Source organism: Acidovorax sp. YS12 (assembly GCA_021496925.1).
Lineage (GTDB): Bacteria > Pseudomonadota > Gammaproteobacteria > Burkholderiales > Burkholderiaceae_C > Paenacidovorax.
Genome location: CP053915.1, coordinates 168,798 through 397,426 on the forward strand (window position 1 = coordinate 168,798; position 228,629 = coordinate 397,426).

The window sequence follows — 228,629 nt, forward strand, 5'->3', positions numbered from 1 at the left end:
TTCGTCGAGCAGCAGTCCGGCCTTCACTTCGTCGCCCTGGGCCGCGGCAGCTTGGGCCTGTTCGCACAGGTAGTGCGCCTGCCGCTGGCTGAAGTCGCCCTGGCCCGCTGCCTGGATCTTGGCAGCAATGGCGGCCGCCTGGGGCCAGTCGCGCGTGCGCTCGTAGATCGCCAGCCGCGCCAGCCGGGCCTCGTGCTCGTAGGCCGTGCCTTCAAGCGGCTTGAGGGCGTCCTCGGCGCGGTCGAGCAGGCCGGCCTTGAGGAAGTCGAGGGCCAGGGCGTGCTGGGCGCGGTCGCGGTCGGCGCTGCTCAGGTCGCCGCGCGAGAGCAGGTGTTCGTGCACGCGCACGGCACGGTTGTATTCCCCGCGCCGGCGGAACAGGTTGCCCAGGGCGAAGTGCAGCTCCGACGTGTCGGGGTCGTTCTGCACGGCTTCGATGAAGGCGTCGATGGCCTGGTCCTGCTGCTCGTTCAGCAGGAAGTTCAGACCCTTGAAATAGGCCTTGGGCGCCTGGCGGTTTTCCAGGCGCAACTGGCGCAGGTCGAAGCGCGAGGCCCACCAGCCCAGCACGAAGGCCAGGGGCAGCCCCAGCAGGATCCAGCTCAGGTCAAATTCCATGGAGGGGCGGCTCGGCGGGCGTGGCGACGGGGGCCGGCTCGGTGGCGCTGGGCGGCGTTTCCGCCGGGCCTGCCGCTGCCTGCGCGCGCCGGGCCGCATTGCGGTGGCGCCACCAGCGCGGCACCATGCCCAGTACGCCGACCACGACCCCCAGCGCAAAGGCCGAGAGCACGACCAGCACCATGGGTGCGCGCCATTGGGTGCCGAAGAAGAAGTGCACGCTGGCGTCCTGCTGGTTGTTCAGCGCGAACGCGAAAAGCGTGAAAAAAATGGCTGCCTTGAGCAGCCACAGCAGGTATTTCATGCGTCTCCCCGGTGGTGTCGGGGATTTTATGCGCCTGTTTCGGCGCTTTGCTGCGCCACCGATTCGCGCAGCGCCTTGCCTGGCTTGAAGTGGGGCACGCGCTTTTCGGGAATCTGCACGGCTTCGCCGCTGCGCGGGTTGCGGCCCAGGCGGGGAGGGCGGTGCGTGACAGAGAAGCTGCCGAATCCCCGGATCTCGATGCGGTGCCCGCGCACCAGCGCATCGCCCACGGCGTCGAGGATGGTCTTGACGGCGTGTTCGGCGTCGCGGTGCGTGAGCTGGCCAAAGCGGGCGGCCAGTTCTTCAACGAGGTCGGATCGGGTCATGGCAGTTCGGTGCGGGATGAAACGAAGACGGGCGCCCAGGATGCCTGCGCGCCCGCCGCGAAGGGCCCCATTGTGCATGGGGCCAGGGGTGGCTTACTTGTCGGAGCCGCCGTCCAGCTTGGCGCGCAGCAGGGCGCCCAGGCTGGTGGTGCCGGCGTTTTCCTTGGCCGACTGGGCCGACAGGTGGGCCATGGCGCCTTGCTCGTCGGCCATGTCCTTGGCCTTGATCGACAACTGGATGTTGCGGGTCTTGCGGTCCACGTTGACCACCACGGCCGTGACTTCGTCGCCTTCCTTGAGCACGTTGCGGGCATCTTCCACGCGGTCGCGGGAGATTTCCGAAGCGCGCAGGTAGCCCACGATGTCTTCGCCCAGGTCGATCTCGGCGCCACGGGCGTCCACGGTCTTGACCTTGCCGGTCACCGTCTGGCCCTTGTCGTTCACGGTCACAAAGGTGGTGAACGGGTCGCCGTCGAGCTGCTTGATGCCCAGGGAGATGCGCTCGCGCTCGACGTCCACGGCCAGCACGATGGCATCAACTTCCTGGCCCTTCTTGTAGTTGCGCACGGCGGCTTCGCCGGGCTCGTTCCAGGACAGGTCGGACAGGTGCACCAGGCCGTCGATGCCGGCAGCCAGACCCACGAACACGCCGAAGTCGGTGATCGACTTGATCGGGCCCTTGACGCGGTCGCCGCGCTTGGTGTTCTGGGCAAACTCTTGCCAGGGGTTGGCGCGGCACTGCTTCATGCCCAGGCTGATGCGGCGCTTGTCTTCGTCGATCTCGAGGACCATGACTTCGACTTCGTCGCCCAGCGACACGAGCTTGGACGGGGCCACGTTCTTGTTGGTCCAGTCCATCTCGGAGACGTGCACCAGGCCTTCGATGCCGGGCTCGAGTTCCACGAAAGCGCCGTAGTCGGCGATGTTCGTGACCTTGCCGAACAGGCGGGTGCCCGAGGGGTAGCGGCGCGCCACGCCCATCCAGGGGTCGTCGCCCATCTGCTTGAGGCCCAGGGACACGCGGTTCTTCTCGGTGTCGAACTTGAGGATCTTGGCGGTGATTTCTTGACCCGCCGTGACCACCTCGGACGGGTGGCGCACGCGGCGCCATGCCATGTCGGTGATGTGCAGCAGGCCGTCGATGCCGCCCAGGTCCACGAACGCACCGTATTCGGTGATGTTCTTGACCACGCCCTGCACGATGGCGCCTTCCTTCAGCGTTTCCATCAGCTTGGCGCGCTCTTCGCCCATGGAGGCTTCCACCACGGCGCGGCGGCTCAGCACCACGTTGTTGCGCTTGCGGTCGAGCTTGATGACCTTGAATTCCAGGGTCTTGTTCTCGTAGGGGGTCAGGTCCTTGATCGGACGGGTGTCGATCAGCGAGCCGGGCAGGAAGGCGCGGATGCCGTTGACCAGCACCGTGAGGCCGCCCTTGACCTTGCCAGAGGTGGTGCCGGTGACGAACTCGCCGGATTCCAGCGCCTTTTCCAGGGCCAGCCAGGAAGCCAGGCGCTTGGCGGTGTCGCGCGACAGGATGGTGTCGCCGTAGCCGTTCTCGATGGAGCCGATGGCCACGGACACGAAGTCACCCACTTGGACTTCGATTTCGCCCTGGTCGTTCTTGAATTCGTCGATCGGCACGTAGGCTTCGGACTTCAGGCCAGCGTTCACGACGACGAAGTTGTGCTCGACGCGCACGACTTCGGCGGTGATGACCTCGCCAGGACGCATTTCGGTGCGTTGCAGCGATTCTTCAAACAGGGCGGCAAAAGATTCGGACATGTGTTTCCTTGCTCGCACCACAGGTTTCCGGCAGCACCATTGCGGCCGTTTCTAGGGCTGTGGGCGAAGGGTTGGTTGTGGCTTGCACCACGGGTTAGGTTGATGAACCACACCACCAGTGCGCCTGGGTGCAGCGCGGCAGGGGCGGTGTGGGCCGGGGGGTCAGCCCTGTGCCGGAGGGGTGGCGAAGGGCTGGCGCTCCTGCCACCAAGCCAGAACCTGGGCGACGGTCTCATCGATCGTCAGCCCGGAATTGTCCAGCGGCAGGGCGTCTTGCGCGGGCTTCAAGGGGGCCACCTTGCGGGACTGGTCCTGCAGGTCGCGTGCCTCCAAGTCTGCGCGAAGGGCGTCGATATTAGCGTCAATTCCCTTGGCGAGCAACTGCTGGTGCCGCCGCTCGGCGCGGCAGGCGGCGCTGGCGGTCATGAAGACCTTCAGCGGCGCCTGGGGAAAGATCACCGTGCCCATGTCGCGGCCATCGGCCACCAGGCCGGGCAGGCGGGCAAAGCCGTGCTGCAGATCGACCAGCGCCGCGCGCACGGCGGGCAGTGCCGAGACGCGCGAGGCGTTCATGCCCATGGCCTCGGTGCGGATGGCGTCGGTCACGTCCGTGCCGTCCAGCCAGATGCGGCCATCGGTGAAGCGCACGGGCAGGGTGCGGGCCAGGCCGGCGAGCGCGGCTTCCTGGGCCGGGGCGATGTCGATGCCCGCCTGGACGGCGGCCAGCGCTGTGATGCGGTAGAGCGCGCCGGAGTCGAGCAGCGCATAGCCCAGTTGCCGGGCCACGGCGGCCGCCACCGTGCCCTTGCCGGAGGCGGTGGGGCCGTCGATGCACAGCACGGGGATGTGGGCCGGCGCGGTCTGGGCGACGGAGAACAGGGCCTCGAAGTAGTCCGGGAAGGTCTTGGCGACGCACTTGGGGTCTTCGATGCGCATCGGCAGGCGCGCCGGGTTGAACGCCGCGAGCGAGAAGCACATGGCGACGCGGTGGTCGTCGTAGGTGTGGATGCTGGCGGCCTTCCAGTCCTGCGGCGCCGCGGGCGGCGTGACGGCGATGAAGTCCGCGCCTTCTTTCACTGTGGCGCCGAGCTTGCGCAGCTCGGTGGCCATGGCGGCGATGCGGTCGGTTTCCTTGACGCGCCAGCTGGCGATGTTGCGCAGCCGCGTGGTGCCGTTGGCGTACAGCGCCATGGCGGCCAGGGTCATGGCGGCGTCGGGGATGTGGTTGCAGTCCAGGTCGATGGCCTGCAGCGGCCACGCGCCGCGCGCGATGTGCAGCCAGTTCGGGCCGCCGGTGATGTGCGCGCCCATGGCGCGCGCCGCTTCGACGAAGCGGATGTCGCCCTGGATCGAGTCCAGCCCCACGCCCTCGATCTTGATGCCATTTTGGCCTTCAGGGCTTTCTGCGAGCGCGCCAAGCGCTATGAAATAGCTAGCGGACGAAGCATCCGCCTCGACGTGGATGCTGCCCGGCGACTGGTAGCGGCTGCCGGCGGGAATGGTGAAGCGCTGCCAGCCCTCGCGCGCCACCTGGATGCCGAAGCGCGCCAGCAGGGCCAGGGTGATGTGGATGTAGGGCTTGGAGATCAGCTCGCCCATCACCTCGATGGCCACGTCGTGCTCCCGCGCCACCAGCGGCAGCGCGAGCAGCAGCGCGGTGAGGAACTGGCTCGACACGTCGCCGCGCACCTGGATCGGCGCCTGCAGCCGCAGCGGCGGCAGGCCCGCGCCGTGGGCGATGCGCAGCGGCGGGAAGCCGTCGTTGCCCAGGTAGTCGATCTGGCAGCCGAGCTGGCGCAGCGCATCGACGAGGTCGCCGATGGGGCGCTCGTGCATGCGCGGTATGCCCGAGAGCGTGAATTCGCCGCCCAGCAGCGCCAGCGCCGCCGTCAGCGGGCGCATGGCGGTGCCGGCGTTGCCCAGGAACAGCGCTGCGGGCGAGCGTGGCGGCTGGTCGCCCAGCCCGGTGATGCGCACCGTGGAGCCACCCGCTTCATCGACCCCGCAGCCCAGGGCGCGCAGCCCGTCGAGCATGACGCGCGTGTCGTCGCTGGCCAGCAGGTCGTGCACCTCGGTGGTGCCCTGGCTCAGGGCGGCGAGCAGCAGCACGCGGTTGGAAATGCTCTTCGAGCCCGGCAGCTGGACGGTGCCGCCCGCCGTCAGCAACGGGGGCAGGTCAAGAAAGGCGGTGCTGTACATCAGGCGGACTTGGGTTTGCGCAGGGCGCCCATGCGCCAGTGCGCGCGGGTTTCGCTGGCCAGGGTGAGCATGTCTTCGAGGGCCTGGTCGTCGTCGGCCCGGATGGCGTGCTCGAAGGCCTGCAGCGCTTCCTGGAACAGGCGCGACTGCGCCAGCACCTCTTCGCGGTTGGCGCGCAGGATGTCGCGCCACATCTTCGGGTCGCTGGCGGCGATGCGCGTGAAATCGCGAAAGCCCGTGCCGGCCAGCGAGAGGACGTAGTCGCTGTTCTCCTGGCGGATCACGCTTTGCATCATGGCGAAGGCCAGCAGGTGCGGCAGGTGGCTCACGGCGGCGAAGGCCGCGTCGTGGGCCTCGGGGGCCATGCTGGTGACGCGGCAGCCGAGCCGTGTCCACAGCTCCTCGGCGCAGCGCAGGTGGGCTGCGAGCGTGCGCTCGGTGGGCGTGAGGATGACCTGGCGCCCGGCGTACAGCTCGGGGTCGGCGTGTTCCACGCCCGAGACCTCGCGCCCCGCGATCGGGTGTGCGGGGACGAAGGAGCCGACCTGGTCGCGCAGCGCGCGGCGCGCGGCCTGCACCACGTCGGCCTTGGTCGAGCCCACGTCCATCACCAGCATCTGCGGCGTGACCAGGTGCTTGATGGATTTGAGCGTGGCTTCCGTCGCGGCGACGGGTACGGCCACCAGCACGATGTCGGCGCCGGCCACGGCCAGCAGGGCCGAGGGGGCTTCGACATCAATCACGCCCAGTTGGCGCGCGCGGTCGGTGGTCGAGGGGGATTTGCTGTAGCCGACCACGCGCTTGACGAGGCCGGCCTTCTTCATGGCCAGGGCGAACGAGCCGCCCATGAGGCCGCAGCCGATCAGTCCGAGTTGTTCAAACATGGCCGCTCCTCAGGCCGAAACCGGGTAGGTGCCCAGCACCTTGTAGAAGGCGCACAGCTGCTGCAGCTCTTCCAGCGCGGCGTGCACGTGCGGCTGGGCCGGATGGCCCTCGATGTCGATGTAGAAGTAGTACTCCCACTGGCCGGTGCGCGCGGGGCGCGACTCGAAGCGCGTCATCGACACGCCGTGCCTCTTCAGCGGCACCAGCAGGTCGTGCACGGCGCCGGGGCGGTTGGGCACGGAGATGATGAGGCTGGTGCAGTCCTTGCCCGAAGGCGCGGCCGTGGCCAGGGTGTGCGGCAGGCAGATGACGGCGAAGCGCGTGCGGTTGTAGGCGTCGTCCTGGATGGCGTGGGCCACCACGTGCAGGCCGTACTGCTGCGCCGCGCGCTCGCTGGAGATGCCGGCCCAGGCCGGATTCGTGGCTGCCAGGCGCGCGCCCTCGGCGTTGCTGGAGACCGGGCGGCGCTCGGCGTGCGGCAGGTGCTTGGACAGCCAGCCCTGGCACTGCGCCAGCGCCTGCGGGTGGGCCAGCACGGCCTCGATGCCTGTGGCCGAGTTGCTGCTGCGCAGCAGGTTGTGGCGCACCAGCAGGCTGACCTCGCCCACCACGTGGCAGGGGGTGTGCAGGAACATGTCGAGCGAGCGCGTGACCACGCCCTCGTTCGAGTTTTCGACGCCCACCACGCCGTACTGCGCGCTGCCGGCGGCCGTGGCGTGGAACACTTCGTCGAAGCTGTTGCAGTACATCAGGTCGGCGGCACCGCCGAAGTATTCGATGGCGGCCTGTTCGCAGAACGTGCCCTCGGGCCCGAGCACGGCCACGCGCTGGGGCGATTCGAGCGCCAGGCAGGCGGACATGATCTCGCGCCAGATGGCGGCAACGTGCGCGCCCTTGAGCGGCCCGGGGTTGGCGTGGGTGATCTTTTCGATCACCTGGGCCACGCGGTCGGGGCGGAAAAAAGGCGTTCCTTCGCGCTTCTTGACCTCGCCCACGCGCTCGGCCACGAGGGCGCGCTGGTTGAGTAGGGTGAGCAGTTGCTGGTCGATGTTGTCGATCTGCACGCGCAGGCTGGCCAGATCGGGGGAGGCAAGGGGGGTGTTCATTCCGGGGCTTCAGGCGTGGAGGCGTTCAAAGTCTTGGAGGTAGTCCACCAGGGCCTGTACGCCTGCGATCGGCATGGCGTTATAGAGGCTGGCACGCATGCCGCCCACGGACTTATGGCCCTTGAGCTGCAGCAGGCCGCGTTCTTTGGCGCCCTGCAGGAAGGCGTCGTTGCGCGATTCGTCCTGCAGGAAGAACGGGACGTTCATGCGCGAGCGGCAGTGGGGTGCGACCTTGTTCACGTAGAACGGCGAACGGTCGATGAAGTCGTACAGCAGCTGGGCCTTGGCGATGTTGCGTGCCTGCATCGCCGCCACGCCGGTGAGCGCGCCTTCGCGTTGGCGCTTGAGCCACTGGAAGGTCAGGCCGGCCATGTAGATGCCCCAGGTGGGCGGGGTGTTGTACATGGATTGGTTCTCGGCGACGACACGGTAGTCGAACGCACTCGGGCAGATAGGCAGGGCGTGGCCCAGCAGGTCTTCGCGCACGATGACCAGCGTCAGCCCGGCTGGGCCGATGTTTTTCTGCGCGCCACCGAAGGCCAGGCCCACGCGCTCCCATTGAACCGGGCGGGAGGCCACGTGCGAAGAGAAGTCGATGACCAGCGGCGCATCGCAGCCCAGTGCTTTCAGGTCGGGCAGCTCATGGAACTCGACACCGTGGATGGTTTCGTTGCTGCACAGGTGCACATAGCTGGCCCCGCGGCTGAGCTGCCACGACGCAGGGGTGGGCAGGGTGGTGAAGCCGTCCGCCTCGTTGGATGCGGCGGTGTGCACTTCGGCAGCGTACTTTTGCGCTTCCTTGCGCGACTTCTGGCTCCAGGAACCGGTGACGACGAAATCCACGGTGGCTGCGCGCGACAGGTTCAGCGGCACGATGGCGTTCTCGGCGAGGCCGCCGCCTTGCATGAACAGGATTTTGAACTCGGCGGGCACGGCCAGCAGCTCGCGCAGGTCGGCCTCAGCCTGTTCGCAGATGGAGACGAACTCCTTACCGCGATGGCTCATCTCCATCACGCCCATGCCGCTGCCGTGCCAGTCGAGCATTTCGGCGGCAGCCTGCTGCAGCACTTCTTCAGGGATGGCCGCAGGGCCGGCGGAAAAGTTGTACGGGCGTTTCATGGTTTTTTGAATCAAATCGGGCTCCAGGCCTTGCTGGGTGCGCGCTGGTAGCTCTGCTTTTGATAGTGGGCGCGCGTCCGCCAGGGGCGGGCGCGCGCGGGGCGGTCAGGAATGGGGCGCGGGGTCGCCGGGCGGCGCGGCCTCATCGGCAGCGTCGCTCTCGTTGGCGTCGTTCTCCACGATGCGCTGCAGGCCGCTGAGCTTGGCGCCTTCGTCGAGCGCGATCAGCGTCACGCCCTGCGTGGCACGGCCCAGTTCGCGGATCTCGGCCACGCGCGTGCGCACCAGCACGCCGGTGTCGGTGATGAGCATGATCTCGTCGTCGGCATGCACCAGCGTGGCGGCCACGACCTTGCCGTTGCGCTCGCTCTGCTGGATGGCGATCATGCCCTTGGTGCCGCGGCCGTGGCGCGTGTACTCGACGATGCTGGTGCGCTTGCCGTAGCCGTTCTCGGTGGCGGTCAGGACGCTTTGCGATTCATCCTCGGCCACCAGCATGGCGATCACGCTCTGGCCGTCCTCCAGCATCATGCCGCGCACGCCGCGCGCCTGGCGGCCGAGCGGGCGCACGTCGTTCTCGTCGAAGCGCACGGCCTTGCCGCCGTCGGAGAACAGCATCACGTCGTGCTGGCCGTCGGTTAGCGCGGCGCCGATGAGGTAGTCGCCGTCATCGAGGTTGACGGCGATGATGCCGGCCTTGCGCGGGTTGGAGAACTCGTCGAGCGCCGTCTTCTTCACGGTGCCCATGCTGGTCGCCATGAACACGTAGCGGTCTTGGGGGAAGCTGCGCATGTCACCGGTCAGCGGCAACACCACGTTGATCTTCTCGCCGTCCTGCAGCGGGAACATGTTGACGATGGGCCGCCCGCGCGAGCCGCGCGAACCGGCGGGCACCTCCCACACCTTGAGCCAGTACAGGCGGCCCCGGTTGGAGAAGCACAGGATGTAGTCGTGCGTGTTGGCGATGAAGAGCTGGTCGATCCAGTCGTCTTCCTTGGTCGCCGTGGCCTGCTTGCCGCGCCCGCCGCGCTTTTGCGCGCGGTATTCGGACAGGGGCTGGCTCTTGATGTAGCCGGTGTGCGATAGCGTCACCACCATGTCGGTGGGGGTGATGAGGTCTTCGGTGGAGAGGTCTTGCGCGCTGTGCTCGATTTCGCTGCGGCGCGCGCCCAGCTTGGTCTGGCCGAACTCCTGGCGCACGGCGGTGAGTTCTTCGCCAATGATGGTGGAGACGCGTTCGGGCTTGGCCAGGATGTCTAGCAGGTCTTCGATGTGGGCCATGACCTCCTTGTACTCGGCCACGATCTTGTCCTGCTCCAGGCCCGTCAGGCGCTGCAGGCGCATTTGCAGGATTTCCTGCGCCTGGGTGTCGGACAGACGGTACAGCCCGTCGCTCTGCATGCCGAATGCGCGCTCCAGGCCCTCGGGGCGGTAGTCATCGGCGTTCACCACGCCGCCGTCAGCGCGCGTGCGGGTGAGCATCTCGTGCACCAGCTGGCTGTCCCAAGCGCGCGTCATCAGTTCGGCCTTGGCCACGGGCGGCGTGGGCGATTCGCGGATGATGCGGATGAAATCGTCGATGTTGGCCAGCGCCACTGCCAGGCCTTCCAGCACGTGGCCGCGCTCGCGTGCCTTGCGCAGCTCGAACACGGTGCGCCGCGTCACCACCTCACGGCGGTGCTGCAGGAACACGGCGATCAATTCCTTCAGGTTGCACAGCTTGGGCTGGCCATCGACCAGCGCCACCATGTTCATGCCGAAGGTGTCCTGCAGCTGCGTTTGCTTGTACAGGTTGTTCAGCACCACCTCGGGCACTTCGCCGCGCTTGAGTTCGATCACCAGGCGCATGCCGGACTTGTCCGACTCGTCCTGGATGTGGCTGATGCCTTCGAGTTTCTTCTCGTGTACCAACTCGGCCATGCGCTCCTGCAGCGTCTTCTTGTTCACCTGGTAGGGCAGCTCATCCACGATGATGGCTTGGCGCTGGCCTTTGTCGATGTCCTCGAAGTGCACTTTCGCTCGCATCACCACCTTGCCGCGTCCCGTGCGGTAGCCATCTTTCACGCCGTTGATGCCGTAAATGATGCCCGCCGTGGGGAAATCGGGCGCCGGGATAATTTCCATCAACTCGTCGATCGACGCTTCGGGGTGGCGCAGCATGTGCAAGCAGGCGTCTACCACTTCGTTGAGGTTGTGCGGCGGGATATTGGTTGCCATGCCCACGGCAATGCCTGCCGAGCCGTTGACCAACAGGTTGGGCAGCCGCGTGGGCAGCACCAGTGGTTCCTTTTCACTGCCGTCGTAGTTGGGGCCGAAATCGACGGTCTCCTTGTCGATGTCAGCCAGCATTTCATGGGCAATTTTCGACAGGCGGATTTCCGTGTAGCGCATGGCGGCAGCGTTGTCGCCATCGACGGAGCCGAAGTTGCCCTGGCCATCGACCAGCATGTGGCGCAGCGAGAAATCCTGGGCCATGCGCACGATGGTGTCGTACACCGCGATGTCGCCGTGCGGGTGGTATTTACCGATGACATCGCCGACGATACGCGCCGATTTCTTGTAAGGGCGGTTCCAGTCGTTGTTCAGCTCGTGCATGGCGTACAGCACACGCCGGTGCACGGGCTTGAGGCCATCGCGCGCGTCGGGTAGCGCACGGCCCACGATCACGCTCATGGCGTAATCGAGATAGCTGCGGCGCATCTCCTCTTCGAGGCTGATGGGCAGGGTTTCTTTGGCAAACTGGGTCATGAAAGACGGTGCAATCGACGCGGGTAAAAGGCCATTTTAGAGGGAAGCGCATGTGGCGACTGCGCAACATATGGCGCCGAATGCGCTTTTGTCTTACGTGGCGCGCCTGGAGTGGTCACGTTTTCCGCTGTTACGTATGGCACAATCGTTTCAGCGTTTTTGGTGATGGTCACTGACAACGTCCCCCAACGTTACTCAATTTCGCAGCGCGGCTGCGGCTTTTTTCCCCAAGAGGAGAACCATGAAGAAACTCAACAAAGTGGCGATGTTGTTTGCCTCCGCCGTGATCGCAACCGCTGCTGGCGCTCAAACCGTCGACAACTGGAAGAACGGCTCTGGCGAGCTGGTCTGGAAGAACGGCACCAACGAACTGTGCTGGCGCGATGCCAACTGGACGCCCGCCACGGCAGCCGAAGGCTGCGACGGCGCGCTGGTCAAGGCTGCTGAGGCGCCGGCTCCGGTTGCTCAGCCTGCTCCCACGGCCAAGCCTGCTCCTGCTCCGGCACCCGCTCCGGTGGCTTCTTCCAAGGTGACCTACGCCGCTGACGCCTTCTTCGACTTCGACAAGGCTGTGCTGAAGCCCGAAGGCAAGGCCAAGCTGGATGATCTGGTCTCCAAGGTCAAGGACATCAACCTGGAAGTCATCATTGCCGTGGGTCACACCGACTCCATCGGCAGCGATGCCTACAACCAGAAGCTGTCGGTGCGCCGCGCCGAAGCTGTGAAGGCTTACCTGGTGTCCAAGGGCATCGAGAAGAACCGTGTGTACACCGAAGGCAAGGGCAAGAAGCAGCCCGTGGCCGACAACAAGACCAAGGAAGGCCGCGCCAAGAACCGTCGCGTGGAAATCGAAGTGGTCGGTACCCGCGCCGCCAAGTAATCTTCCCGATTACGAAAAAAGCCCCGGTGACGGGGCTTTTTTTATTTATGCCTGCATGGCAGGGCGTGCGTTTTTGAATGAATGGCTTGGATAGGAAGGAACAACAATGATGGAGATGACGGGCGATGTGATCGCCGAAGTGCGTGGACAGGTGGGCTGCATTACCCTGAACCGGCCCAAGGCGTTGAATGCCCTGTCGCTGGGCATGGTGCGCGATTTGATGGCGACGCTGCTGGCCTGGCGGAACGATCCCCGGGTGCTGGCCGTGGCGATTCGCGGCAGCAACAAGGAAGGGCCTTTCGGCGCATTTTGCGCGGGGGGGGATATCCGCTTTCTGCACCAGGCGGGCAGCCAGGGCAACCCGCAGATCGAGGATTTTTTCACCGAGGAATACGCGCTCAACCACCTGATCCACCAATACGGCAAGCCTTACATCGCCTTCATGGACGGCATTGTCATGGGTGGCGGCATGGGCATTTCCCAGGGGGGCAGTGTGCGTGTCGTGACCGAACGCACCAAGATGGCCATGCCGGAGACGGCTATCGGCCTGTTCCCTGATGTCGGTGGCGGCTATTTCCTCTCGCGCTGCCCGGGCCATGTGGGTGAGTGGCTGGCACTCACGGGCGAGACGATCGGTGCGGGCGATGCCGTGGCTTTCGGCCTGGCCGATGGCTGCATGCCTTCGGGCGAGCAGGCCGCGCTGTGGGAGCAATTGGGCAGCCAGAACTTTGCCGACGGCAAGGCCGTGGAGCACCTGGTTGCTTCCAAGTTCATAGCTGCTGACGCACAGCACACAAGTGCTAGAGCCGAAATTGACCAATATTTTGGTGCGGCCAGCGTGGCGGACATCGTGGCGGCGCTCGAAGCCTCCAGCAGTGCCTGGGCGCAAGCGGCTGCCGTGACCCTGCGCAAGCGCTCGCCGCTGATGCTGTACGTGGTGCTGGAGCAGATCCGCCGCGCGCGCGGCATCGGCTTGGCCGCCGACCTGCGCATGGAGCGCGACATGGTGCGCCACTGCTTCCACCTGCGCCCAGGCCAGAGCGAAACCCTGGAAGGGATACGCGCGCTGGCGGTGGACAAGGACCACAGCCCGAAGTGGCAGCCGGCACGGATCGAGGACGTGACGCCTGCCATGTGGCAGCCTTTCTTCGACAGCCCCTGGCCGGCCCACGCGCACCCCCTGGCGGACCTGGCGTGATGCTCGTGCCCGGCGGTGCGGCGGACCTGCCGTGGGACTATCCCCTGCCGTTCGTCGTGCCGGTGGTGCCCGAGGCCACCGACATCGACGGGCTGCGGCACACCAACAACGCGATCTACGTGAACTGGTGCGAGATGGCCGGCTGGGCGCACTCCGAGGCACTTGGGCTCTCAGTGGCGGACTATCAGCGGCTCAACCGTGCGATGGTCATTCGCAAGGCGGAGTACGAATACCTGCTGCCCTCGCTGCTGGGCCAGCAACTGGCCCTGGGAACCTGGATCACGGCCAGCGATGGCAAGCTCACGATGGAGCGGCGCTTCCAGTTGATCCGTGTGGCGGACCGTGTCGTCATCCTGCGGGGGCGCTGGGAGCTGGTGTGCGTGGAACTCGACAGCGGCAGGCCGCGTCGCCTGCCCGAGGTGTTTGCCGCCGTGTATCTGCCGGTGCTGGTGGCCGCCGCTCCCAAGGAGTGACCGAGCCGCGCCGTCAGCGGTGGCGGCTCTTCATGGCGCGCTCCACCTCGCGCTTGCCCTCGCGGTCCTTGATGGTGTCGCGCTTGTCGTGCTCGGCCTTGCCCTTGGCCAGCGCGATCTCGCATTTCACGCGGCCATCCTTCCAGTGCAGGTTCAGCGGCACCAGGGTGTAGCCCTTCTGTTCCACCTTGCCGATGAGGCGGCGGATTTCCTCCTTGTGCAGCAGCAGCTTCTTGATGCGCGCGGCGTCCGGGCTGACGTGGGTGGAGGCGGTCTTGAGTGGGTTGATCTGGCAGCCAATCAGGAACAGCTCGCCCTCCTTGATGATCACATAGCCGTCGGTGAGCTGTACCTTGCCTTCACGCAGCGCCTTCACCTCCCAGCCGTGCAGCACCATGCCGGCCTCGTGGCGTTCTTCGAAGAAATAGTTGTAGGCCGCTTTCTTGTTGTCGGCGATGCGGGAAGAGGTATCGGGTTTCTTGGCCATGGAACAGGGTGTCTCGTGGCGCCGTCAAATGGTGGAAAAAGGCTTTCCTACAATCGGCACCTGGTCCCCGATTCTAGATTCGCACGCCGTGCCGTCCTGCTGCATGGGGTTGCGTTGCCGATACCTTCATGAAAACCGTCCATAAATCCGTCCTGATCTGGTATGCCCCCGAGGAAATGTTTGCCCTGGTGACGGATGTCCAGCATTACCCCGACTTCCTCCCCTGGTGCGACCATGCCAGGGTGATGGAGCAGCACGGGCAGGGCATGACAGCCGAGGTAGGCATTGCCATGGGCGGGCTGCGCCAGGCCTTCGTCACGCGCAATGTCCATGAAACCGGGCGGCGCGTGCAGATGAACCTCGTGCGTGGCCCTTTCTCACAGCTGCAAGGGGACTGGCACTTCCATCCGGTCGGAGATGGCCAGGAGCGTGCTTGCCGGGTCGAGTTGCTGCTGCGTTATGGCTTCGACAACAAGGCCCTGGCGGCGCTGGTGGGGCCGGTGTTCGACCGCATCGCGGCATCGATGGTGGATGCCTTCATCAAGCGTGCCGAACAGGTCTATGGCTGAGACGGGCCTGCAGGTGGTGGTCTGCGCCAGCCTGGCGGCGGGGCAGGTGCAGGAGGTGGAAGTGGCCTTGCCTGTGGGGAGCCGCATTACCGATGCATTGGCCGCGAGCGGCTTGGCGCTGCCTTGGGATGCGCCGTGCGGGCTCTGGGGGGATGTGGTGCCGCGCGACGCCTTGCTGCGCGATGGCGATCGGGTGGAGGTCTATCGTGCGCTCACGGTCGATCCCAAGGTGGCCCGGCGCGAGCGCTTCGTGCGCCAGGGGGCGCGCAATGCGGGGCTGTTTGCCCGCCGCCGTCCTGGTGGCAAGGCGGGCTATTGAAGGCTGAACGTCTCAGCCCCCGGTGCCGCAGTTGGACGCAATGATGCCGTCCAGGCGCTGGATTTCCTGGGCCCGCGTGGCGTCGTCCACGACGATCTGCTCGCCCTGGGCATTGGTCTGGACGATGCGGCGGCCCGATTCGTAGGTGGTCTTGGCGCGGCGCGCACGCTCGCAGTTGTCGGCGCGCACTTCGGCCCTGCGCTCCTCTTCGGCCTTGGCCTTGGCGGCTTCCTCGGCTTCGGCCTGGGCTTTCTTCTTTTCCAGTTCCTTGTCCTTGCCGCTGGGCTTGGGGGCGGCGGCCGCAGGGCTGGGGGTCGCCTGGGCTGCTGGTGCTGCCTGGGCTGGCGCGGTAGCGGGCTGGCGCATGTTGGGCTGGCGCAGGATGTTCTTGTCCGGAATGTCGGCCGGCGGCGGGCGGTCGCTGAAGACCTTGCGGCCATCCTTGTCGATCCATTGCCATTGGGCCGCGGCGCTCAGGCAGAAGCAGCAGGCAGCGGCAGCCAAGAGAAAGCGGTGCGTTTTCATGGGGCCTCAGTGTATCTGGCACGGCGCATTTTGCGGTGCGGGTACAATCCGTTTTTTGGAGCAAAGTTCATGCGCCTTCTTGGAAAAGCGCTCACCTTCGACGACGTGTTGCTGGTGCCTGCGTACTCCCAGGTCCTGCCGAAGGACACCTCTCTCGCCACGCGTTTCACGCGCAACATCACCCTCAATCTCCCCCTCGTGTCCGCAGCCATGGACACCGTGACCGAAGCGCGCTTGGCCATCGCCATTGCGCAGGAAGGGGGCATTGGCGTCATCCACAAGAACATGACGGCCGAGCAGCAGGCGGCCGAGGTGGCGAAGGTCAAGCGCCACGAGTCCGGCGTGGTGCACGATCCCGTGGTCATCACACCCGAGCACACCGTGCTGCAGGTGCTGGAGTTGTCGGAGAACCTTGGCATTTCCGGCTTTCCCGTATGCGATGGTGGCAAGGTCGTGGGCATCGTCACCAGCCGCGACGTGCGCTTCGAGACGCGCTACGACGTCAAGGTCAGCCAGATCATGACGCCGCGCGAGAAGCTCATCACCGTCAATGAGCAAGACGGCACGACTCCCGCGCAGGCCAAGACGCTGCTTAACAAGCACAAGCTGGAGCGCCTGCTGGTGGTCAACGATGCCTTCGAGCTCAAGGGCCTCATCACCGTCAAGGACATCAACAAGCAGACCACCTTCCCCAACGCGGCCCGCGATGCCGAAGGCCGCCTGCGCGTGGCCGCCGCCGTGGGCGTGGGTGCAGGCACGGAAGAGCGCGTCGCGGCCCTGGTCAAGGCCGGGGTGGACGCCATCGTCGTCGATACCGCGCACGGCCACAGCAAGGGCGTGATCGACCGTGTTCGCTGGGTCAAGCAGAACTATCCGCAGGTCGATGTCATTGGCGGCAACATCGCCACCGGCGCGGCGGCGCTGGCGCTGGTGGAGGCTGGTGCTGATGCGGTCAAGGTGGGCATTGGCCCAGGCTCGATCTGCACGACCCGCATCGTCGCGGGCGTGGGCGTGCCGCAGATCATGGCCATCGACAGCGTGGCCACGGCGCTCAAGGGCACCGGCGTGCCCCTGATCGCCGACGGCGGCATCCGCTACTCCGGCGACATCGCCAAGGCGATCGCCGCCGGTGCCTCCACCATCATGATGGGCGGCATGTTCGCCGGCACCGAAGAGGCGCCCGGCGAAGTCATCCTGTACCAGGGGCGCAGCTACAAAAGCTACCGGGGCATGGGCTCCATCGGCGCCATGCAGCAGGGCAGCGCGGACCGCTATTTCCAGGAGTCCAGCACGGGCAATCCGCACGCGGACAAGCTGGTGCCCGAGGGTATCGAAGGCCGCGTACCCTACAAGGGCTCGATGGTCTCCATCGTGTTCCAGATGGCGGGCGGCGTGCGCGCCGCCATGGGCTACTGCGGCTGCGCCACCATCGCCGAGATGAACGACAAGGCGGAGTTCGTCCAGATCACGGCCGCCGGCATCCGCGAAAGCCACGTCCACGACGTGCAGATCACCAAGGAAGCCCCCAACTACCGAGCCGATTGACGCTGCTCGCATCGCAGGCCCGAACCCGCTGCCAGGCGTTCGGGCCTTTGTCATTTCTTCCTGTCGCCATCTCCATGCAACACGACAAGATCCTCATCCTCGACTTCGGCTCCCAGGTCACCCAGCTCATCGCACGGCGCGTGCGCGAGACCCATGTGTATTGCGAGGTGCACCCTTGCGACGTGAGTAGCGAGTGGGTGCGCGCCTTCGCGGCCGACGGCAAGCTCAAGGGCGTGATCCTGTCGGGTAGCCATGCCAGCGTGTACGAGGTGGACGACCGCGCCCCCGACGCCGTGTTCGGGCTCGGCATCCCCGTGCTGGGCATTTGCTACGGCATGCAGACCATGGCCACGCAGCTCGGCGGCAAGGTCGAGGGCTCCAGCAGCCGCGAATTCGGCTATGCCGAAGTGCGCGCCCATGGCCATACCGCATTGCTGCAGGGCATCGAGGACTTCGCCACGGCCGAGGGCCACGGCATGCTCAAGGTCTGGATGAGCCATGGCGACAAGGTCACCGTGCTGCCCCCGGGCTTCAAGGTCATGGCGTCCACGCCGTCCTGCCCCATCGCCGGCATGGCGGATGAGTCGCGCCGTTTCTACGCGGTGCAGTTCCATCCCGAAGTCACGCACACCGTGCAGGGCGCCGCCATGCTCGGCCGCTTCGTGCGCGAGATCTGCGGCGCCAAGGCCGACTGGATCATGGGCGACTACATCGAGGAAGCCGTCGCCAGGATCCGCGAGCAGGTGGGTGATGAGGAAGTGATCCTCGGCCTGTCGGGCGGCGTGGATTCGTCGGTGGCTGCGGCGCTGATCCACCGCGCCATCGGCGACCAGCTCACCTGCGTTTTCGTGGACCACGGCCTGCTGCGACTTCATGAGGGCGACATGGTCATGGAGATGTTCGAGGGCAAGCTGCACGCCAAGGTGGTGCGTGTCGATGCGTCCGAACTGTTCCTGGGCGAACTGGCGGGCGTGTCGGAGCCCGAGCAGAAGCGCAAGATCATCGGCCGCCTGTTCGTCGACGTGTTCAAGGCCGAGGCCGGGAAGCTCAAGGCCAGCGGCCAGGGCCACAAGGGCGCGACCTTTCTGGCGCAAGGCACGATCTACCCCGACGTGATCGAATCGGGCGGCGCCAAGAGCAAGAAGGCCGTTACCATCAAGAGCCACCACAACGTGGGAGGCCTGCCCGAGCAGCTTGGCCTGAAGCTGCTGGAGCCGCTGCGCGACCTGTTCAAGGACGAAGTGCGCGAGCTGGGCGTGGCGCTGGGTCTGCCCCGCAACATGGTCTACCGCCATCCGTTCCCCGGGCCGGGCCTGGGGGTGCGCATTCTGGGTGAAGTGAAGAAGGAATACGCCGACCTGCTGCGCCGTGCCGACGCCATCTTCATCGAGGAGCTCACCCGCTGGACCGACGAACAGACCGGCAAGAGCTGGTACGACCTGACCAGCCAGGCCTTCACCGTGTTCCTGCCGGTCAAGAGCGTGGGCGTGATGGGCGACGGCCGTACCTACGACTATGTGGTGGCCCTGCGTGCAGTGCAGACCAGCGATTTCATGACCGCCGACTGGGCCGAATTGCCCTACGGGCTACTGAAAAAAGTGTCGGGTCGCATCATCAACGAAGTGCGCGGCATCAACCGTGTGACCTACGACGTGTCGAGCAAACCGCCAGCCACCATTGAGTGGGAGTGAATTTAGGTCCTTCAAGGACTATCGCCAGCTATCGATAAGGCTGCTGTAACGTGTTGATTTAAAAAGAAATACGTCGCGGTAACTATCGATGGCTATCGCCGACCAGCAAAAACGGTTGACGGTAGAGCTGACGGTAAGAATTGATGCGCAATTAAGACACTCTCGTTCACTATTAAGACTTTTACCGTCTTTGACGGTAAAAGCCTTCTCGGGAAAGCTTGTTTCATGCGGCTTTCCGGGCATCAGTGGGTCTCCTGGTCCTTGACGGTAAAAGCCGTCGCAAAACAGGAGGTAAACCTCGATGCTGACCGACACAGCACTGCGCAATCTAAAGCCTAAGTCTTTGACTTATAAGGTTTCTGACCGGGACGGGATGTACGTGACGGTATCGCCCGCAAATACCGTCACCTTCCGCTACGACTACCGCCTCAACGGCCGTCGCGAGACCTTGACCATCGGCCGCTACGGGGCAGGCGGCATTTCGCTGGCAATGGCGCGTGAACTGCTCCTGGAGGCGCGCAAGGCCGTTCTCCAGGGCGTATCGCCCGCGCTGGAGAAGCAACGCGACAAGCGCCGGGTTCGCGCCATCAAGACCTTCGGCGCGGCGATGGAGACGTACCTCGCCCATACGAAATGGGCCGACAGCACCCGTGCCGTGCGCAAGCACATCATCGACCGCGACATCCTGCCGGTCTTCCAGAATCGGCTGCTGACCGAAATCCAGGCCGAAGACCTTCGGATTCTGTGCAACAAGGTCAAGGAGCGCGGGGCGCCGGCCACTGCGGTTCAGATCCGGGACATCGTGAAGCAGGTCTACGTCTACGCCATCGCCCACGGTGAAAAGGTGGTCAACCCCGCCGACAGCGTGGGGCCGTCCTCGATCGCCACCTTCGTGCCGAAGGATCGCGCCCTGTCGCCGCTGGAAATCCGTTTGATGGTGCAGCAGTTGGAGTTCGTGGCGACCTATCCGACCATCAAGCTGGCGCTGCGCCTGATCCTGCTGACGCTGGTGCGCAAGAGCGAACTGATCCAGGCCACTTGGGATGAAGTCGATTTCGAGCGCAAGACCTGGACGATTCCGAAGCAGCGAATGAAGGGTCGCAATCCGCACGTCGTCTATCTGTCGCGCCAGACGCTCGACATCTTCGTGACGCTGCATGCCTGCGCGGCTGGCTCAAAGTTCGTTTTCCCTTCTCGCTACGATGCAGAGCGGTGCATGTCCAATGCGACCTTGAACCGCATCACGATGCTCGTGGCAGAAGGCGCCAAGGCCAAAGGTCTGCCGCTACAGCCGTTCACCGTCCACGACCTGCGCCGCACCGGCTCGACGCTGCTGAATGAGATCGGCTTCAACCGCGACTGGATCGAGAAGTGCCTGGCGCACGAAGAGGGGCGTTCCTCGCGCTTGGTCTACAACAAGGCCGAGTACGCCGAGCAGCGGCGCCACATGCTGCAAGAGTGGGCCAACCTGGTCGATGCCTGGGGTGGCGGGCAGACCTATGTGCCGAAGCTGATGCCGGAGAACGTGGTCGTGCCGGCGTTGAGCGCGATCGCGTAGGCGGGCCGCATCATGGGTTGCCTTGAATCGGTCTTTGCCGGGTTGCGCAGGGTTTGTTTTTTCGAGGAAGCGATCACTTTGAGTAATCGAAAACGAGGAAATCTGAACTCCTCGCTGGTCGGCGATACGTGGCCTGATCTTGCCTCGACAAGGTTGTCACTTGACAACCTTGTCGACCATCCTCATACTGGAGGGCACTGATGGCTCGTTCCCCTCATCCGAAGAAAGAGGTCGAGGAAGCTCTCAGGCACGCCGAAGGGCAGGGCTGGCGCGTCGAAGTCGGCGGCAGCCATGCCTGGGGGCGGATTTACTGCCCGTACAACGATGAGGAATGCCGCTGCGGCGAGTTCTGCATTACCAGTGTGTGGAGCACGCCGAAGAACCCCGGAAACCACGCTCGTGCCTTGCGGCGCGTCGTGGACAACTGCACCACGCACCGCAAGGCACGAGGCTTACGATGGTGCCAAGGAGTAGCGCGATGGAATACACCTTCACCCTGAAATACCAGCTTGCCGACGACGACCGCGACACGGATGCGCTGGTGGAGCGTCTGGGCGAAGCCGGCTGCGACGATGCCTTGGTCGGCATCGGGCAGCCGGGGCGCCTGGCGCTGGAGTTCACCCGCGAGGCGGCCGATGCGGATGACGCGGTGCGTAGTGCGCTGGCCGATGTGCGCCGTGCCGTGCCGTCGGCCAGGCTGATCGAGGTGGCGCCGGATTTGGTCGGCCTGACCGACGTGGCCGACATCGTAGGCGTGTCGCGGCAGAACATGCGCAAGCTGATGCTGGCCCATCCGGGCAGCTTTCCGGCGCCGGTACATGAGGGCAGTGCGTCGATCTGGCATCTGGCGGACGTGCTGGCCTGGTTGCAGGCCAAGGGCAGTTATGCGCTGGCCAAGGACGTGCTGGAGGTGGCGCGAGTGGCCTTGCAGGTCAATGTGGCGAAGGAAGGCCGGCGTTTGCCGCGCTCGGCGTCCAAGGAACTGCAAGCCTTGGTCGGATGAGGAACGTCGCTGGCCTCATTTCTCACTCGAACCCGCCTGAACAGGGCGGGTTTTTCGCAGGTGGACATCAGGCTTGACGGTGCTGATGCGAGGGGCTTGCTTGCGATCCTCAATCCAGGCCTCTACCTCGGCCAGGTCCCACACCACGCAGCGCGGCGTCAGATTGAAACGCCGTGGGAACTCGCCGCGACGCTCCATTTCGTAGATCGTCGTTTCGGCCAAGGGGACGATCTGCCGCAACTCATGCCGGCGAATGGTGCGCCGAAATGGCAGAACGCCGTGCTTCGGGAACTGCGGGAGATCGCCGTAGGCGTTCGAGCCGGGTATGGGGAGGGCGGACGACGAGTGCATCTCGGTGCTGTTGTCTCGGCCTATTTTCCCTGCCGGGTTATTCTCCATGTCGAACTCCGTGGTTGTTCGGCGATATGGCTTGCCACCGCATGACGATATGGTGGCTTTCAATGGCTATCGCGGAAACTCACTGGAGCGTAGAGAGGCGTACTGAAGACAAGTAGCCAAGGACAAGGGGGAGAGTATGGCGACGAACAGAGGCAGCTGGGAGAACTCATGACACGTATTCCACCGTTCAGCTCGCAGCATCTTGAAGCCGCGTGCCGCGTGCTCGCCGACACCGAGCGCGGCCTGAGCGGCACGCAGATCGAGCGACTGTTGCAAGAAATCGAGATTACCGACACTTCGCCCGGCATGACCAAGTGGAAGCGGTTGTTCAATGCGCTGGCCGGCACGCAGAACCACCACCAGATCGGCAACCATCTCATCATGTTCATCAACCGTGCGATGAACCCGGTGAACTACGCCCGTGACCCAGCGACGTTCGCCTGGCGGCGCGACGAACTCAATGTCGTCCTTGCCTTCTCCGGTTTCTACGTGCGCGACGACGGCAAGGTCGCGCACGCCGACAAGGCCACGACTCTTGATGCCGCGCGCGCACGAGCTGGACGACTCAAGGCCGCGCTAGAAAGCCGTGTCGTCCACGCGGAAGTGCTGAACTATTGCCGCGCCGAGTTGCTGGACGAAAACTATTTCCATGCCGTGTTTGAGGCAACCAAAGGAGTTGCGGAACGGATTCGGCTGCTGTCGGGCCTGAACGGCGATGGCGCGGACTTGGTGAACAAGGCATTCGCAGGCCAGCAACCTGTTCTCGCCTTGGGACCACTCGCCACCGAGTCCGAAAAGAGCGAGCAGAAAGGCTTTGCTAACCTTCTGATCGGCCTGTTTGGTGCCGTGCGCAATCCGCTGGCCCATGCACCCAAGACGAATTGGCCCATGTCCGAACAGGACGCACTGGACATCCTGACGCTGGTGTCGCTGATTCACCGCAAGCTGGATGGCACCACGAAATTAGCAACCGTATCGTCGTAAGGGAAAACCAAGAATGGACGAGGCGATCGTTGTCTTCTCCCGGAAAGGGATCTTTCAGACCACGATCGCTGCACGCGACGTTCGCAGCCGGGAACATGCACGCAAGCTGTGGCCCCTGGTATCACCCGATGCATCACGGCAGATGGTGACATGGGTCAGCCCTTCGTTTGAGGGCAGGAAACTGCGTCGGCGATCCCATTTCCGAGTGCTTCCCACCCAGCACACCTTCAACCCCAAAGCGCACTTCGAAGATGAAGAAGTCCATCGGTGGCGCGCTGTCCAGGAAAGTCCCGAGCACCGGCGGGCGAAAGAACTTGTCGCGGCCGAACTCTCCCGACGCTTGAATGCCGGGCTTGCGATGCCCTGGGCGTTCAAGGATGCGGATGCGTCGGACTATCCGCTGGAAGGCAATTTGTTGCTCGGCGCCGACCAAGTGGCAACCGAACACCCCTTAGAGACGCCGTTCGGCAGCAAATTCCGGCTCGACATTGCCGTGCTCGGCCCGCCGGTCCAGGCTGAGCCGATGGTGCTGGGTGGCGTTGAAATCGAACTCGGCCACGCCTTCGACGGGCGCAAGGCCCTGATCGGGAAGTCGCTCGGATTCCCGCTGATCTCCATCGACATCACCGAGATGATGCTGGACGAACTCACGCCCGAGTGGGCTCAGCAGGTATTGATCGCGACCACGCGGAGCCACGAGCAAGGACGCCGGCAGACCTACATCTATCTCCACGACCTGCTGTACCCCCTCTACGCTCAACTGCCGGCGTTTCTGGATGACGAGCAACGCCATCAGTTTCTTGTGTTTGCCGACGATGAGACCTTGAAGAAGTTGGTGCGCTGGATGAACCTGCTCGCCGAAAAGCTGGAGTACCCGAAGGGTACGGTCGCCGTTGTCCTGGTCAACGGCAAGAACGAGCAGTCCCGCAAGATGCTTGAACGTGCGGGGCAGGTCGTTGGCCCCGACTGGAGTGAGTTCAACGCCCAGCGATGCCTACGGCTGACCCTACCGCGTCCCGGAGGCCCGGCGGACCTCCAGGCCCATCGCTTCCACATGACGATGGCGCGCATCCTGCTGTCGCACACAGATGCGCTCGTTGGCTACAAGTATTGCAACGGTGTGGACAACAATCACCCCGAAGAGGACGTATGGGTGGCGCATCGCTGGATCGCCGATCTGAAAACCCATACCCAGCATCGCGTATTGCCGAAACGGCTGGCCGAACCGATCAACAGGCTGATCGCCGTGGTTTCGAACCTGCATCGCAATCACGTGGCGGCCAGCCACGAGACTTGACCATCCCCTGTCGAAAGTTAGCCGATAGGCCAACATTCCTGCGGAGTTGCGCGCCTATGCCTATCTGCAGAGTGCGTTGAATCTTAGTCCGCAGTCGGTTTTGCAGGCTTTTTTCTCGGGGCCGAAGAAGACAAAGACGGCAAGCACTCGAACAGGCGTTCCGCATAAACGAACCCCATCCGCCTGACTGCGCCCTGATCGAAGTACAGCAGCCAAGCAGCAAGCAAGGCCAACGAAATGAGCAACGTCAGGCCTGCGGCAAGCCCCGGATCGGCAAGGTGCATTGGGTCAAAATGGGGTGGGACTACCTGCAGAACCTTCGCAATCAGCAATCCGTAGATGATCCCCAGGATGCACGACACGATACCGACGGGCTTCATCGCCAGCATATTGCGGTGAAACCCATAGGCAATGTTCTCTTTCAGCAAGAGCTGCTTGTTGGAGCGCGTGAGTTCACGAAGCCGCTTGGTGGCGCCAACGTAGATGTCGTCCGCCTTGTCGGGGTTCTCTGACTCTTCTTCTGCTGTTGGCATGGTGATACCCAGCTTGGCCGTGATCGCCGCGTGATAACGCTCTTTGCTGACACCATCGAGAAACTTGTCGCGATGGCGCAGAGCGATGGTCGTGGGCATGCCGCCCCACTTTGCAACCAGCATCTCTTCAAGCTGTTTCCCGCGCCCGCGGGCGACGCTCGCCAGCGCATAGATGGCGCCGCAGCCACCAAGCAGGCCGATCACACCTGTAAGCACGGGATGCTTTGCCCCGTAGACACACAGAAGCGGCACCAGCACCGGTAGGGCCACAAGAAGTCCGGGGACTACACGCGCTTTGCGCTCGTAGGGATCCTTGACCAGCTCAAAAAAGGTTGTCATGTGAAGTCAGGCCTGTGCCGTCAAGGCATCGATATAGGGTTGGATTTCATCGCGATTTTTCAGCGTGATCTGCTGCGCGAGAGGGTCTGGCGCTTCCTTGGTATGCAAACCCAGACGCCTCAGCGTGTAGTACAGAAACGCTTGGCGGCATGGAAGTTTGACCTGTCCGTCTTCCATGCCGTAATCCAGCTCCAAGACTCGCTTCTTGGCTGGGGGTAAATCAGGGTGCGGCGCAAGGACCAGCATCAGCACAGTATGCCAATGCGCATCCTGGCTGAAGTCAACTTGGCTCAGCTCGAAACCGTCGATGCGCAGGATTCGGGCGAGAACGAAATCGCTGAAGCGCTGGCGCTTGTGGCAAAACGCGCGCACGTGCCAGCGAAAACCGTCGTTGCCAAGGGCGTGCGGTGACAGCAGGCGAATCGATTCGTCCAGGGACGTCATGGACTGGTAGCTCACCCGAATGGCTTCTCGCTGCCGGATTGCCCGAACCACCGCTTCGACGGTCTGCTCATTGATCGTGCGCCAAGGGGAAGGTGCCCAATCCCTCTCTGGCGCAGAGCCGATGAAGCTGGCAGCCGGTTCAACAACCCCCATCTTGGTTGCAAGCAACTCTGCCAGATAGCGCTGTGCCGAGCTTCGTTGATACAGCGGCTGGAAGCCCGGCGCAGCCGTGTAGGTCCTGGAGCTGCGGTCGTAGACCAAATTGCCCGGCGCCAACTCTGTGTACTTGGCAATGTCCAGTGAAGCCTGGGGAACAGAGATGCCGAAGTGCTCAGTGAGATCCATTCGATTGATGCGCCGCTCCCAGCGCAAACGGAAATCGATGAATTGAAGTCTGCTCTCCAGCCCCCAACTTAATCCCTTGGGTTCAGCGGGCTCGGCGGCAGTGACAGGGGACTCTTGCATCAATAGCGCCTAAAAAGTAGACGGGCGTAAAAAATAGTCGTACATTAACTATACGCGATCATCCTTCGGTCGTCTACCCGGAGACCCCCATGCCCACCACCATCACGTTTTTCCCCGTCGATAACGGGGACATGACCCTCATCAAGTTCGGCGACCTCGACGCAACCACCCTGCTGATCGACGTAAACATCCGGCAAGACGCCGACGACCCTGACGGGGAAGCACGCGATGTCGCCAAGGATCTGCGTGATCGACTGAAGAAGGATGAGAACGGCAGGCCCTATGTCGATGCGTTCCTGCTGAGCCACCCGGACCAAGACCATTGCCGAGGCCTGATGCGGCATTTCCACCTGGGGCCGCTGGACAAGTATTCGGATGACAAGAAGGACGACAAGGACAAGAAGATCGTGATCCGCGAGATGTGGTCGTCCCCGATCGTGTTTCGACGCGCCAGCAAGACGCACACCTTGAGCGACGACGCCAAGGCATTCAACACGGAGGCACGTCGGCGCGTACAACTGAACCGCGACAAGAATTTCGTCGTCGGGAACGGCGACCGCATCCAGATCATGGGCGAGGATATCGATGGAAAAACCGATGACCTCACCTCGATTGTGCGGAAGGTGGACACGCGCTTCTCGACGATCAATGGCAAGAGTTCTGCATTCTTCTCTGCGTTTCTTTTGGCACCCCTGGATGCCCAGGACGACGAAGAAGAGCAAGAGTGCCTGGCCAAGAACCAGTCCAGCGTGATCCTGAACATCACATTGGCCGCTGATGCACAGACGCCGGATGGCGCGAAGTTCCTTACTGGTGGCGATGCCGAGGTATTCATCTGGAACCGCCAGTGGCAGCGCCACAAGGCCGAAGCCGATGTGCTTGAGTACGACATCATGCAGGCACCGCATCACTGTTCCTGGCATTCGCTGTCCTATGACAGTTGGTCGGACTACCGTGAAAAGGCCAAACTCGATGCCGATGCCCGCAAGGCGCTTTCGCAGACCCGCGACGGCGCCGTCATCGTCGCCAGTTGCAAGCCGATCGCAGACGACGACAGCGATCCACCCTGCATCCGCGCAAAGCGTGAGTACGTAGCAATCGTGGACGAAGCAAAAGGCGAGTTCTACTGCACGGGCGAATATCCGAGCGAAAAAACCGTGGAGCCCCTCGTTTTCACCGTCACCGCTCAGGGTGTGCAGCCTCCCTCGAAGAAGGAAGCCGGATCGAAGGCCGCCGCCGTGATCACCTCCGCGCGCACTCCCATGCCGCACGGGGCATCATGACCGGTACCATTGCGGACGCATTGCATCAACTTCAGCGGCATCGAGGCCTTGTCCGCGTTGGCGAGCCAAGGGAAAGTGGTGAATCGACGCAGATTGAAGTCGATGTTGCTGTTCAACTGCCGAGCAGGTCTCGGCGCAATGGCGTATCCGAGACCGGAGTGCGCTCGGTCGAGACATGTGTTCTGGTATTCGGCCGTAGCTGGCCCATGTCCGCCCCCAAGCCTTTTTTGCGTGCGGACTTCCCACTCAACTTGCCGCACATCAATCCCCATCGCGAAGGCGAGTTGGTCTCGCCTTGCCTGTTCGAGGGGTCGTTGGACGAGCTGCTGCATCGATTTGGTCTGGACGCCATTGTCGATCAGTTGATCGTTTGGCTGCACAAGGCCGCAGCCGGGACGTTGCTGGACCTTGAGCAGGGGTGGGAGCCGACGCGACGAGACAGTTGTCCTTCGACCGTGATATTCAGTGCCGAAAAGGTTGCTGCCGCTGCTCCCGCTGATGGCACGATTTTGGTAGTCCCCGCAGGCTACGTGACGATTGATGGCGGTCTGTACGCCATCGTCAACGCCGAACTGACCGCGCAAGTCGATCTTGTGTTTTCCCAAGACGTTCACAACGACAAGCTGGGTAAATGGGGGAATGGACATGTTGCGGCCTTCATCGCACGCGCTCCAATGACCGGGGGGCACCCGCATGTGGTTGGCCACTATCAACCAGAGACGGTTGTCGATCTCGCGACGTTGCTTGATCGAGCAGGGGAACTCGGCATCGATCGCGATGCTTTGACCCAGGGGTTAGACGGCTACTACGGGCGCTCGATCCTGGACACGCAGCAGGACTCGCGTGGCTGGGTGCATGGCTTGTACGCGATTGTGATTCTGGCTGTACAAAGGCCAGCGTCGCTGGTGGGCTCCCCAGGGAGAAGTGTCGAGGTATTGCCCTACGTGGTGCACTATGAACTCAACGCTCAATCACTCTTGGAGCGAAACGCCACGGTTCACCCGGCATTTCACGCGCATGCGTTGTCTCCCGAATTGCTAGCAAGGACGTCCGGCATTCCATCCGCTGCCACGTCGCAGTCCCTGGTCGTGCTTGGCTGCGGAAGCGTGGGATCGAAAATTGCGCTGCAACTGGGGCGAGCGGGTTTCGGCTCAATGACCTTCGTCGATAACGAATCCATGTCGCCTCACAACGCGGCGCGACATGCACTCATTGAGCGGACATCGGTGCTGGTCCCACCGCGGAAGTCTGCGTTGATGAAGACGGCTTTTGATTCGCTGACGCATCCTCAGTCGCGGGCGTTCGACGTTGATGCAGTGACTCTCTTGGTCGATCCAGCGCAGTTTGCTGCGACCGTTCCGCAGGATGCGGCCCTCATCGTGGATACGACCGCCTCGCTGCGGGTGTTGGCCGCCGAAACAAAATCAACGGCGCTGAACCAATCCCCTGCGCGGCTGGCAAGGATCGTGATGTATGGGCAGGGGCGCTGTGTCGCGGTTCTGCTCGAAGGAGCTGGTCGGTCCGGTCGGGTTGATGACCTCACGGCATTCTTGTTCGAGTGCTGCAGATTTTTGCCGGAACTGCGTGCCTCGATTGCCGGTGATACGTCTGAGCCGACGCGCATCTTTGTGGGCGACAACTGCCGTTCACTGACGATGCCAATGTCCGATGCCTTTGTTTCGCGTTCTGCGTCATTGGCTGGTCTGCAACTGGAGCGCTGGCTCGTTGATGGGCTTCCCAAGGAGGCGACGCTCTGCGCCGGGATCTCGGATGCCGAAGGTCTCGGCATGGCATGGAGCCGCGCCAGCCTTGGCTCGACCACCGTACTCGACGTAGCGGACGATGGTGGCTGGAGCATTCGGATTCTGCACTCGGTCGCGCAAGCGATCCATGCTGATGCGCTGCGCTGGGGAGCACGGGAAACAGGCGGCGCCTTGGTCGGCCGCATCTCGTTTGAAAATAGAACCATCACCATTGCGGGCCTTGTTGAGGCACCACCTGATAGCGTGCGAGAGCCGGCCCGTTTCATCCTCGGAACCAATGGGCTTGTTCAAAATTTGCGTGCCGCAAACGCTGCTTCTTTGGGCTATCTCGCCTTCATCGGCACCTGGCACAGTCACCCGAAAGGCGGCGCACATTCGGGTATAGACCGAAATACATTGCGAGGCATCGCAGAGGATGCTGGCGGCCTTCCCGCCGTGTCGCTGGTGTGGACTCCAACAGGACTCACGTGTGCGGTGGATCGCTGGTAGGTGTGAAGCCACCGGCACTTTGTTGGCATAGAACAAGAGGGATGTATGATGTATGGCTGATTACTTCGAGATCGATTTTCTTGGCGTCGAAACCGCGAAAAGCGGCGATGCGATTACGCTGCGCTACTCGGTAAATGGTACGGAGGGTGTGCACGTCGTTGACGGTGGGTATCTGGATACAGGGGATCAGATCGTCGAGCATCTGAAGACGTTCTATGGAACCACAGTCATCGACCATGTGATCCTCACGCACCCCGATCGCGATCACGCCAATGGGCTGCGAAAAGTCCTGGAGCAATGCACGGTCAAGAATCTATGGATTAACCGGCCGTGGATATACGCAGACCAGTTGATCGATCGCTTTGAAACCTATGAATCGGTTGAAGCACTGCGACGGAAGCTGCGCTCCATCTACGATGCCACGGCAATTCTTGAGGATCTTGCGGTGGCGAAGAAAATTCCAATCCATGCGCCTCTTCAGGGGCAGAGCATCGGCCCGTTCACGGTCATGGCTCCTACCATGGAACGCTACCTGGACCTGATCGTGGACTCCGCGAAGACTCCGGAAGCTGTTGAAGAAAGTGCTCTAGATAGCACGCTGAGCAGCATATTCCGGGCGGTGAAGGCTGCTACCGCCTACATCAAGTCCTTGTGGGGGGAGGAATATTTCCCGCCCGAGCCGACCAGTCGTGAAAATGAAATGAGCGTGGTGCAGTCGGCCGTCTTGAACGGTCATCGTGTCATGCTTACTGGCGATGCTGGGCGTGAGGCGCTGCAAGAAGTGATTGACTACGCGCCTTTCGCCGGGCTTGCGCTACCGGGCATTCGGTATTTTCAGGTGCCTCACCACGGTGGGCGGCACAATGTCTCGACTGAAATTCTGGACCAATTGGTTGGCCCACGCTTGGACAGCATGCCGGACAAGCATACTTGGAATGCAATCTGCAGCTCTGCCAAGGCGGATGAGGATCATCCGCGGAAGTCGGTGATTCGTGCCATATTGCACCGGGGCGGACACTGGGCTGCGACCGAAAGCCAGAACATACGCATCGGGGCAGGCATCACCCGTGAGGGCTGGGTACCGATTCCCCAAGCGGCATATCCCGAAGATCAAGAAAACTGACGGTGATTGAAGTTGGCACGGATTTTCGACTTCTGATCTGCCGACAATTTTGCGTGCATCCCGGCGTTCTGCCGTCGGGCTCGCGGGCGGTGCCCCGCGCCACGTGCCGTGGCGCGGCCATCCGGCTTTGATCCCTGACGCCTCCGGCCCTTGAGGGCCTGCGCGCTGCGCTTGCCCAACCGTCATATCTGCGGGTGGTGAGCTGTGGGCGGTCTTGCTGTTCCCTTCACCGTATCACGGCGTTCTCGCCGTCAAGGGCTGCGCGCCGTCGGCGCTTGCGGCCGTGGCCGTCTTCGACCCTGTGACGGCTTGCGCTGCGCCGTGCTGGGGCCGGTTCCAGGCAATTCCGCCTGAGCAACCGGAGCACGATCATGTCGCAACTTTCTCTGTCTCTCGATTCTTCGCTACTGGTGCGTGACGCACAGGGGCGCTATCTGCTGGCGTCGGCGGACCAGATTCTGGCAGCGGCACGCCAGGTCATCGACCAGAAGAACCCACGCGGGACACTGTTTACTTCGCCGGCGCTGGTCAAGGACTATCTGCGCACCAAGCTGGCCAGTTTCGGGCATGAGGTCTTCGCGGCGCTGTTTCTCGACAGCCAGCATCGTCTGATCGAGTACGTGGAACTGTTCCGCGGCACCATCGACCAAGCATCGGTGTATCCGCGCGAGGTCGTGAAGGAGGCCCTGCGGCTCAACGCGGCAGCGGTGGTCTTTTCGCACAACCATCCGAGCGGGAGTCCCGAGCCGAGCCAGGCCGACAGGGTTCTGACTCAGCGCCTCAAGGAGGCCCTGGCGCTGGTGGACGTGCGCACGCTGGATCACATCGTCGTTGGCGGTGCAGTCACCACGTCATTCGCCGAGTGTGGCCTGCTCTGACCTTTGGGGGCTTCGGCCCCCTTTTTGCTGCGCCCAGCGGCGCGACTTCGGCCATCGCGGGCCTGCGCGTGCTGCGCACTTGCCGAAGGCAGGTCTGTGTGGGTGGTGGTGGTGGGCGGTCTTGCTGTTCCCTTCACGGTATCACGGCGTTCTCGCCGTCAAGGGCTGCGCGTGCAAGCACGCTGGCGGCCTCCGGCCGTCTTCGACCCCTGACCACTTGCGCTGCGCCGTGACCTGGAGGTGACGGGCAATTCCGCCCGGCAATCTTCAGGAGTTCACCATGAACAACGCACTCATCACCGACAAGCAGCACGCAGTGCTGCTGGCCAACGGCCGCGAATCTTTGGAAAACCCGGACTTTGATCCGGCCCCCGTGGTCAAGCTGTTCACGCCGGACGCCGGCGCGACCTGGCTGCTGACTGAGATTGATCCCGACGACCACGCCTTTGGTCTTTGCGACCTGGGCTTGGGGGCACCGGAAATCGGCTGGGTCAGCTTGGGCGAGTTGGCGACTGTGCGCGGGGGGCTAGGCTTGCCAATTGAGCGCGATCTGTCTTTCCGTGCCGAGAAGAAGTTGAGCGCCTATGCGTGCGATGCGCGGCTGGCCGGGCGGATCGTTGTCTAACCCGGCCCTGGGCGGGTCGCCCAGCAGCGCATCCCGTATCGGGATGCGCTTTACTACATCGTCAGCGAGGCCAGTCGTCGCTACGAACACCTTCAAAGAAGCCAGGGCCGACTTCGATACGCAGTGAGGAGTGGAGGCGCAAGATCTTCTGCGCTATCTCGGGCGATGCGTAGTCCGTGAAGTCGAGGAGGTAGCCATAAACCATTTCACCGCTACTTCCGTCCAGCTCTATTGCTTCTACATCGGCGAGATTGCCAACCTCATGCAGTTCGAGGCCCAGCAGTTCGGCATAGGCTTGCGATACGCTGCGCGGCGGTGGCTCGCCATCGTAGTCGTCATCCCCCCAATTTGTATCGAGTTCCGCTTTGGTGACTTGGCAGTCCACTGACCCAAAGCACTGGCTGCCCAATCGTTCCATGCTCAAAGTGCCCTCCACATTCACGATGTGGCCCGCGTAGGGACGCTCAGTGTCGATGCCCAAGCCAACATGGCCGTTCAGGTCGATTTCCAGAGAGCTGCCAACGAGGACGTTTTCAGACTCGACCTCGAAATCGAAATAAACCTCATCAATGCCATCGTAATTGGCGTTGGCCATCTCGCTGTTCACGTCATCGTCTTCGATGACCACCTGATCTACATGCTCACGCAAGTAGTTGTCGAAGTCCGTATGAGAGGCGTGAATGTGTGTACGAGGCGCCCGCTCTTTGAAGGCTGCGTCGATCAACTTGTGCAGTTGGCTTGGCGTGGGGGCGGCGCTAAGTTCGCTGGCGCGCTGATCGAGCTGGTCGTAGTCGAGTACAACGTGGTGGACGTTGCCCAAATCTTGGGGTTCGAGCGCGGCTACCTGCGCAGCTTGGTAGGCGGCAAGGCTCTTGTAGCCAAGTGCGGCAACGATGAGTTGCTGCGCGTGGCCAAGCTGTACAGGTGCGGCCACGGAAGCGCTGTTCTTGCGAACAGAATGGGCAAGGTCGGAAATGCCGATGGGCATACGATTCTCCTGATTTCAGCGCAGACCAATCGAGCGATTACTTGGCCTACGCCCAGGCGATATCGCATGGTGGTGGCAAGAAATACGGGGGAAAGCAAAACGCAGTCTTGATTGAGCCGCTCGAAGCTCAGGCGGACAGGGCCTTGCCCACATTGTCCGTGAAAAATCGACCAAAGACAAATTCCACGATGCCCGAACTGCTGGGCGTCCCCGGCCACCTGGGAGATGGCCGGTCGCGCTGTCGTGCTGCGCATCGACCCCCCTGCGGGGTTTCGCCCCTGATGGGCTTCCATCGTTCCCTCGCTCCGCTCGGCTGACGCCTCCGGCCCGGCTTCCAGCTTCGGGCCTGCGCGCTTCGCTTGCCGTGCGGTTCGGCACAGAGGGATGGCCGTTGCCATGTCCAGCCGTCTCCCCTGACTTCATCACCTTGTCCGCGACTGTAGCCCGCGCCCGTGCGCCGTCAAGGCGCGCAGGGCCGTGTCCTCGGCTTCGCCTGCGGGCCGCACCAACCCTGCGCTTGCCTCCTTGACGGCACCCGTTCGCGTGCTCCTGACCGTCGCGGGCGATGAACTCAGGAAAGACGGTGGCAACAGGGCCAACCGGGTTCCTCGTGCCGACCGCACCGAACAGCCAAAAGGCTGGGCTCCGAATCTAGGAATCCGGTGTGCGGTTTGAACAGCAAACCCTTTTCGTCAGGAGAAAGACCATGCAACTCGCATCCCGTTTCGCTTCCCGTTCCCCGTCGCTGCGCAGCGACTACCCGCTGTCCGATGACCAGATTCGCCGCGTGGCCCCGTCCATCTTCGCGGATGCCCCACACGAGAGCCGTTCCGAGCGGTACAGCTACATCCCCACCGCCACGGTGCTGACCGAGCTTCGCAAGGAGGGGTTTCAACCCTTCATGGTGACGCAGACCCGCGTGCGCGATGAAGGCCGCCGCGAGCACACCAAACACATGATTCGCCTGCGCCACGCCAGCCAGATCAACGGCGCGGAAGCTAATGAAATCGTGTTGCTGAACTCGCACGACGGCACCAGCAGCTATCAGATGCTGGCCGGGATGTTCCGGTTCGTGTGCAGCAATGGCCTTGTGTGCGGCGACACCGTGGCGGATGTGCGCGTACCCCACAAAGGCGACGTGGCCGGGCACGTCATCGAAGGCGCTTTCGAGGTGTTGAGCGGCTTTGAGCGAGTGAAGGAATCCCGTGACCTGATGCGCAGCATCACGCTGGACGAAGGCGAGGCCGAAGTATTCGCCCGCGCTGCGCTGTCGCTCAAGTACGACGACCCCGACAAGCCCGCGCCCGTCACCGAATCGCAAATCCTGATGCCGCGCCGGTTCGACGACCGCCGCCCGGACTTGTGGAGCGTGTTCAACCGCACGCAGGAGAACCTGACCAAAGGCGGATTGCATGGCCGCAGCGCCAACGGACGCCGCCAACGTACCCGCCCCGTGCAGGGCATTGATTCCGATGTGCGCCTGAACCGCGCCCTGTGGCTGCTGGCCGATGGCCTGCGCCAGTTGAAAGCCTGATTCCCCACGCGGCAGGGGAAGGCAGCAGCCCTTGCCGCTTCTTTTGCTGCTGCATTCCTTAACCGCAAGGAGTTATCACCATGAACGCCATCACCCAAACCGAAGCCCGCGCCATCCAAGCCCCCGCGCTGGAAGCCGCTGACCCGACCAAGAACCTGATTCTGGTTCCGCTGTCGCGGCTGGTGCTGCGCCCCACGGGCCGCAACGTGCGCAAGACCCCGCGCATGTCCATCCCCGAACTGGCCGCGAGCATCCAGCGCGTGGGCCTGCTGCAAAACCTGATCGTGATTGCATCCGCCGATGGCGAGCATTACGAGGTGGTCGCCGGTGGCCGCAGGCTGGCCGCATTGAAGCTGCTGGCGAAGAAGCACCGCATCAGCAAGGAATGGGAGGTGCCTTGCCTGCTGGTGGCCGATGGCACCGCACGCACGGCCAGCCTCACCGAGAACGTGCAGCGCGAGGCCATGCACCCGGCAGACCAGTTCGAGGCATTCGCCGCGCTGGTGGCCGAAGGCCGTCCCATCGAGGACATTGCGGCGGATTTTTCCGTCACGCCGCTGGTGGTGCAGCGCCGCTTGAAGCTGGCGAATGTCTCCCCGCGCCTGATGGCAGACTATCGCGCCGATGCCGTGAGCCTTGACCAGTTGATGGCCCTTGCCATCACTGACGATCACACTGCGCAGGAAGCCGCGTTCTACGATGCCCCGCAATGGCAGCGCCACCCCTCGCACTTGCGCGAACGCCTGACCGAACGGGAAATCGACGCCTACCGGCATCCGCTGGTGCGCTTCGTCGGGCTGGACAGCTACGAAGCCGCAGGCGGCGGCATCCGCCGTGACCTGTTCGCCGAAGATGACGCAGGCGTGTATCTGACCGATGCCGCGTTGCTGGAACGGCTGGCGCAAGACCGGCTGGCAGGCATTGCCGCCAATGTTCGCGCCGAAGGTTGGGCATGGGTGGATGCCACGCCGGGAATGACCCATTCCGACCTGCACGCTTTCCAACGCGCACCGAAGGAGCGCCGCGAACCGAACAAGCGCGAAGCCGCACGCATCGAGAAGCTGCAAGCCAAGCTGCACGAACTGGCCGAAGCCGTGGATGCCGCGCTGGACGCCAAGGACGAGGACAAGGCCGACGCGCTGCAAGAGGAAGGCGAAGCCGTGGGCGAGCAATTGCAGGCGCTGGAAGATGGCTTGCAGGACTACAGTCCGAACGTGAAGGCCGCAGCCGGGGCTATCGTCACCATCGACCGCAATGGCGAAACCGTGATTCATCGCGGCCTGATGCGTGAGGCCGAAGCCAAGGCGCTGCGCACGCTGGAACGCTTGCGGCAGGGTTTCGGCGGCGAAGGCGAAGCCGGAAACGACGACGAAGGCGAGGACGACGAACAGCCCAAGATCGCCGCCATGTCTGACCGGCTGGCGCAGCGGTTGAGCGCCCACCGCACCGCCGCGCTGCAAATCGAAGTCGCCCGGCACCCGCAAGCCGCGCTGGCTGCCGTGGTGCATGGCATGGTGCAGACCATCTTGCAGGACAGCCACTACGGCCACGACCTGCCGCTGGGCGTGAGCTTGAAAGTGCAAGACCGGCTGGAAGGCATGGCCCCGGACTGGCCGGAATCGCCCGCCGCCGTAGCACTGCGCGAACTGCAACAGGTGGCGGGCGAAGCCTTGCCGGAGGACAGCGACGAACTGTTCGCCGCGCTGCTGGCGAAGCCGCAAGATGAGCTGGTGCGGCTGCTGGCCGTATGCGTGGCTTCCACGGTGGACGTGGTGACGCCCCGCGCCACGGTGCAGCAACCCGGTGAGGAATTGGCGCAGGCCGTGGGCCTAGACATGGCCGCATGGTGGCAGCCGACCGCAGAAGGCTATTTCAAGCACGTTCCCAAGGCTGTGATTCTGGATGCCGTGGGCGCGTTCGCACCGGAATCCGTCACCCGGCTGGCGAAGTTGAAGAAGGCCGACATTGCCAGCGAAGCCGAGCGGCTGGCCGATGGCAAGGGCTGGATGCCTGCCATCTTCAAGGCCGCAGGCCCGCAGGATGCCGCGCAGGAGCAAAGCCCGGAGCAGGACACCCCGGACGATGCCGAAGCAAGGGCCGATGAACCCGCCGAGGCGCTGGCCGCTTGACCCGCGCCGAAGGCAAGCGCCCCGGCCTCGACCGGGGCGCTTCGCTGGAAGGAGAAGCCCCCATGACCCGCACCACCACCAGCCGCCCGCGCATGGCGGCGATCTACGCCCCCGGCACGGTACGCGCCCGCCGCTGGCACGGCGATGGCGACGTGCGCGGCTACCGTCCGCCCTTGGGCTGGACGGCCTGCGCCGACCTCACCGACATTCATCCCATCACGGGCCGCGTCTTGCCGCGTGCCGTGTGGTGGCTCATCGAGACGAAGGAATAACCGCGATCAGCACCGCGCCCAGGCCGTACCGTCCTGGGCGCGGTGAAACGCAAATCCGGGCGCGGCAGTGGCCGCGCCCGGTGTCCAGGGCCAACAGCCAAATCAAGACACAGCCGCCATCGTGGGATGCCTTCGCGTACTGACCAGGAAAAAGCCTCCTGAACTAGATGCCGAATTGACCCAACCCCACCGGCGTAGGCTCTGGGGCGGCGTGTATCCAACATCCCGGACTTTCGCTATCAAAGAAGTCCACTTGCACTGGCCCCAAATCATCCTGAAGAGCTTGGTACGCGTAGTTGCAATAGACCTGATCGCCGCGAAAAACGGAGACAGCGACCCGATGGATACCGGTTCCGCGCATCCGCCTCAGCAGGTGCCGATCATGCTCGCTTATGCCCCAGCCATACAGCGTCAGCGCGACCCGTTGCGATGCGAGCACTTCACGGTACACCGTTGAGAGGTAGTAGCTGCTCTGGATCGATGACACCTTCTGCTGCATCGTCCCCTCACTGACGAATAGCGGAACAACTCGCTCGCTGCACCACTCTTGGAGGATGGCCTCCAGCAAACCTCCTCCAGCGTTGTGAATCTTTGATTCCTGCTCCACGGCATTGCGGCACAAGGCAAGGCTCCCATGGGGATAGAACACCAAGGTGTTGGTTTGCTCCCTGTACCGTTCCCGATATCTTCCCCAGTTATCGTCGAATCCGCCGTTCCATTGGAAGCAATCCTTGAACGCATGGCCATCATCGATATTCAGCCCGTAGGTCATCGTCCAATAAACCAACAGGTCATAGTTCAGCGACAGTACCGTGTCGAACCCCTTGAGAAACTGGTACATGCTGGGTAGTTGAGAATTCACCAGGTTATGCTCGGGATGCACATCACGAACAGCCTGAATTAGGCATTCTCTGACGTTCAAGTAGGCTTGGCGCGTACTGTTGTCCGGTATCTGCAACGCTCGGTTGACGTTGGACGCCTGCCAAACCAAGCGCAGGATTAGTTCAAAGTCAGAAGTCCCGAAGAAATGAAAAAGTCGGTGTACATCCGTTGCGAGCAGGCCGCGCTGTTGGGCGTAATCCAGCAATGAGCCATAACTGAAGCTCGGGGACACGGCAATACTCGAGCCATTGCCCAGCAGGATGGTGCTTCGATGGTAGTTGGGGGCAATTTGTGCCCATTGCATGACGGGAAACGGCAACTCGAACTCCTCCTGTTTTCTTCCCCTCGGGAAGATACCTCGAATCGTTTTCGGCCATTGCTCTGACGATGACTTCTTGCCATAGAAATTGAGCTGCCTGACGTGTCGGCGCGGTGCGCCGCCGGGCTTTCGGGCTACGCCCCGTGCCGCCTTCGTCGTCACGGCCATTCGGCTTCAATCCCTCACGCCGTCGCGCCTGCGGCGCTGCGTGCTTCGCTTGCCTCCAGGGGAAAGCCCTGCGGGCTATCCCCGCCGCGCGCAGCTTGGCGCCCCTTAATACCGCCGGATCGGCCCGGCCAGCGCCCCGCCGCGATGGACGGGGCGCTGGCGAACACGCTGGCGCTTGCTGCGGCAGGTTGTGCGGATGCGTGCCGTCCTCAACGCTGGCGGTTCCTGCTCATCACGTCACGAAGGACGGTTCACGAACAACCCGCCCGGTATCGCTATGGAGCTTCCACGCCACGCCTCAAGACCGGCGCCGCAAGGTGCGGCAGGGGCGCTCTCGCCTGTCGTCGGGTGGTTGACCTGGCCCGCGTCAGCGGGCGAGCCGGAGAAGCCTTCGGACGGGGATGCCGAGCCGGCCCTATCTTCTTTCGGAGCGGTTCGGCCCAAGGCGTCCTTGTCTCGTTGTGAATCCTGGCGGGGGCGCGGCTGCGCCTCGGGCTTCATGGCTGCAACCGTCCGGCGAAAACAATTTCCCCGCCGCTGCGCGGCTTCCTCGCGCAGCAAATTCTTTTCGCCTCCCGGCTCTCCACTGCGTTGCGACCGCAAGCGGTGCAGCCAGCCCGTCCCCCGCCGGTCGGATCACAACAAGGACGCGATGGGCGCGAACCTTGTTCAACCGAAAGGAGAAAACATCATGGCCAACATCGGAACCTTCACCACCGACAAAGACGGTTTCACCGGCACGCTTCGCACCCTGACGCTCAACGTCAAGGTCAAGCTGGTTCCCAACGACAAGGGCAGCAGCGAGAACGCCCCCGACTTCCGCCTCCAGGCCGCCGGCCACGACATCGGCGCGGCGTGGAACAAGACCAGCGAAGCCGGGCGGGAATACAAGTCCGTGACCCTCGACGATCCTTCATTCCCGGCTCCGGTCTATGCTCGCCTGATCGAAGGCGAGGACGGCACGCACGATCTGATCTGGTCACGCAGCAGGCCGCAAGCGGCCTGACGGCTGCCCCAAGCACCCCGCCCATTGCGGCGGGGTGCAGCGCTGCTTATCGCAGCACCGAACACGCGGCAGCGGGAAACCGTCAGCTCGCGCCCGATCGTTTCTGGTTCCGGTATTGCCGCAGTCATATTCAGCAGGTTCAATGCCCGTGGAGGCAAATCCAAGATGGCGTGTCGGCGCTGCTAGCACCGCCGGGCTTTCGGGCTGCGCCCCGTGCCGGCAAGCCGTCACGGCCATGCGGCTTCAATCCCTCACGCCTTCGCGCCTGTGGCGCTACGCGCTCCGCTTGCGGAATCCAGTCTTACACGCCGACGCACGCTACGGCGTGCTGCGCTCTTTCAACACCGCCTCAAGCTCCTGGCGTACCCGCGCCAGCAGCTCATCGGTCTTATCCGTGCTGTCGCCGGCATAGGCCAGCGTCAGCAGCGTGAGCGGATGCACCTCCATGACCTCGCACAGCTCGGTCAGCTTGTGCAGGGTCGGGCTTTTCAAGTCGCGCTCCAGCGAACTCATGTAGGTGCGGCTAGACACGTCCGAAAACGCTTCCTGGCTCAAGCCCCGCGCCTTCCTGACTGTCCGTATCGCCGTCGCCAATGAGTGTTTCGCTGTCACCAACTTGGTTTCCCCATAAAAACCAAGATGACAGTCCATTGCGCCCTATAGGGCTACAATCTATAGTGTTCATTTATGGCTGAGAGGCACGCTTTCGTGCTTTTACGGAAATCCGCATATGCAGATTTCCTCAAACCCGTGGAGCCACATCCGTGTCTTTCATGGCCTGCACAATTCCGCTTCTGCACTTCCGTGCCTGTACGGATTCGACGGCTTACGCCTTCGTGCTTTCGCACGAAAGCACGCATCCATTTCGCCGCTTCCGTGTTTTGGCAGGAAGGCTCCTCCTTGCATCGTCGGATTCGTGGGAGTGCCAACCATGACCCAACCGCTCATCACTGCCGAACAGCACGCACAACTGCTCGCCGTTGGCGAGGCGCGCGCCACCGGCCAGAGCATCGACCCGATGCCCGTGGTGCGGCTATTCACCCCGGACGCGCACGCGACCTGGTTGCTGTCCGCGCTCGATCCTACCGATGGCGATACGGCCTACGGCCTGATCGACCTCGGGATCGGGATGCCCGCCTTGGGAACGGTGAAGCTGTCCGATCTGGCTGCCATCGTCGGGCCATGCAAGCGGCCCGTGATGCGCGACAGTTACTTTCAACCTGTGCGGCAACTATCGGAATACGTGCGGCTGGCGCAGGAAAACGGCTCGATCATGGATTGATGCAAGCCAGCGCAGCCGGGTCAAACGGGCGCATCGTGACTATTTCGGTCTTACCCAAGACCGGGCAGGTCTGAATCCACATCCTTGCACCGAAGCGGTGCGCTTCTGACGCAAACAGTCATGATCTTTGGCGCGGGCTGCTGCACCGTGCGCCATGCCGCGCACCATTTTCGTGGCGGCGCAGCCGTCGCATTCAGACGATTTCAGCAATGCCCCGGAGCGAATCTGTCTTGACACCAGTAGTTACAGCTTACCCCGATTTCGATGACAACCTGATGGTGATTCGATAGCTCCCGCACGACGTAATCCAGGCGACGCACCCCAAGCACAGGGAGGTTCCGTCATGACTGATCGCAGCGTCGAACACTGGTATCCGACAGCGGCTTATCTCTACGTTCTGCACCAGGGCGGCCCCGCGCTGGCCTGGGAGTACCTGCGCCGAAACCCTGACTACCGGCGCGACTGGCTGCACCGCCGCCGCCGACCAGATACGGCGCATCGTTGGGGCTTGCGCCTGCTGGAAGATCCCGCCCTGGATGCACGCGACGCGCATCCGGCGTGGTTCCCCGATCACGATGGCGTGATCCAGCTCTACCCGGACGACGACCCGCCGCCGGATGCCGATGCCTTCGAGTTCTGGAACGTCCCAGGACGCAAGCACCTGATCCATGATGGCAAGCGCCTGATGCTGACGGCGCAATGGCCCGGCTGCTGCGTGCGGCTCACGCTCACGCCGAGCATGGCCGACGGAATGGCCTACCTCTACGCCATCCGAGGCTGCACTACGCCTTGCGCACGCTATCGCGCACTGGCGGCTGGGCTGGATGCGTTGTCCACTGCAACCGGGGCCACGCCTGCGGCGGCGACCCGCTCGCGGCCCACGCACGCCGCAGTGCTGGAATTGCACACCTTGCAGGCACTCGACGCGACCCTGGCGGGCGCGTCCTTGCGCGAGGTTGCCGAGGGGCTGTTCGGCGTTGATGCCGTCGCGGCCGATTGGCACAAAGACAGCGCCTTGCGTGCCCGCGTGCGGCGCTTGGTGCGCCGGGGCGATGCGCTGATGCGCGGCGGCTACCGCCGCCTGGCACAGCTTCCGCCGTTCCCGTCGCATTAGGAGGGGGGACGTTTCGCGCCCCCTGCAAATCGTCCCTTAGCAAGAAGCCTTGCTTTCTTGAAAGTGCCTCTATCCGGCCGCGTGGTGTGGCCGGGCTTGATGGAGGTACACCCCATGCGACCCTCTCCCTTGCGGCCTGCCGCCGCTACTGTCGCTGCGCCCTCGCAGCCCCAACGCTACCTGACCAACGACGAAGCCGCCGAGTATCTGCGCCTCAGTCCTCGCACGCTGGAGAAGCAGCGCGTGATCGGCGGTGGCCCGAAGTTCCGCAAGTTCGGTCGCCGCGTCATGTACGCAGTAAGCGACCTCGATGCCTGGGCCGACCAGCGCAGCTACGAGGCCACATCCGACCCGGAATACGCCGAACGCCACGCGGGTGACTACCGTGATGGCCGCTGATCGTCGGCGCGTGGGTGGCCTTCGCCATGTCCGGCCCTCCAGGGCAAGCCTTGCCGCAGTGCGAACAGCTCGACCTGTTCCGCGCGCTGCCGGGCGACATGGCGCCACGCGACAGCCAGGACTTGATGGCCTTTCCATTCTTCTCGCTGGCGAAATCGCGGCGCATCGCGCCGATCGACTTCCGCAGCGGGAACATCACCATCCGCGTGGAAGGCACGGCCGAGCACGGCATCGCCACGATATGGGATGCCGACGTTTTGATTTGGGCGGCCTCACAGATCGTGGAGGCACGCGACGCGGGCATTCGCCCGTCGCGCTGGATACACGCCACGCCCTACGAGATCCTGCGTTTCATCGGGCGCGGCACATCCCTCAACGACTACCTGCGCCTGAAAGCGGCGCTCGACCGGCTGCAATCGACCAGTGTGGCCACGTCCATCCGAGAAACCACGGGCAGGCGCTTGCATCGCTTTTCGTGGATCAACGAATGGCGCGAACTGGCCGATGCCAGCGGCACGCCGCTGGGCATCGAGCTGATCCTGCCGGACTGGTTCTATGCCGGCGTGCTCGACGCCGCCCTGGTGCTGACCATCGACCCGGCTTATTTCCGCTTGAAGGGCGGCATCGAACGCTGGCTGTACCGCTTGGTACGCAAGCACGGCGGGCGGCAGGAACACGGCTGGCAATTCGACTTCCGGCATCTGCATCGCAAATCCGGCAGCGCGGCTCGCTTCTCGGACTTCGCCTACGACCTGCGCGTGCTGGTGGCACGGCAGTCGTTACCCGGCTACGTCCTCGGCATCGAGCGCATGCCGGACGACAACACCGAACTGCTGACCTTCCGGCCCGTGCTGCATACGGCACGGGGATAACTGCGGGAAAAGCTGTGGACGGCCTCGTGCTATCAGGAGTACCCGGTATCGTGCTATCGGGAGTACGCCTATCGTGCTATCAGGAGTACGAAAACGCCGCAAAGCCAGTAATGGCGCGGGTTTTCAGCCTCTCTAACTTACCTAACTATAAATCTCTAACTTTTAGTAGAAGCGCACCGTTTCGGTGGACAACCGCCAAACGGCACAGCGAACAGCGTTTTGCAGGGCAGGTGAATCCCGGCTTTCCAGCATGGGAGGCCGCGTCATGATCTTCGCGCTTCTCAATCAGAAAGGCGGCGTCGGCAAGACCACGCTCGCCACGCACATCGCGGGCGAACTGGCGATGCGCGGTCTGCACGTCATCCTGCTGGATGCCGACCCGCAGGGTTCCTCACTGGACTGGACGCAGCGCAGAAGCCAGCAGGGCTTGCCCCGGCTGTTCAGCACCGTGGGCCTCGCCCGCGAGACGCTGCATCAGGAAGCGCCGGAGCTGGCCCGCCGCGCCGATCACGTCATCATCGACGGCCCGCCGCGCATCGCCGCATTGGCGCGTTCCGCGCTGCTGGCGGCCGAGCGCGTGCTGATTCCCGTGCAGCCCAGTCCGTATGACCTGTGGGCCAGCGCCGAGATGGTGGCGCTGATCCGCGAAGCGCAGGTGTTCCGGCCTGCGCTGCACGCGGCCTTCGTCATCAACCGGCGCGTCAGCACCACCATCATCGGCAGGGAAGCGCGGCAATCGCTGGCCGAACAGCCGCTGCCGGCGCTGCGCAGCGAAGTGCGCCAGCGCATCGTCTTCGCCGACAGCGTGGCCGCTGGCCGGCTCGCCCGCGAGACGGCGCCCGACAGCGCCGCCGCCCGCGAGATCGCCGTGCTCACCGATGAACTGCTGCGGTGACCGACATGAGCAGCCCGCGCAGCAAGCGCGTCGGCATCGGCGCACGTCCGCCCGCGAATCCACACGCCGAGGCGTGGATTCGCCAGGGCGATGCCGATGCGCTCAACAAGGGCGACCTTTATACGGCCCGCCTGACGCTCGACGTGACGCCCGCGCTACGTGCACGCATCAAGATCGCCGCCTTCGGCCAGGGCGTGACCGTGGCCGAGTTGCTGCGCGGCTTGCTGGAACGGGAGTTCCCCGACAAGCGCCCGGAGAACCTGCCATGAACGCATCCGCCTTGCTTGCCGCTCACGCGGCGACGGCTGCACCGGCTGCTGCGCCGCCGCCTTCGCTTTCGACGCTCGCCGGCCAGGCCGGCAGCGTGCCGCTGACTCGCGTATCGCTCGCCTACATCGAACCGCGCTTCAAGCTCTACCTGCGTTTCGGCGAACCGGCGCGCACGTTGCGGCTCGACCGCTGGCGGCGCTGCGCGGTGTTCCTGCCGCTTGCGATGTTCTGCCGCGTGCGCTGGGAAGCAAACGACTACGGCACGATCCGCTGGCAGCTCATGGTGATGCAAGCCGCCACGCCGCTGGACGACATGCAGCGCATCCCCGGCGTGCGGCCCGGCGCACGCCTGCTGCTGCACGCCGAAGGCGAAAACGCGGTGCGTGCCGTGCTGGAACGCATCGACGGCATCGAAGGGCAAGGCATCGCCGCCATCGACGTGTCGCCAGCGTACTGGCGCACGCTGGGCAACCGTCTGGCGGCCCGCCTGGCGCTGCCCGAATACACCGCCGAGCGGCACGCCGCCTGGCTGGCCGGAAGGGCGCTGCCATGACGACCCAATCCAACACCCCATGCACGCACGAAGTCGCGCCGCAACCTCGCTCGCGCCTGCGCGTTCGCATCGTGCTGGCGGGCTTCGCCGCCGTCGGCCTCGCTGCGCTGGCCTGGGCGGCTTTCGTGTCGCCGCTGCCGCGTCTGACCTACAACCCGTCCGACAGCGTGGCGGTCGGCTGGTATCGCATCGAACCGTTCGACCCGCGCACCGCCTCGCTGCCACGTCCGTTGTCCGTGGACAGCATCGTGCTGGTGCCGCTGCCCGACAGGGCCGCCATGCTGGCTGCGCAGCGCGGCTACCTGCCGACCCGCGTTCCGCTACTCAAACGTGTGGGCGCGGCCGCGCCGCAACACGTTTGCATCGTCGCCGGGCAGGTACGCATCGACGGCGTGCCTGCGGCCGCCGCGCTGCCTGCCGACCGGCTGGGCTGGCCGCTGCCATCCTTGCAGCTTTGCCGCCGCCTCGAATCGGGCGAGCTGTTCCTGTTGAGCGTGACCAATCCAGCGTCGTTCGACAGCCGCTATTTCGGGCCGGTCAGCGCATCCGCCGTGATCGGCGTCGCGTATCCGGTCTGGCTGGAAACACGCCCATGATGGCCGCCGATTCGCTGCACGTTGCCGTGCATCTCATCGTGCCATCGGGCATGTCGTTCCGGTGGCTGCCGCCGTGTCGTCGCGCGTGCAGCGCGGGCGCATTCGCGCCGCGCTTCGCGCAACATCCGGCGCAGCCGTCCAACGTGCAGGCGTCTTGCCTCGAACGCGCCCGGCCTGCGGCCCTCAGCTCGTTCATCTGCGCGTTCGCCGGCTGGCTGGCTGCAAGCAGCGCAGCGCCGCCGGGCCACCGACGCCCGGAGCGACAGCGAAGGGCAAAGGCGGAAGGCAAGACAAAAGGACGCGGCACCAGGCCGCGTCGAGAGCCTGTCTGCACATGGGGGTGGCGCGGCACGCAGCGGCTCCGCCGCCGTGCCGCGTGGGGCGCGAAGGTCGCGCCAATGCAGGCATGTCCGCGTGCTTCGCACGACGGGACACGCCAGAGCTTGCAGGTAGAGTGGCCATGACCGACCGCCGCGACGACGATTTCCGCGTGCGCCCCAGCGCCCCGAAGAATCGGGGTAAGGGCCAGGGCCAGAGCTTCGTTTCCAAGGTGCTCAAGCAGGCTGGCAAGGCCAGCGGCGGCAAGTCCTCGATGCGCCATTCCGCCGCGTCCGGCGGCCAGGGCCAGCGCGCAGGCCAGCGGCCCGGCTCGCGCCTGGGACGCGGCCATACGGCGGCGCGTTTCGCCGGGGCGAAGCTGACGCCCATGTCTCGGCGCGTGACGATCAAGACCCTGCTGGTCAATCAACGCAATGCCAGCCCGCAGTCGCTTGCCAAGCATCTGCGCTACATCGAGCGCGACGGCGCCGGCCGCGATGGCGAACCGGGCCGGGCCTACGGGCCGCAGACCGACGAGGCCGACCTCGACGCCTTCAAGGAGCGGGCCGCCGACGATCGGCACCATTTCCGCTTCATCGTCTCCCCGGAGGACGGGGCCGAACTGGACGACTTGCGCACCTACACCCAGCATCTGGTGAACCGCATGGAAGCCGACCTGGGCACGCGGCTGGATTGGGTGGCGGTCGATCACTGGAACACCGATAACCCGCACACTCACCTGATCGTGCGCGGACGCGACGACACGGGCAAAGACCTCATCATCGCGGGCGACTACATCGCCCACGGCTTCCGCCATCGCGCCGCAGAGCTGGCGACGGAATGGCTCGGGCCGCGCACCGAACTGGAGATCCAGCAGACCTTGCAGCGCGAGGTGGAACAGGAGCGGTGGACGAGCCTCGACCGCACGTTGCAGCGCGAGGCTGGCGAGGATGGCCGGGTGCAGATCGAACGCTTCAACGAACCCCGGCTGCAACGCCAGCGCCTGCTGCTGATCGGCCGTCTGCAACGCTTGCAGCGCCTGGGCCTGGCTGAAGAAGCGCAGCCCGGCACCTGGGCTGTCCATGCGGACGCGGAGAAGACCTTGCGCGCCCTGGGTGAGCGTGGCGACATCATCCGCACCATGCAGCGGGCCATGAGCGGGCAACCGCGCGAACTGGCGGTGTTCGAGCCGGGCAAGGATGGCCGCACTGTCATCGGTCGCGTCGCCGCCAAGGGGCTGGCCGACGAGCTGCACGACCGCGGCTATCTGGTCATCGACGGTGTGGACGGCAAGGCCCACTACGTCGCCTTGAACGCCCGCGACGAGCTGGCGAACTATCCCGCCGGTGCGGTGGTGGAAGTGCGTGGTTCCGCCGAGGTGCGGGCGGCCGACAAGAACGTCGCTGGGCTGGCGAGCGGTGGCCTGTACCGCACAGATCATCACTTGGCGATCGAACAAGGCCGGGCCAAGGCTGGGCGTGACCCGCAGGAAGTCGTCGCGGCCCACGTCCGCCGACTGGAAGCCCTGCGCCGGGTCGGCATCGTGGAGCGCGTGGCCGAAGGGCTATGGAAGGTGCCAGACGACCTGCCCGAGCAGGGCCGCCGCTACGACGCGCAACGCCTGGGCGGCGTGGCCGTGGAGCTGAAATCGCACCTGCCCATTGAGCGGCAGGCCCGCGTGATCGGGGCCACCTGGCTCGACCAGCAATTGATCGGCGGCGGCTCGGGCCTGGGCGAGCTGGGCTTTGGCAGCGAGGTCAAGCAGGCAATGCAGCAGCGTGCCGACTTCCTTGCCGAACAGGGGCTGGCAGAGCGGCGCGGACAGCGCGTGATCCTCGCCCGGAACCTGCTGGGCACGCTGCGCAATCGCGAACTGGCGCAGGCCGCCAAAAGCATTGCCGCAGAAACTGGCCTGGAACATCGGCCCGTCACGGATGGCCAGCGCGTGGTCGGCATCTATCGGCGCAGTGTGATGCTCGCCAGTGGGCGTTACGCAATGCTTGATGATGGCATGGGGTTCAGCCTGGTGCCGTGGAGGCCCGTCATCGAGCAGCGGCTGAGACAGCAGATTGCGGCAACGATGCGCGACGGCGGTGTGTCATGGGAGATTGGGCGGCAGCGCGGGCCTGGAATCACCTGACACCGGACTGCGAGAAATCAATGAATATCGCTTTCCAGAGTGGCGAGAATCCAACCACAAGGCGGCTGCCCGCAACGACCTGAAAACGGCCGAAGCCTTCGGTGCCAACGTCGCCGAAGTAGTCAAGGCCGTAAAAGGCTAGGCCGGATTGACTTCGGGACAACCCTCAGCGTCCCAGGCGCTCGCGCAGAAACTCGATGAAGCGCTGCGTTTTTGCCGGCAACAAGCGGGTTTCAGTCATGGCATAGACAGGCACGGGATCGCCTCGCCACTGGGGCAAGACCTGCCGCAATTTCCCGCTGGCGATGTCATCGGCGACCAACTGCTCGGGCATCAGGATGATGCCCATGTCGAGCGTAGCCAGCCGGCGAATCATCCCGATGCTGTTGAGTGCAAAGCGGCCCCCGCCGAACGAAACTGTCGTGGTGGCCGTCTTGTCATGCAGTGTCCATGATGTCGCTTTCAAGATGCCAAGGCATTCGTGCTGTTCCAGATCGGCGGGCTTCGTCGGGTCGCCCATGCGTTCGAGATACCGGGGCGAGGCATAGAGATACGCCGGTAGTTCAGCCAGCAGACGTGCGATCAGTTGCGAGTTCTCGGGCTTACCAGTGCGTATCGCCACGTCAAACGGCTCGCTTACCAAATCAACTCTCCTGGGCGTGAGGTCGAAGTCGAAGGCAATGCCCGGATAGCGACTGGCGAACTCGACCACCAGCGGCGCCAGGTAGGTCACAGCGAAGTCAACGGGAAGTGACGCACGCAACAAGCCACTGGGCTGCGCGAGCATTTCGCCGAGTTGTTCATGTGCCAGGCGGGCCTCATCGACGATGCGCCTGCACCGCTCAAAGTAAATCTGTCCGGCCTCGGTCAGTTCAACCTTTCGCGTCGTGCGGTGCAACAGGCGCAGACCGATGGCTTTCTCCAAGGCACCGACGCGGCGCGACAGTGTAGGGTTCGGCATCCCAAGCGCGTCGGCCGCCCGTCGAAAGCTCTTGGCCTTGGCGACCTCGACGAACAGGCGCATGTCATTGAGTTTCGGCTCCATTATTTCACCCATGTAGCAGTCATCTGCAAAATACCATATTTATCTCAAAATCAATAAGAACGATGATCTCTCCACGGCAACTTCGAGGACATCATCGTGCAACGACGCAAACAACCAGCGGGGCATCCAGCCGACGCTCCGCGTCTTGAGCGCATGAACACGCCCCATAGCGTCCGCGATGGGGCTAGCGCCCCCGTGGCAATACCTGCTGTCTCCGCGCTGCTGCCGGCCAATCGCGGTAATCATTTCCGGGCGTGCAGCTTGCGCAACACCGGCACGCCGTTCGATCCATTCCTGGGCGTTGACCATGCCTGGATGAGTGCGCCCACCTTCCCGCCGCATGCCCACCACGGTATTTCTTCCATGTCTTACCTGTTTCTCGATTCGGAAACTGGTATCGACAACCGTGATTCGCTCGGCAATCGCAATTTGATCCTGCCTGGTGGTCTGCATTGGACGACGGCAGGAAACGGGATCGTGCATGAGGAAGTGCCGGCGGAGACCGGCAAGACCGTTCATTCCCTGCAAATCTTCATCGACCTCGCCCCTCATCAGAAGGACATGGCTCCAGGCGCATTGAGCCTGGAGCCGCACGACGTGCCGGTTGTGCAGATGCCTGGTGCCAAGGTTCGCGTGCCGCTTGGTGCCTTTGGGGACGCCCGCTCTCCGCTGACGCCGCCAACGCCCGTCGATGTGCTGGACATATCGCTGGATAACGGCGCTGAGCTGGTCTTGCCGATTGCTGCAAGCCATTGCGCCTTTGCCATGCCGATCTTCGGGTCGCTGCTGGTGAATGGTCGCCGCTTCGCGCGCGACGATTTCAAGCTGCCCATTTTTTCGCAGCAGGAAAGACCGTACCGAATCAAGCTGGAAGCGGTCGAAGGCAGCGCAAAAGTCGTGTTCTTCGGTGGCCGGCCACTCGGCACGCAGGATCAAGGACGGCCATCATGAGCAGAGAACACATCGGTGCCGACAACGCCGCCTTGTTTGTCAGGGCAGCCAAGTTCTGGATGTCATGGAAGAAATCTTCTAAGTCTGAAAGGCGCAGGCGACCGCATTGTTAACCACGGAATCAACCGATTTCTATTGAAAGGAAGTAGATCATCATGAACAACTCGCTCGAACCGTTGTTTTCTCCGGCCAAGGTAGGGGCGCTTACGCTCAAGAACCATATGGTCATGTCGCCGTTGACGCGCAGCCGCGCTGGCGCAGGTGACGCGCCAACTGCGCTGGTCGCCGAGTATTACCGTCAACGTGCCACTGCCGGCCTCATCATTACCGAGGCTTCCCAAGTTTCGGCCCAGGGCAAGGGCTATCCGCGCACGCCCGGCATCTTCACCGACGCGCAGATCGCCGGCTGGAAACTGGTCACCGATGCCGTTCACGCCGAAGGCGGTCTGATCTTCCTGCAAATCTGGCACACCGGCCGACTGTCGCATCGCGCGGTACAGCCCAGCGGCGTGCTGCCGGTGGCACCGTCCGCGATCAGGGCCGATGGCGAAATCTTCACCCCCGAGGGTCTCAAGACGCTGGAAGCGCCTCGGGCACTGGACATTCTGGAGATCCCCGGCATCGTCGCTGACTTCCGCAAGGCCGCCGAGAACGCCAAGCTTGCCGGATTCGATGGCGTGGAGATCCACGCAGCCAACGGCTACCTGATCGACCAGTTCCTGCGCGACGGCACCAACACCCGCACCGATACCTATGGCGGTTCGGTGGAGAACCGTACCCGCTTCCTCAAGGAAGTGGTCGAGGCCGTGATTCCGGTCTTCGGCGCCGACCGTACCGGCATCCGTCTCTCGCCCATCTTCGACGGCTTCTCCATGAGCGACAGCAACCCGCAGGAGACTTTCGGATACGTCGTCCAGATGCTCTCGCAGTATGGGCTGGCCTACCTGCACGTCTTACAGTACGGCGCAGGCGAATTCGATTTCGTCGAACTTAAGCGCCGCTTCGGTGGAACCTACATTGCCAACGGCGGCTACAACTCCGAACGCGCTGCGCAGGCCATCCGCTCGGGCGATGCTGACCTGATTTCGTTCGGCGCTGCGTTCCTTGCCAACCCCGACCTGGTTGAGCGGTTCAAGCAAGGTGCGCCGCTGAACGAGGCCGACAAGGCGACCTTCTACCAGGGCGAAGGCCGTGGCTACATCGACTACCCGACGATGGCGCAATCCTAGTCGAGTGGCTGATTGCGGTGAAAAGGGCCGCCGCAATCGGGCATTTCAGCCCTGTGCCAATCAGGTGATTGTGGGACTGGCAGCTGTGATGTCAGCCCCTGCAAGGTGGATGCCCCCTGTACGGCGGACACGCCGTTCACCTGCTTACGCTACATCTCTAAACCTCAAGGAGTTTTCATCATGACTTACGAACGATTCACCGGCGAGAATGCCGTCCTGCTGCTGATCGACCATCAAACCGGCACGATGGGATGGGCCAAATCCATGCCCTTCGAGGAGCTCAAGCGCAATGCGTTGATGCTGGCCAAGACCGCCAAGATCCTCAAGATCCCGACGGTGCTGACTTCCAGTATGGAGGAATACGCCCAAGGGCCGCTGCTGGCCGAACTGGAAACCATCCTGCCGGCCGAGTTCGCCGCCCGCATCAAGCGCCTAGGCATCGTCAATGCGATGGACGACGAGAACTTCGCGGCAGCGGTCAAAGCGACCGGCCGCAAGAAGATCATCATTGCCGGCGTAACCAACGACGTTTGCACTGTCTATCCCGCACTCAGCCTGGTAAGTGATGGTTATGAGGTTCAGGTGGTCGCCGATGCCGGCGCGTCGCCCACCAAGTTTGCAGACGAAATCGCCTTGAGCCGCATGGAAAAGAACGGCGTGACGCTGACGAGCACCAATCAGGTGATTGCCGAACTAACCGCCAATTGGGCTACCCCTGAAGGTATGCAGATCGTGCAGGAAGTGGTGATGCCAGCTCTGCAAGGCTGATCAATGGCTGAATTTCGTGCCATAGGAGTTAAGACGATGCAATCAACAAACGTATTGATCGTTGGTGTGGGTGGCCTCGGGACGTGCATGGTACAAGAGGCGATGGAACGAGGGCTTCGCGTTTCCGTTCTCGTGAGAAACCAGGCCAAGCTCGAAGCCACATTAGGCCGCGAACTTGTCGAAAAACTGGATCGGATCGAGGTCGGCGACGGCTCGCAACCACAAGTGCTGGATAAAGCTCTGTCGGGAGTGGATGTCGTCCTGTCGGGTCGGGGCGCTGACCCTCATTTGGCGCGGGAGTTGGCGGCGGCGGTCAAGCGCAATGGGGTCAAGAAACTGTGTTGGCCCGGTGGCACGACGAACGTTCTGGCCGACGATGGCGTCACGCCCAACTACAAGCGGCTCTTGCACTTGGGCAGTTGGGTAGAAGGCGCCTATCGTTCGCATGGTGCATGCCTCGACGCGATCCAGCAGGCGGGCATTGATTACATGATCTTCTGTGCTGGTCGCATGACGAGTGTCGGCCAGCGCAGCCAGGACGTGCGTGCTTCGGTGCGGATCAACCGTGATGCCGGCCCATTTGTGTCTTACGAGGATGCAGCATGGGTGATGCTCGAAGCGGCCACCACACACACCTATGACCATCAACTTGTCAGTGCGGCGACTGACCGCAGTTAGCTTTCCAGCAGTTCTTACGAGTGGCTAAACGCCATATCCCATGAAGCCGTTACCAGAATCACGGAGGCGCAATGGAACTACGGCATCTCCGCTGTTTCTGGGCTGTGGCTAAGGAACTTCATTTTGCTCATGCAGCGGAGAAGCTGCATATGGAACAATCACCGCTATCGCGAGCCATCAAGGAACTCGAAGAAGGACTTGGCACGCAACTTTTCGTCCGAACCAGTCGTAGCACCAGGCTGACTCGCGCTGGGATGTTGTTTCTAGAGCATGTTCCTCGAATTTTCCTTGCCATGGAGCAGGCACGCGACAGCGTGAAAGCTGCGGCGAATGGATTTCGCGGCGGTGCCGCTTCCTGGGAGATTGGGCGGCAACGGGGGCCTGCCATCGGTTAGCCCGTATGCCCGAATCTCAAGCCTCCGTCGCTTCGGCCTGGTTTAACCACTTCGCGAATCCTCGCGTGCCGCCGTCATCTTCCATTGCCGCGTAGTACACCAGCCGCAAATGATGATCTTCGTCAATCGTCAGCTTGGTGTAGTCGAATGCCACCGGACCGATCCCTTCGAGATGCAGGCGCCGCCAGCCATGGTCAGGTCCGTGAATGTCCTGCCGTTGCCACCATTCTCGGAAGTCAGGTGAGACCTTCTCTAAATCCTTAATCAATGCACAGATATCAGGCTCCTGCGTTGCTTTGACGAAATCACGGCGAAAGTGGGACAGCATTTGCAGCGCCTGGTCATCCCAAGGATCGAACAGCGCCTGGGTCGGTTCGTCAGCGAACAACATCCACAACAAGTTGCGGCGCTCAGGAGCATGTTGGGAAAAGCGAAATACACGGTCCGCCACTGTGTTCCAGGCCAGGACGTCCCAACGCAGATTGATGACATAGGCGGGGCGTGTGATCAGGTCGCCCATGAGCCGATGAATCACTGGCGGTACGACGCACCACGTCTTGCCCGGCTCGGCGGGCGGGCGTTGTTGCGTGAGCAAATACAGGTAGCGCCGCTCCGCCGCATCGAGTTTGAGCACGCGTGCCAGGTTGTCCAGGAAGGTGGCGGACACGCTGATATCGCGCCCTTGCTCCAGCCATGTGTACCAGGTCAAGCCCACGCCAGCCAGAGCCGCCACCTCTTCGCGCCGCAGCCCCGGCGTGCGGCGGCGACCACCCGCCGGTAAGCCTGCGTCTATCGGGCTCAGCCGCTCGCGACGGCTGCGCAGGAACTCGGACAGTTCCTTGCGGGTGCGCTCCATATTGCGAATGATACTCATGCCATTACCTTGAGTAACAGTATAAATAGTTAAATTGTAATAGTTAAAAGACGCACCCACAATCGGTATATCCCACTGTTTCAGTGCCGCAACGGCCCGCAGCGGGTGCTTGCGAAATCGCCATTGAGGTGTAGCGGAACCAAGGAGAAATGGGCATGTACCAGCGCTTGTTGAGTGAAAAGCTGAATGGATTGAAGGCGACCGGGCAATACCGCACCTTTGTGACCTTGAACCGGATCTGCGGCCAGTACCCGTTGGCGCAGCTCGAAGGCAACGACGAGCGTTCGGTGGTTGTCTGGTGCAGCAACGACTACTTGGGCATGTCCCAGCATCCGGTCGTGCGCAAGGCCATGCACGAGGCGATTGATCTCTACGGTGCCGGCTCGGGTGGTTCGCGCAACATCGGCGGCAGCCACGGGCTCTACGACAAGTTAGAGCGCAGCCTGGCCGATTGGCATGCCAAAGAGGCGGCACTGGTCTTTCCAACGGGTTTCAGTTCTAACGATGCGTCGCTGCAGTGCCTGTTGCGGCAGATTCCCGACTGTGTGGTCATCAGCGACGAAATGAACCATGCCTCAATCATCAACGGCATCCGTGCGACGACTGGTGAGCGCCAGGTCTTCCGTCATAACGACCTGTCGCATCTGGAAACGCTGCTGGCTCAGTATCCGCGCGAACGGCCGAAGATCGTGATCTTCGAGTCGGTGTATTCCATGGATGGCGATGTTGCGCCCATCGCCGAGATTGTCGCTCTGGCCCACCGCCACAACGCGCTGACCTATCTGGACGAAGTTCATGCGGTGGGCATGTATGGCGCGCGCGGTGCCGGGCTGGCGGCGCTCGAAGGCGTTGCCGATCAAGTGGACATCATCCAGGGCACGATGGCCAAGGCGATTGGCGTGATCGGCGGCTACATCGCCGGTACATCATGGCTAATCGACGCAGTTCGCTCGTTCGCCACTGGCTTCATCTTCACCACGTCGCTGCCGCCAGCGGTGGCGGCCGGTTGCCTGGCCAGCGTCGAGCACCTGAAAGCGCATGTAGATGAACGCGAACGACTGCATGTGCAGACCCGTCGCCTGCGGCAAGCGTTGAATGCCTTTGGCATCCCTGTGATGCCGTGCTCAACCACGCATGTGCTGCCGGTACAGATCGGCGACGCAGGTAAATGCAAGGCCGCCGCCGAAAGGCTGCTGCGCGTACACGGCATTTACTTGCAGCCAATCAACTTCCCCTCGGTGGCAGTCGGCACCGAACGCTTTCGGGTTAACGCTACCCCGAATCACAGCGACACGCAGATCGACCAACTTGCCGAAGCATTGCGCGAGGTGTTTATGCATTTCGAGATTCCCTTGCAGACACCAGCAACAGCCACCGCCTTACAGGAGGTGTCGTGATATGCCAAAGACTGCCTGGACGGTTCGCCCGGCTGCGTTGGCGGACATCGACGCGCTGGTAGCGCTGCGTGCCAATTTGCTCGATGGCGCATCCGAGGCGAGCTATGTGAGTCGCACGCCCGATGAAAGCCGACGCTGGAAGATCGCCTATCAAGAATGGCTGGCCCAGATGCTGCCCGGCGACGCGCAAGTGCGGATCGTCGTCGCCGAACAGGCAGGTGAGGTCGTGGCCTGCGCCACCGGCCTTATAGACCGACGCCCACCCGCACCGGATGGTCTGACCGGCTGGTGCGGCTGGGTGCAGTCGGTGGTGGTGGTGCCCGCCTGCCGGCGCCAGGGTATTGCCGAGCGGCTAATGCGCGAGCTGCTGCAATGGTTCGCCGGACACGGTGCGACTAAGGTGCTGCTGGAGACGACCCCGGCCGCCGAAGCGTTGTACCGCAAGCTCGGTTTCGCACGCAGCCCGGAAGGCCTGCTGAGCTTCGTCGGAGGTCGACCATGAAGCTGCTCATTGTTGGCCTGGGCTATGCCGGCCAGCGCTACCGTCGCGCGTTTCATCATCTTGCCGGCAAGCTGGATCTGCCACTCGACATGGCCTACGTGGCACGCCGTGAACGCAGCGGCGAAACCCTGTCGTATTACTCCGACGTCCCCCGGGCGTTGGCCGAGTTCCGCCCGGACATGGTGGTAGTCAGCGTCAACGACCACGGGCATGTGGGCATCTTGCGCGACCTAGCCGGGTTCGATGGCTTCGTGCTCTGCGAGAAACCGCTGGCGGCTCCAGGAGATGATTGGCCGCGCGTCTGCACCGGACTGGCGCAAGCCCAAGGCTTCGCGCTGGACCTGGTGGAACGCTATTCGTACGCCTCGCAACGCTTGAAAGAACGGGTGGCCCAGCAGGGCTGGTCGCTGATCCGCGCCAGCTTTCATTGGGGCAAGGATAGGCTGAACGACTACCGCCCCACCTGCGGCGTGAGCAGCGAGGTGATTCACGCTCTGGACCTGGTGCAGTGGATTGGTGCGCTCGACGAAACGCTGTGCGTGCGGCAGGCGATCGGCATCGGTTCGGACTTTTCCCTCTCCGGCTCCAAGGTGCCGGACACGGTGATGCTCACCGCCACCCTGGGCGAGGCGGTGGTGGCAGGCTACAGCAGCTTCGTCAACATCCAGCGGCAGCGCACGGTGGACTTCTCGTTTTCCGATCCGGTAGGCCGGATTTTCCACGCGCGGCTGGTCTACGACACCCCGGCCTGGGATCACGACGAACTGCGCATCTGGACCCGCGATGGTGACGGCCGGGAGGTGCTGGTGGACGAATACCACACGGCCCCTGGGGAAGCCGGGCTGGAAACGTTGCTCAAGCTGTCGCGGCTGTGCGAAGACGCCCTGCGCGTGGCGGTGCTGGACGCACCGCCACGTCAACCCTTTGCCGGCCTCGATGACGCGATCCACCTACAACACCTGCTCGACGGCATCGGCCAGCAGCTTGGATCGCCGCCGCTGGCCCGCTACGTGCGCGGCGGCACACGCCTGCTTATCCCCGCGAGCGCAGACCTCGAAAGCCTCGGCTGAGGCCGACTAACCATTGAAAGGAGTGACCATGTGTGGAATGACAGGCTGGCTTGCGTTCAGCCATGACATGGAGGCGCACCGCAAGACCTTGCAGCGCATGACCGATACCCTGGCACCGCGCGGCCCGGATGCACAAGGCATCTGGATCGGCGGCCCGATCGGCCTGGGCCACCGGCGCTTGTCGATCATCGACTTGGAAGGTGGCCGCCAGCCGATGGTGGCCGACCACGGCGGTCAGCGTGCTGCCGCAGTCATCAGCTACACGGGCGAGGTCTACAACTTCTGCGAGCTGCGTTGTGACCTTCAGGCATGCGGCCACCGCTTCGAGACGCAAAGCGATACCGAGGTAGTCCTGCGTGCCTACCTGGAATGGGGCGCAGCCTTTGTCGAGCGGCTCAACGGCATGTATGCGTTCGCCCTCTGGGATCGTGCCAAACAGCAACTGCTGCTGGTGCGTGACCGCATGGGCGTAAAGCCGCTGTACTACTTCCAGACCGACGACGGCGTGGTGTTCGGCTCCGAACCGAAGGCACTGCTCGCCCACCCGCTGGTGCCACGCAAGGTGGCGGCAGATGGGCTGCGGGAGATCCTGGAGATGGTCAAGACGCCGGGACAAGCCATCTTCGCCGGCATGCGCGAGGTGTTGCCCGGTGAAATGATCCGGGTGGATCGCACCGGCCTGTCGCGCCACCGCTACTGGACACTGGAGGCTCGCGAGCATGGCGACACGCTGGAACAGACCATTCGCCACACCCGCGATCTGCTGGAGGACATCGTCGATCGGCAGATCGTCGCCGACGTACCACTGTGCAGCCTGCTTTCCGGTGGCCTCGACTCCTCGATCATCACTGCCCTGGCCTCTAAGAAGCTGCTGGCCGCCGGTAAGGACAATATCCGTTCGTTCTCGGTGGACTTCGCGGATCATGGCGGCGGCTTCAGCGGCGACGCCGTGCGGGGAACGCCCGATGCACCATTTGTGCGCGATCTGGTGGAACGCATCGGCTCCACCCATGGCGAGATTGTGCTCGACAGCCGCAAGCTAGCCGACCCGGAGCTGCGTGCCAAGATCGTCCGCGCACTGGATCTGCCGCCGGCGTTTTGGGGCGACATGTGGCCCTCGCTGTATTGCCTGTTCCAGGAGATCCGTCGTCACTCGACGGTGGCGCTGTCCGGTGAGTCGGCCGACGAGGTGTTCGGCGGCTATCGCTGGTTCCACGACCCGGAGGCGATCGCGGCCCAGACCTATCCGTGGCTAACCTCGGTCACTGGCAAATACTTCGACGGCAAGACCCTGTTCGCCCAGGATTTGTTGGACACCTTGCAGATGGACAGCTTCTTGCGCGACAGCTACAGCCAGGCGTTGGCCGAAACCCCGGTGCTGCCCGGCGAGGACTCGACCAACCGGCGCATGCGCCAGATGAGCTACGTGAACCTGACACGCTTCGTGCAGACGCTACTCGACCGCAAGGATCGCATGAGTATGGCCGTGGGCCTGGAAGTGCGCGTGCCTTTCTGCGACCACCGTCTGGTCGAGTACGCCTTCAACATCCCCTGGGAGATGAAGGCCTTCGATGGTCGGGAGAAAAGCATCCTGCGTGCCGCCACCCGCGACCTGCTGCCCGACAGCATCGCCGAGCGGGTCAAGAGCCCATACCCCTCGACCCAGGACCCTGCCTACGAGCGCGGCCTGCGCGAATCGCTGGCCGCCATCCTGGCTGACCCCTCCGCGCCGGTACTGCCGTTGCTTGATCGGCAGCGTGTCGCCCATACCCTGGCCAAGCCGCTCGGCGACCTGTCGCCGATGTACGACCGCATGGGCATGGAGCTGGCGATCGGCTTGAACGCCTGGCTGGCCGAATACCAGGTCGAGCTCGCTCTCTGACGCGACCGTGGAATGCGCACGGTCGCGTGCGCGTCCCCGCTCTTTTACATCCCTTGGGAGCCCCACTATGTCCCGCCCCACGCAATCCCCGGTTTATCTCATCGCCCTCGGTGCCTTCGCCCTGGGCATGGCGTCCTACGTCACCGCAGGCCTGATCCCGATGATCGAAACAGCCTTCGCGGTGCCCGTCGCCCTCGCGGCGCAACTGGTGACAGCCTTCACCCTGGCCTACGGTCTGGGCTCACCGCTGTTCGTCGCGCTGCTGCCGGCCCATCGACAACGCGGTGGCTTGTTGTTTGCGCTCGGTTTGTTCGTGCTCGCTAATGGTGCTAGCGCCTTGGCAACCAACTTCACTGCGCTGTTGATCTTCCGCGCCATCGCGGGCATCGGTGCCGGCGTCTACCTCGCCATGGGCATCGCAGCCTCGGCGGCCCTGTCAGTCCCCGACCAGCGTGGCAAAGCCATTGCGGTGATCATGGGCGGCATGGCCAGCGGCACCGTGCTTGGCGTGCCCTTGAGCCTGCTGTTGGCTGAGCGCCTGGGTTGGGCATCCGCGCTGTGGCTGGTCGCCGCGTTGGGCGCCTTGTCTTGGGTGGGGCTGGCGCTGAGGCTGCCAGTGTTTCCCGCCGCAGCCGCCACGCCACTCAAAGCCAAGCTGGCCCTGCTGGCCGATGGCCGCGTGGTCGCCATCCTGCTGGTGTCGCTGTTGGCCGCCATCGCCAGCCTGGGCATGTACACATTCATCGCCCCGCTACTGGCCGCCACTGGCGATGGGCCGGCCCGTTCGACCACGCCCTACCTATGGGTGTGGGGTGTGGGCGGCGTGCTCGGCAGCTTCCTGATCGGGCCGCTGGTGGATCGGGTCAAGGGGCCGCTGTTGACCTTGTGGATCATGGCGATTCTGGCCGTGGCGCTGTTCCTGCTGCCGGCTACGGCTGCACTGGGCGCATGGTTGGTGATGCTGCCGATCGCTGTTTGGGGCGCGGTGGGCTGGGCGCTGCAGGTGCCGCAGAACAACGAACTGATCCATGCACGCGAGCAGCAAGGCGATGGCAATCTGGCCGTGGCGCTCAACGAATCGGCGCTGTACCTGGGCAGTGCCATCGGCGCGGCGCTGGGCGGCGTGCTGCTGCTCCAGCAGTGGCCGGTAAGCTTGCTAGCCAGCGGTGCGGGCATCGTTGCGGCCTTGGGCACGCTGGTGCAACTGCTGGTCCTGCGTCGCGCTCCGACCGCAGGGCGAGTTCGAGCCGAATCGCACTGATGCTGAAATCTGGACGAGGATACTGAGCTATGGAGTTACGTCACCTGCGCTGTTTCCTCGCCGTTGCCGAAGAACTCCACTTCGCGCGTGCGGCCGAGCGACTGCATATTGAGCAGTCGCCGCTGTCACGCACCATCAAGGAACTGGAAGAAGATCTGGGTGAGCAATTGTTCGTCCGTACCAGTCGCAGCACAAGGTTGACGCGGGCGGGCAAGCTGTTTCTGGAGCATGTACCGCGCATCTTCGGCACCTTGCAGCAGGCCCGCGACAGCGTGAAGGCAGCGGCCAACGGATTTCATGGGCAGTTGCGCATCAGCTTATCCGACAGCATTACTCCATCGCGTCTACCGACTTTGCTAGCGATCTGTCGGCAGGAAGAACCCGAAGTTGATATTCGACTTTTTGAGGTGCCACTGTCACAGCAGATCAAGGGATTGCACGATGATCTGTACGACATAGGTTTTGCGCAGTCGGATGAAGTGGGGGAAGGCATTGCAGCAGAAGCAGTGTGGAGTGACCCGATGATGGTGGCCGTACCTGCGCGACACCATTTGCTCAGGTACAAGCGCATTCCCTTGGATGAAGTCCTGCATTTTCCATTGGTGTTATGCGACCCGCAGGCGTGCGAGGGCCACGCGAGACAGGTTGAGCGGGTGCTGCGCCACGCTGGGCGGGAACCCCTGATCTGTGAGCGCGTCGCCTCGCTCGATCTGATGATGGTGGTGGTTTCTGCGGGCTTTGCCCTGGGATTGACCTCCGGGCCGCATATCACCGCAAGCCGGGAGTCCGGCGTGGTGGCCCGCCCCTTGGCGGGTCGCTCCCCCATGCTGATGACCTACCTTCTTCGGCGTGAAGGCGAGACTTCGGAAGTGTTGTCCCGGTTTATCGAGCGAGTGCGGGCCATCGAGTTGCCCGAAGGAGTGAAGCCAGCACCGCCACCTGAACCTGCCCCCCAGGATGAAATCGAGCCATGAAGAAATCCATTCCGTTCCTGCTGACCGTACTGCTGGCCGCTTGCGGCCCATCGGAGGCACCCAAGCAGGCCAACGTGCCTACCGTGGAGGAACTGGCCGCCGATCCGGCGCGGTTGAAGGAGCTGCGTCAGCAATGCAAGATCGACCGCGCGACGCTGGGCGAAGTGCTGTGCAATCGAGTGGCCGAAGCCACACGCAAACGATTCTATGGCGATGGAACAACGCCCTACACACCACCGGAAACACCACCGAAGTTCTGATTACCAGTCCGTCGCAAAAAAACTGTTCTTCTTTGCCAACACGCCGCAGTGCGCCCGCGCCTGCGGCGTTTTTATTGGGTTCTACACAGCCTGAAACGATGCTTTTTTCATCATCTTGCTTCCGATAACAGTCTTTGACCGGCACTGACCCGGCACTGATCCTCGCGCTATGCGGCACGTCCTTGTGCCGCGTTTGGATGAGGAATCAGCGCAGGGGAAATCGGAGGCCAGTCAATGCAAGCTCAGGGCGTGCTGTTCGGGCAGATCGCCGCCGTCTTCGGCATCGTGATCGCCGGTGTGTGGAGTGCAACGCAATGGACAGCCGCCGCCCTGGGTTATCAACTACGCCTTGGCTCGCCGTGGTTCGACTTCTTTGGAACGCCGGTCTATCACCCCTGGCGACTCTTTGAGTGGTGGTTCTTCTTCGATGCCTACGCGCCGCATGTCTTCGACGTGGGCGGTGCCATCGCGGGCGGCAGCGGCCTGGTGGCCGTTGTGGTCGCCATCGCCATGTCGGTATGGCGCTCGCGGCAATCGCGCCTTGTCACCACCTACGGCTCTGCACGTTGGGCCGATGCGGATGACGTTCGCAAAGCCGGGCTGACCCAACCCGACGGTGTTTTCCTCGGCCTGCATCGCGGCCAGTACCTGCGGCACGAAGGCCCGGAGCACGTCCTGACCTTCGCGCCGACACGCTCGGGCAAGGGCGTGGGCCTGGTGGTGCCCACCTTGTTGAGCTGGCCTGCGTCCGTTGTGATCCACGACATCAAAGGCGAGAACTGGACGCTGACGGCCGGCTGGCGCTCGCGCTTCTCGCATTGCCTGCTGTTCAACCCGACCGATGCGAAGTCGGCCGCGTACAACCCATTGCTGGAAGTCCGGCGCGGCGCGCATGAAGTGCGCGACGTGCAGAACGTGGCGGACATTCTGGTCGATCCCGACGGGGCGCTCGAACGCAGAAACCATTGGGAAAAGACCAGCCACGCACTGCTGGTCGGAGCCATCCTGCACGTGCTCTACGCCAGCGAGGACAAGACGCTGCGTGGCGTCGCCAACTTCCTCAGCGATCCGGCTTGCCCATTCGAGCTGACCTTGCACCGGATGATGACGACCAAGCACCTGGGCGACGCACCGCACCCGGTTGTCGCATCCGCTGCACGCGAAGTGCTCAACAAGTCGGACAACGAGCGGTCGGGTGTGCTCTCCACCGCCATGTCGTTTCTCGGCCTGTACCGCGACCCGACCGTGGCCGAAGTCACGTCGCGCTGCGACTGGCGCATCGCCGACCTGATTTCCGCCGAGCATCCGGTATCGCTCTATCTGGTGGTACCACCTTCGGACATTAGCCGTACCAAGCCGCTGATTCGGCTGATCCTCAACCAGATCGGGCGGCGGCTGACCGAATCGCTCGACGGCTCCGACGGCATCGCCCGTCGCCACAAACTGCTGCTGATGCTCGACGAGTTCCCGGCGTTGGGCCGCCTGGACTTCTTCGAGTCCGCGCTTGCCTTCATGGCCGGCTATGGCATCCGCAGCTTTCTCATCGCTCAGAGCCTGAACCAGATCGACAAAGCCTACGGGCAAAACCATTCCATCCTCGACAACTGCCACGTTCGCGTGACGTTTGCAACCAACGACGAACGCACGGCCAAGCGCATTTCCGAAACCCTGGGCACGGCTACCGAACTGCGTGCGCAGCGCAACTATGCCGGCCACCGGCTCGCGCCGTGGTTGGGCCATCTGATGGTGTCGCGGCAGGAAACCGCACGGCCACTGCTGACGCCTGGCGAAGTGATGCAACTCCCGCCAGACGAATCGGTGGTGATGGTGTCCAGCGTCGCGCCGATCAAGGCGAAGAAATTGCGCTACTACGCCGATGCCAACTTCAAGCGCCGCGTACTACCGCCGCCCACGCTGGCAGCCGGGCAGTACGCCGACGCGCCGCCATCGCGGCTCGACGACTGGAGCGACCTGGCGATCCCGACCGTGCCTGTGGCGCCGGCCACGGCATCCGCCGATGACCCCGGCGGCGCCGACGACGGCGGCCTGCGCCGCCAGCCCGAACTCTCCGAAACGGTCGCCTACGACCCCGAGCCGGACGCACACGCTTCCGACCTCGCGCTGCTCGATGACGACGACCTGCCGCTGCCGCTTCCCGGCCAGCTCGACCCGGCCATGCAGCGCACGGCCCGGCTGGCTTCCCTCGACCCCAACGACGGAATCGACCTATGAGCCAATACCGCCTCAACCTGTTCATTCAGCACGAGCACGCCAAGCGCCTGGAAGAACTGGCCGCCAAGAAAGGCGTGTCCAAGTCGTCCATCGTCGCGGTGGCGCTGGCGTCCTGGCTGTCGCCGGACGCAGGCGACCAGCGCGAGGCCGCCATCGCCAAGCGACTGGATCGCTTGTCACGGCAGGTTGAACGCCTGGAGCGCGACCAGAACATCCAGATCGAAACGCTGGCGCTGTTCATCCGCTACTTCCTCACCGTCAGCACGCCGGTTCCCGAGGCCCATCAAGAAGCGGCTCGCGCCCAGGGCAAGGCACGTTTCGAGCAGTTCGTCGAACAGCTCGGCCGCCATCTGCTGCGCGGGCGCAGTCTGGTGCGCGACGTGGTGGAGGAGCTGCATCCCGACCCGATGCGAATGGATGACGCGGCGGCGCTGGCCGAAGCGCGGGAGCGGGCCTCATGAGCGCCGTTCCGCAGATCCCGCCTCAACCTCGTTCGTCCGCCGCAACCTCACTGGATCGACGAATCCAGATGCTGCGCACGGCAATGGGGCCGCTGATTGCCACCGCGCTCGAAGACCCGGACGTGGTGGAAATCATGCTCAACCCCGACCGCACCCTATGGGTGGATCGGCTGTCGTCGGGCCGCGCACCGCTGGGCGTGGAACTGCCCGAAGCCGATGGCGAACGCATCATCCGCCTGGTGGCTGCGCACGTCGGCGCGGAAGTGCATCGCGGCCAGCCGCTGCTAACCGCCGAGCTGCCGGAGACGGGCGAACGCTTCGAGGGCATCTTGCCGCCAGCCGCGCCCGGCCCGGCCTTCGCGCTGCGCAAGCGTGCCGTGAACATCATCGGCCTGGGTCAGTATGTGGCCGACGGCATCCTGACCGCCTGCCAGGCGGACTTCCTGCGCCGCGCCGTGCGCGAGCGCCAGAACGTACTGATCGCCGGCGGCACCAGTACCGGCAAGACCACCCTCGCCAACGCCTTGCTGGCCGAGATCGCCGCCACCGGCGACCGCGTGCTGGTGCTCGAAGACACCATCGAGCTGCAATGCGCAGCCCGTGACCATGTGCCGCTGCGCACCCGTGCGGGCGTGGTGTCGATGCAGGAACTGGTGCGCGCCACGATGCGGCTGCGCCCGGATCGCGTCGTCGTCGGCGAAGTACGCGGCGGCGAAGCCCTCGACCTCATCAAAGTGTGGGGAACAGGCCACCCCGGCGGCATCGCCACCATCCACGCCGGTTCCGCGCTAGGCGCTTTGCTGCGCCTCGAACAGTTGATCCTCGAAGTCGCAGTGAATCCGCCACGGGCGCTGATCGCCGAGGCGGTCAACGTCGTCATCCACATCGCCGGACGTGGCCGCAAGCGCCACGTCGAAACCATCGCCCGTGTCGTCGGCTTCGACGGCACCGGCTATCGCCTGGCGGACGCGCTGGAAACGCCGTTTCCCGAATTGATCCCGCTTCCGCTCGCAGCCGACGCCGCTGCGCTTCCCCCGTCCCCTGACCAACCTGGAGAACTGCCATGACACACGCCCATGCTTTCCGCTTTTCCGTAAATCCGCTTCCCCACCTGTCCGGTCTCATGCGGCTGCGCAGCCTCGCGTGCCCTGCGGGGCAGGGGCTGCTGCTGGCCGCACTGCTGCTGTTCCTGGCGGGCACGGCGCAGGCCGCCGGTTCCTCGATGCCGTGGGAGGGGCCGTTGCAGTCGATCTTGGAGTCGATTCAGGGGCCGGTCGCACGCATCGTCGCGGTCATCATCATCATCGCCACGGGCCTCGCGCTCGCCTTCGGCGACACGTCGGGAGGCTTTCGCAAACTGATCCAGATCGTCTTCGGTCTGTCCATTGCGTTCGCCGCGTCCTCGTTCTTCCTGTCGTTCTTCAGCTTCTCCGGCGGGGCCGTCGTATGAGCACGGCCAACGATCTTCCCGGCTTCGAGGTGCCGCTGCATCGCTCGCTGACCGAGCCAATCCTGCTTGGTGGTGCGCCGCGCACGGTCGCCATTGCGAACGGCACGCTGGCCGCCGCCGTGGGGCTGGGCCTGCAACTGTGGATTCCCGGCGTGGTGCTCTGGATCGTCGGCCATTCGCTGGCCGTATGGGGCGCGCGTGTCGATCCGCAGTTCATGCAGGTCTTCGCCCGGCACATCAAGCACAAGCCGCTGCTGGACGTGTGAGGACGATGCCATGCTGAACCTTGCCGAATACCGCCAGCGGCCCGCGCTGCTGGCCGACTGGCTTCCCTGGGCCGGGCTGATCGCGCCGGGCGTTGTGCTGAACAAGGATGGCTCTTTCCAGCGCACGGCACGTTTTCGCGGGCCGGACTTGGACAGCGCCACGCAAGGCGAGTTGATCGCCGCATCCGCGCGGCTCAACAACGCGCTGCGCCGCCTGGGTTCGGGCTGGGCCTTGTTCATCGAGGCTGAGCGCCGACCGGCTGCGGGCTATCCGCACTCGGATTTTCCCGAGCCGCTGTCCTGGCTGGTGGACGAGGAACGCCGCGCCGCCTTCGAGGAATCGGGCCATCACTTCGAGAGCGGTTATCACCTGACGATGGTGTTCCTCCCGCCGGAGGAATCGCGCGCCCGCGCTGCCAAGCTGCTCTACGAGAACTCGCCCGGCGACGGCGTGGACTGGCGTGGTCGGCTCGATGCCTTCGTGGCTGAAACCGATCGCGTGTTCGATCTGCTCGATGGCGTGATGCCGGAAATCGCCTGGCTCGATGACGACGACACGCTGACCGGCCTGCACGCGACGGTTTCGACGCGGCGCTACCGGCTCGGCGTACCCGAAGTACCGTTCCATATCGACGCGCTGCTGGCCGACTGCGCCCTGGTCGGTGGCCTTGCGCCGATGCTGGGCGACCAGCACCTGCGGGTGGTGTCGGTGCGTGGCTTTCCGACCTCAACCTGGCCGGGGATTCTGGACGACCTCAACCGCCTGGGCTTTGGCTACCGCTGGAGCACACGCTTTCTCTGCATGGACAAAGCCGAGGCCGAAAAGGAACTCGGCCGCCTGCGCCGCCAGTGGTTCGCCAAGCGCAAGAACGTCGTCGCACTGCTGCGCGAAACGATCTTCCAGCAGGAAAGCCCGCTGGTGGATACCGACGCCAGCAACAAGGCCGCCGACGCCGATGCGGCCTTGCAGGAGTTGGGCAGCGATCAAGTCGCGTTCGGCTATCTCACCGCCACGGTGACAGTGCTCGACGCCGACCCGGCAGTGGCCGACGAGAAGCTGCGCATGGTGGAGCGCGTCATCCAGGGTCGGGGCTTCGTGACGATTCCCGAAACCTTGAACGCGGTCGATGCCTGGCTGTCGTCCATCCCCGGCAACGCTTACGCGAACGTGCGCCAGCCCATCGTCTCGACGCTGAACCTGGCGCACATGATGCCGCTGTCGGCAGTATGGGCCGGGCCGGAGAAGAACGACCATCTGGACGGCCCGCCGCTGATCGTCACCCGCACCGATGGCGCGACGCCTTTTCGCTTGGTCACGCACATCGGCGACGTGGGCCACACACTGGTCGCCGGGCCGACCGGCATGGGCAAGTCGGTACTGCTTGCCATTCTGGCCATGCAGTTCCGGCGCTACTTCGGCTCGCGGATCTTCGCCTTCGACATGGGCCGCTCCATGCGTGCCACGATCCTCGGCCTCGGCGGCGAACACTACGACCTCGGCGCCGATGGCGGCATCGCCTTTCAGCCGTTGGCCCGTATCGACAGCGAGGGCTACCGCACCTGGGCGGCTGAATGGGTGGAAGGCCGGCTACTGCACGAAGGCGTGACCGTCGGCCCCGACGAGAAGGCAGCCATCTGGTCGGCGCTGGGTAGCCTCGCCGGTGCGCCGGTGGAACAGCGCACGCTGACCGGGCTTTCCGTGCTGCTGCAATCGAACGCGCTACGGCAAGCGCTGTCGCCCTATGTGCTTGGCGGCGCCCACGGCAAGCTGCTGGACGCCGACCGCGACCGGCTGGGCATGGCCGACGTGCAGGGCTTCGAGATGGAAGAACTGATGCACAGCCCCGCCGCCGTGCAAGCGGTGCTGCGCTACCTGTTCGCCCGCTTCGATGAGCGTTTCGATGGTGCGCCCACGCTGCTGATTCTGGATGAAGCCTGGCTGTTCCTCGATGAGCCATCTTTCGCGGCCCGCATCCGGCAATGGCTCAAGACGCTTAGGAAAAAGAACGTCAGCGTCATCTTCGCCACGCAGAGCCTGGCGGACATCAAGGACTCGACCATCGCGCCCGCGATCATCGAGAGCTGCGCCAGTCGGATTTTCTTGCCAAACCCGCAGGCGACCGAGCCGCAGATTCGCACGATCTATGAGGGTTTCGGGCTCAACAGCCGGCAGATCGAGATCGTCGCCACCGCGCAGCCCAAGCGCGACTACTACTACCAGTCGCGCCTCGGCAACCGCCTGTTCGACCTCGACCTGGGGCCGTTGGCGCTCGCCTTCGCGGGCGCATCCACCCCTCAAGACCAACGCGACATCGACCGCGTGCTGACGCAGGCCGGCGCCCCCGGCTTCACCGGCGCGTGGCTGCGCCATCGCGGCCTCGACTGGGCCGCCGACCTGCTGCCGTCCTCACCGGCGGCTGCTTCGTTTCTCAACTCCCAACCACTGGAGGTTTCACCATGAAGACCAAGCCCCGTTTGCTGTCCGTCTCGCTCGCCGCCGTGCTGTCGGTATCGCTGCTGGCCGTGCAGCCCGCGTCCGCGCTGACGGTGTTCGACCCGTCGAACTTCGTGCAGAACACGCTGACAGCCATCCGCACGCTGGAGCAGATCAACAACCAGATCAACCAGCTCCAGAACGAAGCGCAGATGCTGATGAACCAGGCACGCAATCTGGCGAAGCTGGACTTCAACATCGTCAACCGGCTGCGCTCGACGCTCGCCACCACTGAGCGCCTGATCGCCGAGGCACGCGGCCTGGCCTACGACGTGCAGAGCATGGACGCCACGTTCGCCCGCCTGTACCCGGAGCAATATGCCGCCACCATCAGCGGCGACCGCATGGCGCAGGACGCCCGCGAACGCTGGCAGAACACCTTGAACGGTCTGCACACCGCGATGCGGATGCAGGCGCAGGTGTCGCAAAACCTTGCTCAAGACGAAAGTGCGCTGGCCGACCTCGTGAGCCAGAGCCAGTCGGCCACCGGCGCTCTGCAAGCCATGCAGGCGACGAATCAGCTTCTCGCCTTGCAGGCCAAGCAGTCGATCCAGGCGCAGCAGCTCCAGATCACGCAAGACCGGGCCGCTTCGCTGGAACTGGCGCGGCAGGCGGCGGCGACCGAACGCGCCCGCGAAGTGCGGCGGCGCTTCCTCGGCACCGGCACACCGTACACGCCGCAGTCCGTCAACTTCTACAACAACTGACGGGGGGCGGCCATGCGATGCGCTTCCGTCCTGCTGGCCGTGCTGCTGACCGCTTGCGGCCAGCAGCCGGTCGAGAACTTGGCCGACGCCCTGGCCGCCGACCCCGTGCGGCTCAAGGAGCTACGCGGGCAATGCGCGGCTGATCGGCAAACCGTAGGCGAGGACGCCTGCCGCGCCGCCGCCGAAGCCTTCCGGCGACGCTTCTTCGCCGGCCACACCGGGCCGGACGAATACGAATCGCTGGCCGAACTGCCGCCGATTCCGCCGAGCTTCGACACGCCCACCGACGACATGCCAGCGCCGCTCACCTCGCCGGAGAACACGCCATGAACGACGTGACCATCATCGACCGTTTCCTCGATACGTTCTCGCGCTACATCGACTCGGGCTTCGGGCTGCTACAAGGCGAAGTGGCGTTTCTCACCGCCACGCTCATCGTCATCGACATGACGATCGCGGGACTGTACTGGGCCATGAGCCACGCCACCGGCCAGGGCGAGGACGTGATCGCCAAGCTGCTGCGCAAGGTGCTCTACGTCGGCGCCTTCGCCTACATCATCGGCAACTTCAACTGGCTGGCGAGCATCGTGTTCCGCTCGTTCGCCGGCCTGGGAATCACGGCCACCGGATCGGCCATCACGATGGAGAATTTTCTCCAGCCGGGGCGGCTGGCGAAAACCGGCATTGACGCAGGAGCACCGATTCTGGAACAGATCGGGGACATGGCCGGGTTCCCCGAGGTGTTCGTGAACATCGACCCCATCGTGGTGATGTTCCTCGCCTGGCTGGTGGTGATCCTCTGCTTCTTCGTGCTGGCGGTGCAGCTTTTCATCACGCTGATCGAGTTCAAGCTGACCACGCTCGCCGGCTTCGTGCTGGTGCCGTTCGCGCTGTGGAACAAGACGAGCTTCCTGGCGGAAAAGGTGCTCGGCAACGTGGTGTCTTCGGGCATCAAAGTCTTGGTGCTGGCCGTCATCGTCGGCATCGGTTCGGGTCTGTTCGCCGAGTTCCAAGCGCATCCCGATGAACCATCCATCGACCATGCGCTGGTCGTGATGCTGGCCTCGCTCGCGCTGCTGGCGCTGGGCATCTTCGGCCCCGGCATCGCCACCGGCCTGGTGTCCGGTGCGCCTCAGCTTGGCGCGGGCGCGATGGCCGGTGCTGCTGTCGGCGCTGTCGGCACGGGCGTCGCCATCGGTGCCGCCGCGACCGGCGTGGGCGGTGCCGTGGCGGCCGGGGCGCGCATGGCGCCAGCCGCCGCGAAGCTGGCCGGCAGCGGCGCGCGTGCCGCGACCTCTGCTGCCGGCAGCGCCGGTGCTGCATTCCGGGCCGGTTCCGCCGCCGCTGGCGGCGGCGCCAAGGGGGCGATGGCCGGTATGGGCAACGTCGCCAAGACCGGCGCGCAGGCCGCCGGGCGCCGCGCCGCATCCGGTGCTTCCGCCGTCGGGCAGAGGATGGCCGGCCCTTTCCGCGCCGGATGGAACGGCGCGGAGGCCGAAGGCGGCGCAGGGGCCGTATCGGGTGGCACTGATGGCCCCGGCCAGGCCGCCGAAGGTGCCGCCAGCCCGCAGAAGCAGGAGCAGCCCGCCTGGGCCAAGCGGATGCACCGCCGCCAGCAGATCACCCATGCCGCCACGACCGCCGCCCACACGCTGCGCGGTGGCGACGGCGGCGGCTCCGGGCAAGGCCCGAGCCTGCGCGACTCCGATACCTGACCTTCAAGGAGAACACCCATGCGATTCAAACGACCGCAGGTGCGCTACGCCGACACGCCGCAGCCTGCCACCCCTTATCAAGCCGCTGCCCAGGTGTGGGACGAGCGTATCGGCTCGGCGCGTGTGCAGGCGAAGAACTGGCGGTTCATGGCCTTCGGCTGCCTGGTGCTCGCGCTGCTGATAGCCGCCGGCCTGGTGTGGCGCTCGGCGCAGTCCATCGTGACGCCTTACGTCATCGAGGTCGATCAGGCCGGACAGGTTCGCGCCGTGGGCGAGGCCGCCACGCCGTACCGGCCCGCCGATGCGCAGATCGCGCACCACCTGGCACGCTTCGTCAGCCTGGTGCGCTCGCTGTCCATCGACCCCATCGTCGTGCGGCAGAACTGGCTCGATGCCTACGACTACACCACCGACCGGGGCGCGGCCGTGCTCAACGACTACGCCCGCACCAATGATCCATTCGCTCGCATCGGCAAGGAATCGGTGACGGTGCAGATCACCAGCGTGGTGCGTGCCAGCGACACGTCTTTCAACGTGCGCTGGACGGAGCAACGGTTCGTCAATGGCGCACCCGCTGGCACCGAACGCTGGAACGCCGTGCTTTCCACCGTCCTGCAAACCCCGCGCACCGAACAGCGCCTGCGCAAGAACCCGCTGGGTATCTACGTCAACGGCCTGTCGTGGAGCCGCGAACTGGATTTTTCCGAAGGAGCCAAGCCATGAACCTGCCTTTCCGCTTTCACGCTTTGCCGTTGATCCTGCTGGCCTCAACGGTTCTGTTCTCGGGCTGCGCCTCGCAGGGCAAGCCGCCGCCGACCATCTCACTCGATGAGCCAGTGCTGGCCCAGCCGCTGCCCGAACCGCCCGCGCCGATTGAAGTCGTCGCCGTCCCCGAACCGCTGGCGTTGCCGGCGCAGTTGAAGCCGCTGCCGGAGGTCGATGCGGCCCCGGCTGCGCCGGAGCCAGCCGACGAGAAGGTACGTGTTTCCCGTGCCAACGCCGAGGCACGCATCGCACCCACACGCGAGGGCTACGTCAATGCGATCCAGGTGTGGTCTTTCACCGATGGCGCGCTTTATCAGGTCTATGCCTCGCCGGGGCGCGTGACCGTGGTTTCGCTCCAGCCGGGCGAGGAACTGGTGACGGTCGCCGCTGGCGATACCGTGCGCTGGATCGTGGGCGACACGTCCAGCGGCAGCAGCGACGCGCTGCGCGTCAATGTGCTGGTCAAGCCCATCCGCTCGGGCCTGAAAACCAATCTGGTCATCACCACCAGCCGGCGCACCTACCTGCTGGAGCTGACCTCAACGGAAAAGGCATGGATGGCCTCGGTATCCTGGGACTATCCACGCGACCGGATGCTGGCCTTGCAGCGCCAGTCGCAGGCGGCCAGCGCCGCCGCGCCAGTCGATACCGGCCTGGCGCTGGAGAAGATCCGCTTCCGTTACGCGGTATCGGGCAGCAACCCGCCGTGGAAGCCGCTGCGTGCCTTCGATGACGGCGAGAAGGTCTATATCCAGTTTCCGGCGGGCATTGCCCAGGGCGAGCTGCCGCCGCTGTTCGTCATCGGCGTGCAGGGCGACGGGCAACTGGTGAACTATCGTTTCCGCTCGCCGTATTACATCGTGGATCGCCTGTTCGGCGCGGCCGAACTGCGGCTGGGCGGCGATGGCGGCGACGTGGTGCGGATCGAGCGCACCGATGGCGTGGCGCGGAGGAACTGACCATGAGCCAGGATGACACTCCCGACCTCGCCGCTCCGCCGGTGGGCAAGGTGGCGCCCGAGGCTGTGGCACTGCGTGCCCAGCCGCGTCCGGTCACGCGCCTGAACCGGCGCACGCTGGCCATCCTCGCCGGCGGCCTGTCGGTCGCCGTTCTTGGGGCCACGATCTGGTCGCTGCAACCGCAGCGGCGCGGTACGGGCGAGCAAACCGAGCTTTACAACGTCGATCGCGTCTCGAAGTCCGAAGGGCTGGATGCGCTGCCGACGGACTACTCGAAGCTGCCGCCAGCCTTGCCGCCCGATGTGCCCGAGCTGGGGCCGCCACTGCCGGGCGATCTCGGCCCGGCCATCGTGAAGTCGCAGCAGCCGGTGACAGCCGCCTACGCGGCTCCCGGCCACGACCCGAACGATGCGCTGCGCAAGGAAGCCGAAGCTGCCGCAGCATCGTCCGTGTTCTTCCGCTCGGGTGCGCAGGCGGCCGCGCCGGTCGCACAGTCGCAGGCCGCCACTGCGCCGGGCTTCGCCGCCAATGCGGCGTTCGACCCGATGGCCGCCGGGCCGGCCTCGACGGCGGCCCAGCCTGCCGATCCGACCGCCGTGCAGAACCGGCAAGACCAGAAGGAGGCTTTCCTGAAAGGCGGCTCTACGGAAACCCGCAATTCCGGCAACCTGACCCTGCCGGCTTCGCCGTATCAGGTCATGGCCGGAACGGTGGTCGCCGGAGCGCTGGTGACGGGCATCAAGTCGGACTTGCCCGGCGACGTGATCGCCACTGTGACAGAGCCGGTCTATGACACGGCCACCGGGCGTTTCCTGCTGATCCCGCAGGGTTCGCGCATCCTGGGCAAATACAACAGCCAGGTCAGTTACGGGCAGAGCCGCGTTCAAGTCGTCTGGAATCGGATCATTCTGCCGGACACGTCTTCGTTGACGCTCGACAATCTGGCCGGCGCAGATCCGGCCGGCTATGCCGGCCTGGAAGACGATGTGGACTACCACTGGGGCCGCATCTTTGCCGGTGCGGCGCTGACGACCCTGCTGGGCGTTGGCGCCGAGCTGGCCGCGCCGGAGAATCGACAAGATGGCGATCGCGTCATCATTGCCGGGCGTGACAGCTTACAGGACACGGTGAATCAAATCGGCCAGGAAGTGACCCGGCGCAACCTCAACATCCAGCCCACCTTGACCCAACGGCCCGGCCTGCCGGTGCGGATCATCGTCAACCGCGACTTGGTGTTACGGCCGTACCAGCCGCTGTTCTTCAATCGGGGGACTTCACGATGAGCACAACCAAGAAGCTGCGGCTGGGGCCGCTGCCCAAGACCGAAAGCGTCAAGCTCACCTTTGCCTGCCCGGCCAGTCTTAAAACCGACCTCGACCGCTACGCGGCCATGCACGCGCAGACCTACGGCGAGGCGGTCGATGCGACGACGCTGGTTCCGTATATGCTGGAGGCATTCATCGCGGGGGATCGGGGATTCCGGCGGGGCAGGGGAGACGACACCCGATCGTCTTCCCGCGCGGTGGCGCCGAAGGGGTGATATCTTGAATATGTTGCCGTTGTCGTATCTAAACTACGACTGGATGCGCCATATCAAATTGACTTTCGCTTGGAAAAGTTGTAAAAGTCGTAGTATGGCTACGACTAATTCAAGCAAACTAAACACGCTCTACACCCGGCTGGCACCGGGAACGCCGCTGACCTCGGAGGACTTGGCGACGCTGGGCATCTCTGCCGACCTGGCCGTTCACTATGTCCGGGCGGGTTGGCTCACGCGCCTGGCGCGGGGGGTGTTCTGCCGTCCGAACGATCCCCCGGCGCTCCATCCCAGCCTGCTGCTGTTGCAGCGCCAATTCGAGGGGCTGCACGTCGGCGGCAAGTCGGCGCTGGACTGGTACGGTGTGCGCCAGTACGTGTCGCAGCAGCCGGTGCTGCACCTGTATGGCTGGAAGGCTGCGTCCTTGCCAGACTGGTTCACCGAACGCTTCCCGGCCGAGTACCACCGCAAGCGGCTGTTCGATGAGCAGCCGGAGACCTTGCTGCATGTCGGCCCGTTCGAGCAGCGCAGCGGGGCGCCGCAGGTGTCGGCACCGGAGCGCGCGTTGCTGGAATTGCTCAGCGAAGTTGGCGTGCGCCAGCCCTTGCAGGAAGCCCGTGAACTGGTGGAGAGCACCTATAGTCTGCGTGCCAATGTGCTGCGCGAACTGTTGCAACGTTGCACGAACGTCAAGACTGTGCGGCTGTGCCTGCAACTCGGCCGTGAGGCGTCGCTGCCCTGGGCAGCCAAGCTCGACCCGGCCGCGCTACCGACGGGTAGCGACCGGCCCTGGGTGTCCCGGTCGTCCGACGGCCTGCTGGTGCTCAAGCCATGAACCAGACCTATCTCGATACCGCGCGCCTGCTGACGCAGGTAGCGCCGCTGGTGTTCGTAGACGACACCTTCGCACTGAAGGGCGGTACGGCAATCAATCTGTTCGTGCGCGACATGCCGCGCTTGTCGGTGGATTTGGATTTGGTCTTTCCCGATCACACGCTGCCGCGCGACGAGGCACTGGCGCACATCAACGAGGCTATTCGACAAGCGGCTGAGCGGTTGAAGAAGCGAGGCTTCCAAACGCATGCGCCTGCTGCGGCAGCAGGGGAGACCAAGCTGCTGGTGCGTCGTGGCTCGATTCAGGTCAAGGTCGAAGTCAACTTCGTCATGCGCGGCACCGTGCAGCCGGTGCGCCGCGCTTCGCTGACGGCGATGGCTCGCGACCTGTTGATGGCCGATCTGGAGATTCCGGTGGTGTCGCTGGAAGATGTGTACGGCGGCAAGCTGGTGGCGGCGCTTGATCGGCAGCACCCGCGGGATCTGTTCGACGTGATGCAGCTCTTTGCACACGAGGGCATCACGCCCGGCATCCGGCGTGCCTTCGTGGTCTATCTGGCCAGCAGCAATCGGCCGATCCATGAAGTGCTGTTCCCGCCGCTGCGGGACATCCGGCATGACTACGAGCACAACTTCCAAGGCATGACGGCCGAGCCCGTGCCGCTCGATGCGCTGCTTGCTGCCCGCGAACGCATGGTGCGCGAAATCCAGCAAGGCTTGAACGACAGCGAGCGACGCTTCCTGCTGTCGCTGGCCGCCGGTACACCGGAGTGGTCATTGCTGGGCATCGCGCATCTCGAACACCTGCCGGGCATCCGCTGGAAGCTGCGCAACCTGGCGCAGTTGCAGAAGACCGATGCGAAGAAGTTTTCCGAGCAGGCCGACTTGCTCGCCACGCGACTGGCTGCGGTATCCTAAGCGCTGATTGATGATGAGCCGATGCCGCGTAACCCCGCGCCAGCAAAGGATCTGTTTCTCTGACGGTAAAAGCGACGGTAGAGGCCCATGTCGATCAACGCCAATCCCTTTAATCACCCGGACTTGCGTGAGCTGTTGATGATCGAGTGGGACTCATCGCCGCCTTGCCCCCGTGCCTGATCGGCATGGAAGCGTGCTCCGGCGCACACCACTGGGCCAGGGAATTCGACAAGCTCGGCCACACCGTGCGCCTGATGGCCCCCAAGTTCGTCGCCCCCTACCGCCTCTCGGGCAAACGAGGCAAGAACGATGCCGCCGACGCTGCGGCGATCTGCGAAGCTGTCACCCGGCCCCAAATGCGCTTCGTGCCCCTCAAGACCATTGAACAACAAGGCCAGTTGATGGTGCACCGCGCCCGCCAGGGCTTCGTGGAGCAGCGCACCGCCACCCTCAACCGCATCCGGGGCCTGCTGTCGGAACTCGGCATTGTGCTGCCCTTGAAGGCAGCCACCGTGCGGCGCGAAGCACTGGCTTGCCTCGAAGACCTGCCCGGCTGGGCCAACACCGTCATCGGCGACCTGCTCGGTGAAGTCACCCGGCTGGATGAACGCATCGCTCAATACGACCGCCACATCGCCTTCATGGCCCGCCACAGCACACAGGCGCAGCGGTTGATGCAACTGGGCGGCATAGGCCAGACCACCGCCATGGCCCTCATCAGCACCGTGGGCAACGGCCACGACTTCGCCTGCGGGCGCAGCTTCAGCGCTTGGCTGGGCCTGGTGCCCGGGCAATACAGCTCGGGCGGCAAACAGCGCCTGGGACGCATCACCAAGGCCGGAGACGCTTACCTGCGCAGCCTGCTCGTGATGGGAGCGCGGGCCGTGCTGGCTGCCGCCATGAACCCCCGAGCGCCCAAGCAAGACCCCATCAGCCGCTGGGCGCGCAGCGTGGCCGAGCGGCGGGGCTACTGGCGCGCGGTAGTGGCGATAGCCGCCAAGAACGCTCGAATGTGCTGGGCGGTGCTGCAGCGGGGAGAGGGCTTCAAGATGCCCGCCTGAGCCGATCAGGCCAAGCAAGACAAACAACGCAAGCAAGACAAGCCCGACAGATCAGGAATCCGCCGCGTGAAGGCAGTCGTTGATGTGCAAAAGGTTGGACCTGCGCTGGGGAATGCTCGGTTAACTGGAGGGGAGCCATGGGAGAGATCCCAAGACCCGACTAACGAATGGAGCCCCCGGCGCGCGTCTTTCATCAGGGTTTGCTGTCAACAGAATAGGCAGCGCAATGACCGTTTGTAGTCACGCCGTCCGCACCGTTTGCCAAGAAGCATCGACGCACTGCACGCGCAAGGCTGGGAACTGAGCTGAAACCGTTGAAAACCATGCCTGGGTCTATCGCTGCGCGATAAACACAGGGGGGAAGTATTGCTTGTGAATGTGGGGAAGCCCTTGTAGTTCGATAGTCTTGAGGGGTACGAAGCGCATTTGGGGCAGGGTGACGGCTTCGCAGATGGCCGCAGCGTCGGCAGCATCGTTCTTGCCACGTTTGCCCGAGAGGCGGTAGGGCGCGACGAACTTGGGGGCCATCAGGCGCACGGTGTGGCCGAGCTTGTCGAATTCCCTGGCCCAGTGGTGTGCGCCGGAGCACGCTTCCATGCCGATCAGGCACGGGGGCAAGGCGGCGATGAGTTCCAGCAGTTTGTCTCGGGCCACGCTGGGGCGCACCAGGACAGGTTTACCAGCAGCATCCACGCCGTGAACGGCGAAGACGTTCTTTGCCAGGTCGATTCCTACGGTTACGATGGTCATGGACTTCCCCTTCCATAAAACAAGCGTGTTGATGAGAGATCGCACTTCCCATCGTGGCACTTGGTTGCCGTTCTGCGCAAATGCGCGCTGCGCTTGGGACGGGGAAGTCCCTTTCATTCGCGAGGCTTGCTTGCGGGCCTCGATCCAGGCCTCGACCTCCTCCAGATCCCAGACGACGCAGCGGGCAGTAAGCCGGAAGCGTCGTGGGAATTCTCCGCGCTGCTCCATCTCGTAGATCGTGGTCTCGGCAAGGGGGTATCCGTCCGGCCAACCCATCTACCCCGATCGAGGCATTGCAAGCACCATCGTGTCCACGTAAACCATCGTGCACACCATGTCTCAAGACATCCCCACTTCGCGCTACTCAGTCCCTCGCACACGCCGGGTCTACAGCGCGCAATTCAAGGCCGAGCTGATTGCCACCTGCCAGCAACCCGGCGCATCCATTGCCGCCACGGCACGTCAACATGGCATGAATGCCAATGTGCTGCATCGCTGGCTCAGGGAGCATCGCCTGGGTCTGCATCAGGCCGCCTCCAATACCGCCCATGTTGCTGCGCCCAGCAGCGCCCCTGCCTGCGTCGATGCGGCTGTTGAACCAGTGGTCAATGCACAACCTGCTCGCACCCCGACGCATCAGGCCCATCCGGTGCTTGCCAGCACGGTGCCCGCCTTCATCGCGATGGCACTGGACCCGCAGGCGATGCACCCTCAGGCAGCGAATGCGCAAGCTGCCTCCAGTGCTGCATCGTCAACTCCCTCATCAGACATCCGCATCGAGTGCTGTCACCATGGCACCCGCGTGACGGTCAATTGGCCGGTGGCAGCGGCTGCCGAGTGTTCCCGCGCATTGCAGGGTTTGCTGCAGGTGCTGCGGCAATGATCCGCATCGACGCCGCCTGGCTTGCCACCGCCCCGCTGGACATGCGCGCCGGCACCGACACGGCCCTGGCCCGGGTGGTCGCCGTGTTCGGCGCGGCCCGTCCTCATCACGCCTATCTGTTCACCAACAAACGCGCCAACCGCATCAAGGTGCTGGTGCACGACGGCATCGGCATCTGGTTGGCGGCTCGGCGCCTGCACCAGGGCAAGTTCGTCTGGCCGGCAACCAGCAATGAGCAGTGGCAGTTGGAGTCCGATCAGCTCCAAGCCCTGGTGCTGGGCCTGCCTTGGCGACGCATGGGAGACGCTGGCGTCATCACCGTGGTCTGAAGCGGGTGTGCAATCGGTACATCTGCGCGTGAAAGCGCCGTGCCATCCTTGGCACACTGGCGCTGATGTTGATGCCGCCCCAATCCCTGGACGATCTGAGCGCAGAGCAACTGCGCGAGATGACCACGCGGCTGCTGGCCCAGTTGCGCCATAGCCAGGCCCTGAACGCCAAGCTCACCCACGAGAACGCGCTCTTGAAGCGCATGAAGTTCGCCGCCCAGTCGGAGCGCTTCAATGCCGAGCAGCGTAGCCTGCTCGATGACGAGATCGAAGCCGATCTGGCGGCCGTCGCCGTCGAGATTGAGCAGTTGCATGCGCGCCACTTCCTGGGCGACTGGAAGGGTGCGCTGATCTGCGACGACTTCGCAAGGCCTTGATCGCCAGTGGCGTGACCGAAGTTGGCTGCCTGGCGCACGCCCGGCGCAAGTTCTTCGATCTGCATGCGGCGAACAAGAGCCAGATCGCCGGCTTCGCGCTGGAGCAGTTCACCAAGGTCTATGACATCGAACGCGAGGTCAAGGAACTGAACGCCGATCAGCGCCAGGCGATGCGGCAGCAGCACACCAAACCACTGCTCGATGCACTGCACGATTGGATGCGGTTACAGCGGCAAAAACTGCCCGACAGCTCGGCCACGGCCAAGGCGCTGGATTACAGCCTGCGGCGCTGGACTGCGTTGACGCGCTTCGTTGATGACGGGCAACTGCCCGTGGACAACAACTGGATCGAGAACCAGATCCGGCCGATTGCGATGGGGAGAAACAACTGGCTGTTCGCCGGGAGCCTGCGTGCGGGCCAGAGGGCGGCGGCGGTGATGAGCCTGGTGCAGTCGGCGCGCATGAACGGACACGATCCCTATGCCTACCTGAAGGACGTGCTCACGCGCCTGCCCACGCACCGGGCCAGCCGGATCGAGGAATTGCTGCCGCATCGCTGGCAGAGCCCGAACTCCTGATCAATGCCTGTGCGACCGGCTGCGGTCAACATGGGATCGCCGGACGCTTACGCCCATGCAGCGCATCAGCCGCTCGACCGTGCAGCGGGCCACGGCAGTGCCTTCGCGTGCCAGTTGCCGCCACACCTTGTCGGCACCGTAGACCTGCATGTTGGTCTGCCAGACGCGCTGAATCTGCGGCATCAGCAACTCGTCGCGTTTGGCGCGGGCGCAGCGCCTGTGAGACTCACGCAGCAGCGCTGCATGGCGCCGGTAGGCCGACGGGGCAACCTGCAACACCTTGCAGAGCGGCTCGACCCCGAAGACATCGCGGTGCTGGTCGATGAAGGCTCTCACGACTTCAGTCGGCGGTCGAGCTCCGCCTGGGCGAAAAACGCGCTGGCCAGCTTCAGTATCTCGTTGGCCCGGCGCAGCTCCTTGTTCTCGCGCTTGAGCTCCTTCATCCGCTGCGCCTCGCTGCTCGTCACGCCCTCACGGGCTCCCGCATCGACCTCGGCGCGCTTGACCCATTCGTTCAAGGTCTGTGGCACGCAGCCAATCTTGGGCGCGATGGATTCAATGGCCGCCCACAGCGATGGGTACTCCCCGCGCTGCTCCTGCACCATCCTTACCGCGCGCTCGCGCACCTCGGGCGAGAACTTGTTCGACTTGCTCATGGCTCAATCCTCTCAGAGTGTTGAGCCTCCGCGGAAACCGGGGCGGTTCAGTTCGAGCAGGACTGGCTTGCCAATCAACCACGGCAAGCCAACTCATGAGATCAGCTATGGGATACGGATTCCAGGGGCAAGGTCAATTGCGCTCATGTGAAGTTAAGTCTATTGGCGCTCTTGAGCTCGCTGGCCCACCAACTTCGCATGCCAACGACTGCTGTTGACTGAAAACGGGATTGTTCAGGGCGGACTACTTAGGTGCCAGGCGAATGGCACCATCGAGACGGATGACTTCGCCATTGAGCATGTCATTTTCCAGGATGTGTTGCACCAGCTTGGCGTAATCCTCGGGCTTGCCCAGGCGGCTCGGGAAGGGGACGCCTGCAGCGAGTGCATCCTGTACTTCCTGTGGCATGCCGAACAGCATGGGTGTGCCAAAGATGCCAGGGGCAATCGTCATGTTACGGATGCCGTTGCGTGCCAGATCGCGGGCGATAGGTAGGGTCATGCCGACCACGCCACCCTTTGAGGCGCTGTAAGCCGCTTGACCAATCTGGCCGTCATAGGCCGCCACGCTGGCGGTCGAGATCAGCACGCCGCGTTCGCCCGTGGGTTCAGGATCGTTCTTGGCCATGGCCTCGGCAGCCAGCCTGATCATGTTGAATGTGCCGATGAGGTTGACGGTGATGGTCTTCTGGAACAGCGCCAGGGCATGCGCGCCGTTTTTGCCGACGGTTTTTTCCGCAGGAGCGATGCCGGCGCAATTGACCAGACCCATGAGTTTGCCCAGCGAAGTGGCCTTGGTCACGGCGGCTTGGCCGTCCGATTCGCTGCTGACGTCGCATTTCACGAAGGCGCCGCCGATCTCCTTGGCAACCGCCTCGCCTTTGTCAGCCTGCATGTCGGCAATGACCACAGTACCGCCCAACGCTGCCAATCTGCGTGCAGTGCCCTCGCCCAGGCCCGATGCGCCGCCCGTGACAATGAATATCTTGCCTTTGATGTCCATGGATTTGTCTCCTGTAAGTGACGTTGACGTAAACGTAAATTATGCGGCACAAAAAAGCCCGGCGGTGCCGGGCTGTGCATACTGGCCGTGGTTCTCAGGGGAGGCCAACGCGGTCAAGCATCTGTTGCACCTTGGTCATGTTCGCGCCCACGGCGCTGATTGGAATGGTTTCGCTCTTGAATGGCTTGCCGCCCGTCATGGACTTCAGGGCGGGGTTGGCCAGTTCAACGCCTTTGGCTGCCGGCCATTCGTTGTTGCCGTTGGCAAAATACTCTTGGGCTTCCGGGCTGGCAAGGTATTCCAGGAGCTTCACGGCATTGGCTTGGTGCTTGGCATGCCTGGCGACCGCGCCGCCTGCGATGTTCATGTGCGTTCCCCAGGATTGCTGGTTCGGGAAGACGACGGCCACCTTGTTGACCACCGCTGCATCTTCGGGTTTGGTCGAGCGCATCAGGCGGGCGAAGTAGTAGCTGTTGGTCACGGCGATATCGCATTCGCCTGCGGCCACGGCCTTGATCTGGTCGGTGTCGCCACCCTTTGGTGGACGTGCCAGGTTGGCATTTAGCCCCTTGAGCCAAGTTTCGGCTTTTTGCTCGCCCATGTGCTCGGTGATGGCTCCGAACAGACTCAGGTTGTAGGGGTGCGAGCCGGAGCGGATGCATACCTTGCCCTTGTTCTGGGGATCTGCCAGCTTTTCGTAGCTATCTACGTCCGCAGGGTTGACTTTTCCCTTGTTGTAGACGATCACGCGTGCGCGGGTGGAGAGGCCGAACCATGCGATGCCGCCGTCTGCCGTGGGCTGTGCGCGCAGGTTCGATGGAATGGCGTTCTCCAGTGCCTGCGAGCGGATGGGCTGGAACAGGCCATCCGTTTCACCGCGGTAGAGGCGGGCGGCGTCCACCAGAAGGATCACGTCCGCGGGGGATGCGCTGCCTTCGGCCTTGAGGCGCGCCAGGATGCCGGCGTCGTCAGCATCTACGCGGTTGATCTTGATGCCCGTGGCCTTGGTGAAGTTGCTGTACAGCGCCTCGTCGGTTGCGTAGTGGCGTGCCGAATACAGGTTGACGACTTGCTCTTGGGCATGTGCGCTTCCTAGGATAACCAGGGCGCAGGCCGAAAGCAGGGCCTTCTTGAAGGGTTGCATGGGCAGGGGTCTTTCTATGGTGAAAACCCGACAATGATAGGAAAAATGCGAATCGCTCGCAATGAAATGCCCTGCGTGACAAATAAAAAACCCATCTCACAAAAAGTGAGATGGGTTTTAAGTGGCTCCTCGACCTGGGCTCGAACCAGGGACCTACGGATTAACAGTCCGGCGCTCTACCGACTGAGCTATCGAGGAAAATATCGGTATTCGTCAATGCACCTGTGCAATTGCAGATGCTGCAAATTTTGGCTCCTCGACCTGGGCTCGAACCAGGGACCTACGGATTAACAGTCCGGCGCTCTACCGACTGAGCTATCGAGGAACAAGACTTAGATTATATACACAAAAATATTGCTGTCTCAGGAAAAGTGCGTGGCCTCATCCAGGTTCCGGACGGAACCATAGCCAAGTCAACACGCTGCCCATGCAAAGAAGGGCCACCGCCCGGGCCCACGCGGGCGCCGACGTGAGCAGCAAAACCATGGCGCATAGGGCCATCATGCCCGTGGCGCTCCACTTCGCGCGGCGGCTGACGCGGCCGCCTTGGGCCCAATCGCGCAGCATGCTACCGAACAAAGGGTGCGTCCACAGCCAGGCATGAATACGTGGCGAACCGCGTGCGGCCGCCCAGCCTGCCATCAGAATGAATACGGTGGTTGGCAGTCCCGGCAGGAAGATGCCGATGACGCCCAATGCCAAGCACAGCAGGGCGAAGAACAGGTACAGCCAGCGCACGACGACCGATGCCGACAGGCTTGTGGCAGGGGGCTCTGGCTGCGGGGGCGCGAGAGGGGTGTCCATGGGCGGGATTGTGCATCCAGGTATTGGTGGCTGGGCTAAACCGGTATGCTGAATGCTGTCTTTGCCGTACCACTATGACTGTTCACACGATTTTGAAAATGGGGGATTCGCGCCTGCTGCGCGTGGCCCAGCCTGTCACGGCTTTCGATACCACTGCGTTGCATGGTTTGGTGCGTGACATGCTCGACACCATGCGTGCGGCGAATGGGGCCGGATTGGCCGCGCCACAGATCGGGGTGGACTTGCAGCTGGTGGTGTTCGGCGCGCCACGGCCCAATCCGCGCTACCCTGGCCGGCCCCTGGTACCACCCACGGTACTGGCCAATCCAGTGATCACGCCGCTGGGGGCTGAGGAGGAGTCGGATTGGGAAGGGTGCCTGTCCGTTCCCGGCTTGCGTGGCTGGGTGCCCCGCTGGACGCGCATTCGCTACCAGGGCTTCGATCCCTATGGCGATCCCATCGACCGGGTGGTGGACGGATTCCATGCCCGTGTGGTGCAACATGAGTGCGACCATTTGCAAGGCGTGCTCTACCCCATGCGGGTGCGGGACTTCGCGCGCTTTGGCTTCACCGAGGTGCTTTTTCCTGACGGAAGCATGGCTGAAGACGATTGACCAATGCACCGTCCAGCGGCAAAAGCCTTTACTTTTGCGCTCTCCTGGCGGACGATTCGACCATGACACCCGCAGGAGCAAGCCATGGCTGTCGAATCAATCAGCTTCACCACCACCAGCGCGCAGTCCGTACCCCAGTCCGCCGCAGAGCGTGAGAACCCGCGGCGCGCGGGGTCTTCGCCGCAACAGGCGCCTGAGTCTTCGCAGTCATCGACCGTGCGCATCAGCCAGCAGGCGCAGGAGTTGGCCGCCCGCGATGCCGAGCGTGTCGATTCCGCCCGCATGCAGGAGCAGGAAGCGGTTCAGCAGATGGCATTGCTCAATGGGCAAGTGCGCCGCGCCTATGGCGCGGACTGATCCAGGGAGGCATCACCATGGCCGTTGCCATTGCTCCCCTTGCTGCTGCACGCCCCTCCTATCAGTTGCAGTCGGCCCAGCGCGAAGCGCGGCAGGCGGAACAGACGGCGCAAAACCTGCGCCGCCAGGCCGATGAGGCCCAGCGCAGCGCGGATCAGGAGCAGGATCGCGCCGACGGGCTGCAAGTGCAGGCCGATGATGCATCCACGCGCTGGGACAGTGCGCGCAGCGCCTTGAATACCGTCCAGGCCAGCACCAGTGATGCGGTGCGTTTGCGCCCGGCGCCAGCGCAGGCGCCTTTCATGAACACATCCGGCCATGCGACTGGGGTGCTGCTGAACGTTCTGGCCTGAAGGCGTCAAGCCTGCACGGCCAGCGCCTGTAGCAGTTCGGTTTCGATCTGGATCTGGCGCGCGCTGCTTTGCAGCTCCGGGCCCTGGATCAGGAAGCTGTCCTCTACCCGCTCCCCCAGTGTGCTCACCTTGGCCAGTTGCACGCTTAACTGGTGCCGCGCCAGGATGCGGGCCACGAGGTAGAGCAGGCCCGTGCGGTCGGTGGCGGAGATGGTCAGTACCCAGCGCTGGGCCTTTTCGTCGGGCCGCAGCGAAACGCGCGGCGCCACAGGGAAACTCTGCACGCGCCGCGACATGCGCTTGCGCCGCGGCTCGGGCAGCGGCGCGTCCGAAGCCAGGGCCTGGGCCAGGTCGTTCTCGACCATGTGCGTGAGTTCCCGGTAGTGGTTCGGCATCGACGGCGTGATGACCTGGAAGGTGTCCAGCGCGTAGCCGTTGGTGGTGGTGTGGATGCGTGCGTCCAGAATGGAAAACCCCGCGCGGTCGAAGTAGCCGCAAATGCGCGCGAACAGGTCGGCTTGGTCCGGCGCGTAGACCAGCACTTCCAGGCCCTCGCCCGCCAGCGACAGGCGCGCACGCACGATGGGTGCCGGTGCACCGACATGACGCGACAGGTGCCGCGTGTGCCATGCGATGTCGGGCGCTTCGTGGCGCATGAAATAGCTCAGGTCGAGTGTTTCCCACAGCCGCTTGTGGGCCTCGTGCGGCAGTGCGCTCAGGGCCAGCAGGATCAGGGCTTCGCGCTTGCGCGCCTCGATCTCGGCCGCCGCATCGGGGGCCCTGCCGCCCAGCACGCGCAGCGTGGCGCGGTACAGGTCTTCCAGCAGCTTGCCTTTCCAGGCGTTCCAGACTTTCGGAGAGGTGCCGCGAATGTCGGCCACGGTGAGCAGGTACAGCGCCGTCAGGTTGCGCTCGTTGCCCACGCGGCGCGCGAAGGCGGCGATCACGTCGGGGTCGGAGAGGTCCTGTTTCTGCGCCACCTGGCTCATGGTCAGGTGCTCTCGTACCAGGAATTCGGCGAGCCGGGCGTCTTCGCCGGCCACGCCGTGCTGGCGGCAGAAGCGCCGCACCTCGACTGCGCCGATTTCCGAATGGTCGCCGCCCCGGCCCTTGCCGATGTCGTGGAACAGCGCGGCAAGGTACAGCAGCCATGGCTTGTCCCAGCCGCCCGCGAGCTGCGAGCAGAACGGGTACTCGTGCGCGTGCTCGGCCATGAAGAAGCGCCGCATGTTGCGCAGCACCATCAGGATGTGCTGGTCCACAGTGTAGACGTGGAACAGGTCATGCTGCATTTGCCCGACGATGCGCCGGAACGGCCAGAGGTAGCGCCCCAGCACCGAGGTCTGGTTCATCAGCCGCATGGTGCGGGTGATGCCCTCGGGCTGCTGCAGGATCTGCAGGAAGCACGCACGGTTGGCCGGGTCGCGGCGGAAGGCGCCGTCCATCACGCCGCGCGTGTTGTAGAGCGCGCGCAGCGTGCGTGCCGACAGGTCCTTCAGGCCCGGCGTGCGCTCGTAGAGCAGAAAGGTTTCCAGGATGGCCTGCGGCGCGCGCTGGTACAGGTCGTCGCTGGCCACCTCGATCAGTCCGCCCTTGTCGAAGAAGTGCGCATTGATCGGGCGCAGCTCCTGCGTCGAGGGGGCCAGGCGCGCGGCGATGCCCTGCAGCAGGATCTGGCTCAGCTGCGTCACCGCCTTGGCGGCCCAGTAGTAGCGGCGCATGAGCGCCTCGCTGGCGCGCATCTGCAGGCGCTTGCCGTCCGGCGTGAAGCTCGACTGGTAGCCGAACGATTCGGCGACGGCCGTCTGCAGATCGAACACCAGGCGGTCTTCGTGCCGGCCAGCCAGGGCGTGCAGGCGTGCCCGGATGAGAAACAGCAGGGCTTCGTTGCGCTCGATCTGGCGCAGCTCGAACGGCGTGGCCAAGCCGTTGGCGGCCAGTTCGCGCCAGCTCTTGCCCAGGCCTGCCGCCTGGGCCACCCAGAGCACGATGTGCAGGTCGCGCAGGCCGCCGGGGGATTCCTTGCAGTTGGGCTCCAGCGCGTAGGGGGTGTTCTCGTACTTGGTGTGGCGCTGGTTCATCTCCAGCGTCTTGGCCACCAGGAAGGCCTGCGGGTCGAGCTGGGCGTTGAAGTCGGTGCGCATGCGCTGGAACAGTGCGCCGTCGCCCGCCACCAGCCGGGCTTCGAGCAGCGCGGTCTGCACCGTGACATCCTTGGCCGACTCGGCCAGGCATTCGGGCACGGTGCGCACGCTGGAGCCGATTTCCAGCCCCGCGTCCCAGCAGTGGCCAATGAAGGCCGCGATGCGTTCGCGCAGCGGCTCGTCGGCCTCCTCGGGCAGCAGCACTAGGACATCGACGTCGGAATAGGGAAAAAGCTGCGCCCTGCCATAGCCGCCCACGGCAACCAGGGCCAGCGTGCCGGGCAGTCCGGCGCGCTGCCACAGGCATTGCAGCAACTGGTCGGCCAGCAGCGAGAGCTGGCGCAACAACCGCCGGGCGCTGCGGGTGGAGCGGCCCTGGGTCAGGGAGGCCACGAGCGCCGCCTTGTCGCTGCGGTAGCGGCTGCGCAGGGGCTCCAGCGTATTCATGGGCTGTTCAGGTGCGGGTGGTCTGTACGAACGGCGGCAGCGGCGGCGAGCCGGCCGAGAGCGTGAGCACCTCGTAGCCGGTTTCCGTCACCAGCACGGTGTGTTCCCACTGGGCGGAGAGGCTGCGGTCCTTGGTGATGATGGTCCAGCCGTCCTTGCCCAGCTCCTTGATGTCGCGCTTGCCCAGGTTGAGCATGGGCTCGATGGTGAAGGTCATGCCCGGCACCAGCGTCTCGCCCGTGCCCGGTCGGCCGTAGTGCAGCACCTGCGGTTCTTCGTGGAACTTCTTGCCGATGCCGTGGCCGCAGAACTCGCGCACCACCGACAGGCCGTTGCCCTCGGCGTACTTCTGGATGGCGTGGCCGATGTCGCCCAGGCGCGCGCCGGGCTTGACCTGCTGGATGCCCAGCCACATGGCGTCGAAGGTGAGGGCGCTCAGGCGCTTGGCGGCGATCGAGCATTCGCCGATGAGGAACATGCGGCTGTTGTCGCCGTACCAGCCGTCCTGGGTGATGACGGTGACGTCGACGTTGACGATGTCGCCCTTCTTCAGCGGCTTGTCAGAGGGAATGCCGTGGCACACCACATGGTTGACCGAGGTGCACAGGTGCCCCGGGTAGGGCGGGTAGCCCGGCGGCTGGTAGCCGATGGTGGCCGAGCGCGTGCCCTGCTGGGCCATGCACTCGGCGCCGAGGCGGTCGATTTCGAGGGTGGTGATGCCGGGCTGGATGTGGGGTGTGATGTAGTCCAGCACTTCCGAAGCCAGGCGGCAGGCCTCGCGCATGCCTTTTATGTCTTCGGCGGACTTGGTGGTGATGCTCATGGGGGAATTATCCCACCCGCTTCCGGGACGTGCAGGGCGTGGGGCAAGCGCCGGGGACGGGCCGGTAAAATGGCGTGCTTCGCCTCTCCTACCCCTAGCCACAGGCCGCTACCGTGACCTTGCACCAGATTTCGTTTGCGGGGGGCAATGCCCTCAGCCCGTTCCGCGCCCAGCAACTCCAGAGCGCCCTTGCGGCCATCCATCCCAAGATCACCGGCATTGCCGCGCGCTTCGTGCACCTCGTGGCGCTGGATGCCGCGCCCACCGCGGCGCAGCAGGAGCGCCTGGGCGCGCTGCTGGCCTATGGCGACCCCTATGAAGGGCCCGAGGAGGGGCCGCTGCTGGTGGTCACGCCGCGCCTGGGCACGGTGTCGCCCTGGGCTTCCAAGGCCACCGATATCGCGCGCAACTGCGGCCTGGCCGTGCACCGCGTCGAGCGCATCACCGAATACCGCCTGGTGCTCAAGACAGGCCTGCTCGGCGGCCAACCGGAGGTGGATGCCGCGCAGATGCAGCAGATCGCGGCCCTGCTGCACGACCGCATGACCGAGTCCGTGCTGGCCACGCGCGCCGAGGCCGGGCAACTGTTCACCGCGCTCGACGCCCAGCCCATGGCCTTCGTGGACGTGCTCGGTGGGGGCAGCGCGGCCCTGGAAGCAGCCAACACCGCCTGGGGCCTGGCCCTGGCCGACGATGAGATCGACTACCTGGTGAACGCCTTCCAGGGCCTGGCGCGCAACCCCACCGACGTGGAGCTGATGATGTTCGCCCAGGCCAACAGCGAGCATTGCCGCCACAAGATCTTCAACGCCCAGTTCACCATCGACGGCGTGGCGCAGGAGAAAAGCCTGTTCGGCATGATCCGCCACACCGAGCAGGTGTCGCCCCGGCACACCATCGTCGCCTATGCCGACAACGCCTCCATCATGGAAGGCTCGCAGGTCGAGCGTTTCGTGGCAAAAATGGGCTCCAGCGCAGATGGGGCAAGCGCTGCCAGCTATCAAAAAACGAGCGCCACGCACCATGTGCTGATGAAGGTGGAAACGCACAACCACCCCACGGCCATCTCGCCGTTCCCGGGCGCCTCCACCGGCGCGGGCGGCGAGATCCGCGACGAAGGCGCCACGGGCCGGGGCTCCAAGCCTAAGGCGGGCCTGACGGGCTTCACCGTTTCCAGGCTCTGGGGCGGCCTGAGCGATGCGCCCGGCGGCAAGCCCGCGCACATCGCCAGCCCGCTGCAGATCATGACCGAAGGTCCGCTGGGCGGCGCGGCGTTCAACAACGAGTTTGGCCGGCCCAATCTGGCGGGCTACTTCCGCGAATACGAGCAGGACGTGGGTGGCGTCCAACGCGGCTACCACAAGCCCATCATGATCGCGGGCGGTCTGGGCGTGATCGACGCCGGGCAGACGAAGAAGATCGAATTCCCCGCCGGCACGCTGCTGGTGCAGCTCGGCGGCCCGGGCATGCGCATCGGCATGGGGGGCGGCGCGGCCAGCTCCATGGCCACCGGCGCCAACGCGGCGGAGCTGGACTTCGACTCGGTGCAGCGCGGCAACCCGGAGATCGAGCGGCGCGCCCAAGAGGTCATCAACCACTGCTGGGCGCAGGGCGCGGACAACCCCATCCTTGCCATCCACGACGTGGGCGCGGGTGGCCTCTCGAACGCCTTCCCCGAGCTGACCAACGACGCGGGCCGTGGCGCGCGCTTCGACCTGCGCGCCGTGCAGCTGGAGGAGTCGGGCCTGGCGCCCAAGGAAATCTGGTCCAACGAAAGCCAGGAGCGCTACGTGCTGGCCATCGCGCCCGCGTCGCTGGCGCAGTTCACGGCCTTCTGCGAGCGTGAGCGCTGCCCGTTCGCCGTCATCGGCACGGCGACGGAACAGCGCCAGCTCGTGTTGGAAGACACGGCCGTGGCCGAGGGCGCGCAGAAGTTTCCCGTGGACATGCCCATGGACGTGCTGCTGGGCAAGCCGCCCAAGATGCACCGCGACGTGAAGACCGTGCGGCGCCAGTTCGCGCCGCTCGACCTCACGGGCGTGCCGCTGCAGAAAGCCGTCATCGACGTGCTGGCGCACCCCACGGTGGCCAGCAAGCGCTTCCTCGTGACCATTGGCGACCGCGCCGTGGGCGGCCTCACGCACCGCGACCAGATGGTCGGCCCCTGGCAGGTGCCGGTGGCTGACGTGGCCGTGACGCTGGCCGATTTCAAGGGCTTTGCCGGCGAGGCCATGGCCATGGGCGAGCGCACGCCGTTGGCCGCCATCAACGCCGCCGCCTCGGGCCGCATGGCCGTGGCGGAAAGCATCACCAACCTGCTGGCCGCGCCCATCGAGCTGCCGCGCGTCAAGCTCAGCGCCAACTGGATGGCCGCTTGCGGCGAGCCCGGCGAGGACGCCGACCTGTACGCCACCGTCCAGGCCGTGGGCATGGAACTGTGCCCGCAGCTCGGCATTTCCATCCCCGTGGGCAAGGATTCGCTGTCCATGCGCACGCAGTGGCAGGACGGCGGCGCGCAGCGCAAGGTGGTTTCGCCCGTGAGCCTGATTGTCAGCGCCTTCGCCACGCTGGCCGATGTGCGCGGCACGCTCACGCCGCAGCTCGACGCCACCGAGGAAGACACCACGCTGGTGCTGATCGACCTGGGCAAGGGCCGCATGCGCATGGGCGGCTCCATCCTCGGCCAGGTGCTGAACCAGGCTGGCGACGAGGTGCCGGATCTCGACGACGCGCAGGACCTGGTGCGCCTGGTCGATGCCGTGAACGCGCTGCGCGCGCAGGGCCGCATCCTGGCCTACCACGACCGCAGCGACGGCGGGCTGTTCGCGGCTGCCGCCGAGATGGCCTTCGCCGGCCACGTCGGCGTGGCGCTGAACGTGGACATGCTCGTGACCGAGGGCGACGGCATCAGCGACAGCCGCATGGATGCGGGCGACGCCAAGAACTGGGCCGGCCAGATCGGCGCGCGGCGCGAGGAGCTGACGCTCAAGGCACTGTTCAACGAGGAGCTGGGCGTGCTGCTGCAGGTGCGCACGGCCGAGCGCAACGAGGTCATGCAGGTGCTGCGCGCGCACGGCCTGTCCAAGTGGAGCCATTTCGTCGGCAAGACGCGCCCCCAATGCTCCAGCATGGACATGGGCAAGGGCGAGCTGCAGGTCTGGCGCGACGCCAGGCAGGTGTTCGGCGCCGCGCTGGAAGACCTGCACCAGGTCTGGGACGCCGTGAGCTGGAAGATCTGCCAGCAGCGCGACAACCCCGCCTGCGCCGACGCCGAGCACGCCGCCGCCGGACTGGCGGGCGACCCCGGCCTGCACGTGCACCTGAGCTTCGACCCGCAGGACAACGTGGCCGCGCCGTTCCTGAACCTCGCACGCCCCCGCGTGGCCGTGCTGCGCGAGCAGGGCGTGAACTCGCACGTGGAAATGGCCTACGCCTTCACCGAGGCAGGTTTCGAGGCGCATGACGTGCACATGACCGACCTGCAAACCGGCCGCGCCGACCTGGCCGCCTTCCAGGGCGTGGTGGCCTGCGGCGGCTTCAGCTACGGCGACACGCTGGGCGCGGGCATCGGCTGGGCGCGCTCCATCACCTTCAACGAGCGCCTGGCGGCGCAGTTCCAGGGCTTCTTCGGGCGCGCCGACACCTTCGGCCTGGGCGTGTGCAACGGCTGCCAGATGTTCGCCGAGCTGGCCGACATCATCCCCGGCGCGCAGGACTGGCCGCGCTTCACGCAGAACCAGAGCAACCGCTTCGAGGCGCGCCTGTCGCTGGTCGAGGTGCTCGATTCGCCCAGCCTGTTCTTCGCGGGCATGGCGGGCAGCCGCTTGCCCATCGCCGTGGCGCACGGCGAGGGCTACGCCAATTTCCGCTTCCGCGGCAACCCGGACCAGGCCCTTGGCGCCATGCGCTACGTGGACCACCAGGGCCAGCCGACCGCGCAATACCCCTTCAACCCCAACGGCAGCGCCGGCGGCCTGACGGCGGTGACCACGGCGGACGGCCGCTTCACGGCCATGATGCCGCACCCCGAGCGCGTGTTCCGCAACATCCAGATGAGCTGGACCGACCTCGCCGCCAGCGGCGGCCGGGACGCGCTCAGCCCCTGGATGCGTATCTGGCGCAACGCGCGCAAGTGGGTCGGCTGATCGGAGATTGCTCCTGAAATAAGAGCTTCTAGCGCTTTCGGGGCAAGGGCTAGATGCCAATTTAATCACTATTTTCCAAGGAGCATCCATGGCCGGAGCCAGTCTGCTGACCCTGCTCGACGACATCGCCACCATCCTCGACGACGTGGCCGTGATGACCAAGGTCGCCGCCAAGAACAGCGCCGCCGTGGCCGACGACGTGGCCACCATGACCAAGGTGGCCACGCAAAAGACCGCCGGCGTGCTGGGCGACGACCTGGCGCTGAACGCGCAGCAGGTCACCGGCGTGCGGGCCGAGCGCGAAATCCCCGTGGTCTGGGCCGTGGCCAAGGGCTCGCTGGTCAACAAGGCCATCCTCGTGCCGGCGGCGCTGGCCATCAGCGCCTGGGCGCCGTGGCTGGTCACGCCGCTGCTCATGCTGGGCGGTGCCTTCCTGTGCTTCGAGGGCGTGGAAAAGCTCGCCCACAAGCTGCTGCACGGCGCGGGCGAAGAGGAGGCCGGCCATGCCAGCCACGCGCAGGCCAATGCGGATGCCACGGTGGACCTGGTGGCGTTCGAGCGCGAGAAGATCCAGGGCGCCGTGCGCACGGACTTCATCCTCTCGGCCGAGATCATCGTCATCGCCCTGGGCACGGTCGCGTCCGCGCCGTTTCTGCAGCAGGTGGCGGTGCTGGTGGGCATCGCCATCCTGATGACGGCGGGCGTGTACGGCCTGGTCGGCGGCATCGTCAAGCTCGACGACCTGGGCCTGTGGCTCAGCCGCAAGGCCAGCAGCGCCGCGCAGGCGCTGGGCCGGGGGCTGCTGGCGGCCGCGCCGTGGCTGATGAAGGCGCTGTCGGTGGCGGGCACGGCCGCCATGTTCCTGGTGGGCGGGGGCATCCTGGTGCATGGCATCGGGCCGCTGCACCTCGCCATCGAGGGCGCGGGCGCCGCCGTGGCGCGGGGCGCGCTGGGCGGCGTGTGGCAGGCCCTGGCCACGAATGCGCTCAACGCCGTGGCGGGCATCGCGGCCGGGGCCGTGGTGCTGGCGGGCGTGCGTCTGGTGCAACGCCTGCGCGGCAAGTGATGCGCGGTTGACACAGGTTTGACATGCATCCGCCTGGGGTTTGACCTAGGGCAAGATTGACCATTTTGCTCATAGGCCCAATGCATGCACGGGGGCCGTCCCCGTTCAACCGCATCGAGTTTTCCTATGAAAAAAAGTCTGCTGGCTGTAGCCGCTGTGTGTGCAATGACTTCGGGCGCTGCCTTTGCCCAGCAAGCCGAAGGCCCCTGGCTGGTGCGTGTGCGTGCTGTGAACCTGGACAGCGCCAACAAGGACAGCACGGGCCTGGACCTGTCGATCAACAACAAGGTCATTCCCGAGCTTGACATCTCCTACTTCTTCACGCCGAACATCGCTGCCGAGCTGATCCTGACCTATCCGCAAAAGCACGACCTGCGTTCCGGCGGCGCCAACATCGGCTCCCTGAAGCACCTGCCGCCCACGCTGCTGGCGCAGTACCACTTCACCAACTTCGGCGGCTTCAAGCCTTACGTTGGTGCCGGTATCAACTACACCAACTTCTCCAGCGTCAACTTCGACCCTGCTGTGCAGGCCGCGCTGAACCCCTCGATCAAGCGCAACAGCTGGGGCGCCGCGCTGCAAGTGGGCTTCGACATTCCGCTGACCAAGCAGCTGTCGCTGAACTTCGACGTGAAGAAGGTCTTCATCAAGACCGACGTGTACGCAGGCGACGTCAAGGCCGGCACCTTCAAGGTGGACCCCGTGCTGGTGGGCGTGGGCCTGGGCTACCGCTTCTAAGACTGCAAGGCTCTTTGATGGGGAAACCGGCGCTGCGGCGCCGGTTTTTTTTCGTCCCTGGTGGCCGCCCAACAAAAAGGGCAGCTATCTGAACGATAGCTGCCCGCGCTTGCCGGCAAAGGGCTGGAGGCCTAAAACGCTTAGACCGCTGCCAAGGCCTGGTTCAGGTCTTCCAGCAGGTCGTCGATGTGCTCGATGCCGATCGACAGGCGCACCATGCCTTCGCTCACGCCGGCCTTGGCGAGTTCCTGCGCGTCGAGCTGGCGGTGCGTGGTCGAGGCCGGGTGCGTGGCCAGCGACTTGGCGTCGCCGATGTTCACCAAGCGCGTGAACAGTTGCAGCGCGTCGAGGAAGCGCGCGCCCGCAGCGCGCGCATCGCCGTCGCCCGACTTGAGGCTGAACGACAGGATGCCCGAGGCGCGGCCGCCAAGCTGGCGCTGCACCAGCGCGTGGTCGGGGTGGTCCTTCAGGCCGGCGTAGCGCACCCATTCCACCTTGGGGTGGCCCTGCAGCGTCTCGGCGATGCGCTGCGTGTTCTCGCAGATGCGGTCCATGCGCAGCGCCAGCGTCTCGATGCCCTGCAGGATCAGGAAGGCGTTGTGCGGCGACAGGGCGGCGCCCGTGTTGCGCAGCGGCACCACGCGCACGCGGCCGATGTAGGCGGCCGGGCCCAGGGCCTCGGTGTAGACCACGCCGTGGTAGCTCACGTCGGGTTCGTTCAGGCGCTTGAAGCGCGCCTTGTGCTCGGCCCACGGGAACTTGCCGCTGTCGACGATGGCGCCGCCGATGCTGTTGCCGTGGCCGCCCAGGTACTTGGTGAGGGCGTGCACCACGATGTCCGCACCGTGCTCGATGGGGCGCAGCAGGTAGGGGCTCGGCACGGTGTTGTCCACGATCAGCGGCACGCCGTGGGCGTGGGCCACGTCGGCCAGCGCGCGGATGTCGGTCACGTTGCCCAGCGGGTTGCCGATGGATTCGACGAACACGGCCTTGGTGCGCGCGTCGATCAGCTTGCCGAAGCTCGCCGGATCGCGCGCGTCGGCGAACCGTACCTCAAGGCCCTGCTGCGGGAAGGTGTGGGCGAACAGGTTGTAGGTGCCGCCGTAGAGCGTGCTGGCGCTGACGATGTTGTCGCCCGCCTCGGCGATGGCCTGGATGGCGTAGGTGATGGCCGCCATGCCCGAGGCCACGGCCACGGCGGCGACGCCGCCTTCCAGCGCCGCGACGCGCTTTTCCAGCACGTCGGTGGTCGGGTTCATGATGCGCGTGTAGATGTTGCCCGGCACCTTCAGGTCGAACAGGTCGGCGCCGTGCTGCGCGCTGTCGAAGGCGTAGGCCACGGTTTGGTAAATGGGCACGGCCACGGACTTGGTGGTCGGGTCGGGTGCATAGCCAGCGTGAACGGCCAGGGTTTCGATGCGCATGGGTGAGTCTCTCCGGTGGTTGTCAGGCGGCGCTATTGTCTGCCAGGCGCGGCCTGCCGGATCGACGCGTTGGCTATGTGCTTATGCGCGAAACGCGCTGGAGCGCGGCACGTGGGGCGCGTGGCGTGCGTGGTGTGTGTGGTGCGGCGGGCGCGGCCTGGGCCGCTTCCCAGGCGGGCAGGGCCAGGTGCAGCACGGCGGGGGCGTGCGCGTCGTTGGCGGCGTAGCGGATCTGGCCGGGCGAGAGCTGGCGCGCGGCCCAGTTGGAGGTGCTGGTCTTCTTGGACTTGCGGAAGTTCTGCCCCAGCACCAGCGCCACGGCGGCGCGCACCCCCGTGTTGCGCCCGTAGCCGTGGCGGCCGAACACGCGGTCCAGGTCCACGAGCTGCATCGGCTCCGCGCCCAGGCGGCGCAGCAGGGCGCTGCGGTCGTTGTCCAGCCCGAAGCCCACTTTGCGGATGCGCTCGTCGGCCAGCACGGCGCGGGCGATCTCCAGCGCCTCGGGGTGGTGCAACTGCAGCAGCCAGGCCGCGTCGGGCGTGGCGAACTGCACCAGGTGCGGGCCCGTGTCGTTCTGGCCGGCGTTGAACAGGGGGCGGCTTTCGGTGTCGAAGCCCAGCACCGGCGCGGCCAGCAGCGCGGCGCGCGCGGCGGCGAAGGCCTGCGGCGTGGCGGGCACGTGGATGGCCGCGTCGGGCAGCTGCACGTAGGGCGGCAGCAGGGCGGAGTCTTCCTTGGTGGGGGCTTTGCGGCGCGGCATGTGCTATCGAGTCAGGAGCTGCCAGCGCTTGCTGGACAAGCGCTGGAGGCTGTTTTTGCCATCAATCGTGCTGCGCCTGCGGGCGCGTGCGGTAGAACTGCATCGGATGCTCCCGCATGTCCTTGCGGTGCTGGTTCAGCACCGACTTCTTCATGCGGCCCACCACGTGCATCTCGCAGGGCTTGCAGTCGAAGCGCAGCGTGAGCTTTTCCTTGCCGTTGACGAGCTGCAGCGGCTCGGCCTTGATGGTGCCCTTCACGCCGATCACGCCCTTGGCCTGCTTGGGGCACAGGCTCATGGAAAAGCGCACGCAGTGCTTGGTGATCATCAGGCTGACTTCGCCTTCTTCCTCCTTCGATTCGTAGGCGGCGTCGATCACCTTCACGCCGTGCTTCACATAGAAGTCGTGCGCCTTGTGGTTGAACACGTTGGCCAGGTAGGTCAGCGTGTCCTCGGGGAAGGGCGCGGGCGGCTCCACCGGCACGGCGCGCGGCAGGCGCACAAAGCCTTTGGCGCGCGCCTGCTCCAGCGCGGCCAGCGCGTCGCGGCGCAACTGGTTGAGCGCGGAGGCCGGAACGAACCAGGGCTGCGAGAGCCGCAGCGCAATGTCGTGCACGGCGAAGAGGGTCGCGCCGAAGCGGCCCAGTTGCTCGCGCAGCGTGGCCTCGGCCTTCGCCGAGTCCGTGGCGCCCTGGTGCGCCTGCGCTATGGCGGCGTGGCCCGCGAAGCCGTCCTCGTCCGTCAGCGTGAGCGCGAAGCCGTCAAGGGTTTCGCTGAACTCGGCCCACAGGCCGATGCGCCGGTCGCTGGACTTCTTCTCCAGCGTGCGCACCCAGTCCATGTCGCGGTTGCGGTTGATCTCCAGGCCCTTGCGCAGGTCCTTGAAGCCGTCGATCGCGTCCTTGGGGAACACGCGCCAGATGCCTTTTTTCGCGTGCACGGACTCGGCGCGGTTGATGTGCACGCCCACCAGTTCCTTTTGCAGGTCGTAGTAGCACAGGCCGTCGCCGTTGTGCAGCACGGTGGCCTTGTCGCTGGTCTCCAGCTCGAACCACTTGTCGCCGATCTGTGTGACCCAGCCGATGGCGCGGCCCGGCGTCTTGGGCGTGTCGAAGGCGCCAATGTCGTCCTGGCGGCCGTTGACGAAGTAGTCGGTGAACTCGCGGTTGAAGTTCTGATCCGGGTCGGGCGTGAAGGTGAAGGTGGTGCGCCCGCTGGAGGAGCGTGTGAACGCGCCCTGTTCGATGATCTCGTCGAGCAGGTGCCGATAGTGCGCCGTGATGTTTTTCACGTAGCCCATGTCCTTGTAGCGGCCCTCGATCTTGAAGCTGCGCACGCCCGCATCGATCAGTGCGCGCAGGTTGTCCGACTGGTTGTTGTCCTTCATCGACAGCACGTGCTTCTCGTGCGCGACGATGCGGCCTTGCCCATCGAGCACCTCGTAGGGCAGGCGGCAGGCCTGGTTGCAGTCGCCCCGGTTGGCGCTGCGGCCCGTATGGGCGTGGCTGATGAAGCACTGGCCCGAATAGGCCACGCACAGCGCGCCGTGCACGAAGAATTCGATGGTGGTGCGCGCCGGGTCGGTGGCGGCGCGGATGGCCTGGATCTGCTGCAGATCCAGCTCGCGCGCGATGACGATCTGCGACAGGCCCGCGTCCTGCAGGAAGCGCGCTTTCTCTGGCGTGCGGATGTCGGTCTGCGTGCTCGCGTGCAGCTGGATCGGCGGCAAGTCCAGCTCCAGCAGCCCCATGTCCTGGATGATGAGCGCGTCGGCCCCGGCCTCGTACACCTGCCAGGCCATGCGGCGCGCGTCCTCCAGCTCGTCGTCGCGCAGGATGGTGTTGAGCGTGACGAAGATGCGGCTGTTGAAGCGGTGCGCGTGCGCGATGAGCCGCTCCAGGTCGCGCAACGCGTTGCCCGCCGTGGCCCGGGCGCCGAAGGCAGGGCCGCCGATGTAGACGGCGTCGGCGCCGTGGTTCACGGCCTCGATGCCGATGTCGGCGTCGCGCGCGGGGGAGAGCAGTTCGAGCTGGTGGGGCAGGAGGGACATAGGGCGCGGATTATCCCCGGCAGGCCTTTTCACGCGGGCGCGTACGGCATTGCCGGGCATGGCCGCGCTGGGCAAACGCGGCTATCCAGCCGCCATGCTTGCCGCTAGGATGCGCTCTCCAATCCACTACCTGGGGCGCGCTATGGACTCTGCGAATGATCGTGACACGCAAGGCAGCTACCTGCTGCACCGGCTCTTCGGCACGGCGCGGGTCGTGCAGCGGCGCGACTTCCTGGCCTCGGGCGCGGCCCTGATGGCCGGGATGCATGTCGGCGGTGCCGTCGCCGCATCGGGGCCGGGCGCCGCCGCCGCCACCGAGGAAGACCGCGCCCACATGCGCCAGGCCATCGAGCTCATGCGCAAGGCCGGGGTGGTGGAGCGCACGGGCGGCCCCTTTGGCTGCGTCATCGTGCGCGATGGCGAGGTGCTGGCCGCCACCGGCAACAGCGTGCTGCGCGACAACGACCCCTCGGCCCACGCCGAGGTCAACGCCATCCGCGCGGCCTGCCGCAAGGTCGGGGCGCCGCACATCCGGGGCGCCACCCTGTTCACCAGCTGCGAGCCGTGCCCGATGTGCTATTCCACCGCCTACTGGGCGCGCGTCGGGCGCATCTACTACGCCGCCGCCTGGACCGACTATGCCGACCTGTTCGACGACCTGAACATCAGCGACGACATGAAGCGGCCCTACGACCAGCGCACCGTGCCCGTGCAGCCGCTGCTGCGCGAAGAGGCGCAGAAAGTCTGGAGCGAATTCCGCCAGATGCCCAACCGCGCCAAGTACTGAGTCCAGGCCCAGCCCCCCCGCCCGCCGGGGGCCGCAATTGCCGCTACAGTCCTGCCCACCATGCCATCACTCTTTGCCTTGAAGTCCGGGGGGCGCCCATGCGTGCGCTGATCGGTATCGCCAGCCTGCTCGTGGTGCTGGCCATCGTCGGCGTTCTGGCCAAGAAGCAGCTCGCCGCCACCCAGGCGCCCGCACCGGCGCTGCAGGCCCCAGGCACCGCCGCGCCCACGGGCACCGTGCGCGAGCAGAGCCAGCAGATCCAGCAACAGGTGCAGCAGCAGATGGAAGGGCTGATGCAGAAGTCGCGCCCGCTGCCCGGCGATGAATCCAAATAAAAACACGTGCTAACCCTTGCTGGGTAAGCGCAAGCAGCTATCAAATGCAGAGCGATGACGACGCCGCCTGGATGCGCGCCGCGCTGGCCCTGGCGCACGAGGCGGCGCAGGCCGGCGAGGTGCCGGTGGGCGCGGTGGTGGTCCGGGACGGCGCCATCATCGGGCGCGGGCGCAACGCCCCCGTGCACAGCCACGACCCCACGCAGCACGCCGAGGTGATGGCGCTGCGCGAGGCCGCGCGCCACCTGGGCAACTACCGGCTCGACGGCTGCACGCTCTACGTCACGCTGGAGCCCTGCGCCATGTGCAGCGGCGCCATGCTGCATGCGCGCCTGGCGCGCGTGGTGTTCGGCGCGCCCGACCCCAAGACCGGCGTGGCCGGCTCGGTGCTCGACCTGTTCGCCGAGCCCCGGCTCAACCACCACACGCGCATCGAAGGCGGGGTGCTGGCCGGGGAGTGCGCCGCGCTGCTGCAAGGCTTTTTCAGCCAGCGCCGCCGTGCCCAGCGCGCACAGGCCCAGCCGCTGCGCGAGGACGCGTTGCGCACGCCCGAGGCGCGCTTTGCCGGCCCGGCGGGCGCGTACCTTTTCTTCGACGGGCTGCGGCTGCACTACCTTGATGAAGGCCCGCGCGATGCGCCGTTGACGTGGCTTTGCCTGCATGCCAGCCCCGCGTGGAGCGAGGCCTGGCGCGGCATGCTGCCCGTGTTCACGCAGGCGGGCCACCGCGTGGTGGCGCCCGACCTGATCGGCTTCGGCCGCAGCGACAAGCCCAAGAAAGAGGCCCTGCATACGCTGGCATGGCACCGGCAGGCGCTGGCCGCGCTGCTGCAGCAACTGGCGCTGCGCAACGTGGTGATCCTGGCCCAGCCGGGCGCGGTGCTGCCGGCGCTGGACGCGCCGCTGGTGCAGGTGCTGCAGGGCGCGGTGGACGATGGCCTGCCGTTCCCCGACGCGGGCCACCGCGCCGGGCCGCGCGCCTTCGCCCGGTTCGCGGCAGAGCAGCGTGCGCCGGCCTTCACCGTGCCTGATGCCGGCGCCGATTCGGCCCGGGCCGCTGTGGAATACTCTGCCCGCTATGCACGACCATCACCATGACGATTGTGGCCACTGCGGCCATGACCACGGCCCCAAGCGCATCTACATCTACTCCCCCTCCAGCGCGGTGCGCGACAAGCCCGCCTTCAAGCGCGGCATCGCGCGCCTGAAGGCCCTGGGCCATGAGGTGGAGGTCGATCCCGACGCCCTGGCCACCCACACGCGCTTCGCCGGCGACGACGCCACGCGGCTGGCCGCCATCCACCGCGCGGCGGCCAGCGGCGCCGACGTGGCGCTGGTCTCGCGCGGCGGCTACGGGCTCACGCGCATCCTGCCGGGCATCGACTACGCCAAGGTGGCCCAGGCCATCGCCGGGGGCATGCATTTCGTCGGCCTGAGCGACTTCACCGCTTTCCAGTGCGCCGTGCTGGCGCGCACCGGCGCCACCACCTGGGCCGGGCCCGCGCTCACGGCCGACCTGGGCGTGGCGGGCGAGGTGGACGACATCATGCTCGCCTGCCTGGAAGACCTGCTCACCGGCCATGGCGAGGGCGCGGGCTGGCGCATGCCCAAGGAAAAGCCGCGCGCCGACGGCCAGGCCGCCGTGCCGGACACCTATATCGAATCCGCCACGCTGTGGGGTGGCAACCTGGCCATGCTGGCCAGCCTGGTCGGCACCCCGTACCTGCCGGCGGTGGAGGGCGGCATCCTGTTCCTGGAGGACGTGAGCGAGCATCCCTACCGCGTCGAGCGCATGCTCGCCCAGCTGCTGTACGCGGGCGTGCTGGCGCGCCAGAAGGCGGTGGTGCTGGGCCAGTTCAGCGGCTACCAGCTGGCCCCGCACGACAAGGGCTTCAAGCTGCAGAGCGTGGTGGACTGGCTGCGTACGCAGATCGCGGCCCCCGTGCTCACCAACCTGCCGTTCGGCCACGTGCCCACCAAGGTGCTGCTGCCCGTGGGCGCGCGGGTGTCGCTGTCGGTCGAGGGGCGCGATGCGCTCATCTACTGGGGCCACGCGCATTGACCGTTGCCGGCCTGGGATGCGCAGCGAGGCTGGGGCTGCAAGCCTGGCGCCTCAGGAAAACCCTTGCTGAGAGCTCCTTCTAACTTGCACCCGCGCCCCGGGTTGCCGTCCGGTTTCCTGTGATACTGGACTTTTGCAACCAACGTACAAAAACTTACATGGCTACCAGGGGTCCCTCGTCCGAATTTCGCATCCTCGCGCTCAGCGGCGGCGGGTACCTGGGGCTGTACGCCGCCGTGGTGCTGGCTGAACTGGAGGCGCGCGTGGGCGAGCCGCTGGGGCGGCGCTTCGACCTGATCGCCGGCACCTCGGTGGGCGGCCTGCTGTCAATGGCGCTGGCCTTCGAAGTGCCGATGGCCGAGCTGGTCAAGCTGTTCCTGGAGCGTGGCGAGGAGGTGTTTTCCTCGCGCCGCCTGCCCACGGGCGCGGTGACGCGGCTGCTCGACCTGTCGCGCTCCGTCATGGGCCCCAAGTACACGGGCGAGGCGCTGCGCAAGGAGCTCACGCGCCATTTCGGCAAGCGCACGCTGGGCGACGCGCTGCACGCCGTCGTGGTGCCCGCCGTGGACGTGACGCGCAGCGTCACCAAGGTGTTCAAGACGCCGCACGCCCAGGCCTCGCTGGGCGACGCGGGCCTGAGCGCCGTGGACGTGACGCTGGCCACCTGCGCCGCGCCCGCGTTCTTCCCGTGCGTGAAGGTGGGCGACAAGCTCTATGCCGACGGCGGCCTGTTCGCCGTGGCGCCGGACCAGGTGGCGCTGCACGAGGCCGAGCTGTTCATGGGCGCCAAGCCGTCCAAGGTGCGCATGCTCTCCGTGGGCACGGCCACCATGGGCTACCAGCCCATGGAAAAGCCCGAGGCCGACGTGGGCGCCGTGGGCTGGCTGACCGACGGGCGCCTGATCCTGACCATGATCTCGGTGCAGCAGCAGCACGTGCAGGCCATCATGGAGGACCGCCTCGCCGACCGCTACATGCGCCTGGATGCGCCCTGGCCCGCGCAGGCGGGGCTGGGCATCGACATCGCCACCAAGCAGGCGGCGCAGACGCTGACGGCCCTGGGCCAGCAGACCCTGGCCGGGCTGGACGAAGAACGGCTGCAGAAGTTCTTGTAGCCTTTTTCAAGGGTTTTTCGGGGTTTCCCCTTGCTGGGAAAGCGCTGGCAGCTATCTTTTTTGAAGGCCAGGCGGGGGGAGTGCCCCGCCTGGCCTTTTTCCATGGCCAAGCCGTCAAGCCATGGTCATCAGCTGTGCGTTGCCGCCCGCCGCCGCTGTGTTGGTGCTGATCGACTGCTCGTGGCACAGCGCCGCCAGGTCGTAGCCCTGTCCGGCCTGCAGTTCGTCGCTGCCCAGGCTTTCCACGCGCACCAGCGGGCCGGGGCGGGCGGCCACGGCGCGGCAGGCTTGCAGCAGCGCGTCGCCGTCGCCCTCGAACAGCAGGGCGGCCACCGGGGTGGCGCCGTCGGCCAGCGCCGTGCCCTCGGCGCCGTGCAGCCAGGGCGCGCCGGCATCGCCGGCCGCGGCGCGCAGCGCCTGCCAGAGGGCGCCGCAGCCGTTGTCGTCCTGCGGCAGCACCACGTGGCAGGGGTTGCCGCTGGCCAGTGCGGCGGCCACCTGGGCCACCAGGCCCAGCGGCGTGCGCGGCAGCGCCCACACCGGGCCGCGCGGCAGCAGGCGGTAGCGGTTGGATTCGCCCGTGGGGCCGGGCAGCAGCAGGCTGGCGCCCAGGCGCGAGGCGTTCAGCCCCGCCTCGCAGGCCGTGTGGGCGCGGGCCTGTTCGGGCGCGGGCAGCGGCAGCGTGGTCTGGCGCAGCTGGCGCAGCAGCTGCAGCGCCGGGTGCTCCGCCAGGCTGGGCGTGGGGGGCAGCAGGGCCAGCGCGGTGTTGGCCGGGCCGTGCACCAGGCGGTGCAGGTACAGCGGGCCGCCGGCCTTGGGGCCGGTGCCCGACAGGCCCATGCCGCCGAAGGGCTGCACGCCCACCACGGCGCCGATGACGTTGCGGTTGACGTAGAGATTGCCGGCGTGGACGCGCTCGCTCAGGTGCTGGATGGTCTCGTCGATGCGGCTGTGCACGCCGAAGGTGAGGCCGTAGCCCGTGGCGTTGATGCCGTCGAGCAGCGCGTCGAGCTGCTCGCGCGGGTAGCGGATGACATGCAGAACCGGGCCGAAAACCTCACGGGTCAAGCGCGAGGTGCTATCGATTTCGATGATGGCCGGGGCCACGAAGTGGCCGTTGAGCGCGCCGTCCGCGCGCTCCACGCGCGTCACCTTCTGGCCGGCCTCGGCCATGCGGGCGATGTGCGCCTCGATCTGCGCGCGCGCCTCGGCGTCGATCACCGGGCCCACGTCGGTGTGCAGGCGGTCGGGGTTGCCCAGCGTCCATTCCTGCAGCGCGTCGCGCAGCATGGTCAGGGTGCGGTCGGCCACGTCGTCCTGCAGGCACAGCAGGCGCAGGGCCGAGCAGCGCTGGCCCGCCGAGTCGAAGGCCGAGGCCAGCACGTCGGCCACCACCTGTTCGGCCAGGGCCGACGAATCGACCACCATGGCGTTCTGGCCGCCGGTCTCGGCCACCAGCGGAATGGCCTGGCCGGTGGGTGACAGGCGTGCGCTGAGCTGGCGCGCGATCAGGCGCGCCACCTCGGTGGAGCCGGTGAACATCACGCCCGCCACCTGCGGGTGGGCCACCAGGGCCGCGCCCACGCTCTCGCCCTGGCCGGGCACGAGCTGCAGCGCGCCCTGCGGCACGCCGGCCTCGTGCAGGAGGGCGACCATGGCGGCGGCCGTGAGCGGTGTCTGCTCGGCCGGCTTGGCCAGCACCGTGTTGCCCGCGGCCAGGGCCGCGGCCACCTGGCCGCAGAAGATGGCGAGCGGGAAGTTCCACGGGCTGATGGCCAGCACCACGCCCAGCGGGCGCTGCGCGGCGTTGTCGAACTGCGCGGCCACCTGGGCGCCGTAGTAGCGCAGGAAGTCCACGGCCTCGCGGATCTCGGCCACGGCGTTGGGCAGGGTCTTGCCGGCCTCGCGCATGATCAGGCCCATCAGCGGCTGGCTGCGCTGCTCCAGCAGGTCGGCGGCGCGCTGCAGCGCGTCGGCGCGCGCGGCGGGCGGTGTGCCGGCCCAGATGGGCGCGGCCTGGGCGGCGCGATCGCAGGCGGCCTGGACGTCGTGCGCGGTGGCTTCATGCACCCAGCCCACGGTGTCGCTCAGCTCGGCCGGGTTGCGCAGCGGCTGCCAGCCGGGCGCGCGCGCCGGGTCGGCGGGCAGTTCCACGCCGGGGGGTGCGGCCAGGTAGGCCTGGCGCGTGCTGTGCAGCAGGGCGGCGGCGAGCGAGGCGAGCTGCTGCTCGTGCGCCAGGTTCAGGCCGTGCGAATTGGGGCGCGATTGCGTACCCTGGCCGGCAAACAGATCCGCCGGCAGCGGAATGCGCGGGTGCGGTGCGCCCAGGCGGCCTTCCTGGCTGGCGATGTGCAGGGTTTCCTCCACCGGGTCGGTGACCAGCTCGCTGATGGGTACGCTGGCGTCGCCGATGCGGTTCACGAACGAGGTGTTGGCGCCGTTCTCCAGCAGCCGGCGCACCAGGTAGGCCAGCAGCGTTTCGTGGCTGCCCACCGGGGCGTAGACGCGGCAGGGGCGGGCCAGCTTGCCGTCGGCGGCGGTGCCGGTCACCTGCGCGTACAGCGGCTCGCCCATGCCGTGCAGGCACTGGAACTCGTACTGGCCGCTGTAGTAGCTGCCGCCCACGTTCTGCGCCAGGTGGTAGATGCTGGCCAGCGTCTGCGCGTTGTGCGTGGCGAACTGGGGGTAGATGGCGTCGGGCGCCTCCAGCAGCTTGCGCGCGCAGGCCAGGTAGCTCACGTCGGTGTAGACCTTGCGCGTGTACACGGGGTAGCCAGCCAGGCCGTCGAGCTGGGCGCGCTTGATCTCGCTGTCCCAGTAGGCGCCTTTCACCAGGCGCACCATCAGGCGGCGGCGGCTGCGCCGGGCCAGGTCCACCAGATAGTCGATGACGTGCGGGCAGCGCTTCTGGTAGGCCTGCACCACGAAGCCGATGCCGCTCCAGCCCTTGAGCGAGGGCGCGGCGCACAGCGCTTCCATCAGGTCCAGCGACAGCTCCAGGCGGTCGGCCTCCTCGGCGTCGATGTTCATGCCGATGTCGTACTGCTTGGCCAGCTCGGCCAGGCGCAGCACGCGCGGCAGCAGCTCGGCCATCACGCGGTCGTACTGGGCGCGGCTGTAGCGCGGGTGCAGGGCCGAGAGCTTGATGGAGATGCCCGGGCCCTCGAAGATGCCGCGCCCGTTGGACGCCGCGCCAATGGCGTGGATGGCCTGCTCGTAGGCCTGCAGGTAGCGCTGCGCGTCGGCGTCGGTGGCGGCGGCCTCGCCCAGCATGTCGTAGCTGTAGCGGAAGCCCTGCTTTTCATAGGTGCGGCTGTTGGCCAGGGCTTCGGCGATGTTCTGGCCGGTGACGAACTGCTCGCCCATCAGCTTCATGGCGCGGTGTACGCCCTGGCGGATCAGCGGCTCGCCGCCCTTGCCGATGACGCGCGTGAGCGCGGACGAGAGGCTTTTTTCGCTGTTGGTGGACGTGAGCTTGCCGGTCAGCACCAGGCCCCACGCGGCGGCGTTGACGAACAGCGAGGGCGAGCGGCCGACGTGCGATTTCCAGTCGCCCTTGCTGATCTTGTCGCGGATCAGCGCGTCGCGCGTGGCGCGGTCGGGAATGCGCAGCAGTGCCTCGGCCAGGCACATCAGCGCCACGCCTTCCTGGCTGGAGAGCGAGAATTCCTGCACCAGCGCGGCCACGCCGCTGCCGGCGGGCGCGTCGCGCAGGCCCTGCACCAGGCGCGTGGCCAGCTCGCGCACCTTGCCGGCCTGCTCGGCGTCCTGGGCGCGTGCCAGCGGCAGCAGCACGGGCAGGCATTCGGTCTCGGGGCGGTGCCAGGTGGCGGTGATGGCGGCGCGCAGCGGCGTTTGCGGCAGGATGGATTGGGCGAACACCAGGAAGGGCTGCGCCGCCTCTTGCGCCGGAGGCGCTTCTTCGGCACCGTCTTCCTGCGGAGCCTCGCCCAGGCCGGCCAGGCGGATGGTGGTGGCGCCGCGTTCGAGCGCATCGACGTACTGCAGGACCGCCTGCTTGATCAGCCAGTGCGGCGTGCGGCCCATCTCCTGGGCGGCGTTGCGAATGCGCTCGCGCAGCGTGTCGTCGACTTTGATGCCAATGGTGGTGGACATAACGGATCGGAATGGCGAAGGTGGAAGAAGAGGTGCAACCCTTTTGGGCAGTGAAATATCGCAAGGTTGCACCTTTTTGAATATAGGGTAAACCCTTATATTTCATCTTCCTGCAGGAATCGTTAACGATGTTGCACGCAGGTGCGCGGCACAGGGGGCTGGCCTACACTTGCGGCATGCATTGCCGGAGTAGACAACCATGAGCAGCGCGTCGGTGATCGTGTTTGCTGACATCGCGGGAAGCACCGCCTTGTACGAGGTCTTGGGCAATGCGCGCGCCACCGAGGCCGTGACCCATGTGGTGCACTGGCTCGGCCAGTCCGTGGAGAGCCAGGGGGGCCGGGTGGTCAAGACCCTGGGCGATGGCGTGCTGGCCACCTTCGACACCGCGCCGCGCGCCGTGCAGGCCATGGCGGCGCTGATGCGCGACCACCAGCAGCACCTGCGCGAATGGCCCAGCGAAATGTGCCTGCAGGTGCGCGTGGGCGTGGCGGGCGGGGAGGTCGTCGAGGTCGATGGCGATTGTTACGGCGACGCCGTGAACCTGGCGGCGCGCCTGTGCGAGCGTGCGCGGCCGGGCGAGGTCTGGGTCAGCGCCAGCACGGTGAAGGATGCCGAGGCCGCGCCGGGCAGCCCGAATGCTCCCGGCGCCCGCTTCGTGCGCCTGGGGTCCCTGTCCATCCGGGGCAAGGCCGAGCCGACCACGGTGTATGGCCTGGAGTGGCGCCAGGACGAAGATCCCGATTCCCAGACCATGCTGACCAACCTGCCCAGCACCCTGGGCGCGCTGCACAGCGGCCCCATGCAGCTGCAGGTGCACTGGCATGGCGAGGGGCACGTGTACTCGGTGCAGGACATGCCGCTGCTGCTCGGGCGCGCGCCGCAGGCCCAGGTGTGCGTGCCGGATCCGCGCGTCTCGCGCGAGCACGCGCGCATCGACTGGCGCAACGGCGCCTTCGTGCTCACCGACCTGAGCCGCTTTGGCACCTGGGTGCGTTTCGAGGGCTTCGAGCCGGTGCTGCTGCGCCGCGATACCTGCCTGCTGCATGGTGCCGGCCAGGTGGCGCTGGGCGTGGCCTTCAGCGACGACAGCGCGCCCGCGCTGGCGTTCACCGTATCCGACGCCGGCGTGATGGTGCAATAGGCCTGCGCGCTGCCAGCGCGCATCAGGCATGAAAAAAGCTCCCAGCGCTTGTGCAGCAAGCGCTGGGAGCTATTCTTTTTATAGCTTTTGGATCAGCAGCCGCGCGTGACCGGCACCGGGGCATTGCTGCCATGCGGCGCCCACTTGCCCAGCTCCCACTTGGCGATGGCGTTGCGGTGCACTTCGTCCGGGCCATCGGCGAAGCGCAGCGTGCGCGCGTTGGCATAGGCATAGGCGAGCGGGAAATCGTCGCTGATGCCGGCGCCGCCATGCACCTGCATGGCCCAGTCGATCACCTGGCAGGCCATGCTTGGCGCGACGACCTTGATCATGGCGATCTCGGCCTTGGCGACCTTGTTGCCCACGGTGTCCATCATCCACGCGGCCTTGAGCGTGAGCAGGCGCGCCATGTCGATCTTGCAGCGTGCCTCGGCGATGCGTTCCTGCGTCACGGTCTGCTGGGCCAGCAGCTTGCCGAAGGCGGCGCGGCTGCTGGCGCGCTTGCACATGAACTCGAGCGCGCGCTCGGCCTGGCCGATCAGGCGCATGCAGTGGTGGATGCGCCCGGGGCCGAGGCGGCCCTGGGCGATCTCGAAGCCGCGGCCTTCGCCCAGCAGGATGTTGTCCACCGGCACCTTCACGTTCTCGAACAGCACCTCGGCGTGGCCGTGCGGGGCGTCGTCGTAGCCGAATACGTTGAGCGCGCGCAGCACGGTGATGCCGGGGGTCTCGGCGGGCACCACGATCATGCTCTGCTGCGAGTGCTTGGGCGCCTCGGGGTCGGTCTTGCCCATGGTGATGAACACCTTGCAGCGCGGGTCGTTGGCGCCGCTGGTCCACCACTTGCGGCCGTTGATGACGTAGTGGTCGCCCTGGCGCTCGATGCGCGTGGCGATGTTGGTGGCATCGCTCGAAGCCACCTCGGGCTCGGTCATGGCGAAGGCCGAGCGGATCTGGCCGTCCAGCAGCGGGCGCAGCCATCGCGCCTTGATCGGCTCGGAGCCGTAGCGCGCGATGGTTTCCATGTTGCCGGTGTCGGGCGCGGAGCAGTTGAACACCTCGCTGGCCCAGACCACGCGGCCCATGATCTCGGCCAGCGGCGCGTATTCGGCGTTGGTCAGGCCGGCGCCGTGGTAGCCCGAGGCCTCGGCCGTGTCCACCGGCAGGAACAGGTTCCACAGCCCGGCGGCCTGGGCCTTGGGCTTGAGCTGCTCGATGGTCTGCAGCGGCGTCCAGCGCTTGCCGGCCGCCGTGTTGGCGGCCATTTCGGCGGCGTAATCCTTCTCGGCAGGGTAGATGTGGTCTTCCATGAACTGCGTCAGCTTGGCCTGCAGTTCCTTGGTTTTGGGCGAGTAGTCGAAGTCCATGGGGATTCCCTTCAGAGGTCAGAAACTAGGGGTGGTGTGTGCTCAGCGTTGCGCGAAGGACCAGGCCAGCTCGGCCATGGGGCGGGCGGTGGCGCCCGCTGCCTTGGCCTGCGCGCTGGCGGCGGTGCCGTCTTCCACGCGCTTGGCGATGCCCTGCAGGATGGCCGCGATGCGGAACATGTTGTAGGCCATGTAGAAGTTCCAGTCGGCATGCAGCGCGGCCACGTCGGCGGTGCCGGTGCGCTCGCAATAGCGCTGGATGTAGTCCTGTTCCGGGGGGATGCCCAGCGCCGCCAGGTCCAGCCCGGCGATGCCGCGGCCCAGCGCGGCCGGGATGTGCCAGCTCATGCAGTGGTAGGCGAAGTCGGCCAGCGGGTGGCCCAGCGTGGACAGCTCCCAGTCGAGCACGGCGATCACGCGCGGCTCGGTGGGGTGGAACATCAGGTTGTCGAGCCGGTAGTCGCCGTGCACGATGGCCACGCGGCTCTCGTCCTTGGCGCTGGCGGGCATGTGGGCGGGCAGCCATTGCATCAGCCGGTCCATCTCGGGAATCGGCTGGGTGATGGAGGCCTGGTACTGCTTGCTCCAGCGGCCGATCTGGCGCTCGAAGTAGTTGCCCGGCTTGCCGTAGCCCGCCAGGCCGCGCTCGGCGAACTTCACGCTGTGCAGCGCGGCGATCACGCGGTTCATTTCGTCGTAGTGGGCAGCGCGCTCGGCCGGCTGCATGCCGGGCAGGGACTGGTCCCAGAGCACGCGGCCCTGCATGAACTCCATGATGTAGAACGCGCGGCCGATGACCGACTCGTCCTCGCACAGCGCCAGCATGCGCGGCACCGGCACGTCGGTGCCGGCCAGGCCGCGCATCACGGCGTATTCGCGCTCGATGGCGTGCGCCGAGGGCAGCAGCTTGGCCACCGGGCCGGGCTTGGCGCGCATGACGTAGCTCTGCCCCGGCGTGACCAGCTTGTAGGTCGGGTTGGACTGGCCGCCCTTGAACATCTCCACCGTGAGCGGGCCGGCGAAACCGGGCAGGTGCTGCTGCAGCCAGGCGCTCAGCGCCGCGGCGTCGAAGGCGTGCTGTTCGGAGACGGGGCGCGTGCCCACGAAATGGTCGAAGTTGCTCATGCAGGGTCCACTGAGAAGAAAAAGAGAATCAGATGTCGGACTCGGCGATGCGCATCAGCGCGTCGCGCTTGCGCACCACGAGGCCGCCCGGCTCGATGCGGATGGCTTCCTCGCGCTCCATGGCCTTGAGCTCCTGGTTCACGCGCTGGCGCGATGCGCCCAGCAGCTGCGCCAGCTCTTCCTGGGCCAGCTGCAGGCCGATGCGCACTTCGCCGTAGTTCGCCAGGCTGGGTACGCCGTAGCTGCGCACCAGGTGCAGCAGCTGCTTGGCCAGGCGCGCGCGCAGCGGCAGGGTGTTGAGATCCTCCACCAGGCCGTAGAGCTGGCGGATGCGCCGCGCATGCAGGCGCAGCAGCGCTTCGTACAGTTCCACGTGCTGCGCCAGGATCTTCTGGAAATCGGCCTTGGCCACGCCCAGCACGGTGGTGTCGCCATGCGCATAGGCATCGTGCGTGCGCCGGTCGCCGTCGAACATCGCCACGTCGCCGAACCAGATGCCCGGCTCCACGTAGGTCAGCGTGATCTGCTTGCCCGAGATCGAGGTCGAGCTCACGCGCACAGCGCCCTTGGCGCAGGCGATCCACTCCTCGGGTGGATCGCCGCGTGCGCAGATCAGCGTGCCGTCCTTGTAGCGTTTGACGTAGGCGCATCGGAGAATGTCGTGCCGCAGCGATGGGGAAAGGGTTGCAAACCAGCGACCGGAATTGATCGCCTCTCGTTCCTCGATGGTAAGAATGGGGTCGTCCATGGTCTGTCTTTTGGGTGACTACAGTGCCGCTGCATTGTCGCGTCAGGGACCGGGGCGTGGAGTCGCGTGCGTGTCTGGCTCGTCCAGGCGGTGTGCGCCAGGTGCCGGCGAAGGGGCGAAAAGGGGCCGCCGCCAGCCTGTTCTCCGGCAGCAGCCCCTGGCGTTGTATGCCAGAATCAGATTTCAATAAATGCAACCGCTGTGAAAAAAAGTGACGTCATCATTGGGGCCGGCCTGTATGCAGTTGCGCTGAGCGCTGCAGCGCTTTCGCTCGGCAACAGCCGCAGCGTCGTGGTGCTGGGCTCCCCCATCGACCTGACCTTCGAAGTGCAGCCCGACCCGGGCGTGGATCTGGCCTCTTCCTGCATTTCGGCGCAGCTGGTGTCGGGCGACGTGCCCATCAGTCCTTCCCAGGTGCGCGTCGCGCCGTTGCCCGAGGTGGCGGGCCATTCATCCGCCGTGCGCGTGCAGGCGTTCACTGTTGCCCGCGAGCCGGTGCTCACGGCCACCATCACGGCGGGTTGCGCGGGGCGCGTGTCCCGCACCTATACGTTCCTGGCCGAGCTGCCGAACACGTCGCCCAAGGGGAGCAGTCCCGTCGATATCGGGCGCCTGGCGCCGGCACCGGCCGCACCCGCCAGCCGGGCCGCCGTGGAATCGCGCCCCGTGGCGCCGCCGGTGCTTCCTGTAGCGCCGCCCGCCGGCGAACCCGCAGCGCGCAAGGCGCCCGAGCCCAGCGCGCCGCAGGCCCAGCCGGCCCCGGTGAAACCCAAGCCCAGGCCCCAACCCAAGGCGCAGCCCAAGCCGGCCGTGGTGCCGCCACAGTCCGCCCCGCGTCCGCGTCTGGTGATGGAGCCGTTGGAGCAGCTCCTGGCCGAGTCGCCGGCCGCCGCCTTGCGCCTGACCCCCGAGATCGCGGCCTTGCCCCCGGCGACCGACGAGGACCGCGCCAAGGCCGCCGCGCTGTGGAAGGCGCTCAGCGCCGATCCGCAGGAGGCGGGGGCTGCAGACCCGCAGTGGCAGGAGCGCGTGCGTGCGCTGGAGGCGGAGATCGCCGGCATGAAGGCCCAGGCGGCGAGCGAGCGCCAGGATGCCGCGCAATTGCGCGAGCGCCTGGAGCAGGAGGAAGGCAGCAGCTATTCCGCCACCGTGGTGTATGGCCTGGGCGGCGCGCTGGCGCTGCTGTCGGGGCTGCTGGCCTGGCTCTGGCTGCGCATGCGGCGCCAGGAGAGCGACGCCGTGCGTTCCTGGCGCGACTCCGTGGCCCACGTGGTGGCGCTCGACCGGGCGCCCGCGCCGACGCAGCCCGCCGCGCCCGAACCCCCGGGGCCCTGGCTGGAGGACGACGAAACGCCCAGCATGCCGGCGACGGAGCAACTGGCGCCCTCGACGCTGCCGCTGGAGCCGCCCCCGGCCGAGGCGTACACCTTCGAGCCCGTGCCGGAGCCCGCGCCCGCTGCGGAGCCTGCCAGCGCGCCGCAGGGGCTGCAGATCGTCAACCCCGAGGAGCTGTTCGACATCCTGCAGCAGGCCGAGTTCTTCGTCTCCGTGGGCGAACACGACCAGGCCATCGACGTGCTGAAGCAGCACATCGCCGACCGTGGCGAGACCTCGCCATTCAGCTACCTCGAACTGCTGCGCCTGTACCACCAACTGGGCCGGGCGGACGATTTTGCCCGGCTGCGCGCGCAATTCATGCGCCATTTCAACGCCGACCTGCCGGCGTTCTCGCAGTTCCGCGCACAGGGCAAGGGGCTGGAGCACTACACCGACGAACTGGCCGAGATCGAGGCGCAATGGACCTCGGCCTCGGTGCTGGCGCTGCTGGAGGGCTACCTGTTCCTGCAGGAAGGCAGCGGTGCGGGCACGGCGCGCTTCGACCTGGCGGCGTATGACGATCTGCTGCTGTTGCTCGCCATCGCGCAGACCACCCCGGCCAGCGCCCGGGGCGAACCACCGCCGCGCAAGCGCACTACGCCGCTGGGCCCGCCCGCCGCGCCGGTGCTGCCCGAGGTGCAGCCCGCCGCGCCCGAGTGGGGCCAGGTGTCGGCCCAGCCGCCGGAGAAGCTGGCGCTCGACCCGCTGGACTTCATGATCGACGACCTGTCCCTGGCGCCGCACGACGCGGCGCCAGCGGCGCCGGCCGAGCCGCCCCTGCCGGAGCCGCTGCTGGATCTCGATCTGACCGAACCGCCTCCTCTGCATGGCGGCGGCGGGCTGCCCGCCATGCCGGTGACGCCGCCGCCCGCGCCCGGGCAGGCGGTGGGCTTCGGCTTTGACGACAAGTACGAGTTGCGCTTCGAGCTCGAAGAGCGGCCGCCGAAGCAGTAGCCGCCGCAGGCGGGCTCAGCCCGCCATGTGCCGCAGCAGCTCGGCGGCCGCCTGCTCCGGATCCGGCGCCTGCACCAGGGCGCGCACCACGGCGATGGAGCCGACGCCGGTGGCGAGGATCTCGGGGAACTGCGCCGCGCCGATACCGCCGATGGCCACCAGCGGGTAGCCGCGCAGCAATGGCACGTAGCTGCCCAGGCGGGCCACGCCCTGGGGCACCGTGGCCATTTTCTTCAGCGTGGTGGGGAATACCGCGCCCAGCGCGATGTAGCTCGGCGCCACGGCGTCGGCGCGCAGCATCTCGGCGTAGCCATGCGTGCTCACGCCCAGGCGCAGGCCCGAGGCGCGCAACTGCGCCAGTTCCTCCGGCGCCAGCGCGTCCAGGTCTTCCTGGCCCAGATGCACGCCGTAGGCGCCCGCGGCGATGGCGTCGCGCCAGTGGTCGTTGATGAACAGCAGCGCCTGCGTGCCCTGTACGGCCGTCACGGCGGCGCGCACTTCCCGGGTAATGGCGGCAGGGTCTGCGCTCTTGAAGCGCAGTTGCACCGTGGGCACGCCCGCGCGCCCCATGCGGCCGACCCAGGCGGCGTCGGGCAGCACGGCGTACAGGCCGAGCCGCTGCGGGCAGGCGGGGAAGCCTGTGCGCCCGGCGCGCGCCTGCACGCCGAAGTCCTGCGGATCGCCGGGCCATAGCGCGGCGTCGAAGGCGCCCAGGCGCTGGCTCTGGCGCATCCAGGCCTGCGCCAGGCATTCGGCGTCGATGGCGATGAAGCCCAACTGGCTGCAGGCCGCCAGCGCAGCGCGGTACACCGGGTCGTCGCCCGTGGGCGCGGGCGCGGGTTGCGCGGGAAATTCGGCAAAGCGCGCGCCGTGCGCGGCGGCGATGGCCTGCGCGGCGGCGGCCCAGTCGGTGGAGGAGGGCATGGCGTTCATGCCTTGTCGTGGTGCCAGAACGGGGTGCCGAGCACCGGGGTGCTGGGCTGCGCGGCCTGCTGCGGCGCCATGGCACCCGCGCTGTGCGCGGCGCGGCCGGCGGCCACGGCGTCGGCAAAGGCGCCGGCCATGGCCACGGGGTCTTGCGACAGCGCCACGGCGGTGTTCAGCAGCACGCCGTCAAAGCCCCACTCCATCACCTGGCAGGCGTGCGAGGGCAGGCCCAGCCCGGCGTCCACCAGCAGCGGCACCGGCAGGCGTTCGCGCAGCGTCTGCAGCGCGTAGGGGTTCTGCGGGCCGCGGCCGGTGCCGATGGGCGCGGCCCAGGGCATGACGGCCTGGCAGCCCACGTCCACCAGGCGCTGGCACAGCACCAGGTCGTCGGTGGAGTAGGGCAGCACGAGGAAGCCGTCCTTGATGAGCAGCGATGCGGCCTCCACCAGGTTCAGCGTGTCGGGCTGCAGGGTGTAGTCGTCGCCGATGACTTCGAGCTTGATCCACGGCGTGCCGAACACCTCGCGCGCCATCTGCGCCGTGGTCACGGCCTCCTGCACGCTGTGGCAGCCGGCGGTGTTGGGCAGCACGGGCACGCCCAGGCGCTTGAGCAGTTCCCAGAAGCTCTCGCCCGCGTGGGTGGCGTTGATGCCCTGGCGGCGCAGCGAGGCCGTGACCATGGCCGGGCGCGCGCGCTGCACGGCGGCTTCGAGCACGGCGGGCGAGGGGTAGCGGGCGGTGCCCAGCAGCAGGCGGCTGGCGAAGGCGTGGCCGTAGAGGGTCAGCGAATCGTTCATGGCGTTCTATGGTTTTGATAGCTGCCAGCGCTTGCCTGGCAAGCGCTGGAGGCCGATTTTGCTTGGAGTGTCAGCCGCCCGTCACGGGCGCGATCACCTCGATGCGGTCGCCCTCGTGCAGCGCGTGGCTGGCGTACTGCGTGTTGGGCACGAAGCGGGTGTTCACGGCGACGGCGAAGGGCGGGCGCGCGGCCAGGGTGGCGAGCGCGTCCTGCACGGTGGCGTGTGCGGGCAGCGTGGTGGCTTGCTGGTTGATGGTGACGTTCATGCGGTGCGTTGCAGGGACAGGCCGAACTGGGGCGCAAGCGCCGATTGTCCCTGCTCCAGCAGCTCCAGCGCCACGTCGTGCAGCGCGGGGGCGATCATGAAGCCGTGGCGGTACATGCCGTTGATCTCCATGACCCGCGGCTGCGGCATGCGGATGGCGGGCAGGTTGTCCGGCAGGGTGGGGCGGCACTGCGTGTTCATCTCCAGGATGCGGCCCTCGGCGAAGCCGCTGTGCACGGTGTAGACGGCGCTGAGCAATTCCAGCGCCGAGCGCACGCTCATGGGGGAGCGGTCGTCGGACTCGATCTCGGTCGCGCCGATGACGAACAGGTGGTCCTGCTTGGGCGCGATGTAGATCGAGTAGCGCGGGTGCACCAGCCGCGTGGGGCGGGCCAGCGTCACCTCGGGCGCGTGGATGCGCAGCACTTCGCCGCGCACGCCGCGCAGCTGGCTCCACTGCGCGCGCGCGCCCAGGCCGCGGCAGTCGAGCAGCCAGTCGGGCTGGCCGGCCTCGCCGGGGCGGAAGTCGCCCGGCGCGCGCGGGCTGTGCCAGTGCACCTGCACGCCCAGCCGCTGCATGTCCTGCGCCAGCGCGGCGAACAGTTGGCGGTTGTCGAGCTGGCCCTCGCCGGGCAGCAGCAGGCCCTGGCCGAAGCGGTGCGCCAGCGCGGGCTCGGCCTGTGCCAGCCCCTCGGCATCGAGCGCCTGCATGTGGGGCAGGGTGGGCAGCAGGGTCTGCGTGCGCTCCAGCAGGCCGCGCAGGCGCAGCGCGTCGGGCGTGTCCTGGCGGTGCCAGACGATCAGCGTGCCGTTGCGCTGGAAGTACACCGGCGCGGGCAACTGGCCCAGCAGCGCGGGCCAGCGCTCCAGCGCGTGCTGCCCCATGCGCACCACACCGGGCTCGGTCACGGCCGATTCGGCCAGCGGCGCCAGCATGGCGGCGGCCACGTGCGCGGCGGAGCCTTCGCCTTCGGGGCCGCCGGCCTCGAAGACCTGCACGCGGTGGCCCTGGCGCGCCAGGCTGGTGGCCAGCAGGCGGCCCAGCAGGCCGGCGCCGAGGAGGGTGATGGAGGAGGAGGCAGCGAGGGTGTGCATGGCGTTGGTGTCCGCAGTCCGAAGGGTCAGGCAAAGGGACAAAACGCGGGCGTGCCATGGCGGCGCCGTACTGGTGAAAACTCCCCACGCCAGCATGACCTGGATCGGGTGCCGAGGGTCTTTCTCAGTCGCCAGCCTGTGCAGCCGGGACACCCCTGTTTCGTCCGTGGCGCGGATTACAGCACGGCGCGAGAGTCCTTACCGTCGATAATTTTTGCCATGACGCAAGAAAAACCGACTTCGCTGCCGCGCTATGCGCGCGTGCTCTCCATCGCCGGCTCGGACAGCGGCGGCGGTGCCGGCATCCAGGCCGACCTCAAGACCTTCGCCGCTTTAGGCTGCTACGGCATGACTGCCATCACCGCCATCACGGCGCAGAACACGCAGGGCGTGCGCGGCATCCATGGCATACCGCCCGACATGCTGCGCGCGCAGATCGACGCCGTGGTCGAGGACATCGGCGCCGATGCGGTGAAGATCGGCATGCTGGCCTCGCCCGAAGTGGTGCAGGTGGTGGCCGACGCCATCCGCCGCCACCAGCTGCCGCACGTGGTGCTCGACCCGGTGATGGTGGCCACCAGCGGCGACCGCCTCATCGCCCAGGAGACCGTGGCCGTGCTGGTGCGCGCGCTGTTCCCGCTGGCCGAGGTGGTCACGCCCAACCTGGACGAGGCGGCGCTGCTGCTGGGGCGCCCCATCGGCGGCATCGCGGCGCTGGACGGCGCCGCGCGCGGCCTGCTGGCGCTGGGCGCGCGCGCCGCGCTGCTCAAGGGCGGCCACCTGCCGGGCGACGAAGTGGTGGACGTGCTGGCCTTGTCCGATGGCCATACCACCCGCCTGGGTTCGGCGCGCATCGCCACGCACAACGGGCATGGCACGGGCTGCACGCTGTCCTCGGCCATTGCCGCGCACCTGGCGCTGGGCCACGCGCTGCCCGAGGCCGTGGCCCGGGCGCGGGCCTACATTCTGGGTGCCATCGAGGCCGGGGCCGCCGTGCGCACGGGCCGGGGCCATGGTCCGCTGAACCATGGCTATGCGCCGGTGGCGCAGGTGGTTTTGTAGGCTTCAGAGGTTTCTGGCCTCCAGCGCTTATGCAGCAAGCGCTGGCAGCTATGAAAATGGAAGCATGCTGCTAGATTGCCATGCCATCGATTTTCCATGCGTATGAACGCAGTGCGTGATGTGTGAGTGATGCGGAGATATGAATAAGATTCCAGAATCAAAGGCTGGCAAGATTGCAAGGAACGCAGGGCTCGACTATTTGCGAACCATGGCGATCTTCATCGTTTTGGCGAACCATGCGTTCATCAACTTCTTTATTTACACCGAGACTGCTGCGTGGGAAGGCGTCCTGGCAAAGATCAGCCTGCAGTCCGTCATATCCATTGAGTGGCTCTTCGTCTTGAGTGGATTTCTGATCGGAACCATCATGATCAGAAGCTTTTCCAAGAGCGATTCGTGGTGGCAATGCAGCAAGGATTTCTGGATGCGGCGCTGGTTCAGAACCTTGCCATCGTATTACCTGTTTCTGTTGGTGAATGTCCTGCTGGTAGCCCTTGGAATCGAGAAGGGCTGGTTTACATGGCAATTCCTGGTTTTCTCGCAGAACCTTCTCCGTGGGGATGTTTCGGATAATTTTTTCGGCGAATCATGGTCGCTGGCGCTGGATGAGTGGTTCTATCTTCTTATGCCAATAATTATTGGTTTGTTCTTCCTGCTGAAGAAGATGGAAAACAGATATTGTTTTCTGCTGACGGCCGGTGTGCTGATCGTGCTGCCCGCCTGCGCCCGTTTCTTTTACCCGCCTGTCCTTGACGTATGGGAGTGGGATTTGGAGATACGCCGCGTTACCCTATACCATCTGGATGCGACAGGCTGGGGGGTTCTTGCTGCGATAGTGAACAATTGGTATAAGGAATTATGGGACAGGTATTCTGGATTGCTCGGTTTTCTGGGCGCTGCTGCAATGCTGCTGGGGATGTATTTCTTATGGATATTGCTGGATCCCGGCGCCTGGGGGCAGGGGGTTTTTTCCAGGGCCGTCAACTGCGTTTCCATTACTTTGCTCTCTGTCGGTACGGCCATGATCTTGCCATGGTTGACGAAGGTGTCCGTCCATGTGCTGGTGGATAATCTCCTCGGGAATTTTGTCGAGAAGATCAGTCTTTATTCCTACACAATCTATCTTTCTCATATGCCGCTGTTGTTTCTGATCCGGCATGTTCTCGATATTGACTCCCGCTCCAGCATGGTGGAGATTTGGTTTTGCGTCTGCCTTTGGCTTCTGGCTGTTTATGCGTTTTCATCGGTTGTGTTCCATAGATTCGAGCTTCCTATTTCAAGGGTAAGAGATAGGTTCACCAGAAGAATCAACAGCATGCCTCTGTGATGCGGGAGTCTCCGGCTCCGCACCCCGGTCACCAGTAACCCAGCACCTTCCACCACACCCCGCCCACCACCAGCCAGATGACGATGAGCACCAGGCTCATCACGAAGCCGGTCTTCCACCATTCGCCCAGCGTGGTGTAGCCCGAGCCGAAGACCACGGGCGAGGTGCCGGTGGCGTAGTGGGTCAGCGTCATCATGATGTTCGAGGCCGCCGCCATCATCAGCGCGAAGGGCAGCGCGGGCGCACCCAGCGCCAGGCCGGCGCCGTAGAAGGCGGCGAACATGGCGGTGATGTGGGCCGTGGTGCTGGCGAACATGTAGTGCGCGTACAGATAGGTCAGCATCAGCAGCGCGCTGGCCGCCACCCAGCCCAGGCCCATGTGGCGAATGCCGGTTTCGATGCTCTGGGCGAACCAGGCGATCAGGCCGAGCTTGTTGAGGAAGGTGGCCATCATCACCAGTGCGCCGAACCAGACGATGGTGTCCCAGGCGCTCTTTTCCTTGATGACGTCTTCCCAGGTCAGCACCCCGGTGACCAGGCACAGCGACAGGCCGATGAAGGCGGTCGTGGTCGGGTCCACCGCCGCGCCCGGGCCGAACAGAAAGGCCGGAATGCCCGCCCACAGCACCAGCAGCACCGCGAACACGCCGAACATCGTGACCTCGCCCTGGCTGATGGGGCCCAGCTCCCGCAGCTTCTCGCGCGCGAACTGCATGGCGTTGGGCGTGCTCTTGATCTCCGGCGGGTGCAGCAGGTAGATGATGAGCGGCATCAGCGCCAGCGCCACCAGCCCCGGCAGCAGCATGGCCAGCGCCCAGGTGCCCCAGCTCAGGCTGATCTGCGCGCCCGTCACGTCGGCGATCAGCTTGACCACCAGCGGATTGGGCGCGGTGGCGGTGATGAACATGGCCGAGGTGATCGGGTTGGCGTGGTAGTTGGTCAGCGCCAGGTAGCGGCCCATGCGCCCCTGCGTGCCCTTTTCGGGGTCGGAGCCGTAGCTGTCCGCGATGGCGCGCATGATGGGGTGGATGATGCCGCCGCCGCGCGCCGTGTTGCTGGGCGTGACCGGGGCCAGGATCAGCTCCGACAGCGCCAGCGAATAGGCGATGCCGATGGTCTTTTTGCCCCATACGGCGATGAACAGGTAGCCGATGCGCGCGCCCAGCCCGGTCTTGATGATGCCGCGCGAAATCATGATGGACACGCCGATCAGCCAGATCAGCGAATTGGAGAAGCTGCTGAGCGCGTCACTGATCGCGCCCGCTGCCTTGTCGTTGGTCACGCCCGTCACGGCCACCAGCGCGATGGCGATGATGGACAGGGCGCCAATGGGCAGCGCCTTGCCGATGATGGCCGCGATGGTGCCCACGAACAGCGCCAGCAGATGCCAGGCATCGGGCGCAACGCCCTCGGGCACCGGAATCACGAAGCCGATGATCAGGCCCAGGGCCACCGCAATGGCCGTGGGAACAGGTTTGAAGCCCATGCTCTCTCCTTGAAAACCACGCGGCGCGGCGCGGCGTGTGCGGATGCCTGGCCCCCGTTTTTCAGCAGAATCCCGGCGGCGGGCGGATCTGCCAACTCTGCGGGCGATTCTCACATGAAGAATAAGGGTTATCCCTTGTGTTGCTCGAAGAGTAGGGCGTTTTTGGCCTCCAGCCCTTATCCATCAAGCGCTAGCAGCTATGAAAAGCGCAGCGCCTGCGCCGCATTCAGGCGCTGCGCGGCCGCGTGGCCCAGGCCAGCGCGAAGCTCAGCGCCAGCGTGGGCAGGGCCGAGCCCAGCGCCGGGGCCAGCTTGGGCAGCAGGTGGTACAGCGCCACGCCCGCCAGCCAGATGGCGACGGGCACGGCATGCGCCTTGCCCGCCCGGGCCAGCAGCGCGGCCGCATCGGCGCCGAAGGCCAGGCGCCCCAGGATCACGCCGAACAGCGGCACGAATACCGAGCTGAGCAGCAGCAGGAAGGGCTCCAGGCTGTGCATGGGCAGCACCAGCGCGCCCAGCGTGCAGGCCACGGCCACGCCCAGGCCCCACCGGCGCACGCTCCAGCGCGGCAGCAGGCTGTGGCTGGAGACGGCGCCGGAGTACGCGTCGCCGTAGGCGTTGTCCACTTCGTCGATGAGGATCAGCGACAGCGCGATCAGCCCGCCCTGCGCCAGCAGCAGCGCGGTCACCAGGTCCTGGCTGGGCAGCGTCAGCGCCACCAGCACGCCCAGCGCGTAGCACCAGATGTTGGCCACGGCGTAGCCCGCCCATGCGCCGCGCAGCGCGCCGGCGCCGCTGCGGCCGTGGCGCGCGTAGTCGGCCACCAGCGGCAGCCACGAGATGGGCATGGCGATCACCAGGTCGAGCGCCGGCATCACGCCCATGCCGCCCTCGCCCTGGCGCTGCCAGAGCGGTGCCAGCCCCTGCGCCTGCGCCAGCCCGAGGAACTGCCAGGACAGCCACAGCAGCGACAGCACCACCAGCGGCAGCGCCACGCGCGCGATGATGCGGCGCACCAGCTGCACCATGGAGCCGCTGATGAGCAGGGTGACCACGCCGCCCCACAGCAGCGTGGCCGCCACCGGCCACCAGGCCGCCTGCATGGCGCCGGCCTGCCGGCCGATGGCGACGCTGGCGTCGCGCATCACCACCAGCTCGAACGTGCCCCAGCCCACGAGCTGCACGATGTTCAGCACGATGGGCAGGCGCGCGAACGTGCGCCCGTACACCGCGTGCATCAGGCCCGCGCTGGCCAGCCCGCTGTCGCAGCCGATCTTCGCCACCCAGCCCAGCAGCCCGGCGCCGAGCAGCGAGCCGGCGACGATGGCGAGCAGCGCCTCCTGCGTGCCCAGCGCGGGCATCAGGTAGGCGCCCACCTGCATGACCAGCAGGCCCACGCCCAGGCTGAACCACAGCGAGGCGTGGTCGTGCCAGCGGAAGACGCGCTGCGCGTCGGGGATCGGGGTCAGCGCCTCGTTGGCGGTCGGGGTGTGCATGCGGCGGGCTCCTTGCTCTGCTGGGGGGCATCCCCAGGGGCGGCAGGGCGCGATTGTAGGCGCCCGTGCCTTTGGCCAGGAGCAGGCATGAAAAACGGCCCCAGCCCTTTTGCAGCAAGCGCTGGCAGCTACTCAATCGGTAGCAAAAACCAGTTCCTCCACCGGCACGGGCCGGCTGAACAGGTAGCCCTGGCAGGTGTGGCAGCCGTTGCGCGCGAGGTTGTCGCGCTGCTCCTGGGTTTCCACGCCCTCGGCGATCACGTCCAGCCCCAGGCTGTCGGCCAGGGTGACGATGGTGCGCACGATGGCCGCGGCGCGCGGGTCGGCGCCCAGGTTGTGCACGAAGCTCTGGTCGATCTTGAGCTGGCTCAGCGGCAGCTGCCGCAGGTAGGCGAGCGAGGAATAGCCGGTGCCGAAGTCGTCGAGCGAGAAGCACACCCCGCGCGCCTGCAGCGCCGCCATCTTGGTGATGGCGTCCTGCGGGTTGTCCAGCAGCAGGCTCTCGGTCAGCTCCAGCTTCAGCCGGTGCGCCGGCGCGCCGCTGTGCTCCAGCGCTTGCAGCACCAGCGCCACGAAGTCGGGCTGGCGCAGTTGCCGGCCGCTGATGTTCACCGCCAGCGTGAGCTGTTCTCGCCCGGGCTCCGTGGCCCAGCGCGCGAGCTGGTCGCAGGCGGTCTGCAGCACCCACTGGCCCAGCGGCAGGATCAGCCCGGTGTCCTCGGCCAGGGGGATGAACTCGGCGGGCGAGACCAGGCCGCGCCGCGGATGGCTCCAGCGCACCAGCGCCTCGGCCCCGACGATGCGGCCCTGTGCATCCACCTGGGGCTGGTAGAACAGCCGCAGCTGGCCTTGCTGCAGGCCGGTGCGCAGGTCCTGCTCCAGGGCCACGCGGTGCACCACGGCTGCGTGCATCTCGGGGTCGAAGAAGCGCACGGTGTTGCGCCCCGACTCCTTGGCCTGGTACATGGCCAGGTCGGCATGCTTCATCAGGTCCTCGGTGCGCGCCTGGTCGTCGGCGAACAGCACCACGCCGATGCTGCAGGTGCCGCGCACTTCGTGGCCGTCCAGCGCCACCGGGGCCGCCAGGGCGCGCAGCATTTTCTCGGCGACGGCCTCGGCCTCCTGGGCGGCCTGGCAGGGCTGCGGGCTCAGGCCTTCGAGCACCACCACGAACTCGTCGCCGCCCAGGCGCGCCACGGTGTCGTCCTCGCGCACCGAGGCCACCAGGCGCCGCCCCATCTCCTGCAGCAGCAGGTCGCCCTGCTCGTGGCCCAGGCTGTCGTTGACCAGCTTGAAGTTGTCCAGGTCGATGAACATCAGCGCGCCCTGGCGCCGCGCGCGCTGGCTGCTGCGCAGCGCCTGCTGCAGGCGGTCGAGCAGCAGGCGGCGGTTGGGCAGGCGGGTCAGCGGGTCGTAGTAGGCCAGGTGGCGGATTTCCTCCTCCGCCGCCTTGCGCTGGGTGATGTCGGTGAGCGTGCTGACGTAGTGCGTCACCTCGCCCGCCTCGGTCTTCACGGCGGTGATGGTCAGCCACTCGGGGAAGATGGCGCCGCTCTTGCGGCGGTTCCAGATCTCGCCCGACCAGGCCCCGGCGGTGGCGATGGCCTGCCGCATGGCGGCGTAGAACTCGGGCCCGTGGCGCCCCGACTTCATCAGCGCCGGGGTCTGGCCGATGGCTTCCTCGGCGCTGTAGCCCGAGATGGTGGTGAACGAGCGGTTCACGCGCAGGATCACGCCGCGCGTGTCGGTGACGAAGATGCCCTCCTGCGATTCGAAGGCAATGGCCGCGATGCGCAGGTTTTCCTGCGCCTGCCGCAGCTCGTGGTGGTAGCTGGCGAACAGGCGGCGCGACCAGTGCGAGAAGCCGAACGAGCCGGCCACGCCCAGCGCCAGCGCGCCCAGCACCATCAGCGCCAGCTCCAGCCGCTGCTGGGTGTTGCCTTCCTCGTGGGCGCGGGTCTCGGCGCGCAGCGTGGAGTGCAGCTCGTCGTTGAACATCGACGTCACCAGCACCCAGCCCCAGGGGGCGTAGGTGGTGACCAGGGCGGTCTTGCGGCCCAGGGGCTCGCCTGCGCGCGCGCCGGGGCGGGGCCATTCGTATTCGATGAAGCCGCCCCCGGCCTGGGCCACGTCGCGCAGCTTCTGCAGGGCGCGCTGCTCCAGCGCGGGCATCTGCGTGGGCAGCAGGCCTTCCAGCGCGGGGTTGTTGGGGCTGAGCAGCGAGCGCCCCTCGGCGTCGATCAGGCCGACCGAGCCGCTGGCGCCGAAGCGCAGCCCGCGCAGGCGCTGCATGGCCTCGCGCTTTTGCCGTGCTTCCCACTCGTACAGGTAGTCGCCCGTGCCGATGAGCCAGTCGTAGGGCGCGAAGTGGCGCACGTAGGCCACCTTGTCGCCCATGGCCTGGGGTGTGTCCGGGCGGTACCAGCGGTAGCGGAAGAACCCCTTGCCCTGCGGCAGGTAGGCGGCGTTGACGAGGCCGCGCATGATGTAGTTGCCCGCGTCGTCGCGGTTGTCGATGCCCGCGCGCCCCTCGTACTGCGGCGCGGTGGGCAGTAGCACGAAGCGGCCCTGCATGTCGTCGATGAAGAAGTAGCCCCGGCCGTCGAAGAAGCGCGCCGGCCGCAGCGCCTCGGTGATGAGCTTGCGCACCTGCGCGGGCGGGCGGTTCGGCGCCTCGCGGTCGTGGATGGCCTGGGCGATCTGCATCGCCGCATCCACCTGCTCGACGATGCTGCTGCGCAGCACGTCCTCGGTGCGCAGGCGCAGGAATTCCAGGTAGCCCACCGCCGACTGCATTTCGGTGATGAGGCGCTCGCGCTGCTGCTGCGTGATGACCTGCTCGATGCGCGCGAACGCCGTGCGCTGCTCGCGCTCGTTGCGCCACGAGTAGAAAACGGCCATGGCCAGCGTGACCACCAGAACCAGGCTCAGGGTGCCGATCAGGTGCAGCCTGGGCATGGTGGTTTCATTGGCGGAAAGATGCATCCAGTATGTTTCAAAATGTTATGGTTTGTGGTTGAATTTTAGATCGTGAGCACGTTCTTTCCGGGCGTTGCAGGCCGCCTCGCGGCCTGGAGGAGGTGACATGGCGGATGTGGCACGGGCCTGGATGCAGCGGGTGGCGCTGGCGCTGGCCTTGTGCGGGCTGCTGGCCTGGCTGCCCGCGTGGGATGCGCTGGCGCGGCTGGAGCACGACCTGCTCGCGGCCTACGGCGCCGGGCCGCCGCCCGCCGTGGGCGTGCTGGTGGTGGGCATCGACGAGCCCTCGCTGGCGCAACTGGCGCTGGCGCCGCCGCTGCCGCGCGCCCTGCATGCGCGCCTGATCGGCAGCCTGCGCCAGGGCGGCGCGGCGGCGCTGGGCATGGACCTGCTCTTCACCCAGCCCGCGCCGGATGCGCGCGACGACGCGGCGCTGGCCCAGGCCCTGGCCGGCCCGCTGCCCGTGGTGCTGGCGGCCGCCGAGGTGCCGGTGCCCAGCTCGCAGGTGCAGGACTACCGCCAGCGCCTCGCCCCGGTCTTTGCCGGCGCGCGCCAGGGCCTGGTGCAGATCGACGCCGACGAAGACGGCGTGGTGCGCCGTGCCCCCGCCGCGCCGCAGGCCCTCTGGCGCGCCGTGGCCGACGCGGCGGGCCGCCCCTACACCGCGCCGCCGCCCGGCGCGCTGCTGCGCCCCTACGCGCCCGAGCAGCCCTTGCCCTACGCCCACTACACCCAGGCGCTGGACGCCGCGCGGCAACTGCCCCCCGGCGCGCTGCGCGGCCGGCTGGTGCTGCTGGGCCAGCACACCCCCGTGGGCGGGCAGGACCAGCACGCCACCGCGCTGCGCCTGCTGGGCACGGGCACGCAGTCCGGCGTGTTCCTGCACGCCACGGCCCTCATCAACGCGCTGGCGGGCGACTGGGTGCGGCCCGTGGCGCCCTGGGTGCCCTGGGCGCAGGCGGCGCTGGCCGTGGCCCTGGCGGCGTGGGGGCTGCGGCACTGGCATGGCGGCCGGGCGCTGGCCGTGAGCGCCGCGCTGGGCGCCCTGGCCGTGGCTGCCAGCGCGGGCAGCCATCTGGCGGGCTGGTGGTGGCCCGCGCTGCCCACGCTGGCCGCGCTGGCCCTGCACCTGAACGTGGGCGCGGCGCAGGCCTACTGGCGCGAGCGCGCGCGGCGCGAACGGCTGCGGCGTGACTTCGGCCGCTACGTGCCCCGCGCCGTGGCCGACGCGCTGGCGCGCGCTGATGTCGCGCCGTCCACCCGGGGCGAGCGGCGCGAGCTGTCGCTGCTGTTCGCCGACCTGGCCGGCTTCACCCGCGCCAGCGAGCACATGCCGCCCGAGGCCGTGGCCCAGGCGCTGAACCGCTACTTCAGCGCCATGGCGCGCACCGTCCATGCGCACGGCGGCACGCTGGACAAGTTCATCGGCGACGCCGTCATGGCCTTCTGGAACGCGCCGCTGCCCCAGCCCGGCCATGCCGCGCAGGCCCTGGCCTGTGCCCAGGCCATGCAGCAGGCCATGGCCGGGCTGCACCAGGCCTGGCAGGGCACGCCCTTCGCCGCCACGCACCTGCGCATCGGCCTGCACAGCGGCGTGGCCGCCGTGGGCCACCTGGGCTCGGCCGAGCGCTTCACCTACACGGCGGTGGGCGACGCGGTCAACACCGCCGCGCGGCTCGAAGGCGCGAACAAGGCCTTCGGCACGCGCGTGCTGCTGTCCGGGGCGCTGCACGCGCGCGTGCCCGCGGCCACGTGCCTGTGGCTCGACAGCGTGGTGCTGGCCGGGCGCGGCGCGGGGCTGGATGTTTTCACGCCCTGTGCCGATACTGCGGCCGTGCAGGCCGCCATGGCCTTGCGCACGCGCGTGCAGGCGGGCGACTGGGCCGGCGCGCTGGCCTGCTGGGCCGCGCTGCCGCAGCACGTTGAAGCCGTGGGCGCGGGCTGGGCGGCCCACCGCCTGTGCCTGGGCAAGCGCCTGCGGGCCCTGGCGGCGCAGGGCGCGCCGCCCGCGGCCTTTCCTCGGCCCCTGGGCAAATGAAAGGAGACAGCGTATGCGCCAGCATCTTCTGGGGTTCGCCCCATGGCTTCTGACCCTGTCCAACGCGTTCGCCCAGGGCGGCGGCTGCCAGGCGCCGCCCGGGGCCGATGGCAGCGCCGCCGAGATCGTCGCCCTGAGCGGCCAGGGCCAGGCGCGCGCCGACGGCGCCGCGCCCTGGGCCGCCGCCGCGCTGGCGCAGCGCCTGCCGCCGGGGGCCGAGGTGCGCACCCTGGCGCTGTCCTCCGCGGCCTTGCTGCTGGCCGACCGCACGCAGATCCGCCTGGCCGCGCAGGCCCAGGTGCGGCTGTGCGACGCGCGCCCGGCGCAAACCCGGCTGGAGCTGGCCGTGGGCCGCCTGTGGGCGCGTGCCAAGGGCCAGGGCGTGAACGTGGAGCTGCGCACCCCGGCGGTGCTGGCGGCGGTGCGCGGCACGGATTGGGACGTGGAGGTCGATGCCCAGGGGCGCACCACGCTCACCGTGCTGTCCGGGCGCATCGACGTGTCCAACGCCCAGGGCGCGGTGGTGCTCGGGCCGTCCGAGCAGGCCGTGGCCGAACCCGGCCAGGCCCCCGTCAAGCGCCTGCTGGTGCGCCCGCGCGAGCGCGTGCAGTGGGTCATGGCGCCCGCGCTCACGCCCCCGGGCTGGCCCGAACTGGCCGACGCCACGGCGCCCGGTGCCGCCTGGCGCGCCCCGGCCTTGCAGGCGCTGCGCGCGGGCCGCCTGGCCGCGCTGCGCGAGCAGGTGGACGCGCGCCTGCGCGCCCAGCCCGCCGACCCCCTGGCCCAGCGCCTGCGCGCCGAAACCGAGGTGGCCGAGGGCCAGCTCGGCGCCGCGCAGCAGCGCCTGCTGCAGGTCTGGCACATGGCGGGCGACGCTGCGGCCGCCGCGCGCCGCGCCGCGTTGCTGCTGGCGCTGGAGCAGGGCGATGCGGCGCGCGCCTTCATCGCCCAGGCGCGCGCCCAGGCGCCCCACGCCGTGGCGCTGCTGCTGGCCGACGCCGACGCCCGCCGCCTCGATGGCGATGCCGGTGGCGCCCTGGCCCTGTACCGCCAGGCCGCCGCGCAGGCGCGCGGCACCCCGGAGGAAGGCGCCGCCCTGGCCGGCCTGGGCCGCGCGCTGCGCGAGCGCGGCGACCTGGCCGCCGCGCGCGCCGCCCTGGCCCAGGCCGTGCAGCGCCAGCCGCACGACGCCGACACCCTGGCCCAGGCCGCCACCGCCGATGCGCAGGCGCTGCGCTTCGGCGCTGCTGCAGAGGGCTTCGGCCAGGCGCTGGCGCAGGCGGGCGACGACTACGTGGCCCTGGCGGGCGCGGGCCTGCTGGCGCTGCAGCGCGGCCAGAGCGCGGCCGCGCGCGAACTGCTGCTCAAGGCCCTGGTGATCGAGCCGCGCTACGCCCAGGCCCAGGTGTGGCTGGCCGTGGCCGAATACCGGCTGGGCCAGGCGGGCGCGGCCTTCGACGCCCTGGAGCGCGCGCGCCAGGCCGACCCGCGCGACCCGCTGCCCTGGCAGATCGCCGCGGTGCTGCACAACGACGCGGGCGAGCCCGAGCAGGCCGTGGCCGCCGCGCGCGAGGCCCTGGCGCGCCTGCCCTACCTGAAATCGCTCAACCCGCTGGCGAGCGACAGCCAGGGCTCGGCCAGCCTGGGCAAGGCGCTGGCCGACTTCGGCCTGGAGCACTGGGCGCGCGCCTACGTGCAGCAGTCCTACTACCCGCTGTGGGCGGGCAGCCATTTCTTCCTGGCCAACCGCTACGAGAGCGAATACGCCCGCATGTCGGAGCTGTACCAAGGCTACCTGAGCGACCCCACGGTGTTCGGCGCGAGCGAAAAGCACCCCGGCGTGTTCCTGACCGCGCTGCACGAGGCCAGCCTGGGCCTGAGCGGCACGCGCGAGGCCTTGCGCAACACCGCCAGCGCCGACGCGGGCCTGCGCGGCTTCAGCGCCGCGCCGCTGCCGCTGGCCTGGCTGTTGCGCACCGATGGGGTGGTGATGCAGCCGCGCGACGGCCCGCCTGGCAGCCTGTACCGCATGCACGCGCCGCAGATGCAACTGGCCCTGGGCGTGCGCCCCACGGACCGCCTGGGCCTGTTCGCGATGGTTACCGAGGGGCGCATGCGCTACCGCTTTCCCTGGGGGCTGGACTTCGGCAACGGCATCACCTTCAGCGACACCGCGCGCTACGCCACGCGGCGCGGCGATTTCGGCGGCTCCTGGCGCTGGTCGGCCGATGCGCAGACCTGGTTCAAGCTGCACCGCGTCAGCGACGACACCGGCCTGTCGCTCGACGACGCGCAGTGGGGCCCGCAGGCCTACACCTACCGCAGCCAGGAATACGGCCTGTACCTGCGCCACACAGCGCAGACCGGGGCGCTGCGCTGGAGCCTGGGCTGGGAGAGCGTGCGCCGCAGCGCTGGCAGTGAGATCCGCGACGACCTCGTGGCCTCGCCGCGCACCAACCTGGAGCGCTACGACATGCCCTGGGCCGCGCTGGAATGGGCGCACGGCCCGTGGCGCCTGCACGCCGCCGCCACCTGGCCGCGCCTGCGCTTCCAGGAAGACAACGCCTACCGCGACAGCCTGACCGGCGAGGACCTGCTCGAACCTGCAAGCCAGGGCACGCGCCTGGCGCGCCAGCTGCGCCCGCGCCTGGGCGCGAGCTACCGCTGGGGCCCGGGGCGCGCGCTGCACTGGGCCTGGCAGGAGAGCCTGCACGCCCCCGGCACGCACACCCTGGCCCCCGTGGCCACCGGGGCCATTCCCATCGACTACCAGTACCAGCTGCCCGGCAGCCTGGCGCGCAAGCACGCGGTGCAGCTGGACTGGGAGCTGGGGCCGCGCAGCTTCGCGACGGCCAGCCTGGCGCAGCAGGAAATCCGCAACCCGCGCATGGCCGACGGGCGGCTGTACGGCCAGGCCATGGGCGCGCTGTTCGACTACGTGGGCACGCTGGCGCCCGCGCAGATGTCGGCGCAGACGCAGATCGACCCCTACCAGGGCACGCCGCGCTTCGGCCACGGGCGGCTGCGCCAGGCCGGCGTGGCGCTCAACCAGGTGCTGGCGCCGCGCTGGAGCCTGCTGGCCAGCTACGCCTGGGCCGACGCGCGCAACCTGGGCGCGGGCTACGAGGGGCTGCGCCTGCCCGGCGTGCCGCGCCATACCGCCGTGCTGGGCAGCACCTGGCGGCACACGGGGCGCGGCTACACGGTGCTGGGCATGGTGTACCGCGGCGGGCGCTTTGCCGACGAGGCCAACACGCAGGCGCAGGCGCCGGGCTGGACGGTATCGCTGGCCCACGCCCTGGAGTCGCCCAGCCGCGAGTGGGCGCTGTACCTGTCGGCGCAGCAGGCGCTGCAGCCCGGCGAAAAGCCCGTGCTGTGGGCGTTGCTGCGCTGGAGGCCGGGAAGCACCCCCTGAGTCGCCTTCGGCGCCTTCCCCCTCTCTCTGCGCGCTGCGCGCTCCGGGAGGGGGACGCAGCCCTCGCGGCGGGGCGGCCCTTGCGCGGCTGCCCGCGCCTGGGGCGCGCCGGTTTCATGCGCAGCGCTTTTTTTGATAGCTGCTTGCGCAAGCCTGGCAAGGTCTGGAGCCCGAAAAGGCTTGTTTTTTAGCCTGGGTTTAGAGGGATGGGGCGACGCCCAGGCGCTGCTGCAGGCGCTCGCTGCTGGTGGTGTATTCCAGCGGCAGCTTGTGCCCGGCCAGCCATTCGGCGGCGCCGAAGGCGGCGAGCGTGGCCTCGTGGAAGCCGCTCACGATGAGCTTGCGCTTGCCGGGGTAGGTGACGGCATCGCCCACGGCATGGATGCCGGGCACGCTGGTGGCGAAGGTGGCGGTGTCCACCACGAGCTGCTTGCGTTCGAGCGCCAGGCCCCAGTCGGCGATGGGGCCCAGGCGCGGCACCAGGCCCAGGCGCACCAGCAGCAGGTCCAGCGGCAGGCGCAGCAGCTGGCCGTCGGGCGCGGCCAGCGCCAGCGCGGCCAGGCGCCCCTGTTCCTGCACGATGCCGCTGGCCACGCCGATGGCGACCTCGATGCGGCCCGCCGCGCGCAGCGCCTGCAGCGTGGCCAGCAGCGCGGGCGGGGCGTCGAATACGTCGCGGCGGTGCTGCAGCGTGGTGCGCGCGGGGCGCAGCGCCTCGGGCGCGGTGGCGCAGTCAATGGCCTGCTGCACGGCGGCTTCGTCGCCGCCATGCACCACCACCCGTTGCCCGGCCAGGCAGGCGTTGCCGTCGAGGCGGTAGCGCAGCTGGCCGCCCTCGAAGGCGTCCAGGCCCGGCAGCTTGAGCGCACGCGGCACGAAGGCGCCCACGCCGGTGGCGAGGAAGACGGCGCGCGCGCGCCATGCGCCGCCTTGCGCCGTGGCGGCGTGAAAGCCGCCCTCGGGCAGCGCCCGCAGGGCGCTCACTGGCTGGCCGAGGTGGAAGACGGGGGCGAAAGGCGCGGTTTGCGCGTGCAGGCGCTGCACCAGTTCGTGGCCGGTGCAGGCGGGGAGGGCCGGAATGTCGTGGATGGGCTTGTCGCCGTACAGCGCGGCGCACTGGCCGCCCAGGTGGGGCAGCGCGTCGATCACATGGGCCCGCAGCCCCTGCAGGCCGAGCTGGAATACCTGGAACAGGCCCACGGGCCCGGCGCCGATGACGAGGGCGTCGGTGCTGTGCATGCCAGGGCAGGGGTTAGCGCTGCAGATCCTTCACCTTGCCGGGCTGGCCGTTCCACTCGTCGGCGTCGGGCAGGGCGGCCTTGCGCTTGGTGATGGGCTTCCAGCCGGGGGCGTTGGTCAGGTCGGCGTTGATCTTGATGAAGGCCAGCTCGGCGGAGGGCAGGTCTTCCTCGGCGAAGATGGCGTTGGCCGGGCACTCGGGCACGCAGACGGCGCAGTCGATACATTCGTCCGGGTTGATGACCAGCATGTTCGGGCCCTCGACGAAGCAGTCAACGGGGCATACGTCCACGCAATCGGTGTATTTGCACTTGATGCAGTTTTCGGAAACGACGTGGGTCATGGTGTGGTTGGAATCAGGGGGTAACCCTCGATTTTAGGCGGTTCCACGGGGCGGGCCGCAGCCAGCCCCGTGGCGGGAAGGGCTTCGTTGACCGATGTCAGTTCACCAGGATGGCACCGGCCGTGCGGTGGCTGGCGGTGTCGACCAGGATCAGCGAGCCCAGCAGACGTGCCCGGGCGAAGGGCGCGGCGGGCAGGGGTTCCTGCAGCAGCAGCTCGACGTGGCCGATGGCGTTGGGTTCGAGCTGCTGCGCGTCTTCCTCGGCCAGGGTGTTGATGTCGAGGCGGTGCACCACGCGGCGCACCTTGGCCTTGACCCAGCGGTGGCCGTGCAGCGCCCAGTACACGCGGCCGGCCACCAGCGGCTCGTCGTCCATCCAGGCGACGGTGGCCGCCAGTTCGCGCTGGCCGGGCCAGGCGGGCTGGGCGGCGGGGGTGTCGAAGTCGTCCTCGGCCGGCGTGGCGGGCAGCGGCGCGGCCACGATCCAGTCGCCGCGCGAGACATCGACCTCGCGGTCGAGGATGATGCCGGCGCTCTGGCCCGCGCCCACGTCGGTGGGGCGGCGCGCGTGGTCCAGCACCTGGGCCACGCTGGCCAGCTGGCCGCTGGGGAAGACCTGCACCGGCGTGCCCGGCTGCACGCTGCCCGTGCCGACGCGGCCCCAGAACACGCGGCGGCCCTGCGAGGTGTCGGACGACGAGGAGAACTTCTCCACCCACTGCACCGGGAAGGCCAGGGGCAGCGCGGTGTCGGGCGGCGTGTTGGGCAGCAGCTCCAGGATCTGCAGCAGGCTGGGGCCTGCGTAGCCGCACCAGCCGGGCTGGGCATCGACCACGTTCCAGCCCTTGAGCGCGGAGACGGGCACGGTGGCGGCCACGGCGATGCCGGCGTGCCGCGCGAACTGCTCCAGGGCCGAGCGGATGTGCTGGAACGCCAGCGCCGGGTCGGCCACGGCGTCGAGCTTGTTCACCGCGAACACCAGCGAGTGCACGCGCAGCAGGTGCACCAGCAGGCTGTGGCGGCGCGTCTGCGGCAGCAGCGTGAGCTGGGGGTTCTGCCAGTCGAGCTTGGTGGCGTCCACCAGCACCACGGCGGCGTCGGCCTGCGAGGCGGCGGTGACCATGTTGCGCGTGTACTGCTCGTGGCCGGGCGCGTCGCCGATGATGAACTTGCGCGTCTCGGTGGCGAAGTAGCGGTAGGCCACGTCGATGGTGATGCCCTGCTCGCGCTCGGCGGACAGGCCGTCGGTGAGCAGCGCCAGGTCGGTCTCGCCGCCGCGCTGCACGCCGGCCAGGTGGTCCTGCAGCACGGCGCGGCTGTCCACCAGCAGGCGGCCGATCAGCGTGCTCTTGCCGTCATCGACGCTGCCGCAGGTGATGAACTTCAATGCAGAAATATGGTCGTTTTGGCCTGTAGCGCTTACTGGGCTTGCGCTGGCAGCTATCAAATCAGTAGTCATCAGAAGTACCCGTCTTTCTTGCGCTTCTCCATCGAAGCATCGGAGGTCTTGTCGTCCATGCGCGTGGCGCCGCGCTCGCTGACCTCGGCGGCCAGGGTCTCGATCACGATCTCGCCGGCCGTGGCGGCCGGGCTTTCCACCGGGCAGGTGCAGGTGATGTCGCCCACGGTGCGAAAGCGCACGGTGCGCGTTTCCACGGTCTCGCCGTCCTTGGGCGGCGTCAGCGGCGTCACGGGCACCAGCAGGCCGCGGCGCTCCACCACCTGGCGCGGGTGCGCGTAGTACAGCGCGGGCAGGCCGATCTGCTCGCGCTCGATGTACTGCCACACGTCCAGCTCGGTCCAGTTGCTGATGGGGAACACGCGGAAGTGCTCGCCCGGTGCCAGGCGCGTGTTGAACAGCGTCCAGAGTTCGGGGCGCTGCGCCTTGGGCTGCCATTGGCCGAAGCTGTCGCGGTGGCTGAAGATGCGCTCTTTGGCGCGGGCCTTCTCCTCGTCGCGGCGCGCGCCGCCGATCAGCGCGTCGAAGCGGAATTCCTCGATGGCCTCCAGCAGCGTGACGGACTGGTGCACGTTGCGCGATTCACCGGGGTGCGCCAGGCGCACGGTGCCGCGCGCCATGGAATCCTCGACGCTGCGCACGATCAGTTCGGCGCCCAGCTCCTTGGCGCGGAAGTCGCGGAAGTCGGTCACCTCGGGGAAGTTGTGGCCGGTGTCGATCATCAGCAGCGGGTAGGGAATGCGGCCGGCGCCGAACGCTTTTTCGGCGCACTTGAGCATGACCAGCGAATCCTTGCCGCCCGAGAACAGCAGCGCGGGGCGCTCGAAGGCGGCGGCGACTTCGCGCAGGATGAAGATGGTTTCTTCCTCCAGCGCGTCGAGGTGTTGGTTGCTCAGGTGGCTGAGCACGGAGGTGTCAACACGGGCGTTCATTGGTTCTTCCATTCAAATAAGGCTCTGGCCCTTATGGGGTAAGCGCTAGCAGCTATCGTTTTTCTAGTGCGCCAGGTGCAGGCCGCACTCGCGCTGTTCCTCGCCCTTGGTCGGGTCCACGTAGTCGAAGTTGTTGGGCAGGCCGTGCTGCTCGCAGTACGCGTACAGGTCCTTGGACGACCAGTGCAGCAGCGGCGCGACCTTGATGAGGCCATCGGGGTTGATGCTCACGGGCTCCATCTGCGCGCGCACGGCGCTGTCGGTGGCGCGCAGCGCGGTGAACCAGACCTGGGGCGCGGTCTCGCGCAGCGCGCGGGCGAAGGGCTCCAGCTTCACCTCCTCGGTGAAGGCGGCGTGGCGCGGGTCGTCGAGCGCGGGCAGCGGGCCATCGACCGCCTCGCGGTGCGCGCGCGAGCGCAGCGGCAGGTAGATCCTGAGGTTCAGGCCCAGTTGTTTCGTCACCGCGTCGGCGTAGCGGTAGGTGGCCTCGGTGTTGTAGCCGTTGTCCATCCAGACCACGGGCACATCGGGCTGTACCTGCGTGACCAGGTGCAGGATGACGGCCTCGTAGGGGCGGAAATTGGTGGTGACGATGGAAGGCTTGCCCAGGCCCAGCGCCCATTGCACGAGGCCGGGCGCGTCGCGGCCCATGGTTGCGTTGATGTGTGCGAGGTCGAGACTCATGCGGCCTCCTGTGCCGAATCGCGTGCAAACAGCGGGCGCGGCTGCAGCGCGTCGCCCTGGTAGAAGGCTTGGTAGCGCGCGAACTGGCGCTCGGCGGTCTCGGGGTTCTGGCCCTCGGCCAGCACGGCGCTGGTGAAGCCGCTGCGGTGCATCTGCACCAGCTGGTCGATCAGCACGTCGCCCGTGGCGCGGATGTCGCCCGCGAAACCGTAGCGGCGGCGCAGCAGCACGGCCTGGCTGAAGGCGCGGCCATCGGTGAACTTGGGAAAGTGCAGCTCGATGCGCTCCACGCCCTGCAAGGCGCCGCCGGCGGCGATGTCGGCCAGCTCGGCGTCGTTGGCGATCTGCAGCACTTTTTCGGTCTCAGCGCCCGTGGGGACTGCGCTGGAAGCTATTATTTTCATAGTCATTCGGTTCGTCAGGGGAGGTTCATTCGGCAACGGCTTCCTCGGCCTGCCGGGGGTGGCGCGCGGCGTTGGCGGCGGCCTTGAACGGGTCGTGGCCGACGCGGCGCAGCGTGTCGATGAAGAACTCGCCGCCCTTGCGCTGGGCGCGGTAGGTGCCCAGCAGGGCCTCGATCACGTCGGGCACCTCGGCGGCGGAGAACGACGGGCCGACCACCTTGCCCGCCAGGGCCGGGCCGGACAGGCGCGCGCCGTCCGAGCCGCCCAGCGTGATCTGGTACCACTCCTTGCCGTCCTTGTCCACGCCGAGGATGCCGATGTGCCCGCTGTGATGGTGGCCGCAGGAGTTGATGCAGCCGCTCATGTGCAGATCGATCGGGCCGAGGTCGAACACCTCGTCCAGGTCCTGGTAGCGCTCGGTGATGGCGGCGGCGATGGGCAGCGAGCGCGCATTGGCCAGCGCGCAGAAGTCGCCGCCCGGGCAGGCGATCATGTCGGTCAGCAGGCCGATGTTGGGCTGCGCCAGGCCGAGCTTGCGCGCGGCCTCGTACAGCGCGGGCAGGTCGCTCTCGAACACCCAGGGCAGCATCAGGTTCTGCTCGTGCGTCAGGCGCGCCTCGCCCGCGCTGAACTGCTCGGCCAGTTGCGCCAGCGCGTCGATGGTGTCGGCGTCGGCGTCGCCGGGCGCGAAGCCCACGCGCTTGAACGACAGCGTGACGGCGCGCATGCCCGGCAGGCGGTGGCCGCGCACGTTCTGCTGCAGCCAGCGCTGGTAGAGCTGGCCGTCGGTCTTGACGGCCGAGGGCAGGTTGGCGGGCTGGAGCGCGGGCACCACGAAGTTGGCGGCCACGCGGTCGAGCTCGGCCTGGGTGATGGTGTGCGGCGCGCCGTCCTGCGCCACGATGGCCTGGTACTCGGCCTCCACCGCGTCGATGAACTTCTGGCCCTCGGCCTTGACCAGGATCTTGATGCGCGCCTTCCACTTGTTGTCGCGGCGGCCATAGCCGTTGTAGACGCGGATCACGGCCTCGATGTAGTTCAGCAACTGGTGCCAGGGCAGGAACTCGCGCACCACGGTGCCGATGACGGGCGTGCGGCCCATGCCGCCGCCGACCTTGACGGTGAAGCCCGCTTCGCCCGCGCTGCTCTTGCGCGCCTGCAGGCCGATGTCGTACCAGCCGGTGGCTGCCCGGTCTTCCTCGGCGCCGTTGAAGGCGATCTTGAACTTGCGCGGCAGAAAGGCGAACTCGGGGTGCAGCGTGCTCCACTGGCGCAGGATCTCGCTGAACGGGCGTGCATCGACGATGCCGTCCTCGGCGATGCCTTCGTAGGCTTCGGTGGTGATGTTGCGGATGGTGTTGCCGCTGGTCTGGATGCCGTGCATGTGCACGCTGGCCAGCAGGTCCATCACGTCGGCTGCGCGGGTGATGGGAATCCAGTTGAACTGCACGTTGGTGCGCGTGGTGAAGTGGCCGTAGCCGTACTGCAGCGGCGCGGCGGCCAGCGTCAGCCCAGGCTGCGCGGCCTGGAGCTGGTCCTGCGTGGCCTGGGCATGCGCCAGCAGCTCGGGCGTGGGTTTGTCGTACTCGCGCGCGATGTGCGCCAGCATGCGCAGTTGCGCGCTGCTGATCTCGCCGTAGGGCACGGCGATGCGCGCCATGGGCGCGTAGCGCTGGATGTACCAGCCGTTCTGCAGGCGCAGCGGCAGCATCTGCTCGTCGGTCAGCTCGCCGCGCTGCCAGCGGTCAAGCTGGTCGCGGAACTGCTGGGCGCGCAGGTGGACGAATTGGCGGTCGAATTCTGTGTATTGGTACATGGTGGGGTCAGAAGGTGTGCGCTCTTCTCAGAGCAGAACCAGTTTGGCGCCAGCCCAGGCGAGCAGCGCGGAGAGAATGGAGCGGATCAGCCTCTCGGGCGTGTGCGAGACCAGGCGCGAGCCCAGCCAGATGCCGGGCAGCGAGCCGGTGAGCAGCAGGCCCAGCAGCGGCCAGTCCACCGAACCGAGCGACGCATGGCCCAGGCCCGCCACCAGCGTGAGCGGCACGGCGTAGGCAATGTCGGCGGCGATGATGCGCGGCAGCGGCAGGTGCGGGAACACCAGCAGCAGCACCGAGACGCCGATGGCCCCCGCGCCGACCGAGGTGAACGTCACCAGCAGGCCGATGACCGCACCCAGCAGCACCGGCAGGCTCCAGTGGCGCGGCTGCGTGGCGTCGGCGGCACGGCTGCTGCGCGCGGCAGCGGCTGCAGCGGCGCGCTCGGGCGAGAAGACCAGGGCCTTGTAGAGCGTGGCCGCCGCCGTCAGCAGCAGTGCCACGCCCAGCGTCGTCGTCATCATGCGCTGCGCCTGGGCACTGTCCGGGCCGAGGTGGCGCAGCGTCCACAGGCCCAGCAGCGCGGCCGGAATGCTGCCCGCGCACAGCAGGCCCACCACGCGCCACGGCACCAGGCGCTGGCGCGCCAGGCTCACGGTGCCGCCCATCTTGGTGAAGGCGGCGAACAGCAGGTCGGTGCCGATGGCCAGGTGCGGCTTGATGCCGAAGAAGAAGATGAGCGCAGGGGTCATCAGCGAGCCACCGCCCACGCCGGTCAGGCCGACGATCAGGCCCACACCAAAGCCCGCCAGGATGAACGCGAAATCATGCATGGGCGCGAATGTAGAAGTTTCTTATATTAAAACAAACTATTTTTTGGTGCTGCATATATTCAAATTAGCTTATAAAGAAAACGAGGATGGACGCACGGAGCTGGCATGCCTTCCCATCTTTCTTTGTCTGTCCAGGGCTTTGCTGGGAACGATCCTGGCAGCCTGCTTAAGTGCAGGCCGAATCGGGCGCCACATGGCGAACCAGCGTGCGTCTCAGCATGGCGGTGAACAGTGCCGCTGTCACCGCCAGTGCCAGTCCGTTGGCGAACCAGAACGGCACCGGCGTAGGCGCTTGCCCGCGCCACGGCCCTATGCCCTGGTAGGCCAGCACGTAGCCGCCGGCCAGCCCGGCGCCCCACAGCAGCAGGCAGTAGATGGCCAGTGGCGCTACCGTGACGCGGTAGCTGCGCAGCACGAAGGCGCACAGGGTCTGCACGGCGTCGCCCACGTGGGCAGCCGCCACCCAGCCGAGCAGGGCAGTGGTCAGCGCCACTACGCTGGCACTGCTGCTGTAGAGCGCAGCCAACGGTGCGCGCACTGCGAAAAGGAGAGCTGCCAGCGCACACCCCATAAGGGCTGCAAGCCGAAAACCCATCCAGGCCACATGGCGGGCCTGGGCCTCGTTGCCGGCACCGCGCCAGTAGCTCACGCGTGCGCTGGCAGCGATGCCCAGCGACAGCGGCACCATGTAGACCACGGCCGTGAGGTTGGCGGCGATCTGGTGGCTGGCGGCGGCCAGCGTGCCCTGGCGCGCGATGAACAGGGCCATGAGGGTGAACGAGGTCACCTCGACCATGATCGACAGGCCTGCCGGCAGCCCCAGGCGCAGAAAGGCGCCGAGCTGCGCCCAGTCGGGGCGCTCCAGGGGGCGCCAGATGTCCAGCGCCCGGTACAGGCTCTGGGTGCGCAGCAGCCACAGGGCCAGCGCCAGCTGCAGGTAGCCCACGGCCAGGGTGGCCCAGGCGCAGCCCACGGCGCCCTGGGGCGCCAGGCCCGCGCCGCCGAAGGTGAACCAGATGGACAGCGGCACCTTGAGCGCCAGGCCTGCTACCTGCAGCCAGGTCACGAGCTGCGGGTGGCCCAGCGCCTGGTTGAGCGTGCAGTAGGTGCGAAACAGCAGCGCCGGCGGCAGGCCCAGCGCGAGCACCGCCAGATAGGCCGTCACCTCGGCCTGCAGGGCCGGGGGCACCTCGGTCCAGCGCAGCAGGGCGCCGGGCGACAGCAGCACGCCCATGCCGAGCGCGCTGGCGGCCAGGCACAGGTACAGCGATTGGCGCAGCGAGCGCCCGATGGCGCCAGGCGCGCGGGCACCGCGCTGCTCGGCCCAAATGGGCAGCAGCGCCTGCAGCATGCCCATCAGTGCGACATAGACGCTGATGAAGATGGCCGAGCCGACGGAGAGCGCCGCCAGCGATTCCTGCGCGTGGCGGCCGGCGACGATGGTGTCGGTGATGCCGTAGGCCATGACGGCCAGCTGGCCGGTGAGCACCGTGAGGGCGTGGCGCGAGACGATGGACAGTTCAGACATGGCGCAATGGCGCACCGGCCGCGTCAGCGGGCCAGGGCCGATACTCCTGATTCAATAGCTGCCAGCGCTTTCCTGGCAAGCGCTGGGGGCCAATTTGGTTGATGCTTCGCGGTGGTCCGCTCATACGGGTTTGCATTCAACCGTATAACTAGGCGGGAAGCCGTAGACAGTGCTGTAGCACGGCAAGGCGAACCAACGACGTTAGACGGTTGAAGGCAAATCCGTATCAGTTTTTCATGCTGCGTCGCAGCACCCGCGACGCATGAAACGAGGGTGTAATTTGGGTGCGGCGTCCGGCACAGAGGTCGGTTCGTACTTGGTGTCCCGAACCCGTGTATCAGTTGGACCCGCGGCCTCACGAGCACCCCAAACTGTCGCCAGGCACTGGCGTGCCTGAGCACGCACTTCAGACTTCGATGACGTGGGTCGCACGCCGGTGTCGCTGCTGTTCTTTGATGAGGAGGCGATCATGGACGTGATTCATCCGCTCTGTGCGGGACTGGACGTGCACAAGCAAAGCGTAGTGGCTTGCGCACGGATTGCGGGCCCAGGCCCGCTGGTGCAAGAGGTCCGCACCTTTGCCACGACCACCTCGGGCCTGCTGGAGCTGGCCGACTGGCTCGAATCCTTCGGCGTCGAGCACGTCGCCATGGAAGCTACGGGCGTGTACTGGAAGCCGGTGTGGCATGTGCTCGAAGGCCACTTCGAGTTGGTGCTGGCCAATGCCGCGCACGTGAAGAACATGCCCGGGCGCAAGACTGACGTGAACGATTCGATGTGGCTGGCCGATCTGCTGGCTCATGGCTTGATCCGCGCCAGCTTCGTGCCGCCGGTGGCGGTGCAGGAGCTGCGCACCCTGACGCGAACGCGCAAGCAGTTCGTGCGCGAGCGCGCCTCGCACGTGCAGCGCATCGAGAAGGTGCTCGAAGACGCCAACATCAAGATCACCAGCGTCCTGAGCGACATCCTGGGCAAGAGTGGGCGTGCGGTGCTGCAGGCGCTCATTGACGGCCGCAGCGATCCCCAGCGTCTGGCTTCATATGTCGTGGGCAACCGCCTCAAGGCCAGCCGAGCCGAGTTGGTCGAGGCATTGAGCGGGCGCGTGCGTGCCCACCACCGCTTCATGCTCAAGCTGCACCTGGGCCATATCGACGCTCTGGACAAGGCCATTGCCGACATCGAGAAGGAGGTGGGCCTGGGGCTCGAGCCGTTTCGACAAGCCGCCAAGTTGCTGAGCACGATGCCCGGCTTGAGTCAGGTCAGCGCCAACGTGGTGGTCGCCGAGATCGGCATCGACATGTCGCGCTTTGCAACGGCAGGCCACCTGCTGTCATGGGCCTGCCTGTGCCCGCGCAGCGACGAGAGCGCGGGCAAGCGGCGTAGCACACGGCTGCGCCGTGGGGGCGTGTGGCTCAAGACCACCTTGGTGCAGGCCGCATGGGCCGCGGTTAAGGTCAAGGGCAGCTACCTGCAGGCGCAGTTCCACCGCATCCGAGCCCGTCGGGGTGCCAAGAAGGCCATCATCGCCGTGGCCGCTTCCATGCTCACCGCTGCATGGCACATGCTCAAAGATGGCACCGAATGGCATGACCTGGGGGCTGCGCACTTTGACCGCGCTGACGCCGAAAAAACCGCCAACCGGCTCATTCGGCGACTACAACAAATCGGATACACCGTCCAGGTTGCTCCCGCTTGATCTGCGCCTGAGTTTCACTTCAGGGGGCGGCTTCGTCGGATGCCGGGGGGAGCCGTTTCAGCAGCAGGATGCGCTCGCTGCGGTTGGTCGGGCGGCCGATGGCGGCGAAGGGCAGCCATTGCGCGGGCTGCGCCAGGTCCTCGGGCGGGTCGCGTGTGTCGCTGCCCACGGCCAGCCATTGGCAGCCCTGCGGCGGCTCGGCGCTGTCGGGGTAGAGCGCCAGGTGCCCGTGGAACTGCAGCGCCGCCACCTGCGAGTCGCCCAGGTTGTGCATGAGCACGCAGCCCGGCTCCGGGCCCAGCGTGGCCACGATCTGGCGCACCTGCGGGGCGTAGCTGCGGGCGTAGTCCAGCATGGGCAGCCAGATGGTCATCAGCAGCAGCCAGGCCAGGGTGGTGCCGCTGGCGGGCAGCACCAGGCTTTTCCAGAGCGCGGTGCGGTGCCGGGCGGCGCGCCACCAGACCAGGGCGCACCATGCGGCGGAGGCAGCCAGCGCCAGGGTGAAAGCCAGGGTATCGAAGCGGGGCACGAAACCAGGCGCCAGCCGCGCCACGTTGGCGGCGGGCTGCGCGGGTATGCCGGTGTGCAGAGAGATCCACACCACCCAGATGGCGATGGCCGAGACGCTGAAGAACAGCAGCGTGAACCAGTCGATCAGCGCGGCAATGCTGCGCTCCAGCGTCGGCAGGGCGAATGCCGCCAGCACCGCCAGCGCCGGCAGGCCCAGCAGCAGGGCCCGGTCGGCCGGCTGGGTGGTGAAGGTGGCGGCCAGCGTGACCAGGGTGAACCACAGCGGCAGCCACAGATGCCGGTGGCCGGTGCGGCTGGCGATCTGGCGGCGCCAGCGCCACAGCGTCCACAGCGCCAGCGGCCAGGCGGGCCAGCCGAACCAGACCAGCATGCGCGCCATGGTCGTGGCGTAGGGCAGGAAGGCCCGAGGCGGCTCGATGCGCCAGGCCCACAGGTCCAGCGCCCAGGCCAGGCCCATGCTGGCCAGCGTGCCGACGATCCATGCCAGGGCCGCGGTGCGGCGCCGGTCGGCGGTGCTGGCGGGTGCCCACCAGGCCAGCGCGGCGCAGCCCAGGCCGAGCAGCGTGGCGAGCGTGGGCGCGCCTGCCAGCGCCAGCCCGGCCATGCCCAGGGGCATGGCCACGGCGGCGCGGCGCGGGTGGTAGGGCTGGATGGCGGCGGCGAAGAACACCAGCGCCGTGCAGGCCAGTTGCGCGAGGTAGCTGGTGATTTCGTGCGACAGCTGGGCCAGCCCGAGGCAGGCGAGCAGCGCGAGCAGCCCGGCATCGGCCATGGAGCGCGCGTAATCCTTGGGGTGCGCCTCGCCGCCGAAGGCGAAGGCCACGGGCTGGGCGCCGGGGCTGCGCGCCAGGTAGTACACGGTGTACCAGGTGGCCAGCAGCGTCACTACCAGCAGGGCGATGAAGGGCAGGCGCGCCGCCATCTCGGGCGCGAGCCAGCCCGGCGCCCACTGCAGTGCCAGCGCGCCGAGCCAGAAGGCGAGCAGGCCGTCGCCGTCGGGGGTGAAGCCGGCCAGCGTGGGCGCGAGCCAGTGGCTGCGGCCCTGGGCCAGTTCCAGCATGTAGCCGAACGAGGCCACATCGACGTTGCGCCACGGGTCGCGCCCGACGAAGCCCGGCACCACGTAGGCCAGGCACAGCAGCAGCAGCGCCCAGCGCGGCAGGGGGCGCGCGGCGCGTTGGGTGACGATGGCGGGGGTCGGGTGGTTCACGGGAGGGCGGAAGGTAAAAAAGGGCAGCGCGGTGGCCCGGGCTGCCCTTTTTCGCGGGCGGAAAACTCCGCCAGGCGCAAAACTGGATTACTTCTTGCCGAAGCGGTTGCGGAAGCGCTCCACGCGGCCGCCCATGTTGTCCACGGATTTTTGCGTGCCGGTGTAGAAGGGGTGCGACTCGCTGGACGTGTCCAGCTTGAACAGCGGGTAGTCCTTGCCCTCGAAGGTCTCGGTTTCCTTCGTGTTCACGCAGGAGCGGGTCACGAACTTGAAGCCGTTGGACAGGTCAACGAACAGCACTTCGCGGTAATTGGGGTGAATGCCTTCTTTCATGATCTTCCTTTGAATCAGCAGCGGGAGCCGCACCAGCCTATTCCAGTGTACTTTCCGCAAAAAGCTCTCGATTATCGCATAGCTGGCGATACGGTCATTCCTGGCTCATCTCGATGATCTCGTTGGCCTTGCCCAGGGCCTCCAGCTGCAGGCTCAGCACGGGCAGGGCGTTGAGCTGGAGCCGTTCGGCCAGCGCCTGCACGGCGTTGAATTGCTGCTTTTCCATGGCCTGCGCCAGCAGCAGGGCGTTGCGGTAGGTTCCGGCCTGGCCCAGCAGGGCCTCGTGCACGGGCGCGGGCAGGTGGGTTTCCTGCAGGATGGTTTCCAGCGGGTGGCCGATCAGCAGGTCGAGCATGGAGAACAGGCCGAGGATGAAAAGTTCTTCCCTGGGCCCTTGCAGCAGGCCCTGGCCGGCCAGGCTTTCCAGGTAGAAGGCGCGCGTGAGCGCGTGCTCGATCAGCAGCCGCTCGCGGTAGCCGCTTTGCTGGATGTCGAACAGCAGCAGCGAGACCCAGCGGTAGCAGCGCTCGCGCCCCAGCACCATCACCGCCTTGTCGATGGTCAGGATGGGCTGGGCCAGGCCGAAGGCCGGGGAATTGAGGTAGCGCAGCAGCTTGAAGGCCAGCACCGGGTCGGCGGTGATCTGCTGGGCGATGACGCTCAGGTCTTCGTCGCTGCGCAGCAGGTTGAGCAGCTTGATGGTCAGCAGGCGGTTGATCTCGCTCTTGGGCGGGTGCCAGTTCTCGCGGCTGGTGACGAAGTCGCCCATGAAGAAGTCGAAGCCGCCCTTGAAGCACAGGTTGAACTCGTCGAAGCTGTGCAGCTCCTGCGCAATCCACTGCAGCGGCGCCCGGTTCTCGCCAGGGCCGTTGCCCAGGGTTTCGCACAGGGCTTCGATCTCCAGGCCGTCGAATTTGGCGGTGTCGAGCTGCACATAGTCGGCCTGCATGGCCAGCTCGCGCAGCGCGGGGTGCAGCGTCAGCAGGTTTTTGTCCAGCACCCAGCCATGGGCCATGCCGGCCTGGCGCAGCGCGGCCAGTTGGGGCTGGAGCTGGGCCAGGTCCAGCGTCTGCAGGTTGGGCGCCAGCATGAGCACGCTGTTCTTCACCGGGAGCCGCGCCAGCAGCGGGTTGTCCAGCGAGGCCGGGCTCAGGTGGATGAAGGCCTTGCGGTGGCCCAGCAGCCGGTGCACGTGCAGGTCGATGAGGTTGCGCAGCAGGGCGTCGTCGTAGGCCTTGTGCAGCGGCTCGTTCTTGCCCTGCAGGCGGCTTTGCAGATGGCCGTGCAGGTGGAAGAAGTAGCCCGCGATCTGTTCCTGGCGGTTGAGCACCGGCTCGCGGCAAATGAAGGAGGCGCTGCGGTTGGCGGGTGTCGGGGCCGGCGTGGGGGCCTGGGCGCTGGGCTCGGCCTTGAGGGGCGCGAGCTGGTTCAGGGTCTGGAATTGCGCGCTGGCCTTGCGCTGCGGGGCCTGCGCAGGTGCCTGGTTCGGCCGGCTGCGGCCCAGGAGACGGCGAAAAAAGTCGAGGAGGGAGGACATGCAGGCACCCTGGTGGACGGTGCCGCGATTCTATGTCTGGGCCGGCGCCTGCAGCAGTACCAGCATCTCCTGGCCCCAGGCGATCTCGCCCTCTTCGTAGAGGATGCCTTTTTTCAGGATCATGTGCTGGATGGCCTGCGCGCGCGCCAGCGGCGCGGCGGGGGGGAAGTCACGCGCCTCGATCATGCGGTACTGCGCCAGGCGCTCGGCGTGCAGCGCGTTGTGGCGCGCCAGTTCTTCGCGCAGGTCCACTTCGTCGAGGATGGCGTCGGCGCGCAGCTTGACGGTGAAGCTGTCGCGCAGGTCCATGGGGGCGGTGGGCTCGGCGGCCCAGCGCACCAGCTCGGCTCGGCCGGCGGGCAGCACGCGGTAGTGCTTCTTGCGCGTCTTGCCGGCGTCGGGCGGCACGAAGCCCTCGATCCAGCCGGCGCCCTCCATGCGCGCCAGCTCGCGGTAGATCTGCTGGTGCGTGGCGTGCCAGAAGTAGCCGATGGATTTGTCGAAACGCCGCGCCAGGTCGTAGCCCGAGGTGGATTTTTCCAGCAGGGAGGTCAGAACGGCGTGCGGCAGGGACATGGGGGCGCAGTCTATCCGGGAAATCCAGCTATGCAACCCGTTGCATAGTTAAACGAACGACCGTACACTTTTGTGCAACTGGTTGCATAGCGCGCCAGCGATTCCCCCACGACCCCACGACGACAAGGACACCCCATGACCAACTATCCCCACCTGCTCGCGCCCCTTCATCTCGGCTTCACCACGCTCAAGAACCGCGTGCTCATGGGCTCCATGCACGTGGGGCTGGAAGAGGCGCCCCAGGGCTTCGAGCGCATGGCCGCGTTCTATGCCGAGCGCGCGCGGGGCGGCGTGGGCCTGATCGTGACGGGTGGCATCGCGCCCAACGAGCGCGCCCGCCCCATGCCCGGCGGCGCGGCCATGACCACGCAGGCCGAGGCCGACAAGCACAAGGTGGTGACGCAGGCGGTGCACGATGCGGGCGGCAAGATCTGCATGCAGATCCTGCACTTCGGCCGCTACGCCTACCACCCCGAGCTGGTGGCGCCCAGCGCCCTCAAGGCGCCCATCAGCCCGTTCCGCCCGCATGCGCTGACGGGCGAAGAGGTGGAGCAGACCATCGAGGACTACGCCAACGCCGCCGCGCTGGCGCAGAGCGCGGGCTACGACGGCGTGGAGATCATGGGCTCGGAGGGCTACCTCATCAACGAATTCATCGCCGCGCAGACCAACCAGCGCGACGACGCATGGGGCGGCAGCTACGAGAACCGCATCCGCTTTCCGCTAGAGATCGTGCGCCGCACGCGCGCCCGGGTGGGGGCGGAGTTCATCATCATCTTCCGCCTGTCCATGCTCGATTTGGTCGAAGGCGGCTCCACGCACGAAGAAGTGGTGCAGCTTGCCCAGGCGCTGGAGCAGGCGGGCGTGACCATCCTCAACACCGGCATTGGCTGGCACGAGGCGCGCATTCCAACAATAGCCACCAAGGTGCCGCGCGCGGCGTTCGCCTGGGTCACGCAGCAGCTCAAGGGCAAGGTGGGCATTCCGCTGGTGGCCACCAACCGCATCAACACGCCCGAGGTGGCCGAGGAGGTGCTGGCTTCGGGCCAGGCCGACATGGTGAGCATGGCGCGCCCCTTCCTGGCCGACCCGGAGTTCGTCAACAAGGCCGCCGCGGGCCGGGCGCAGGACATCAACACCTGCATCGGCTGCAACCAGGCCTGCCTGGACCACACCTTCGGCGGCAAGATCACCTCGTGCCTGGTCAACCCGCGCGCGTGCCACGAGACCCTCCTGGTGCCCGTGCCGCTCACGAAGAAAGAGCGCGTGGCCGTGGTCGGCGCGGGCCCGGCCGGCCTGGCCTTCGCCACCGAGGCCGCGCAGCGCGGGCTGGACGTGACGCTGTTCGACGCCGGCAGCGAGATCGGCGGCCAGTTCAACGTGGCCAAGCAGGTGCCGGGCAAGGAAGAGTTCTACGAAACCCTGCGCTACTTCGGCGAGCGCCTGCAGCAGACCGGCGTGGCCGTGAAGCTGGGCCAGCGCGTCAGCGCCGCTGACCTGGTGCAAGCGGGCTTCCAGCATGTGGTGCTGGCGACCGGCATCCGCCCGCGCCTGCCGGACATCGAAGGCATCACGCACCCCAAGGTGCTGGGCTACCTCGACGTGCTGCAGGGCAAGAAGCCCGTGGGCAAGACGGTGGCCGTGATCGGCGCGGGCGGCATCGGCTTCGACGTATCGGAATATCTGCTGCACGAGGGCGTGAGCCCCAGCCTGGACAAGGCCCAGTTCTTCGCCGAATGGGGCGTGGACACCACCGGCAGCGCGCGCGGCGGCCTGCAGCCCGCGCACATCGGCCACGTGCCGCGCAAGATCTACCTGTTGCAGCGCAAGGCCAGCAAGGTGGGCGAGACCTTAGGCAAGACCACCGGCTGGATCCACCGCACGGGCCTGAAGAACCGGGGTGTGGAGATGGTCCCCGGCGTGGCCTACCGCAAGGTGGACGACGCGGGCCTGCACATCACCGTGGACGGCAAGGACATGACCCTGCCGGTGGACAACGTCATCGTCTGCGCGGGCCAGGACCCCAACCGCGAACTGCAGGCCGCGCTGGAGGCGCAGGGCGTGCGCGTGCACCTCATCGGCGGCGCCGACAAGGCCGCCGAGCTGGACGCCAAGCGCGCCATCAAGCAGGGCACCGAACTGGCGCTGCGCATCGACTTCGCCCCCGCAGCACCCGCCAGCGCCCCCGCCACGCACCAGATGCCCGCCGCCGTGCAGGAGAGCCTGGCAACCTGGCACGCCATGGTGGCCGAGGGCAGCATGGCGCAGCTCGCGTCCATCCTGCACCCCAAGGCCGTGTTCCGCTCGCCCATGGCGCACACGCCGTACCCCAGCGCGCAGGCGGTGCAGCTCATCCTGGGCACGGTGGTCAAGGTGTTCGAGGACTTCACCTACCACCGCAGCTACGCCAGCGAGGACGGCCTGAGCGTGGTGCTCGAATTCAGCGCCAAGGTGAACGGCAAGGAGCTCAAGGGCATCGACCAGATCCGCTTCGACGAGGAGGGCAAGATCGTCGATTTCGAGGTCATGGTGCGCCCGATGAGCGGCCTGCAGGCCCTGGGCGAGGAAATGGGCAAGCGCCTGGCGCCGTACCTGGCCGCCATGAAAGGCGCCAAGGCCTGATCTGCTATTGATAGAGGAGCTGCCAGCGCTTGTCCCATAAGCGCTGGAGGCCAAAAACACTTGAAACCGGAGTTGTGAATGACGATGCCAACCTTTGAAACCCTGGGCCTTGCCTTGCAGGACCACATCGCCACCGTGCGCCTGAACCGTCCCGAAAAGGCCAACGCCATGAACGCCACCATGTGGCAGGAAATCCGCCAGGCCTTCCAGTGGGTGGACGAAACCCCCGAGGCGCGCGTGGCCGTGCTGCAGGCCGAGGGCAAATACTTCACCGCAGGCATCGACCTGCAGATGATGATGGGCCTGGGCGCGCAGGTGGCCGACGACTGCGAGGGCCGCCAGCGCGAGAAGCTGCGCCGCGTCATCCTCGACCTGCAGGACACGCTGACCAGCCTGGAGCGCTGCCGCAAGCCCGTGCTCGCCGCCATCCACGGCGGCTGCATCGGCGGCGGCATCGACCTCATCACCTGCGCCGACATGCGCTACGCCAGCGAGGACGCGAGCTTCACCATCAAGGAGATCGACATCGGCATGGTGGCCGACGTGGGCACGCTGCAGCGCCTGCCCAAGCTCATCGGTCAGGGCATCACGCGCGAGCTGGCGTACACCGGCCGCGTCTTTGGCGCGCAGGAGGCGCGCGAGATCGGCCTGCTCAACCGCGTATTCGCCACGCGCGAAGCGCTGTACGAAGGCGTGCAGGCCATCGCCGCCAGCATCGCCGCCAAGTCGCCGCTGTCCATCCGCGGCACCAAGGAAATGCTGAACTACGCGCGCGACCACAGCGTGGCCGACAGCCTGAACTACATCGCCACCTGGAACGCCGCCATGCTGCAGAGCAAGGACCTGGTGGCGGCCATGACGGCCAGCATGGCCAGGCAGCAGCCGCAGTTCAAGGATTGATGCGGCCCGCTGCTCGCGTCGCCGCCGCTCAGCGCCGCCCAGGTGCTGGCGGCGCTGGCCTTTGGCGCGGCGGAGCTGCGCTGGCGGCGGTAGGAAGAAGATTCAAGTAAAAACAGTCTCTAGCGCTTATGCAGCAAGCGCAAGCAGCTATCAATTCTGCAGTAGATCAGACGCCACGATGATGAATCGCGGCCCCGCCACGGCCATCAGAAGCTGCCACGCAGCGTCAGCGTGAAGTTGCGCGGCTTGCCGTAGATGTTGTACGCGCCCAGTATCCCCGCACGCTCCAGGTAGCTCCGGTCGAACAGGTTGCCGACCGTCAGCATGGCGTCCCATTGCCGGTTGATGCGGTAGCCCGCCTTGGCCGAGACGGTGGCATAGCCGCCCTGGTACGGATAGAGCGTGCTGAAGGCATAGCGGCTGCTCGCATAGACACCGGCGCCGAAGGTCCAACCCTCCAGCGCGCCGCCGAGGGTGGCCGTTCCGGGGCGGTACTGCGTCCAGAACTTGAACAGATGCTCCGGCATGTTGGCGTTGGCCACCTGGTTCTCGGTATCGACGCTGGCCGCGCGCAGTACCTTGGTCTGCGTACGCGTGTAACTGGCCGAGACGTCCCAGCTACGCGCCGGGCTGCCCGAGACCTCGGCCTCCCAGCCCTGGCTCTGCCACAGGCCCGCGGCCACGGAGCAGGAGCCGGTACCCGAACTGCCGCAGACGGCGTGTGCGGGATCAGGGTCGATGATCGAGCGATTCTCGTCGCGAATGCGGAACAGCGCGACCGAGGCGTTGAGCCGGCCGTCGAAGAATTCGCCCTTGGCACCGACCTCGGTTTGCCAGCCGGTGCGTGGCTTGAGCGCCTGCCGGTTGTGGTCGAGGTCGCTCTGCGGCTCGAAGATTTCGGCATAGCTACCGTAGAGCGTGACCTGCCGGGTCATGTCCCAGAGCACTCCGCCGAAAGGCGTGAACCTGCCGTCCGCCTTGGCTGCGCTGCCGTTCCAGTCGGTCGGCACCGTGACCCCTCGGCTCTTGGTTCGGTAGTCGGACCAGCGGCCGCCGAGCACGAAGGTCCAGGCATCGGCCGGACGGATGTGCGCATGGCTGTAGAAGCCCGCGCGTGCCGTGCGGTACTGTGTCTGATTGCCGTCGGCGGGAATCCAGGCGCTGAAGTCATGGTTGCTCAGCAAATCCCACCCCGAGCCACGCCCCCACGGGGCGGCGCCCATGGTGGTGTTGCTTTCGAGGCGGTCGTAGCCGAAGGTCAGCCGGTGCGTGCGACCGAAAAGCTGCACCGGGCCGGTGACGTTCACGTCGAACGACCTGTCGGTCGAGTCATAGCGGTCGTTTCCGGTCAGGTAGTTGCCCAACCCCGTGGAAACGTCGATGGCGCTGGTGCCATAGCCGATGAGATACGTCCGTTCCAGGCCCACCTGGCTGTAGCCGCCCTTCAGGCGCCAGCCACCGTTGAACCGGTGTTCCAGGTCGATGCCCAGATCCGTCTGCTGGGTGCGCATGAGGTGGTCGTAGCCCACGAAGGATGTGCGCGCGGGCAGGCTGCCGTCGCTGTAGCGCGGCAGCCCCCAGAACGGCGTATGGCGGCGGTGGCTGTAGGAGGCCGACAGGCCCAGCGTGGTCGCGGGCGTCAGGTCATAAGCCAGCACGCCGTAGAACAGCTTGGCCTGGTCGGTCGCCACGTCGTAGAACTTGTGCTCGTCCTGCCAGGCGAGCACGGCGCGGCCGCGCAGCGTGCCCTCGGCGTTGAGCGGACCCGTGGCGTCGAGCTCGGTGTAGTAATGGTCCCAGGAGCCGGCCGACAAGCGTGCCGAAACAGCCGGATCGTGGCGCGGGCGCTTCTTGACATAGTTGATCACGCCGCCGGGCTCGCCGTTGCCGCTCAGCAGGCCGCCGGGGCCGCGCAATACCTCGATGCGGTCGTACATGGCCAGCGCGGGCAGCGAAGAGGCGTAGCGGCCGTTGCTGCTGGTGCTCTGCACGCCATCGATCTGTGGGCTCATGCGGTAGCCCCGGCTCAGGAAGACCGGCTCGCCCGCAAAGCCGGTGGTGATGACTCCAGTCACCTGGTCCATTGCGGCATCGACCGTCGTCAACCCCTGGTCGTCTATCTGCTGGCGGGTGAGGACGCTCACCGACTGCGGTATCTCGCGCAACGACTGCACCCCCTTGAACAGCGTGGCGCCATGCGCGGCATAGGAGCCGGTGCCGTCGGTCTCGGCGCTGCGCTCGGCGTTGGCGGTTACGGTCACCTCGCGCAACGTCATCGCAGTGGCCGAAAGCGCCGCAGGCACGGCGGCCGTGCGCCGCACCGTGAGCACGCCGCTGCCGGTGCGCACCAGTTCCAGCCCTGAACCCGCCAGCGCCTGCTGCATGGCCGCTTCGGCCGTCAGGCTGCCGCGCACCGGCGCGGCGGTGACGCCGCGCGCCAGTTCGGCGTCCACGGAGATGCGCGCGCCGCTGTCGCTGGCGATGCGGGCCACGGTGGCGTTCAGCGGCTGGGCCGGCAGGTCGTAGGTACGGGCGGCGGCGTCTTGCGCGGCGGCGGGTATGGCGGCCAGGGCCAGGCAGAGGGCAGCCGCCGGCAGTCGCAGCCGGAAGGGGATGACAGGGATCAGCAGCATGGTGGCTTTCGGTCAGGAAGTTGCAGAAGGGGCGGAGCGAAACAACGCTCTCCTCCTGCATGAGCCACGGGCCAGAAAAAGTGACACCCGGCGGGCGAAGGGGACGGCGGTCAGCCGCGCCGCTCGATGCGCACCAGCCAGCCCCCCGTGTACACGTGCACGTCGATCGGCAGCGTCTCGGCCAGCGCCTGCAGGCTGGCGTCGGTATCCGCCAGGGGGTAGCTGCCCGACACGCGCAGCCGCGCCGCGTCGGGCGCGATGCGGATGAAGCCGTGCCGGTAGGGCCGCAGCGCCTGCACCACGTCGGCCAGGGGCAGGTCCTGCGCCACCAGCAGGCCGCGCTGCCAGTCGGCGGCGGCGAGCGCGCCGGCATCCGGCGGCACGGCCTCAATGCGCGCGGCATCGAACCAGACCGCATCCCCCGCGTGCAGCACGTGGCGCTGCAGGCCGCTCGCCGTGGCCACCTCCACGCTGTGCTCCAGCACCACGGCCAGGCTGCGCCCGGCGGCCTGGCGCACCATGAAGCGCGTGTCCAGGGCCCGCACGCTGCCCTGCGCGGTGTGCACCACGAACGGCGCCGCGCCGCCCGGCTGGGCCCGCACGCTGGCGATCAGTTGCCCCTCGCGCAGCCGCACACCGCGCTCGGTGGCGGTGAAGGCCACGTCGGCGGAGCTGCGCGCGTCCAGCAGCAGCGTGCTGCCGTCGGACAGCGTGTGGCTGCGGCGCTCGGCCGTGGCGGTGTGCAAGTCGGCGCTCCAGTCGGGTAACAGGCCGGCGTGCCGCCCCGTCCAGGCGGTGCCCAGCCCCACGCCAGCAAAGCCCAGCGCGCCGCGCAGCAGGCGCCGGCGCTGCGTGGCGCGCGTGGACGCCAGGTCCAATGCGCCGTTCACCGCGTCCGCTGCGCCGGGACGCACGGCGGATGGGTCGCCGAATGCCTGGCCCACGGCGCCGGCCAGGCGCTGCCATGCCTCGCGGTGGGCCGGGTCGGCCGCCAGCCAGGCGGCGAACGCCTGGTGCTCAGCGGCGGTGGCCTCGCCGGAGCGCAGCTCCACCATCCAGCCGATGGCGGCCTGCGCGGCGTCGGCGTTGCGGGCGTCAGCCTTCATCGACCGCGCGCATGCACTGCTGCAGGCCCTGCGCCATGTACTTGCGCACCATGCTGGCCGACACGCCGAGTCGCTCGGCGATCTGCGCGTAAGTCAGGCCGTCGAGCTGGCTCAGCAGGAAGGCCTGGCGCGCCCTGGGCGAAAGCCCGTCGAGCGCCTGCGCGATGCGTTCCAGCGATTCGAGCCACAGTGCCCGTTCCTCGGGCGAGGGCGCGAAGGTTTCGGGCGCCAGCGCCAGGCTGTCGATCCAGGCGCGCTCCAGGTCGCGGCGGCGCCAGAACTGCAGCAGGATGCTCTTGGCCACCGTGGTGAGGTAGGCGCGCGGCTCCTGCAGCGCCTGCAGGCGGCGGTAGCCGATGACGCGCGCAAAGGCTTCCGAGGCCACGTCCTCCGCCTCGGCCGTGTTGCGCAGGCGCTGGCGCAGCCGGCCCAGCAGCCAGCCGTGGTGGTCGGTGAACAGGGAGGAGGCAGCGGCGGAATCGGCGGCGGAGAGCGGCGGCTGGGGCATGGGGAGGCCACGAAAGGGGCGGGAGGCTTATTTGATGAGAATAATTTTCAATTATAGGAATCTTCGCGGGCCCACGTGGGTGCAATTGGGCATTCCCTGGTGGCGTCTTCTCTCCACCTGAGACGGAAGACTTTGAACACCTTCTCTAATGCCGGGGCCGCCGCGTGCCGTAGAGTCCGGCACAGGAGACATTTCAGGGCCGCAGCCGGGGATCCGTGGCGGCCTGCGCGGGCCGGTGCAATCCGGCGCGGCCCGCGTGCATCAGGATCCCACCGAAAAGAAAGCGAAACCCATGGCGTACTCCATCGAATCCACCGTGCGTGAACTGCTGGACAGCGAGGCCACCAAGGCCATCCTGGAGCAGTACCTGCCGGGCATTTCCGCGCATCCGCAGATTGGCATGGCGTCTGGCATGCCGCTGTCCACGGTGGCCAAATTTTCCAGCGGGCTGATTACGGACGAGGCGCTGCAGAAAATACAGGCAGCGCTGCAGGCTTTGGGCTGAGCGCAGGCATCACCAACAAAAACGCCCCGTCACGGACGGGGCGTTTTTGTTGGACGGGGGCCGGTCAGCCGCCGCGGCGCATGGCCTCAAAGAATTCGACGTTGTTCTTCGTCTCCTTCATCTTCTTGATCATCAGCTCCATGGACTCGATCTCGTCCATGTTGTACATGAACTGGCGCAGGATGCGGGTCTTCTGCAGGATCTCCGGGGGCAGCAGCAGTTCTTCACGGCGCGTGCCGCTCTTGTTCATCTCGATGGCCGGGAACACGCGCTTTTCGTACAGGCGGCGGCTCAAGTGGATTTCGCTGTTGCCGGTGCCCTTGAACTCTTCGAAGATCACTTCGTCCATGCGGCTGCCGGTATCGACCAGCGCGGTGGCGATGATGGTCAGCGAGCCGCCTTCCTCGACCTTGCGCGCCGCGCCGAAGAAGCGCTTGGGGCGCTGCAGCGCGTTGGAGTCCACGCCGCCCGACAGCACCTTGCCCGATGACGGCACGACGTTGTTGTAGGCGCGTGCCAGGCGGGTGATGGAGTCCAGCAGGATCACCACGTCCTTCTTCAGCTCGACCAGGCGCTTGGCGCGCTCGATCACCATCTCGGCCACGTGCACGTGGCGCGCGGCGGGCTCGTCGAAGGTCGAGGCGATGATCTCGCCCTTGACCGTGCGCTGCATCTCGGTCACTTCTTCCGGGCGCTCGTCCACCAGCAGCACCATCAGGTGCACGTCGGGGTTGTTGGCCGTGATGGCGTGGGCGATGTGCTGCATCATCACCGTCTTGCCGCTCTTCGGGGGCGCGACGATCAGCGCGCGCTGGCCGCGGCCGATGGGGGCGATGATGTCGATGATGCGGCCCGTGATGTTCTCCTCGCCCTTCATGTCCCGCTCGAGCTTCATCTGCTCCTTGGGAAACAGCGGCGTGAGGTTCTCGAACATCACCTTGTGCTTGTTCTGCTCGGGCGGGCCGCCGTTGACCGAATCGAGCTTGGTCAGCGCGAAGTAGCGCTCGCCGTCCTTGGGCGTGCGCACCTCGCCCTCGATCATGTCGCCGGTGTGCAGGTTGAAGCGGCGCACCTGGCTGGGGCTGATGTAGATGTCGTCCGTGCTGGCCGTGAAGCTGGTGTCGGGGCTGCGCAGGAAGCCGAAACCGTCGGGCAGGATTTCGAGCACGCCGTCGGCGAAGATCTGCTCGCCCGCCTTGGCGCGCTTCTTGATGATGGCGAACATCAGCTCCTGCTTGCGCATGCGGCCGCCGTTTTCGATCTCAAGCGCTTCCGCCTGCTTGAGGACTTCAGACACGTGCAGTGCCTTGAGTTCGTTAAGGTGCATGAATGACTCCTGGACGGAGTGGAAATGTCTTGGTGCGAGGGGGTGGGGCTGCGTGCCGTGCGGGGCCACGGTAGGTGGCGGACGGGGCAAGCCTGTGATCTGGAATCAGCCGCTGGATGCGGTGCGGCAGGACGATCAGCGCGGATTATGACAGGAAAATCGGATGCGCCGCCAAGCGCGAGGGGCCTGGCGTGCATGGCACCGGCCCGCGGGCCGCTGCGAGAGACGCCATCAGGCCAGTTGCTGGTCGATGAAGGCGGTGAGCTGGGCCTTGCTCATCGCGCCCACCTTGGTGGCGGCGAGCTGGCCATCCTTGAACAGCATCAGCGTGGGAATGCCGCGAATGCCGAACTTGGCGGGGATCTCGCGGTTGTCGTCCACGTTCATCTTGGCGATGGTGAGCTTGCCCTGGTAGGCGCCGGCCACGTCGTCGAGGATGGGGGCGATCATCTTGCACGGGCCGCACCATTCGGCCCAGTAGTCCACCAGCACCGGGGTGCCCGATTGCAGCACGTCGGCTTGGAAGCTGGCGTCGGAGACATGTTTGATCAGATCGCTGGCCATGGGGGAATTTCCTTGCGAAGAGGTGGATAGACAAAGGTAAATTCAGGGCATTGTGACAGAAACCAATCCCCCGCCCAGCGTTGTGCCTGCGACGCCAGACGCTATGACAGTCATAGCGAAAAATGATGCCAGCGCGGCTTGCGCGCCCCTGTGGGCGCAGGCCCTGGACGCCGTGCAGGCCCACATACAGGCCACCGGCGCGCACCCGGCGCGCACCGTGGTGCTCGTGCCCTACGCGCAGCTCATGGCCGAGGCGCAGCGCCAGTGGGCGCGGCGCGCGCCCGATGGTTTCGCGCCGCGTTTCGAGACCACGCGCAACTGGGCGCAGCAGCTCGGCGGCTTCGTTCCCCAGGGGCTTGACCTGGCCATGGATGTGGCGCGCGACAGCCTCACGGCGCGCAGCCTGCTGGCGCAGGCCGGCCTGGGGGCCGAGCAGGACATGCTGGCCGCGCCCTTGCTGGAGGCCGCCACCCAGCTCGTCCCCGTGGCTGCCGCCATCCCCCCGGCGCAGCGCGCGGCCTGGGCCGAAACGCAGCGGGCCCTGCTGGGGCCGGCGGGCGAGGGCGGAGCCCTGCGCTACGAAGCGGTGGTGGCGCGCATCGCGCTGGAGTGGGCCACGGCCTCGCGCCATGCGTGCGACGTGCTGTTCGAGCCCGGCGTGGGCGCCGCCATCGATGCGCTCGTGGTGCTGGAGGGCTTCCAGCCCGACCCGCTGGCGCACGCGCTGTGCGCCACCTGGGGCGCACGCGCCCTGGCCCGGCCCCTGCACGCCACGCTGCCCCCCGGGCAACTGGCGCTGCACCCCGCGCAGGACGCCGAGGACGAGGCCCAGCTGGCCGCCGCCTGCGTGCTGGCCCACGTGCAGGCGGGCCGCGTGCCCGTGGCGCTGGCCAGCACCGACCGCGCGCTGGTGCGCCGCATCGGCGCGCTGCTGGCGGGCGCGCGCCAGCCCGTGCGCGACGAGAACGGCTGGACGCTTTCCACCACCCGGGCCGCCGCGCAGGTGCTGGCGCCGCTGCGCGCCTGCACCTGGGGCGCCAGCACCGACGCCGTGCTCGACTGGGCCAAGCAGATGCCCGCCGTGCCCGAGGCGGCCCAGCGCGCGCTGGAAAAATGGCTGCGCCGCCACACCCTCGCCGCGTGGCGTGATGCCGTGGCCAGCGGCGCACCGGCGGCACCGCCCGAAGTGGCCGCCGTGCTGGGCCAGATCGAGGCCCTGCGCCGCCCGCTGCGCGCCGACCGCCCCCTGGCCGACTGGCTGCAGGCCCTGCAGGCGCTGCTGCAGGCCAGCGGCCAGTGGCCGCTGCTCGCGGCCGATGCTGCCGGCGCGCGCGTGCTGCTGGCACTGCGCCTGGGCGATGCGGCGGACGCGAGCGGCGTGCTGGACGGAGGCCCAGGCCCGGTGCTCGCGCTGCAGTCGTTCACGCGCTGGGTGGACGAAGTCCTGGAGGCCGCGCGCTTCAAGCCGGAAGGGGCGCCGGGCGCACCGGCCGAAGTGGTCGTGCTGCCCCTGCCGCAGTTGCTGGGCCGCCCCTTCGCCGCCCTGGTGCTGCCGGGCTGCGACGAAAAGCGCCTGCAGGCCGCGCCCGAGCCGCCCGGCCAGTGGACGCCTGCACAGCGCCAGGCCCTGGGCCTGCCCACGCGCGCGGCGCTGGAAGCGGCCCAGCGCGCCGCCTGGGCCCACGCCCTGGGCCAGCCCCGGGTAGACATCCTGTGGCGCGCCAGCGAACGCGGCGAGCCCCTGCTGGCCAGCCCGCTGGTGCTGGCCTTGCCCGAGCCCGGGCCGCCCGCGCAAGGCGGTGCCGACCCGCGGGTGCCGCGCCCCGTGGCGCCCACGCCCGTGGAGCGCCCCGGCCCCGATGGCGCGGCCCTGCCGCTGGCGCGGCTCTCCGCCTCGGCCTACGCCGACCTGCGCCACTGCCCCTACCGCTTCTACGCGCTGCGCCTGCTCGGGCTGCAGGAGTCCGACGAACTCGATGCGGCGCTCGACAAGCGCGACTTCGGTACCTGGCTGCATGCCGTGCTGCAGCACTTCCACGAAGCGCTGCGCGACGCGCCCGAGGCCGACCGCGTCGCCCTGATGGACGAAGCCGCCGCCAGCGCCACGCGCGCGCTGCGGCTGCACGAAGCCGACTTCCTGCCCTACGCCAGCGGCTGGCCGGCGCTGCGTGGTGGCTACCTGGACTGGCTGGCACGCCACGAGGCCGAAGGCGCCACCTTCCGCGAGGCCGAGCTGAACACCCGCCAGCCGCTTGGTGGGCTGGAACTCGTGGGCACGCTTGACCGCGTGGACATGGCGGGCGGCGCCCCGCTGGTCATCGACTACAAGACCGAGAGCGACAGCGCCACGCGCCAGCGCATCAAGGCCGGCGGCGAGGACACGCAGCTCGCCTTCTACGCCGCGCTCATGCCCGACGACCACCTGCGCGCCGCCTACGTCAACATCGGCGAGCGCGGCGAGACGCAACTGCACGAACAGCCCGACGTGGTGGCGCTGCGCGACCAGCTCATTGAAGGCATCCTGGGCGACATGGCGCGCATCGCCGAGGGCGCGCCGCTGCCCGCGCTGGGCGAGGGCAGCGTGTGCGAGTGGTGCGCAGTGCGCGGCCTGTGCCGCAAGGATTTTTGGCAGGAGGCGCCATGAGGCTGAACAGCGTGATACCCCGCCTTCGCGGGTACATGGGAATGTGGGGGGGGCTGCTTTTGTGGGGGGCCGCCCTGTGCGTGCAGGCGGCGGGCCTGCGGACGATCGAGATTCCTGCAGAAAGCGATGGGCAGGGCCGCGCTTTCAAGGCGGCGGTCTGGTCGCCCTGCGCCCAGGCTGCGCAAGCCATCGCTCTCGGGCCTTTCGTGCTCCAGGGGGTGCGCGACTGCCCGTTGCCGCCAGGCGTGCATCCGCTGGTGCTGGTTTCGCACGGCCATGCGGCCAGTGCCCTGAGCCACCACGATACGGCGCAGGCGCTGGCGGATGCGGGCTTCATCGTGGCCGCGCTGAACCATCCCGGTGATACCGCCACCGACATGCACAGCAGTGGCGACATGGCTGCGCTGCAGCGTCGCCCTGCCGACGTGCGCCGCCTGCTGGACCATCTGCTGCGGCACCCTGGCCTGGCTGCGCACATCGATGCCCAGCGGGTGGGCTTTTTCGGCTTCTCGCGTGGCGGATTCACCGGGCTGGTGCTGGGGGGCGCACGCCCTGATTTCGTCCAAGCTGGCTTGCCTTGCCCCGACGCATCTGCGCCCCTGTGCGCGCAGATGCGCGATCCCCGGTTCACCCCGGGGCCATGGGTGCACGACAGCCGGTTCAAGGCGCTGGTGATTGCCGACCCTCTCAATGCCTTTCCTGGCCCGCGGTCGCTGCTGGCCGTGCAGGCGCCGGTGCAGTTGTGGTGGTCGCAGCAGGGCGGCGACGGCGTGCTGCCCGAACGCGTTGCCGCGCTGGCCGAAGACTTGCCGGTGCGGCCTGAAGTTCACCAGGTCGAAGGCGCCACGCATTTCGCGTTTCTCGCTCCTTGCCCGCCGGCGTTGGCGCAAGCACAGCCCGGGATATGCCGGGACGGACCAGGATTTTCCAGGGCCGCGTTCCACCAGACTTTCAACGCGCAGGTGCTGGTCTTCTTGCGCCAGCATCTGGCGCCGCACTGATCCGCACCGCACGATTCACCATGCTTCAAGCCGCCTACGAACACAACGGCCGCCCCGTCTCGCGCGAGGCCTTCTACGCCATCGCCTGCGACCCGCAGCGCAGCGTCGCCGTCGAGGCCTGCGCCGGCGCGGGCAAGACCTGGATGCTGGTGTCGCGCATGCTGCGCGCGCTGCTGGAGGGCTGCGCGCCGCACGAAATCCTCGCCATCACCTTCACCAAGAAGGCGGCGGGCGAGATGCGCCAGCGCCTGCAGGAGTGGCTGGAGCAATTCGCCCACGCAACGCCCGCACAGCTCGAACAGGAACTGATTGCACGCGGAATCGGCCCCCAGGCCGCACAGGATCTGCGCGAGCCGCTACGAAATTTGTACCAGACCCTGCTCGCCAGCGGACGGCCGATGCAGATCCGCACCTTTCATAGCTGGTTCGCGGCGCTGCTGGGCACGGCGCCGCTGGCCCTGCTGCAGGAGCGCGGCCTGCCCGCGCGCTACGAACTGCTGGAGGACGACGCCGAGGCCGTGCGCGAGGTCTGGCGCCCCTTCCTCGCCGCCGTGGTGCAGGACGCCGGGCTGCGCGCCGACTACGAGGCGGCCGTGGCGCGCCATGGCCGCGCGCAGACGCACAAGGCGCTGGAGGCTGCGCTGGCCAAGCGCGTGGAGTTCGAGCTGGCCGATGCGGCGGGCATCGTCGATGCCTCGGTGCCCGCATTTGGCGTGCAGTTCCCGCGCCTGGCCGCCCTGGCCGCGCCCGCCGAGGCGCTGGCGGGCGGCGCGGCGCGCGCGCGCTGGCTGGCGTGGGCCAGGCAACTGGGCGCCGAGAGCGCCAAGACGCCGCAGAAGGCCGCCGACGCCGTGGTCGATGCCTTCGCCGATGGCCTCGATACGCGCCTGGACGAGCGCCTGGACCGCCTGCGCAAGGCGTTTTTCGTCGCCAAGGAAGACCGGCTGGCGAAGAACCTGGAGAAATTCCCCGCCGCGCAGGAGGCCGAGGCCGAACTGCAGCCGCTGTGCGCGGCGCGCGCCCAGCACGAGGCCTGGCGGCACCAGCAGCGCCTGGCGCGCCTGGCACGCTGCCTGATCGCCGCGTTCGCCCAGCTCAAGCGCGCGCGCGGCTGGGTGGACATGAACGACGTCGAGCGCACCGCGCTGGTCATGCTGTCCGATCCCGCCCTGAGCGGCTGGGTGCAGGAGCGCCTGGACGCGCGCGTGCGCCACCTGCTGGTCGATGAATTCCAGGACACCAACCCGCTGCAATGGCAGGCGCTGCACGCCTGGCTGGCCGCCTACGCCGGCGCGGGCGGCGGCGCCAGCGGCCAGCGCCCGCCCAGCGTGTTCATCGTGGGCGACCCCAAGCAGAGCATCTACCGCTTCCGCCGCGCCGAGCCGCAGGTGTTCAAGGCCGCCCAGGCCTTCGTGCGCGACGGCCTGGGCGGCGACCTGCTGGCCTGCGACCACACGCGGCGCAACGCGCGCGGCATCATCGCCACCGTGAACGCTGCCATGCAGGCGGCGCAGGGCCTGCAGCAGTACAGCGGCTTTCGTGACCACACCACCGAATCGGGCCACGCGGGCGAGCTGCTGCGCCTGCCGCCCATCGCCAAGGCCGAGGACGCCAGCGACAGCGCCGATGCCGGCGCGCCAGCCTGGCGCGACAGCCTGACCACCCCGCGCCACGAGGCCGAGGAGACCCTGCGCATGCGCGAATGCGCCCAGGCCGCGCAGTGGGTGGCGGGGTGCATCGCCATGGGCGTGCCCGCGCACGAGATCATGGTGCTGGCGCGCAAGCGCGACCGCCTGGCCAGCATGCAGGAGGCGCTGCGCGCGCTGCACATTCCCTGCGTGCAGCCGGAAAAGGCCGACCTCAGCGAAGCGCCCGAGGTGCAGGACGTGGTGGCCCTGCTCGACGTGCTGGTCTCGCCCGCGCACGACCTTTCGCTGGCGCGCGCGCTCAAGTCGCCGCTGTTCGGCGTGCCCGACGCGCTGCTCACCCGCCTGGCGGTGCTGCGCCGCCAGCCCGGGAACATGGCGCTGAGCTGGTTCGATTTGCTTCAAAAACAGGAGCTGCTTGCGCTTGACAGCAAAGCGCTGGCGGCCGATTTGGCGCGATACCGCGACTGGGTGGCGCACCTGCCCCCGCACGATGCGCTGCAGGCCATCTACCAGCACGGCGACGTGCTGGCGCGCTTTGCCGCCTGCGCCCCCGCGCCGCAGCGCGCCAGCGTGCTGGCCAACCTGCGCGCGCTGCTGGCCTGCGCGCTGCAGCAGGACGGCGGGCGCTACCTCACGCCCTACGCCTTCGTGCGCGCCATGAAGAAGGGCGGCATGGCCGCCCCCGGCCGCGCCGACGCCCAGGCCGTGCGCCTGCTCACCGTGCACGGCGCCAAGGGCCTGGAGGCGCACAGCGTGCTGCTGCTCGACACCGACGCGCGCGGCAAGAAAGCCGAGACCATGGCCGTGCTGGTGGACTGGCCGGGCGAGCAGGCGCTGCCGCGGCGCTTCATCTTCCTGGCCAGCGAATCCAGCCCGCCCGCCAGCGCCGAGGACACCCTGGCAGTCGAACTGGCCGAGCGCCAGCGCGAGGAGCTGAACACGCTCTACGTCGCCGTCACCCGCGCCAAGCAGTGCCTGGCGCTGTCGTGCGTGCAGGCCAGCGGCGCCAACCCGGACAGCTGGTGGGCGCGCCTGGCGCCGCTCATGCAGCACGATGCCGACCCACAGGCCGCGCAGCCTGGCGCCGGGACGGCGCAGGATGCGCCCTTCACCCTGCTGGAGCTGCCCTTCCAGCGTGCCGCCGCCGCGTTGCCCGCCGCCGTGGAGGAGGCCGATGACCTGCCCGCGCGCCAGGGCCGTGCCATGCACGCCCTGCTGGAGCGCGTGGGCGTGGCCGGCCTGCCGCTGGCCCAGGCCCGCGCCCAGGGCTGGGGCGCGCAGCGCACCGCCCAGCTGGCGCGCGAATTCAGCCTGCCGCCCGAGGCTGCCGAGGCCGCCGCCGCCATGGCGCGGCGCATCGTGCAGGGCGAAGGCGCCTGGGCCTGGGACGATGCCGCCGTGGCCCTGGCCGTGAACGAGGCGCCGCTGACGTACCAGGGGCAAAGCCTGCGCCTGGACCGCCTGGTGCGCCTGCACGCGCCGCGCGAGGGCGCGCGCTGGTGGGTGCTGGACTACAAGAGCGCCGCCCAGCCCGAGCGCCAGCCCCAGCTCATCGCCCAGCTGCAGCGCTACCGCGCGGCCGTGCAGGCCCAGGTGCCGGGCGAGGCGGTGGGTGCGGCGTTTCTGAGCGGGGAAGGGCGATTGGTGCGGGTGCCGTCGGGGGACACACCCGCTCCAGCGCTTGCCGCAACCGCCCTGGCGCCAGGGGCGCAGGGCACGTTGTTCTGAACATGTTCTGAAACGTTGCCGTGCCGAGCGGTCTGGTTGGAGGTACGGCGCGGTACAGATGGCTGCGTGCGTCCCTCTGGCATGTCACATCGCCTGGGGCTGTTTCGTCATGGGGGCATCGGCCCGAGCGCGGGGGCGGCATGGGGCCGCCCGCCGTTCTGGGCCGTGCACCTGTGAAAGGAATATCGCCATGCCCATCGTCCCTCCGTCGCCACCTGCCACGCGGGTCCCGGTGCGTGCCGCCGTATGGTGGCGCCGCCATGCCATGCGTGGGGGAATGGCGGTTGCAGCGCTCGTGGCCATGGGCGTGGCCGCGCTGGCCGCGCAGCGCGCTTGGCAGGATGCGCACATCGTGCAGCGCTGGCCTGCGCCTGGCACGCTGGTCGATGTGGGTGGCCATCGGCTGCACCTGCGTTGCATGGGTGGGGGCGGTGCCCCGCCTATCGTGCTGGAGGCCGGCATGGGCGGCTGGTCGCAGGACTGGGCCGCCGTGCAGCCGCTGCTTGCGCGTAGTGGGCGCGTGTGCGCTTACGACCGTGCGGGCTACGGCTGGTCTGGCACGCCCATGCAGCCGCGTACAGGCCTGCAGGCCGTGCAGGACCTGCGCCGCGCGCTCGATGCGGCGGGCCTGCCTTCGCCGCGCGTGCTCGCGGGCCACTCGATGGGCGGGTTGCTCGTGGGGCTCTATGCGCGCACCTATCCGCAGGACGTGGCGGGCCTAGCCTTCGTCGACGCCGTGGGACGCGACTACGCTGCGCAGTTTCCCGCGCCGCGCTATGCGGCGTTCCGCGCAAGCCTGGGCCGGTTGTTGGCCGGGGCCGCTGCCCTCGCGCCCTGGGGGTTGCCCCAGGCAGCGGGGCTGAGCACTTCGCTTGTGGCCGTGCGTCTGCCGCCGCCCGAGCGGGACAGCGCCCAGGCCTGGGGCCTGAGTGTGCGCCACTACCGCACGCTGCGCGCCGAGAACGAGGCCTTCGACGGCGTGCTGGCGGAGGCGCTCGCGGCCGGCCCGTTGCCACGCGTGCCCGTGCGCGTGCTTGGCAGCGGGAAGATGAACGACTTCCCTCCGGGCCTGGAGGACGAGGCCATGCGCACTGCCTGGGTGCGCAACCAGGAGCGCATCGCACAGGAGACTGGCGTGGTGCGCGTGGTGCTTGCGCGCAGTGGCCACTACCTGCACCTGGATGAGCCCCAGGCCGTGGCGCAGGCGCTCGACGGGCTGCGCGCCGAGGCCCGAGTCTTCGCGCAGCGGCCGCACAATCCGTTCTGAACCATGCCCTTGCTTCCCTCCGAAACCCCTGCCGCTGCAGCCAGCCATGCCGCCTGCTTCGAGGCCCAGCGTGCACGCCTGCTCGGGCTCGCGTGGCGCATGCTGGGCTCGCGCCATGAGGCGCAGGACTTGGTGCAGGACCTGTGGCTGGCTTGGCGCGAGGTGGACCTGGGCGCGCTCGACCAGCCAGGTGCCTACCTGGCGCGCATGGCCACGCACCTGTGCATCGACCGCTTGCGCGGCGCCCAGCGCCGGCGCGAGCACTACGTGGGCGTGTGGCTGCCTGAGCCGTGGATCGAGGCCGCGGCGCAGGCCGATGGCCAGGCGCCGCAGCCGCCGCCCGAGCGGCTGGCGTTCGCGCAGAGCGTGTCGATCGCGTTCCTGTTCGTACTCGAACGGCTGAGCCCGCTGGAACGCGCGGCCTTCCTGCTGCACGATGTGTTCGACGAGCCGTTCGACGAGATCGCGCGTCATCTTGGCCGCAGCGCGGCGGCCTGTCGCCAGCTCGCGTCGCGCGCGCGTTCCCGGGTGCGGGCGCAGGGCGCATGGAGCGATGCGGAGCAGGGCTCAGCGCTCGCGGACGTGGCGGGCCGTTCGGCGCAGTTGCTCGAAGCCTTCGCGCAGGCCGTGGGTTCGGGCGATACCGCACGCCTCGTGGCTTTGTTGAGTGAGGATGTGCAACTGCTCAGCGATGGCGGCGGTGTCGTGACAGCGATCCCGCGCCCCCTGCGCGGCGCGGACGGCGTGGCCCGCGTGCTGTGCGCGCTGGCGCATGCCTGGGGGCAAGGGGAGGGCCTGCGTGAGCGCCTGCAGGCCGCGCGCATCAACGGCATGCCGGGCATCATCGCGCGCGCGGCCGACGGCCGCGTGACCCTGGCCGTGGCTGTGCAGCCCGGGGCCGATGGGCGCGTGCGCGGCGTGTATTTCATGCGCAATCCACACAAGCTGCGTGAGGCCGTGGAGACCACGCGCTTGATGGGATGATCGGCCCATGCCCGATGCATTGACCGACCCCCTCGTTTCTCCCCCTCTCCCTCTCTCCTGCGATGCCGCCGTCATCGGCGCCGGCCCGGCCGGCCTCATGGCGGCCGAGGCGCTGGCCCAGGCCGGCGCGGCCGTGCAGGTGTTCGATGCCATGCCTTCGGCGGGGCGCAAGTTCCTGCTCGCGGGCAAGGGCGGGCTCAACCTCACGCATTCCGAGCCGTTCGCACCGTTCGCCGCGCGCTTCGGCGCGCGCAGCGCGCAGATCGCGCCGCTGCTGGAGCGCTTTGGCGCCGAGCCGTTGCGCGCCTGGGCGCATGGCCTGGGCGTGGACACCTTCGTGGGCACCTCGGGCCGCGTGTTCCCCGCCGACATGAAGGCCGCGCCGTTGCTGCGTGCGTGGCTGCACCGGCTGCGCGGTCTGGGCGTGCAGTTCCACATGCGCCACCGCTGGCTGGGCTGGGCGCCGGATGGCGCCCTGCGCTTCGCCGCGCCGCAGGGCGAGCGGCAGGTGGCCGCGCGCGCCACGGTGCTGGCCCTGGGCGGCGCAAGCTGGCCGCGCCTGGGCTCGGACGCGGCCTGGGTGCCGCTGCTGGCGGGCAAGGGGGTGGACATCGCGCCCCTGCAGCCGGCCAACTGCGGCTTCGATGTGCCGCGCGTCGATGCGCCCGTGGGGCCGCTCGCGCAGGTTTCGCGGCGCGACTTCTTCCGCGAACTCATCGGGCGCGGCCCCGCGCCCGCCGTGGGCTGGACGCCGTTCTTCGCCGAACGCTTCGCGGGCCAGCCGTTCAAGTCGGTGGCGTTGTCGTTCACCGCCAGCGACGGCCGCGCTTTCGCGCGGCGCGGCGAATTCGTCGCCACGGCCACGGGCGTGGAGGGCAGCCTGGTCTACGCCGTCTCCAGCCTGCTGCGCGACGAAATCGCGGCGCACGGCCATGCCACTTTCTTCCTCGACCTGCTGCCCAGCCACACGCACGAGCGCGTGCTGGCCGAGGTGCGGCACCCGCGCGGCGCGCGCAGCCTCTCCAGCCACCTCAAGGGGCGGCTGGGGCTGGACGGCATCAAGGCCGCGGTTCTCTACGAGCAGCTCGGCAAGGACGGCATGCAGGATGCGGCGCTGCTGGCGCAGGCCATCAAGGCGCTGCCCATCACCGTGGTGGCGCCGCGGCCGGTGGAGGAGGCCATCAGCACCGCGGGCGGCGTGGCCTTCGAGGCGCTGGACGGGCACCTGATGCTGCAGGCCCTGCCCGGCGTGTTCTGCGCGGGCGAGATGCTCGACTGGGAGGCGCCCACGGGCGGCTACCTGCTCACGGCCAGCTGCGCCACGGGGCGCGCGGCCGGGGAGGGCGCGGCGCGCTGGCTGGCGCTGCGAAAACAATAGCTGCCAGCGCTTTCTGCACAAGGGCTGGGGCCTGAAAACACTTAAAACTTCGTGCGGTAGTACAGCATGGGCCCGCCGGAGCGCGTGCGCAGCAGCAGCTGCGAGTCGCCTTCGAGCTTGACGCCGATGGCGCCGAATTCGGGCAGCAGGCCGCCGAAGCGCGGCGAGGCCCATTGCACCTCCACGCGCGTGCCGTAATTCGGCTGGCGGTTGAGCCAGATCATGTCCATGGCGTCGGGCGTCTGGCCGCGGTAGGGCGCGCGCGTCCAGGTGGACAGGTCCAGGTACATGTTGCCGCCCAGCGGGGCGCGCCAGTGCACGCCCAGCGTGGGTTCCCAGATGGGTTCGGTCATGGCCAGCGCGGGCACCGAGGTGCTGGTCTGCGTCGCCATGCCGAGCGACAGGCCCAGGCTGCCGCCGGGGCCGCTGCCGAGCCAGCGCGTCACGTCCACGCGCAGGGCGGTATTGCGCGGCAGGGGGTTGCGGTCGCTCGACATTTCCAGCCGTTCGCGGGCGCTGGGCAGCGGGGGCGGTTCGGCGGGCGGGGCCGTGTCGGACGCCAGGACACGCAACGCCATGCAGGCCAGCAGCCCGCACAGGCGGATGCCGAGGCGCCGGGGCCAGGCCCTGGGCGCGGCGCACGTTGACATGGTGTCCCGGTCCATACCGTCCCCATCTTATGGCTCTTCCCGGTAGATCATCGCGCGGCGCGCGCGGTTCCTTCGCGGCTGATCCATGTCAGCCTGTCGCGCAATGGGCAGGGAAAATACGGTTTTCAAATGTATATTTGCAGCCTCCGACCACGCCGGCCCATGGCGTGTTTTTTTGTCCGCCGCTATTCCATTTGTGAATAGCGAAACCGGAAAGCCCCACGATGAAGCGCCCTCCCGTGAACTCCCCGAAAAGACCATCCACCCCCGCCAGCGCGGCCGCGCTGCTGGCGCTGGGCCTGTGCTGCGGCGCGGCCAGCGCGGCCGATGGCGTGTTCGAGCTGGGCACGGTGACCGTGACCGGTGCGCCGCTGTCCGGCCAGGCCGCTGGCGAGGCGCGGCTGAGCCAGGAGGAAATGGCGCGCAACAACGCCGACACCGTGTCGGGCGCGGTGCGGCTGCTGCCCGGCGTCACCGTGTCGCGCGTCGGCGCGCGCAACGAGGAAATGGTCTACGTGCGCGGCTTCGATTCGCGCCAGGTGCCGGTCTACGTGGACGGTGTGCCGTTGTACGTGCCCTATGACGGCTACGTCGATTTCAGCCGTTTCACCACCTTCGACCTGGCCGAGATCCGCGTCGCCAAGGCCGACGCCTCGCTGCTCTACGGCCCGAACACGCTGGGCGGCGCCATCAACCTCGTGACGCGCAAGCCGGTCAAGGCATTAGAGGGCGATGCGCGCGTGGGCTTCGGCGCGGGCCAGACGCGCAAGGCCGCCGTGAACCTGGGCGGCAACCAGGGCAGTTGGTACTACCAGATCGGCGCGTCTTACCTGGACGCCGACAGCTTTCCGCTGCCCAGCGGCTTCAAGGACTACAAGAAGCAGCCCACCGACACCGGCGGCAGCCGCGAGAACGCCTACCGCACCGACAAGCGCCTGTCGTTCAAGCTCGGCCTCACGCCCAACGCCACCGACGAATACGCGCTGGGCTACGTGCGCCAGGAGGGCGAGAAGGGCAACCCGGTGTACACCGGCACCTCCACGCAGAAGAGCGCCGTGCGCTACTGGCGCTGGCCGTACTGGGACAAGGACAGCCTGTACTTCCTGAGCAGCACGCGCATCGGCAGCGACAACGTGCTCAAGGCCCGGCTGTACCACGACACCTACAAGAACGGCCTGGACATGTACAAGGACGCGAGCTTCACCCAGCACGACCCGACCAGCGCCTACAAGGACACCAGCAAGGGCGCCACCGTGGAGTGGGCCAACTACAGCCTCAAGAACCACGAGCTGCGCTTCGCCGTGCACTACAAGGTGGACGAGCACGACGACACCGGCAAGTTCTACCGCGACGTGACCACCTCGCTGGTGGCCGAGGACACCATCGCCCTGTCCGACCGCTGGCGCCTGAACCTGGGCCTGAGCCACGAGAAGCGCGACGCCAAGGAGGTGTACTACTGGCCCACCGGCGCCACCAGCGCCACCAACGGCCTGGCCCGCCTGAGCTACGCGCTCACGCAGCAGGGCGACGAGGTGTACGCCGTGCTCTCGCACAAGACGCGCTTTCCCACCATCAAGGACCGCTACTCCGCGCGCATGGGCAGCGCGCTGCCCAACCCCGACCTGAAGCCCGAGACCGCCAACCACTTTGAGCTGGGCGTGGGCGGCCAGCCCTGGGCCGGCGGCAAGGGCCAGGCCGCCGTGTTCTACAGCCGCGTGAACGACCAGATCCAGACCGTGGTCGTGCCCTCGGCGGCGTGTGGCGGCACCACCTGCGACCAGGCGCAGAACGTGGGCCGCACGCGCAACCAGGGGCTGGAGCTGTCGCTGGCGCAGCAGCTCGCGGTCCAGTGGAGCGCGAGCGCCAGCTACACCTACCTGCACCGCACCAACCTCAGCGACAGCCGCGTGACGCTGGTCGATACGCCGCGCCACCGCCTGTTCGCCGCCGTCAACTGGCTGCCCAGCGCGCAGTGGGAGCTGCGCGCCACGCTGGAGGCCGAGCAGGGCCGCAACGTCAACTTCGACGGCGCCTACCGCCAGCTCAGCGGCTTCGGCACCACCGGGGTCAAGGCCATCTACAAGCCCACCAAGGACTTCGCGCTCGATTTCGGCGTGGACAACCTGGCCGACAAGTGGTACGAACTGGCCGATGGTCACCCCATGCCGGGGCGTTTCTGGTACATCAATGGCAGCTACCGTTTCTAAACTCGCCGCCGTCGTCTATCCCGACGGCGATCTCCATGGCGAAACCGCCGACGCGGTGGTGCTCGCGTTCTGCCACGGCCTGCAGCGCCTGGGCTGGCAGGTCGGCGGCATGACGCAGCGCCGCGTGCCCGCGCCCGGCGGCGGCAAGCCCGCGCTGGAGCTGGTGGACCTGCGCTCCGGCGCGGCCCACCCCGTCTCGCAGAACCTTGGGCCGCACGCACAGGGCTGCAGCATCGACGCGGGCCGGGTGGCCGACGCCAGCCGCGTGCTGCGCCAGGCCCTGCACGACCGCGTGCAACTGGCCGTGACCAACCGCTTCGGCGAGCTGGAAGCGGGCGGCGGCGGCTTCGCCGCCGAGATCGCGGGGCTGGCCGGGGCCGGCATTCCCGTGCTCACCATCGCCGCACCCAAGCACCTGGAGGCCTGGCGCCGCTTCACCGGCGGCGAGAGCGACGAGTTGCCGGCGCGCACCGCCGCGCTGCGCGACTGGTTCATGCTGGCCGCAGAGAAGAGGGCACCCGCATGATGCGCCGCCGCCAATGGCTGCAGGCCGCCGCCGGGGCGCTGGCCTGGTCCGGGGCCTGGGCCCAGAGCGCACCAGAGGGGGCGCCAGAAGGGCCGCCCAGCGTCGTCGTCGCGCGCTTTGGCGCGCAGCCCGCGCCCGGGGCCGTGCGCAAGGTGTTCGCCGCCGGGCCGCCCGCGGGCGTGCTGGTGGCCGCGCTGGCGCCCGGGAAATTGCTCGGCTGGCCCATCACCCTGGGCGACGAGGCGCGCGCGCTGCTCGGGCCGGGCCTGCGCGCGCTGCCGCACCTGGGCCGTCTGTCCGGGCGCGGCAGCACCATGCCGCTGGAGCGCCTGCTGCAATTGCAGCCCGACCTGGTGGTCGATGCCGGCACGGCCGACGCCACCTACGTCTCCGGCGTGCGCCGCGTCAGCGAACAGACCGGCCTGCCCACGCTGCTGGTGCAGGGCCGTATCGCCGAGCATGCCGCGCAGCTGCGCGAGGTCGGCCGCCTGCTGGGCGTGGCCGCGCGCGGCGAGCAGCTCGCCGCCATGGCCGACGATGCGCTGGCCCTGGCCGCGCGCGTGCGCGCCGCCGTGGCACCGGCGCAGCGCCCGCGCGTGTACTTCGGGCGCGGCACCGACGGGCAGGGGCTGGAGACGGGGCTGGAAGGCTCCATCAACGTCGAGCTGATCGACTTTTGCGGCGGGCGCAACGTGGCCGCCGCGGCCGGGCGCGGCTCGCTCGCGCGCGTGTCGCTGGAGCAGGTGCTGGCCTGGGACCCGGAGGTCATCGTCACGCAAGACCCCGGCTTCGCGCGCCGCGCGCTCGCTGACCCGCTGTGGCGCGACGTGGCCGCTGTGCGCGCGCAGCGCGTGCATTGCGCGCCGCTGCTGCCCTTCGGCTGGCTCGACGGCCCACCGGGCGTGAACCGCCTGATCGGCGTGCGCTGGATGGTGCAGCACCTGTACCCGGGCCACGCGCTGCTGGCGGGGCTGCCGCCCTGGCCCGAGGCCGTGCGGCAGTTCTACCAGGCGTTCTACGGCTGCACGCTGACGCCCGCGCAGTCGCGCGAGCTGCTCGGGGAATCCGTGTGAATTTTGAGTCAAATCGGCCTCTAGTCCTTTCTGGGCAAGCGCTGGCAGCTCCGTTTTCAGTAGCGCATGCGGGCCGCTGGCTGCTGGCGCTGGCGCTTCTGGGCGCGGTGCTGCTATGGGCTTGCGTGTCCGGCCCGTTCGCGCTCGCGCCGGGCGATGTGTGGCGCGTAGCCCTGGCGCGCATGGGCGGCGGCGCCTCGGGCCTGCCCCCGGCGGTGGACACCGTGGTGTGGAACATCCGCCTGCCGCGCGTGGCGGCGGGCCTGCTGGTGGGCGCGGCACTGGCGGCGGCCGGGGCGGCGTACCAGGGCATGTTCCGCAACCCGCTCGTGTCGCCCGACATCCTGGGCGTGTCCGCCGGGGCGGGCCTGGGCGCGGTGCTGGGCATCTACCTGGGCCTGCCGCTGGCGCTGGTGCAGGGCCTGGCCTTCGCGGGCGGGCTGCTGGCTGTGGCCGCCGTGCTGGCCGTGGCGGCGCTGGTGCGGCGGCACGACCCGGTGCTGGTGCTGGTGCTCGCCGGCGTGGCCGTGGGTGCGCTGCTGGGCGCGGGCATCTCGCTCATCAAGCTGCTGGCGGACCCGGCCACGCAATTGCCCTCCATCACCTTCTGGCTTCTCGGTGGGCTCAACGCCGTGACCCCGGCCGACCTGGCCGCCACCGCGCCCGCGCTGCTCGCTGGATTGTTGCCCATGGCGCTGCTGCGCTGGCGCATCAACCTGCTGGCCCTGCCCGATGAAGAAGCCCAGGCCCTGGGCGTGGCCGTGGCGCGGCTGCGCCTGGCGCTGGTGGCCGCCGCCACGCTGGCCACGGCGGCGGCGGTGTCGCTGGCGGGCATCGTCGGCTGGGTGGGGCTGGTGGTGCCGCACGTGGCGCGCCTGCTGGTGGGGCCACAGTTCTCGCGCCTGCTGCCCGCGGCGCTGCTGCTGGGCGGCGGCTTCGTCGTGGCGGCCGATACGCTGGCGCGCACGGCCGCGCCCATCGAGCTGCCGCTGGGGCTGCTGACGGCGCTGGTCGGCGCGCCGTTCTTCCTCTTCGTGCTGGCGCGCAGCGGGAGGGGCGCGTGACTAGCCCCGTGCTGCAGGCGCACGCGCTGGCCGTGGGCCATGGGCGCCGCTGCGTGGCGCAGGGGCTGGATTTCACGCTCGCGCCCGGCGAGGTGCTGTGCCTGCTGGGCGCCAACGGCTGCGGCAAGACGACGCTGCTGCGCACCCTGCTGGGCCTGCTGGCGCCGCTGGCGGGCGAGGTGCGGGTGCGCGGGCAGAACATTGCTGCCTGGCCGCGCGGCGCGCTGGCGCGCCACGTGGGCTACGTGCCGCAGGCGCATGCGGGGCTGTTTCCTTACACCGTGCTCGACGTGGTGCTGATGGGGCGCGCGGCGCACGTCGGCCGCTTCTCGGCGCCGGGCCGGGGCGACCGGGCGCTGGCGCTGCAGTGCCTGGACCTGCTGGGCATCGACCACCTGCACGCCAGCGCCTACACCGCCATCAGCGGCGGCGAGCGCCAATTGGCGCTGATCGCCCGCGCGCTGGCGCAGCAGCCTGCGCTGCTGGTGATGGACGAGCCCACCGCCAGCCTCGACTTCGGCAACCAGATCCGCGTGCTGGAGCACATCGCGCGCCTGCGCGGCGAGGGCCTGTCGGTGCTGCTGACCACGCACCAGCCCGAGCACGCGCTACGCGTGGCCGACCGCATCGCGCTGCTGGGCGGCGGGCGCCTGGTGGCGCTGGGCGCGCCACGCGAAACCGCCACCCCGGCCGCGCTGGCGGCGCTCTACGGCGTCAGCGAGCGGGCTGTGGCCGATTGTTTGAACCTGGGTTGAAAGGAACCACCGCATGACCATCGAAGCCATCGACTTCGGCCGCCTGTACCGCGACCACCTCGCCATGAGCGCGCGCACGCGCAAGAGCGCCAGCACCTGGGACGCGCGCGCCGCCGGCATGGCGGCCAAGGCGCTGGGCAGCCGCTACGCCGAGGAATTCGTCGCGCGCATGGACCTCACCGGGGCCGCGTCGCTGCTCGACGTGGGCTGCGGCCCCGGCACCATCGCGCTGGCCGTGGCGCACCGGCTGCGCCAGGTGGTGGGGCTGGACTACAGCGCCGCCATGCTGCAGGCGATGCGCGAGCAGGCCGCCGCGCGCGGGCTGGCCCAGGTGCAGACGCTGCACCGCGCCTGGGAGGACGACTGGAGCGACGTGCCGGTGTGCGACATCGCCGTGGCCTCGCGCTCCAGCACGGTGGAGGACATGGCCGCCGCGCTGGCCAAGCTCGACGCCCATGCGCGCCAGCGCGTGTACCTCACGCACCTGGTGGGCGGGCATTTCACCGACCCGGCGGTGCAGGACGTGGTGGGGCGGCGCCTGCACACCGTGCCGGACTACATCTACGTCGTCAACATCCTGCACCGCATGGGCATCCACCCGAGCCTGTCGTACCTCACGCAGGAAAGCCGCCTGGCCGGCGCGCCGGATTTCGACGAATTCGCGCGCCGCGTCGCCTGGTCCATGGGCGGGCTGGACGAGGACGAAACCGCGCGCCTGCGCGACTGGTACGCGCGCGCCACCCCGGCCCAGCGCACCGGCCAGCCCATGCGCTGGGCCTTGATCTCCTGGGAAAAGTAAAAACCTTCCGAGGTCGGTATATGTCAACAGTAAAGCCATATGCACCGCTATGTCTAACCAGATATAGCGATTAACGAAGAAGGAGGTGGGAATGCGTAGTTATATGGGGAAAGTAATCGGGGTTCTGCTGGGTGGCGGAATGGCCGCATCGATGGCGGCCCCCCCCGAAGGGGGAGATACGCAGTTGGACGAGGTGACGGTGAGGGGAGAAGCTCCAGCGCTCATTGCACCACCGCCCGACCGCCGCCCCAACACGGTGACTACGGTGGGACAGGAAGGCATCCGGGTGCTCGGCGGGCCTGCGCAGAGCAACCCTTGGATGGCTTTGCAGATGGCCCCTTCCGTCAATCTGCAAAGCGCCGACCCCTACGGCCTGGGCAACCGATTGAGCATGCGCGTGCGCGGCAAGAGTTCCACACATGTAGGCCGCACGGTCAACGGCCTGCCTATCGCGGGCGAGCCTGGCTTCGCCAGCGGCAAGGGCGGCGGCGACCTGTTCGACCTGGAGAACATGAGCGGCATCTCCCTTTTGCGGGGAGCGGTGCCGGCAGGCAGCGGCCTGGGCTTCTCCAATTCATCCGTGGTGGACATGACGCTGCGCGGGCCGGAGGAAAAATTCGGCATCGACGTGTCGCAGGCCTTTGGCACGGAGAACTTTCGCCGCACCTACGTCCGCGTGGATTCAGGCACGCTATCGGCACCCGTGCGTTTCTTTGTGTCGGCCTCGGACATGAGCAGCGACAAATGGCGCGGGCCGGGCGACCAGAACCGCACCAACCTCGAATTCGGTGTGCGTGCCGATATCAACGAACGCCTGTCGGTGGAACTCAACGGCGTACACCACAAGGTGCGCTGGAACGATTACCGTGCGTTGAGCTACGCGCAGGTGCAAGACCCTGCCGCGTACCGCAGCGTGGAGTTCAGCGAACAACTGACGGGCAAGCCGGCTGCCGACTACCTCTACCACGGGTTCAACCGGCAGGACTTCACCGACAACGCCTTGCTGGGCAAGGTGTCGTATGCCACTGGCGCCGATTCCCTCTGGGTGTTCAAGCCTTACTACTGGAAGGAGACCGGGTATTCGCTCTCGGGCAGCGCGAACGCCCAGGGCGCTCCGGGGGTGACCTGGTGGGAGATCGTGCACGACACCTATGGCTTTGACCTGCGGCATGAGTCCAAGCACACCTGGGGAGAAGTGGTGGTGGGCTACTGGTACCAGAGCAGCGAAGCGCCGCCGCCGCCCACCTCGCAGCGCTTGTACCGCATCCAGCCCGACGGCAGCCTGGCCTTTGCCCAATGGAGCACCTTGGCGCGCACCACGCGCCACGTCTACAACAACCCCTATGTGTCGGTGACGACCCGCGTGGGCCAGGCCGACCTGACGGCCGGGCTGCGCTACATGTCGTACCGCGACCCGTCCTTCCAGTACTACCAGGGCAAGTCGGCGCCCGACGTGCCCTATGGCGCTGTGTTCGGCTACCAGCCCACGCCCGACCCGGGCATGGTTTCCCAGGGCCGCACCTTCCACCAGTGGCTGCCCAACCTGGGATTTGCCTACCCCCTGGCGGGCAACGCGCATCTGCGGGGCAGCTATGGGCGCACCTACGGGCGGCAGAACTGGGGCTCGGTGGCGAGCGCATTCACCTCCAGCCGGGCCGCGTTCGATGCCGCGGGCCTGCGCTTCAACGACATCTGGTACAAGCTGCAGCCCGAGATATCCGACAACTTCGACCTGGGCGCGCGCCTTGACATAGGCAATGCCTACATCGCTCCCACCTTCTTCCACACCCGCTACAAGGACAAGCAACTCAGCCTGTACGACCCCGTAGTGGGCGTGGCCTACCACCAGAGCGTGGCAAAGGCGCATGCGAACGGCCTGGAGCTGGAGGTCGGCATCGCGCCGCGACCCACCCTGGACATATACGCCTCCTACACCTTCAACCGCGCCGTTTACGACGAGGATGCCCGCACGGCCAGCACCACCGTAGTGAACGTCCAGGGCAAGCAGATGCAGGATTCGCCGCGTCACATGCTCAAGGCCGGCATGGTGTGGCGCTGGGGCGGATGGTCGTTCATGCCTTCGGTGCGCTATATCGGCAAGCGCTTCGGTGATACCGAAGAAAAGCAGGCTGTGGACGGCTATGCCGTGGCAGACCTGGGCATCGCCTACCGCACGCGCAACGTGTTGGGCTTCAAGCAGATGGATGTCGATCTGAACATTTCCAATCTTTTTGACAAGCGCTACATCGGCATCATCAACACCAGCGACTATGCCGTGGGCGGGCTGCCGACCTACCTGCCGGGCACGCCGCGCGCGCTGGCGGTCAAGGTCAGCGCCAAGTTCTAGGTATGCCGGGAGGAGACGCCGCCAATGGAGTGCCAGCGGTGCCGGCGGCACCGCTGCGCGCCGCCGGGCAGCGGCTACGCCGCATGGCGCCCCTGCCGCTGTTGGCCCTGTGCGTGGCGGCCATTGCCGTCGTGTCCCTGGGGCTGGGGCACTATCCGCTCTCGCCCGGCCAGGTGCTGGACGTGCTCTGGGCCGCTGTTACGGGCGCGGCCTCGGGCCTGCCGCCCATGGCGGAAAAAGTAGTGCTGATCGTGCGCCTGCCCCGCGTGCTGGGCGCCATGCTGGTGGGTGCGGGCCTGGCCGCTGCAGGCGCGGTGTACCAGACCCTGTTCCGCAATCCCCTGGCTTCGCCGGCCATCCTGGGCGTCTCTGCCGGGGCCGGGTTTGGCGCGGCCCTGGCCATGCTTGTGCAGGCGGGCTCGCTTGCCATCCAGGGGGCGGCGTTCGCGGGCGGCGTGGTGGCGGTGGGGGCGGCCGTGTTCATCGCCGGGCGCATGGGGCAGGGCTCGGCCCTGGTCCTGGTGCTGGCCGGGATGGTGGTGTCCGCCCTGTTCCAGGCGCTCACCTCGGCCCTCAAGTACATGGCCGACCCGCTCAACACGCTGCCTGCCATCGTGTTCTGGCTGCTGGGCGGCCTGGGCCGGGTGACGGCGGTGGACCTGGCCTGGGCCGCGCCCTTCGCGCTGGCGGGCATGGCGGCGCTGTACCTGCTGCGCTGGCCGACCCAGGTGCTCGAAGCAGGGGACGACGAGGCGCGCACCCTGGGCATTCCCGTGCGCGGCCTGCGCGCGCTGCTGATCGTTGCGGCCACGCTGGTTACGGCGGCGGTCGTCAGCATTTCCGGCGTCGTGGGCTGGGTCGGCCTGCTGGTGCCGCACCTGGCGCGGCTGCTGGTGGGGCAGGCGTATGCGGTGCTGCTGCCTGCCTCCATGCTGATGGGCGCGGGCTATCTGCTGCTGGTGGATGACTTGTGCCGCAGCGCCTTTGCCTCCGAATTGCCGCTGGGCATCGTGACGGCGGTGCTGGGTGCGCCGGTGTTCGTGGCGGTGCTGCTCAAGGCGAGGCGTCAATGGTCCTGAGCGTGCGCCAACTGTCGTACCGCCATGCCAGAGGCCAGGCACCGGTGTTCTCCGGTGTGGACATGCAGGTGCGGGCGGGCGAAATCCTGTGCCTGCTGGGCCCCAACGGCACGGGCAAGACCACGCTGCTGCGCTGCCTGATCGGTGCCCTGCGTGCCGAGAGCGGTGAGGTGCTGGTCGATGGCGAGCACTACACCGCGAGCCGTGCCATGGCACGCAAGATGGCCTATGTGCCGCAGGCAGCGGGCGACAGCGGCCTGAGCCTGCTCGACATGGTGCTGATGGGCCGCACGCCGCACCTCCCGCCGCTGACCATGCCGGGCCAGCGTGATGTGCATCTCGCCCGGGCCGCGCTGGCGCGGGCGGGCATCGCGCATTTGGCCGGACGCCCCTTCAACCGGGTCAGCGGCGGCGAGCGCCAGTTGGCCTTGATCGCCCGCGCACTCGCCCAGCAGCCGCGCCTGTTCGTGATGGACGAGCCCACTGCCAGCCTGGACCTGGGCAACCAGGTGCGCGTGCTGCGCACCATCCGCGACCTGACGGCCGATGGCACGGCCGTGCTGGTCACCACCCACCAGCCCGAGCACGCCCTGCTCCTGGATGCCCGCGTGCTGGCCTTGGCGGGCGGGAGCGTGATGGCCTGCGGCGCCGCGCGGGACGTCCTGCAACCCGCCATGCTGGAACGGTTGTACGGCACGCCCGTGGGCGTGGTGTGCGAGGACGCGCGGCCCGTGGCTTGTGTGTTGCGCCTCTGACCTTGGGAGACCTCTGGATGATTTTGCGTAGATTCTTTTGCCTGCTGCCCTTGCTGTGGGCAAGCCTGGCCTCTGCGCAAACCCGGCGCGACTTGCGCGACATGGCAGGCGATACGGTGCAGGTGCCGGCGCACATTGAGCGCGTGGCCACGGTGGGCGCGGTGCCCGTCCTCAACAGCCTGCTGTTCGCCATCGGGGAAGGCGGGCGCATCGTCAACGGCTTGCCGACGTTTGCCAAGAAGCCGCGCTGGGGCTACCAGATGGTCTTCGCGCCGCACACGGCCAGTTTGCCCTCCCTGCAAAACCCCGACCATTCGCCCCAGGTAGAGGCTCTGATGCAGGTCGCACCCGATGTGGTGCTGACCATGGATCGCTCCGCCGCCGAGACGCTCAACCGGCTGGGCCTGCCCGCCCTCTACCTGGCCTGGCGCAAGCCTGAGGACGTGAAAGCCGTGGTGCGCCTGCTAGGCGACCTGCTTGACCAGCCCAAAGCCGCCCAGCGCTATGTGCTGCGCTTCGACGACATCATTGGCCGCGTGGGCGCTGCCATCGAGCGCGAGGGGGGCAAGCGCCCCACAGTGCTTTATTTCAGCCCGTCCACCCTGCGCCAGCCACACCTGGTGGCGGAATGGTGGATCAAGGCCGCCGGCGGCAACAGCGTGACCGACGATGGCCGCCAGGCCGAGACGCGCAGCTTCACCATGGAGCAACTGCTCGACTGGGACCCGGACTTCCTGATCGTCTCGGACCCTGGAGAGGCCAAGGCCGTCTTGCACGATCCGCGCTTTGCGGCGCTCAAGGCCGTGCGCACGGGCCAGGTGCTGGTGACGCCCTGCGGCGCGCACACCTGGGGCAACCGCACCTCCGAGCAGCCCCTGACGGTGCTGTGGGCGGCCTCGCAGTTTCACCCACGCGCCGTACCGGCCCGACAGGTGCAACAGGAAACACAGCGCTTTTACCGCGAGCTTTTTGCCATCGACCTGTCTGCGGCCCAGGTTGGTGAAATCCTGACTGGCGGGCCTCGCGTTCTGCCAGCCGACCGTTGACCGCATCACTCAACCTGGAGATGAACATCATGGACTGGCCAAGCAAAGCGATGGATTTGAATACGTTGCAGGAACCTGCAGCGGCGGCAGTGGTACGCCGCATCGTGGACGGTTACAAGGCGCACCAGGTGCTGCGTGCCGGCTACGACAGCGGCCTGTTCGACTGGCTGGCGAAGCATGGCCCCGCAGAAAAGGCCGCCATAGGCGCGGCCCTGAACCTGCGCGGTGCACACCTGGGCGCATTTCTGCAAGCACTGGAAGACCTGGGGCTGCTGGTGCACCACGGGGCAGCTTTTGCGCTGGCCGGCGGGATGGAGCAAGTCTTGTGCAGCACCAGTCCCTGGTGCCAAGCCGAATGGCTGCAAGCCTTGCAGTCGCCCAACCAGGGCTGGGCGGATATGGGGCATTTCATGAACGAAACATGGCAGCAGCAGGTGCCGCAGTCCTGGTCTTCCGTGGCCTTGCATCCCTACCTGCCGGAAGCGCAGGCGTTGTCGGCACTGCTGGCGCAGCGCCCGCGCCCAAGCTGCGGCGGTGCAGCCACCTCCAGCCTGCTGTGCTTTGATGGGAGCGACGGCCTGCTGGCTGCCGCTTTGTGCCAGGCCGATCCCACCTTGCAGGCCACGGTGGTGGTGGCGGCCGATGCCCTGGCTCAGGCCGAAGCGCTCCTGGCCGACTGCGGCGTGGCCGACCGTTGCCACCTGCTCACGGGTACCCCGCTGGACGCAGCCATGGCAGGCCCGGCGCATGACCGGGTCGTGCTTTTTCACAGCCTGTACCCGGTGCGCAAGAACGTCTCTGATGCGCTGGCGGTGGCTGCGGCCTGCGTGGCGCCGGGGGGAGAGCTGTGCTGCGCCCACTGGTTTTGCCTGGAGGCCTGCGAATCCGCCCCAGGGGGGTTGCGCGACCTGGACAAGGCCGTGCTCACCAACAGCCACCCCTTGTGTGGCGTGGAAAAATTTCCGCAGCGCTTGCAGGATGTTGGCCTGGTGGACGTGCAACGGCAAGACCTGCCAGGCCGCTACGGCAACGCCAAGCTGTATTTCGCCCGCCGCCCAGGCGGCGGCTGCCATGGCGATTGAGGTGTCCCATGTCTGTACTACAAAACCCGCTCGGTGCCACCTGCACGGGCACCTTGCTGTCCGAACTGCATGCCAGCGTGTGCGAGCGCCTGGGCCCGCTGGCCGAGACCCTGGTCATCGAGCGAGCCGTGATGGGCATCTTCTTCACTGGCGTCAAACTGAGCAACGGCGCAGGAGGCCTGTGTGCCACGCCCATCAAGAGCGTGCCCGAGGCAGTGTGCTGCCCTAGCTCGGTCAAGGCCATGCCCACCCCCGGGAAAATCTCCGGCCGGTTGGCGGTGGAGGTACTGGGCGATCTGTATCGCCAACAGGACCTGCGCCGGGCGCTGGCCATTGCTACGCTCAACGCCCTGGTCGAAACGCTGTGGATGCGTGACGGCCCGCCCACGGATGCCCTCGTGTGCGGGGGGGATGCGTTCGATGCATTGCAAATCGAGCCTGGGCACCGGGTGGTGCTGGTAGGGGCGTTCCCGCCCTACATGCGGGAATTGCGGCGGCGCGGGCAGCCTTTTCACGTGCTGGAGCTCGACATGTCCACGCTCAAATCCGAGGAGCTACCTTTCTACGTACCGCCCGAGCGTGCCGACGAGGTGCTCCCGCAGGCCGACGTATTCGTCACCACCGGCACTACCTTGATCAACGGCTCGCTCGATAGCCTGCTGCAACAGTTGCGGCCTGGCGTGCAGGCGGCGGTCATCGGCCCCACGGCCACGCTGGTGTGCGGGCCGTATGCACGCCGGGGTGTCACCGTGGTGGGCGGCACGCGCGTGCGCGATCCTGACAGCCTGCTCGACCTGCTGGCCGAGGGCGGTTCGGGCTACCACTTCTTCGGCAAGTCGGTCGAGCGTGTGTGCTTGTATCCAGCGCTCGTTGGAAGGCCTTGAGCACCATGGGGCGCGCGATGTCGTGGGCTTTCCTCGCCGTGCTGGCGATGAGCGCCGCGGTGCTCTGGGGCCTGACCATAGGGCGCTATCCCATGTCGATGGGGGAGGTACTGCGCTTCGTGGCGGCCCAGGGAGGATTGGGGGACATGCCGCCCGGGCGCCAGGAATTTCTGCACAACCTGATCGTCGAGATACGCCTGCCCCGCGTGCTCGCGGCCTTGCTGGTGGGGGGCGCGTTGTCGGTGTCGGGTGCCGCGTACCAATCGGTGTTTCGCAATCCGCTGGTTTCGCCTGGACTGATGGGCGTGCTGGCCGGAGCCGCCTTTGGCGCGGCCCTGGGCTATGTGGTGTCTGGCAACTGGTGGGCCGTGCAGGCCGCGGCTTTTGGCATGGGGGTGCTGGCGGTGGTCCTCGGACTGGGTATCGCCGGCATCTTCGGCCAGGGCTCCCTGGTCATGCTGGTGCTGGGTGGGGTCATCAGTAGCGGTTTGTTCACTGCCCTGCTGTCGGTGGCGAAATACCTTGCCGACCCGCAGGATCAACTGCCCGCCATCGTGTATTGGCTGATGGGCAGCCTGGCCCGCTCCAGCATGGAGTCGGTGCTGCAATTGGTGGCTCCGCTGGGGTTGTGCGTGGCCGTTCTGCTGGTGCTGGCGCGGGCCCTGGACGTGTTGTCGCTGGGGGATGATGAGGCCCGGTCGCTGGGCGTGCCGGTCGTGGCCGTGCGGTATGCGGTGATCGCCGCCGCCACATTGGCCAGTGCGCTGACGGTCTCGCTGGCGGGAATGATCGGGTGGATCGGTTTGCTCGTTCCGCATCTGGCGCGCTTGCTGGTCGGGCCGGTCAATGTGCGCGTGCTGCCCATGAGCGTTGTCCTGGGCGGGGTGTTTTTGCTGGCCGCCGACATGGTGGTGCGCACCGTGGGGCCTGCGGAGGTTCCCATTGGCATCGTGACGGAACTGCTGGGCATTCCTGTGTTCGTGCTGCTGCTGCACCGCGTGCGCAAGGGGTGGATCGCATGACGGCAGCCCCCGTGAGGTCCGATGCTGCACTGTGCGCGCGCGGATTGGCATTTGCGCACCCCGGGCGCACGGTGCTTGAGGGCGTGGATCTGGATCTCGTGCCGGGGGAAGTGCTGTCGCTGCTGGGGAGCAATGGCGCAGGCAAGAGCACGTTGCTGCGCCTGCTGCTGGGCCTGCTGCGCCCGGACCGGGGCGAAGTCCGCCTGGCGGGACGCGCTCTTGCAACCTACCCGCGCAGCGAGTTGGCACAGCATCTGGCCTATGTGCCGCAGGCCCATGCGGCATTGTTTCCCTACACCGTACGGGACCTGGTGCTCATGGGCCGCCTGCCGGTGCACGGCATGTTCAAGGCGGCCACGCCGCGCGACCGTGCCGCCGCCGATCTGGCGATGGAGCAATTGGGCGTGGCGCATTTGGCCGCGCGGCCTTGCACGGAGCTTTCAGGGGGCGAGCGCCAGTTGGTTCTGATCGCACGGGCCGTGGCGCAAGGGGCGCGCTTCGTCGTGCTGGATGAGCCCGCCGCGGGCCTGGACTATGGCAACCAGATGCGCCTGCTGCTGCGCATGCGTCTGCTGGCCACCCAGGGGTACGCCGTGCTGCAAACCACCCACCAGCCGGAGCATGCGCTGCTGGTCTCCACGCGGGTGGCGCTGCTTGAACGGGGCCGCATCGTTGACGACGGTTCTCCTCGCGCCGTGGTGACGGCCGCCGCCATCGAGCGGCTGTACGGCATTGCCGTGGCTGCCTTTCATTCCGAACAGGGGCATACGGCGTTCCATCCGCTGGCGCTCGATCCGGGCGGGCGGGATGTACCGGATCGGCCTGACCTGGGCCCTGCGTCCCCGGCACGGCTTTCTCCACTGTCCTTTGACTCTTAAGGAAACAAGCATGCTTCGCGCATCCAGAACCTCTCTCCAGCCGTTTGCACGCACGGCCGTGGCGGCGGCCGCCCTGGCCTGTGGCTGGGCCTCGGCGGCGGAGTCGGCGCAACCGCCCCCCGAACTGCAGGAGGTGATCGTGGAGAGTGCATCCTCCACGGCCGGGTTCCAGGCAAAGGAGGTGGAGCTCGGGCCGCTGGGCACCCGGGCGGTGCTTGATACGCCGTATTCGGTGCGCACCGTCAGCCGGGAGATGATTGAAAACCAGCAGGCGACCAGCGTGCACGAGTTGCTCAAGTACCTGCCGTCTGCGCAAATGCAGGCGCGTGGCGGGGCGGACGTGGGCCGTCCGCAGACCCGGGGCATGCAGTCCAGCGTGGTGGCGAACAACCATCTGGATGGCCTGAACGTGGTGGGAACGACGGCGTATCCGATGGAGCTTTACGAACGCATCGAGGTGATTCAAAGCCTGTCTGGCGCCTTCTATGGCCCTGCCAGTCCGGCGGGCAACTTCAACTTCATCCAGAAACGCCCGGCGCTCGCTTCCCAGAAGCGCCTGACGGCGGGCTACTCCAGCAGCCGTGTTTACGGTGCGCACGCAGACCTGTCAGGCCCGCTGGACGTGAACAAGGTGGTGACTTACCGCACCAACCTGCTGCACGAGGAAGGCGAGGGCTACGTTCAAGGCAGCACCCAGCGGCGCAGCCTGGTGGGGCTGGCGCTGGACGTGCGCCCCAATGCGAGCACGGTGATAGAGCTCAATGCCAGCCGCTATCACTTCGTGCGCAAGGGCTTCCCCGGTTCTTTTGCCTATGCCACCGGCCTGTTGCCTGCGGCGCCAGACCCTACCCGCGTGGGTTACGGCCAAAGCTATGCCGGGCTGGATCTGGAGACCTCCGTCCTGAACGCGCGCGTGCTGCACCGGATCAACGACGACTGGCGTGTCACCGCCGGGGTGCTGCGGCAGATTGCGGACCGCTCCCTGACCTGGCCGACCAACACCATGACGGGAACCTCCGGAGGCTATACCACGACCGTGGGCTCATCCGCGGCAGGGCGGTTCGTGGTGGACAGCAACCTGTTGCAGCTCAGCGGCCGCGTGCGCCAGGGAGGCTGGACGCACGATCTGGTGGTGGGCACCACGGGCTTCAACTGGGACGTGTTCAGTTATCCCAACAAGACCTACACCCTCGGGCAGGCCAGCATCGGCAATCCGGCCGTGTTCGCCGAACCGCAATGGGCGGATCCCGGCAGCCGTTACCACGCGATCCGCAATGCCCAGCAATCGCTGGTGCTGGGTGACAGCGTCGATTTTGGCGGTGGCTGGTCCGCGGTTCTGGGCGCAAGCTGGAGCCAGATGCGCGCCCGCACCTACAACGCGGCAGGGGCGCAGACCAGCGCGGACGACAAGACCGGCTGGAGTTCAACCGCCGCGCTGGTATACAAGCCGCAGGCGGACACTTCGCTGTACGCCTCCTGGGCGGACAGCCTGGAGCAGGCGGACGCCGCGCCCAATGGCGCCGCCAACCAAGGGGCCACGCTCAGCCCGTTCCGCAGCCAGCAGTGGGAGCTGGGGGCCAAGCGGTCTTTGGGCAGGCTGGATGTGAGTGCGGCATTGTTCCGGATCAACCGGCCGTTTGCCTTCACCGACCCCTCGGACAATTACTTCAAGGTCCATGGCGACCAGTCCAACACCGGGCTGGAACTGGCCGCCAGCGGTGCATTCTGGCCCCGGTGGCACGTGTTTGGCGGCGTCACGCTCCTGGACCCCAAGCTCAAGAACACGGGCAAGGCGGCCACCAGCAACAAGCAGGTGGTGGGCGTGCCCAAGGTGCAGGCGAATCTGTTGCTGGAATACCAGCCGCGGTCCGTGCAGGGACTGGTGCTCAGCTCCAACCTGCACCATACGGGCCGGCGTGCCGCAGATGACAGCAACGCCCAATGGATCAGCGGGTACACGACGCTCGATGTCGGTGCACGCTATTCCACGCGCGTGTCCGGCGTGGCCACCACCTGGCGCCTGTCGGTCAACAACGTGTTCGACAAGCGCTATTGGCTGTCCATCTTTCCGGGCAGCGTCAACGGCAATGGCGCCAGCAGCAGCGCCTTCCTGGGGAGCCCGCGCGAACTGCGTTTGTCGGTGGCCGTGGACTTGTAGGACAGCGTGATGCGCCAACTGATTGACTGGGAGTTACTGAGCGAACTCACGAGTTCGCCGGGGTTTGACGAACCTGCGTTGTGGGATGGGTTCGCCCGGCGGTACGACGGCTTCAGCCGTCTGCAGGCACAGGCCACTTTGTGCCAGGTGCAGGCGATGGCCCTGTGCCCGGGGGATTCTGTCCTGGACGTGGGCGCTGGCACGGGCCGTCTGAGCCTGGAGCTGGCGCGCAGGGTGCATCGCGTGACGGCGCTGGACGTGTCGCGCGCCATGCTCGACATTCTGGAGCGCAACGCGGTATCGGCAGGGGTGGGCAACGTCACGCCGCTGCATCTGCCATGGGGCGATGCCGTATTGGGCGTCAACCTGGAGAGGCATGACGTGGTGGTCGCATGCCGCTCTCCGGCAACGCGAGACCTGCGCAAGCTGCACGCTGCCGCCCGCCGGGCGGTTTACATCTTCCTGTTCGCGGGCCCCAGCCTGAAACAGTTCCATGATTGGCTGATGGATGGCATAGACCCCGAAGTGCGCAGGAGCCCTGCCCTTGGGGCCGTGCCCTGCCAGCCGAGCGGGCATGTGCTGCTGTTCAACCGGCTGGCGGCGATGGGCATCCAGGCCAGCGTCAACTACATCCCGGATGGGTTCACCAACTGGTACGCGGACGATGCTGCGCTCCTGGCCGACTTTGCCTGGCTGGACGTGCCTGCGGGGCGGATGGCGCAGTTCAAGCGCAACCTGCAGCCGTTTTGCTGCGCCGAGAACGGCGGCGTGCGCCTGCGGTTGACCTCGCGCAGTGTCGTGCTGTCCTGGTCAACACAGGCGCCTTCAGCCGACGCGCCTGCGGCAGGAGTTCCTGCATGAACACCCATGCGAACCCGCCTGCGGGCACCAGCGCTATCCAGCGGCGGCGGCTGCTGCAAACGGGCCTGGCAGGTGTCCTGCAATGGCTGTGCCCCGCAGCCCAGGCCACGGCGTCTGTTGACGATGGCTACCGTGAAATCACCTACTACGAAGGCAAGCGCGTGCGCGTGCCCGCCGTGGTGCGCAGGGTGGCCACGACCTGGGAGGCGCAAAACTCCATCCTTGCCATGCTGGGCGCTGGGGAGCGCATCGTTGCCACCACGCGCATCGTGCGGTCCATGCCCAACTTCCGTAGATTCGTGCCCGGCATCGAGCAGGCCGTGATCGCGGGAGCCGGGGCCGGGGATGTCAACATCGAAGCCCTGCTGGAGGTGCAACCCGACGTGCTGTTCGTTGCGGGCGAGTTGCCGCCGGCCGCGCAGGCACGCCTGCAGGCCGCGCGCATCCCGGTGGTCAGCCTGCGCTACAACGCACTGGAGGCCATGGTCGAGCGCACGCGCATTACGGCAGAAATCCTGGGGGGCCAGGCACCGCAGCGCGCCCAGGCTTTCGAGCGCTACTACCGGAGCACCGTGGATCGCGTGCGCCAAGCGGTCGCCCAGGTGCCGCAGCGGCAGCGCCTGAAGGTGTTTCATGCCATGGGCAGCGCCATGCAGTCATCGGGCCGCCCTTCTTTGAACCAGGACTGGATGGACATTGCTGGCGCGGTGAACGTGGCGGAGCCGTGGTTTACCGGCGCCAGTGCCGGAGCCGTCTCGATCGAACAAATCCTGCAGGCCGATCCCGACGTGATCGTGGTGATGCATGCGCGCGATGCCGAGATGATCCGGAACGACCGGCGCTGGCGCGGCATCGGGGCAGTCAAGGCCGGGCGCGTGCATGTGAACCCCAAAGGGTTGTTCTGGTGGTGCCGCGAAACCTGCGAGGTGGCGCTGCAACCGCTTTGGCTGGCCCAGACGCTGTACCCGCAGGTGTTTGCGTCGATCGATATGCGCCAGGAAACACGGCGCTTCTACGAAACCTTCTATGGCTATCGCCTCGGCAACGAGGATGTGAGCCTGTTTCTGAACCCTGAAAACTGATCGGCAAGCCGGTCAATGCGCTTGTCTTTGCGGGTGAAAGGCCCCCTTATGCAACATTTTTTCCTGACTTGTGTGCTCTTCCTGTCCACTTTCTGGGCGGCGCACGCCTGGGCCGCCGACACCCTGCTGGTGGCCGCCGGCGCGGGCTACCGCAAGCCGGTGCTCGAGCTGCTGGAGGGCTTCTCGGCAGCCCATGGCATCCGCGCCGAGGCCAGCTTCGGCAACATGAAGCAGGTTGAGACCCAGGCGCGGCAGAACCCCGAGATCGCGCTGCTGATTGGCGACCAGGCCTTTCTCGAACCCATGGGGCTGGCCGAGCGTTTCGTGCCCCTGGGCACGGGTGCCCTGGTGCTGGTGACGGCGCCGGGCCAGCCGCTGGCGGCCTTGGCGGACTTGCGCGAGGCGCGCTTTCGGCGCATTGCGCTGCCCGACCGCACCAAGGCCGTCTACGGCAACGCCGCCGCCACCTGCCTGGCCCGCCTGGGCCTGGCGCAGCCGCTGGCCGGGCGCCTGCTGGAAGTGGCCACCGTGCCGCAGGTGAGCGCCTATGTGGCCACGGGCGAGGTGGATGCGGGCTTCGTCAACCGCACCGAGGCGCTGGCGCTGCAGGGCCGCGTGGGCGCGCGCATCGACGCGCCGCAGGACTGCTACGACCCGATCGCGCTGAGCGCCGGCGTGCTCAAGGGGCGGGCCGAGGGCGCGGCGGTGCGCGCCTTCCTCGGCTACTTGGCCTCGCCCGCGGCCCGGCGCGTGCTCGAACGCCACGGCATGTGATGGGCGGCGTGTGCCCCGCGGCGCCGTGGCCGCTCACCTTCGGCGTGGTCGGCTGGAGCCTGGCCCTGCAACTGCTGGTGGGCACGGCCCTGGCGTGGCTGCTGGCGCGCGGGCGCTTTGCCGGGCAGGGGCTGCTGGATGCGCTGGTCACGCTGCCGCTGGTGTTTCCGCCTATCGTGCTGGGCTACGGGTTGCTGTTGCTGCTGGGGCGCCAGGGCTGGCTGGCGCAGTGGCTGCCCCCGGCGCTGCAGCCTGCCGTGGTGTTCACCCCGGCCGGGCTGGTGATCGCGGCCTTCGTGGCGGGGCTGCCGCTCATGGTCAAGCCCGTGCAGGCGGCTTTCGCGGGCATCGCGCCGCGCGTGCGCGAGGCGGCGGCGCTGCTGGGGCACCGGCCCTGGAGCGTGTTCTGGCGCATCGACCTGCCGCTGGCGCGCCGGGGCATCGCCGCCGGGCTGGTGCTGGCGGGCGGGCGCGGGCTGGGCGAGGTGGGGCTGTCGCTGATGCTGGGCGGCAACATCGCCGGGCGCACCGAAACGCTGTCGCTGGCCATCTACAACCATGTGCTGGACGGGCATTGGGCCTGTGCCAACGCACTGTCGCTGCTGCTGGGCGCCGTGGCGCTGGCGGCCTTTGTGTTTCTACGCCGTTGGGGGACGCTGTGAATTCCGTATTTTTCGACCATGCCACGATCGACGCCTGGATTGCCGAGGACGCGCCGCTGCTGGACCTGACCACGCACCTGCTCGCCGTGGGCGGCCAGCCCGCGCGCATCGCCTTCACGCTGCGCGGTGCGGGCGTGGCGGCCTGCACCGAGGAGGCCGCGCGCGTCGTGCAGCACTGCGGCGGGCAGGTGGAGCGCCTGGTGCCCAGCGGCCAGCCCCTGGCGGCAGGGGCCGAGCTGCTGGCCGCCACGGGCGATGCGGCGGCCCTGCTGCGCGCCTGGAAGGTGGCGCAGAACCTGCTGGAGTACGCCTGCGGCGTGGCCACGGCCACCGCCGCCATGGTGCGGGCCGTGCGCGCCGTGGCGCCGCAGGTGGCCGTGCTCACCACGCGCAAGCATGCGCCGGGCCTGCGCCGCATCGCGCTCAAGGCCACGCTCAGCGGCGGTGCCTACCCGCACCGGCTGGGGGTGGGCGAGACGGTGCTGGTGTTCCCCCAGCACCGCGCGCTGGCCGGCGGCTGGGCGGGTGTGGCCGGGCGCCTGGCGGCGGTGGCCCCGGTGCTGGCCGAGAAGACCTGCGTGATCGAAGCGCATTCCCTCGAAGAAGCCCAGCAGGCCGTGGCCGCCGGGGCCGACGTGGTGCAGTTCGACAAGGCGGCGCCCGAGGCGCTGCGCCAGTGGTGCCCGCTGCTGCGCGCCCGGCACCCCCGGCTGGGGCTGCTGGCGGCGGGCGGCATCCACGCGGGCAACGTGGCCGACTACGCCGCCAGCGGGGTGGACGCGCTGGTCACCAGCAGCCTGCACCACGCACCGCCCGCCGACGTGGCGGTCAGTGTGCAGCCGCTGTGAGCAAAGCCCTTGGCCGCGCCAGGGAGAACCCTGTGCGGGCCGAGAATCAGGCACGCGCCGGGCGTTTTCCCGGTTCTTGAAAGGAATGTCAGCATGAAAACCAGCGCACGCAACCAATTCTCCGGCAAGGTCTCCCGCGTGGTGGCCGGGGCGGTCAACGACGAAATCGAACTGGAGGTGCCGGGGCTGGGCGCCATCGTGGCCATCGTCACGCATGGCAGCGCGGTGGGCCTGGGCCTGCAGGCCGGGGCCGAGGCGTTCGCGCTCATCAAGGCATCCTCCGTGATCGTGGTGACGCAGGGGCAGGGTGCGAAGTTCTCGGCGCGCAACCATCTGCAGGGCCAGGTGACGCGCGTGCAAAAGGGCGCAGTGAATACCGAGGTGGTGATCGGCCTGCCGGGCGGCGGCGCGGTGGCCGCCATCATTACCAACGAAAGCGCAGACAGCCTGGGCCTGGCCGTGGGCGCGCAGGCGGCGGCGCTGTTCAAGGCGTCCAGCGTGATCGTGGGCGTGCCTGCGTAGGCAGAGAAAAAGAGGGGGAAGTTGACGAGCCTTACCCCCGGCACTGTATCCACGGTTAGGGCTGCTTGGTTCCCCACCTGACCCGGTTGGCCGCTTCCCCATGCGAGGAGGCCCGTCAACCGGGGATTGTAGGCGAAAAGCGCGCGCCTTCAGCCCGGCGGCTTGAATGGGCTGCGCGCCTGCAGCGTTTCCAGGTAGTGCGCCATGCCTTCGTCCTCGCGCGACAGGAAGCGCTGCACCGCATCGGCAAAGGCTGGGTGGGCCAGCCAGTGCGCGCTTGCCGTCGGCACTGGCAGCAGGGCGCGCGCCATCTTGTGCTCGCCCTGCGCGCCGCCCTCGAAGCGCTGCACGCCATGGTCGATGCACCACTGCAGCGGCTGGTAGTAGCAGGCCTCGAAATGCAGGCAGTCCACGCGCTCCAGCGCGCCCCAGTAGCGGCCGTAGGCCACCAGGTTTTCATGGTCTTTTGGGCCTCCAGCGCTTGATGGGCAAGCGCTGACAGCTATCAAACTGCTAGCAATCGGGCGGCCGCCGCGCTCGGCGGTGAACAGCAGCCAGTGGCCCGGCATGTGCGCCGCCATGCGGGCGAAGAAGTCGCGCGTGAGGTAGGGCGGGTTGCCGTGTTCGAGATAGGTGCGCTCATAGCAGCGGTAGAAGAAGTCCCAGTCCGCCTGCGTGATGTCCGTGCCGCGCGCCCAGCGGAACGTGACGCCCGCCTCGCGCACCTTGCGGCGTTCCTGGCGGATCTTGCGGCGCTTGTCCTGCGTCAGGCTGGCGAGGAAGCCGTCGAAGTCGGCGTAGCCATCGTTCTGCCAGTGGAACTGCACCGCGTGGCGCTGCATCAGCCCCTGCGCGGCGCAGGCTTGCAGGTCGCCGTCGCTGGCGAACAGCACGTGCAGGGAGGAGATGTTCTCCGCTTCGCACCATTGGCGCATGGCCCGCACCAGCAGGGCGCGCGCGCCGGCGTCGCGCGCCAGAAGGCGGGCCCCTGGCACGGGCGTGAAGGGCACGGCCACCACCGCCTTGGGGTAGTAGGGCAGGCCGTGTTCCTCGTAGGCCCTGGCCCAGGCCCAGTCGAAGACGTATTCGCCATACGAGTGGCCCTTGAGGTACAGCGGGCAGGCGGCCACCAGTTCATCGCCCTGCCACAGCATGAAAAAGCGCGGCGCCCAGCCGGTGCGCGGCGTGGCGCTGCCGCTGTCGTGCAGCGCGGCCAGGTAGGCGTGGCGCATGAACGGCGTGGGGTGGGGCTGGGCGGCGAGCAGGGCGTCCCAGGCGGCGCAAGGGATGGAGGCGGGGGAATCCGCGATGCGCAGTTCGTGGGCGGGCATGGTCGTCAAAACGGAAACAGCCACGGCACCACCGCCACGCACACCGCCATGACCAGCAGCGCGAACGGCACGCCGATGCGCACGAAGTCCATGAAGCGGTACTGCCCCGGCCCGACGACCAGCGTGTTGACGGGCGAGGACACCGGCGTCATGAAGGCCGCCGAGGCGGCCAGCGCCGTGGTGAGGGCGAAGGGGTAGGGCGACGCGCCCATCTGCTGCGCCAGCCCCAGCGCGATGGGCGCCATCAGCACGGCCGTGGCGGTGTTCGAGATGAACAGGCCCACGGCCGCCGTCAGCGCGAACAGCAGGGCCAGCACGGCGCGCGGCGACGCGCTGCCCGTCAGGCCCAGTAGCGCCTGCACGGCGCTGTCGATGCCGCCGAGCTTTTGCAGCGCGGTGGCGAAGGGCAGCATGCCCACGATCAGGACCAGGCTCTGCCAGTGCAGGCTGCGGTAGGCACTGTTGCCGCCCACGCAGCCGAAGGCGGCCATGAGCAGGCAGCCCGTGAGCGCCGCGATGGCGTTGGGCACCGCGCCGCTCACCATCAGGCCCACGGTGACGGCCAGGGCCAGCAGCGCCAGCGGTGCGCGGCGGGCGGCGGGGGCCACTTCGTCCAGTTCGGCGGGCAGGGTCAGCACCAGGAAGTCGCTGGCCTGCGTGTGCAGCCGCCGGATGCCCTTCCAGGTGCCCGCGATCAGCAGCGTGTCGCCCATGCGCAGCCGGGTTTCCAGCAGGCGCTCGCCCAGCGAGCGCCCGTTGCGGCGCAGGCCCATCACGTTCAGGCTGCGCTGCGAGCGCATGCGCAACTGCACGATGGTGCTGCCGATGAGGCTGGAGCCGGGCGGCACCGTCACTTCGGCCAGCCCGATGCCGTGCGACAGGTCGGTGAGGTAGCTGGAGCGCATGCGCAGCTCCTTGAGCCGCATCCCGGCCAGGAAGGCTTCGGGCGCCTGCGCGCAGTGCGCGAAGTCCAGCAGCAGGATGTCGCCCGCGGCGATTTCATGCCGGGCCGAGGTGGTGAGCGTGTCCGGCCCGAAGCGGTGCGGGCGTTCCATGGCGATCACGTTCACGCCGTGGCGCGTGCGCAGCGCCAGCGCCCCCAGGGTCTGGCCCGCCAGGGGGGAGCCGCTTTCCACCTGCACGCGGCGTGCGCGCTCGCTCAGGCCGTAGGCTTCGGCCAGTTCGTGCATGCGGCGGCGGCGCTGCCCGGCCGTGGAGGCGGCCGGCGCCGGCCGGTCGGCCAGCCAGCGGCGCGCCAGCAGCATGTAGCCCACCCCCAGGGCCAGCACGAGCAGGCCCACGGGCGTGAAATCGAAGAAGCCGAAGCCCGCGAACCCGGCGCGCGCCAGCTCGCCGTTGACCACCAGGTTCGGCGGTGTGCCGACCAGCGTGAGCATGCCGCTCACCAGCCCGGCATAGGCCAGCGGCAGCATGAGCCGCCCTGGCGCGGTGCCCATGCGCCGCGCCATGCCCAGCACCACCGGAATGAACACCGCCACCACGGCCGTGGAACTCATCACCGACCCCAGCAGCGCCACCGACAGCATCAGCAGCACCAGCAGGCGGGTTTCGCTGCGGCCCGCGCGGCGCACCAGCCAGTCGCCGACGCGGTAGGCCACGCCCGTGCGTGCGAGCCCCTCGCCGATGACGAAGAACGCCGCCACCATGATGACGGCGGGGTCGCTGAAGCCGGCCAGGGCTTCCTGCAGGCTCAGCGTGCCGCTGGCGACCAGCAGCACCATGGCGGTGAGGGCCACGGCGTCCATGCGCGGCCGGTTGGCGATGAAGCAGGCCACGCAGGCGGCCAGCAGGGAGAAAACCCAGAGGGCTTGGGTGCTCATGTCCAAGGAGGAAACGGAGGGCCGGGAAGGCCGCGCGGCCGGAACGTGGCTGCGCGGGGAGGGCGCATCATAGGCGAGGGGTGGCGGTTTTTTCGTGGCTGGCTGCGGGCCTTATGGTGCGCAATGCAGTGCGCAACCCCTATTCCCTGGAAGCCATCAACTCCGGATGCTCCTGAAAAAAAAAGCTTCCAGCGCTTGCTGCATAAGCGCTGGAGCCTTTTTTTGTTTCACGATGACTCCAGCCCGGTACTTCGTTGGACTGCGCTGAAGACAGATACAGCAGGTTTATCAATAACTTACGCGCGTCCATCATATGCCGGTGCTTTCTGAAACCTGACCTGGTTTCCCCTCGCGCTGCTCCTATCTGGCTCCTGGAATCGGGTTGTTCCAAGGAGTCATCATGGCGAAAATCAAGCTCACCAAGTCCGCAGTCGATGCGGCGCAACCCGAGGACAAGGCCGTCGAATTGCGGGATACCGTGGTGCCCGGCTTCTTGTGCAAGATCACCCCGGCGGGCAGCAAGGTGTTCATGCTCCAGTACCGCACGAACGCTGGCGATCGTCGCAAGCCCGCCTTGGGGCTATTCGGCGAACTGACCGTGGAGCAGGCCCGCGTCATGGCACAGGACTGGCTCGCCGAGGTTCGCCGGGGCGGCGATCCCGGTGGTGCCAAGGCCGGGGGCCCGCAAGGCACCAACGGTCGCGGAGTTGTGCAAGAAGTTCATGGAGGACTACTCAAAGAAGCGCAACAAGCCCAGCACGCAGCGCGGCTATCAGGCGGTCATCGACCGCTGCATCGTTCCGTTAATCGGTCGCAAGAAGGTGCCGGACGTGAAGCGGCCCGACATTGCCGGGCTGATGGAAAAGGTTGCCTACCTAGTCATCTTCGCGTCGAAGCGCAGAGGAGTACCGCGATGCGCCACTCGTCGCGATCAGCCAGTGGGGCTGGCCGCCATGGCAGCCTGGGAGATCAGTCCGCCGGGGTAGAGCCCGACGGCGGCGCTAGTTCCGCTAGGGCACGGTAGGCAGCATCGATCTCCCGCGACAGCATGGCGAGCTGACGGCGCAGTTGCTGATTCTCCTGCTGGCAGGCGGCGAGTTCGGCCTGCAGTTTGGCGTATACCTGCATGTCGAAGGTATCGCCGCTGGGGTGCAGCAACGCGGCATGGTCGATGTCCCAAATGTTCTGGGCCTGGCGCTGCTGCCAGAGCCGTGCGTTCGCTCGAAAGCGATGCGGCGGCTTGCTGAAGATGGCGATGAAATCCGACCAGCCCGATTCAGCCGGTGGGGAGGTGAAGGACTCGACCAGCTCGATCATCAGGCCCTGCCGGTGCGCCCAATTTTCCAGCGCCTTGCTGGCGTCCGGATAGAAGCGCCAGCAGTCCACCGGATGGCGGTGGAAGCCATTGTTGCTGGGCGCGCAGAGGTAGAGCAGCCCGGCGGGTTTGAGTAGACGGACTGCGTTGCAGAAGGTGTCCCAGAAGGCCGGATCGTGCTCCAGGGTCGAGCTCGACAGCACCACGTCAAAGCTTCCGGCTGCGAAGGGCAGGCCGTGGTTCAGATCGGCCACCAGATCCACGCCTGGCCCGGGGAGCCGATCCAAGCCCACATAATGCACCTGGGGCGGGCAAAGGTCGCGCAGGGCGCCATTGACGTCTGCGCTGCCGATTTCAAGTGCCTGCGTCCAGTCGTCTCTGGCATAAGTCTGGAAGAACAGGCGGCCGGAGTGGTAAGCAGTCTCATGCATGATTGGTGTCGCACTCCCTTGGTTTGGCCGCGACGATCACCGCGAAATCCGACCCCAGCACGCCCTCGGCCATCAGGCGGTCCTCCTGGTTAAACAGTGCGTCCAGCCACTGCCGGTCCTCGGCCACTTCGGGGTCGAAGTTCTGGGCAATCCCATACAAGGCGTTGTGCAGGACGGCGCCACCGAGTTGCCGCATAGCAACAATCTGGAAATGCCGCCGCAACGTGGGCAGGATGTCCGCCGAGCGGATGGCCTCGGTCGGGTCCACCGCGATCACGTCGGCCACGGCGGGCCGGAAGGCTTCACCGCGGGCCTCGCCGTTGGGCATGCGTTTGTAATGTGCGGGCAGGCCCCGGAGAAAATCATTCGCCGCGTCGAGCTGACGATCGTTCCACTGGAAGCGGTTGGGACCAACGTACTCCTCCAGGCAGAAGACCCCCCCGGGCTTCAGGGCCGCCCTCACCTGGCTGAACAGCCGATCCAGATCGTCGATGTGGTGCACGCTGTGGCACGCCACGATCAGGTCGTAGGCTTTGGATGCCAGTTGGATCTGTTCGAGATTGCAGATCTGGTAACGCAACCGCTCCGACATGCCGGCCTGGCTGGCCCCTTGCCGAGCCGCTGCCACGGCATCCGCGGACAGGTCGAAGCCATCGATGCGCTCGGCCACAGCCAGTGCAACCAGTTCACGCTCCAGACCACCGAATCCCGAGCCCAGGCTGGCTGCCCGTGATACAGGGAAGCGTAGCCCCCGTTGTTGCAGCAAGGACTTCAGATACGGGTAAGTTCCGATTTGTGGATCGTCGGATATCTTGGTATTGAGACGCTGTGCCACCCAGGGGTGAGCCATCCAGAACATGCCGTGCTCCCGGCTGCGCTCTTCGGGGGGGCGGCTCCATTCCGCAGCCGTCCGATTCCATCTGCCCGATGGCGGCGCGGTTGCCACCGCGCTGGCGGACGGGCTGTCCCCAGAGTGTGGCGTCAGCAGCCCTGCCAGCAAGTCCTGCACCCGCTGCAGAAAGGCCGGGCGGCCACATTCATGGCGCACGCGCTGCACGGCAGCTTCACGGATCGCCGACCAGCGCTGGACGTCGTGGTAGAGGGCAGCGCAGGCCTGGGCAAACGCCTGCGGGCTGTCGGCCAGCATGATGCTTTCCCCATCGACCCAACCCAGTTGCCGGCCCAGCAGGGAGGTGGTTACCACCGGCACACCGCGTGCGGCGGCCTCGTAGACCTTGATCGGTATGCCTGCGGCAAAGCGTGTCGGCGCGATGAATAGCCTTGCGTTGGCGTAGTGCGGTGTCAGATCGTCGATCCGGCCATGAAAGCGCAGGCGCCCGTGGTGGGCGTATCGGTGGCGCAGTTCGTCGGCGCACAGGCCGACTAGGTCCACGCAGTAGTCGTTGCCGAGTTGGCGATTCAGCAGTGGCATGATGTATTCGATGAACCACTCCACAGCGTCCACATTGGGCGAGTCCATCTCCGCCAGCCGGCCGACGAAAAGCAGGTTGGTGCGTGACTCGAACGGGGCCGGGCTCAGGTCTACATCCACACAATGCCCGAGCACCCGCACGTCGGTGCGACCTGCGCTGCGGAACATGCCGGCCTCGGCCTCGTTGACTGCGACGATGGTGTCGGCCTTGCGCGTCAGCGACATCTCGTCCCTCAGGCTCATGGCCGGCGCTGGCGCACGTGGCCGGGCCTGGCTGAGCAGCAGATCCCGTGGCGCCACGACTGCTTCGGCATCGTAGACGACGCGCAGTCTACCAGCTGCCTCCGGCTGCAGTTCTAGCCATGCACTCACCGCCTGCATGTTGTGCGGCCGACTGACGATGAGGCAGTTGTAATGTGCGGCACGGGCGTGCAGGAACGGTGACAACTGGCTGAGGCCACCCGTAATGCGCTCCACTCCCTTCGCCAGCGCGTCTTGGACTATTGCGGGGACAGCGTTATCCATATTGGTGGCATAGTGGGTTACGAAAACCCTGCCCTTGCACAGGGCGGACAGTAGCTCGCGGGCCCGGGGCAGGCCACTACCCAGGCTGGCCAGGGGCCAGCAGTCGTCGATGAACAGCACCCGGGCCGAGTAACGGCCAGGGGCCAGCCGGGCGAGCAGTTCGTCTGTGGTCTGGCGCGCCCAGGCTCGCTGCAGCCGGACGGCGTGACGGTGCTTGAAGCGCTCCCGGTTGTTAACGATGTGCCGGTTGATACTGCCATCGGCGCCATAGCTGGCCGACTCCACGTGCACGATCTGGATGCGCGGGCTGTAGACCACACGCAGCCCAGCCTCCCAGATGCGGGCACACAGGTCCGCATCCTCGTAGTAGGCCGGCGCGAACAAGGGGTCGAAGCCGCCCAGTTGGTCGAACACCGCCCGCCTGACCATCAGGAAGGCGCCCGAGCAGTAATCCACGTCCCGTTGGAACTGGTAGGACGGGTCTAAGGGATCAGCGCCGCGCCCGTAGCCTGAGGTGCTGCCGTCCTGCCAGATGATCGAGCCGGCCTCCTGCAGGCTGCCGTCGAGCAGCAGGATCTTGCCGCCGACCGCGCCCACGTCCGCCTCCCGGTCGAGGATTCCGCACGCCTCGGCCAAGGCTTGGCTGCCCAGGGTGGTGTCGTTGTTGAGGAACAGCAGGTGACGGCCCCGCGCGGCCCGGGCTCCGACATTGGCGGCGCGCAGAAAGTGCAGATTCTCTTGCTGGCGCAACACGGTGCAGCCCTCGAGCCGACCCAGCAGGATGGTGGTTTCATCGGAGGAGGCGTTATCCACCACGATCAATTCGAGCGGCGTTGCCTGTTGCGCATGAATCGACATCAGGCACTGCAAGTTCAGTGCCGCATTGTTGAACATCACAACCACGATCGACACCACGGGAGCGGGCTGTGGCGGGAAGGTCAGCCGGTTGCCAGCATCAGCCAAGAACGCCCGCAGCTGGTGCCGGGCCTGCTCCACATGCCATGCCTTGTCGCCGGGCGCTGGCGTCCCGCTAGGCAGCGGAGTTGCCTCCTGCGCCGGCAGTATGGGTACTCCGGATACAGCGGGCACCGGTGTCATGGTGATGTCGCCGCTCAGTCCCAGGGGACGCCCGGCCTTACGCCCAACCATCTCGAAGTGGTAGAGGGGATTCACCCCCGCGCCGACCAGTTCAGGGTGGAGAGCCAGGTAGCGGCGGGTGGAAAACCAGGGGCCGGGATCACGGCCGGTTCTGGCACCGATGACCGTGTAGTGATATGCCGGGTGTGCCCCCAGTGCGGCGATATCCGGATTCTGGGCGAGATACCATTCCCGGTCGAAAAGGGTCGAGCGCGCCACCACCTTCGCCACGGGGTTGATCCCGATTAGCAAATGGTGCAGTAGCGGACGTGCGAACTGAAGGCCGGACGGCAAGCTGACCGGCAGCTGGCTGCGGCACCAAGCAAGCAGTCGGGGAATTGCCGGATGGCGTTCTTCATGCTGCGGCTGGTTTTCGAAATCCACTTCTTCCGCGTGCCGGCGCAACAGGTCCGTCACTATCTGGTCGTAAATCCGGATCTGCTGTTGACACCGTTGTTGCTGTGCCGTCGAATCCGACTGTAGGTCATACAGGCTTTGCATCAGCCCATCACGTTCTTGGGTGATTTCCCGGGCCACGCCTTCCCAGCGTAGGCCCTGCTCTTCGGCGGCAGCCACGCGCAAGCTGCTGCTCTGGTGAGTCTCGGCAACTTCCCGCTGCAGCGCTTCTACCTGCTGCTGCAGTCTCTGTACCTGTACGTGAGCGGCCTCCCGCTCTTCCAGGATGAGCGCCTGCGTTGCAACCGACCTCTGCAACGCCACGACCTGCTGCTGCAGTCTCTGCACCTGTACGTGAGCGGCATCCCGCTCTTCCAGGATGAGCACCTGCGTTGCAACCGACCTCTGCAACGCCATGACCTGCTGCTGCAGTCTCTGTACCTGTGTCTGCGCTGCATCCTGCTCTCCGAGAATGGCTGCCTGGGCTTTGGCAGGCATTCGCGCTGCGGCCAGTGCGGCGCTTCGGTGCTCGTGCTCACGGGCCTGCAATTCCCAGGTGAAGCCCAGGCGGGCGAATCTTTCACGCACCGCCAAAATTTGGCGTTGATCATCGGGCTGACACAAGCGGCCAATTGCTTCCGGTACCTCGGCCCCGCAGGCCAGCACCCCCAGTCCGTTGCCATGCAGGAACTCGAACGACGGGTATTGCTGCGATAGCTCCCGGAACAGCCGGTGGACCCCAAAGTCGTCGCGGTACACGTTGGTGTCGTGGAGCAGTACCACGCCGCGCCTGGATAGCTTGGGCAACCAAGTACCGAAGTCGTGCGCCACGGCCTCATAGGTGTGCAGTCCGTCGATGTGCAGCAGGTCGATCGAGCCATCGGCAAATTCTTCGGCCGCGGCGCTGAAATCCCTGCGGATCAGTTCCGAAAAGGCGCCATATCGCAGCTCGTTGAAGCGCTTCAGGTCTTCGTAAACTGAATCGTCATAGCAGCCGCTGTGCTGGTCGCCGCGCCAGTGATCGATTGCGTAACAACGGGTCAGCAATCCCTGGCGCAGCACGCTTTCGCAGAAGGCGGCATAAGACACCCCGTGGTGTGTCCCCAGTTCCACCAGCATGGCCGGTTGGCAGGCCTCCACCAGCCAGCATGCGAAGGGCACATGGCCCCACCAGCCGCTCGGTAACCCCAGGCGCTGGGGTACGCCCAGAAGACCGTCCCACGTTGCCGTCAGCAGCCCCTGCAACGGATCAGTGCTGCCCGGGTCTGGCTGCAGCGGGCGCTGCGCTGGCGGGATCAGCGGCAAGGGCCGCTGGGTGATAGCCTGCCGGGGGGCGGGGCATTCCTCGCCGGGTCGCGTTGCCTTGCGCGGCGGCGGCATCGGCACGTTCCGGGTAGCGACAACGGTGAACAACGGAATCATCTGCCCGTCGATATCCCGTTTCTGGTGGTGCGTGGTGACCCGGGCATTACCAAAGCCCAGCACTCCCAGCGCCTGCACCACGAAGTCCGGCGACAGGGCCCACCAGGTGTCGATCTGTTTGTGCCGTACGTCGGGCAGCAGACGGCATACCGGCTGGCCGTCCATTGCGCTGTCATGAAGATCGGTGACGATCACGGTCTCGCGCACCTGCGCCAAGCAGCCTTCGAGGATCGAGAACGGGCTACGGCAATGCAGCAGCATCGATGCGAACACCCCTACATCGAACTCGCCCACTTCCGCGGGCAGGGTTTCCGGGTCGGTTTCCACCACCCGGATGCTTGAACCGTATTGGCGGTGCAGGTACCAGAAAGAATTGCGGACTCGCTGTATCGACACGAGAAAGGCCTGGCGCCAAGCGTCGAAATCGATGCCGGGCATCGGCACACAATCCCACAGGCGCTCCAGCGAAGGCTCGATTGCCGTGACCAAAGCACCACTGCGCTCCATGTGATAGCTCAGGAAGCCGCTGGCCGGACCGATTTCGAGCACCGATTTGCCTGCGAACTCGACGCCACCTAGATAGGCTTGTACGTTGTCGCGCAAATCCCATTGGCCGCGAACCATCTCGCCTGAGGGTAGCGTGGTGGTGTGATAAAAGTCGCAATCGTAGAAGGCAGGGGTTCGCGGTTCGACATCGCGGAAGTGGGGGGGGCAATGAAGATGGGGAGGGAGATGCAGATCGGTCATTGGGAATCAAATGGAAGGTCGCCAGCATCCGGGCAACCGGTGAAGCCGGACGGAGCGCAGGGGTAACTCACGACACGACGATTGATCTGGGGGATGCGTCCTGATACGCCCATCCGTTCGCACTGATGGCGCACTGATAATGCAGGTAGCCCTTTACAAGCGAATCTGACAGGCACTTTGCCCTTCATCACTGCAATGGACAGCGGATGAAATAGAAATTTCAAATAAATGCCTGATTAGCAACTAACCTCAGCCAGGAATGAGCCGCGGGGCTATCCTGTAATTGCGTATAGCCTTTCTCTGCGGAGGTGTGTCATGCCAATGAACCGCATCCAGTTCCAGCCCCGCTTGTTGATGAACGAATTTCTCAACGACTACGGAACCGAAGCGCAATGTGTCGCGGCGCTGGAGAAGGCGCGTTGGCCCAGAGGCTTTCATTATCCACGCTGTGGGGCCAGCGCCTATAGTCGAGTGCGTGGGCGTACGTGTCGCACCCCTTGTTCCAGTGCCGGGTTTGCTGGCACCAGACTTCACTGATCGCCGGCACTGTGATGCAGGGGGCCAAGTTGGCGCTCAAGACTTGGTTTGTCGTGGTCAAGTCTTTTCGGACACGCCGATAGGCGGAATCTTGCGGTCAAGGCTGTTCAGTGGCTGCCTGCGGCCTCGAAGCGAGATGGCGACAAGTAGCCCAGGGTCGAATGGAGCCTGACGGTGTTGTAGAAGCCCACGATGTAGTCGGTAGTCGGCCCTGCGAAATTCACCCGACTGAGCCCCCCAGCCGACCACTGCCGGGTTGTCCCGTCCCCATCGCGGTCGCGAGCGCTGTGGCGAGCGTTGCAAGCAGCACAAACACAGGCGTAAAAAGGCCCTTGAGCCCCAGACGCACGATGGCGCGCAGCAGCCAACGGATGTTGTAGCCCGCTGCACACAGCACCGCGTGCAGCGCATCGCCCGTGGCGCCTTGCAACCAGCATCGGTCCATGGCGTTGTCGTGCTTGAGGTGGCCGATGGCCGGCTCCACTGCCTGCCTGCGTTTGAGCCATCTGCGTTGCTGGTTCGTCAGGCTTTTGGACTTGCCCCGGTGGATGATCTCAACGCCCGGGTTGGCCGCATCCACGCCCCGAAAGCCCAGGTCCACGACGATCTGCTTGGGCTTGCCCCCGTGTCCTCGGTCAGGATCGTCGCCTGCTCCAGTTGCTCGGCCAGCGTGTGGCCGTCGTACGGGTTGCCCGTGAAGCTGCGCGCACCGACCATCAGACCTTGCTTGTGCGTGACCGCCACGCTGACCTTCACGCCGAACTCGTAGGGCTTGCGGGCCTTGCCCTTGCCCTTGCCGATGCACTCCACCTCGGGCGCGTGCAGGGCGTACAGCTTGTTCTTGTCCCTGGGGCGCTGGCTGCGGATGCGTTCGGCGCGTTGCATCAGCGTTTGCAGGTTGGTCAGCGTGGCATCGCAGGGGTAGAAGCGCATGCCGCTGAAGTGCTGCCACACGACGTTCTCGGCCCAGCGCTCCACCAGTTCCTCGTCGCTAAGCTTGTAGGCGTGCTTGAGGTACAGCAGGCTAGTCTTACTGTGTCAAAAACGTAGCCTAGCGTTGATGCGCATGCAACATGGACACCTGGGCAGCGTCCTGAGCAATGCTGCGGCGATACGCAGCCGCAACGTCGTGATGGATGATGGGACGTGGCGCTGCGTGCGCTGGGCTTCCGCGAGGCTTGTAATGCGTGGGTAGGGCAGATTCTTCGCCTCGTGCGGCGTTTTTTTTGCTCACCCCTTCCTGATGGCGCAACTGCTGCGCCATCAGAAAGCCGTAGGCCGCAATGCTCAGGCTGGCGTGGTGGTGGAACCCGCGCCAGCCCCGGCCTTCGTAGTGTCCCAGTCCCAGATCCTGCTTGAGGTCCTGGTAGTCGCGCTCGATGCGCCAGCGCATCTTGGCCTCAAGCACCATGCGTTGCAGTTCTGTGTCTTCGGGCAGCGTGTTCAGCCAATACTTCATTGGCTCTTTGTGGCCTTCGGGCCATTCGATGAGCAGCCACTCTTGTGGCCGTTGCTGCGTGCGTAGCTGCTCTCGGTGGGCTGCCTTGACACGCACACGCGCAAAGCGCGAGCGCAGCGTGAAGTTCGTGCCCTCTCGCCATTCAATGCTGTGCCACTGGGCAGGTTCCAGGCCGAACGCCACGTCCCTGGCCGACAGGGGCCGCTCGTGCATGGCATCACCCAGCCGCTGGCGTTTGGGAACTGGGCCGCGACCGCTGTAGGGCGCTGGCGACAGCGGTGCATGCCCTGGTGGCCATACCGTCACGGGGCCCGTCACACCCACCACGTAGGGCAGACCCATCTCGCTCAGCCCCTCTCGAAACGCGGTATCCACGCCGTAGCCTGCATCGGCCAGCACGCAGTGCCTGGGTGCGCCTTGCGCCACCAGGTGCTTGATCTGGGCCAGCGCGATCTGCCCCTTGGTGGCGAATTGCAACTCTTGAGGGATGCCAGCCTTGTGGCGCCGCACCGGATCGTCCGCCCATTCCTTGGGCAAGTACAGCTGCCAGGCCACCGGCAGACTTCCCGCCTGACAGGCCAGGCTCACGCTGACCGCCACTTGGCAGTTGTCCTGCTTGCCCAGCATGCCGCAGTACTGCCGGGCCACGCCCACCGAATGGTGGCCTTGCTTGGGAAAGCCCGTGTCGTCCACGATCCACCAACCGCCCTCCTGGAAGTCCATCGCGGGCACCACCCACTGGGCTACGCGCAGCAGCATCTCTTCATCTGACCACGCAGAGTCGGCGACAAAATGATGTAGTGACTGGTGGCGCGAGCGTGTGGCCTGCGGCGCCAGGTGTGCGGCCATGGGCTCCACGCTCTTGCGCGAAAGCGGTGCCATCAGCCCGGTGCAGTACCCGCGCAGCCCGGCCTGCCGGTCTGCATGACCAAGCCCGCCACCCAGGTGCGCGAGGTAGCGCTCAAACTCTTGAAGTTCTTCCATCAAGGCTCACCTCCTGCGCGAAGATTCTCGCACAAGGCCTCGATTTTATTAACACAGTAAGACTAGCCATCAGGCGCATGGGAAAACGGCGCCGACCGGCGGCGGCTATGCCTGCACCAGTGAGCTGCACCGAGGGGCCGAACAGATCGCTCTGCGCCACCGCGCGGCCTTCGCGCACTTGGCGAGCGAAGTGTGGCGCCAGTGCCGCCTCGATCTGTGCCCACGGCAGCCTGCCTGCCAGCACCGCCAGCGGGTGGCGCGGATCGATCATCTCGGCCAACGGCTGGCGAAAGAAGTCGGCCTCTGGCATCTGCAAATCTCCCAGGAATCAGAATCTGTTGTGAAGATTCTGGGGGGATCACGCCCCCAGCGGAACTGGCGCAAACCCAGTGTTCATGCGGGTTGCAGAGGTTTTGCAGGGCCGACTTCCATAGCTGCGCCCGCTGGCCTCGAAGGCGGCAGTGGCCTGCACGCCGTGCGCGCATACGCGAACCTGCTGGCTCCTGCGGAGCGCCGCGTACAAGCCAGATCGGCTGACCTCGAACACTGGATATTTGCAAGAAAACAGGGACTGGCAAAACCATACCTTGCAAATCCTGCGCCCTTCAACCAGCAAAACTACGAGTCAGATCAACGGCTTGCAGGTTGTTCAGGGCGGACTGGTTACCGCCAGCAACACCTCCACGCCTTCTTCGCCGATGCGCTTTCACTGCTGCCACACCGACCCGGCCCCCATTCCATCGCCGGGCGAGTCACGACCAGCGGTGGCGATCGCCCGGCCCGATTGCTGCAGACGCGAAGCGCTTTTGCATGGGGGACGCCTGTCGGTCGGGGGCTGTATAGGGAGCAGGATAGGGGGGCGGGAAGCCCGCGGGCACTGACGCGGGCACACCGGTGCGAAGGGAGCGAACCGGAAGGAAAGGTCAGCGCGACCAGTCCAGCGAATGCCCCACCAGACGATCCACGCGTGCCGTCAGGTCGCTGAAGTGCGCCTCCATGATGGTGTCGCATTCGGCGCCGAACGGGGGATAAGGCGGCGCCACGTTGGCAACCGGCACCTGGTTGCCAAACCCCGCGACGTCCACCTCCAGAAAATCCGCGATCGACTGCACCGTGCGCTGCGGCTGATGCTCGAACGCCGCCAAACTCATGACCAGAAAGCGGTCGCGCGCAAAGAGGCTGAAGTAGCGGGCCAGTTGCTCATCGTAGAAGGAGGAGCGCATATACATGAAATTCCAGAAGTAATGCCGGCATTCCGAGAAAAAGCGGCGGGAGTGGAATCTCTCCCCCTCCATGCACAGCGCATCCAGAAAGGTCGGTGCCAGTTCCATCGGACGGCCGTCTTCATGCAGGCTACGGCGCAAGTGTTCATACAAGGAATACGCCCGTGCCTTGGGCTGCCTGAGGATGATCAGGAATCTGGCCTCCGGGAAAAGATCCCGAAGGATGGGCGCCGTCTCCGGATTCGAGAAATAGACGTGTGAGGCATCGACACGATACCTGGCGTCGGAATCGAAGAGACGGAAGTAGTCCACCGGGTTACGTACCACCTGGAAGTGGCTGCAGAAGAAACTGGGTTCCTTCGGATCGCAGACGTGGATGTCGGGGTGCCGTGCCAGCAGGTGATAAAGGGAGGTGGTGCCGCATTTTCCCGCACCGAGCACGAACAGGTTGGGATGCATCAGTGAATCCCGCGATAACGAGGGTCATGGAAGGCGGGGGGGCGCGATTCGATATTGTGGAAGCGGAGATAGGGGAGGAAATTAGTCATGGGGGATCAAATGGACGGGGATTGCCAAAATTTGGAAAACCCGGGGTGCGACAGCTAACCGCCACCAAAGAAACAAATCCGGTTGGTGAAGCGCAAGGCTTGTCGAGATCATCGATGGTTGAGGGCCGACGTAATAAGCCAGTAAGCCAGACCTCAGCCCTGGTACTCACGCTTGCAAATGCTGGCGCAGGCATTCTTCGACATCCCCCGCCAGCACTACCCGCCCCTCTTCCATCAGCACCGCCCGATTGCAAAACTTGCGCAGAATGGCTTCGTTATGGGAGGCCAGCACCAGGATCTGCGCCCTGGCCATGATGGCTTGGAGGCGGTCGTGGGCCTTGTGCAGGAAACGGGCATCCCCCACGCCGATCATCTCGTCCATCAGCAGGATGTCCTGCGTCACCGAGGTGGACACCGCGAAGGCCAGCCGCAGCAGCATGCCCGACGAGTAGGCGCGCACCGGCAGCTTGAGATACTCCCCCAGTTCGGTGAATGCTTCCACGTCGGGAATTAGCTGACGCGCCTGCCTTTTGTCCAGCCCCATCACGATGCCGCGCGACACGATGAACTCGTAGCCGTCGGCGTCCGGATCCATGCCCAGCATTAGATCCGTCAGCGCCGACACCCGCCCTTCGCAGTGAAAATCACCACCGGTCGGCTCATAGACCCCCGACAGCACCCGCAGCAGGGTAGTCTTGCCGGCGCCGTTGCGGCCGATCAGTGCCAAGCGGTCACCCGGGCGCAGTTCCAAGTCAATGTCGCGCAGGGCGTGCACCTCGGCGCGGTGGCCGCCCAGAGCGTCGATGCGCCCCTGTCCTCGGCCACGGAAGCCCACCAGGGAATTGATCAGCCCCAGGGATTGACCGGTGCTCACCGGAAAATCCACGCACACCTTGTTCAGCAACATTCCAGCCATGGCTACCCGGCCCCTTATAACCAGTACACGATGCGCCGCCGCGCACCCAGGTAGATCAGCACGAAAACCACCCCCAGCCCCACCGTCACGCAGCAGGCCATGTAGAGCGTTGCAGTCTCCGGCACCTCACCGAGCAGGGGCCGGCGCAACAGGTCGAGGAAAGCCGCGAACGGATTCCAGGTCACCACCAAGCGGGCGCGCTCGGTTAGCTGGTCGGGTTGCCACATCACCGGCGTCACGAAGAAGCTGATCTGCATCAGGCTGGACACCATCATCGGCACGTCGCGGAAACGCGCGGAGATGGCACCCAGGATCGCCACTAGGAAGGCCCCAGCCAGCACTGTGAGCAGTAGCCCTGCCAGCAGCCATTCCAGCTGAGCCTCGCCCATGGCACCGCCCCACCACAGCACGCCCAACACCACCGGCAGGTTGTGCGCGAGCATGATCAGGTTGCGCCACATCACCCGCCAGACGAAGGCGGTTTTGGGGTAAGGCGTCTGCTTGAGGAAGGACTCAGCGCCGATGTAGGTCTGGCAGCCCTCCTGCGCCAGCGACGAGAAAAAGCTAAATACCACGTGCCCGACGCAGAAATAAGGCAGATAGGTGTCCAGCGACATTTTGAACAATTGCGCACCGATCAGCGCGAACACCACAATGAAGATCGCGGTATTAAGCGAAAGCCACACCGGCCCCAGAAAAGAACGCCGATACTGCTTGAGCACATCGCCCCAGCCCAGATGCATCCAGAAGCGCCACAGAACTAGCGAGCCGGTGACATCCTTCAATAGGCGCTCCCACTGGGGGCTGGGTTTCTTCATGGCTGAAAAAATCACGAGTTTCCGGTCAGATCGGGCAACCTGCCCCAGGGGGCCGCAATTGTAATGGGTTCGAGCGAATTTTTTTGTTTGTAATTGCCACAGACACCTCGGGCCTTCACGAACCGCCCGGGCGGCGGGACGGTCACCAGCTGTAGCGTGCCGTCAAGGTGAAGTTGCGTTCATCCCCGTAGTAGCAGACGCTGGGGCAGGCTGCGACGTAGGTCTTGTTTCCCAGGTTCTTGAGGTTCAGGGCGAATTGCCACTTGTCCCACTGGTAGCGCAAGGCGGCGTCATAGAGAGTGAAAGACGGTATGGCCATGCGGTTGACCTCCTGCTCGCCCACGTGCCGCACGCCCAAGCCCAGGCTGAGGCCGGGTGCGGCCAGCAGTTTGTAGTCCAGCCAGAGCGATGCCATGTTGCGCGGCACCGAAGTGGGCCGGGCGCCGATATTGCTCTCGCTGCCGGCGGTGATCTTGGCATCGGTCACCGACAGCGCGGCGACGAGGCTCAGTTGCCGGGTGACGTCGGCGCGGCCTTCAATCTCCATGCCGCGCGACCGGACCTCGCCTGTCTGCGTCAGATACCCCACATGCTCGGGATCGCTGGTCAGCACGTTGCGCTCCTTGATTTCGTACGCCGCGACCGTTACCGACGCATTCATGCCTTGCGGCTCGTATTTCACGCCGATTTCATGCTGCGTTCCGGTCGTGGGTTTCAGGCGCTGGAGGTGAAAGTCCGTGCCAGCGGTTGGCTGGAACGAGCGGCTGTAGCTGTAGTAGGGCGAGATGCCGTTGCCAGCCAGGTACATCAGGGCCAGGCGTGGCGTGAAGGCATGGGCCTTGTCGGCTGGTGTGCCCGCGCCTTGGTCATAGAGGGTGGCGTCGTAGCGGCCACCGAGCACGGCGATCCAGCGTTCGCCGAACTTGATCTGGTCCTGCACATAAAACCCCAGCTGCCTGGAGTGATCCTCGCCGCTTCTGGTGGCGCCGGAGACGGGGGCGCCGTAGGCTGGCGAGAACAGGTCCAGCGGCGCTACCATGCCGAAGCGCTGGGTGCGCGTGAAGTCGCTCTGCCGCCAGTCGAGCCCGGCCAGCAGGTTGTGCTCGAAGCGGCCATGCCGGATCTGGCCATGCAATTGGTTGTCGAGGCTGACGCCCTTGTCGCTGTCGACGCGCGCGACAGCGTAGCGCTGTGCCAGCCGGGGCGTTTCCGCGATGACGCGAGGGTATACGGCAACGTAATCGGAGTGGACGTCGTAGTCGTATGCCAGCAGGTTCTGGCGGAACTTCCAGGCGTCGTTGAAGCTGTGCTCCAGTTGGTAGCCCCAGCGTTTGCCCCGGCTGTCGTGCCGGTTGTTGCCGGGCTCTCCGACGAACAGATGCCGGGAAACCTGCCCTGCGGCATGGGGCAGCAGCGTGCCATCGAGGGGCTTGCCTGGATCGAAGGCGGCATGGGCCGAGTCGTAGGCACCCAGCAGTGTCAGCAGGGTGGAGTCGGTCAATTGCCAGTCCAGCGCGCCGGACAGCGACGTCCTGTCGTTGGGGTTCTCGCGGATCATGCTGTCGCTGTCGCGCTGCAGGCCCGTCAGGCGATAGCGGATGCGGCCATCCTGCGTCGCGGGGCCGCCGAGGTCCACGGCGATCTGCCTGCGATTCCAGCTGCCGGCCTGGACTTCGATCTCCCGCACCGGCGCGGCCGTCGGGCGCTTGCTCACCAGGTTGATGACGCCGCCGGGCGTGGCCTGGCCGTACATGATGGAGGCGGGGCCCTTGAGAAGTTCGATGCGCTCGAAGCTGTAGGGCTCCATCGAGGCGCTGAGCGAGTTCGCGGGGAATTTGCTCCCATTGAGGTAAAGCGCTTCGGTGCCCAGCGTACTGAAGCCGCGCACGACGAAGCGTGTGCCCGCGCTGCGCGTTCCGCCGCCCTCGAACTGGGACACGCCGGCCGTGTATTCCAATGCCTGGTCCAGGGAGTCTGCCGCTTGCGCCTGGATCTGCTCGCGCGGGACCACGCTGACCGATTGCGGTGTTTCGGACAGCGGCATGTCGGTCTTGGTCGCGGTCGCGCTGCGTCTGGCAACGAAGCCGCCAACCGGGCCGCTTGCGGTCTCGTGGCCGGCGGTTACCCGGACTTCGGTCAGCACGGCGCCGTCACCGGCAGCCGGCGCTGCCCGGCGCAGCAGGTATCCGCCCTGGGGTTGCACCACCGCTTCCAGGCCGCTGCTGAAGCGCGGCGCGATAAATCCAGCCGCATCAGCGCGATAAATCAAAGCCACGGGACTTTCTGAGCAGGAAACAAATTTGCAATAACGGCGCGCCGTCAGCACCGTCAGCAAAACTCCCGACTCGCACTTTGCGGGGCCTCAACCTAGAGTCTGACCGCAATGACCGCTCCCCAATCCAAAGCATCCCTCGTGCGCGAACACATGGCCGCTGGCCGCTGGGCCGAGGCCGTCCGGCTAGCCGCATCGTTCCCTCGCCTGGACAAGCACCGCACGGCCATCCTTGACGCCCGCACGGCCTACACGAACCCGCGCTGGCTCGCCCAGCTCGGCATTGACCCCGAGACCGCCAAGGAAGCCGGGCACGCCGCCCTGCGCGAGCGCTTCGCCTGAGCGGTATCAGCGCACCGCCCCGCAGGCGGCCGTGGCGCGCCGAGCGTCGCCCTTGACGAACACCAGCACCTGCTGGTGCGTCCGGCCCAGCTTGCGAGACACCTCAAACGCCTTGCCCGCCCGGATCGGCAGCGAACCGGCCGACGTGACTAGGATGGCTTCGTTGTAGAGCTGAGCACCAGCATCCCGGAAGGCTGCGATGGTGTCGCCCACGAAGCCGCGCTGCAGGCCCTTGGTGTCCCGGAAGTCGCCGACCACGAAACAGGCGAAGCGGTCGGGCCGCAGCAGGGCCACGGACTCCTTGATGATCTGGCGGTAGGTCTGCAGGAAGCGGGGATAGCGCATGGTTGAAAGATCGGCCTCGTCGTCGCTATAGCGTTCCAGGTTGCCGTAGGGCGGACAGGAAAACAGCAAGTCGGCCTGCACCTCGGGCAGCGCCTGGCGCACCGTCAGCGCGTCGCCCTGCACCCAGCGCGGCGGGGGCATGCCAGGCTGGCCCAGTGCGGCCCACTGCGCGCGGTTGGCCTGCACCTGCTCGGCGCGCAAGTCAACGCCTGCATAGGCCCGGCCCGTGGCCGCTGCGACGATACCGCGCACGCTGCCGCCTGCGAAGGGGTCGAGCACCAGATGGCCCGGCGCAGAAAACCAGCGGTACACCAGCTCGCACAGCACCGGGTCGAACACGCTGGTGCCCTGGTGCCGGATCTTGTCCGGGTGGGCCTGGGCGAACTCGGCCCAGCTCGCCTTGCGGCCGAGGGCCACCTCGTAGGCGTTCTTGGCCGCGTAGGTTGCGGGTGGCTGCGCCGAGGTGGGGTACAGCAGGCGGTCGCTGCGGCCCAGCTCGGACTGGATGCCGGTGGCGAGCCATGCGGCTTTGCGGTCGCGCCACCAGCCCGTGCGCGCATCCAGCAGCGAGAACGGCACCGCCAGGAAGCGGTCAGCCAGCGATGGATTGCGCCCGCCGCTGGGGATCGTGTCCGGGCCGGGCGGGGTGAATATGGGAAAAGTTGCTTTCGTCATTCGAGCGTTTCAAAGGTTGGACGCTCGGCTGGCGTTCTGACAAAGAGGCGCTCGCGGCGCTCGGGAACTGATTCAGCGTCCCACAGCGGGGGCACTTGATAGCGAGGCGAGCGAAGATGCCTTCGCCCAGTTTGCGGCCACATGCGCCGCACCTTATTTCTTCCATTGCAAGCCTATTTCCTGTTGCGAAAATGGTAGGCTCGACGCGCTCTCGCGAGAGTGGCGGGTCTTGCCTGACTTGCAGGGCAATTCTGCAGGTTGGGGGCCCGGCTTGGTGTTCGTAGCACCTAGCCAGGTCGCCCGTCTTTTTTGTTGCGTTACCCCTCTGCCCATCTCGAGCCGCGCAGCTCAAACTCCAAAGTGCCCACAGGGGCACCATCGAGCATGGCCGTGGCCACCAGCGTGCTGGGGACGATAGAAGACTGCAGCGAATGCAACACCGGGTACACATAGATGGCGGCGCCGTAAGGCACGGCCATGCTGCCGTCAGAGCTGCTGCCCAGCACTGTGCCGGGGGATGACCATGCCAGCTCCCATTGCACACGCTCTGCACCCGGGCCAAAGTAGGCACCTGCGTAGTACATATGCCCGTATTCGTTGGCCGTGGATGCGAGATATGAAATACGTGTGCAGCGCCACGAACCGCTAGGGATGGTGGGCGGCAGCTGCTGGCCGTATTCGCCCCACCAGGGATCGCCCCTGTAGCCCACGCCTGGATCCACCTCGGGAAACTCAACCGCAGGCCATGGCAGCACCTCGCCCTCGAAAACCAGGTCAACCATATTGCTTAATGTCACCATCCAGCGGCCAGGCTCGCCGTCCATAGCGGTCGGGGTTGTGCTGGCCCACTCAGGGATCAAAGGACTGGGGGCCACCCAACTGACGGCACCGCCAGCGACGGGGGCTTGCGGGGGCACTGGCGCAGCCCCCTCCTTGCGCACCTGCACCGCCCCCTCCTTGCGCACCTGCACCGCCAGCTCCACGCGCCGCCCAGGTACTTGCTGCACCGGCCTGGCCGGGAAAAACCGTCTGCGCTGCATCACACCACCACCTCCACCTCGCTAGGCGGGTAACCCTGGGCCTCAATCAGCAGCACATGCCGGCCGCGCTGCACGGGGAAAGACACGCGCCCGGCGCTGTCTGCGATGCGCGAAGCGCCGCCGTCGAGCGTGATCTTCGCGCCGCCCAAGGGCCGCCCCTGCTCGTCGCGTGCCGTGAAGATGATCTCGCCATTGGCCACCTCCACTGTCACGCCCGGCTGAATCACTGGGTCGAACGCGCTTGAAAGCGTTGTTGTCTCAATATGGGGCACCGGCCCCACGGGCGCCTCCACGGCGCAGACCAGGCCCGCCGCCGACAAGTCCAGCTCCGCGCTCACCAGCCGGTGGCGGCCTGTGATGGGCGAGAGCGGGTGCGCCATGTCCACCCACGCGCCCGTGGCCACGTCAGTGAAAGTGTGCTGCCAGGTCACGCGCCAGCGCGGCCGGGCCAGCCAGCCCAGCACGCGCTGGCCCAGTTCCTCGGCCTGGCGCGGCGTGCGCAGCCAGGGCGCGGGCCACTCCAGCTCCAGCAGGCCGAAATCCTTGACCGCCTCGGGCGCCTGGAGCTGTATCGCGCGCCGGTAGCGCTGGGCCGCGTGGTCGTAGTCGTACAGCACGCGCACGGCCGTATGCAGCCCGGCCGCCGTGGTGCTCGCCTGCAGGCCCTGGGCCGTCAGCTTGTCCACGCGCAGCGCGGGCGCCGCGTCGTCGGGCAGCGGCGGCCAAGTGATCGCCACGCCCGGCATCGCCGCTGCCCAGGCGCCGCCGCAGGACTGCAGCAGCCCATCGACGGCCGCCCGGATGCTGATGCCGTTGTCGGCCAGCAGGCCGCCCAGCACGATATGCGCGGTCTCGGTGCGGTAGTCGTCCAGGTCGGCCCACTGCACCGGGGCGCGCGCAAGGTTGGCGAGCACGTCGTGCAGTATCTCGGCCGGGGTTTGCAGCAGCCGCCCGGTGTCCGGGTGCATGCGCCCGCGCAGGCGCACCGCCAGGCGCTCGCCCTCGGCCAGCGGCATCGCCAGCTCGACAAACGCCACGGCGCGGCCTGTGCTGTCCACGCCGTTGTAGAAGGCCCAGGCATCCGTGGCAACGTCATCGCGCTTGACTTCATCAACCCCTTGCACCGGGTGGTCGGCCAACAAGAAAACCCGCTGGTCGTCGCTGTACTGGATCGGCGTCAGCGTCACCTGGCCCCACACCCAGGGCAGCACCTTCACATCGCGCCAGCCGCCCCACACGGCGCTGGTGCGCAGCGGCACGTTGTCCGACAGCGGCCGGTCGGCCCCGGCCTCCAGGCTCATTCGCACCTCGCCGCCGAGCTGCAGGCCCACGGCGATGCCGTCGAACAGCACGCCCGCCTGCGTCGCCACGCGCACGGCGCGGCGCACCGGCGGGCATTGGCCCCACAGCCGGGTCAACTGGCCGCCCGCGTTGTCCAGCGTGGCGTCCATGTTGCTCACGGGGGCGGCGGCAATGCCCGGGATGGACAACGGCCGCTGAATGCTCGACAGGCCCGCCAGCAGCGGCAGCGTCATGCCGTCCCGGCCGGGCGGCGCGGCGCTGCCCGGCCGCACCAGGTTGACCTGGCCGCCATCGGCCCCGGCGTCGATCTCAAGCCACGGCGTCATGCGAACACGGGCTCCAGGTCCAGCGCGCCGGACATGAGCCGCCACGCCTCGTTATCCGGCTGGTAGGCGTGTATGTCGCTGATCTGCAGCGCATCGGCGCCCCAGCGCACGAGGGATGAATCGCCCGGATGCAGGTGGTGCGGCACGAACAGCAGCGGCTCGTCGTGCTCCTGCGCCCAATCGCCCAGGCCCAGCAGCGCAGCCACGTCAGGCTCCAGCAAAGCGTTTTCCCAGGCGAGCTTCCAGCCGTTGCCCGCGCCCGCGTAGAGCGCGGCGGCATTCAGTCCGCCCCCGCGCGTGGAGGCCCAGCGGCGCAGGCGCTCGCAGGTGCTTGCGTGGTGCTCTGTGGCAAGGGGCTGGCCGCACCACACCCAGCCGATGCTGCCGCCCGGCGCGCTCGTGACCGAGAACCGCACGAAGCGCGCGGCCATGGCGAGATGGAACACGGCCACGCTCACCGGCCGCGTGACATCGAGGGCGAGCGGCGCAGACCATGCCACGCCATCCTGCGACACCTCTGCGGCCACGGCCGCGCCCTCTGGCAACTGGTAGCGCGCCAGGGCAATGGCGCCGATTTGCCGCACCGCGCCGAGGTCGATCGTCATGGTCGCGTCGCTGCCGTCCCAGCCCCAGGCCGTGGCCTGCGCGTCCTGCAAATTGCTGGCGGCGTGCGGCTGGTGCACCGTGAAGGCGTAGCCATCCCCCGGCACGAAGGACGGCGCCGCCCCAGCCTCAAACACCACCTGCAGGCCATCGGCCAGCGCCGCCTGGCCGCCTGGTGGAATGTCGGCCGGGGCAGACCAGGCGCCGCCATCGCGGCGCCAGCGGAACTGCCCGGCCTCGACCGAGAAGGTGAACGCATCGCCAAGCTGGAACGGAATGCCCCCCAGCGCGAGCCGCAGCGCCACCCCGGCCTGCGCGTACACGGGCGCGGCCGTGCCGTCCGTGGGCACGATGTAGTCGGGCAGCAGCCCGGCGCTGCTGCCCAGCACGCGCCAGGTCTGCACGTCCGTGCCGTCGATGCCCCCGGCCAGCCAAGCGGCCCCGGCGCCGATGGTCTGCAGGACGGCCTCATCGCCCACGCGGTAGGGGCGCTCGCTGTCCACCGATTCGATGCGCAGCGTGATCGAGTCGCCGATCTTGAGGTGGTTCTCGCACGCCACGGCCAGGCCGAAGCCGAACTCGCGCGTCGAGTACGGCTTGCCGTCCGCGTCGCGGCGGCTTGAGATATACGGTTTGTTCGTAAATGCGGGCAGGTAGTAGCCATCGTTATCGACCCACCAAAAGGGGTCTTCGTGGTCAATCCAGCACCCGCCCGCGTCTGTGGTGCTGGAATCAGATTTTGGGACGATGCCCGCCAGGGTGCGGCAGTAATCCATGCGCGCGGTATACCGGCGCAGGAGCTGGACCCGATCCGCGTCGCCAGTTGTGGGGGATAAGTCCCCTGCCGCGCCAAGACAGGCATAGTCGGCCCAGCCGTCACCGTGCTGAACTCTGAAATTGTTGCCGCTTTCATCCCACTCAGGGGATGCCGGATCAACCCAGTTTTCGTCGCCGGGGGAAACGCCAGAACCATTACTCGCATACGCACACACAAAGAGCTTGCCGCTCACCGGGTTCAGCCAGACGCTCTTAGGTTTGGCCTGAAGCATCGTGCGCTCAAACGGCTCTTTGCCGCCCAGCGCCAGCAGCACTGCCATATCCGCCACCATCGCCGCATAAGCCGTATCCCACTCGGCCAGCGCGGGCGTGGACTCGTAAATCTCCCCCAGCGCAAGCGCGAAAGCGCCCGCAATGCCATCGGCAAAATCCATATCCTCCCTGGAATACGCCGGATTGGGCTGCACTGCGGTATTGCTGGCAGCAAACAAGGAGCGCCACTGGTACAGCGGCGCAAGGCGCATCTGGTGCGCCGGATCGAGTGGCATGTCGTCACCTCCTAAACCGAGACATTTGTCAGAAACCTTGATCGGCGGCACCTTGCGGCAGTCGCACTGCGCGGGCGGGCGCTTGACGTACCTGAACGTGACCGTGAGCGGGCGGGCGTTGATGCCCAGCTTCACTGGCCGCAGGCACGCGCTGGGCGTCACCTCGCCCTTATCCTCATCACGCCCCACGGGGGACCACACCACGCTCCACTGCCCGCTGCCCACGGCCGCAGGGTCAACCGATGGGATCGTGAACAGTGCCGCGCTGCTGGCATACGGCACGCCCGTGGTCGCCCCGGCCAGCGTGCCTGACACGTCGCCCGCCACGCTCCAGCGCTCCTTGCCCACCACGTCCGCGTTGATGCAGCGCACCGTCAGCGTCTGCGTGGGCGCCTGATCGGGCACGGCCACGTCACGCAGCGCCACCCGGCCCGCCATCGCCATGAGCCAGGCGCTGGTGCGCAGCGGCACGTCGATAGCTGCTTGCCCGCCGCTGGTGCGGTCAGCGGCCACCACGCCCGCCACTTCCACCAACGCCGAGTTGCCCAGTGCGGTCAGCAGGTCATAGAACGTGACGATGGCGGCCTGCGCCGGGGTGGCCTGCGTGTCCCCGAAGGTCTCCGTAGCCACGCCGTCGCTCACGGTCACGACATAGCCGCCCGTAACGCTGTAGACCGCCGTGCTTGCGGGCACGTCGCGCTGCAGCGCGGGCGAGAGGCCGAATTGCCAGGCGCCGTCCTTGAACTTGCGCCAGGGCCGGTACACCTGGGGGTCGAAGCCAAACGCGATACGCGGGCTTGCCGCGTCGAGTTCGTCCTTGGGCGACAACGGCAGGCCGCCGAAGTCCCACTGCGGCCCGGTCTGCGTGGCCGTGCTGGTGCTCCAGGGCGCCAGCAGCGCCCAGGCCGTGGCCGTGCGCGTGATGGCGGGCTGCACGGTGATATGCAGGGCATTGCCGCCGCTGCCCGGCGTGCGGGCGCGGATGCGCACTTCGCGCACGTCCAGGCCCGCCGTGGATGTCTCAATGCCCAGGTCGGCCAGCGTGACCGTGAACTCCTGCAGCGCGGCACCAGCGTCCACGCTTTGCACCGTGAGCTGCCCATTGCCCACGCCGACGAACTGCGGCACCGAGGCGCGCGGGACGCCCCCGGCCGAGACGATCTCTACATCGACGCCCGCCGCTTCGTGGCCCGTGTAGCTGCCCGCCAGGCGCACCCGGCCGCCGCCCGTGCGGCGCGCGGAAACCCGCTCAATCGCCGTGCTCGCGCGCACACTGCTGGCCGCCAGGGTTGCGGTGCGGGCGAGGTTGTCACGGCCGGAGAGGTAGCGCTGTACGGAGGGCATGCAGCGACTGTGCCGCTACACGCCTTCGCGCAGTGATGAAAACGCTTTAGAACTCAGCGCGCGAGCTGGGCGATGCGGCGCAGCTCGGGTTCGATCAAGCGGGCGAGCTGGACCGGATCGTTGATGCCGTTAGCGTGCAGCGTGATCTGCACGGGCGGGCGCTGCGGCATGTCGCCCGGCACCGGCCCGCGCGCACCGCCGCCGCCCGTGTCCTCGGCCGTGCGGCCGCCGCCATCGGACACACCGCTGCCGCCGCTGCGGCCGCCGCCGCCCTTCGTCTTGCCGCCCGAGCCGCCTTCCTCGCGCTCGCGGTCTTTGCGCTGCTTTTCCTCCTCGCGGTAGATCTCGCCCAGCACCACGAGCTGCTCCTCCAGCAGCGCCAGTTCCTTCGTGAGCCGCTCCGCTTCTTCATTGTTTTTGCGGATGCGGGCGCGCTCGATGTCGAGCCGCAGCAGCGCCATCTTGGCGCGCACCTCGGCTTCGTCGCGGGCCTGGTGCGCCTTCGCCACGTCTTCTTCCGAGCCGTGCAACTCCAGCAGGCGCATCTTCAAATCCTCCAGGCCCTGCGCCGCGCCCTGGTTAGAGCGCTCCAGCGACTGCTGGGCGGCGTCCAGCTCCTTGAGCGCCGCCGACATGGCCCAGGCCAGCTTCGGCACGTCCTTTGCCCAGGCGCCGGATTCCCGGGCGATCTTCGCCATCTCCACGAAGTACTTGTCCGCCTGTTGCTCGGCCTGCATCCAGGCGTTGACGGCCTCGTTCGCCGCCTCGTTCTGCGCGGCGGCCTGCTTCTGCAGAGCGGTGCGCGAGTCGTCGGCCGCACTCGCCATCTCGCGCATGCCATCGGCGCCGTCCTTCGCCGCGTCGCCTACCTTCTTGGTTGCGTCCTCGGCCTCTTTCATCGACTTGACGATGGACTTGCCCGCCTTGTCCGTTTCGACCACGAAGCCATGCTGACGGGCCTGGGACTGGATCGTCGCGTCCGCGATGCCATCGTTCGCGGCAATCGCCGCCTCGGCCATGGCCTTCCAGGCCTCGTTGATCTCGCGTGGCGTGGCCGTGCCGCTGGCCTGCACCACGTCGAAGGCTTCCTTGGCTGTGCGTGCCAGTTCCTTGAGTTCGGCCTGGGGCTTGACGCCGAGCTGGCGCAGCGCTTCGCCCAGGCTCTGTATGCCCGGTATCTGCCCTTCGATGGTCGCGCGCTGCTTGTCCAGCGCAGACTGCAGGCGGCCCATGCCGTCCGCGCTTACCTGGCCCGCCGCGCCCATGGCCTTGAGCTTTTGCTCCATGGCGTCGATGGCCTGCAGGCTGTCGGCCTTGGGGATGGCGGCAGCGAAAGCCATTTCGATGGCACGGGCGGCGTCCTTTGCCCCCGCGCCTGCCGCCTTGGCGGACTCGGCCACCAGGTCAACCTGGTTGATGGCCTCCTGCGCGCCCGTGCTGATCTTGCCCAGGGCCTGCGCGGCGTTCACGCCCAGCCGGTCGAAGCTGGCCGACAGGATTTGATCGTTGGCCTGGGCAAACTCCTGCGCACTGAGCGTGCCCTGCGCAAAAGCCGCCTTCACGGACAACGAGAAATCGTTGAGCTGCTGCGTATTGAGCTTGCCCAGGGCCTGCTGCCAGGCACCTGCCACCTGCTGCGCGCTCAGCACGCCCGTGCTGCCCAGCTCCTGCAGTGCGCGGGCGAATGCCGCGATGCTCCCCTTGTCGTCGAGTTTCAGCGATTCGACAAGCTTGTCCACCGCGCCCTGTACGCCTTCGGTGCCACTCTTGAGCGTGTGAAACTCGACCACCAGCGCCTTCACACCTTGCGCTGCGCCTGCCTGGTCAAGCTGCACACGCAAACGCGCAGCAGCATCTCCCGCCAGCAGTCCCGCCTGCTGCGCCTCTTTCAGCCTGTCGCGCAACTGCGCTACTACCTCCACCGATTTCGCGCCCTTAATCGCCTCGGTGAAGACCTTCTCCAGCGCCGCCGCCGCTTGTTGCGCACCTTGGCCGGCCGCCTGCGCTCCGGTGCCAAGCTCCTTCATTTTTTGCGTTACGGCCTGCACAGCCTCGCTCGCCTTGGCATTGGCCTGGGCCGCCGCGTCGGCGGCTTTGCCCTGTTCCTGCACCGCCGCCTTGGCCTTACCCGCAGAGGCGAATAGCTGGGCGTATTCGTCGTCGATCTGCTCCAGCTTGGCGCGCAGGCGCTCTTGCGCGGCTGCAACGGTGTCATCCGTGAAAGGCGCCCTCATCATCTCCCAGGCGGTCTGCGCCATTGCAGCAGCCTTGGTCAGCCCAGCGGCCATGGCAATACCCGCGCGCTCGACCTCCACGAACTCATTGCGCAAGTACGTACCGATATCCCACCCCACGGCAAAGCTGCCCAGCGCCACCGACAGGCCCGCCACAGCGGTTTTGAGTGCGCCCGCCGCAGTCGCGGCACCAACCAGCCCCCCCGTCAGCGCAGGCATCAGCGCCGAGAGTCCTGCGATGGCCGTCGTACCCGCCATGCGCAATGCACCAAACGCCACACCCAGCGCGCCTGCCGATGCAGCCGCCGTGACCAGCGATGCGGCTACTCCCGAGATGGCCGGAAACGCTTTTGCAAAATCCGCCACCCACAGCGTGGCCGTTTTGAGCCCACTAGCCACCGCGTTGATGACAGGCAGGAACACCGTCCCCAGATTGATACCCGCCTCATCAGCGGCGTTCTTGAGCAGCTTGAGCTGCGCGCCAGTGGTTTTCACCCGCGTCTCAAACTCCTGCTGCATCGCCCCGGCGGTTTTGGCCTTGTCGCCCACTAGGCCCAGCGCTTTCTGATATTGATCCAGGCCGCCGAGAAGGCGCGCTACATCGTCCTGGTACTCTTGGCCGAACAAGCGCGAAAGCACCTCCGCCTGCTTCTTTCCGTCGAGTTTCGAGAGCGTTTGCAGGAAGCTCTCGATAGCCTTTTGCGGGTTGTCTCGAATGTCCTTTGCCAACTGCTTGGCCGACACCCCCGCCTCGGCCAGCGCAAGCTGAAACTCTTTCCCCTGAACCCCGGCCGTTTGCAGCTTCGAGAGGATGGCATTGATGCCTGTGCCCGCCACCTCCGAGGAGACACCAAGGCTCAACATGGCCGCCGATAGTGCCGCCGCCTGTTCGGCCGATAGGCCGAACTGTTTGGATGTGCCGCCGATGCGGGTCAGCACGTCGATGATGTCCTTTTCCTTGGACGCCATGTTATTGCCAAGGGCATTGATGGCATCACCAAGACTGCGAACCTGCTCCAACGGCAAGCTAAACACGTTGGACAGCTTTGCCACGGCCTCGCCCGCCTGCTCAGCGTTCATGTTGAATGCCGTGGCCATCTGGGCAGACAGCTCAACGAACTGCTCCAGCTTCTCCAGCGGAATCCCCAATTGCCCGCCCGCTGCCGCCATAGCCGCCAGTTCAGTGGCCGCCATGGGAATGGTGCGTGTCATTTCCTTGATGCGACCATTCAGGGTCGCCATCTGCTCGTCGGTGCCGTTGACCACCTTTGCCACATCGGCCATGGCGCTTTCGAAGTCAATGGCCTTCTTTGCCACCACCGCGAGCCCAGCCCCGGATGCGGCCATGCTGGCGAACTCCATCTTGGCTTTGCCGAGGGACTCCTTCCAGCCGTTGGTCTGCTGGTGCAGTTCCCGAATCCTCTCTTCCACTTTCATGGCGGCCTGCGCCAGCTCGGTGCTTGTGAGCTTGCCGCTGGCCTTGAGCTGCTCGTAGGCCTGGCGCGTCTTGTCGATCTCCTTTTGCACGTCCGCATGGGCGCGCACGCCCAGCAGTTCGCGGTTTGCCAGTACCGATGCAGCTTCTTCCGCTTTACGCGCGAGGGCGGCCAGGTTGGCGCGCGAGGCATCCAGCCCACGATTGAGCCCCACCTGGGAATCGGCCAGGGCCTTGGCCGAAATGCCCATGCCTGCCAGCGCATCGCGCGAGCGCTGCAGTTCCTGGCTTTGGCTTGCGAGCGCCTGTTTTGCCTGCCCTGCCGACTGCCGTAGGCCGTCGAATTCTTTTTGCGCCGCGCCCACGTCGCGCTGCGCGGCCTTGGCTGCGCTGGCGTTGTCGCGCTGGGCCTGTGCCAATGCAGCGACGCCTGCCGCTGCCGCCTTGTACTCGCCCTTGAGCACGGCGAGCTGCGCCTCGCCGTCCTTGAGCCGCTCTGCCATTACGGCCGAGGCATCGCCGGATTCCGTGGCGGCCTTCGCCATGGTCTTGAGCTCGGCCCCCAGTTGCTTGATGGCCTCGCCCATGGCGCTTTGCTGCGCGCGGGCCTGGGCCAGCGTGGCACTGGCCTGCTGCTCGGCCGCAGCGGCTGCGGCCAGTGCCGCCTGCTTGTCCTTGAGCGCAAGCGCTGCATCGCGCGTGGCCTTCTGCAGTTGCTGGGTGCGGGCCGCCGCTTCGGTCGTTGCGGCCTTGAGACGCTCGAAGCCCTCAATGGCCGCTTGCTGGGCGCCGAGCTTGTTGATCTCCGCCGCCAGCTCCGCCAGTTCCGGCCCGGCCTGGTCTGCGCCGTCCTTGAGTTTGTCCAACTCTTCGCGCAGGCTTATGATTTCGTCACCGCCCTTGGCGCTGGTTTCCAGCACCAGCTTGGCCTTCATTTCTTGACCCGACATGAATCAATCTCCAAAACATCCGCCGCTGACACGTTGGCAAAGCCTGGGGCTGCATGCTGTTGTGCTGCTGCCCGTGCTGGGTGTGTTGGTTGCATTGCTGAATGGCATCCCCATGCAAACCATCGTCAGCATTGCAGTGGGCGTGCCATTGGCGGTTATCTTCATCGGCACCCCCATTGCCCTCGCACTTGGGCTTTTCTTCACCATGGTGCGCAAGGCATTCAGCTAGCCCTTGCGCAAGAAAAAAACCGCGCCCAGGCAAACGCCCGGCGCGGTTTTTTATTGCCCCCCGGCCAGGGTCAGACCATCGCGTCGATACGCATGAACGGGCCAAACAGCGGATCGGCCTGCAGGTCGGGCACATACAGCGCCTGACCCTTGAGCGACAGCTCGCTTTCTTCGCTGGTGATCCAGCCGAAGTCGCCGTCCATGGCCAGGCTGATGCGCGGGATGATGACGCGCACCTTCTGGCCGTCGCCGTTGACCCCGGAGAAGACGATCCCGCGCTCGACGTTCGTCTTGCTGAATGCAGCGATGTTCACGAAGCCTTCGTACTCGTAGTCCACCTTCAACGGCTCGACGTGCGCGGCGGGGTGCGCCAGCAGGCGGTAGCGGCTGTGCGCCGCGTCGGCCAGCTCGTAGTGCGTGTTTTCGATGTACACCAGCGGCGTGCCCGCGGTGCTGTCGTTGATGGTCACGCTCTTGCTGCGCGGGTAGCGCAAAAAGAAGTAGTCCCCCGGCTCCAGCTTCGCCAGTTGCTCGTCCGTCACGGTACCCGAAGGGATTTCCACGGCCGCACCGAAGAACGCCTGGGCCAGCGTGCGCGAGTCGAACTGCACCATCGTCAGGGCGACTTGCAGGCTCTTTGCCGACTCGATCTCCTTGAGGGCCAGACGCTGGCCGGAGCAGCTCTCGGGAATCGTTTTGGTCTCGCGCGAGGGCGTGGCGGTAAGCGAGCGGTTGCCGCAGCCCACGCTATACAGGTTCGTGAGGAAACCCATTTCAGGGCGGCCGTTGATCGGGTCGTAGGTGCCAATGTGCACCGGGCCCTGGCCGTTCCAGATGATGCTGGTAGATGCTTGTGCGGCCATGGCTTATTCCTTCTTGGCGGCGGGAGTTGTGGAGGTGGCGGCGGGCGCAGGCGCAGCCTTCGCAACACCCAGGGAATCGAGCCATCCGGCCTTGCCTTCGGGCAGCGCCAGGAAATGGCCGGGCTTGTAGTCGCGCCCTGCGTGGCGGTGCGGCTTGAGCAGCTCGATGCGCACGCGCGGCGGCTGCGAGTCGGGTTTTGTGGACATGAAAAAGGGCTCCTGTTTAAGAGCCCTCAGTGTTCGCCGCCCTGGCGTTTTGCGCTCAGCAAAACGCTTTAGGAAATGCAGCCGCGCCTAAGCGTACTGCCCGCCCGACGAAACATCTCCTGCCGCATCACCAGGAAGGTAATCGGCGCCCGCGCCATTGGTTCGCACCACGGCATTTGCGCGGATGTCGTATCGCTGGCCCGTTGCCGTGCCTTCAAACACGGCGTCCTTGATAGTCAGCACCGCGCAATCCAGCGCGCGCACGAAGCACCCTACCGAGGGGTTGTCCACCAGCGTGCAAGTCTGCCATGAGGCGCTCATGCGCCCAGCCAGCTCGATATGCATGTGCTCGATGCAGTTCCCCGTGATGCGCCATGGGCAAGCAATGTGCAGGCTCGCGCCATCGAACGCGTACATATGCGCCCCGCCGACCTCGCCGAAAGCAAAGCTGTCGATGAGCGTTACCGTCGTTGTGCCATGGCACAGGATGCCCGGCCCGTTCTGGGCCTGCACGGTCATGCCGCCGAGCAACCAGGCGCCCGCGTTGTATGCGAACACGGCGGCACCCACGCCATGGATACGCACGCGCTCCGGGTGATCCTTGTTGCCCATGATGGTGATGGGTTGTCCGCCAATGTGCTCATACAGCACGAGTTCGCCGTAGTCGCCATCGCCGACAAGAATCCGGATGAAGTTGCCGTTGCTGTCGAGGGATGTCGCGGCGGAAACTGCCCGAGAGAGCGACTGGAAGGCCCCGCCACTGGAGTCGCTCAGACCGTCATTGAAGTCGCTGCCATCCGTGCGCACGTAGTAGGTGCGCGATGTCGTCAGCTTCTCGCGTACCGATTTGCCACCTCTGACGACAGCCAAAGAAAAGGGGGGGATCAACATATGCCCCCCTACGCGATGGCGCCATCCACGATGCACCCACTGCCCGCCTGGCGGCTGACGCGGTACTCGCCGTCGCCGTACAGCGTCGTCATCCTGGCGTCCCACGTCAGATAGCCCACGGGCTCCCAGGCGCCGTCGCTCATCCTGCGTTCGATAGTCGCGCGCCAGTACGTGGTGCCCCGGGCCGCGCCCGCAAGCGTCATGGTTTGGCCGCCTGCAAGCACGAAGTTGGAGCTTGTAGCGGCATCGCTGCCCGCTGGCAGCAGATTGGTCACGGCCATGTCAGTCCCTGTGCAATGTGTTGTGGAGCTGGTACTTGTCACCGAACAACAGCACGCTCGCGTTGTAGTCCAGCACAGCCCCGGACACCCATCCCACGGTGGATGCACCATGCGACGCGGGTTTGTGGCCGATGAGGGCCATGCGCACGGCGCCCACGAGCTGGCGTGCCTCTTGGTGCATCTGTTCGCCGAAATGCTCTCTGTAGTTCCGAAGGGCCAGCACCACGCCGAATACGGCCGATGTGCTCTGGAAGCACACCCCAGGTGTAGCGGGGAACTTGCCGGTGTTCACCTCTTCCGCAAACACCACATAGGCGCTGGGCGTGCGGAAATCTGCCAGCTCTTTCACCGCCGCGTAGTCCGCAGCGCCGCTGATAAATTGCAGCGCGGGCACTTGCTCGCGCAGGCGCTGCGCGATCAGGCCAGTATCAAAAGGCTCGAAGTTCACCGAAATGCTCCCAGCTCGCGGCGGCTGAACACGCTGGGGGCGCACTCAAAGCGCGCGTCCAGCTTGTCGTTCGCCACCACGTCTTCGGCGCCCAGGCTGAACTTGCCGTCTGCTGTCTGCTGCAGCAGGCGCTGGGCGTCGGTGTAGCCGCGCGCAATGCGGTCGGTGGCCTCCAGCGCGCGGCGGTCTTTGTGCAGCATGTAGCGCGCGATGGCGCGGCACCAGGCCGTGACCAGGCCGGGCACCGGGTTGAGCGGCAGCACGTAGCCGCGCTTTGCGAGATAGCCATCAATCATCGCCGTGGCATCCGCCACGGCGGCGTCGATGCGCTGCACCACGCGCTCGGCGGCGGCCACGTCATCGGGCGGCCAGGCGCTGGTGTCCTGCCCGCAAAGCAGCGCATTGAGCAGCTCGGCCCGCACGGGCGAGCGGTGCTCATCGGTCGCCACTTGCGACAGCTCCAGCGCGCCGGGGCTGTCGGCCAGTTGTTCGTGCGTGATGTACGGCATGTAAAGCTCTTTGCTCAGGCGCTGGCTTCGTCCTCGCCCTCGGCCGCCGCCGCTTCGGCCAGGTAGGTCACGAGCATCGGCTCCCGGGTGAGCTGCTCGTACTGCCTGTCGCTCAGATCAGCGAGCGGGAGGCGCGCCTCGCCGGAGAACGCGAAGCCTGCGCGGCGAAAGCCTTCGACCTTGGGCGTGACGACCAGGACAAGCGGCTTGTCGTTTTGGGGCTTGGCCTTGGGGGCGGGGGCCGAGGTGCGCACCTTGGCGCGGGTATCTTTGGCGGTTGCCATGGGGATGCTCCTTGGGATTGAGGGTGGTAGGCGTGTCAGTCCTTCATCCAAGGGCACACGACCACCTTGGACAGGTTGCGCATGACGTTGGATGCGCCGTTGGCCAGGCGCTCGGCCGTGACGACTTCCAGCGCGGCTTGCTCCATGGAAGGCGGCACCCACAGCTCGGCGCTGCGGATCACGAGCGGCTTGCCGCTGTCGTCATGGAACGACTGGTGCTGGGCGCGGGCATCCGAGTAGGAGCCAACGTCGAGCGGCTCCTTGGACGCGAACGCCATCTGCCACAGGCCCAGGCCAGCATTGCCCCGGCCATCAGCGCCCCAGACGAACATGTTGCGGTTGAACACGGCGTCGTCGGTGAGGCTGGTCTTCGCTGTGAAGGCGTAATCGCGGCGCTTCTGGTAGATGAACGGCTTCAGGATGCGCGTGGTGTCCAGCAGCATCCAGGTCTTGCCGCTGCCGCCCTGGAAGTTGCTCACGCTCACCTGGCGGCCCGGTGGCCCCACGGGGTGGTCGGTGTCGAAGAAGTACTGGCCGTCATAGCAGCGCGTGGTGAAAGCGTTGTTGACGACATCGAACACCATTTCGTCGGGGTGCGTGGCGGCGTCTTGTCCAAGCTGCTGCACGACGGGCGAGAACATGCCGTACTTGTCATCCTCGATGTGGTCGCGGAGCACCTCCACCGTGTTCTCGAAAGTGCGGTTCTTGATGCTGTAGCCGTGCAGCATCAGGCTCTGGTACTGGCGCTCGCCGAGCCACTCGCGGAAGCGCGTGAAATTTCCCAGCCAGGCATAGGTTTCCTCGGCCGCAGCGCTGGGCACCAGCGTGGCGAGCTGCTGCCACATGGGCGTGGCTGTGGACAGGCCCGCGCGAAACGCGCCGTTGTAGGCCTGGTTGATGATGGCGAGGTTGGCGTGATTGATGATCATGTCGGGGTGCTCCTGTGGCGTTGGGTGGGTTAGCGGAAATCGACCCAGACGCCATCCGCGTCCACGTCGTACACCCGGCCAGCGCGGCCACGGGTGCCGCCGCCGTTGGTCTTTGCGACGGTCTGGTCGTCCACCAAATAGCAATCGGCGCCGAGGTCGGCGAGCGTGATGGCGTCGGCGGCGGCCGAGTTGCCGAACTGGTGGGGCGTCTTGGACAGGCGCACACGCATGGCGCCATCGGTGCCTCCCGTGTTGTCGGCGCGGCGCTCGGCCACGCCCGCGCCCTTGAGGCCCGCGCCCGTGGCGCCCGGAACGGCAAAGCCTGCGGCGTTGATGGCGACCAGGGCGCCCGCGTAGATGCGGGCATTGGCGCCCACAGGCGGTTCGATCTGTTCGCCGGGGCGGCGCAGGGTTGCGCGGTCTTGCGTGAGTGCAGTCATGTTGAGGGGCTCTCGTAGTTAAGCGGTGGTGGTGCTCACGGCACCGGCCTTGTATTGCTCCGGCGTCAGGCCCATGGCCGTGCACACGGCCAGCTCGGAGGCCGTGAGCTGCGCGTCACCCTTGGCCGCGTCCTCGGGCGGGCGGCCCCCGGTTTGCGTGCCTGTGAGCGCGGCGATGGGTTGGGCCGTCTGCAGGTAGGCAGTGAGTGCGGCGACGTTCGACTTGCCCAGGTCGCGCGCCCAGGTTTCTTGGGCGGCCAGCAAACGGCCATCGGCCAGCGCGGGCTTGACTAGGTCGTCCACCTGGCGGGCAAGGCTGACCGCCGAGAGCGCGGCCACGCTGGCTTTGAGTTCCTCGACCACCGCCACAGGAACGAACTGCGCGGGGTCGGGCGCGCCGGACGTGCGCAGGCTGGTACAGGCCGCAGTGACCGCATCGGCGGAGGCGTCGGCGGAAAGCTGCAGCGCGGTGCAGGCGGCCGTGGCCACGGCCGCACGCGACTGCAGGGACTGCAGCGGGCCGATGGCCGTCAGCGCGGCAATGGCGCCGTCTTCGGTGGTTGTCTCGGGCAGGCCGAGGGCGGCCAGCAAGGCCTTGAGCAGAGGATTCACGGATGGCTCCTGTTGAAGTGAGGGGAGGAAAGCGGCCGTGGCGGCGGCCATCAGAGATACCGGCTGCATCCCCTGGATGCCGGGATCGTTGGTGAGCGCGCCCATGAGGATTTCCAGCACCGTGCCGTCCGTCTTGGAGTACGCGAAAACCGGGCTGAAATAGAGGTATTCCTTGCCGTCGATGGCGGCGGCGGCGCGGGAGGTCATTTCGACCAGGCCAAACAGGCCCTCGCCCTCGACCCACTCCAGGGACTTGGGCCAGCCCGCAGCGGGCGCGGGCTGGCCGTTCTTTTCTTTATTGAGGGTCTGGTGCTCGTAATCGACTACGAGGGGCTTGCGGCGGGCGTTGAAGCGCTCCATCACCAGCGCGGCGCTTGCGGCGTCGATGCGCCACGCAGGCACTTCTTCGGGCCGCGTGTCGCCGCTGCGGAACTCACCTGCTGGAAAGAACTGCACCCGGCGCATCAGGCCATCGGCAGCGCCCGCCGCCTGCACGGCGAAGGTGCAGGCGGCGACAGCTACAGCGCTACGGAGGGTGTTGGTGGAAGGCATGCCGCGATGGTCGCGGCGGGGGGCGTTTGAGGTGAACTAAAACGCTTTAGAAAACGCTGGCGCATTGCACGCCAGCGTGGGGGCTCAGTCGTCAATGCCGGGCAGGCGGCCCTGTCGCGTGCGGATTTGCTCTTCGTGCCAGTCGTTCACGATCTGGCGCACGCGCATCTCGGTCAGCCCGTACCGGCGAGCCAGCACATGGTAGTTGTCGCCCCGGAACTCGCTGCACATCTGCAGGTCGCGCGCCGAAAGGTACGCGGCCACGCCCTTGGCCAGGTAGATGGTTTTGCCGCCTTTTTCGGCGCAAAGGTGCAGCACTTGCACGGTGGCTATGCGCGCCATGGCGTGCAGCACACGCAGCCAGGCAGGGTCTGGATGGGCCGTACCGGCGCGCGAATCCATGAGCGCGATGGATTCAAAAAGGCACCAGGCAACGTCGCGCACTTCGTCGGTCAGCCCTGCGGGCAAGTGCTGTGCGAGCACGGCGGCCTCGGCCTCGGTCAAGCGGCGTGCTGGCATCGTCATGCGGCACTCCCGCGCGCGTGCATGACCTTGAGGCCCTCAATGCAGGAGTCGAGCTGCGCGGTGTTGCAAAAGCGCAGGGCATCGACGCCCACCTGCCGCTTGACCCATGCATTGAGCGCGGGCGCGCTGTGGTTCTGGATCACGCCGTCGCGGTGGAGCTGGTTCCACAACGCCCACACCTTGCGCTCGCGCGGGCTCGCTGCGGCCCGGGTTTGCGCAAAGGTGCGCCGCCGCGTGGGCACCAGCACGCCCAGGCGCTCGCCCAGGGCCTGCATGTGGTCACGCACGCGGGCCTGCTCTTTCGCGCCCAGGGCCTTGCTGCTGTTCTTGCCCGTGAGGTTGACCAGCAGCGCGCGGTAGTCGTCGTCGCTCAAGCCGAGCTTGGACTTGAGCGTGTGGATGGCTGCAATGTGGTTTGCCATTGATCTACCCCAGCAGCAGCGGCCCGAGCCACCAGTTCCACAACCCGAGCAGGCTGCAAACAAGGAACACCCACTGCTGGGCATGCAGCGGCCACTGGCGTTGCCAGGCGCTGGCCGTGAGCCAGGCCACATTGCTGACTGCGAAGGCACCGAAGCCCCAGCCGGGCAGCGCGGGCATGGCGAGCAGCAGCGCGCCCAGCACGCCGAAAAATGCACCCGCGACCGACAGCGCGAGCACGCGAAAAGGCAGAGCCGTTTTAAGCGGCCCTGCGCCGCAGGAGGTGCAACCCCCTGGGTTTGCGGTTTGGAACGTTTTGGAAGGCATTTCCGGGGCTCCTGTCCGTATCAAGCGGCCTTGGCGGCGCGGCCATCGCCGCCCAGGGCCGCCACCAGGTCATGGATCAGCTTCGACAGCTCGCCCGTGGCGATGGCCGCATCGGCATCAAAGCCCTGGTCGTCGGGCGAGCGGCCGTCGAACACCGCGTCGAGGAAGCTGATGCCCTTGAGCTGCAGCCCCTCGGTCAGCACGAAGGACACGCGGTCGTCCCAGGTCAGGGCCAGCGTGGTGGGCAGCTTGCCCGCCTCGATATGCGCGCGCACCTCGCCGATGTCCAGCGGGTGGCGCGTGTAGCGCACACCGGCCTTGGCTTCGTCGGTGGTTTTCAGCTCGCACTCGCGGTCGATGCTGAAACCCGGGGGCGGCTCCTGCGTCCTGAGCCAGTACGCCATGGCGGCCTGGGGCGCGGTCTGCGTATGCAGCAGCGCCAGGGCAAGGCCGGGCAGCAGCTCCACCAGCAGGCTTACCACCTCATCGGCGCGGGCCTGGCTGCTGGTGTCGAGCGCCAGCGTGCGGGCCTGCGGGTCGATCCACACCCACATGGCGGCCTGCTTGGTGAAGGCCATGGGCAGCAGGTCGAGCCGGGCCTCGTCCTTGAGTTCGCGGCTTTCCTTCTTGCCGGGCTTGCGGCCGGTTTCCTGTTCGATGCGCGCGGCTTTTTCCTGCACCTTGCGCGCCAGGACGGCGGCGGGCAGCACCTTGGCCTCGGTCATGTAGCGCAGCACCCAGTGCCCGCCCACGCCCTCGGCCAGCAGGCCGTGTTCTTCGCCCCGCGGCGGCACGAAGCCGCTGGACTTCTCCTGCGTGGCGCCGCATTCCAGGAACAGCGCCTTTTGCAGCGCGGCCTCGACTTCGCCCAGGCCCACGGGCCAGGGCGAAACGATGCTGTAAACGATCAAGGTCTTGAACATCAAATACTCGCTTTCGCTATGGCCTGGCGGCGATCCACGGACGCGCGGTAAGCCACGCTGGTTTCAATCGCCGCGCTGCTGATGC

At 66.9% G+C, this 228,629-nt stretch carries 193 protein-coding genes, 2 tRNA genes, 1 other RNA gene, 12 pseudogenes, 1 riboswitch and 1 other annotated feature (2 of these 210 cut by a window edge); of the genes and pseudogenes, 112 read left to right on the top strand and 96 right to left on the bottom strand.

The window, feature by feature from the left end:
- The 9 genes from lapB to gyrA all read right to left on the bottom strand — a co-directional run.
- Positions 1-618, bottom strand: the 5' portion of a protein-coding gene (lapB, locus tag YS110_00820; protein ID UJB63406.1) for a lipopolysaccharide assembly protein LapB. 540 nt of this gene lie to the left of the window's left edge; 618 of the gene's 1,158 nt are visible here — the first part of the coding sequence; it begins with the start codon at positions 616-618; its stop codon lies beyond the left edge, outside the window.
- Positions 608-922 carry a DUF1049 domain-containing protein gene (locus YS110_00825; GenBank protein ID UJB63407.1) on the bottom strand — a complete coding sequence of 105 codons (315 nt, stop codon included), beginning with the start codon at positions 920-922 and terminating at the stop codon, positions 608-610. The genes lapB and YS110_00825 overlap by 11 nt, the downstream gene beginning before the upstream one ends.
- Positions 923-948: 26 nt before the next feature.
- Positions 949-1,248, bottom strand: a complete 300-nt coding sequence (locus tag YS110_00830; protein ID UJB63408.1) for an integration host factor subunit beta — start codon at positions 1,246-1,248, stop codon at positions 949-951.
- A 93-nt stretch (positions 1,249-1,341) separates the two neighbouring features.
- Positions 1,342-3,030: a 30S ribosomal protein S1 gene (gene rpsA, locus YS110_00835; protein UJB63409.1), complete on the bottom strand. Its 1,689-nt coding sequence runs from the start codon at positions 3,028-3,030 to the stop codon at positions 1,342-1,344.
- A 162-nt stretch (positions 3,031-3,192) separates the two neighbouring features.
- Positions 3,193-5,229, bottom strand: coding sequence for a bifunctional 3-phosphoshikimate 1-carboxyvinyltransferase/cytidylate kinase (locus YS110_00840; GenBank protein UJB63410.1), 2,037 nt, complete (start codon positions 5,227-5,229; stop codon positions 3,193-3,195).
- A complete protein-coding gene (locus tag YS110_00845; protein UJB63411.1) occupies positions 5,229-6,113 on the bottom strand; it encodes a prephenate dehydrogenase/arogenate dehydrogenase family protein in 885 nt (294 codons plus the stop codon). Before YS110_00845 ends, YS110_00840 begins: the two co-directional genes overlap by 1 nt.
- A 9-nt stretch (positions 6,114-6,122) precedes the next feature.
- On the bottom strand, positions 6,123-7,220 hold the full coding sequence (gene pheA / locus YS110_00850; GenBank protein UJB63412.1) for a prephenate dehydratase: 1,098 nt from the start codon (positions 7,218-7,220) through the stop codon (positions 6,123-6,125).
- Between the two features lie 9 nt (positions 7,221-7,229).
- The gene (gene serC / locus YS110_00855) at positions 7,230-8,339 is read right to left on the bottom strand and encodes a 3-phosphoserine/phosphohydroxythreonine transaminase (protein UJB63413.1); all 1,110 of its coding nucleotides are present in this window, start codon (positions 8,337-8,339) and stop codon (positions 7,230-7,232) included.
- 105 nt (positions 8,340-8,444) lie between these two features.
- On the bottom strand, positions 8,445-11,087 hold the full coding sequence (gene gyrA, locus YS110_00860) for a DNA gyrase subunit A (GenBank protein UJB63414.1): 2,643 nt from the start codon (positions 11,085-11,087) through the stop codon (positions 8,445-8,447).
- Positions 11,088-11,328: 241 nt separating this feature from the next.
- Here gyrA and YS110_00865 point away from each other — a divergent pair, with 241 nt between their 5' ends.
- From YS110_00865 to YS110_00875, 3 genes are all read left to right on the top strand, one after another.
- Positions 11,329-11,967, top strand: coding sequence for an OmpA family protein (locus YS110_00865; protein ID UJB63415.1), 639 nt, complete (start codon positions 11,329-11,331; stop codon positions 11,965-11,967).
- Positions 11,968-12,073: 106 nt separating this feature from the next.
- Positions 12,074-13,165, top strand: coding sequence for an enoyl-CoA hydratase/isomerase family protein (locus YS110_00870; GenBank protein ID UJB63416.1), 1,092 nt, complete (start codon positions 12,074-12,076; stop codon positions 13,163-13,165).
- On the top strand, positions 13,165-13,638 hold the full coding sequence (locus YS110_00875; GenBank protein ID UJB67308.1) for an acyl-CoA thioesterase: 474 nt from the start codon (positions 13,165-13,167) through the stop codon (positions 13,636-13,638). The genes YS110_00870 and YS110_00875 overlap by 1 nt, the downstream gene beginning before the upstream one ends.
- A 13-nt stretch (positions 13,639-13,651) precedes the next feature.
- Here the strand turns inward: YS110_00875 and smpB are convergent, their stop codons facing one another.
- Positions 13,652-14,125: an SsrA-binding protein SmpB gene (gene smpB, locus YS110_00880; protein ID UJB63417.1), complete on the bottom strand. Its 474-nt coding sequence runs from the start codon at positions 14,123-14,125 to the stop codon at positions 13,652-13,654.
- 128 nt (positions 14,126-14,253) lie between these two features.
- Here smpB and YS110_00885 point away from each other — a divergent pair, with 128 nt between their 5' ends.
- Together YS110_00885 and YS110_00890 are read left to right on the top strand one after the other, a co-directional pair.
- Positions 14,254-14,694 (top strand): type II toxin-antitoxin system RatA family toxin, encoded by a 441-nt coding sequence (locus YS110_00885; GenBank protein ID UJB63418.1) that lies wholly within the window; start codon positions 14,254-14,256, stop codon positions 14,692-14,694.
- Entirely contained in the window at positions 14,687-15,013 is a 327-nt protein-coding gene (locus YS110_00890) for an RnfH family protein (protein UJB63419.1), read from the top strand. The genes YS110_00885 and YS110_00890 overlap by 8 nt, the downstream gene beginning before the upstream one ends.
- Positions 15,014-15,025: 12 nt before the next feature.
- Here YS110_00890 and YS110_00895 read toward each other — a convergent pair whose 3' ends face one another.
- Positions 15,026-15,538: a DUF4124 domain-containing protein gene (locus YS110_00895; GenBank protein UJB63420.1), complete on the bottom strand. Its 513-nt coding sequence runs from the start codon at positions 15,536-15,538 to the stop codon at positions 15,026-15,028.
- 69 nt (positions 15,539-15,607) lie between these two features.
- On the opposite strand from YS110_00895, the gene guaB reads away from it, so the two are divergent.
- The 4 genes from guaB (at position 15,608) to YS110_00915 (ending at position 21,335) form a co-directional block, all read left to right on the top strand.
- Entirely contained in the window at positions 15,608-17,083 is a 1,476-nt protein-coding gene (gene guaB, locus YS110_00900; protein UJB63421.1) for an IMP dehydrogenase, read from the top strand.
- Positions 17,084-17,157: 74 nt separating this feature from the next.
- Positions 17,158-18,774, top strand: a complete 1,617-nt coding sequence (gene guaA, locus YS110_00905) for a glutamine-hydrolyzing GMP synthase (GenBank protein UJB63422.1) — start codon at positions 17,158-17,160, stop codon at positions 18,772-18,774.
- A gap of 301 nt (positions 18,775-19,075) precedes the next feature.
- A complete protein-coding gene (locus tag YS110_00910) occupies positions 19,076-20,332 on the top strand; it encodes a tyrosine-type recombinase/integrase (protein UJB63423.1) in 1,257 nt (418 codons plus the stop codon).
- A gap of 478 nt (positions 20,333-20,810) precedes the next feature.
- Entirely contained in the window at positions 20,811-21,335 is a 525-nt protein-coding gene (locus YS110_00915; GenBank protein ID UJB63424.1) for a DNA-binding protein, read from the top strand.
- 15 nt (positions 21,336-21,350) lie between these two features.
- Here YS110_00915 and YS110_00920 read toward each other — a convergent pair whose 3' ends face one another.
- Positions 21,351-21,734: an AlpA family phage regulatory protein gene (locus YS110_00920; protein UJB63425.1), complete on the bottom strand. Its 384-nt coding sequence runs from the start codon at positions 21,732-21,734 to the stop codon at positions 21,351-21,353.
- Positions 21,735-21,902: 168 nt separating this feature from the next.
- On the opposite strand from YS110_00920, the gene YS110_00925 reads away from it, so the two are divergent.
- Together YS110_00925 and YS110_00930 are read left to right on the top strand one after the other, a co-directional pair.
- The gene (locus YS110_00925; GenBank protein UJB63426.1) at positions 21,903-22,718 is read left to right on the top strand and encodes a TIGR02391 family protein; all 816 of its coding nucleotides are present in this window, start codon (positions 21,903-21,905) and stop codon (positions 22,716-22,718) included.
- 13 nt (positions 22,719-22,731) lie between these two features.
- Entirely contained in the window at positions 22,732-24,015 is a 1,284-nt protein-coding gene (locus tag YS110_00930) for a hypothetical protein (GenBank protein UJB63427.1), read from the top strand.
- Positions 24,016-24,098: 83 nt separating this feature from the next.
- On the opposite strand, the gene YS110_00935 is transcribed toward YS110_00930, so the two are convergent.
- On the bottom strand, positions 24,099-24,887 hold the full coding sequence (locus YS110_00935) for a hypothetical protein (protein ID UJB63428.1): 789 nt from the start codon (positions 24,885-24,887) through the stop codon (positions 24,099-24,101).
- A gap of 6 nt (positions 24,888-24,893) precedes the next feature.
- Positions 24,894-25,796, bottom strand: a complete 903-nt coding sequence (locus tag YS110_00940) for a WYL domain-containing protein (GenBank protein UJB63429.1) — start codon at positions 25,794-25,796, stop codon at positions 24,894-24,896.
- A gap of 89 nt (positions 25,797-25,885) precedes the next feature.
- Here YS110_00940 and YS110_00945 point away from each other — a divergent pair, with 89 nt between their 5' ends.
- The 5 genes from YS110_00945 to YS110_00965 all read left to right on the top strand — a co-directional run bounded on the left by YS110_00945 (position 25,886) and on the right by YS110_00965 (position 31,957).
- Positions 25,886-27,079 carry a metallohydrolase gene (locus YS110_00945; protein ID UJB63430.1) on the top strand — a complete coding sequence of 398 codons (1,194 nt, stop codon included), beginning with the start codon at positions 25,886-25,888 and terminating at the stop codon, positions 27,077-27,079.
- A complete protein-coding gene (locus tag YS110_00950; protein UJB63431.1) occupies positions 27,076-29,331 on the top strand; it encodes a Mov34/MPN/PAD-1 family protein in 2,256 nt (751 codons plus the stop codon). Before YS110_00945 ends, YS110_00950 begins: the two co-directional genes overlap by 4 nt.
- A gap of 52 nt (positions 29,332-29,383) precedes the next feature.
- The gene (locus YS110_00955) at positions 29,384-30,454 is read left to right on the top strand and encodes a competence protein ComEC (GenBank protein UJB63432.1); all 1,071 of its coding nucleotides are present in this window, start codon (positions 29,384-29,386) and stop codon (positions 30,452-30,454) included.
- 371 nt (positions 30,455-30,825) lie between these two features.
- Positions 30,826-31,332, top strand: coding sequence for a DNA repair protein RadC (gene radC / locus YS110_00960; protein UJB63433.1), 507 nt, complete (start codon positions 30,826-30,828; stop codon positions 31,330-31,332).
- A gap of 280 nt (positions 31,333-31,612) precedes the next feature.
- Positions 31,613-31,957, top strand: a complete 345-nt coding sequence (locus tag YS110_00965; protein UJB63434.1) for a DUF2958 domain-containing protein — start codon at positions 31,613-31,615, stop codon at positions 31,955-31,957.
- 61 nt (positions 31,958-32,018) lie between these two features.
- Here the strand turns inward: YS110_00965 and YS110_00970 are convergent, their stop codons facing one another.
- The gene (locus YS110_00970) at positions 32,019-32,945 is read right to left on the bottom strand and encodes a hypothetical protein (protein UJB63435.1); all 927 of its coding nucleotides are present in this window, start codon (positions 32,943-32,945) and stop codon (positions 32,019-32,021) included.
- Between the two features lie 706 nt (positions 32,946-33,651).
- Here YS110_00970 and YS110_00975 point away from each other — a divergent pair.
- The 3 genes from YS110_00975 to YS110_00985 all read left to right on the top strand — a co-directional run bounded on the left by YS110_00975 (position 33,652) and on the right by YS110_00985 (position 36,880).
- Positions 33,652-34,479: a DUF945 domain-containing protein gene (locus YS110_00975; protein UJB67309.1), complete on the top strand. Its 828-nt coding sequence runs from the start codon at positions 33,652-33,654 to the stop codon at positions 34,477-34,479.
- Between the two features lie 80 nt (positions 34,480-34,559).
- Positions 34,560-36,608, top strand: coding sequence for a ParB/RepB/Spo0J family partition protein (locus YS110_00980; GenBank protein UJB63436.1), 2,049 nt, complete (start codon positions 34,560-34,562; stop codon positions 36,606-36,608).
- Between the two features lie 62 nt (positions 36,609-36,670).
- Positions 36,671-36,880, top strand: a complete 210-nt coding sequence (locus YS110_00985) for a hypothetical protein (protein UJB63437.1) — start codon at positions 36,671-36,673, stop codon at positions 36,878-36,880.
- Positions 36,881-37,043: 163 nt separating this feature from the next.
- On the opposite strand, the gene YS110_00990 is transcribed toward YS110_00985, so the two are convergent.
- Positions 37,044-38,081, bottom strand: coding sequence for a DUF4917 family protein (locus YS110_00990; protein UJB67310.1), 1,038 nt, complete (start codon positions 38,079-38,081; stop codon positions 37,044-37,046).
- Positions 38,082-38,940: 859 nt separating this feature from the next.
- Here YS110_00990 and YS110_00995 point away from each other — a divergent pair.
- Positions 38,941-39,255, top strand: coding sequence for a DUF736 domain-containing protein (locus YS110_00995; protein ID UJB63438.1), 315 nt, complete (start codon positions 38,941-38,943; stop codon positions 39,253-39,255).
- Between the two features lie 318 nt (positions 39,256-39,573).
- On the opposite strand, the gene YS110_01000 is transcribed toward YS110_00995, so the two are convergent.
- Positions 39,574-39,867 carry a helix-turn-helix transcriptional regulator gene (locus tag YS110_01000; protein ID UJB63439.1) on the bottom strand — a complete coding sequence of 98 codons (294 nt, stop codon included), beginning with the start codon at positions 39,865-39,867 and terminating at the stop codon, positions 39,574-39,576.
- A gap of 319 nt (positions 39,868-40,186) precedes the next feature.
- Here YS110_01000 and YS110_01005 point away from each other — a divergent pair, with 319 nt between their 5' ends.
- The 9 genes from YS110_01005 to YS110_01045 all read left to right on the top strand — a co-directional run bounded on the left by YS110_01005 (position 40,187) and on the right by YS110_01045 (position 47,694).
- On the top strand, positions 40,187-40,537 hold the full coding sequence (locus tag YS110_01005) for a DUF2958 domain-containing protein (protein ID UJB63440.1): 351 nt from the start codon (positions 40,187-40,189) through the stop codon (positions 40,535-40,537).
- A gap of 343 nt (positions 40,538-40,880) precedes the next feature.
- Entirely contained in the window at positions 40,881-41,651 is a 771-nt protein-coding gene (locus tag YS110_01010) for a DUF2285 domain-containing protein (GenBank protein UJB63441.1), read from the top strand.
- Between the two features lie 114 nt (positions 41,652-41,765).
- Positions 41,766-42,050 carry a helix-turn-helix domain-containing protein gene (locus YS110_01015; protein UJB63442.1) on the top strand — a complete coding sequence of 95 codons (285 nt, stop codon included), beginning with the start codon at positions 41,766-41,768 and terminating at the stop codon, positions 42,048-42,050.
- Positions 42,051-42,076: 26 nt separating this feature from the next.
- The gene (locus tag YS110_01020; GenBank protein ID UJB63443.1) at positions 42,077-42,922 is read left to right on the top strand and encodes a replication initiator protein A; all 846 of its coding nucleotides are present in this window, start codon (positions 42,077-42,079) and stop codon (positions 42,920-42,922) included.
- Between the two features lie 265 nt (positions 42,923-43,187).
- A complete protein-coding gene (locus YS110_01025) occupies positions 43,188-43,817 on the top strand; it encodes an AAA family ATPase (protein UJB63444.1) in 630 nt (209 codons plus the stop codon).
- Positions 43,818-43,822: 5 nt separating this feature from the next.
- Entirely contained in the window at positions 43,823-44,086 is a 264-nt protein-coding gene (locus YS110_01030; GenBank protein UJB63445.1) for a chromosome partitioning protein ParB, read from the top strand.
- Positions 44,083-44,640, top strand: coding sequence for a DUF2840 domain-containing protein (locus YS110_01035; protein UJB63446.1), 558 nt, complete (start codon positions 44,083-44,085; stop codon positions 44,638-44,640). Before YS110_01030 ends, YS110_01035 begins: the two co-directional genes overlap by 4 nt.
- Positions 44,637-45,236 (top strand): S26 family signal peptidase, encoded by a 600-nt coding sequence (locus tag YS110_01040; protein ID UJB63447.1) that lies wholly within the window; start codon positions 44,637-44,639, stop codon positions 45,234-45,236. Before YS110_01035 ends, YS110_01040 begins: the two co-directional genes overlap by 4 nt.
- A 460-nt stretch (positions 45,237-45,696) precedes the next feature.
- The gene (locus YS110_01045) at positions 45,697-47,694 is read left to right on the top strand and encodes a relaxase/mobilization nuclease and DUF3363 domain-containing protein (GenBank protein ID UJB63448.1); all 1,998 of its coding nucleotides are present in this window, start codon (positions 45,697-45,699) and stop codon (positions 47,692-47,694) included.
- A 166-nt stretch (positions 47,695-47,860) separates the two neighbouring features.
- On the opposite strand, the gene YS110_01050 is transcribed toward YS110_01045, so the two are convergent.
- The gene (locus tag YS110_01050; protein UJB63449.1) at positions 47,861-48,739 is read right to left on the bottom strand and encodes a LysR family transcriptional regulator; all 879 of its coding nucleotides are present in this window, start codon (positions 48,737-48,739) and stop codon (positions 47,861-47,863) included.
- A 153-nt stretch (positions 48,740-48,892) separates the two neighbouring features.
- On the opposite strand from YS110_01050, the gene YS110_01055 reads away from it, so the two are divergent.
- The 5 genes and pseudogenes from YS110_01055 (at position 48,893) to YS110_01075 (ending at position 52,703) form a co-directional block, all read left to right on the top strand.
- Positions 48,893-49,690, top strand: coding sequence for a pirin family protein (locus tag YS110_01055; protein UJB63450.1), 798 nt, complete (start codon positions 48,893-48,895; stop codon positions 49,688-49,690).
- Positions 49,691-49,845: 155 nt separating this feature from the next.
- Positions 49,846-50,919, top strand: a complete 1,074-nt coding sequence (locus tag YS110_01060) for an alkene reductase (GenBank protein ID UJB63451.1) — start codon at positions 49,846-49,848, stop codon at positions 50,917-50,919.
- A gap of 180 nt (positions 50,920-51,099) precedes the next feature.
- Positions 51,100-51,687, top strand: coding sequence for an isochorismatase family protein (locus tag YS110_01065; protein UJB63452.1), 588 nt, complete (start codon positions 51,100-51,102; stop codon positions 51,685-51,687).
- A gap of 36 nt (positions 51,688-51,723) precedes the next feature.
- On the top strand, positions 51,724-52,365 hold the full coding sequence (locus tag YS110_01070) for an NAD(P)H-binding protein (protein UJB63453.1): 642 nt from the start codon (positions 51,724-51,726) through the stop codon (positions 52,363-52,365).
- A gap of 71 nt (positions 52,366-52,436) precedes the next feature.
- A pseudogene (locus YS110_01075) lies at positions 52,437-52,703 on the top strand (LysR family transcriptional regulator).
- 73 nt (positions 52,704-52,776) lie between these two features.
- Here the strand turns inward: YS110_01075 and YS110_01080 are convergent.
- Positions 52,777-53,634, bottom strand: a complete 858-nt coding sequence (locus YS110_01080) for a helix-turn-helix domain-containing protein (GenBank protein UJB63454.1) — start codon at positions 53,632-53,634, stop codon at positions 52,777-52,779.
- Positions 53,635-53,789: 155 nt separating this feature from the next.
- Here YS110_01080 and hemA point away from each other — a divergent pair, with 155 nt between their 5' ends.
- The 23 genes and pseudogenes from hemA (at position 53,790) to YS110_01195 (ending at position 76,379) form a co-directional block, all read left to right on the top strand.
- Positions 53,790-55,031 (top strand): 5-aminolevulinate synthase, encoded by a 1,242-nt coding sequence (gene hemA, locus YS110_01085; protein UJB63455.1) that lies wholly within the window; start codon positions 53,790-53,792, stop codon positions 55,029-55,031.
- Position 55,032: 1 nt separating this feature from the next.
- Positions 55,033-55,533 carry a GNAT family N-acetyltransferase gene (locus YS110_01090; protein ID UJB63456.1) on the top strand — a complete coding sequence of 167 codons (501 nt, stop codon included), beginning with the start codon at positions 55,033-55,035 and terminating at the stop codon, positions 55,531-55,533.
- Positions 55,530-56,603, top strand: coding sequence for a Gfo/Idh/MocA family oxidoreductase (locus YS110_01095; protein UJB63457.1), 1,074 nt, complete (start codon positions 55,530-55,532; stop codon positions 56,601-56,603). Before YS110_01090 ends, YS110_01095 begins: the two co-directional genes overlap by 4 nt.
- Positions 56,604-56,631: 28 nt before the next feature.
- On the top strand, positions 56,632-58,485 hold the full coding sequence (gene asnB / locus YS110_01100; protein UJB63458.1) for an asparagine synthase (glutamine-hydrolyzing): 1,854 nt from the start codon (positions 56,632-56,634) through the stop codon (positions 58,483-58,485).
- A gap of 67 nt (positions 58,486-58,552) precedes the next feature.
- The gene (locus tag YS110_01105; GenBank protein ID UJB63459.1) at positions 58,553-59,746 is read left to right on the top strand and encodes an MFS transporter; all 1,194 of its coding nucleotides are present in this window, start codon (positions 58,553-58,555) and stop codon (positions 59,744-59,746) included.
- 29 nt (positions 59,747-59,775) lie between these two features.
- Positions 59,776-60,720 (top strand): LysR family transcriptional regulator, encoded by a 945-nt coding sequence (locus tag YS110_01110; protein ID UJB63460.1) that lies wholly within the window; start codon positions 59,776-59,778, stop codon positions 60,718-60,720.
- A complete protein-coding gene (locus YS110_01115; protein UJB63461.1) occupies positions 60,717-60,980 on the top strand; it encodes an EexN family lipoprotein in 264 nt (87 codons plus the stop codon). Before YS110_01110 ends, YS110_01115 begins: the two co-directional genes overlap by 4 nt.
- A gap of 234 nt (positions 60,981-61,214) precedes the next feature.
- The gene (locus YS110_01120) at positions 61,215-63,212 is read left to right on the top strand and encodes a conjugal transfer protein TraG (GenBank protein UJB63462.1); all 1,998 of its coding nucleotides are present in this window, start codon (positions 61,215-61,217) and stop codon (positions 63,210-63,212) included.
- Positions 63,209-63,673 (top strand): CopG family transcriptional regulator, encoded by a 465-nt coding sequence (locus tag YS110_01125; GenBank protein ID UJB63463.1) that lies wholly within the window; start codon positions 63,209-63,211, stop codon positions 63,671-63,673. Before YS110_01120 ends, YS110_01125 begins: the two co-directional genes overlap by 4 nt.
- Positions 63,670-64,740 (top strand): P-type conjugative transfer ATPase TrbB, encoded by a 1,071-nt coding sequence (gene trbB / locus YS110_01130; protein ID UJB63464.1) that lies wholly within the window; start codon positions 63,670-63,672, stop codon positions 64,738-64,740. Before YS110_01125 ends, trbB begins: the two co-directional genes overlap by 4 nt.
- Positions 64,737-65,123, top strand: coding sequence for a TrbC/VirB2 family protein (locus tag YS110_01135; GenBank protein UJB63465.1), 387 nt, complete (start codon positions 64,737-64,739; stop codon positions 65,121-65,123). The genes trbB and YS110_01135 overlap by 4 nt, the downstream gene beginning before the upstream one ends.
- A complete protein-coding gene (locus tag YS110_01140; GenBank protein ID UJB63466.1) occupies positions 65,120-65,389 on the top strand; it encodes a VirB3 family type IV secretion system protein in 270 nt (89 codons plus the stop codon). The genes YS110_01135 and YS110_01140 overlap by 4 nt, the downstream gene beginning before the upstream one ends.
- A 10-nt stretch (positions 65,390-65,399) precedes the next feature.
- Positions 65,400-67,850: a conjugal transfer protein TrbE gene (locus YS110_01145; protein ID UJB63467.1), complete on the top strand. Its 2,451-nt coding sequence runs from the start codon at positions 65,400-65,402 to the stop codon at positions 67,848-67,850.
- A complete protein-coding gene (gene trbJ, locus YS110_01150; protein ID UJB63468.1) occupies positions 67,847-68,590 on the top strand; it encodes a P-type conjugative transfer protein TrbJ in 744 nt (247 codons plus the stop codon). The genes YS110_01145 and trbJ overlap by 4 nt, the downstream gene beginning before the upstream one ends.
- A 12-nt stretch (positions 68,591-68,602) precedes the next feature.
- A complete protein-coding gene (locus YS110_01155) occupies positions 68,603-68,920 on the top strand; it encodes a hypothetical protein (protein ID UJB63469.1) in 318 nt (105 codons plus the stop codon).
- A complete protein-coding gene (trbL, locus tag YS110_01160; GenBank protein ID UJB63470.1) occupies positions 68,917-70,305 on the top strand; it encodes a P-type conjugative transfer protein TrbL in 1,389 nt (462 codons plus the stop codon). Before YS110_01155 ends, trbL begins: the two co-directional genes overlap by 4 nt.
- 18 nt (positions 70,306-70,323) lie before the next feature.
- The gene (locus tag YS110_01165) at positions 70,324-71,028 is read left to right on the top strand and encodes a conjugal transfer protein TrbF (protein UJB63471.1); all 705 of its coding nucleotides are present in this window, start codon (positions 70,324-70,326) and stop codon (positions 71,026-71,028) included.
- Entirely contained in the window at positions 71,025-72,029 is a 1,005-nt protein-coding gene (gene trbG, locus YS110_01170; GenBank protein ID UJB63472.1) for a P-type conjugative transfer protein TrbG, read from the top strand. The genes YS110_01165 and trbG overlap by 4 nt, the downstream gene beginning before the upstream one ends.
- Before the next feature lie 2 nt (positions 72,030-72,031).
- The gene (locus YS110_01175) at positions 72,032-73,312 is read left to right on the top strand and encodes a TrbI/VirB10 family protein (GenBank protein UJB63473.1); all 1,281 of its coding nucleotides are present in this window, start codon (positions 72,032-72,034) and stop codon (positions 73,310-73,312) included.
- Complete coding sequence (locus tag YS110_01180) at positions 73,309-73,569, top strand: DUF2274 domain-containing protein (GenBank protein UJB63474.1); 261 nt, start codon at positions 73,309-73,311, stop codon at positions 73,567-73,569. The genes YS110_01175 and YS110_01180 overlap by 4 nt, the downstream gene beginning before the upstream one ends.
- Positions 73,570-73,663: 94 nt before the next feature.
- Entirely contained in the window at positions 73,664-74,401 is a 738-nt protein-coding gene (locus YS110_01185; protein UJB63475.1) for a type IV toxin-antitoxin system AbiEi family antitoxin, read from the top strand.
- Complete coding sequence (locus YS110_01190; protein UJB63476.1) at positions 74,398-75,318, top strand: nucleotidyl transferase AbiEii/AbiGii toxin family protein; 921 nt, start codon at positions 74,398-74,400, stop codon at positions 75,316-75,318. The genes YS110_01185 and YS110_01190 overlap by 4 nt, the downstream gene beginning before the upstream one ends.
- 152 nt (positions 75,319-75,470) lie before the next feature.
- Positions 75,471-76,379, top strand: a pseudogene (locus YS110_01195) (IS110 family transposase).
- Positions 76,380-76,748: 369 nt separating this feature from the next.
- Here YS110_01195 and YS110_01200 read toward each other — a convergent pair.
- Both YS110_01200 and YS110_01205 read right to left on the bottom strand, forming a co-directional pair.
- A pseudogene (locus tag YS110_01200) lies at positions 76,749-77,129 on the bottom strand (transposase).
- 141 nt (positions 77,130-77,270) lie between these two features.
- Positions 77,271-77,405: pseudogene (locus YS110_01205) on the bottom strand (AlpA family phage regulatory protein).
- A gap of 58 nt (positions 77,406-77,463) precedes the next feature.
- Between YS110_01205 and YS110_01210 the strand changes: the two are divergent.
- From YS110_01210 to YS110_01220, 3 genes and pseudogenes are all read left to right on the top strand, one after another.
- Entirely contained in the window at positions 77,464-78,012 is a 549-nt protein-coding gene (locus YS110_01210; protein ID UJB63477.1) for a transposase, read from the top strand.
- A complete protein-coding gene (tnpB, locus tag YS110_01215; protein UJB63478.1) occupies positions 78,009-78,341 on the top strand; it encodes an IS66 family insertion sequence element accessory protein TnpB in 333 nt (110 codons plus the stop codon). Before YS110_01210 ends, tnpB begins: the two co-directional genes overlap by 4 nt.
- A 65-nt stretch (positions 78,342-78,406) precedes the next feature.
- Positions 78,407-79,296 (top strand): annotated as a pseudogene (locus YS110_01220) (IS66 family transposase).
- Positions 79,297-79,344: 48 nt separating this feature from the next.
- Here YS110_01220 and YS110_01225 read toward each other — a convergent pair.
- The 6 genes and pseudogenes from YS110_01225 to YS110_01250 form a co-directional block, all read right to left on the bottom strand.
- Positions 79,345-79,952 (bottom strand): annotated as a pseudogene (locus YS110_01225) (IS3 family transposase).
- Positions 79,558-79,674: a sequence feature (AL1L pseudoknot), on the bottom strand. (Overlaps the previous pseudogene by 117 nt.)
- Before the next feature lie 244 nt (positions 79,953-80,196).
- Positions 80,197-80,955 carry a 3-hydroxyacyl-CoA dehydrogenase gene (locus YS110_01230; protein ID UJB63479.1) on the bottom strand — a complete coding sequence of 253 codons (759 nt, stop codon included), beginning with the start codon at positions 80,953-80,955 and terminating at the stop codon, positions 80,197-80,199.
- Positions 80,956-81,049: 94 nt separating this feature from the next.
- Positions 81,050-82,099, bottom strand: coding sequence for an extracellular solute-binding protein (locus tag YS110_01235; GenBank protein UJB63480.1), 1,050 nt, complete (start codon positions 82,097-82,099; stop codon positions 81,050-81,052).
- Between the two features lie 122 nt (positions 82,100-82,221).
- A tRNA-Asn gene (locus YS110_01240) sits at positions 82,222-82,297 on the bottom strand.
- Between the two features lie 51 nt (positions 82,298-82,348).
- Positions 82,349-82,424: transfer RNA gene (locus tag YS110_01245), tRNA-Asn, on the bottom strand.
- A gap of 56 nt (positions 82,425-82,480) precedes the next feature.
- On the bottom strand, positions 82,481-82,903 hold the full coding sequence (locus YS110_01250; GenBank protein ID UJB63481.1) for a YbaN family protein: 423 nt from the start codon (positions 82,901-82,903) through the stop codon (positions 82,481-82,483).
- 74 nt (positions 82,904-82,977) lie between these two features.
- On the opposite strand from YS110_01250, the gene YS110_01255 reads away from it, so the two are divergent.
- The 3 genes from YS110_01255 to YS110_01265 all read left to right on the top strand — a co-directional run bounded on the left by YS110_01255 (position 82,978) and on the right by YS110_01265 (position 84,227).
- Positions 82,978-83,517 carry a peptide deformylase gene (locus tag YS110_01255; GenBank protein UJB63482.1) on the top strand — a complete coding sequence of 180 codons (540 nt, stop codon included), beginning with the start codon at positions 82,978-82,980 and terminating at the stop codon, positions 83,515-83,517.
- Positions 83,518-83,601: 84 nt separating this feature from the next.
- The gene (locus YS110_01260) at positions 83,602-83,874 is read left to right on the top strand and encodes a hypothetical protein (protein UJB63483.1); all 273 of its coding nucleotides are present in this window, start codon (positions 83,602-83,604) and stop codon (positions 83,872-83,874) included.
- A 17-nt stretch (positions 83,875-83,891) separates the two neighbouring features.
- Positions 83,892-84,227, top strand: coding sequence for a hypothetical protein (locus YS110_01265; protein UJB63484.1), 336 nt, complete (start codon positions 83,892-83,894; stop codon positions 84,225-84,227).
- A 5-nt stretch (positions 84,228-84,232) separates the two neighbouring features.
- Here the strand turns inward: YS110_01265 and YS110_01270 are convergent, their stop codons facing one another.
- Both YS110_01270 and map read right to left on the bottom strand, forming a co-directional pair.
- The gene (locus tag YS110_01270) at positions 84,233-86,818 is read right to left on the bottom strand and encodes a [protein-PII] uridylyltransferase (protein ID UJB63485.1); all 2,586 of its coding nucleotides are present in this window, start codon (positions 86,816-86,818) and stop codon (positions 84,233-84,235) included.
- A gap of 7 nt (positions 86,819-86,825) precedes the next feature.
- Positions 86,826-87,641, bottom strand: a complete 816-nt coding sequence (gene map / locus YS110_01275; protein ID UJB63486.1) for a type I methionyl aminopeptidase — start codon at positions 87,639-87,641, stop codon at positions 86,826-86,828.
- A 113-nt stretch (positions 87,642-87,754) separates the two neighbouring features.
- On the opposite strand from map, the gene purL reads away from it, so the two are divergent.
- From purL to YS110_01290, 3 genes are all read left to right on the top strand, one after another.
- Complete coding sequence (gene purL, locus YS110_01280) at positions 87,755-91,786, top strand: phosphoribosylformylglycinamidine synthase (protein ID UJB63487.1); 4,032 nt, start codon at positions 87,755-87,757, stop codon at positions 91,784-91,786.
- Between the two features lie 88 nt (positions 91,787-91,874).
- The gene (locus YS110_01285) at positions 91,875-92,852 is read left to right on the top strand and encodes a DUF808 domain-containing protein (protein UJB63488.1); all 978 of its coding nucleotides are present in this window, start codon (positions 91,875-91,877) and stop codon (positions 92,850-92,852) included.
- 126 nt (positions 92,853-92,978) lie between these two features.
- Positions 92,979-93,590, top strand: coding sequence for an OmpW family protein (locus YS110_01290; GenBank protein UJB63489.1), 612 nt, complete (start codon positions 92,979-92,981; stop codon positions 93,588-93,590).
- Between the two features lie 140 nt (positions 93,591-93,730).
- On the opposite strand, the gene YS110_01295 is transcribed toward YS110_01290, so the two are convergent.
- The 3 genes from YS110_01295 to YS110_01305 all read right to left on the bottom strand — a co-directional run bounded on the left by YS110_01295 (position 93,731) and on the right by YS110_01305 (position 97,824).
- A complete protein-coding gene (locus YS110_01295; protein ID UJB63490.1) occupies positions 93,731-95,014 on the bottom strand; it encodes an aminotransferase class I/II-fold pyridoxal phosphate-dependent enzyme in 1,284 nt (427 codons plus the stop codon).
- 73 nt (positions 95,015-95,087) lie between these two features.
- Positions 95,088-95,774, bottom strand: a complete 687-nt coding sequence (locus YS110_01300; protein ID UJB63491.1) for a 3'-5' exonuclease domain-containing protein 2 — start codon at positions 95,772-95,774, stop codon at positions 95,088-95,090.
- Positions 95,775-95,835: 61 nt separating this feature from the next.
- Positions 95,836-97,824, bottom strand: a complete 1,989-nt coding sequence (locus tag YS110_01305; GenBank protein ID UJB63492.1) for a U32 family peptidase — start codon at positions 97,822-97,824, stop codon at positions 95,836-95,838.
- A 262-nt stretch (positions 97,825-98,086) separates the two neighbouring features.
- Here YS110_01305 and YS110_01310 point away from each other — a divergent pair, with 262 nt between their 5' ends.
- The 5 genes from YS110_01310 (at position 98,087) to YS110_01330 (ending at position 102,122) form a co-directional block, all read left to right on the top strand.
- A complete protein-coding gene (locus YS110_01310; GenBank protein ID UJB67311.1) occupies positions 98,087-98,611 on the top strand; it encodes a nucleoside deaminase in 525 nt (174 codons plus the stop codon).
- 98 nt (positions 98,612-98,709) lie between these two features.
- On the top strand, positions 98,710-98,946 hold the full coding sequence (locus YS110_01315; protein ID UJB63493.1) for a hypothetical protein: 237 nt from the start codon (positions 98,710-98,712) through the stop codon (positions 98,944-98,946).
- A gap of 44 nt (positions 98,947-98,990) precedes the next feature.
- A complete protein-coding gene (gene tadA, locus YS110_01320; protein UJB63494.1) occupies positions 98,991-100,043 on the top strand; it encodes a tRNA adenosine(34) deaminase TadA in 1,053 nt (350 codons plus the stop codon).
- Positions 100,024-101,007, top strand: coding sequence for an LD-carboxypeptidase (locus tag YS110_01325; protein ID UJB63495.1), 984 nt, complete (start codon positions 100,024-100,026; stop codon positions 101,005-101,007). The genes tadA and YS110_01325 overlap by 20 nt, the downstream gene beginning before the upstream one ends.
- 158 nt (positions 101,008-101,165) lie before the next feature.
- The gene (locus YS110_01330; GenBank protein ID UJB63496.1) at positions 101,166-102,122 is read left to right on the top strand and encodes a patatin-like phospholipase family protein; all 957 of its coding nucleotides are present in this window, start codon (positions 101,166-101,168) and stop codon (positions 102,120-102,122) included.
- A gap of 114 nt (positions 102,123-102,236) precedes the next feature.
- Here YS110_01330 and putA read toward each other — a convergent pair whose 3' ends face one another.
- Complete coding sequence (putA, locus tag YS110_01335) at positions 102,237-106,238, bottom strand: trifunctional transcriptional regulator/proline dehydrogenase/L-glutamate gamma-semialdehyde dehydrogenase (protein UJB63497.1); 4,002 nt, start codon at positions 106,236-106,238, stop codon at positions 102,237-102,239.
- A gap of 199 nt (positions 106,239-106,437) precedes the next feature.
- On the opposite strand from putA, the gene YS110_01340 reads away from it, so the two are divergent.
- Positions 106,438-107,382, top strand: coding sequence for an adenylate/guanylate cyclase domain-containing protein (locus YS110_01340; GenBank protein UJB63498.1), 945 nt, complete (start codon positions 106,438-106,440; stop codon positions 107,380-107,382).
- 92 nt (positions 107,383-107,474) lie between these two features.
- On the opposite strand, the gene YS110_01345 is transcribed toward YS110_01340, so the two are convergent.
- From YS110_01345 to YS110_01355, 3 genes are read right to left on the bottom strand one after another with little or no spacing between them, the layout of a single operon-like run.
- Positions 107,475-108,749, bottom strand: coding sequence for an acyl-CoA dehydrogenase family protein (locus tag YS110_01345; protein UJB63499.1), 1,275 nt, complete (start codon positions 108,747-108,749; stop codon positions 107,475-107,477).
- 42 nt (positions 108,750-108,791) lie between these two features.
- Positions 108,792-109,874, bottom strand: a complete 1,083-nt coding sequence (locus YS110_01350; GenBank protein ID UJB63500.1) for a phosphotransferase — start codon at positions 109,872-109,874, stop codon at positions 108,792-108,794.
- 28 nt (positions 109,875-109,902) lie between these two features.
- Positions 109,903-110,622 (bottom strand): Crp/Fnr family transcriptional regulator, encoded by a 720-nt coding sequence (locus tag YS110_01355; GenBank protein ID UJB63501.1) that lies wholly within the window; start codon positions 110,620-110,622, stop codon positions 109,903-109,905.
- A gap of 219 nt (positions 110,623-110,841) precedes the next feature.
- Between YS110_01355 and YS110_01360 the strand changes: the two genes are divergently transcribed.
- Positions 110,842-112,953 (top strand): hypothetical protein, encoded by a 2,112-nt coding sequence (locus YS110_01360; protein ID UJB67312.1) that lies wholly within the window; start codon positions 110,842-110,844, stop codon positions 112,951-112,953.
- Positions 112,954-112,968: 15 nt separating this feature from the next.
- On the opposite strand, the gene YS110_01365 is transcribed toward YS110_01360, so the two are convergent.
- The 4 genes from YS110_01365 to YS110_01380 all read right to left on the bottom strand — a co-directional run bounded on the left by YS110_01365 (position 112,969) and on the right by YS110_01380 (position 116,039).
- Positions 112,969-113,877: a thiamine phosphate synthase gene (locus tag YS110_01365; GenBank protein ID UJB63502.1), complete on the bottom strand. Its 909-nt coding sequence runs from the start codon at positions 113,875-113,877 to the stop codon at positions 112,969-112,971.
- 5 nt (positions 113,878-113,882) lie between these two features.
- Entirely contained in the window at positions 113,883-114,677 is a 795-nt protein-coding gene (locus tag YS110_01370) for a thiazole synthase (GenBank protein UJB63503.1), read from the bottom strand.
- 70 nt (positions 114,678-114,747) lie between these two features.
- Positions 114,748-114,945 (bottom strand): sulfur carrier protein ThiS, encoded by a 198-nt coding sequence (thiS, locus tag YS110_01375; protein UJB63504.1) that lies wholly within the window; start codon positions 114,943-114,945, stop codon positions 114,748-114,750.
- Entirely contained in the window at positions 114,942-116,039 is a 1,098-nt protein-coding gene (locus tag YS110_01380; GenBank protein ID UJB63505.1) for an FAD-dependent oxidoreductase, read from the bottom strand. The genes thiS and YS110_01380 overlap by 4 nt, the downstream gene beginning before the upstream one ends.
- A 64-nt stretch (positions 116,040-116,103) precedes the next feature.
- Positions 116,104-116,206: riboswitch (TPP riboswitch) on the bottom strand.
- 52 nt (positions 116,207-116,258) lie between these two features.
- Between YS110_01380 and thiD the strand changes: the two genes are divergently transcribed.
- Positions 116,259-117,101: a bifunctional hydroxymethylpyrimidine kinase/phosphomethylpyrimidine kinase gene (thiD, locus tag YS110_01385; GenBank protein ID UJB63506.1), complete on the top strand. Its 843-nt coding sequence runs from the start codon at positions 116,259-116,261 to the stop codon at positions 117,099-117,101.
- Positions 117,102-117,309: 208 nt separating this feature from the next.
- Positions 117,310-118,428 carry an acyltransferase gene (locus YS110_01390; protein UJB63507.1) on the top strand — a complete coding sequence of 373 codons (1,119 nt, stop codon included), beginning with the start codon at positions 117,310-117,312 and terminating at the stop codon, positions 118,426-118,428.
- 28 nt (positions 118,429-118,456) lie between these two features.
- Here the strand turns inward: YS110_01390 and YS110_01395 are convergent, their stop codons facing one another.
- The 3 genes from YS110_01395 to YS110_01405 form a co-directional block, all read right to left on the bottom strand.
- A complete protein-coding gene (locus YS110_01395; GenBank protein ID UJB63508.1) occupies positions 118,457-119,914 on the bottom strand; it encodes a DASS family sodium-coupled anion symporter in 1,458 nt (485 codons plus the stop codon).
- A 226-nt stretch (positions 119,915-120,140) separates the two neighbouring features.
- Positions 120,141-121,409 carry a cytosine permease gene (locus YS110_01400; protein UJB63509.1) on the bottom strand — a complete coding sequence of 423 codons (1,269 nt, stop codon included), beginning with the start codon at positions 121,407-121,409 and terminating at the stop codon, positions 120,141-120,143.
- Between the two features lie 132 nt (positions 121,410-121,541).
- A complete protein-coding gene (locus tag YS110_01405; GenBank protein UJB63510.1) occupies positions 121,542-124,394 on the bottom strand; it encodes an EAL domain-containing protein in 2,853 nt (950 codons plus the stop codon).
- A gap of 100 nt (positions 124,395-124,494) precedes the next feature.
- Between YS110_01405 and YS110_01410 the strand changes: the two genes are divergently transcribed.
- Both YS110_01410 and YS110_01415 read left to right on the top strand, forming a co-directional pair.
- Positions 124,495-126,426: an adenylate/guanylate cyclase domain-containing protein gene (locus tag YS110_01410; protein ID UJB63511.1), complete on the top strand. Its 1,932-nt coding sequence runs from the start codon at positions 124,495-124,497 to the stop codon at positions 126,424-126,426.
- Between the two features lie 13 nt (positions 126,427-126,439).
- Entirely contained in the window at positions 126,440-129,841 is a 3,402-nt protein-coding gene (locus YS110_01415) for a TonB-dependent receptor (GenBank protein ID UJB63512.1), read from the top strand.
- 198 nt (positions 129,842-130,039) lie between these two features.
- Here the strand turns inward: YS110_01415 and YS110_01420 are convergent, their stop codons facing one another.
- From YS110_01420 to YS110_01460, 9 genes are all read right to left on the bottom strand, one after another.
- The gene (locus YS110_01420; GenBank protein UJB63513.1) at positions 130,040-131,080 is read right to left on the bottom strand and encodes an NAD(P)/FAD-dependent oxidoreductase; all 1,041 of its coding nucleotides are present in this window, start codon (positions 131,078-131,080) and stop codon (positions 130,040-130,042) included.
- A 13-nt stretch (positions 131,081-131,093) separates the two neighbouring features.
- Positions 131,094-131,423 (bottom strand): ferredoxin family protein, encoded by a 330-nt coding sequence (locus YS110_01425; GenBank protein ID UJB63514.1) that lies wholly within the window; start codon positions 131,421-131,423, stop codon positions 131,094-131,096.
- 97 nt (positions 131,424-131,520) lie between these two features.
- Positions 131,521-132,882: a sulfate adenylyltransferase gene (locus YS110_01430; GenBank protein UJB63515.1), complete on the bottom strand. Its 1,362-nt coding sequence runs from the start codon at positions 132,880-132,882 to the stop codon at positions 131,521-131,523.
- On the bottom strand, positions 132,882-133,814 hold the full coding sequence (gene cysD / locus YS110_01435) for a sulfate adenylyltransferase subunit CysD (GenBank protein UJB63516.1): 933 nt from the start codon (positions 133,812-133,814) through the stop codon (positions 132,882-132,884). Before cysD ends, YS110_01430 begins: the two co-directional genes overlap by 1 nt.
- Before the next feature lie 63 nt (positions 133,815-133,877).
- Positions 133,878-134,498, bottom strand: a complete 621-nt coding sequence (locus YS110_01440) for a phosphoadenosine phosphosulfate reductase family protein (GenBank protein UJB63517.1) — start codon at positions 134,496-134,498, stop codon at positions 133,878-133,880.
- Positions 134,495-134,902: a DUF934 domain-containing protein gene (locus YS110_01445; protein ID UJB63518.1), complete on the bottom strand. Its 408-nt coding sequence runs from the start codon at positions 134,900-134,902 to the stop codon at positions 134,495-134,497. The genes YS110_01440 and YS110_01445 overlap by 4 nt, the downstream gene beginning before the upstream one ends.
- A gap of 25 nt (positions 134,903-134,927) precedes the next feature.
- Complete coding sequence (locus YS110_01450) at positions 134,928-136,718, bottom strand: nitrite/sulfite reductase (GenBank protein UJB63519.1); 1,791 nt, start codon at positions 136,716-136,718, stop codon at positions 134,928-134,930.
- A 27-nt stretch (positions 136,719-136,745) separates the two neighbouring features.
- Positions 136,746-137,549 (bottom strand): sulfite exporter TauE/SafE family protein, encoded by an 804-nt coding sequence (locus YS110_01455; protein UJB63520.1) that lies wholly within the window; start codon positions 137,547-137,549, stop codon positions 136,746-136,748.
- 166 nt (positions 137,550-137,715) lie between these two features.
- Positions 137,716-139,077 carry an MATE family efflux transporter gene (locus YS110_01460; protein UJB63521.1) on the bottom strand — a complete coding sequence of 454 codons (1,362 nt, stop codon included), beginning with the start codon at positions 139,075-139,077 and terminating at the stop codon, positions 137,716-137,718.
- A 469-nt stretch (positions 139,078-139,546) separates the two neighbouring features.
- Between YS110_01460 and YS110_01465 the strand changes: the two genes are divergently transcribed.
- Positions 139,547-140,773: an IS110 family transposase gene (locus YS110_01465; GenBank protein UJB67313.1), complete on the top strand. Its 1,227-nt coding sequence runs from the start codon at positions 139,547-139,549 to the stop codon at positions 140,771-140,773.
- Between the two features lie 19 nt (positions 140,774-140,792).
- Here the strand turns inward: YS110_01465 and YS110_01470 are convergent, their stop codons facing one another.
- The 4 genes from YS110_01470 to YS110_01485 form a co-directional block, all read right to left on the bottom strand.
- Entirely contained in the window at positions 140,793-142,514 is a 1,722-nt protein-coding gene (locus YS110_01470; GenBank protein UJB63522.1) for a hypothetical protein, read from the bottom strand.
- Positions 142,515-142,601: 87 nt separating this feature from the next.
- The gene (locus YS110_01475; protein ID UJB63523.1) at positions 142,602-142,847 is read right to left on the bottom strand and encodes a type B 50S ribosomal protein L31; all 246 of its coding nucleotides are present in this window, start codon (positions 142,845-142,847) and stop codon (positions 142,602-142,604) included.
- 94 nt (positions 142,848-142,941) lie between these two features.
- On the bottom strand, positions 142,942-144,384 hold the full coding sequence (locus tag YS110_01480) for an HDOD domain-containing protein (GenBank protein ID UJB63524.1): 1,443 nt from the start codon (positions 144,382-144,384) through the stop codon (positions 142,942-142,944).
- 30 nt (positions 144,385-144,414) lie between these two features.
- Entirely contained in the window at positions 144,415-144,960 is a 546-nt protein-coding gene (locus YS110_01485; protein UJB63525.1) for a PadR family transcriptional regulator, read from the bottom strand.
- A 135-nt stretch (positions 144,961-145,095) separates the two neighbouring features.
- On the opposite strand from YS110_01485, the gene YS110_01490 reads away from it, so the two are divergent.
- Positions 145,096-147,582 (top strand): FAD-dependent oxidoreductase, encoded by a 2,487-nt coding sequence (locus tag YS110_01490; protein UJB63526.1) that lies wholly within the window; start codon positions 145,096-145,098, stop codon positions 147,580-147,582.
- A gap of 84 nt (positions 147,583-147,666) precedes the next feature.
- Positions 147,667-148,482: a crotonase/enoyl-CoA hydratase family protein gene (locus YS110_01495; GenBank protein UJB67314.1), complete on the top strand. Its 816-nt coding sequence runs from the start codon at positions 147,667-147,669 to the stop codon at positions 148,480-148,482.
- 206 nt (positions 148,483-148,688) lie between these two features.
- On the opposite strand, the gene YS110_01500 is transcribed toward YS110_01495, so the two are convergent.
- The 3 genes from YS110_01500 to YS110_01510 form a co-directional block, all read right to left on the bottom strand.
- On the bottom strand, positions 148,689-151,115 hold the full coding sequence (locus YS110_01500; protein UJB63527.1) for a TonB-dependent siderophore receptor: 2,427 nt from the start codon (positions 151,113-151,115) through the stop codon (positions 148,689-148,691).
- A gap of 110 nt (positions 151,116-151,225) precedes the next feature.
- A complete protein-coding gene (locus YS110_01505; protein ID UJB63528.1) occupies positions 151,226-152,221 on the bottom strand; it encodes a DUF4880 domain-containing protein in 996 nt (331 codons plus the stop codon).
- Entirely contained in the window at positions 152,211-152,729 is a 519-nt protein-coding gene (locus YS110_01510; GenBank protein UJB63529.1) for a sigma-70 family RNA polymerase sigma factor, read from the bottom strand. The genes YS110_01505 and YS110_01510 overlap by 11 nt, the downstream gene beginning before the upstream one ends.
- Positions 152,730-153,021: 292 nt before the next feature.
- Here YS110_01510 and YS110_01515 point away from each other — a divergent pair, with 292 nt between their 5' ends.
- The gene (locus YS110_01515) at positions 153,022-153,234 is read left to right on the top strand and encodes a hypothetical protein (protein ID UJB63530.1); all 213 of its coding nucleotides are present in this window, start codon (positions 153,022-153,024) and stop codon (positions 153,232-153,234) included.
- Positions 153,235-153,298: 64 nt separating this feature from the next.
- Here YS110_01515 and rho read toward each other — a convergent pair whose 3' ends face one another.
- Positions 153,299-154,561 carry a transcription termination factor Rho gene (gene rho, locus YS110_01520; protein UJB63531.1) on the bottom strand — a complete coding sequence of 421 codons (1,263 nt, stop codon included), beginning with the start codon at positions 154,559-154,561 and terminating at the stop codon, positions 153,299-153,301.
- Positions 154,562-154,792: 231 nt separating this feature from the next.
- On the bottom strand, positions 154,793-155,125 hold the full coding sequence (gene trxA / locus YS110_01525) for a thioredoxin TrxA (protein ID UJB63532.1): 333 nt from the start codon (positions 155,123-155,125) through the stop codon (positions 154,793-154,795).
- Positions 155,126-155,228: 103 nt separating this feature from the next.
- Between trxA and YS110_01530 the strand changes: the two genes are divergently transcribed.
- From YS110_01530 to YS110_01555, 6 genes are all read left to right on the top strand, one after another.
- Entirely contained in the window at positions 155,229-157,769 is a 2,541-nt protein-coding gene (locus YS110_01530) for a PD-(D/E)XK nuclease family protein (GenBank protein UJB63533.1), read from the top strand.
- 35 nt (positions 157,770-157,804) lie between these two features.
- The gene (locus YS110_01535) at positions 157,805-158,770 is read left to right on the top strand and encodes an alpha/beta hydrolase (protein ID UJB67315.1); all 966 of its coding nucleotides are present in this window, start codon (positions 157,805-157,807) and stop codon (positions 158,768-158,770) included.
- Between the two features lie 20 nt (positions 158,771-158,790).
- Positions 158,791-162,147: a UvrD-helicase domain-containing protein gene (locus tag YS110_01540; protein UJB63534.1), complete on the top strand. Its 3,357-nt coding sequence runs from the start codon at positions 158,791-158,793 to the stop codon at positions 162,145-162,147.
- A 190-nt stretch (positions 162,148-162,337) separates the two neighbouring features.
- Positions 162,338-163,414 carry an alpha/beta fold hydrolase gene (locus YS110_01545; GenBank protein ID UJB63535.1) on the top strand — a complete coding sequence of 359 codons (1,077 nt, stop codon included), beginning with the start codon at positions 162,338-162,340 and terminating at the stop codon, positions 163,412-163,414.
- Between the two features lie 3 nt (positions 163,415-163,417).
- Positions 163,418-164,398 carry an RNA polymerase sigma factor SigJ gene (gene sigJ, locus YS110_01550; protein ID UJB63536.1) on the top strand — a complete coding sequence of 327 codons (981 nt, stop codon included), beginning with the start codon at positions 163,418-163,420 and terminating at the stop codon, positions 164,396-164,398.
- Positions 164,399-164,405: 7 nt separating this feature from the next.
- Positions 164,406-165,776, top strand: a complete 1,371-nt coding sequence (locus YS110_01555; GenBank protein ID UJB63537.1) for a TIGR03862 family flavoprotein — start codon at positions 164,406-164,408, stop codon at positions 165,774-165,776.
- A gap of 41 nt (positions 165,777-165,817) precedes the next feature.
- Here the strand turns inward: YS110_01555 and YS110_01560 are convergent, their stop codons facing one another.
- Positions 165,818-166,426 carry a hypothetical protein gene (locus YS110_01560; GenBank protein UJB63538.1) on the bottom strand — a complete coding sequence of 203 codons (609 nt, stop codon included), beginning with the start codon at positions 166,424-166,426 and terminating at the stop codon, positions 165,818-165,820.
- Between the two features lie 224 nt (positions 166,427-166,650).
- Here YS110_01560 and YS110_01565 point away from each other — a divergent pair, with 224 nt between their 5' ends.
- From YS110_01565 to YS110_01665, 21 genes and pseudogenes are all read left to right on the top strand, one after another.
- Complete coding sequence (locus YS110_01565; protein UJB63539.1) at positions 166,651-168,633, top strand: TonB-dependent receptor; 1,983 nt, start codon at positions 166,651-166,653, stop codon at positions 168,631-168,633.
- Positions 168,614-169,159: a DUF2478 domain-containing protein gene (locus tag YS110_01570; protein UJB63540.1), complete on the top strand. Its 546-nt coding sequence runs from the start codon at positions 168,614-168,616 to the stop codon at positions 169,157-169,159. The genes YS110_01565 and YS110_01570 overlap by 20 nt, the downstream gene beginning before the upstream one ends.
- Positions 169,156-170,232, top strand: coding sequence for an ABC transporter substrate-binding protein (locus YS110_01575; protein UJB63541.1), 1,077 nt, complete (start codon positions 169,156-169,158; stop codon positions 170,230-170,232). Before YS110_01570 ends, YS110_01575 begins: the two co-directional genes overlap by 4 nt.
- Positions 170,233-170,312: 80 nt before the next feature.
- Positions 170,313-171,296: an iron ABC transporter permease gene (locus tag YS110_01580; protein ID UJB67316.1), complete on the top strand. Its 984-nt coding sequence runs from the start codon at positions 170,313-170,315 to the stop codon at positions 171,294-171,296.
- A complete protein-coding gene (locus YS110_01585; GenBank protein UJB63542.1) occupies positions 171,293-172,051 on the top strand; it encodes an ABC transporter ATP-binding protein in 759 nt (252 codons plus the stop codon). Before YS110_01580 ends, YS110_01585 begins: the two co-directional genes overlap by 4 nt.
- Positions 172,052-172,064: 13 nt before the next feature.
- Positions 172,065-172,850 carry a class I SAM-dependent methyltransferase gene (locus YS110_01590; protein ID UJB63543.1) on the top strand — a complete coding sequence of 262 codons (786 nt, stop codon included), beginning with the start codon at positions 172,065-172,067 and terminating at the stop codon, positions 172,848-172,850.
- Between the two features lie 256 nt (positions 172,851-173,106).
- On the top strand, positions 173,107-175,197 hold the full coding sequence (locus YS110_01595; protein UJB63544.1) for a TonB-dependent receptor: 2,091 nt from the start codon (positions 173,107-173,109) through the stop codon (positions 175,195-175,197).
- A 2-nt stretch (positions 175,198-175,199) separates the two neighbouring features.
- Positions 175,200-176,276, top strand: a complete 1,077-nt coding sequence (locus YS110_01600; GenBank protein UJB63545.1) for an iron ABC transporter permease — start codon at positions 175,200-175,202, stop codon at positions 176,274-176,276.
- On the top strand, positions 176,267-177,031 hold the full coding sequence (locus tag YS110_01605) for an ABC transporter ATP-binding protein (protein UJB63546.1): 765 nt from the start codon (positions 176,267-176,269) through the stop codon (positions 177,029-177,031). Before YS110_01600 ends, YS110_01605 begins: the two co-directional genes overlap by 10 nt.
- Before the next feature lie 17 nt (positions 177,032-177,048).
- Complete coding sequence (locus YS110_01610) at positions 177,049-178,077, top strand: ABC transporter substrate-binding protein (GenBank protein UJB63547.1); 1,029 nt, start codon at positions 177,049-177,051, stop codon at positions 178,075-178,077.
- Positions 178,078-178,106: 29 nt separating this feature from the next.
- Positions 178,107-179,159: a hypothetical protein gene (locus tag YS110_01615; protein ID UJB63548.1), complete on the top strand. Its 1,053-nt coding sequence runs from the start codon at positions 178,107-178,109 to the stop codon at positions 179,157-179,159.
- 8 nt (positions 179,160-179,167) lie between these two features.
- On the top strand, positions 179,168-180,043 hold the full coding sequence (locus tag YS110_01620; protein UJB63549.1) for a DUF364 domain-containing protein: 876 nt from the start codon (positions 179,168-179,170) through the stop codon (positions 180,041-180,043).
- A 5-nt stretch (positions 180,044-180,048) separates the two neighbouring features.
- On the top strand, positions 180,049-181,065 hold the full coding sequence (locus YS110_01625) for an iron ABC transporter permease (protein UJB67317.1): 1,017 nt from the start codon (positions 180,049-180,051) through the stop codon (positions 181,063-181,065).
- On the top strand, positions 181,062-181,943 hold the full coding sequence (locus YS110_01630) for an ABC transporter ATP-binding protein (GenBank protein ID UJB63550.1): 882 nt from the start codon (positions 181,062-181,064) through the stop codon (positions 181,941-181,943). Before YS110_01625 ends, YS110_01630 begins: the two co-directional genes overlap by 4 nt.
- Before the next feature lie 10 nt (positions 181,944-181,953).
- Positions 181,954-184,101: a TonB-dependent siderophore receptor gene (locus tag YS110_01635; GenBank protein UJB63551.1), complete on the top strand. Its 2,148-nt coding sequence runs from the start codon at positions 181,954-181,956 to the stop codon at positions 184,099-184,101.
- 9 nt (positions 184,102-184,110) lie between these two features.
- Entirely contained in the window at positions 184,111-184,962 is an 852-nt protein-coding gene (locus YS110_01640) for a class I SAM-dependent methyltransferase (protein UJB63552.1), read from the top strand.
- The gene (locus YS110_01645) at positions 184,959-186,044 is read left to right on the top strand and encodes an ABC transporter substrate-binding protein (GenBank protein UJB63553.1); all 1,086 of its coding nucleotides are present in this window, start codon (positions 184,959-184,961) and stop codon (positions 186,042-186,044) included. Before YS110_01640 ends, YS110_01645 begins: the two co-directional genes overlap by 4 nt.
- A 48-nt stretch (positions 186,045-186,092) precedes the next feature.
- Positions 186,093-186,818, top strand: a complete 726-nt coding sequence (modA, locus tag YS110_01650) for a molybdate ABC transporter substrate-binding protein (protein UJB63554.1) — start codon at positions 186,093-186,095, stop codon at positions 186,816-186,818.
- Positions 186,818-187,480, top strand: coding sequence for an ABC transporter permease subunit (locus YS110_01655; protein UJB63555.1), 663 nt, complete (start codon positions 186,818-186,820; stop codon positions 187,478-187,480). The genes modA and YS110_01655 overlap by 1 nt, the downstream gene beginning before the upstream one ends.
- Positions 187,477-188,328 carry a ModD protein gene (modD, locus tag YS110_01660; protein ID UJB63556.1) on the top strand — a complete coding sequence of 284 codons (852 nt, stop codon included), beginning with the start codon at positions 187,477-187,479 and terminating at the stop codon, positions 188,326-188,328. Before YS110_01655 ends, modD begins: the two co-directional genes overlap by 4 nt.
- Positions 188,329-188,400: 72 nt before the next feature.
- Positions 188,401-188,850 (top strand): annotated as a pseudogene (locus YS110_01665) (TOBE domain-containing protein).
- Positions 188,851-188,870: 20 nt separating this feature from the next.
- Here YS110_01665 and ffs read toward each other — a convergent pair.
- The 4 genes from ffs to YS110_01685 form a co-directional block, all read right to left on the bottom strand.
- Positions 188,871-188,967, bottom strand: an RNA gene (gene ffs / locus YS110_01670) — signal recognition particle sRNA small type.
- Between the two features lie 32 nt (positions 188,968-188,999).
- Entirely contained in the window at positions 189,000-190,181 is a 1,182-nt protein-coding gene (locus YS110_01675; protein ID UJB63557.1) for an N-acetyltransferase, read from the bottom strand.
- Between the two features lie 5 nt (positions 190,182-190,186).
- Positions 190,187-192,022 carry an SLC13 family permease gene (locus YS110_01680; protein ID UJB63558.1) on the bottom strand — a complete coding sequence of 612 codons (1,836 nt, stop codon included), beginning with the start codon at positions 192,020-192,022 and terminating at the stop codon, positions 190,187-190,189.
- 139 nt (positions 192,023-192,161) lie between these two features.
- A complete protein-coding gene (locus YS110_01685; GenBank protein ID UJB63559.1) occupies positions 192,162-192,335 on the bottom strand; it encodes a hypothetical protein in 174 nt (57 codons plus the stop codon).
- Between the two features lie 87 nt (positions 192,336-192,422).
- Between YS110_01685 and YS110_01690 the strand changes: the two are divergent.
- Positions 192,423-192,897 (top strand): annotated as a pseudogene (locus YS110_01690) (integrase arm-type DNA-binding domain-containing protein).
- 94 nt (positions 192,898-192,991) lie between these two features.
- Here YS110_01690 and YS110_01695 read toward each other — a convergent pair.
- Entirely contained in the window at positions 192,992-193,768 is a 777-nt protein-coding gene (locus tag YS110_01695) for a class I SAM-dependent methyltransferase (protein UJB63560.1), read from the bottom strand.
- Entirely contained in the window at positions 193,761-199,427 is a 5,667-nt protein-coding gene (locus tag YS110_01700) for a glycosyltransferase (GenBank protein ID UJB63561.1), read from the bottom strand. Before YS110_01700 ends, YS110_01695 begins: the two co-directional genes overlap by 8 nt.
- Positions 199,428-199,742: 315 nt before the next feature.
- Here YS110_01700 and YS110_01705 point away from each other — a divergent pair.
- Positions 199,743-200,023, top strand: a pseudogene (locus YS110_01705) (transposase).
- Between the two features lie 161 nt (positions 200,024-200,184).
- On the opposite strand, the pseudogene YS110_01710 reads toward YS110_01705, so the two are convergent.
- The 7 genes and pseudogenes from YS110_01710 to YS110_01740 all read right to left on the bottom strand — a co-directional run bounded on the left by YS110_01710 (position 200,185) and on the right by YS110_01740 (position 208,133).
- Positions 200,185-200,990, bottom strand: a pseudogene (locus YS110_01710) (transposase).
- A 25-nt stretch (positions 200,991-201,015) separates the two neighbouring features.
- Positions 201,016-202,407 (bottom strand): IS701 family transposase, encoded by a 1,392-nt coding sequence (locus YS110_01715; GenBank protein UJB63562.1) that lies wholly within the window; start codon positions 202,405-202,407, stop codon positions 201,016-201,018.
- A gap of 58 nt (positions 202,408-202,465) precedes the next feature.
- Positions 202,466-202,717 (bottom strand): annotated as a pseudogene (locus tag YS110_01720) (IS5/IS1182 family transposase).
- 613 nt (positions 202,718-203,330) lie between these two features.
- Positions 203,331-204,092 carry a sulfotransferase domain-containing protein gene (locus YS110_01725; protein ID UJB67318.1) on the bottom strand — a complete coding sequence of 254 codons (762 nt, stop codon included), beginning with the start codon at positions 204,090-204,092 and terminating at the stop codon, positions 203,331-203,333.
- 252 nt (positions 204,093-204,344) lie between these two features.
- Entirely contained in the window at positions 204,345-205,094 is a 750-nt protein-coding gene (locus YS110_01730) for an ABC transporter ATP-binding protein (protein UJB63563.1), read from the bottom strand.
- Between the two features lie 14 nt (positions 205,095-205,108).
- Positions 205,109-205,912, bottom strand: coding sequence for an ABC transporter permease (locus YS110_01735; protein ID UJB63564.1), 804 nt, complete (start codon positions 205,910-205,912; stop codon positions 205,109-205,111).
- A gap of 142 nt (positions 205,913-206,054) precedes the next feature.
- Positions 206,055-208,133 (bottom strand): annotated as a pseudogene (locus tag YS110_01740) (TonB-dependent siderophore receptor).
- Positions 208,134-208,295: 162 nt separating this feature from the next.
- On the opposite strand from YS110_01740, the gene YS110_01745 reads away from it, so the two are divergent.
- Positions 208,296-208,526 (top strand): hypothetical protein, encoded by a 231-nt coding sequence (locus tag YS110_01745; GenBank protein ID UJB63565.1) that lies wholly within the window; start codon positions 208,296-208,298, stop codon positions 208,524-208,526.
- A 6-nt stretch (positions 208,527-208,532) separates the two neighbouring features.
- Here YS110_01745 and YS110_01750 read toward each other — a convergent pair whose 3' ends face one another.
- From YS110_01750 to YS110_01775, 6 genes are all read right to left on the bottom strand, one after another.
- Positions 208,533-209,546 (bottom strand): DNA methyltransferase, encoded by a 1,014-nt coding sequence (locus tag YS110_01750; protein UJB63566.1) that lies wholly within the window; start codon positions 209,544-209,546, stop codon positions 208,533-208,535.
- Positions 209,464-209,712 (bottom strand): Com family DNA-binding transcriptional regulator, encoded by a 249-nt coding sequence (locus tag YS110_01755; GenBank protein ID UJB63567.1) that lies wholly within the window; start codon positions 209,710-209,712, stop codon positions 209,464-209,466. The genes YS110_01750 and YS110_01755 overlap by 83 nt, the downstream gene beginning before the upstream one ends.
- A 151-nt stretch (positions 209,713-209,863) precedes the next feature.
- A complete protein-coding gene (locus YS110_01760; protein UJB63568.1) occupies positions 209,864-210,370 on the bottom strand; it encodes a hypothetical protein in 507 nt (168 codons plus the stop codon).
- 215 nt (positions 210,371-210,585) lie between these two features.
- Positions 210,586-212,214 carry a carboxypeptidase regulatory-like domain-containing protein gene (locus tag YS110_01765; protein UJB63569.1) on the bottom strand — a complete coding sequence of 543 codons (1,629 nt, stop codon included), beginning with the start codon at positions 212,212-212,214 and terminating at the stop codon, positions 210,586-210,588.
- Positions 212,211-215,486, bottom strand: a complete 3,276-nt coding sequence (locus YS110_01770; GenBank protein ID UJB63570.1) for a discoidin domain-containing protein — start codon at positions 215,484-215,486, stop codon at positions 212,211-212,213. The genes YS110_01765 and YS110_01770 overlap by 4 nt, the downstream gene beginning before the upstream one ends.
- Positions 215,487-215,539: 53 nt before the next feature.
- Positions 215,540-219,742, bottom strand: a complete 4,203-nt coding sequence (locus YS110_01775; protein UJB63571.1) for a phage tail tape measure protein — start codon at positions 219,740-219,742, stop codon at positions 215,540-215,542.
- A gap of 361 nt (positions 219,743-220,103) precedes the next feature.
- Here YS110_01775 and YS110_01780 point away from each other — a divergent pair, with 361 nt between their 5' ends.
- The gene (locus tag YS110_01780) at positions 220,104-220,334 is read left to right on the top strand and encodes a hypothetical protein (GenBank protein ID UJB63572.1); all 231 of its coding nucleotides are present in this window, start codon (positions 220,104-220,106) and stop codon (positions 220,332-220,334) included.
- Positions 220,335-220,404: 70 nt separating this feature from the next.
- Here the strand turns inward: YS110_01780 and YS110_01785 are convergent, their stop codons facing one another.
- The 15 genes from YS110_01785 to YS110_01855 form a co-directional block, all read right to left on the bottom strand.
- Complete coding sequence (locus tag YS110_01785; GenBank protein UJB63573.1) at positions 220,405-221,196, bottom strand: hypothetical protein; 792 nt, start codon at positions 221,194-221,196, stop codon at positions 220,405-220,407.
- A gap of 3 nt (positions 221,197-221,199) precedes the next feature.
- Positions 221,200-221,403: a hypothetical protein gene (locus YS110_01790; protein ID UJB63255.1), complete on the bottom strand. Its 204-nt coding sequence runs from the start codon at positions 221,401-221,403 to the stop codon at positions 221,200-221,202.
- Positions 221,404-221,490: 87 nt separating this feature from the next.
- On the bottom strand, positions 221,491-222,294 hold the full coding sequence (locus tag YS110_01795; protein ID UJB63574.1) for a hypothetical protein: 804 nt from the start codon (positions 222,292-222,294) through the stop codon (positions 221,491-221,493).
- Positions 222,295-222,302: 8 nt separating this feature from the next.
- Positions 222,303-222,575, bottom strand: a complete 273-nt coding sequence (locus tag YS110_01800; GenBank protein ID UJB63575.1) for a hypothetical protein — start codon at positions 222,573-222,575, stop codon at positions 222,303-222,305.
- A gap of 1 nt (position 222,576) precedes the next feature.
- Positions 222,577-223,023, bottom strand: a complete 447-nt coding sequence (locus tag YS110_01805) for a hypothetical protein (protein UJB63576.1) — start codon at positions 223,021-223,023, stop codon at positions 222,577-222,579.
- Positions 223,020-223,532, bottom strand: coding sequence for a DUF1320 domain-containing protein (locus tag YS110_01810; protein ID UJB63577.1), 513 nt, complete (start codon positions 223,530-223,532; stop codon positions 223,020-223,022). Before YS110_01810 ends, YS110_01805 begins: the two co-directional genes overlap by 4 nt.
- A 14-nt stretch (positions 223,533-223,546) precedes the next feature.
- The gene (locus tag YS110_01815; GenBank protein UJB63578.1) at positions 223,547-223,816 is read right to left on the bottom strand and encodes a hypothetical protein; all 270 of its coding nucleotides are present in this window, start codon (positions 223,814-223,816) and stop codon (positions 223,547-223,549) included.
- A gap of 35 nt (positions 223,817-223,851) precedes the next feature.
- Entirely contained in the window at positions 223,852-224,745 is an 894-nt protein-coding gene (locus tag YS110_01820; protein UJB63579.1) for a Mu-like prophage major head subunit gpT family protein, read from the bottom strand.
- Positions 224,746-224,774: 29 nt separating this feature from the next.
- A complete protein-coding gene (locus tag YS110_01825) occupies positions 224,775-225,185 on the bottom strand; it encodes a hypothetical protein (protein UJB63580.1) in 411 nt (136 codons plus the stop codon).
- A gap of 18 nt (positions 225,186-225,203) precedes the next feature.
- The gene (locus tag YS110_01830) at positions 225,204-226,349 is read right to left on the bottom strand and encodes a phage protease (GenBank protein ID UJB63581.1); all 1,146 of its coding nucleotides are present in this window, start codon (positions 226,347-226,349) and stop codon (positions 225,204-225,206) included.
- Between the two features lie 84 nt (positions 226,350-226,433).
- Positions 226,434-226,874 (bottom strand): hypothetical protein, encoded by a 441-nt coding sequence (locus YS110_01835; GenBank protein ID UJB63582.1) that lies wholly within the window; start codon positions 226,872-226,874, stop codon positions 226,434-226,436.
- Positions 226,871-227,296 carry a regulatory protein GemA gene (locus YS110_01840; GenBank protein UJB63583.1) on the bottom strand — a complete coding sequence of 142 codons (426 nt, stop codon included), beginning with the start codon at positions 227,294-227,296 and terminating at the stop codon, positions 226,871-226,873. The genes YS110_01835 and YS110_01840 overlap by 4 nt, the downstream gene beginning before the upstream one ends.
- A gap of 4 nt (positions 227,297-227,300) precedes the next feature.
- Positions 227,301-227,534, bottom strand: coding sequence for a hypothetical protein (locus YS110_01845; protein UJB63584.1), 234 nt, complete (start codon positions 227,532-227,534; stop codon positions 227,301-227,303).
- A gap of 107 nt (positions 227,535-227,641) precedes the next feature.
- Entirely contained in the window at positions 227,642-228,544 is a 903-nt protein-coding gene (locus YS110_01850; protein UJB63585.1) for a recombination-associated protein RdgC, read from the bottom strand.
- Positions 228,544-228,629 carry the final stretch of a hypothetical protein gene (locus tag YS110_01855; GenBank protein ID UJB63586.1) on the bottom strand. 193 nt of this gene lie beyond the right edge of the window, so 86 of the gene's 279 nt are visible here — the last part of the coding sequence; the start codon falls outside the window, past its right edge; the stop codon is at positions 228,544-228,546. Before YS110_01855 ends, YS110_01850 begins: the two co-directional genes overlap by 1 nt.

Bases quoted from the DNA above. Each gene is read 5' to 3' on its own strand.
- YS110_01850 (UJB63585.1), bottom strand. From the start codon at position 228,544: ATGTTCAAGACCTTGATCGTTTACAGCATCGTTTCGCCCTGGCCCGTG.
- YS110_01715 (UJB63562.1), bottom strand. From the start codon at position 202,407: ATGGAAGAACTTCAAGAGTTTGAGCGCTACCTCGCGCACCTGGGTGGC.
- YS110_01730 (UJB63563.1), bottom strand. From the start codon at position 205,094: ATGGCTGGAATGTTGCTGAACAAGGTGTGCGTGGATTTTCCGGTGAGC.
- YS110_00915 (UJB63424.1), top strand. From the start codon at position 20,811: ATGGAATACACCTTCACCCTGAAATACCAGCTTGCCGACGACGACCGC.
- YS110_01530 (UJB63533.1), top strand. From the start codon at position 155,229: ATGACAGTCATAGCGAAAAATGATGCCAGCGCGGCTTGCGCGCCCCTG.
- YS110_01180 (UJB63474.1), top strand. From the start codon at position 73,309: ATGAGCACAACCAAGAAGCTGCGGCTGGGGCCGCTGCCCAAGACCGAA.
- YS110_01060 (UJB63451.1), top strand. From the start codon at position 49,846: ATGAACAACTCGCTCGAACCGTTGTTTTCTCCGGCCAAGGTAGGGGCG.
- YS110_01775 (UJB63571.1), bottom strand. From the start codon at position 219,742: ATGGGCGAGGCCATCAAGCAACTGGGGGCCGAGCTCAAGACCATGGCG.
- YS110_01440 (UJB63517.1), bottom strand. From the start codon at position 134,498: ATGAGTCTCGACCTCGCACACATCAACGCAACCATGGGCCGCGACGCG.
- tadA (UJB63494.1), top strand. From the start codon at position 98,991: ATGCAGAGCGATGACGACGCCGCCTGGATGCGCGCCGCGCTGGCCCTG.
- YS110_00925 (UJB63426.1), top strand. From the start codon at position 21,903: ATGACACGTATTCCACCGTTCAGCTCGCAGCATCTTGAAGCCGCGTGC.
- thiS (UJB63504.1), bottom strand. From the start codon at position 114,945: ATGAACGTCACCATCAACCAGCAAGCCACCACGCTGCCCGCACACGCC.
- YS110_01505 (UJB63528.1), bottom strand. From the start codon at position 152,221: ATGAAGGCTGACGCCCGCAACGCCGACGCCGCGCAGGCCGCCATCGGC.
- YS110_01810 (UJB63577.1), bottom strand. From the start codon at position 223,532: ATGCCGTACATCACGCACGAACAACTGGCCGACAGCCCCGGCGCGCTG.
- putA (UJB63497.1), bottom strand. From the start codon at position 106,238: ATGTCCACCACCATTGGCATCAAAGTCGACGACACGCTGCGCGAGCGC.
- YS110_01095 (UJB63457.1), top strand. From the start codon at position 55,530: ATGAAGCTGCTCATTGTTGGCCTGGGCTATGCCGGCCAGCGCTACCGT.
- YS110_01345 (UJB63499.1), bottom strand. From the start codon at position 108,749: ATGGACTTCGACTACTCGCCCAAAACCAAGGAACTGCAGGCCAAGCTG.
- guaA (UJB63422.1), top strand. From the start codon at position 17,158: ATGCAACACGACAAGATCCTCATCCTCGACTTCGGCTCCCAGGTCACC.
- YS110_01570 (UJB63540.1), top strand. From the start codon at position 168,614: ATGGCAGCTACCGTTTCTAAACTCGCCGCCGTCGTCTATCCCGACGGC.
- YS110_01325 (UJB63495.1), top strand. From the start codon at position 100,024: ATGCACGACCATCACCATGACGATTGTGGCCACTGCGGCCATGACCAC.
- YS110_01800 (UJB63575.1), bottom strand. From the start codon at position 222,575: ATGGCCGTGACCAATCTGCTGCCAGCGGGCAGCGATGCCGCTACAAGC.
- YS110_01750 (UJB63566.1), bottom strand. From the start codon at position 209,546: ATGACGAAAGCAACTTTTCCCATATTCACCCCGCCCGGCCCGGACACG.
- trbG (UJB63472.1), top strand. From the start codon at position 71,025: ATGAACCTGCCTTTCCGCTTTCACGCTTTGCCGTTGATCCTGCTGGCC.
- YS110_00865 (UJB63415.1), top strand. From the start codon at position 11,329: ATGAAGAAACTCAACAAAGTGGCGATGTTGTTTGCCTCCGCCGTGATC.
- cysD (UJB63516.1), bottom strand. From the start codon at position 133,814: ATGAACGCCCGTGTTGACACCTCCGTGCTCAGCCACCTGAGCAACCAA.
- YS110_01290 (UJB63489.1), top strand. From the start codon at position 92,979: ATGAAAAAAAGTCTGCTGGCTGTAGCCGCTGTGTGTGCAATGACTTCG.
- YS110_01560 (UJB63538.1), bottom strand. From the start codon at position 166,426: ATGTCAACGTGCGCCGCGCCCAGGGCCTGGCCCCGGCGCCTCGGCATC.
- YS110_01680 (UJB63558.1), bottom strand. From the start codon at position 192,022: ATGAGCACCCAAGCCCTCTGGGTTTTCTCCCTGCTGGCCGCCTGCGTG.
- YS110_01425 (UJB63514.1), bottom strand. From the start codon at position 131,423: ATGACCCACGTCGTTTCCGAAAACTGCATCAAGTGCAAATACACCGAT.
- YS110_01490 (UJB63526.1), top strand. From the start codon at position 145,096: ATGACCAACTATCCCCACCTGCTCGCGCCCCTTCATCTCGGCTTCACC.
- YS110_00935 (UJB63428.1), bottom strand. From the start codon at position 24,887: ATGACAACCTTTTTTGAGCTGGTCAAGGATCCCTACGAGCGCAAAGCG.
- YS110_01760 (UJB63568.1), bottom strand. From the start codon at position 210,370: ATGGACGGCGAGCCTGGCCGCTGGATGGTGACATTAAGCAATATGGTT.
- YS110_01370 (UJB63503.1), bottom strand. From the start codon at position 114,677: ATGAACGATTCGCTGACCCTCTACGGCCACGCCTTCGCCAGCCGCCTG.
- YS110_01355 (UJB63501.1), bottom strand. From the start codon at position 110,622: ATGGACGACCCCATTCTTACCATCGAGGAACGAGAGGCGATCAATTCC.
- YS110_01135 (UJB63465.1), top strand. From the start codon at position 64,737: ATGACACACGCCCATGCTTTCCGCTTTTCCGTAAATCCGCTTCCCCAC.
- YS110_00930 (UJB63427.1), top strand. From the start codon at position 22,732: ATGGACGAGGCGATCGTTGTCTTCTCCCGGAAAGGGATCTTTCAGACC.
- YS110_01815 (UJB63578.1), bottom strand. From the start codon at position 223,816: ATGGCAACCGCCAAAGATACCCGCGCCAAGGTGCGCACCTCGGCCCCC.
- YS110_01080 (UJB63454.1), bottom strand. From the start codon at position 53,634: ATGAGTATCATTCGCAATATGGAGCGCACCCGCAAGGAACTGTCCGAG.
- YS110_01420 (UJB63513.1), bottom strand. From the start codon at position 131,080: ATGCACAGCACCGACGCCCTCGTCATCGGCGCCGGGCCCGTGGGCCTG.
- YS110_00910 (UJB63423.1), top strand. From the start codon at position 19,076: ATGCTGACCGACACAGCACTGCGCAATCTAAAGCCTAAGTCTTTGACT.
- YS110_01185 (UJB63475.1), top strand. From the start codon at position 73,664: ATGGCTACGACTAATTCAAGCAAACTAAACACGCTCTACACCCGGCTG.
- YS110_01485 (UJB63525.1), bottom strand. From the start codon at position 144,960: ATGTCCCTGCCGCACGCCGTTCTGACCTCCCTGCTGGAAAAATCCACC.
- YS110_01475 (UJB63523.1), bottom strand. From the start codon at position 142,847: ATGAAAGAAGGCATTCACCCCAATTACCGCGAAGTGCTGTTCGTTGAC.
- YS110_01045 (UJB63448.1), top strand. From the start codon at position 45,697: ATGACCGACCGCCGCGACGACGATTTCCGCGTGCGCCCCAGCGCCCCG.
- YS110_01555 (UJB63537.1), top strand. From the start codon at position 164,406: ATGCCCGATGCATTGACCGACCCCCTCGTTTCTCCCCCTCTCCCTCTC.
- YS110_01230 (UJB63479.1), bottom strand. From the start codon at position 80,955: ATGGACATCAAAGGCAAGATATTCATTGTCACGGGCGGCGCATCGGGC.
- YS110_01015 (UJB63442.1), top strand. From the start codon at position 41,766: ATGCGACCCTCTCCCTTGCGGCCTGCCGCCGCTACTGTCGCTGCGCCC.
- YS110_00845 (UJB63411.1), bottom strand. From the start codon at position 6,113: ATGTTTGAACAACTCGGACTGATCGGCTGCGGCCTCATGGGCGGCTCG.
- YS110_01105 (UJB63459.1), top strand. From the start codon at position 58,553: ATGTCCCGCCCCACGCAATCCCCGGTTTATCTCATCGCCCTCGGTGCC.
- YS110_00885 (UJB63418.1), top strand. From the start codon at position 14,254: ATGAAAACCGTCCATAAATCCGTCCTGATCTGGTATGCCCCCGAGGAA.
- YS110_01565 (UJB63539.1), top strand. From the start codon at position 166,651: ATGAAGCGCCCTCCCGTGAACTCCCCGAAAAGACCATCCACCCCCGCC.
- YS110_01590 (UJB63543.1), top strand. From the start codon at position 172,065: ATGACCATCGAAGCCATCGACTTCGGCCGCCTGTACCGCGACCACCTC.
- YS110_01270 (UJB63485.1), bottom strand. From the start codon at position 86,818: ATGAATACGCTGGAGCCCCTGCGCAGCCGCTACCGCAGCGACAAGGCG.
- YS110_00965 (UJB63434.1), top strand. From the start codon at position 31,613: ATGAACAACGCACTCATCACCGACAAGCAGCACGCAGTGCTGCTGGCC.
- YS110_00950 (UJB63431.1), top strand. From the start codon at position 27,076: ATGACCGGTACCATTGCGGACGCATTGCATCAACTTCAGCGGCATCGA.
- YS110_01310 (UJB67311.1), top strand. From the start codon at position 98,087: ATGCATGTCGGCGGTGCCGTCGCCGCATCGGGGCCGGGCGCCGCCGCC.
- YS110_00920 (UJB63425.1), bottom strand. From the start codon at position 21,734: ATGGAGAATAACCCGGCAGGGAAAATAGGCCGAGACAACAGCACCGAG.
- YS110_01035 (UJB63446.1), top strand. From the start codon at position 44,083: ATGAACGCATCCGCCTTGCTTGCCGCTCACGCGGCGACGGCTGCACCG.
- YS110_01295 (UJB63490.1), bottom strand. From the start codon at position 95,014: ATGCGCATCGAAACCCTGGCCGTTCACGCTGGCTATGCACCCGACCCG.
- YS110_01700 (UJB63561.1), bottom strand. From the start codon at position 199,427: ATGACCGATCTGCATCTCCCTCCCCATCTTCATTGCCCCCCCCACTTC.
- guaB (UJB63421.1), top strand. From the start codon at position 15,608: ATGCGCCTTCTTGGAAAAGCGCTCACCTTCGACGACGTGTTGCTGGTG.
- YS110_01110 (UJB63460.1), top strand. From the start codon at position 59,776: ATGGAGTTACGTCACCTGCGCTGTTTCCTCGCCGTTGCCGAAGAACTC.
- asnB (UJB63458.1), top strand. From the start codon at position 56,632: ATGTGTGGAATGACAGGCTGGCTTGCGTTCAGCCATGACATGGAGGCG.
- pheA (UJB63412.1), bottom strand. From the start codon at position 7,220: ATGAACACCCCCCTTGCCTCCCCCGATCTGGCCAGCCTGCGCGTGCAG.
- YS110_01535 (UJB67315.1), top strand. From the start codon at position 157,805: ATGGGAATGTGGGGGGGGCTGCTTTTGTGGGGGGCCGCCCTGTGCGTG.
- rpsA (UJB63409.1), bottom strand. From the start codon at position 3,030: ATGTCCGAATCTTTTGCCGCCCTGTTTGAAGAATCGCTGCAACGCACC.
- YS110_00830 (UJB63408.1), bottom strand. From the start codon at position 1,248: ATGACCCGATCCGACCTCGTTGAAGAACTGGCCGCCCGCTTTGGCCAG.
- YS110_01010 (UJB63441.1), top strand. From the start codon at position 40,881: ATGACTGATCGCAGCGTCGAACACTGGTATCCGACAGCGGCTTATCTC.
- YS110_01445 (UJB63518.1), bottom strand. From the start codon at position 134,902: ATGAAAATAATAGCTTCCAGCGCAGTCCCCACGGGCGCTGAGACCGAA.
- YS110_00870 (UJB63416.1), top strand. From the start codon at position 12,074: ATGATGGAGATGACGGGCGATGTGATCGCCGAAGTGCGTGGACAGGTG.
- YS110_01455 (UJB63520.1), bottom strand. From the start codon at position 137,549: ATGCATGATTTCGCGTTCATCCTGGCGGGCTTTGGTGTGGGCCTGATC.
- YS110_01155 (UJB63469.1), top strand. From the start codon at position 68,603: ATGCGATGCGCTTCCGTCCTGCTGGCCGTGCTGCTGACCGCTTGCGGC.
- YS110_01830 (UJB63581.1), bottom strand. From the start codon at position 226,349: ATGCCTTCCACCAACACCCTCCGTAGCGCTGTAGCTGTCGCCGCCTGC.
- YS110_01070 (UJB63453.1), top strand. From the start codon at position 51,724: ATGCAATCAACAAACGTATTGATCGTTGGTGTGGGTGGCCTCGGGACG.
- YS110_01050 (UJB63449.1), bottom strand. From the start codon at position 48,739: ATGGAGCCGAAACTCAATGACATGCGCCTGTTCGTCGAGGTCGCCAAG.
- YS110_01770 (UJB63570.1), bottom strand. From the start codon at position 215,486: ATGCCCTCCGTACAGCGCTACCTCTCCGGCCGTGACAACCTCGCCCGC.
- YS110_01410 (UJB63511.1), top strand. From the start codon at position 124,495: ATGGCGGATGTGGCACGGGCCTGGATGCAGCGGGTGGCGCTGGCGCTG.
- YS110_01380 (UJB63505.1), bottom strand. From the start codon at position 116,039: ATGCACACCCTCGCTGCCTCCTCCTCCATCACCCTCCTCGGCGCCGGC.
- YS110_01175 (UJB63473.1), top strand. From the start codon at position 72,032: ATGAGCCAGGATGACACTCCCGACCTCGCCGCTCCGCCGGTGGGCAAG.
- YS110_01305 (UJB63492.1), bottom strand. From the start codon at position 97,824: ATGTCCCTCCTGCCCCACCAGCTCGAACTGCTCTCCCCCGCGCGCGAC.
- YS110_01140 (UJB63466.1), top strand. From the start codon at position 65,120: ATGAGCACGGCCAACGATCTTCCCGGCTTCGAGGTGCCGCTGCATCGC.
- YS110_00955 (UJB63432.1), top strand. From the start codon at position 29,384: ATGGCTGATTACTTCGAGATCGATTTTCTTGGCGTCGAAACCGCGAAA.
- trbL (UJB63470.1), top strand. From the start codon at position 68,917: ATGAACGACGTGACCATCATCGACCGTTTCCTCGATACGTTCTCGCGC.
- YS110_01610 (UJB63547.1), top strand. From the start codon at position 177,049: ATGATTTTGCGTAGATTCTTTTGCCTGCTGCCCTTGCTGTGGGCAAGC.
- YS110_00945 (UJB63430.1), top strand. From the start codon at position 25,886: ATGCCCACCACCATCACGTTTTTCCCCGTCGATAACGGGGACATGACC.
- YS110_00970 (UJB63435.1), bottom strand. From the start codon at position 32,945: ATGCCCATCGGCATTTCCGACCTTGCCCATTCTGTTCGCAAGAACAGC.
- YS110_01480 (UJB63524.1), bottom strand. From the start codon at position 144,384: ATGTCCTCCCTCCTCGACTTTTTTCGCCGTCTCCTGGGCCGCAGCCGG.
- YS110_01545 (UJB63535.1), top strand. From the start codon at position 162,338: ATGCCCATCGTCCCTCCGTCGCCACCTGCCACGCGGGTCCCGGTGCGT.
- YS110_01785 (UJB63573.1), bottom strand. From the start codon at position 221,196: ATGGCCGCACAAGCATCTACCAGCATCATCTGGAACGGCCAGGGCCCG.
- YS110_01025 (UJB63444.1), top strand. From the start codon at position 43,188: ATGATCTTCGCGCTTCTCAATCAGAAAGGCGGCGTCGGCAAGACCACG.
- YS110_01835 (UJB63582.1), bottom strand. From the start codon at position 226,874: ATGACGATGCCAGCACGCCGCTTGACCGAGGCCGAGGCCGCCGTGCTC.
- YS110_01285 (UJB63488.1), top strand. From the start codon at position 91,875: ATGGCCGGAGCCAGTCTGCTGACCCTGCTCGACGACATCGCCACCATC.
- YS110_01695 (UJB63560.1), bottom strand. From the start codon at position 193,768: ATGCATGAGACTGCTTACCACTCCGGCCGCCTGTTCTTCCAGACTTAT.
- sigJ (UJB63536.1), top strand. From the start codon at position 163,418: ATGCCCTTGCTTCCCTCCGAAACCCCTGCCGCTGCAGCCAGCCATGCC.
- YS110_01790 (UJB63255.1), bottom strand. From the start codon at position 221,403: ATGTCCACAAAACCCGACTCGCAGCCGCCGCGCGTGCGCATCGAGCTG.
- YS110_01330 (UJB63496.1), top strand. From the start codon at position 101,166: ATGGCTACCAGGGGTCCCTCGTCCGAATTTCGCATCCTCGCGCTCAGC.
- map (UJB63486.1), bottom strand. From the start codon at position 87,641: ATGAGCATCACCACCAAGTCCGCCGAAGACATAAAAGGCATGCGCGAG.
- gyrA (UJB63414.1), bottom strand. From the start codon at position 11,087: ATGACCCAGTTTGCCAAAGAAACCCTGCCCATCAGCCTCGAAGAGGAG.
- YS110_01340 (UJB63498.1), top strand. From the start codon at position 106,438: ATGAGCAGCGCGTCGGTGATCGTGTTTGCTGACATCGCGGGAAGCACC.
- YS110_01825 (UJB63580.1), bottom strand. From the start codon at position 225,185: ATGACTGCACTCACGCAAGACCGCGCAACCCTGCGCCGCCCCGGCGAA.
- YS110_01515 (UJB63530.1), top strand. From the start codon at position 153,022: ATGGCGTACTCCATCGAATCCACCGTGCGTGAACTGCTGGACAGCGAG.
- hemA (UJB63455.1), top strand. From the start codon at position 53,790: ATGTACCAGCGCTTGTTGAGTGAAAAGCTGAATGGATTGAAGGCGACC.
- YS110_01005 (UJB63440.1), top strand. From the start codon at position 40,187: ATGACCCAACCGCTCATCACTGCCGAACAGCACGCACAACTGCTCGCC.
- YS110_00975 (UJB67309.1), top strand. From the start codon at position 33,652: ATGCAACTCGCATCCCGTTTCGCTTCCCGTTCCCCGTCGCTGCGCAGC.
- YS110_01020 (UJB63443.1), top strand. From the start codon at position 42,077: ATGTCCGGCCCTCCAGGGCAAGCCTTGCCGCAGTGCGAACAGCTCGAC.
- YS110_01300 (UJB63491.1), bottom strand. From the start codon at position 95,774: ATGCCGCGCCGCAAAGCCCCCACCAAGGAAGACTCCGCCCTGCTGCCG.
- YS110_00825 (UJB63407.1), bottom strand. From the start codon at position 922: ATGAAATACCTGCTGTGGCTGCTCAAGGCAGCCATTTTTTTCACGCTT.
- YS110_01645 (UJB63553.1), top strand. From the start codon at position 184,959: ATGAACACCCATGCGAACCCGCCTGCGGGCACCAGCGCTATCCAGCGG.
- YS110_01450 (UJB63519.1), bottom strand. From the start codon at position 136,718: ATGTACCAATACACAGAATTCGACCGCCAATTCGTCCACCTGCGCGCC.
- thiD (UJB63506.1), top strand. From the start codon at position 116,259: ATGACGCAAGAAAAACCGACTTCGCTGCCGCGCTATGCGCGCGTGCTC.
- tnpB (UJB63478.1), top strand. From the start codon at position 78,009: ATGATCCGCATCGACGCCGCCTGGCTTGCCACCGCCCCGCTGGACATG.
- YS110_01600 (UJB63545.1), top strand. From the start codon at position 175,200: ATGCCGGGAGGAGACGCCGCCAATGGAGTGCCAGCGGTGCCGGCGGCA.
- YS110_01115 (UJB63461.1), top strand. From the start codon at position 60,717: ATGAAGAAATCCATTCCGTTCCTGCTGACCGTACTGCTGGCCGCTTGC.
- YS110_01820 (UJB63579.1), bottom strand. From the start codon at position 224,745: ATGATCATCAATCACGCCAACCTCGCCATCATCAACCAGGCCTACAAC.
- YS110_01685 (UJB63559.1), bottom strand. From the start codon at position 192,335: ATGATGGACGCGCGTAAGTTATTGATAAACCTGCTGTATCTGTCTTCA.
- YS110_01250 (UJB63481.1), bottom strand. From the start codon at position 82,903: ATGGACACCCCTCTCGCGCCCCCGCAGCCAGAGCCCCCTGCCACAAGC.
- YS110_01365 (UJB63502.1), bottom strand. From the start codon at position 113,877: ATGCCCTCCTCCACCGACTGGGCCGCCGCCGCGCAGGCCATCGCCGCC.
- YS110_01575 (UJB63541.1), top strand. From the start codon at position 169,156: ATGATGCGCCGCCGCCAATGGCTGCAGGCCGCCGCCGGGGCGCTGGCC.
- YS110_01065 (UJB63452.1), top strand. From the start codon at position 51,100: ATGACTTACGAACGATTCACCGGCGAGAATGCCGTCCTGCTGCTGATC.
- YS110_01350 (UJB63500.1), bottom strand. From the start codon at position 109,874: ATGAGCAACTTCGACCATTTCGTGGGCACGCGCCCCGTCTCCGAACAG.
- modA (UJB63554.1), top strand. From the start codon at position 186,093: ATGCAACATTTTTTCCTGACTTGTGTGCTCTTCCTGTCCACTTTCTGG.
- YS110_01235 (UJB63480.1), bottom strand. From the start codon at position 82,099: ATGCAACCCTTCAAGAAGGCCCTGCTTTCGGCCTGCGCCCTGGTTATC.
- rho (UJB63531.1), bottom strand. From the start codon at position 154,561: ATGCACCTTAACGAACTCAAGGCACTGCACGTGTCTGAAGTCCTCAAG.
- YS110_01165 (UJB63471.1), top strand. From the start codon at position 70,324: ATGCGATTCAAACGACCGCAGGTGCGCTACGCCGACACGCCGCAGCCT.
- trxA (UJB63532.1), bottom strand. From the start codon at position 155,125: ATGGCCAGCGATCTGATCAAACATGTCTCCGACGCCAGCTTCCAAGCC.
- YS110_00875 (UJB67308.1), top strand. From the start codon at position 13,165: ATGCTCGTGCCCGGCGGTGCGGCGGACCTGCCGTGGGACTATCCCCTG.
- YS110_01640 (UJB63552.1), top strand. From the start codon at position 184,111: ATGCGCCAACTGATTGACTGGGAGTTACTGAGCGAACTCACGAGTTCG.
- YS110_01460 (UJB63521.1), bottom strand. From the start codon at position 139,077: ATGTCTGAACTGTCCATCGTCTCGCGCCACGCCCTCACGGTGCTCACC.
- YS110_01655 (UJB63555.1), top strand. From the start codon at position 186,818: ATGGGCGGCGTGTGCCCCGCGGCGCCGTGGCCGCTCACCTTCGGCGTG.
- YS110_01795 (UJB63574.1), bottom strand. From the start codon at position 222,294: ATGTTGATCCCCCCCTTTTCTTTGGCTGTCGTCAGAGGTGGCAAATCG.
- trbJ (UJB63468.1), top strand. From the start codon at position 67,847: ATGAAGACCAAGCCCCGTTTGCTGTCCGTCTCGCTCGCCGCCGTGCTG.
- serC (UJB63413.1), bottom strand. From the start codon at position 8,339: ATGAAACGCCCGTACAACTTTTCCGCCGGCCCTGCGGCCATCCCTGAA.
- YS110_01510 (UJB63529.1), bottom strand. From the start codon at position 152,729: ATGCCCCAGCCGCCGCTCTCCGCCGCCGATTCCGCCGCTGCCTCCTCC.
- radC (UJB63433.1), top strand. From the start codon at position 30,826: ATGTCGCAACTTTCTCTGTCTCTCGATTCTTCGCTACTGGTGCGTGAC.
- YS110_00840 (UJB63410.1), bottom strand. From the start codon at position 5,229: ATGTACAGCACCGCCTTTCTTGACCTGCCCCCGTTGCTGACGGCGGGC.
- YS110_01840 (UJB63583.1), bottom strand. From the start codon at position 227,296: ATGGCAAACCACATTGCAGCCATCCACACGCTCAAGTCCAAGCTCGGC.
- YS110_00985 (UJB63437.1), top strand. From the start codon at position 36,671: ATGACCCGCACCACCACCAGCCGCCCGCGCATGGCGGCGATCTACGCC.
- YS110_01405 (UJB63510.1), bottom strand. From the start codon at position 124,394: ATGCATCTTTCCGCCAATGAAACCACCATGCCCAGGCTGCACCTGATC.
- YS110_01120 (UJB63462.1), top strand. From the start codon at position 61,215: ATGCAAGCTCAGGGCGTGCTGTTCGGGCAGATCGCCGCCGTCTTCGGC.
- YS110_01430 (UJB63515.1), bottom strand. From the start codon at position 132,882: ATGACTACTGATTTGATAGCTGCCAGCGCAAGCCCAGTAAGCGCTACA.
- YS110_01465 (UJB67313.1), top strand. From the start codon at position 139,547: ATGGACGTGATTCATCCGCTCTGTGCGGGACTGGACGTGCACAAGCAA.
- YS110_01415 (UJB63512.1), top strand. From the start codon at position 126,440: ATGCGCCAGCATCTTCTGGGGTTCGCCCCATGGCTTCTGACCCTGTCC.
- trbB (UJB63464.1), top strand. From the start codon at position 63,670: ATGAGCGCCGTTCCGCAGATCCCGCCTCAACCTCGTTCGTCCGCCGCA.
- YS110_01735 (UJB63564.1), bottom strand. From the start codon at position 205,912: ATGAAGAAACCCAGCCCCCAGTGGGAGCGCCTATTGAAGGATGTCACC.
- YS110_01315 (UJB63493.1), top strand. From the start codon at position 98,710: ATGCGTGCGCTGATCGGTATCGCCAGCCTGCTCGTGGTGCTGGCCATC.
- YS110_01390 (UJB63507.1), top strand. From the start codon at position 117,310: ATGGCGATCTTCATCGTTTTGGCGAACCATGCGTTCATCAACTTCTTT.
- YS110_00895 (UJB63420.1), bottom strand. From the start codon at position 15,538: ATGAAAACGCACCGCTTTCTCTTGGCTGCCGCTGCCTGCTGCTTCTGC.
- YS110_01055 (UJB63450.1), top strand. From the start codon at position 48,893: ATGAACACGCCCCATAGCGTCCGCGATGGGGCTAGCGCCCCCGTGGCA.
- YS110_01765 (UJB63569.1), bottom strand. From the start codon at position 212,214: ATGACGCCGTGGCTTGAGATCGACGCCGGGGCCGATGGCGGCCAGGTC.
- YS110_01500 (UJB63527.1), bottom strand. From the start codon at position 151,115: ATGCTGCTGATCCCTGTCATCCCCTTCCGGCTGCGACTGCCGGCGGCT.
- YS110_01395 (UJB63508.1), bottom strand. From the start codon at position 119,914: ATGGGCTTCAAACCTGTTCCCACGGCCATTGCGGTGGCCCTGGGCCTG.
- YS110_01620 (UJB63549.1), top strand. From the start codon at position 179,168: ATGTCTGTACTACAAAACCCGCTCGGTGCCACCTGCACGGGCACCTTG.
- YS110_00940 (UJB63429.1), bottom strand. From the start codon at position 25,796: ATGCAAGAGTCCCCTGTCACTGCCGCCGAGCCCGCTGAACCCAAGGGA.
- YS110_01495 (UJB67314.1), top strand. From the start codon at position 147,667: ATGCCAACCTTTGAAACCCTGGGCCTTGCCTTGCAGGACCACATCGCC.
- YS110_01255 (UJB63482.1), top strand. From the start codon at position 82,978: ATGACTGTTCACACGATTTTGAAAATGGGGGATTCGCGCCTGCTGCGC.
- YS110_01755 (UJB63567.1), bottom strand. From the start codon at position 209,712: ATGGAAGAAATAAGGTGCGGCGCATGTGGCCGCAAACTGGGCGAAGGC.
- YS110_01635 (UJB63551.1), top strand. From the start codon at position 181,954: ATGCTTCGCGCATCCAGAACCTCTCTCCAGCCGTTTGCACGCACGGCC.
- YS110_01675 (UJB63557.1), bottom strand. From the start codon at position 190,181: ATGCCCGCCCACGAACTGCGCATCGCGGATTCCCCCGCCTCCATCCCT.
- YS110_01040 (UJB63447.1), top strand. From the start codon at position 44,637: ATGACGACCCAATCCAACACCCCATGCACGCACGAAGTCGCGCCGCAA.
- YS110_01540 (UJB63534.1), top strand. From the start codon at position 158,791: ATGCTTCAAGCCGCCTACGAACACAACGGCCGCCCCGTCTCGCGCGAG.
- YS110_01400 (UJB63509.1), bottom strand. From the start codon at position 121,409: ATGCACACCCCGACCGCCAACGAGGCGCTGACCCCGATCCCCGACGCG.
- YS110_01145 (UJB63467.1), top strand. From the start codon at position 65,400: ATGCTGAACCTTGCCGAATACCGCCAGCGGCCCGCGCTGCTGGCCGAC.
- YS110_01780 (UJB63572.1), top strand. From the start codon at position 220,104: ATGAATCAATCTCCAAAACATCCGCCGCTGACACGTTGGCAAAGCCTG.
- YS110_00980 (UJB63436.1), top strand. From the start codon at position 34,560: ATGAACGCCATCACCCAAACCGAAGCCCGCGCCATCCAAGCCCCCGCG.
- YS110_01030 (UJB63445.1), top strand. From the start codon at position 43,823: ATGAGCAGCCCGCGCAGCAAGCGCGTCGGCATCGGCGCACGTCCGCCC.
- YS110_01625 (UJB67317.1), top strand. From the start codon at position 180,049: ATGGGGCGCGCGATGTCGTGGGCTTTCCTCGCCGTGCTGGCGATGAGC.
- YS110_00890 (UJB63419.1), top strand. From the start codon at position 14,687: ATGGCTGAGACGGGCCTGCAGGTGGTGGTCTGCGCCAGCCTGGCGGCG.
- YS110_01615 (UJB63548.1), top strand. From the start codon at position 178,107: ATGGACTGGCCAAGCAAAGCGATGGATTTGAATACGTTGCAGGAACCT.
- YS110_01190 (UJB63476.1), top strand. From the start codon at position 74,398: ATGAACCAGACCTATCTCGATACCGCGCGCCTGCTGACGCAGGTAGCG.
- YS110_00995 (UJB63438.1), top strand. From the start codon at position 38,941: ATGGCCAACATCGGAACCTTCACCACCGACAAAGACGGTTTCACCGGC.
- YS110_01090 (UJB63456.1), top strand. From the start codon at position 55,033: ATGCCAAAGACTGCCTGGACGGTTCGCCCGGCTGCGTTGGCGGACATC.
- smpB (UJB63417.1), bottom strand. From the start codon at position 14,125: ATGGCCAAGAAACCCGATACCTCTTCCCGCATCGCCGACAACAAGAAA.
- YS110_01265 (UJB63484.1), top strand. From the start codon at position 83,892: ATGGCCGTTGCCATTGCTCCCCTTGCTGCTGCACGCCCCTCCTATCAG.
- YS110_01605 (UJB63546.1), top strand. From the start codon at position 176,267: ATGGTCCTGAGCGTGCGCCAACTGTCGTACCGCCATGCCAGAGGCCAG.
- YS110_01125 (UJB63463.1), top strand. From the start codon at position 63,209: ATGAGCCAATACCGCCTCAACCTGTTCATTCAGCACGAGCACGCCAAG.
- YS110_01260 (UJB63483.1), top strand. From the start codon at position 83,602: ATGGCTGTCGAATCAATCAGCTTCACCACCACCAGCGCGCAGTCCGTA.
- YS110_01210 (UJB63477.1), top strand. From the start codon at position 77,464: ATGTCTCAAGACATCCCCACTTCGCGCTACTCAGTCCCTCGCACACGC.
- YS110_01745 (UJB63565.1), top strand. From the start codon at position 208,296: ATGACCGCTCCCCAATCCAAAGCATCCCTCGTGCGCGAACACATGGCC.
- YS110_01630 (UJB63550.1), top strand. From the start codon at position 181,062: ATGACGGCAGCCCCCGTGAGGTCCGATGCTGCACTGTGCGCGCGCGGA.